Origin of the sequence: Enterococcus sp. E4-223 (assembly GCF_035727065.1) — a bacterium.
Lineage (GTDB): Bacteria > Bacillota > Bacilli > Lactobacillales > Enterococcaceae > Enterococcus_B > Enterococcus_B faecium.
Genome location: NZ_JAPMLH010000007.1, coordinates 1 through 191,719, shown reverse-complemented (window position 1 = coordinate 191,719; position 191,719 = coordinate 1). Strand labels below are relative to the sequence as shown.

General features: G+C 37.4%; 163 protein-coding genes, 7 pseudogenes and 1 other annotated feature. Of the genes and pseudogenes, 40 read left to right on the top strand and 130 right to left on the bottom strand.

All coding sequences use genetic code 11. The annotated features are described in order from the left end of the window. Positions 1-489 precede the first annotated feature (489 nt). From OS139_RS10870 to OS139_RS10860, 3 genes are all read right to left on the bottom strand, one after another. Complete coding sequence (locus OS139_RS10870) at positions 490-846, bottom strand: Spx/MgsR family RNA polymerase-binding regulatory protein (RefSeq protein ID WP_002286247.1); 357 nt, start codon at positions 844-846, stop codon at positions 490-492. Between the two features lie 13 nt (positions 847-859). Beyond that, the gene (locus OS139_RS10865; RefSeq protein ID WP_002286258.1) at positions 860-1,270 is read right to left on the bottom strand and encodes a Spx/MgsR family RNA polymerase-binding regulatory protein; all 411 of its coding nucleotides are present in this window, start codon (positions 1,268-1,270) and stop codon (positions 860-862) included. 346 nt (positions 1,271-1,616) lie between these two features. Continuing rightward, entirely contained in the window at positions 1,617-3,803 is a 2,187-nt protein-coding gene (locus OS139_RS10860) for an ATP-dependent helicase (protein ID WP_002331910.1), read from the bottom strand. A gap of 217 nt (positions 3,804-4,020) precedes the next feature. Here OS139_RS10860 and OS139_RS10855 point away from each other — a divergent pair, with 217 nt between their 5' ends. Beyond that, positions 4,021-4,704 carry a YoaK family protein gene (locus OS139_RS10855; protein WP_002286265.1) on the top strand — a complete coding sequence of 228 codons (684 nt, stop codon included), beginning with the start codon at positions 4,021-4,023 and terminating at the stop codon, positions 4,702-4,704. A gap of 80 nt (positions 4,705-4,784) precedes the next feature. Here the strand turns inward: OS139_RS10855 and OS139_RS10850 are convergent, their stop codons facing one another. Continuing rightward, entirely contained in the window at positions 4,785-5,504 is a 720-nt protein-coding gene (locus tag OS139_RS10850) for a deoxynucleoside kinase (RefSeq protein WP_002321450.1), read from the bottom strand. A 311-nt stretch (positions 5,505-5,815) separates the two neighbouring features. Then, complete coding sequence (locus OS139_RS10845) at positions 5,816-6,022, bottom strand: hypothetical protein (protein ID WP_002286271.1); 207 nt, start codon at positions 6,020-6,022, stop codon at positions 5,816-5,818. Positions 6,023-6,265: 243 nt separating this feature from the next. Between OS139_RS10845 and OS139_RS10840 the strand changes: the two genes are divergently transcribed. From OS139_RS10840 to OS139_RS10830, 3 genes and pseudogenes are all read left to right on the top strand, one after another. Next, the gene (locus OS139_RS10840) at positions 6,266-6,868 is read left to right on the top strand and encodes an accessory gene regulator B family protein (protein WP_002296063.1); all 603 of its coding nucleotides are present in this window, start codon (positions 6,266-6,268) and stop codon (positions 6,866-6,868) included. A 140-nt stretch (positions 6,869-7,008) separates the two neighbouring features. Beyond that, complete coding sequence (locus OS139_RS10835) at positions 7,009-8,289, top strand: sensor histidine kinase (RefSeq protein ID WP_002331911.1); 1,281 nt, start codon at positions 7,009-7,011, stop codon at positions 8,287-8,289. A 12-nt stretch (positions 8,290-8,301) separates the two neighbouring features. After that, positions 8,302-9,027 (top strand): annotated as a pseudogene (locus tag OS139_RS10830) (LytR/AlgR family response regulator transcription factor); the annotation flags it as partial. A gap of 71 nt (positions 9,028-9,098) precedes the next feature. Here the strand turns inward: OS139_RS10830 and OS139_RS10825 are convergent. After that, positions 9,099-10,622: a zinc ABC transporter substrate-binding protein AdcA gene (locus OS139_RS10825; RefSeq protein WP_002331913.1), complete on the bottom strand. Its 1,524-nt coding sequence runs from the start codon at positions 10,620-10,622 to the stop codon at positions 9,099-9,101. 158 nt (positions 10,623-10,780) lie between these two features. Between OS139_RS10825 and OS139_RS10820 the strand changes: the two genes are divergently transcribed. Further along, positions 10,781-12,055, top strand: a complete 1,275-nt coding sequence (locus OS139_RS10820; RefSeq protein ID WP_016628138.1) for an AI-2E family transporter — start codon at positions 10,781-10,783, stop codon at positions 12,053-12,055. A 59-nt stretch (positions 12,056-12,114) separates the two neighbouring features. On the opposite strand, the gene treC is transcribed toward OS139_RS10820, so the two are convergent. The 3 genes from treC to OS139_RS10805 all read right to left on the bottom strand — a co-directional run bounded on the left by treC (position 12,115) and on the right by OS139_RS10805 (position 17,644). Continuing rightward, positions 12,115-13,743: an alpha,alpha-phosphotrehalase gene (gene treC, locus OS139_RS10815; protein WP_002307937.1), complete on the bottom strand. Its 1,629-nt coding sequence runs from the start codon at positions 13,741-13,743 to the stop codon at positions 12,115-12,117. Between the two features lie 493 nt (positions 13,744-14,236). Next, complete coding sequence (locus tag OS139_RS10810) at positions 14,237-16,933, bottom strand: ABC transporter permease (protein ID WP_002331914.1); 2,697 nt, start codon at positions 16,931-16,933, stop codon at positions 14,237-14,239. Positions 16,934-16,942: 9 nt separating this feature from the next. Further along, positions 16,943-17,644: an ABC transporter ATP-binding protein gene (locus tag OS139_RS10805; RefSeq protein WP_002307935.1), complete on the bottom strand. Its 702-nt coding sequence runs from the start codon at positions 17,642-17,644 to the stop codon at positions 16,943-16,945. 184 nt (positions 17,645-17,828) lie between these two features. Here OS139_RS10805 and OS139_RS10800 point away from each other — a divergent pair, with 184 nt between their 5' ends. The 6 genes from OS139_RS10800 (at position 17,829) to OS139_RS10775 (ending at position 24,854) form a co-directional block, all read left to right on the top strand. Further along, entirely contained in the window at positions 17,829-18,431 is a 603-nt protein-coding gene (locus OS139_RS10800) for a cysteine hydrolase (RefSeq protein WP_002331915.1), read from the top strand. A gap of 80 nt (positions 18,432-18,511) precedes the next feature. Beyond that, positions 18,512-19,525, top strand: coding sequence for a ribose utilization transcriptional repressor RbsR (gene rbsR / locus OS139_RS10795; RefSeq protein ID WP_002325301.1), 1,014 nt, complete (start codon positions 18,512-18,514; stop codon positions 19,523-19,525). 108 nt (positions 19,526-19,633) lie between these two features. Then, positions 19,634-20,551 (top strand): ribokinase, encoded by a 918-nt coding sequence (gene rbsK, locus OS139_RS10790; RefSeq protein ID WP_002331916.1) that lies wholly within the window; start codon positions 19,634-19,636, stop codon positions 20,549-20,551. A gap of 27 nt (positions 20,552-20,578) precedes the next feature. Continuing rightward, entirely contained in the window at positions 20,579-20,974 is a 396-nt protein-coding gene (gene rbsD, locus OS139_RS10785) for a D-ribose pyranase (RefSeq protein ID WP_002286295.1), read from the top strand. Further along, on the top strand, positions 20,974-22,347 hold the full coding sequence (locus OS139_RS10780) for a PTS transporter subunit EIIC (RefSeq protein ID WP_002286296.1): 1,374 nt from the start codon (positions 20,974-20,976) through the stop codon (positions 22,345-22,347). Before rbsD ends, OS139_RS10780 begins: the two co-directional genes overlap by 1 nt. Positions 22,348-22,703: 356 nt before the next feature. Next, positions 22,704-24,854: a glucosaminidase domain-containing protein gene (locus tag OS139_RS10775; protein ID WP_016628141.1), complete on the top strand. Its 2,151-nt coding sequence runs from the start codon at positions 22,704-22,706 to the stop codon at positions 24,852-24,854. A gap of 51 nt (positions 24,855-24,905) precedes the next feature. Here OS139_RS10775 and OS139_RS10770 read toward each other — a convergent pair whose 3' ends face one another. The 11 genes from OS139_RS10770 to OS139_RS10720 form a co-directional block, all read right to left on the bottom strand. Next, entirely contained in the window at positions 24,906-25,946 is a 1,041-nt protein-coding gene (locus tag OS139_RS10770) for an aldose epimerase family protein (RefSeq protein ID WP_002286298.1), read from the bottom strand. A 275-nt stretch (positions 25,947-26,221) separates the two neighbouring features. Then, complete coding sequence (locus OS139_RS10765; RefSeq protein WP_002331918.1) at positions 26,222-28,024, bottom strand: FtsX-like permease family protein; 1,803 nt, start codon at positions 28,022-28,024, stop codon at positions 26,222-26,224. 13 nt (positions 28,025-28,037) lie between these two features. After that, complete coding sequence (locus OS139_RS10760; RefSeq protein ID WP_002286304.1) at positions 28,038-28,790, bottom strand: ABC transporter ATP-binding protein; 753 nt, start codon at positions 28,788-28,790, stop codon at positions 28,038-28,040. 8 nt (positions 28,791-28,798) lie between these two features. Further along, a complete protein-coding gene (locus tag OS139_RS10755; protein ID WP_002286306.1) occupies positions 28,799-29,161 on the bottom strand; it encodes a YxeA family protein in 363 nt (120 codons plus the stop codon). 175 nt (positions 29,162-29,336) lie between these two features. Next, the gene (locus OS139_RS10750; protein WP_002331920.1) at positions 29,337-30,065 is read right to left on the bottom strand and encodes an SPFH domain-containing protein; all 729 of its coding nucleotides are present in this window, start codon (positions 30,063-30,065) and stop codon (positions 29,337-29,339) included. After that, entirely contained in the window at positions 30,066-30,209 is a 144-nt protein-coding gene (locus OS139_RS10745) for a hypothetical protein (RefSeq protein WP_002331921.1), read from the bottom strand. Between the two features lie 50 nt (positions 30,210-30,259). Then, positions 30,260-30,748, bottom strand: coding sequence for a DUF5348 domain-containing protein (locus OS139_RS10740; RefSeq protein ID WP_002297406.1), 489 nt, complete (start codon positions 30,746-30,748; stop codon positions 30,260-30,262). 137 nt (positions 30,749-30,885) lie between these two features. Further along, positions 30,886-31,677: a DUF4097 family beta strand repeat-containing protein gene (locus tag OS139_RS10735; RefSeq protein ID WP_080116607.1), complete on the bottom strand. Its 792-nt coding sequence runs from the start codon at positions 31,675-31,677 to the stop codon at positions 30,886-30,888. A gap of 54 nt (positions 31,678-31,731) precedes the next feature. After that, on the bottom strand, positions 31,732-32,340 hold the full coding sequence (locus OS139_RS10730) for a DUF1700 domain-containing protein (protein ID WP_002286313.1): 609 nt from the start codon (positions 32,338-32,340) through the stop codon (positions 31,732-31,734). Further along, a complete protein-coding gene (locus OS139_RS10725; RefSeq protein WP_002286315.1) occupies positions 32,333-32,650 on the bottom strand; it encodes a PadR family transcriptional regulator in 318 nt (105 codons plus the stop codon). The genes OS139_RS10730 and OS139_RS10725 overlap by 8 nt, the downstream gene beginning before the upstream one ends. 156 nt (positions 32,651-32,806) lie before the next feature. Continuing rightward, on the bottom strand, positions 32,807-33,535 hold the full coding sequence (locus tag OS139_RS10720) for a DUF554 domain-containing protein (RefSeq protein ID WP_002293223.1): 729 nt from the start codon (positions 33,533-33,535) through the stop codon (positions 32,807-32,809). Positions 33,536-33,693: 158 nt separating this feature from the next. Here OS139_RS10720 and OS139_RS10715 point away from each other — a divergent pair, with 158 nt between their 5' ends. After that, the gene (locus tag OS139_RS10715) at positions 33,694-34,575 is read left to right on the top strand and encodes a LysR family transcriptional regulator (protein ID WP_002331923.1); all 882 of its coding nucleotides are present in this window, start codon (positions 33,694-33,696) and stop codon (positions 34,573-34,575) included. 230 nt (positions 34,576-34,805) lie between these two features. Here the strand turns inward: OS139_RS10715 and OS139_RS10710 are convergent, their stop codons facing one another. After that, positions 34,806-35,849 (bottom strand): HAMP domain-containing sensor histidine kinase, encoded by a 1,044-nt coding sequence (locus OS139_RS10710; protein WP_002294614.1) that lies wholly within the window; start codon positions 35,847-35,849, stop codon positions 34,806-34,808. Between the two features lie 2 nt (positions 35,850-35,851). Beyond that, a complete protein-coding gene (locus OS139_RS10705) occupies positions 35,852-36,520 on the bottom strand; it encodes a response regulator transcription factor (protein ID WP_325066915.1) in 669 nt (222 codons plus the stop codon). 141 nt (positions 36,521-36,661) lie between these two features. Between OS139_RS10705 and OS139_RS10700 the strand changes: the two genes are divergently transcribed. Further along, positions 36,662-38,998, top strand: a complete 2,337-nt coding sequence (locus OS139_RS10700; RefSeq protein WP_002297413.1) for an ABC transporter ATP-binding protein/permease — start codon at positions 36,662-36,664, stop codon at positions 38,996-38,998. Between the two features lie 114 nt (positions 38,999-39,112). Here OS139_RS10700 and OS139_RS10695 read toward each other — a convergent pair whose 3' ends face one another. Next, complete coding sequence (locus OS139_RS10695; RefSeq protein WP_002296825.1) at positions 39,113-39,424, bottom strand: hypothetical protein; 312 nt, start codon at positions 39,422-39,424, stop codon at positions 39,113-39,115. A gap of 180 nt (positions 39,425-39,604) precedes the next feature. Between OS139_RS10695 and OS139_RS10690 the strand changes: the two genes are divergently transcribed. The 3 genes from OS139_RS10690 to OS139_RS10680 are packed head-to-tail and all read left to right on the top strand — an operon-like array spanning position 39,605 to position 42,132. Next, positions 39,605-41,080, top strand: coding sequence for a UbiD family decarboxylase (locus tag OS139_RS10690; RefSeq protein WP_002331924.1), 1,476 nt, complete (start codon positions 39,605-39,607; stop codon positions 41,078-41,080). 46 nt (positions 41,081-41,126) lie between these two features. Continuing rightward, the gene (locus OS139_RS10685; RefSeq protein ID WP_002331925.1) at positions 41,127-41,711 is read left to right on the top strand and encodes a UbiX family flavin prenyltransferase; all 585 of its coding nucleotides are present in this window, start codon (positions 41,127-41,129) and stop codon (positions 41,709-41,711) included. 1 nt (position 41,712) lies between these two features. Then, a complete protein-coding gene (locus OS139_RS10680; protein ID WP_002286333.1) occupies positions 41,713-42,132 on the top strand; it encodes a prenylated flavin chaperone LpdD in 420 nt (139 codons plus the stop codon). A gap of 280 nt (positions 42,133-42,412) precedes the next feature. Here OS139_RS10680 and OS139_RS10675 read toward each other — a convergent pair whose 3' ends face one another. From OS139_RS10675 to OS139_RS10665, 3 genes are all read right to left on the bottom strand, one after another. After that, positions 42,413-42,697, bottom strand: a complete 285-nt coding sequence (locus OS139_RS10675; protein ID WP_002286335.1) for a DUF1905 domain-containing protein — start codon at positions 42,695-42,697, stop codon at positions 42,413-42,415. 351 nt (positions 42,698-43,048) lie between these two features. Continuing rightward, positions 43,049-43,759, bottom strand: a complete 711-nt coding sequence (locus tag OS139_RS10670; RefSeq protein WP_002286342.1) for a DUF4811 domain-containing protein — start codon at positions 43,757-43,759, stop codon at positions 43,049-43,051. Next, positions 43,756-45,228, bottom strand: coding sequence for an MDR family MFS transporter (locus OS139_RS10665; protein ID WP_002293204.1), 1,473 nt, complete (start codon positions 45,226-45,228; stop codon positions 43,756-43,758). The genes OS139_RS10670 and OS139_RS10665 overlap by 4 nt, the downstream gene beginning before the upstream one ends. Before the next feature lie 137 nt (positions 45,229-45,365). Between OS139_RS10665 and OS139_RS10660 the strand changes: the two genes are divergently transcribed. Continuing rightward, positions 45,366-45,839: a MerR family transcriptional regulator gene (locus OS139_RS10660; RefSeq protein ID WP_002286344.1), complete on the top strand. Its 474-nt coding sequence runs from the start codon at positions 45,366-45,368 to the stop codon at positions 45,837-45,839. A gap of 152 nt (positions 45,840-45,991) precedes the next feature. On the opposite strand, the gene OS139_RS10655 is transcribed toward OS139_RS10660, so the two are convergent. Then, positions 45,992-46,543, bottom strand: a complete 552-nt coding sequence (locus OS139_RS10655; RefSeq protein ID WP_325066914.1) for a PadR family transcriptional regulator — start codon at positions 46,541-46,543, stop codon at positions 45,992-45,994. Between the two features lie 104 nt (positions 46,544-46,647). On the opposite strand from OS139_RS10655, the gene OS139_RS10650 reads away from it, so the two are divergent. After that, positions 46,648-47,178 (top strand): phenolic acid decarboxylase, encoded by a 531-nt coding sequence (locus OS139_RS10650; RefSeq protein WP_002286355.1) that lies wholly within the window; start codon positions 46,648-46,650, stop codon positions 47,176-47,178. A gap of 485 nt (positions 47,179-47,663) precedes the next feature. Here OS139_RS10650 and OS139_RS10645 read toward each other — a convergent pair whose 3' ends face one another. Together OS139_RS10645 and OS139_RS10640 are read right to left on the bottom strand one after the other, a co-directional pair. After that, a complete protein-coding gene (locus tag OS139_RS10645; RefSeq protein WP_002286361.1) occupies positions 47,664-48,107 on the bottom strand; it encodes a GNAT family N-acetyltransferase in 444 nt (147 codons plus the stop codon). Positions 48,108-48,122: 15 nt separating this feature from the next. Next, the gene (locus OS139_RS10640) at positions 48,123-49,283 is read right to left on the bottom strand and encodes a class C sortase (RefSeq protein WP_002307920.1); all 1,161 of its coding nucleotides are present in this window, start codon (positions 49,281-49,283) and stop codon (positions 48,123-48,125) included. A 506-nt stretch (positions 49,284-49,789) separates the two neighbouring features. Between OS139_RS10640 and OS139_RS10635 the strand changes: the two genes are divergently transcribed. Then, on the top strand, positions 49,790-51,490 hold the full coding sequence (locus OS139_RS10635; protein ID WP_016628416.1) for a hypothetical protein: 1,701 nt from the start codon (positions 49,790-49,792) through the stop codon (positions 51,488-51,490). A gap of 103 nt (positions 51,491-51,593) precedes the next feature. On the opposite strand, the gene OS139_RS10630 is transcribed toward OS139_RS10635, so the two are convergent. Together OS139_RS10630 and OS139_RS10625 are read right to left on the bottom strand one after the other, a co-directional pair. Beyond that, positions 51,594-52,427 carry an endonuclease/exonuclease/phosphatase family protein gene (locus OS139_RS10630; protein WP_002331929.1) on the bottom strand — a complete coding sequence of 278 codons (834 nt, stop codon included), beginning with the start codon at positions 52,425-52,427 and terminating at the stop codon, positions 51,594-51,596. Positions 52,428-52,976: 549 nt separating this feature from the next. Beyond that, complete coding sequence (locus OS139_RS10625; RefSeq protein ID WP_002331930.1) at positions 52,977-55,142, bottom strand: PTS transporter subunit IIBC; 2,166 nt, start codon at positions 55,140-55,142, stop codon at positions 52,977-52,979. A gap of 259 nt (positions 55,143-55,401) precedes the next feature. Here OS139_RS10625 and OS139_RS10620 point away from each other — a divergent pair, with 259 nt between their 5' ends. From OS139_RS10620 to OS139_RS10605, 4 genes are read left to right on the top strand one after another with little or no spacing between them, the layout of a single operon-like run. Then, positions 55,402-57,696, top strand: coding sequence for a glycoside hydrolase family 65 protein (locus OS139_RS10620; protein ID WP_002331931.1), 2,295 nt, complete (start codon positions 55,402-55,404; stop codon positions 57,694-57,696). Further along, the gene (pgmB, locus tag OS139_RS10615; protein WP_002307916.1) at positions 57,689-58,354 is read left to right on the top strand and encodes a beta-phosphoglucomutase; all 666 of its coding nucleotides are present in this window, start codon (positions 57,689-57,691) and stop codon (positions 58,352-58,354) included. The genes OS139_RS10620 and pgmB overlap by 8 nt, the downstream gene beginning before the upstream one ends. Further along, a complete protein-coding gene (locus OS139_RS10610; RefSeq protein WP_002331932.1) occupies positions 58,347-59,354 on the top strand; it encodes an aldose epimerase family protein in 1,008 nt (335 codons plus the stop codon). The genes pgmB and OS139_RS10610 overlap by 8 nt, the downstream gene beginning before the upstream one ends. A gap of 21 nt (positions 59,355-59,375) precedes the next feature. After that, entirely contained in the window at positions 59,376-60,395 is a 1,020-nt protein-coding gene (locus tag OS139_RS10605) for a LacI family DNA-binding transcriptional regulator (protein ID WP_002294628.1), read from the top strand. A 280-nt stretch (positions 60,396-60,675) separates the two neighbouring features. On the opposite strand, the gene nhaC is transcribed toward OS139_RS10605, so the two are convergent. The 4 genes from nhaC to tyrS all read right to left on the bottom strand — a co-directional run bounded on the left by nhaC (position 60,676) and on the right by tyrS (position 67,240). Continuing rightward, on the bottom strand, positions 60,676-62,043 hold the full coding sequence (gene nhaC / locus OS139_RS10600; RefSeq protein ID WP_002286385.1) for a Na+/H+ antiporter NhaC: 1,368 nt from the start codon (positions 62,041-62,043) through the stop codon (positions 60,676-60,678). A 108-nt stretch (positions 62,044-62,151) separates the two neighbouring features. Then, positions 62,152-63,549: a tyrosine-tyramine antiporter gene (tyrP, locus tag OS139_RS10595; RefSeq protein ID WP_002316652.1), complete on the bottom strand. Its 1,398-nt coding sequence runs from the start codon at positions 63,547-63,549 to the stop codon at positions 62,152-62,154. Positions 63,550-63,815: 266 nt separating this feature from the next. After that, positions 63,816-65,693, bottom strand: coding sequence for a tyrosine decarboxylase (tdc, locus tag OS139_RS10590; protein ID WP_002286400.1), 1,878 nt, complete (start codon positions 65,691-65,693; stop codon positions 63,816-63,818). Between the two features lie 290 nt (positions 65,694-65,983). Beyond that, a complete protein-coding gene (gene tyrS, locus OS139_RS10585; RefSeq protein WP_002286405.1) occupies positions 65,984-67,240 on the bottom strand; it encodes a tyrosine--tRNA ligase in 1,257 nt (418 codons plus the stop codon). A gap of 111 nt (positions 67,241-67,351) precedes the next feature. Next, positions 67,352-67,557, bottom strand: a binding site (T-box leader). Between the two features lie 261 nt (positions 67,558-67,818). Here tyrS and OS139_RS10580 point away from each other — a divergent pair. Next, on the top strand, positions 67,819-69,120 hold the full coding sequence (locus OS139_RS10580) for a polysaccharide deacetylase family protein (RefSeq protein ID WP_002296829.1): 1,302 nt from the start codon (positions 67,819-67,821) through the stop codon (positions 69,118-69,120). A 68-nt stretch (positions 69,121-69,188) separates the two neighbouring features. Here the strand turns inward: OS139_RS10580 and OS139_RS10575 are convergent, their stop codons facing one another. Next, on the bottom strand, positions 69,189-69,788 hold the full coding sequence (locus OS139_RS10575) for a TetR/AcrR family transcriptional regulator (protein ID WP_002294634.1): 600 nt from the start codon (positions 69,786-69,788) through the stop codon (positions 69,189-69,191). A 253-nt stretch (positions 69,789-70,041) separates the two neighbouring features. Between OS139_RS10575 and OS139_RS10570 the strand changes: the two are divergent. Together OS139_RS10570 and OS139_RS10565 are read left to right on the top strand one after the other, a co-directional pair. Then, positions 70,042-70,922 (top strand): annotated as a pseudogene (locus tag OS139_RS10570) (ABC transporter ATP-binding protein). Positions 70,923-70,934: 12 nt separating this feature from the next. Then, a complete protein-coding gene (locus OS139_RS10565; RefSeq protein ID WP_002331935.1) occupies positions 70,935-72,545 on the top strand; it encodes an ABC transporter permease in 1,611 nt (536 codons plus the stop codon). A 76-nt stretch (positions 72,546-72,621) separates the two neighbouring features. On the opposite strand, the gene OS139_RS10560 is transcribed toward OS139_RS10565, so the two are convergent. The 5 genes from OS139_RS10560 to dhaM all read right to left on the bottom strand — a co-directional run bounded on the left by OS139_RS10560 (position 72,622) and on the right by dhaM (position 76,389). Next, positions 72,622-73,281 (bottom strand): Crp/Fnr family transcriptional regulator, encoded by a 660-nt coding sequence (locus OS139_RS10560; RefSeq protein WP_002289290.1) that lies wholly within the window; start codon positions 73,279-73,281, stop codon positions 72,622-72,624. A 282-nt stretch (positions 73,282-73,563) separates the two neighbouring features. Further along, positions 73,564-74,229: a glucose-6-phosphate 1-dehydrogenase family protein gene (locus OS139_RS10555; RefSeq protein ID WP_325066912.1), complete on the bottom strand. Its 666-nt coding sequence runs from the start codon at positions 74,227-74,229 to the stop codon at positions 73,564-73,566. Positions 74,230-74,375: 146 nt separating this feature from the next. Further along, entirely contained in the window at positions 74,376-74,981 is a 606-nt protein-coding gene (dhaL, locus tag OS139_RS10550; protein WP_002307910.1) for a dihydroxyacetone kinase subunit DhaL, read from the bottom strand. A gap of 27 nt (positions 74,982-75,008) precedes the next feature. Continuing rightward, the gene (dhaK, locus tag OS139_RS10545; protein ID WP_002289294.1) at positions 75,009-76,019 is read right to left on the bottom strand and encodes a dihydroxyacetone kinase subunit DhaK; all 1,011 of its coding nucleotides are present in this window, start codon (positions 76,017-76,019) and stop codon (positions 75,009-75,011) included. Beyond that, the gene (dhaM, locus tag OS139_RS10540; protein ID WP_002304157.1) at positions 75,994-76,389 is read right to left on the bottom strand and encodes a dihydroxyacetone kinase phosphoryl donor subunit DhaM; all 396 of its coding nucleotides are present in this window, start codon (positions 76,387-76,389) and stop codon (positions 75,994-75,996) included. Before dhaM ends, dhaK begins: the two co-directional genes overlap by 26 nt. A gap of 152 nt (positions 76,390-76,541) precedes the next feature. Here dhaM and OS139_RS10535 point away from each other — a divergent pair, with 152 nt between their 5' ends. Next, positions 76,542-76,862, top strand: coding sequence for a putative heavy metal-binding protein (locus OS139_RS10535; RefSeq protein ID WP_002292575.1), 321 nt, complete (start codon positions 76,542-76,544; stop codon positions 76,860-76,862). A gap of 110 nt (positions 76,863-76,972) precedes the next feature. Here the strand turns inward: OS139_RS10535 and OS139_RS10530 are convergent, their stop codons facing one another. From OS139_RS10530 to OS139_RS10505, 6 genes and pseudogenes are all read right to left on the bottom strand, one after another. Beyond that, positions 76,973-77,830 carry an LPXTG cell wall anchor domain-containing protein gene (locus OS139_RS10530; RefSeq protein WP_002307908.1) on the bottom strand — a complete coding sequence of 286 codons (858 nt, stop codon included), beginning with the start codon at positions 77,828-77,830 and terminating at the stop codon, positions 76,973-76,975. A 107-nt stretch (positions 77,831-77,937) separates the two neighbouring features. After that, positions 77,938-79,241, bottom strand: a pseudogene (locus OS139_RS10525) (glycosyltransferase family 2 protein). Beyond that, a complete protein-coding gene (locus OS139_RS10520) occupies positions 79,238-79,747 on the bottom strand; it encodes a hypothetical protein (RefSeq protein ID WP_002307905.1) in 510 nt (169 codons plus the stop codon). The pseudogene OS139_RS10525 and the gene OS139_RS10520 overlap by 4 nt, the downstream one beginning before the upstream one ends. A 174-nt stretch (positions 79,748-79,921) precedes the next feature. After that, complete coding sequence (locus OS139_RS10515; protein WP_325066911.1) at positions 79,922-82,057, bottom strand: HelD family protein; 2,136 nt, start codon at positions 82,055-82,057, stop codon at positions 79,922-79,924. A gap of 82 nt (positions 82,058-82,139) precedes the next feature. Next, complete coding sequence (locus tag OS139_RS10510; protein ID WP_002331313.1) at positions 82,140-83,795, bottom strand: FAD-dependent oxidoreductase; 1,656 nt, start codon at positions 83,793-83,795, stop codon at positions 82,140-82,142. A 1-nt stretch (position 83,796) separates the two neighbouring features. Continuing rightward, positions 83,797-84,111 carry a rhodanese-like domain-containing protein gene (locus tag OS139_RS10505; protein ID WP_002294651.1) on the bottom strand — a complete coding sequence of 105 codons (315 nt, stop codon included), beginning with the start codon at positions 84,109-84,111 and terminating at the stop codon, positions 83,797-83,799. A 169-nt stretch (positions 84,112-84,280) separates the two neighbouring features. On the opposite strand from OS139_RS10505, the gene OS139_RS10500 reads away from it, so the two are divergent. Together OS139_RS10500 and OS139_RS10495 are read left to right on the top strand one after the other, a co-directional pair. Then, a complete protein-coding gene (locus OS139_RS10500; RefSeq protein ID WP_002294653.1) occupies positions 84,281-84,541 on the top strand; it encodes a metal-sensitive transcriptional regulator in 261 nt (86 codons plus the stop codon). 13 nt (positions 84,542-84,554) lie between these two features. Further along, positions 84,555-84,869 carry a DsrE family protein gene (locus tag OS139_RS10495; RefSeq protein WP_002321527.1) on the top strand — a complete coding sequence of 105 codons (315 nt, stop codon included), beginning with the start codon at positions 84,555-84,557 and terminating at the stop codon, positions 84,867-84,869. Positions 84,870-85,641: 772 nt separating this feature from the next. Here OS139_RS10495 and OS139_RS10490 read toward each other — a convergent pair. The 36 genes from OS139_RS10490 to OS139_RS10315 all read right to left on the bottom strand — a co-directional run bounded on the left by OS139_RS10490 (position 85,642) and on the right by OS139_RS10315 (position 127,406). Beyond that, positions 85,642-86,196, bottom strand: a complete 555-nt coding sequence (locus OS139_RS10490) for a CDP-alcohol phosphatidyltransferase family protein (protein WP_002294657.1) — start codon at positions 86,194-86,196, stop codon at positions 85,642-85,644. 125 nt (positions 86,197-86,321) lie between these two features. Further along, positions 86,322-88,250: an endonuclease MutS2 gene (locus OS139_RS10485; protein ID WP_002331939.1), complete on the bottom strand. Its 1,929-nt coding sequence runs from the start codon at positions 88,248-88,250 to the stop codon at positions 86,322-86,324. Between the two features lie 305 nt (positions 88,251-88,555). Beyond that, on the bottom strand, positions 88,556-89,272 hold the full coding sequence (locus tag OS139_RS10480) for an MIP/aquaporin family protein (protein WP_002292560.1): 717 nt from the start codon (positions 89,270-89,272) through the stop codon (positions 88,556-88,558). After that, complete coding sequence (glpO, locus tag OS139_RS10475) at positions 89,273-91,096, bottom strand: type 1 glycerol-3-phosphate oxidase (protein ID WP_002307900.1); 1,824 nt, start codon at positions 91,094-91,096, stop codon at positions 89,273-89,275. 13 nt (positions 91,097-91,109) lie between these two features. After that, the gene (glpK, locus tag OS139_RS10470) at positions 91,110-92,606 is read right to left on the bottom strand and encodes a glycerol kinase GlpK (protein WP_002294668.1); all 1,497 of its coding nucleotides are present in this window, start codon (positions 92,604-92,606) and stop codon (positions 91,110-91,112) included. 135 nt (positions 92,607-92,741) lie between these two features. Further along, positions 92,742-94,202, bottom strand: a complete 1,461-nt coding sequence (locus OS139_RS10465; protein ID WP_002331940.1) for a helix-turn-helix domain-containing protein — start codon at positions 94,200-94,202, stop codon at positions 92,742-92,744. Beyond that, entirely contained in the window at positions 94,192-95,487 is a 1,296-nt protein-coding gene (locus OS139_RS10460; RefSeq protein WP_002294670.1) for an NAD(P)/FAD-dependent oxidoreductase, read from the bottom strand. The genes OS139_RS10465 and OS139_RS10460 overlap by 11 nt, the downstream gene beginning before the upstream one ends. 342 nt (positions 95,488-95,829) lie before the next feature. Beyond that, positions 95,830-96,507: a type 1 glutamine amidotransferase domain-containing protein gene (locus OS139_RS10455; protein WP_002319529.1), complete on the bottom strand. Its 678-nt coding sequence runs from the start codon at positions 96,505-96,507 to the stop codon at positions 95,830-95,832. Between the two features lie 29 nt (positions 96,508-96,536). After that, positions 96,537-97,628 (bottom strand): NADH-dependent flavin oxidoreductase, encoded by a 1,092-nt coding sequence (locus tag OS139_RS10450; RefSeq protein ID WP_002328304.1) that lies wholly within the window; start codon positions 97,626-97,628, stop codon positions 96,537-96,539. A gap of 102 nt (positions 97,629-97,730) precedes the next feature. Then, positions 97,731-98,165 (bottom strand): MarR family winged helix-turn-helix transcriptional regulator, encoded by a 435-nt coding sequence (locus OS139_RS10445; protein ID WP_002328305.1) that lies wholly within the window; start codon positions 98,163-98,165, stop codon positions 97,731-97,733. 583 nt (positions 98,166-98,748) lie between these two features. Beyond that, positions 98,749-100,206, bottom strand: coding sequence for a glycoside hydrolase family 1 protein (locus OS139_RS10440; protein ID WP_002300024.1), 1,458 nt, complete (start codon positions 100,204-100,206; stop codon positions 98,749-98,751). Beyond that, positions 100,203-102,098 carry a beta-glucoside-specific PTS transporter subunit IIABC gene (locus OS139_RS10435; RefSeq protein WP_002331941.1) on the bottom strand — a complete coding sequence of 632 codons (1,896 nt, stop codon included), beginning with the start codon at positions 102,096-102,098 and terminating at the stop codon, positions 100,203-100,205. Before OS139_RS10435 ends, OS139_RS10440 begins: the two co-directional genes overlap by 4 nt. 57 nt (positions 102,099-102,155) lie before the next feature. Beyond that, complete coding sequence (locus OS139_RS10430; protein WP_033655708.1) at positions 102,156-103,931, bottom strand: HTH domain-containing protein; 1,776 nt, start codon at positions 103,929-103,931, stop codon at positions 102,156-102,158. 49 nt (positions 103,932-103,980) lie between these two features. Beyond that, a complete protein-coding gene (locus OS139_RS10425) occupies positions 103,981-105,477 on the bottom strand; it encodes a glycoside hydrolase family 1 protein (RefSeq protein ID WP_002298167.1) in 1,497 nt (498 codons plus the stop codon). 193 nt (positions 105,478-105,670) lie between these two features. Then, positions 105,671-107,293, bottom strand: coding sequence for a glycoside hydrolase family 13 protein (locus OS139_RS10420; RefSeq protein ID WP_002331943.1), 1,623 nt, complete (start codon positions 107,291-107,293; stop codon positions 105,671-105,673). A gap of 327 nt (positions 107,294-107,620) precedes the next feature. Beyond that, on the bottom strand, positions 107,621-108,934 hold the full coding sequence (locus OS139_RS10415) for an NCS2 family permease (protein ID WP_002328310.1): 1,314 nt from the start codon (positions 108,932-108,934) through the stop codon (positions 107,621-107,623). 244 nt (positions 108,935-109,178) lie between these two features. Beyond that, positions 109,179-109,403 carry a hypothetical protein gene (locus OS139_RS10410; RefSeq protein ID WP_002294687.1) on the bottom strand — a complete coding sequence of 75 codons (225 nt, stop codon included), beginning with the start codon at positions 109,401-109,403 and terminating at the stop codon, positions 109,179-109,181. Positions 109,404-109,422: 19 nt separating this feature from the next. Further along, positions 109,423-109,845, bottom strand: a complete 423-nt coding sequence (locus tag OS139_RS10405; protein ID WP_002349820.1) for a VOC family protein — start codon at positions 109,843-109,845, stop codon at positions 109,423-109,425. 140 nt (positions 109,846-109,985) lie between these two features. Then, complete coding sequence (locus OS139_RS10400; RefSeq protein ID WP_002296773.1) at positions 109,986-110,696, bottom strand: B3/B4 domain-containing protein; 711 nt, start codon at positions 110,694-110,696, stop codon at positions 109,986-109,988. Positions 110,697-110,713: 17 nt separating this feature from the next. Then, a complete protein-coding gene (locus OS139_RS10395) occupies positions 110,714-111,211 on the bottom strand; it encodes a GNAT family N-acetyltransferase (RefSeq protein WP_016628192.1) in 498 nt (165 codons plus the stop codon). Positions 111,212-111,247: 36 nt separating this feature from the next. Beyond that, on the bottom strand, positions 111,248-111,700 hold the full coding sequence (locus OS139_RS10390) for a MarR family winged helix-turn-helix transcriptional regulator (RefSeq protein WP_002292540.1): 453 nt from the start codon (positions 111,698-111,700) through the stop codon (positions 111,248-111,250). A 134-nt stretch (positions 111,701-111,834) separates the two neighbouring features. Continuing rightward, positions 111,835-112,440, bottom strand: coding sequence for an NUDIX hydrolase (locus OS139_RS10385; protein WP_002294695.1), 606 nt, complete (start codon positions 112,438-112,440; stop codon positions 111,835-111,837). Between the two features lie 694 nt (positions 112,441-113,134). Continuing rightward, the gene (locus OS139_RS10380) at positions 113,135-113,755 is read right to left on the bottom strand and encodes an AAA family ATPase (RefSeq protein ID WP_002307888.1); all 621 of its coding nucleotides are present in this window, start codon (positions 113,753-113,755) and stop codon (positions 113,135-113,137) included. Position 113,756: 1 nt separating this feature from the next. Next, positions 113,757-114,626 (bottom strand): class II fructose-bisphosphate aldolase, encoded by an 870-nt coding sequence (locus tag OS139_RS10375; protein WP_016628193.1) that lies wholly within the window; start codon positions 114,624-114,626, stop codon positions 113,757-113,759. Positions 114,627-114,648: 22 nt separating this feature from the next. Further along, complete coding sequence (locus tag OS139_RS10370; protein WP_002307887.1) at positions 114,649-115,056, bottom strand: hypothetical protein; 408 nt, start codon at positions 115,054-115,056, stop codon at positions 114,649-114,651. Positions 115,057-115,074: 18 nt separating this feature from the next. Next, positions 115,075-116,364, bottom strand: coding sequence for a PTS sugar transporter subunit IIC (locus OS139_RS10365; protein ID WP_002331945.1), 1,290 nt, complete (start codon positions 116,362-116,364; stop codon positions 115,075-115,077). 26 nt (positions 116,365-116,390) lie between these two features. Beyond that, the gene (locus OS139_RS10360) at positions 116,391-116,693 is read right to left on the bottom strand and encodes a PTS sugar transporter subunit IIB (RefSeq protein WP_002331946.1); all 303 of its coding nucleotides are present in this window, start codon (positions 116,691-116,693) and stop codon (positions 116,391-116,393) included. A gap of 24 nt (positions 116,694-116,717) precedes the next feature. Then, on the bottom strand, positions 116,718-118,811 hold the full coding sequence (locus OS139_RS10355) for a BglG family transcription antiterminator (protein WP_002331947.1): 2,094 nt from the start codon (positions 118,809-118,811) through the stop codon (positions 116,718-116,720). 488 nt (positions 118,812-119,299) lie between these two features. After that, positions 119,300-120,064: a TIM44-like domain-containing protein gene (locus OS139_RS10350; RefSeq protein WP_002307883.1), complete on the bottom strand. Its 765-nt coding sequence runs from the start codon at positions 120,062-120,064 to the stop codon at positions 119,300-119,302. A 110-nt stretch (positions 120,065-120,174) separates the two neighbouring features. Further along, positions 120,175-121,044 carry a triphosphoribosyl-dephospho-CoA synthase MdcB gene (gene mdcB / locus OS139_RS10345; RefSeq protein WP_002331948.1) on the bottom strand — a complete coding sequence of 290 codons (870 nt, stop codon included), beginning with the start codon at positions 121,042-121,044 and terminating at the stop codon, positions 120,175-120,177. Positions 121,045-121,068: 24 nt separating this feature from the next. Next, the gene (locus OS139_RS10340) at positions 121,069-122,154 is read right to left on the bottom strand and encodes an acyltransferase family protein (RefSeq protein WP_025481511.1); all 1,086 of its coding nucleotides are present in this window, start codon (positions 122,152-122,154) and stop codon (positions 121,069-121,071) included. A gap of 23 nt (positions 122,155-122,177) precedes the next feature. Further along, positions 122,178-122,771: a malonate decarboxylase holo-ACP synthase gene (locus tag OS139_RS10335; RefSeq protein ID WP_002331950.1), complete on the bottom strand. Its 594-nt coding sequence runs from the start codon at positions 122,769-122,771 to the stop codon at positions 122,178-122,180. Positions 122,772-122,774: 3 nt separating this feature from the next. Further along, positions 122,775-124,451 (bottom strand): biotin-independent malonate decarboxylase subunit beta, encoded by a 1,677-nt coding sequence (gene mdcD / locus OS139_RS10330; protein ID WP_002331951.1) that lies wholly within the window; start codon positions 124,449-124,451, stop codon positions 122,775-122,777. Continuing rightward, positions 124,441-124,740 carry a malonate decarboxylase subunit delta gene (locus OS139_RS10325; protein ID WP_002287548.1) on the bottom strand — a complete coding sequence of 100 codons (300 nt, stop codon included), beginning with the start codon at positions 124,738-124,740 and terminating at the stop codon, positions 124,441-124,443. Before OS139_RS10325 ends, mdcD begins: the two co-directional genes overlap by 11 nt. Before the next feature lie 101 nt (positions 124,741-124,841). Next, positions 124,842-126,488, bottom strand: coding sequence for a malonate decarboxylase subunit alpha (gene mdcA, locus OS139_RS10320; RefSeq protein ID WP_002307877.1), 1,647 nt, complete (start codon positions 126,486-126,488; stop codon positions 124,842-124,844). Between the two features lie 6 nt (positions 126,489-126,494). Then, complete coding sequence (locus OS139_RS10315) at positions 126,495-127,406, bottom strand: ACP S-malonyltransferase (RefSeq protein WP_002287550.1); 912 nt, start codon at positions 127,404-127,406, stop codon at positions 126,495-126,497. 119 nt (positions 127,407-127,525) lie between these two features. On the opposite strand from OS139_RS10315, the gene OS139_RS10310 reads away from it, so the two are divergent. Further along, positions 127,526-128,449, top strand: coding sequence for a LysR family transcriptional regulator (locus OS139_RS10310; protein ID WP_237558234.1), 924 nt, complete (start codon positions 127,526-127,528; stop codon positions 128,447-128,449). 118 nt (positions 128,450-128,567) lie between these two features. On the opposite strand, the gene OS139_RS10305 is transcribed toward OS139_RS10310, so the two are convergent. Next, positions 128,568-128,930, bottom strand: coding sequence for an MmcQ/YjbR family DNA-binding protein (locus OS139_RS10305; RefSeq protein ID WP_002331953.1), 363 nt, complete (start codon positions 128,928-128,930; stop codon positions 128,568-128,570). A gap of 143 nt (positions 128,931-129,073) precedes the next feature. On the opposite strand from OS139_RS10305, the gene OS139_RS10300 reads away from it, so the two are divergent. Next, positions 129,074-130,513 carry a helix-turn-helix domain-containing protein gene (locus OS139_RS10300; RefSeq protein ID WP_325066906.1) on the top strand — a complete coding sequence of 480 codons (1,440 nt, stop codon included), beginning with the start codon at positions 129,074-129,076 and terminating at the stop codon, positions 130,511-130,513. A 6-nt stretch (positions 130,514-130,519) separates the two neighbouring features. Here OS139_RS10300 and OS139_RS10295 read toward each other — a convergent pair whose 3' ends face one another. The 4 genes from OS139_RS10295 to tdc (OS139_RS10280) all read right to left on the bottom strand — a co-directional run bounded on the left by OS139_RS10295 (position 130,520) and on the right by tdc (OS139_RS10280) (position 138,101). After that, on the bottom strand, positions 130,520-133,072 hold the full coding sequence (locus OS139_RS10295; RefSeq protein ID WP_016628201.1) for an HAD-IC family P-type ATPase: 2,553 nt from the start codon (positions 133,070-133,072) through the stop codon (positions 130,520-130,522). 113 nt (positions 133,073-133,185) lie between these two features. Then, complete coding sequence (locus OS139_RS10290) at positions 133,186-134,517, bottom strand: amino acid permease (protein ID WP_002287558.1); 1,332 nt, start codon at positions 134,515-134,517, stop codon at positions 133,186-133,188. Then, on the bottom strand, positions 134,483-135,961 hold the full coding sequence (locus tag OS139_RS10285) for an amino acid permease (RefSeq protein ID WP_002307870.1): 1,479 nt from the start codon (positions 135,959-135,961) through the stop codon (positions 134,483-134,485). Before OS139_RS10285 ends, OS139_RS10290 begins: the two co-directional genes overlap by 35 nt. 304 nt (positions 135,962-136,265) lie before the next feature. Next, the gene (tdc, locus tag OS139_RS10280; protein ID WP_002331956.1) at positions 136,266-138,101 is read right to left on the bottom strand and encodes a tyrosine decarboxylase; all 1,836 of its coding nucleotides are present in this window, start codon (positions 138,099-138,101) and stop codon (positions 136,266-136,268) included. 469 nt (positions 138,102-138,570) lie between these two features. Here tdc (OS139_RS10280) and OS139_RS10275 point away from each other — a divergent pair, with 469 nt between their 5' ends. Next, positions 138,571-139,998 carry a helix-turn-helix domain-containing protein gene (locus OS139_RS10275; RefSeq protein ID WP_002287562.1) on the top strand — a complete coding sequence of 476 codons (1,428 nt, stop codon included), beginning with the start codon at positions 138,571-138,573 and terminating at the stop codon, positions 139,996-139,998. A 91-nt stretch (positions 139,999-140,089) separates the two neighbouring features. On the opposite strand, the gene OS139_RS10270 is transcribed toward OS139_RS10275, so the two are convergent. The 3 genes from OS139_RS10270 to OS139_RS10260 all read right to left on the bottom strand — a co-directional run bounded on the left by OS139_RS10270 (position 140,090) and on the right by OS139_RS10260 (position 141,257). Beyond that, complete coding sequence (locus OS139_RS10270) at positions 140,090-140,455, bottom strand: DUF1622 domain-containing protein (RefSeq protein WP_002307868.1); 366 nt, start codon at positions 140,453-140,455, stop codon at positions 140,090-140,092. Further along, positions 140,452-140,817 carry a DUF1622 domain-containing protein gene (locus tag OS139_RS10265; protein ID WP_002287567.1) on the bottom strand — a complete coding sequence of 122 codons (366 nt, stop codon included), beginning with the start codon at positions 140,815-140,817 and terminating at the stop codon, positions 140,452-140,454. Before OS139_RS10265 ends, OS139_RS10270 begins: the two co-directional genes overlap by 4 nt. Before the next feature lie 191 nt (positions 140,818-141,008). Then, positions 141,009-141,257 (bottom strand): hypothetical protein, encoded by a 249-nt coding sequence (locus OS139_RS10260; protein ID WP_002321251.1) that lies wholly within the window; start codon positions 141,255-141,257, stop codon positions 141,009-141,011. On the opposite strand from OS139_RS10260, the gene OS139_RS10255 reads away from it, so the two are divergent. From OS139_RS10255 to OS139_RS10240, 4 genes are all read left to right on the top strand, one after another. Beyond that, positions 141,256-141,384: a hypothetical protein gene (locus OS139_RS10255; protein ID WP_002287569.1), complete on the top strand. Its 129-nt coding sequence runs from the start codon at positions 141,256-141,258 to the stop codon at positions 141,382-141,384. The genes OS139_RS10260 and OS139_RS10255 overlap by 2 nt on opposite strands. A 56-nt stretch (positions 141,385-141,440) precedes the next feature. Then, on the top strand, positions 141,441-143,135 hold the full coding sequence (locus tag OS139_RS10250) for an oleate hydratase (RefSeq protein WP_002299871.1): 1,695 nt from the start codon (positions 141,441-141,443) through the stop codon (positions 143,133-143,135). Between the two features lie 650 nt (positions 143,136-143,785). Next, positions 143,786-144,919, top strand: a complete 1,134-nt coding sequence (locus tag OS139_RS10245; RefSeq protein ID WP_002299903.1) for an alcohol dehydrogenase catalytic domain-containing protein — start codon at positions 143,786-143,788, stop codon at positions 144,917-144,919. A 30-nt stretch (positions 144,920-144,949) separates the two neighbouring features. Beyond that, entirely contained in the window at positions 144,950-145,270 is a 321-nt protein-coding gene (locus OS139_RS10240; RefSeq protein ID WP_002287574.1) for a YrhK family protein, read from the top strand. Positions 145,271-145,298: 28 nt separating this feature from the next. On the opposite strand, the gene OS139_RS10235 is transcribed toward OS139_RS10240, so the two are convergent. From OS139_RS10235 to truA, 10 genes are all read right to left on the bottom strand, one after another. Beyond that, on the bottom strand, positions 145,299-145,763 hold the full coding sequence (locus tag OS139_RS10235; protein WP_002287575.1) for a GNAT family N-acetyltransferase: 465 nt from the start codon (positions 145,761-145,763) through the stop codon (positions 145,299-145,301). A gap of 130 nt (positions 145,764-145,893) precedes the next feature. Beyond that, the gene (locus OS139_RS10230; protein WP_002287577.1) at positions 145,894-147,147 is read right to left on the bottom strand and encodes a PTS sugar transporter subunit IIC; all 1,254 of its coding nucleotides are present in this window, start codon (positions 147,145-147,147) and stop codon (positions 145,894-145,896) included. Between the two features lie 28 nt (positions 147,148-147,175). Then, positions 147,176-147,493, bottom strand: coding sequence for a PTS lactose/cellobiose transporter subunit IIA (locus tag OS139_RS10225; protein WP_002299897.1), 318 nt, complete (start codon positions 147,491-147,493; stop codon positions 147,176-147,178). A 25-nt stretch (positions 147,494-147,518) separates the two neighbouring features. Next, the gene (locus tag OS139_RS10220) at positions 147,519-147,839 is read right to left on the bottom strand and encodes a PTS sugar transporter subunit IIB (RefSeq protein ID WP_002287582.1); all 321 of its coding nucleotides are present in this window, start codon (positions 147,837-147,839) and stop codon (positions 147,519-147,521) included. Between the two features lie 463 nt (positions 147,840-148,302). Next, a complete protein-coding gene (locus OS139_RS10215) occupies positions 148,303-149,718 on the bottom strand; it encodes a glycoside hydrolase family 1 protein (protein ID WP_002331958.1) in 1,416 nt (471 codons plus the stop codon). 16 nt (positions 149,719-149,734) lie between these two features. Then, entirely contained in the window at positions 149,735-151,051 is a 1,317-nt protein-coding gene (locus tag OS139_RS10210) for a PTS sugar transporter subunit IIC (protein WP_002307860.1), read from the bottom strand. A gap of 149 nt (positions 151,052-151,200) precedes the next feature. Next, positions 151,201-151,899 carry a FadR/GntR family transcriptional regulator gene (locus tag OS139_RS10205; protein ID WP_002331959.1) on the bottom strand — a complete coding sequence of 233 codons (699 nt, stop codon included), beginning with the start codon at positions 151,897-151,899 and terminating at the stop codon, positions 151,201-151,203. 288 nt (positions 151,900-152,187) lie between these two features. Continuing rightward, positions 152,188-153,144, bottom strand: a complete 957-nt coding sequence (locus OS139_RS10200; protein ID WP_442784198.1) for an aldo/keto reductase — start codon at positions 153,142-153,144, stop codon at positions 152,188-152,190. 113 nt (positions 153,145-153,257) lie between these two features. Continuing rightward, positions 153,258-154,091, bottom strand: coding sequence for a peptide-methionine (S)-S-oxide reductase MsrA (gene msrA, locus OS139_RS10195; RefSeq protein ID WP_002307856.1), 834 nt, complete (start codon positions 154,089-154,091; stop codon positions 153,258-153,260). A 233-nt stretch (positions 154,092-154,324) separates the two neighbouring features. Next, positions 154,325-155,068, bottom strand: coding sequence for a tRNA pseudouridine(38-40) synthase TruA (gene truA, locus OS139_RS10190; RefSeq protein ID WP_002331960.1), 744 nt, complete (start codon positions 155,066-155,068; stop codon positions 154,325-154,327). Between the two features lie 194 nt (positions 155,069-155,262). On the opposite strand from truA, the gene OS139_RS10185 reads away from it, so the two are divergent. Continuing rightward, complete coding sequence (locus OS139_RS10185) at positions 155,263-157,983, top strand: YfhO family protein (RefSeq protein WP_002307853.1); 2,721 nt, start codon at positions 155,263-155,265, stop codon at positions 157,981-157,983. Between the two features lie 20 nt (positions 157,984-158,003). Here OS139_RS10185 and OS139_RS10180 read toward each other — a convergent pair. From OS139_RS10180 to OS139_RS10120, 13 genes and pseudogenes are all read right to left on the bottom strand, one after another. After that, positions 158,004-158,261 (bottom strand): annotated as a pseudogene (locus OS139_RS10180) (helix-turn-helix domain-containing protein); the annotation flags it as partial. Between the two features lie 115 nt (positions 158,262-158,376). Continuing rightward, positions 158,377-159,117: a sugar isomerase domain-containing protein gene (locus OS139_RS10175; protein WP_002307851.1), complete on the bottom strand. Its 741-nt coding sequence runs from the start codon at positions 159,115-159,117 to the stop codon at positions 158,377-158,379. Continuing rightward, complete coding sequence (locus OS139_RS10170; protein WP_002331963.1) at positions 159,118-160,368, bottom strand: PTS ascorbate transporter subunit IIC; 1,251 nt, start codon at positions 160,366-160,368, stop codon at positions 159,118-159,120. 4 nt (positions 160,369-160,372) lie between these two features. Beyond that, entirely contained in the window at positions 160,373-160,654 is a 282-nt protein-coding gene (locus OS139_RS10165; RefSeq protein ID WP_002292323.1) for a PTS sugar transporter subunit IIB, read from the bottom strand. A gap of 12 nt (positions 160,655-160,666) precedes the next feature. Further along, the gene (locus tag OS139_RS10160) at positions 160,667-161,098 is read right to left on the bottom strand and encodes a PTS sugar transporter subunit IIA (protein ID WP_002307848.1); all 432 of its coding nucleotides are present in this window, start codon (positions 161,096-161,098) and stop codon (positions 160,667-160,669) included. Beyond that, positions 161,095-162,735, bottom strand: coding sequence for a BglG family transcription antiterminator (locus OS139_RS10155; protein WP_002331964.1), 1,641 nt, complete (start codon positions 162,733-162,735; stop codon positions 161,095-161,097). Before OS139_RS10155 ends, OS139_RS10160 begins: the two co-directional genes overlap by 4 nt. A gap of 218 nt (positions 162,736-162,953) precedes the next feature. After that, positions 162,954-163,589, bottom strand: coding sequence for a DUF998 domain-containing protein (locus tag OS139_RS10150; RefSeq protein ID WP_002331965.1), 636 nt, complete (start codon positions 163,587-163,589; stop codon positions 162,954-162,956). Between the two features lie 146 nt (positions 163,590-163,735). Then, entirely contained in the window at positions 163,736-164,956 is a 1,221-nt protein-coding gene (gene sstT, locus OS139_RS10145; RefSeq protein ID WP_002304113.1) for a serine/threonine transporter SstT, read from the bottom strand. A gap of 341 nt (positions 164,957-165,297) precedes the next feature. Next, complete coding sequence (locus OS139_RS10140) at positions 165,298-166,005, bottom strand: DUF4767 domain-containing protein (protein WP_002307843.1); 708 nt, start codon at positions 166,003-166,005, stop codon at positions 165,298-165,300. A gap of 241 nt (positions 166,006-166,246) precedes the next feature. Further along, positions 166,247-166,789 carry a ferritin-like domain-containing protein gene (locus OS139_RS10135; protein WP_002331966.1) on the bottom strand — a complete coding sequence of 181 codons (543 nt, stop codon included), beginning with the start codon at positions 166,787-166,789 and terminating at the stop codon, positions 166,247-166,249. 4 nt (positions 166,790-166,793) lie between these two features. Beyond that, positions 166,794-167,021: a heavy-metal-associated domain-containing protein gene (locus OS139_RS10130; protein ID WP_002294740.1), complete on the bottom strand. Its 228-nt coding sequence runs from the start codon at positions 167,019-167,021 to the stop codon at positions 166,794-166,796. Positions 167,022-167,099: 78 nt separating this feature from the next. Continuing rightward, a complete protein-coding gene (locus OS139_RS10125) occupies positions 167,100-168,980 on the bottom strand; it encodes a heavy metal translocating P-type ATPase (protein WP_002307841.1) in 1,881 nt (626 codons plus the stop codon). 189 nt (positions 168,981-169,169) lie between these two features. Further along, a complete protein-coding gene (locus OS139_RS10120; protein ID WP_002338589.1) occupies positions 169,170-169,784 on the bottom strand; it encodes a GNAT family N-acetyltransferase in 615 nt (204 codons plus the stop codon). Positions 169,785-169,925: 141 nt separating this feature from the next. Between OS139_RS10120 and OS139_RS10115 the strand changes: the two genes are divergently transcribed. Then, positions 169,926-170,486 (top strand): TetR/AcrR family transcriptional regulator, encoded by a 561-nt coding sequence (locus OS139_RS10115; protein ID WP_002307838.1) that lies wholly within the window; start codon positions 169,926-169,928, stop codon positions 170,484-170,486. 177 nt (positions 170,487-170,663) lie between these two features. On the opposite strand, the gene OS139_RS10110 is transcribed toward OS139_RS10115, so the two are convergent. From OS139_RS10110 to OS139_RS10090, 5 genes are read right to left on the bottom strand one after another with little or no spacing between them, the layout of a single operon-like run. Further along, entirely contained in the window at positions 170,664-173,246 is a 2,583-nt protein-coding gene (locus OS139_RS10110) for a family 78 glycoside hydrolase catalytic domain (protein ID WP_325066904.1), read from the bottom strand. Positions 173,247-173,293: 47 nt separating this feature from the next. After that, positions 173,294-174,118 (bottom strand): PTS system mannose/fructose/sorbose family transporter subunit IID, encoded by an 825-nt coding sequence (locus tag OS139_RS10105; protein WP_325066903.1) that lies wholly within the window; start codon positions 174,116-174,118, stop codon positions 173,294-173,296. After that, complete coding sequence (locus OS139_RS10100; protein ID WP_325066902.1) at positions 174,115-174,930, bottom strand: PTS mannose/fructose/sorbose/N-acetylgalactosamine transporter subunit IIC; 816 nt, start codon at positions 174,928-174,930, stop codon at positions 174,115-174,117. Before OS139_RS10100 ends, OS139_RS10105 begins: the two co-directional genes overlap by 4 nt. A 3-nt stretch (positions 174,931-174,933) precedes the next feature. Beyond that, positions 174,934-175,416, bottom strand: coding sequence for a PTS system mannose/fructose/N-acetylgalactosamine-transporter subunit IIB (locus OS139_RS10095; RefSeq protein WP_002307832.1), 483 nt, complete (start codon positions 175,414-175,416; stop codon positions 174,934-174,936). Continuing rightward, a complete protein-coding gene (locus OS139_RS10090) occupies positions 175,417-175,851 on the bottom strand; it encodes a PTS sugar transporter subunit IIA (protein WP_016627774.1) in 435 nt (144 codons plus the stop codon). It abuts the gene before it with no gap. A gap of 302 nt (positions 175,852-176,153) precedes the next feature. On the opposite strand from OS139_RS10090, the gene OS139_RS10085 reads away from it, so the two are divergent. Further along, on the top strand, positions 176,154-178,916 hold the full coding sequence (locus tag OS139_RS10085; RefSeq protein ID WP_325066900.1) for a sigma 54-interacting transcriptional regulator: 2,763 nt from the start codon (positions 176,154-176,156) through the stop codon (positions 178,914-178,916). A 429-nt stretch (positions 178,917-179,345) separates the two neighbouring features. On the opposite strand, the gene OS139_RS10080 is transcribed toward OS139_RS10085, so the two are convergent. The 7 genes and pseudogenes from OS139_RS10080 to OS139_RS10050 all read right to left on the bottom strand — a co-directional run. Continuing rightward, the gene (locus tag OS139_RS10080) at positions 179,346-179,909 is read right to left on the bottom strand and encodes a restriction endonuclease subunit S (RefSeq protein WP_002294754.1); all 564 of its coding nucleotides are present in this window, start codon (positions 179,907-179,909) and stop codon (positions 179,346-179,348) included. A 14-nt stretch (positions 179,910-179,923) separates the two neighbouring features. After that, a complete protein-coding gene (locus tag OS139_RS10075; RefSeq protein ID WP_002331973.1) occupies positions 179,924-180,967 on the bottom strand; it encodes a hypothetical protein in 1,044 nt (347 codons plus the stop codon). A 132-nt stretch (positions 180,968-181,099) separates the two neighbouring features. Beyond that, positions 181,100-181,504, bottom strand: a complete 405-nt coding sequence (locus OS139_RS10070) for an organic hydroperoxide resistance protein (protein WP_002292291.1) — start codon at positions 181,502-181,504, stop codon at positions 181,100-181,102. 232 nt (positions 181,505-181,736) lie between these two features. Further along, on the bottom strand, positions 181,737-182,372 hold the full coding sequence (locus OS139_RS10065; RefSeq protein ID WP_002296392.1) for a DUF998 domain-containing protein: 636 nt from the start codon (positions 182,370-182,372) through the stop codon (positions 181,737-181,739). Positions 182,373-182,637: 265 nt separating this feature from the next. Then, positions 182,638-183,690, bottom strand: a complete 1,053-nt coding sequence (locus tag OS139_RS10060; protein ID WP_002291912.1) for a PTS sugar transporter subunit IIC — start codon at positions 183,688-183,690, stop codon at positions 182,638-182,640. Between the two features lie 12 nt (positions 183,691-183,702). Next, a complete protein-coding gene (locus OS139_RS10055) occupies positions 183,703-184,641 on the bottom strand; it encodes a 2-dehydropantoate 2-reductase (protein ID WP_002291914.1) in 939 nt (312 codons plus the stop codon). 450 nt (positions 184,642-185,091) lie between these two features. Further along, positions 185,092-185,514 (bottom strand): annotated as a pseudogene (locus tag OS139_RS10050) (hypothetical protein); the annotation flags it as partial. Positions 185,515-185,585: 71 nt separating this feature from the next. Here OS139_RS10050 and OS139_RS10045 point away from each other — a divergent pair. Further along, positions 185,586-186,747 (top strand): annotated as a pseudogene (locus OS139_RS10045) (IS3 family transposase). A 406-nt stretch (positions 186,748-187,153) separates the two neighbouring features. Here the strand turns inward: OS139_RS10045 and OS139_RS10040 are convergent. The 4 genes and pseudogenes from OS139_RS10040 to OS139_RS10025 form a co-directional block, all read right to left on the bottom strand. Further along, a complete protein-coding gene (locus tag OS139_RS10040) occupies positions 187,154-188,326 on the bottom strand; it encodes an MFS transporter (RefSeq protein ID WP_002331977.1) in 1,173 nt (390 codons plus the stop codon). A gap of 2 nt (positions 188,327-188,328) precedes the next feature. Further along, on the bottom strand, positions 188,329-190,578 hold the full coding sequence (locus OS139_RS10035; RefSeq protein ID WP_002331978.1) for an alpha-galactosidase: 2,250 nt from the start codon (positions 190,576-190,578) through the stop codon (positions 188,329-188,331). A gap of 96 nt (positions 190,579-190,674) precedes the next feature. Next, the gene (locus OS139_RS10030; RefSeq protein WP_002331979.1) at positions 190,675-191,529 is read right to left on the bottom strand and encodes an AraC family transcriptional regulator; all 855 of its coding nucleotides are present in this window, start codon (positions 191,527-191,529) and stop codon (positions 190,675-190,677) included. Between the two features lie 86 nt (positions 191,530-191,615). Next, positions 191,616-191,719, bottom strand: a pseudogene (locus OS139_RS10025) (IS982 family transposase); the annotation flags it as partial.

Sequence of the window (191,719 nt, the reverse complement as noted above, 5' to 3'; positions counted from 1 at the left end):
GCAACTTTTATATCATATCAGAGAGACAAGCGATTGTCAACTCTTTTTTAAAAGTTTTTTTCGATTTCGTTTTTCGAAATCTTTCAGCAACTCATTTATCATAACTTATCGTTTGTTATTTGTCAAGGACTTTTTTGAAGCTTTTTTCGATAGAATCAAGCTTCACAAGTGGTTCTTTTTTAACGACTCAGTTATCTTATCATGTCATTCCCAACATGTCAACAACTATTTTATATGTTTTTTAAAATACTATTTTATTGCTTGGCTACTTAAAACAACAGAAATGAATATATCATGTAAATTTACACATGTCAATATATTTTTAACTCTATATCCCCACCTAGATTTGAATTTTGACCACATAAATTGAGCATGTCTCTATAGTAGAAAAATAAAGTCAAAAAAAGAACACATAACACGCTTGATGCTAAGTGTTCGACTGTTACAACTGTATGAAATGCTCAGTGACTTGATTAAAACAGTTAAAGTCTATTTATTTAAGATAAGCTGTTCCATCAACTGCTCATTGTATCCAATAAATAGAACTTCATCGATAATAATCAAAGGACGTCTGAGGAGGTTGGTATGTTGTGTGCATAAAAAAATCAGTTGTTTTTTTCCTACACAGGAAAGGTCAATCGCAATGTTGTGAAAAGCCTCAGACCAAGTCGCAAATAGCTGTTCTGCTTGCACTTCTTCAAAACTGCATAATTCTTCTGCTTCTTCTGTACTTAGATCGCGTTCTTCTAAGTCAACAAATTGATAAGGCAATTGATGGTGTTCTAACCATTGTTTCGCCTTCAGACTTGTTACACAGTGCGCTGATCCATAGACTTTCACTTCCACGAAGGCTCCCTCCCTATGAATTTAAGATGTTATTGTTTTGTAAATAGATCAGATTTCTGGCAACACATCGAATTTCACGAGGGACAAATGACCGGATCTCATCTTCATTAAATCCGATTAGTATTCTTTTTTCATCAATCAAAATAGGTCGTCTCAATAATGAAGGATATTCTTTGAATAAGACGATCATTTGCTTTAAAGTTAATTCGTTAAAATCTATGCCCAGCTTTTCGTAAATTTTCGACCGAGTGGAAATAATATCTTGAACTCCTCCTTCAGTCGCTGCCAAGATCTTTTTGATCTCGCTTTCTGTTAACGGTTCGGCAAAAATATTCTTCTCTTCAAATTCAAGTTGATTCGCTTGCAACCATGCTCTTGCTTTTCTACAGGAAGTACAGCTAGGCGAAGTATATACTTTTATCATTTTCTCACTCCTTTTTAATTATAATCCAATTCTACAGTAATTTCTTTTAAAATACCAATTATTAGCTAATAAAATATAAAAAAAAATCAAAATAACTGATTATTTACGTTTGAATAATGAGAATTATTCTATATATTCTCTATTTTGATAATAGTATTCTCATTTTCAAAATAAATAAGGGAGGTGTGACAAAATTCTTGTCACACCTCCTTTTTCCGAATAAACGGTGTTCCAGAAGTAGCTTCTTCGAAAATAAGCTGAAATTTCACAAAAATTTGAGAAGCAATTTTCGTATATTCCTTCTTCTTTCTTGAAACTGACCACTTCTGTCACACCCTCTCTTCTATCACTTGCCTTTTTTTACACGACTTCCGGTTTCTTTGATAAATCTCGATACTTTCAATTTTCTTGAATTTTTCATTTGAGGTACACATAGATACAGACGATTTCTTGCTCTAGTCATCGCAACATAAAATAGTCTTCGTTCTTCTTCTATCGTCGTCACTGGTTCTGCTTTTATTTCATTAAAGTCGATTACTTTCTTTTCTGTCGCTCCGTTATAAGGCAAACTTCCTTCGTTACAACCAATCAAAAAGACATTTCGGTAACTAAGACCTTTACTTTTGTGAATGCTCTGGATACATAGTGCATCAAGTTTTCCTTGTCTGTAAGCAATCAAGCGGGTTTTTAATTCTTTAGCTGTCGCTTGGGTTTCTTGCGATAAGGCTTGGAGTCTTCTGAAAGTAGCATGCTGCTGTACTTCTTCTCGTATCCATTCTTGATCACTCTGGTCGATTTCCTTAGCTATACGTGGCAGATGAAGATAGCTTTGAACAAGCGAATAGATTTCTTGATGCTGGTCTGTTTTACGCAACGCTTCCTCAAACTCTCGGATTTCTGCAGATTTCGATTTTAAATTGGGGCTTATCGACAAAATATAATCTGCAACGGCTATATTTTGATATTTAGGAGAAAAGTATTGATCGCATTCACTTTTTTTCAGGTAGCAGTCTGCCATCAGCTGCCGGAGCAATTGCTGGTAGGCCTGATTTTTCTTTTGCAGATTCAGTGCTGTTTGCCAATGAACAATTTTTTGATAGAAATGTTGGAAAGACTTAATACCAAAGATACCTTCATATGGACTATCTGCTTCCAGTACAAAAGGAATATTCGTTTTCAGCAGAGATTGGACAAGCTGCTGCGTTTGTGAAGCTGATCGGTATAATATGATTGATTCCTTATATTTCCCATTTTTTTGAATAAATGTCTGAATTTGTTTGATTAGCCACTGACTTTCTGCTTTAGTATCAGAAAACAAATAGGCTTCCATAACACCTGCTTCTTTTTGTGCTGGAATCATCGCCTTTGGTATCCGATCATTTTTATTATAGCTGATCAATCTATTTGCTCCTTGGACAATAGCTGCCCGAGAACGATAATTAGTTAATAAGAAAAGAGTTTTGGTAGGATATTCTTTTTCAAAGTTCTTGATGTATGCTGGCTCTGATCCTCTGAATCCATAGATACTCTGATCATCATCTCCAACAACAATCAACTTGATCCTGTTTTCCTTTGTCATCCGTTTCACGATTTCCCATTGAAGTGGATTAGTATCTTGAAATTCATCAATGAATAGATAATCATATTTTTGGCCGATATAATGCTGGATCTCCTCATTCTCCAAAGCGCTTTTCAGATTTTGGAGTACATCATTGAACTCTAGCAATTGCTGGCTTCTTTTTTGTTCTTGGAGTTCCGTGAGCAATCCATACAGTCGTTCTGATATCGGCTGTCGTGCATTCTTATCAATGGAATCATATTTTTCTTTAACTAACTGAACCATTTCTTCTACTGAAAGGTTCATATTCTGCCAATAGTCTAACCGAGAAGCAATCGTTTTTTCTCCATATTGATCAAATATATAAAGATTATATTTACGTATCAGCTGTTGCAAAACAGCATTCACTTTTTGTGCAGTATCCTTTGAAAAGTCTCCTTGTATTCCTTGCATTGCTACTTCAGGAAATTTTCGACAAATTTCATTGTATATTCTAAAAAAGATACTATGGAATGTTCCGATATGGACAGCGGTTTTTCTCTGGCTGAAATTATCTACTCGTTTTTTTAGTTCATTTGCAGCGTTCCTTGTAAAAGTGATCATTAGTATGCGTTCTTCGTCTACTTGTTTTTGCGTCATCAGATAAACAGCTTTTGCACAGATTGTTTGCGTTTTGCCGCTCCCAGCTCCTGCTATGATTCGAAGATGTTTCTTCATATCATATGTGATAGCTGCTTTTTGTTCTTGATTGAAGCGATTATAGGAACGTTTCTCCATCATTTTAAAGAAAGAGCTGTTTCCTTCACTTTCTTTTTCTTGTACTTCTTCCTCAATAAGTCCGGGTGCTTCGCCATAAGCCGCTTCATAGGTAGCAATGATTTCTTCTTGTAGCCGAAAGACTTGTTGAAGCTTTTTATACTTGTTCTCCCAGCGTTTCAATTCTTTTTGTAATCGGAGAATTTCTTTTTCATTCAACTGATTGATTTCCTTCCCATCTTTCTTCTTTGAATTTGTTTATTTCAAGTTGGTTATTTAAAGTTTCGTTGTCTATTTTTTCTTTATACTAACAGACCTTTCTAAAAATGAAAATGGGAAGCGATATGATTTTAGTTTTCTGAAAATTTTTCCTTTTTTTCAATCGTTTATGCTAAGATAAGGAAGACAAAAATATTCATAAAAGGTGATGAAAAAAATGCAGACTTCCTTTCACGAGGGGCGTACAATAGGACTTTTGCTGACATTTATCGGAGGAGCCATGGACAGTTATACTTATATCCAATATGGTGCTTTTGCCTCTGCTCAAACTGGCAATATCATTCTATCGATCATCCAAGCATTTGACGGAGAATGGCTAAGTGTTGGTAAAAAAGTATTGTCTACCCTTTTCTTTTTCTTAGGGATTCTTCTAACAAAGTATCTAATTGATTATTTTAGAAAAAAAGAAAAACATTTCTGGCGCTTGTTTGTTCTATATTATGAAGCAGTGATTTTTTTCTTTGTTAGTTTGACACCCGTCCATGAGCATCCCGCATTAGTAACGATTTTGATTGCTTTTACTGCATCGATCCAGTGGGTAGCTTTTGATAAAATCAACGGGCGTGCCTACACTAATTTATTTACAACTGGAAATTTAAAAGGGGTAGCAACGAACTTATATGATTATTGTATTTCTAAAGAAAAAGCAGATTTTGATCGATTTTTCCACTATCTAAGTGTCGTTCTTGCCTTTATCGCAGGAGCTATTGTCCTTGTTTTCTGTCATCATCTGTTTGGCGCCCATTCGATTTTGATCGTTTCCATTTTATTTTTGATCATGGCCCTCACTCAGACATTTCATTTATGGCAATTTTATCATACGAATCGGTTCACTATTTGATCTCAATGAATCAAAAAAACTAAGCAAGATGCTGCTCACAGAGAAATATCTGCGAGTGAGCAATTTGCTTAGTTTTTATATTATTTAGTTGTAAAGATTCCCTTTGCTTTCGGGTTATTTGTAGTGTAGCGGATCGACTGGGCATCTGCCTCTTCTGTCATTTTCTTTGCCCGCATCTTGATTTCTTGTACGATTTGTTCTCCACATGCCGGATCGGCTACGAAATCATATTTGTCCCCATCGATCACTATTTTGGGACATATATCAAACTGTTCATACCACTCTTCGTATCGTCGATTGAGTTCTTTATAGTAGGAATAGAGTTCAGGATCTTGTTCTAGCTGTTCATATTCCCGGCCTCTTTTTTTGATTCTCGCTAACATAGTTTCAAAGGATACACGAATATAAACCAGTAGATCTGGTTTCTTTTGTGGCGAAATTTCTTCTAACTCCTTCAGCATCGTTTCTAAAAGACCTTCATACTGCTTTACTTCTACTTCAGAAACACGCCCTAAATCTGCATTCAAATGAAACAGCATACTATCTTCGTAGATGGAGCGGTCTAGTACGTTGTCATCATGGCTGAAAGCATCTTTGATTGCCAAAAAGCGTTTGTTCAAAAAGAAAATCTGTAATAAAAAAGTATACTTTTCTGGATTAGAATAAAATAGTGGCAATACTTCATTATCTTCCACGTTCTCATAAAAAGGTTTTGTTTCTAAATCTTGGGCAAGCATTTCAGTCAGTGTGCTTTTCCCTGCACCGATCGTTCCTGCAACAATGATCACAATTATCGGCATCCTTCCTGTAATAAAATCTGTTCTTCATTTTACTACTTCATTTATAGAAATAAAAGCCTTGACTTTATCTGCTCCTTAAAAGCTACTTCTCTAAAAGTAGCCAAAAGTAACTCCTATTCATGAAAATAAAGGCTGTGACAAAAGTCTTGTCGCAGCCCTTTTTTCAAATAAACAGTATTCTCCTGCCAACACCTCGGTCACAAGGCAATATTCATAAAACATGAAAAGCTGTTTTTTAACATTATTCCTTGTAACTCAGAGCTAAACGGGAGACTCACAACCTCTTTATGCTCTCAACATTTTATCTGTTTTTATTCTTCTATTGTACTTGATTTGCGTACAACTAACTGCCAGTGCAGATTATGAGCGGTATCATTGTCTTCTACTGCGCATTTCATGACACGTATCATCACACTATTTTCATAGATTTTTTCTATTTTTCCTTTTATTGGTGATTCAAATAAATCAGATTTAAATGCATATGTTTCGCCGACTTCAAACAATTGTTCATTTTCCATAAGAATCCCTCCATCACCTTTTATATGGTCAGTAATTTTTTAACATAAATCACCCGAAAAAGCACAAACTTGTCATAAAAAGTACTTTTCGTATCAAAACTGTCACTTTTTTTGGTAAGGTTCTTGGAAAACGAAGATTTTTTTAGGAAATCATGACGGTTTTGATGTCAAAACCACTTTTTATGAAACAAAAGACGTTTTTTATTTTTTTAGCATAAAATTTGTGGTGGAGGTACGTATGAGATGAAAGATAAAGTTGTGAACAAATTATTAGAAGCCTTATTCAGCGGAGACAAATCGGAAGAAGATATGGTGTATGTCCAAGTAAAATTTGCCTTAGAAGTTTTATTGAATAATCTTGGAAAACTAGCGGTCGTTCTAGTCTTTTCTCTGGTGACAGGCTCATGGGCGGAAACAGGAATCACCTTTCTTTCTTATATCTGCATCCGCAGATATGCTTATGGATTGCATTCCGACTCTGAATTCGTTTGTCTGCTGTGGACACTACTTTATTTATGGGGCGTTCCCTTGGTGATGAAACATCTGCAATTGACTATCTCCTTCCCAATGATGGTCTTTTTGTTAATCAGCTGCTTTTTGTTACTGCTTCGCTATGGATCAAGAGGTACAGCAATCAATCCCATTGAACCCGAGAAACGTCCCCCATTATTAAAGAAGGCGATCAGCATGTTTCTAATTTTTTCTCTCATTACTTTATTTTTCTCAGCTTCTTACTTTTCTACCTATTTGCTACTTGGGATTGTTTTAGAAATAGCTACGTTGCTTCCTATTACAAACTACTTGATGAATTTTGGAGGAATCTTTCATGAAAAAAACAATCATTAAACAATTAACTAACTTATCTGACTTTTTTGTATCTGGCTGCTGCTTTGGTATGAGTTCTGAATTCAAAATCCCTGAAAAATTAAAAAAATAATACGCTAATTGTGCTATAATTTGGTAAAAATCAATGGGAGCTGTACTTTATGTTTTTATGGTCCATAGCGTTGCAATATTTGATTTACACAATTTGTATCTTATTGATTGACCATCACATCCGATACAAATATCTGTTTGCGGGAGTCATTCTGATTTCTTGTATTTTGATTGGATGGGTCTATTCGATTTTAGGGATTTTTACTGCTCTAATTGCTATAGGAATGCTGATGCTTACTTTTTTCTTCTTTTCGACTTCGCGTCAACAATTGGTTTACGCGCTTCCTTTTGGGTTATTGACGTCGCTTTTAGGAGATCACTTAACAAGCATCGGCGATTTTTTTGTTTTGAAATCTTCGGTTATTGAACCAGGAGATTCATTGCAGTATTTCCACATTGCCTTATCCGCTTTTTTATCTGCTTTATTAGCTTTTTGTTTTAAAAAATCGTTAGAGACTTGGTTTCACACTGTGGACCGCCGTATGATCGGTACGATCGGGACATTGATATTATTTACATACTATATCATTATTTTTTATACCCGTTTTTCTGGTGAAACACCTGATGTCTTAGCTTTGAATACGAGTTTTTTCATTCTATATCTGTGTGTTGGCCTAATCATCTTGGTTTATTATTGGAAAATCTCTAATAAGAAATTAGCTGATCAGTTATTAGAGCAACAAGTCAGGATGCAACAGGATTATATCAAAGATCTAGAAAAAAACTATCAAGACTTGAGAGAATTCAAACATGATTACCAAAATCTGCTTTTTTCTCTTCACAGCTATATTTCAGAAGGCGACTTAGAAGGGTTACGGTCTTATTATGATCAAACGATATTACCTACACGCCAGATGATGAACCTTTTTCCGGCCAATCTAAGTATGTTGGATAACATGAAAGTTCCTGAGATCCGTAGTTTACTGTCATTAAAACTCATGATGGCACAGGAAAAAGGGTTGATCGTCCAGCTTCATTTTCCTGAGCCAATCGAACTGGATACGAAACATACGGTAAACCTTGTACGTATGCTTGGTATTATCTTGGACAATGCAATTGAAGGAGCTAGTGCTGCAAAGAAGAAAAAAATCGAATTGACCATACTCAGGAAGAATCATTCCGTGATGATTCGTGTGATCAATACAACAACAAATACATTACCGTTAAACCAGTTGAAACAAAAAGGGTTCTCAACAAAAACAAATCCAAAAAACGAAGGCCTTGGCTTGTTTATCTTGGATGAATTGACAAAGACCAATCCTTATCTTTTCCTTGAAACATCAATTGAAAACCAGCGTTTTTCTCAAACGATTTATATACAAATAAAATAAAGGAGTAATGATATGATTCCCATTTATATTTGTGAAGATGATCCAAAACAATTAGAAGTTTTATCAACGGTGATCAAAAATAGAATCATGATTGAAAACTTAGACAGTTATGTCCATATTTCTACCTCTGATCCGGAAGAACTTCTCAATGCAGCCAAGATCAGAACTTCTTCTTTTGGTATTTACTTTTTAGATATCGAACTAGAAAACAGTGAAATGGATGGTGTAGCGATCGGTAAATTGATCCGTGAATTAGATCCTTTAGGAAAAATAATCTATGTGACTTCCCATACGGAAATGTCGATGAAAATCTTAAAAAGCAACATCGAACCGACTGATTATATCGTCAAAGAAGATCTTTATGATTTAAAAGAAAATGTCGAGCATATCCTGAGCAAAATTTTCGAAGATTTTCAAATGTCCCAAATCCAAAAAGATATCTTCAAAATAGAGTTTAATGATGAGATCAAATTTTTACCGATCAAAGACATCCAATATTTTTCTACTTCGCTAGGAGCGCCACATAAACTGGAAGTCCATTTGACTCATGCCCAATTACAATTCTATGAGAAGATCAAAGAAATCGAGAAAATGCATCGGAATTTTATCCGTTGTCATAAATCCTATGTTATCAATACACAAAATGTGCGGTCGATTAATAAAAAAACCAGAGAAGTCACGTTGGCAAACGGCGAGACCATCCCAGCCTCTATCCGTGGATTAAAGAAATTGATTTCACAAAAAGAACCGAATAGTTTGGACCGACTAAATGACCAGCCGATCCAAACCCTTCGGTTCTTTTTTGCCTATCAGTGCAAAAGCATTTCCTGTGCAATTTCACGTCCATCCATTGTATCTGGATAAAATGTTGGCCAATTCTCCATTTTTTTCAGCAATGCTTCTTGACTTTCATTTCCTGCATATAAATGAAAATGTTCGGAGTTAGCCGGTGCAATCGTGTGATCACTGAATTGAATATATCTAAACGCTCCACTTTCCTTATCTTCTGCTTCGAATAGATACCTTACGCCACGGTTTCCTGCCTCGTAGGTCAAGATTTCTTTCCCTACATAACGATAATTTGAACGTTTCGTTGTTCCATCCTTAAACGTAAATGCCATCTCTTTCTCACTGATCTTGATTGAAGCAATATCTGTTTGATAGCCCTTCGTATAATATTCTTTATATTCTTGTACTGTCTTATCTCGCTTCAGTTTTTCTTTATATTCAAAAACCGGATCAAATGTCCCATCTTCTATATACGTATCTACTGTTTGCCAAGTTCCTGCCCAATCTGAAAGAGAGCGATCTTGTACATCCTCATCTTCAAAATAACCGTTATAGACGCTCTTTTCTTTTTTGGGGGTCAAAGTATCTTCTAGCGGGTTTTCTGTCTCTGTCGTTTTTTTCAACGCTTCGAGGTTTGCTTCCATGATAGAAAGATAGTTTTCTCCATTTTCTATTTGTTCATTCGTCAATCCTTCCAAAGGATTCAATACTTCTAAAGATACACCTGCTTCATTTGCTAACGTTCTGGCAATACTATCTTTGGCGTTTTCTTCAAAATAAATATAGTTGATTCCATGTTCTTTAACAAAGTGTTTCAGTTCAGCGATTCTCGCCGCAGACGGTTCTTCACTAGAAGAAAGACCAGCAATCGATACTTGATTCAATCCATATTCTAACGCTAGATAGTTGAATGCAGCATGTTGCGTGACAAAAGATCTTTGTTTTGCTTGCTTAAAGGTTTCTTGATAAAGCTGATGGAGTGCTTGAAGTTTCTCGGTATAGGCTGCTGCATTTTTTGTCCATACTTCCTGTTTTTCTGGGTAAGCTTCAATCAGCTGATCACGTATGTTTGCTACCTGCTTGATTGCTAAACTTGGAGCTAGCCATACATGTGGGTCTAGCTCATGTGTATGGCCTTCTTCCCCGTGTTCATGGTCATGATCATGTCCTTCTTCACTTCCCGGAAGTAAAAGCATACCTTCTGTCGCTTTTATCGTATGGACATTGCCTTCTTGTAATGTTTTTTGAATTGCGGGGACCCATGTTTCCATGTTTTCATCATTATAAACAAAGATATCTGTATCTTGGATCTTTGCCATGTCTTTAGCAGAAGGTTCATAATCGTGGGAATCAGTCCCTGCTGGAATCAATAACTCTACTTCTCCTTCATCCCCGACGATTGCTTTTGTAAAATCATACATAGGATAAAAGGTCGTCATCACGCTCAATTTTTCTTTACTGTCCTCGGCTTTCCCACTTGCCCCGCAAGCAGTTAACATACCTGCTAAAACCAGCATGGCCAATATACCTATCAATCGTTTCATTTATGACACTCCTCTTCTCATCTTCTTTCATTTGAATGTTCCGATTCGTCTTTTACAAACCGTAATAGTTACGTTTTAGCAACAGGATTTAATTTATCATATGGTTAAAAGAACTGTCAAGCGTTTTCTTATTTTAATTGATGAGAAAGTTTATATGAATGATTGACGATATTTTTGCAATCAACCTCTATCATTTTCCTTTTATACCCGCTTTTGTCTATAATGAAGTTATAGATAAAGGAGGAAAAAGAGTGAAAAAAGAAACAGATACAACGAATCGTTTGATCCGCTTTTTAGGAGGAAAAACCTCTTACTATGTTTTAGGAATAGTTATCTTACTTGCGCTGATCATTTATTTTTTCCATCAGATCTCGTTTATATTCAAGCCTGTCGGAATCATTATCGCTACTATCTTGCCCCCATTATTGTTTGCACTGATCTTGTATTATCTTTTGGAACCAGTCATCAAACGTTTGAGCAAGCACCTTTCGAGGAACTTGTCAGTCATTATCGTTTATGTGATTATTTTATTTTTATTGGGGCTTGGAAGCGTATGGCTTGTTCCTTTTCTTGAAGAACAGGCAAAGACATTGATCAGTAGTTTGCCAGATTTGTTTCAAGATTTTCAAGAGAGTCTCCGACAATTTTTGGAGAAAACACCTTTTGCCGATTCATTTAATCAATTTTTCGCTTCTATTGACGACGTGACGTCTGATATAGCTGGATTTATTGGAAATTATTGGGAAAGTGGCGCACAACGGATCAGCAACATTTTTTCAACTGTTACAGCTATTTTTATTACTTTATTTACTGGTCCAATTGTCGCTTTTTTCCTTTTGAGAAATCCTCAAAAATTTTATCAGTCAGTTTTAGCGATTGTCCCACCAGCATTTCGTACAGATTTTAAAAATTTGACAAAGATTGCTAATCAACAATTGGGTTCATTTCTAAAGGGGCAAATCATTGCTTCATTTATCCTTGGAGCAGTCTACTGGGTTTGTTTCTTACTGATCGGATTAGAATTTGCTAGTGTTTTAGCTATTTCTGCTGGGTTGTTATGTATCATTCCATATATTGGACCGTTTATCGCCTTCTTTCCAGGTTTGATCATTGCATTCCAAGACTCTACTTTTATGGCTGTCAAATTTGTCATTGTCTGGTTTGCCGTACAACTTCTCCACGGTGACTTGGTGATTCCTCGAGTAATGGGTGATCGTTTACAGATCCATCCGATTACGATCTTAATCGTTTTACTTGTCATGGGTGATCTAATGGGAATTGTGGGCGTTATTTTTGGTATTCCTATCTATACGTTAGTCAAATTACTCGTTACTTTTATTTTCCGTAAATTCAAACAACGCTACAATAAATTTTATGGCGATAAAGGAGAGTATGAAAACTCTTCATTTTCTGAAGAAGATTATTTTAAATAAAACACAAAACGTCGATCTTACGAGAATAACTCGTAGGAACGACGTTTTGTGTTTTTGTTTTAATTTTTCAGCAAAGCAATTGCCTGGTATGGTTTTAGCTCCAGACTTTGATGAAGAACAGTATCGGAATAATTATCGATAAGAATATTGGCTTCTGTGAATCCTTCTGGGATGGCGATCCTTGTATCTTTATCATAGAAATTTGTTAATACAAGCAGCTGCTGTCCTTCAAATTGGCGAAGAAAGCCATAAACTTCCGGATGATTTGCTTCATAAGCATGATAATCTCCTTGTGCAACGATTGGATATGTTTTTCTCAGCCGAATCAATTTCTTGTAATAGGACAAAATAGAATCTTCAGAAGATAGTTCTTTTTCTACATTAATCTCTTCTAGCTTGCCTCCAACTTTTAACCAAGGTTTCCCTGTAGTAAATCCTGCTTGTTCTGTGTCTGACCATTGCATGGGTGTTCGAGAGTTATCGCGAGATTTTGCTTTGATCCGACGAAGCGCTTCTTTTTCTGTGAATCCTTGTTCAAGGAGTAACTTATAAGCATTCAAACTTTCTACGTCAATATAGTCGGAAATCGATGAATAGTCTGGGTCGATCATGCCGATTTCTTCTCCCATATAAATATAGGGCGTCCCACGGTTCAAATGGATCATGGTTGCTAGCATCTCTGCTCCTTGTTTTCGATACTGATCGATAGCTACAAATCGATTGAGCGCACGTGGCTGATCATGATTATTAAAAAATAGAGCATTCCAGCCGTTACCCTCACTCATCTTTTCTCCCCATGTATGAAATAGTCGCTTTAATTCTGCAAAATCAAATGGAGGAGTAGACCATTTATTCCCATTTTCATAATCGACTTTCAAATGATGGAAATTAAAGACCATTGATAATTCTTCTCTACTAGGTTCTGTATACAAGATACAATTTTCGATCGTCGTAGAGCTCATTTCACCGACTGTGATGACAGTGGAATCCGTCCCAAACGTTGCTTGGTTCAATTCTTTTAGATACGTATGGGTGATTGGTTTGTCCGTATATTCAGGTTTGCCATCATTTTCTTTATTATTTTTCAATTGTTCGTCTTTACCGATAACATTGATAACATCGAAACGGAATCCTTTTACCCCTTTTTCCATCCAAAAACGAACAACTTTGAATAGTTCCTCTCTTACTGCTTGGTTCCGCCAGTTCAAGTCAGCTTGTGTCCGATCATATAAGTGCAAATAATATTTCCCCGTATCTCCAAATGGCGACCAAGCACTTCCACCAAATTTTGATACCCAATCCGTTGGCTCTTCTCTTAAAATGAAGAAGTCCTGATAATGCTGGTCCCCTGCTAGTGCTTTTTTGAACCATTCATGTTCTGTCGAAACGTGATTCAGCACCATATCGAGCATGATTTCTATCCGGTATTTCTTTGCTTCGGCTATTAGCTGTTCGAATTCCTCCATCGTACCAAAGATAGGATCGATGGCTGTGTAATCAGAGATATCATAACCGTTGTCTTTTTGAGGGCTTGGATAAATAGGGTTTAGCCAAATCATGTCGATGCCTAGATCATTCAGATACGGGAGTTTTTCTTTGATTCCTTTTAAATCTCCAATTCCATCACCATTACTGTCTTTGTAAGATTTGGGATAGATTTGGTAAATGACTTTGTCTTTAAATGTCATGGATATTTACCTCCATTCAACTGATTTATTACCTACCACAACTTATATATACAAGTTATAATTTATTATTATAACTGAACCGAAAGCGTTTGTAAAATTTATCTTTATACATTCTAAGAGGTCTGTTGCCCAATAAAAAACAAGAGATCAGACATGTATTTGTCTATCCTCTTGTTTAAAATAGCAAAATATTCTTGTTTCTTCTATAAATGGTGTTCAAAAGCTTTTATCTACGGCAATCAGTCTTCTCAAATGTAAAACATGAGGAGCTGTTTTTTGAAATTGCTCCTTGTGACTCAGAGTGAAACGGCAGACTCACAACCACTATCTTAAACGGTGTTCCAGAAGTAGCTTCTTCGAAAAGTAAGCCGAAATTTTACAAAAATCTGAGAAGCAATTTTCGTAAATTTTTCTTATTTCTTGAATCTGACCACTGCTGTCACAACCTCTTTCTTAAACGGTGTTCAATCAGCTGATTTCGCAACCTCTGTTTTTATTCATTCGATTTCAACGCATCAATCATATCGATATGCTTTAATTTGAAATGGGTAACGATCATCACAATAACCGTAAATACGATAGTTAATCCTGCTGATAAGACATAAGCCCACCATGTGATCACTAATGGAAAGATGACATTCTCCATAGACGCTTGTTGCAAGATGAAGTCAGTCAATATATATCCTACACCAAATCCTCCGATGATTCCTAAAAGAGTAAAGATGATATTTTCTCGAACAATGTACATCGTGACTTCTTTATCAAAAAATCCAAGGACTTTTATTGTAGATAATTCGCGTACACGCTCGGAAATATTGATATTAGTTAGATTATACAAGACGATAAAAGCCAATAAACCAGAAAGTACGATAAAAATCAAAACTACCGAATCCAGATTAGCTATCGCTTCGTCCTGTATTTCGATCTGCTTTGACATGAAGGAAGTATTTATTACAGCTTCTGTAAGGATCAATTTTTCAGAAAGTGCTTCTTCTTCTGATTTAGTCATGATTTTTGTTTTTATTAGGAAAGCATTTTCTGTCATTTTCTTTCCAGATACTTTCTCATAATAATTAGGACACATGTAGACAAAGTTTCCTAAATAATTTTGTAAGATTGCTTTTATGGAAACACTCCATTCATTTTGATCTTTATCATACAATGACACAGTATCTCCTACAGATAGATCAAATAATTCTGCTGATTTTTGAGTGATGGCAATACCATCTTCAGTTAGAGAAACTACATCATCATTGAGGGACTTTAAATGAACAAATTCATCTAACTGTCGTTCTTTTTCAGGTACGATCATGGTTATATTCTGTGATGTATGTCCCGTTTTTCTAATTTCAAGTGTTTGAGTATCAACTGGCAAAATATCCGTTATTTTTTTTTCTTTTTCTAAAAATTCTTCTACTTTGTTAATTGAATTTTTTGTTGAATTCAATGTCACGACTGCCTGATAATCGATAATTGGTCCAAATTGCTTGTTGGAAACCGCCCCTAGAGAATCTTTCAACCCGACACCTGCGACCATCAAGCCTGCACAACCGGCAATCCCGATGATTGCCATATACATCCGCGTTTTATAACGAAATAGATTTCGATAACTGATTTTCTGATTAAAGCTAAGGCGTGACCACAGCGGAGTGATGTATTCAAGAAAAATGCGTTTCCCTGGCTTCGGTGCTTTCGGTTGAAGCAATGCAGCAGGTCGTTCTCTTAAATCTTTGAATAAAACGATCATTGCAGCGCCAAATGTTGCAGTGAAAAATGCAGAGGCTGCTTGTAAAATCGGTGCCCAGTAATAAAACACAACGGCCTTTTCAATATCATAACTCTCATTGGCTAATTCAAAAATGATTCGTGGCAAAAGATTCGTTCCTAAAATCGTTCCTAGTATGATTCCCATTCCAGAAGCTAGGGTCGCATAAATCATGTATTTTCCTGCTATCTCAAATTTTGTATAGCCTAATGCTTTTAATGTTCCAATTTCTCTTCGATTTTCTTCTACCATGCGTGTTATTGTGGTGAAAGTGATGAGTGCTGCTATGAAAAAGAAAAATACTGGAAAAACATTAGCAATAGCAGCAATTCGATCAGCTAGGTCACCATATTCTTGAAATCCTACATTTTCCGAACGCTTGTTATAAAGATAAGTCGGTTTGTCTAAAGCAGCAATTTTCCCTTCATTTCCTGTAATTTCTGACTGAAATTTTACAAGATCTTGTTCTTTTTCTGTTAATATTTTGTCTTGTTGTGTTAATTCTTCTTTTTGTTGAGTAAGAATTGTTTGCTGTTCTTCAGGTAATTGTTCAATAAATTCTTCTTGTCTTGCTAGCTGTATTTTTGCCTCTTCAAGTTGTTTCCTAGCAGTAGTAACTTGCATTTGTGCATTAGCTAGTTCTTGTTTACCTGAAATCAATTCTTCTTCTGCAGTTTGTTTTAATTGATCCAAGCGTTCCTGTGGGCGGTCTTTAAAATAAATTTTGGTCTTTTCCTGGTTTGTTTCCATTTTATTCTTATAGGATTGACCATAGGTATCTAATCCCTTGACATTAGTAAAATCTAAGTAAAGCACAGACTGAACATCTTTTTTAAATTGAGATTCTGGTACATAAACAAAGGAATCCACTCTTCCATTTCCTAGATTAGTATAACCACGCTCTAAATTGTTAATAAACAAAGGAGAGCGGACAAATCCGACTACTTTATAATTTTTCATATGCAAGTCTTCTGTATTTATCCTATAGGTATCCCCAATTTTATATCCTTGTTTTTTAGCTTTTTCATCTAAGACAATTTCATTTTCCTCTTTTGGCAAATGACCAGTAACAAGAAAAAGTTGGTTTTGTTTATTTTTCTTATTATAAGAAAAAATGTGTATAATTTCGGTGGTCTCGGGATTCGCATAATATAGCTGCTTGCCTGTTTCTACTTGTACACCTGGTATTTTTTCTGCTTGAGTGATGTCTTTTTGAGTTAATCCAGCTGTTGACACAATTTGAAGATCCGATAAATCTGCCTTTTCTACATATTGGCTCATTGTTTTTTGCATGACAGGTCCAGCAGTTTTGACACCTACAAATAAAAGTGTTCCTAGCATGACAATAAGGATGATTGCAATGAATCGTCCTTTAGATTGCCGAATTTCACGAAAACCTGCTTTAAGATATGTTTTTGTTTTCATAAGATCCCCCTACCATACAATCTCATCAATGGATGAAGGATGATCATTTAATTCAACAGATCTTACTTTAGCATCATTAATGTGAATGACTCTATCAGCGATGGGCGCTAAAGCAGAATTATGTGTAATGATCAAAACGGTATTGCCATGTTGTCTGCTAGCATTTTGTAATAATTTCAATACTTGCTTGCCTGTTTCAAAATCCAGCGCTCCTGTCGGTTCATCACATAAAAGAAGTTTGGGATTTTTAGCTAGTGCGCGAGCAATTGAAACCCTCTGCTGTTCGCCTCCTGATAATTGGGACGGAAAGTTATTCAATCGATGAGCTAGGCCCACTTGCGTCAATACCTCTACAGAATCAAGCGCATTCGGAGAAACTTCCGTTGCCAATTCCACATTTTCTTTTGCTGTTAGATTAGGAACGAGATTATAGAATTGGAAAACGAACCCTACATCTGTTCGTCGGTAAGCAGTAAGCTGTTTGTCTGAAAATTGTGCAATATCTGTGTCATCAATAATGATCTGACCTTCATCAGGTGTATCCATCCCACCTAAAATATTAAGAATCGTTGACTTTCCTGCTCCACTTGGTCCGAGAATGATCACAAGTTCGCCTTTTTCAATAGAAAAAGAGATATTTTCGTTTGCAGTAATGGTTGTTTCTCCCATCTTGTATCGTTTGTATTCATTTTTTACTTCGACATACTTCACTCTGATTCCTCCATTTTCATGATAGTTCTCGCTAAATCTGGTCATCGAATGCGTTTTCTCACACTTATTCATTTTACCATTGAATTTCTCTAGACTAAAGAAAGGAATCATTTATTTAGTTGACAAATAAACGATTTATGATTTACTTACATAAAAAACATTGTTATTTGAAAGAAGGAACATCATGAATGTTTTAAAGGAAAATATGATTTTTGATTTATCAAAAACTGCTTTTGTCGCGATCGACATGCAAAAAGGGATCGTAAATAACGGTACACTCTCTCCACACACTGCAGCATCTATTCTGACAAACAATGATTTGTTAGTAAGAACATTGAAACGTACTGCTGCCTTGAAAGTTTTAGTGAATGTAGACATCACTACTTTCTCTTATCTAAGTCATCAGACAGATGCTGGAGGAATATCTGCTTTGTCTGCTCCGGCAGAATTCACTGACTTGTTGTTGAAGGATTCCTTGAAAGATACAAACAATATGTTGACTATCACAAAATACAATCCAAGTGCCTTTTTTGGTACTTCTCTTGATCTTCAACTTCGCCGGCGTGGAATCGAAACTATCATTTTAAGCGGTGTAGCGACAACAAACGGTGTATATGCTACTGCATTAGATGCCTTTCAACATGGGTATCATGTCGTACTTGCTGAAGATGCTTGCAGTGATCGTGACAAAGAATCCCATCAATTGTTCATAAAAAAGATATTTCCGAAAACTGCACGAGTACGCTCAACGAAACAAATAATCGAAGCTATCCAACAAAGCAAATAAGTACTGGCACACGTGATTTTCATTTACTTCTTTTTGATTTCATGGGAAAATAACCACAGGATTTAGATAGGAGTATGAACATGGTGAAAAAAAAGATCACAATCAAAGAAGTCGCTAAACTTTCCGGCGTTTCAATCACAACTGTCTCCTTGATATTAAATGGAAATACGGAGAAATTCAGTCCGAAAACTGTTCAGAAAGTTTTAGCTGCCAAAGAAGAATTAGGCTATCAGCCTGACTATTTTGCTAGACAAATGATTACCAAGGAAACGAAAACAATTGGTGTACTCGTTCCTGATATCACGAATCCATTCTTCAGTACACTGATGCGAGGAATTGAGGATATCTTGTATAAGCAGAATTTCGTCACGATATTATGTAATGCTGATTCTGATCATCAAAAAGAAATCGAATATCTAGCCGAGCTCACACGTCGAGGTGTGGATGGATTCATTATCGCGACTTCTGCTGTCTCTACAGATGCAATCAACGAAAATTTGAAAAAACAAGGCCGGCCCTTCATTGTTTTGGATCAGAAAAAATCTGAAGGATTTAGTGATGCCGTACGAACAGACGATTTTCGCGGTGGTTACCTAGCGGGCATGCACTTGCTTAGTCTAGGACATCAAACGATCGCCCTTGTCTATCCTGAAAATCCACCGGAAAATGTCCACGCTCGGATTGAGGGGTTTAAATCTGCTCTTGATGTTTACCAAATCCCTCACGACCAACTGATCCTCTTACCTACACAGTTCTCAAAACAAGGTGGCTACCAGATCACAGCAGAACTTCTTGATTCTGCTGCAACTGGTGTGTTTGCTTTAAATGATGAATTAGCTTTTGGATTATATCGCGGATTAGAGGAATCTGGAAAAAGCATCCCTGAAGACTACAGCATTATTGGCTATGATAATATAGATATGTGCGAGTATATCAAGCCGAAACTGACAACGATCGCACAACCGATCTTCGAATTGGGACAAACATCTGCCAAATTATTGTTAGATCGGATCCAATTCCCAGAAAAAGAATGGGAAGAAAAAAGATTACCTGTACGATTAGAAAAAAGATTTTCAACTGCACCCTTGAAATAGCTTTCAAGGTGTGCTATATTTTTATCGAACTATTAAAACGTTTTACTAAAACGTTTTAAAAAATAATTTTTCCCATCAAAATAAATGAGATAGTTGGAGGTTTGTAAAATGAACACGGTTACAGTAATTGGAAGTATTAATATGGACACTACCCTTCGTTTAACCAACATGCCCAAGCCAGGCGAAACGATGCATGCGCATGAGATTTTTCACGCTGGCGGAGGTAAAGGCGCCAACCAAGCAGTGGCAGCCAAACGTTCAGGCGCACGGACATCTTTTATTGGAGGCGTTGGGGCTGACAGCGAAGGACAACAGTTATTAGATCTACTGACAAAAGAAAACATCGATACATCTGGGATAGCTGAAATCCAAGACGCCACAACCGGACAAGCAATGATTATGGTAGACGCAGTAGGAGAAAATAGTATCTTGATCCATGCAGGTGCAAATAATGCTTTCCATGAACAAGAAGTCCTAAAAAACAAGCAACTGATTACAAACAGTGACTTTATTATTGCTCAGTTTGAAAGTAGCTTAGATGCGACGATCCTAGCTTTTTCTATTGCAAAAGACGCAGGAAAAACAACGATCCTGAATCCTGCACCAGCTCGTGAAACGATTCCTACTGAACTACTTGAAAAGACAGATATCATTATACCAAATGAAACAGAAACAGAAATCATTACAGGAATCAGAGTGACAGATCATAACAGTTTGGTCGCAGCAGCCGAAAAACTCCATGAATTAGGTATTGGAACAGTAATCATTACACTAGGCAGTGCCGGCGCTTTCTATCATACAGAAAAAGAACAAGGTATCGTCCCTGCTTTTAAAGTGGATGCCGTTGACACAACAGCCGCAGGTGATACATTTATTGGCGCATTAAGCAGCACACTTCAGCCAGACCTTAGTAACTTGAAAGAAGCGATCCTTTATGGAAATCTAGCCTCTTCTGTTGCTGTGCAGTCCTATGGTGCGCAACCTTCTATCCCTTACCGCGAAGCTTTAGAACAATCAGCAGTCTAAAATTAACAATGAGAGGAAGAAACAAATATGAAAAAAGGAAAAGTAATCAATTCAGATATTTCACGAGTAATCGCACAAATGGGGCACTTTGATAAATTAAGTATCGGGGATGCAGGCATGCCTGTCCCCTTTGGTACTGAAAAAATAGATTTGGCTGTCTCAAACGGTCTTCCAAGCTTTTTATCTGTTTTAGAAAACGTTTTAGAAGAACTTGAGGTACAATCGATTGAATTGGCGGAAGAAATAAAGACAATGAATCCGGAAATATTGGAAAAAATCAAATTATTGTTACCAGATACACCGATTAGCTTTATCCCACATGAAGAAATGAAAAAAGAGTTGAATAACTGTCATGCATTTATTCGTACAGGCGAAATGACACCTTACGCCAATATTATATTAGTGAGTGGAGTGGTCTTCTAATGGAAACGACAATGAATCCTGAACAGATGGTACTGTCCGAGCAGATTCATATGCTGATTGAACAGTTGGGAGGAAAAGACAATATTGATTCTGTCCTTCCATGTGCGACTCGGCTTCGTATCAAATTGAAAAAACAGCCAGTAGCCAATGCAGAAAAATTAAAACAGCAAATCCCTTCCATTAAGTATTTCATTTTACTCGATAGATATGCAGAAATAATCATGGATCAGGGATTGGCTCCTGCTTACAAGGAATTGACGCGTCAAATCGATCATTCAGCTCCGAAAGAAAAGCTAAATCCGATCGAAAAACTATTTGGTTTGATATCGGAAATCTTTACGCCGATCATTCCGCTGTTTGCCGGTTCTGGTATATTAAAAGGTCTGGTTGTTTTAGCGACTACGATTGGCTGGCTTAGTGAAACAAGCGGAACTTATCATATTTTGTCTGCTGCGTCGAATGCCGTCTTTTATTTTCTGCCAATCTTTCTTGCTTTTTCTGCTGCCAAAACGTTTAAAGTGAATGGATATATTGCGGCTGTCATTGCTGCAGCACTGATTGAACCGAATCTGACCTCTTTACTTTCAGACAGTGGCAAAGCAGCTACTGATTTTCTGGGGATTCCTGTAGTACTGATGCAGTATACGTCTACTGTCATGCCGGCGATTTTAGGTATTTTCTTTTATTCTTTTGTTGAAAAATTCCTCAAAAAATATATTCGCGAAAATATGCAATTAGTATTTGTACCTTTACTTTCATTAGTTATCACGGTTCCTTTGACGTTAATGGTATTCGGGCCTGCGGGTGTTTACCTTGGCGAAGGTTTAGCTGCCGCAATTACTTGGATGATGGATATTAACGGACCGATCAGTGGCGCAATCATCGCTGGTGGTTGGAATATTTTGGTAATATTTGGTATCCAATGGGCTGTAAACCCTGTCATGATCAGTAATATCTCTGCTTATGGGTTCGACCGAATCGTTCCGTTGACAGGAGCAGCCAATTTTGGAATGGCTGGTGCAGCTTTAGGTGTATTTCTGCGAAGTAAACGTTCAAAAACCCGTTCGATCTCCGGTTCTGCTTTTGCTTCGATTTTACTTGCGGGAGTGACCGAACCAACTGTTTACGGAATTGCGATCCCATTGAAAAAACCATTTGTTGCTGCTTGCATTGGTGCAGCTGCTGGTGGAGCTGTAATGGGATTTGCCCAAGTGAAAGCGATCGCTTTTGTATTTGGTAGTCTGACCACATTGCCTGCATTCATTTCCGGTACTTTTTTCTGGTACTTAGCAGGACTGGCTGTTAGTCTAGTCGTAGCAATGATCACTACTCTCGTTAGCGGGTTTGATGAAGACCTAATGTCTTATGAATAGTTAATGAAAAAGACTGAAGTATGAGATGTTTATCACATATTTCAGTCTTTTTCTTTTTAGGATCATTATTTTTATAAATTTTTGTGATACTTTCCAAACTTTGGTATAATTTACATATGCATAACCATTTTTATCCCCACTTGTTTATCCCCAAACAAAGGTGGTCTATGCAGTAAAATGAACGTCAAAGAAAAACGAATGAATGCTCGTTGCTTATTTACAAATTGTTTTATTTAGAATACACAGACAGATTTATGAAAAGAAAAAGCTTTTCGACACGATTATCTGTTCCAAAAAATGTCTAATGAATGCTGAATAAGACAGAAAATCAATGAAAGGAAAAGGACTAGTTTATTATGAAAAATAAAAAAACGATACGTTTGCTAGCTGCTGCTTGGCTGATTGCTCCGTCTGTTTTGTCGACCAATACCGTATTTGCCGTAGATAATCAAACAGCTGATCAAACAGTCACAACAGATACGACTACATCCAGCTCAGCTACTAGTGAAACAACGGATTCTTTTACAGAAGACCCAACTGGAACAACTAACTCAACAACAGGATCGACCGAGCCAACTGAAATTGATCCGGCTGATCCATCAGAAAATGAAAAGCCAGCCGAGACATATTCCCTTACAATTGCTCCTTCTTTGATTGGTAAGATCCAACTGACTGCTTCGACAGCGGATTCCCCTGAACAGCAACCTTTGGATATTACGGAAAGTGGAACGGTAGAAGGTTTATCAGCGGAAACGAAGGTAACTTACACTATTACGCCAGCTGAAGGTGAACAAATTGCTTCAGTCGCTGTTAATGGTGCCAAAGAAGTAAATTATGATGCAAAGACCTTCACAGTAGGTACGAACAATTTATCTATTACTGCAGAATTTGAACCTGTACCGGATACTTCAACAGAGAAACCAACTGATCCTAGTGAAGAAGTCCCTAGTACACCAGATCCGGAAACGCCAAACAAACCAGATGTGGGTAATAACAACAATAACAACAATAATAATGGTTCAAATAATTCAAACAATAATAACAATAATTCGAACAACGGGAATTCTTCGAATCAAACAAACCCATCTGGATCGAATAACAATGGAAATACTCAGAGAGAACCAAACCATCCAAACAATGGTTCATCGAATGGCGGAACGAACAATGCTTCATCTCGTCCAAATACAGCAAATCAAAGCGGTATAGAGAATCCATCTTCTGCTTCTTCTGATTTTGTTGTAAAATCACCAATTGATGCTGTATTGCCTACAAATACAACGAATGTCCAACAAGCAATCGTTCGAGAAGCATTCGAGCATCTTGGAAAACCATATGTATGGGGAGCAAAAGGTCCAAATACTTTTGACTGTTCTGGTTTGACTTATTACGTATATATGAAAGCAACCGGTCATTATATCGGTGGCTGGACAGGCGAACAGCAATATGCAGGTACGCAGATTCCAGTAAGTCAGGCCCAACCTGGCGATCTCGTCTTCTGGGGACCTTCTTCCGGTGTTACTCACCATGTAGGTATCTATATTGGGAACGGACAATTTATCCATGCGCCCCAACCAGGAGATAAAGTTCGAGTAACTTCTATTTCAGATTTCACGCCTGATTTTGCTGTCCGAGTAAACTTAGCAGGTTTACCTGCTGCTTCAGGCTCGCTAACTGGTTCATCTATTTTAGATGGATTAGATGGCTCGTTCCATTTCAGTCAAAACCAAACAACTGATCAGTTCTTGAAAAAGATTGCAGATGATGCACAGGAAATCGGGCAAAAAGAAGGAATCTACGCATCAGTCATGATGGCTCAAGCTATCCTTGAAAGTGGATCTGGAAACAGCTTATTATCAAGCGAACCAAATCATAACCTTTTTGGTATCAAAGGATCATATAAAGGAAGCAGCGTGACCTTCAATACACTTGAACAAGATAGTTCCGGACAAAGCTACCAAATCCGCGCACAATTCCGTAAATATCCTTCTTACAAGGAAAGTTTGGAAGACTATGCCGACTTGATCAAAAATGGACTGACTGGCAATCCTGATTTCTACAAACCAACTTGGAAGTCGGAAACAAAAGACTACAAAGAAGCAACCAAATATTTGGAAGGACGTTATGCTACAGATCGCCAATATTCACAAAAATTGAACGCGATCATCGAAGCGTACGACCTGACAAAATATGATGAACCGAAAAAAGAAGCAGTAACAACTGAAGAAGCAAACGCTGAAATCCTCAATATGTCTAAGCGATTCGATGTGCCAATCAAATGGACAACAGATGGCGTGCCAATCACAGGATTAGAATTTTCAACGATAAAACGCGTCAACAACGCTTCTTCCATCTTCCGTGTCGCTTCAATCTGGGATTTGTGGAACAATTTTACGGCAAGACAGATACCAGAAACAACTACTCGTACAGTTAAAGCTGCAACTGTTCCTGTACTAACCTTGTTAAGTTTAGACAAATCATTCTGGCTTGATCTGCCTTTAAAGAAATAGAATAAATTAAAAAGGGGATGTGACACTGTCACACTCCCTTTTTAATTTATCCTATTTCTTTATATTTATTTTGTATTCCGTTACAAACTCGCGTACTTGGTTAGGTTCCAGAGTGACATCTCCAAAACTTTCAAGTCGCTCCGCTCCTGGCAGTTCTTGAGTCTCAAATGTGATACCGCCATGATTTACTAATTTATTCCCGCGCATTTCCGGTCCATCTTCTCCAAAATTTGCTGTAAAAATCACGATTCCTGAAGCATCTGTTTTTACTTGGATCGATACTTTTTCATCTGGGCTTGTCAATTCCGCAGCATTTAGTAAACCAGATTGTTTTTTCAACAAAAATGGATGATCGATGCCGCCCACTATCATTGATTGGCGAAAATCACTGGCAAAGACCTCACCTAATTTTTTAGGACGTTGGAAGTCAAATGCTGTGCCACTTACTGAAACTACTTCTCCTGTAGGCGTTGTATCTTTATTGAGCGTAGCAAATAATCGGCTATTCAACCAAAGTATATGTTCGTCGATTGACTGTGCTGGATCACCGGTTAAATTGAAATAGACATGATTTGTAGGATTGAATACTGTTTTGCGGTCACTGATCCCTTGGACCGTCACTCGCCATGTATCATCGTTCGTCAGCGTATACCGTACTTCTACATCTAAAGTTCCAGGAAATCCGTTTTCCATATCTGGGCTAGTCTGATAGAAAATGACCGATGCTTCGTTTTCACCATTGATGACTGTATAATGCCACTGCTTGGCTTCAAAGCTAGGTGCACCACCATGTAAACAATGACCAGTGTCCGGGTCTGTTTTTACTTCGAACGTTTCATCATCTAATTTGAATGTGCCATTCGTAATCCGTCCAGCCATACGTCCGATTGAAGCACCGATATAAGGGTCTTTTTCTAGATATTCTTTTGCTTCATCAAAACCTAAGATCAACTCTCGTTTTTCATTATCGATTATTGTTTGAAAATGAACAACCCGTGCCCCAAGATCACTGACAGACAAAGATGTCCCATTTTGATTCGTGATCGTAATCAAGTGATAGTTTTCGCCAAAATTTTGTTCATTGATTTCCATGTTCCTTGCACCCTCTTTTCTTTCATTTGCACTGATTCCAGTATACATGGAAACCGTTTTCTTAACAGCTTATTCCGTGAGTAACGAGAAAAAATTTACTATATTCTAATAAAAGACCGCGAAAAAAGGTTGTGACAAAAATATTGTCACAACCTCTTTTTCCGAACAAACGGTGTTCAAAAGCTTGCATCTGCGGTAATAAGCCCAACCAAACGAAAAATATGAGGAGCTATTTTTGCTTGGCTGTTCTTATTACTTGATGCAGGACAGCTTTTTCACAATCTCTTTTTCAATACGATTCCAGTATATAACCATGTCGTCAGTACATAGTAGATGAAATACAATACGAAGAAGATCGTAAATGGTATCCAAATGCCTTGGTATGGATTGTGCAAGAATAGACCAAACATTTGTAATCCGAATAAGACATGGACTACACCTAAGATTCCTGGTGCTAAGAATAACACGCCTACTTCTCTACGGATCGATTGTTTAAGCAATCCGCGTCGCGTTCCTATCTTTTCAAGCATTTCATAACGAGCGATGTCACTCTTGCTTCCTGACAAGATCTTGAACATCAAACAGCTAGCAAGCATGGTCAAGAAAGCTAAACCTAAGAAGAATCCCATGAATTCAAAACCAGAGAATACACTATTATATACTTCATACATTTCATACTTCTGGTTGCTGTACTCTACTTTTTGCAAAGATGGATTGTTTGTTTTATTTTGTGTAACAAGTGCTTTGATTGGTTCCAAGTTTGCTTGGAAGTCTTTTACCTGAACTAGCTGTAAAGTAGATTGTGGCAAGTTCAGTTGATTAAATTCTGATTGACTGACTACTTTGATTTCTTTTTCTTGCTGTTCCGGCAATTCATAGCCACGAAGCTCGTCTTGTACAGTCAGTTCATTCATTTTTTCAGTAGGAACTTTTTCTTTCGTGATCTTCGGCGGTGTTCCATCTTCATGTTTTATCATGATCAATGGTTGAGCCGCAAATTCACTTGCATTATAGTAAATCGTTCCCGCATCTTCTTTTTGAGTATAAGAAGCAGAAAGTGTTGGTGAAAGTTCTTTGATTTTTTGCTGATCTTCTGCCCGAGGATTATTCATCACTAGATCATATCCAGAATTGTTTTCTGTCAAGTCTGTAATTTCATTTTTAAAACCTAATCCTACCGTCAAAGCGCCAAGGGCCAAGGCAAACAGCATAGCGACCATTGAAAGCATTTGTGTATATTCACGAATACGAAAACTTAACTGTGACAATGTGAAATTGTTCAATTTCTTCAATGAAATCTGTTCTGATTTCTTTAGTAATGATAAAAAGAAAATGATCACAGAGTGGAAAATGAAATAAGTTCCTAATACGATCGTGACTAGAGCTACTCCCATACCAAAAACTTGATAGGTCCCCACGTGCTTCATCATATAATAACCGCAGCCTAGAAAAGCAATCCCCAGTACTACTTCAAGGAAAAACAAGAATTTATGCTGCTTGATTCTTGTTGGTGTCTGATCCGCACGAATCAATGCTAAAATCGGTTTTTTGACAATCGAAAAAGCATTGACAACAGCTGCTAATAAAAACAAAACAGCAAAAAACAAAACAGTGATCAACAACCCATGAATGCTAAAAGATGTAAAATGCGAAATATTGATATCTAACTGATCCACTAATAATCGGTGGACGATACTTGTCAAACCTACACCGACAGCTGAACCTACTAAAGTAGCCACGATCCCTACTACGAATGTTTCAGAAAAAATCATCTGTGCGATTTTTCTGCCTTTTGCTCCTAGCATCATAAACATTGCATAGTCTTTTTGCCGCATCGTCATCAAAAAGGAATTCGCATATAAAATATAAACGAAGGTAATGATCCCTAGTAAAACAGAACCTAATCGGAAAATGATAACTGTAGAAGCAACGACCGTATTACTTTTCAAAAAAGCTTCGTTGCTTGCCATTGATTCAAACATGTAAAAAATAGCAGATGCCATAACTAATCCTGAGAATAACACCAAGTAGTCTCTTAAACGGCTCTTGATCCCAGTAAGTGATAATTTCCAAAGCATAGTCAATCTCCCCCTACTGTTCCAAGTTTCCAAGAATAGATAGTATTTCTCGATAGAAGGAATCACGGCTTTGATCTCCACGTTTCACTTCTTGATGGATACCGCCATCCTTGATGAATAAAATACGTTGGCAATAACTTGCAGAAAACGGATCATGCGTCACAAGAAGAATCGATACATGATCTTTTGTATTCAATTCGTCCATCGTATCTAAAAGATCCCGGGCACTTTTGGAATCCAACGCACCTGTAGGCTCATCCCCTAATAGAATCGTTGGTTGTGTGATCAATGCACGTGCGGCGGCGACCCGTTGTTTTTGTCCACCGGAAATCTCAGAAGGATAGCTTTCCAAAATATGAGAGATGGATAAACGTTCTGCAATTTTTTGGACACGTTGCTTGATTTCTTTTGGTCTGACGCCTTGTAAAGAAAGAGGAACAGCGATATTTTCTTGTGCTGTCAAGCTTTCTAATAAATTGAAATCTTGGAAAATAAAGCCAATCTCATTCGCACGAAAATCTGCTAGTTGATTTCCTTTTAATGTGGTCACATCTTTTTGATTGATTCGGATATGCCCATCTGTTGGTTTATCTAATGTGGATAAAATATTCAAAAGTGTCGATTTACCAGAACCAGAAGCGCCCATGATCCCAATAAATTCGCCTTTTTCTACATCGAAGCTGATGCCGCTTAATGCTTGCGTCTTTTTCTCATTGTTTTTTCCGTATACTTTTGTTACATTCTGTACTTCGACTATTTTGTTCATTTCTTTCCCTACCCTTTAATTAGTTTTTCCAGTGCTGTTTTCGGCACGTCTTTTTTTTCGACTTCTTCATACGAAGTGACACCTTTATTTTTGTTCCAGGTGATTTTTAAATATGCTCCTTTACGAAGCGGTCGAGTCAATTGTCCCTTGAAGTCCAGTTCTTTTTCCTTACCCTCTTTCGTATAGCCAGGCAGGATATATCTATAGTTGACTGTTTCTTGTCCAGAGTCTGACTTTGAAACTGTTTTTGTACCATCTGTCGTAATTTGTACATAGTATTCTTCTCCACCCATAACTACGTAATCTGCGATTTTCACCCCTGCAAGTACCACAACGATGAAAACAAGTAGACCGATCAGAAGTTTTTTCACTTTTTCCCCTTCTCTCTTACTTTATATACTGATTATAGAAAAAAGCGAACAATTCTGCCTTCGAATCAACTATCATTCTTCTTTCAATTTTGTCATTTTCTTTAAAACAACTAAAAAAAGAGTTCAAGACAATAATCCGTCCTAAACTTCTTCTTCCTATCTTACAAAAAGTATGTCACTTACGGTCTTTCATGTCGCCTGTATTGATAACAGGTTGCGTTCCTTTGTCTGTAATGATTGAGACAAGTAAATTATTGATCAATTGGACTTTCCGATCATCGGTGAAATTGATTTCTTGTCCATCTTCGATTTGCTCTAAGGCCATTTGAGTGATTGTGACAGCTCCTTCAACAATGGTTTGTCGAGCAGACAAAATGGCTTTTGCTTGTTGACGTTGGAGCATGGCACTAGCGATTTCTGTTGCATAGGCTAAATGGTTCAAGCGTGTTTCGATTACTTCGACACCTGCTACTGCTAAACGCTCTTGCAGCTCTTTTTGCAACTCGTCAGACACTGCCGTCGTGTTTCCTCGAAGCGTCAAATCATTCTCATTGAATGTATCATACGGGTATTGGCTAGCGATATGCCGAATGGCTGTCTCACTTTGGATTTCTACAAAATCTTGATAATACGCTACATCGAATAATGCCTTTGCTGTATCAACGACTTTAAAGACTACTACTGCTGAGATTTCGATGGGGTTTCCATCCAAATCATTGACTTTTAAAACAGAACTATTGAAATTCCGAACTTTCAACGAAACAGTCATTTTTTGTGCCAAAGGTATCGTAAGGAAAAAGCCATTTTCTCGAATCGTACCTAAATATTGTCCAAAAAACAAAATTACTTTTGCTTGATTAGGACTGACTACAGTTGCCGAACTTAACAACAATAACGTGATCAATCAAAGAAAAACACTTAAAAAAAGTGCCCAAACTTTCGCTTGCCACATGCCTAAATAGAAGAAAAACAATCCAACTAAAGCTAATACGACCAATCCGACAATCCCTGCATAGCCATTGATATAAAATGCTCTTTTTTCTCTCATGCTACTTCCTGCGCTCCTTTATCCTTCAATAAATATCTAATGTTACTTTTTTAATTTTTTTTTCGAATACGCGCCATTACACCTTCTAGTTCTAACTCTTTGTCTTCAGTGATGTACCAACCGCTTGCCTGTGTCCCTCCGGCTGCCTGCGGTAAATAATCCAATTTTGTTCGAACCCAGTGCTTTTCTTCTGTAAAATAGTCTTCTACCAAGATCTCTAGATCCATCCCTGCTGAAAGAGGCAAATCTTCCCGAACAGATTTAAAGATAAATCGTTCCTTCTTCCCATCATACTTCAATATTCCTGTATCGATAATCGGTAAAGAATAATAATCCAGCTCTTTCTTCACCGTCAATAAATGTTTGAAAACTTCATGGTACACTTGCTCTAATTGGCGACCTTCTGAATTGTTCGGGTAATTAACCATCACTTTTTCTTTGTCTGGATCATAGAAGGTTTGGCTTAGTTGAGTGATATAAGTATGTAATCTTTCCATTTCTGTCTTTAACTTTTCTCTTTGACCTTCTTCTACCTTCATATACTCTTTCACCCTGTTTTCTTTTTAGATATTTTCTTTCTTATTTTACTATAGTTATGTGCGTTAAGCGATGAAAAACAGCAAAGATTGGAAGGATCTTTGCTGTTTTTTCTTAAAATATCCAGTTGAGTACAGGATCAATCTGTTTCATTGTCCTCTTGATCCGTCGTAATATTGATCGATGTGTCTTTAGCAGTGATCTTTAGCTTTTTCTGTCCTTGTTCTAACAAAGTATTTGTTATTGGCTGGTAGTCTTTTTCAATATAAGATTCACCAGACGTTTGGATAGTATAGCCACTGTTTTCCATCTCATGCAAAGATAAATTACCACCGTTTAGGATGACTTTTCCTTCTTTGCTGATCAAACTGTCTTCTAGATGGAAGTTGCTGTTTTCACCTGTGACGATCAAGTTATCCACATTGGCCTCATCTAGTCGAAGTGAGCCTAATTCATCTTTCGCAGTTATTGTTCCTCCTGTAAATTCATTGAACGATACCCAGCCATCATGTGTCTTAGTATTCACTTTTTTGATTGATACTTCGTTGATATCAACTGCACTATTATTCCCTTCGATTGTCAATTCAGATAATTCATGATCTGCAGGGACAACAATTGTGATTTGTGCACTTGTGTCTTCTAAACTAATGATTGCACCTGTTGATTTTTTGACTGCATTCACAGTCAACACGCCATTTTTCTCCTTTATTTCTGGCTTTTCTGTCTTATCATAAGTCGTTTTTATCTCAAAATCCAATCCGCGTATGACCGAAACTGTTTGATTTTCTGCATGGATGACGATTTTGTTTGCATCCTTGATTTTTTTTGTCTCAGTAACCATATCGATCAACCGAGGACCATTATCCCAAGTCAGACTCTTTTGAGCGCCTAATGTATAAGTTGCACCTGCTAGGAGGCCACCAGTAAGCATCAGACCAATACCGGTAATCAAAAAATGTTTCAATCTCAATTTATGTGTCCTCCTTCAAACGCCCGCTGAATGCAGATCTCTTTTTGTAATAAAACGTCGTCCCATCCATTTAACAAAGTTCATCATGACATAAAAAAGCCCTTTTGTTCCTTTCAGCAACAGTGGCGAAATAAATACTGCGCTTCCTGTGGCGAACAGACCGACACCGATAAAGAATAATCCACTCAGAATCGATTGTCCAAACACACTGATTCCTGATATGATCATGAATAGGCCAACACCTAAGATACTGATACATAAAACATAGATACTAAAAATGAGCGCTAGTAAAGCAACCAATAGTCCCCCAATAACCAATATAAACCCCAGTGCTAGTGGAATGAGGACAGGAGAAGCAAATAAACCGATAATGATTAACCAAATCAGGCGAATTTGTCTTTTTGGATTTTTCACTAACTCGTTTTCTGCTTGTTCTTCTTCTGAAAAGTAACTGATTTTTAATTTTAAGGCAAACTGCTTTGGTGTACCATATTCATCAATGATCTGATCTAATGTTTTTCCAGAATCTAAAAAATATTCCTCATAATACTGGATCAAATCAAAACGATCGTCTTCAGGAATTTCTTGAAGATGATCCACAACTTCATTCAAATATTCATTCATTTGTGCTCTCCTCCAATAACCGGTCTAAAGAATCTCGAAAAACAATCCATTCATCAATAATTTCTTCTAAATGACGACTTCCCATTGGTGTCAACGAGTAATATCGACGGTTTCTGCCTTCAAAAGGTTCATCATAGGTCTCAAGATATCCTTCTTTTTTCAATCTTCTCAAAACCGGATATAGTGTAGATTCACTGACAGAGAGACTTTCTTGTACGATTTTTGTTAAGGCATACCCATACATATCTTCCTTGCTTAATGCTGCTAGCACAGTACCATCAAGAAGAACAGTTGGAATCTGGATGTGCATTACGTCACCTTCTATTCTCAAGTGTAATATTTTATTTCAAACTATATTATACAAAATATAATATAGTTTCAAAATCAGTTTGTCAAATACAAAAAAACTGACTAAAAGATTTGATCCTTTTTAGTCAGCAAAAAAATGGCTTCTCTTTGATTTTTATTATAACAGTGGCATAATCCAATTTGTCCACATCCAGCTCAGTGGCATGATAACGATCATTGCAGGTATCATGTCAGCTACTGGGAACATTTTCACGTTGATCATTCTAAAACCGGTAGCGACCATCAAGAATCCGCCGCAAGCTTTAAAATCTAAGATCATGTCTGGTGTAGTCAATGGATAAATAAATTTTGCCAATAAGAACAAAATATAAAAAATAATGAATTGGGGAATCGCTACTACGGAAACGACATATCCTAAATTACATGCAAAAATTGCTGCTGTGAAAAAATCAAGGACAGATTTAGAAATCAAAATCGTACTGTCTCCTGTCATCCCAGAATCTAAACTTCCATAGATCCCCGTACCACTTGCACAAAATAGAACAATGACCGTCACTAATGTGCTGATAAATTCATCGTGGGTCATACCAAGCTTTTCGCTAGGGAAGATTTTAGAAATAGGTACTTGCATCAGCGCAGCCCCCTTATTTATCCCATTACCTAAATGAACAATCAGACCAATCGCTGTTCCTATCACTAAAGCAAAAATAACAGCCGGCATATTTTTCATCGGCGCAATGGAATAGATTCCCATCCCCATCGAACACACACCAAAAACCATCGTCAGCTGTGCTTTAAAATGTTCACTTAATTTATTTCCTACTAATCCGCCAATTAGTCCGCCAAGCAAAACGGAACCTACATTGATCAAAACTCCAGTTGGCATCAAAAAACTCCTCTCTTTTTCTACGAAGCGAAAAAAATCAGAAAAATTTCTGTAATTATTGCTTTCGCTGCAAGAAAGATTGTAACAGACAGAGAAGATTACACCAATTCATTTTTTGTGTTAAAGTATTCTTTATTGGAATAAGTAGGAGGAATATGATGGATATCCATAAATTCGAAGTTTTTCTTGATTTAGCCGAAACAATGAATTTCACCAAAACTGCTGATCGACAATTCACCACCCAAGGAAATATTTCTAAACAGATTCTTTCGTTAGAAACAGAATTAGACGTCAAATTATTCGAACGCGCCCATAGAAAAATCGAATTGACCGAAGCTGGAAGCTTATTGCTCCCATATGTAAAAAATGTCGTAGAACAATACCATGCTATGCAAGAAGTGCTTGAAACCTATACGAAAGACAACAATCTTTCATTAAATATCTTAACGATACCGACAATGATCAATTACCAAGGCTTTTCCAAAATTACCGAATTTTTGAAACGCCATCCTGAATTTACGGTCCAGTTGAAAGAAGTGGAAAGTATCGAACTGACTTATTACGATACAAATGAACATAGTGATACGATCCACTTTGCCAGAAGCTTTCAGGCCCCACCAAGTTCGATTGAGTGGTTGCCTACTGAAACAGACGATTTTGTAGCAGTTCTACCTAAAAATCATCCTTTAGCTAGTAAAAAGAAATTGGATCTAAGCGAACTGAAAAAGGAGAATTTTTTGGTTCTTGGCCCTACTACGAACTTGTATCAACCTGTGCTGGACTTGTGTCGCGAAGCTGGATTTGAACCGAGAATCTCTTATAAAGGATCAAGGATCGACTTGATTATCAATATGATTGCAAATGACATGGGGATTGCTATTGTTATGGAAAAAACAGTCAAAAATCTGTTAAAAGAAAATACTGTGATCCTCCCCATCTCTCCAACAAAAGAAAGTTATCTCGCATTTACGCGTAAAATCGGTGAACATTCTTTGGCTTCAGACACATTTTGGGAGTATTTGAGACAAGAAGAGAACTAAGCCCTTCATTTTCTATCTATCCATCAAAAAAGAGAGCGACTCATGACTTTCGCTCTCTTTCTTGCATCATGTCCTTGTTTCAATGACACCTCTAACATTTCTCGTAGTTCAATAAGAAAGCAGCGATTTTTATGCCAAAAGAACCGTAAGAACATTTCCCTAATCACAAAAAAACGACTAAAAACCCCTAAAAACCTTCAATAGAATTTTTAGGGGTTTTATTCTTTTTCCTATTGTTTACTTAACCGTATCATTGCTGTCGTTCCTACTCCTTCGATACTGCTATAATCAATACGTCCATCATGCAGTTCTAGAATTTTTTTAACCAGTGAAAGTCCTAGCCCATTCCCAGAAATTTGACGACTTGTATCTCCTTGATAAAATTTTTCAAACATTCGATCTCTGGTCTCTTCATTCATTCCTACACCTGAATCGGTCACTTCCAGTACAATCTCTGTGGCTGTCTCAAATAGTTTGATATGAATCTGTCCATTGATTTGATTGTACTTTATGGCGTTATCCATGATATTCAACCACACTTGGTACAAAAACTCTTCATTGCCTGTGTAATTTACTGCAGCAAGTTCGATATCCAATTCTAGCTGTTCTTTTTCCCATTTAGGCTGCAAAAAAACGATTACTTCTCTGATTTGTTCATCTAATCGATACTCTTTCTTTTCCAGTTGGATACGCTGGTTTTCCAGTTTGTTCAATTTTAAGATGTTCTCTGTTAATTGTGAAAGCTGCGTGATACTTTCGATAATCCGATATAAAAATATTTGGCGTTCTTCGTCAGAGAGATTTGGGGCTTGTAACAATTGTACATATCCTTGGATCGTTGCTAATGGTGTTTTGAATTCATGGGATACACTGGACACAAAATCATTCCTCAATGTTTCGATACTATTGAGTTCTTGGACCATAACATTGAAATCCTTATACAGTTGCTGTACTTCTGCTACTTTCTGCTGTTCATCCATTCGAATCGAAAAATCTCCCGTTGCTACCAGACTCATATTTGTCCCTAGCGCACTGATTGGATGCAGGATACGCCGCCCAACAAAAATCGATATTCCTGTACCCACGACCATACTGAACCCCGCAAAGACGAATAACGGGTATAACGTTGGTTTTCCAGCCGATTCAGCAGGCGAGATAGAATGTCGAGACAATAAGAAAATAAAACCAAGAAAACACAGCAGTGTTACTAAGATCGAAATAAATACGATACTAGCAAAATAGATCCATAATTGTGAAAATAGCTTCTTTTTCATCTTTAAATAACCGCCTTATAGCCTAGTCCCCGTACTGTGATGATTTGAAAATCTTCTGTCTTTTCAAAACGGGTCCTTAAACGTTTGATATGTACATCGATCGTTCGTTCTTCTGTATTCGTGTCTAATCCCCAAATATCGTCCATCAACTGCTGGCGAGTGAAAATCTTGTTTGGATAAGACAGTAATTTATACAGAAGCAGAAATTCTTTTTGAGGCAGAATAAAAGAATGCTGATTTTGTACCACAGTATAAGTATCCAGCTCTAATTTTGTTTGCCCAATCGTCAAGATACTGCTGTAATTGATTTTTGAACGTCGAAGCAATGCTTCCACACGCAGGATCATTTCATTGACATCGATGGGTTTTGTCATATAATCATCTGCACCTAATTTGAACCCACGTTTCTTGTCCTCGAAATCAGCCTTTGCTGTAATCATCAGAACTGGCATGTCGAATCTGGCGTTACGTAATGATCCTACCAAGTCATAGCCATCCATTTCAGGCATCATGACATCTGTAATGATCAATTCTATATGTCTCGCTTCTAGTTTTTTCAGCGCATCCTCTCCATTCAGTGCGGTGATGACTGAAAAGCCCGCTCGTTCCAACACAGAACGGTAAAGCAACTGTAATTGCGGATCATCTTCTACTACTAAAATACGATTCATTGATCTCCCTCTGTTTTTTGAAAAATTTCTAGATTTTTTCTTGTAGTTCATCTTCAGTTAACATTTATTTCGTATACTACGATCATTGTTCTGATATACTTATTAGTATACCGAATATTTCAATACGGGAGAAGGGTGATTATGCTTCAATTAAAAGATATAAAAAAATATTATAAAGTCGGCGAAACCACCACCAAAGCATTGGATGGTGTGTCTGTCGCTTTCAGACAAAAAGAATTCGTAGCGATTTTAGGTCCTAGTGGTTCTGGTAAAACGACTATGCTGAATGTGATTGGTGGACTAGATAATTATGATTCCGGTGATATGGTAATCAACGGAAAGTCTACTAAAGACTTTAAGGACAGTGACTGGGATGCCTACCGAAACAACTCTATCGGTTTCATTTTTCAAAGTTACAACTTGATTGGTCATCTAGGCATTATTGAAAACGTTGAACTTGGGATGACATTAAGTGGTGTTTCTAAAGACGAAAAACGAAAACGGGCAGAAGATGCATTGCACCGGGTCGGCTTGACAGATCATATGCATAAAAAGCCAAATCAGTTATCTGGTGGACAAATGCAGCGAGTGGCCATCGCTCGAGCACTAGCCAATGACCCAGATATCCTTTTGTGCGATGAACCAACCGGAGCGTTAGATACAGAAACAAGTATCCAGATCATGGAATTGATCCAAGAGTTATCGAAAGAAAAATTAGTGATCATGGTCACACATAATCCTGAACTGGCCCATCAATACGCAGATCGGATCATTGAATTTTCTGATGGTAAGATCTTAACAGATTCCCATCCTCACATCGAACGACCAAAAGATGATCAATTTAACTTACGCAGAACAAAGATGAGTTTTTGGACAGCGTTGAAGCTTTCCTTCAACAATATCCGAACAAAAAAAGGACGTACTTTCTTGACCTCCTTTGCTTCCAGTATTGGGATCATCGGAATCGCGATCGTTCTGTCCCTTTCTTCTGGATTCCAAAAACAAATCGATAACACGCAAGCTGAAACGATGGCGAAATTTCCGATTACTATTTCTAAGGTAACGACTAACCAGACTCGTGACGATGCCGGATTGGGTGCAAGCAAAGCGGATTATCCAGACAGCAAAACGATTACTGCAAAAGTCAGCGAAGAAGATAAAGCACAGCACACGAATAAGATTGATCAAACATACGTCGATTACGTAACAGACATCGATCCTAACTTAAGTAATAATATCGGATTTACCCGTACTACAGGAATCAATCTTTTACGTGATGTAAATGGCAAAGTACAGCCTGTCAGCTTCTCGAATCAAAATCCTGATACGGAATCTCTTTCTTTATCTAGTACGATGTCAGCAATGACAGGTGTGGGAGTGTCAAGTTTCCCTACACAGCTTGACACTAGCAAAGAAAACTTTTTAAAAGACAATTATTCTTTACTTGCCGGAAGTTATCCAGCCTCAGCAACAGATGTCGTGCTGATCGTAGACGGCAATAATAATACTAATATCAACGCATTGAAGAATCTTGGATTTGATGTGAAAGAAGACGAAAAACTTGATTTTGATGATATCGTTGGTACAACATTCAAATTAGTAAACAACAATACTTACTATACAAAACTTCCAACTGGGAATTTTATCCCTAATACAGATTATGATGCGATGTATCAGAATGCTTCTGATGAATTGAAGATCTCGGGGATCCTACGCGTGAAATCTTCTTCTACAATGAATCTCTTATCTCCAGGAATCGCTTATAGCGATCAATTAACGACTCAAATCGTCAACGAAAACAAAGAATCAGAAATCGTCAAAGCTCAAAGAGACAGTGATGTAAATGTCTTAACTACTGAAAAAGTTGACGAAAATGCCAAACAAACATTGCTTAGTTATTTAGGTGGAGACAGCTTGCCTTCAAGTATCATGATTTATCCGAACAATTTTGAAGACAAAGAAAAGATCTTGGATTATCTAGATGATTACAATAAAGGCAAATCAGATGAAGATAAAATCATTTATACTGATTTAGCTGGAACGATGACTGAACTGACTGGCGGATTGATGGATGCTATCACTTATGTCCTTATTGCTTTTGCAGGGATCTCTTTAGTAACAAGTATGATCATGATCAGTATCATTACTTATACATCTGTGATTGAACGGACAAAAGAAATCGGTGTACTAAAAGCTTTAGGTGCACGTAAAAAAGACATCACTCGCGTATTTGACGCAGAAACGTGTATTTTAGGTATTTCTTCTGGGATATTAGGTGTGTTTATTGCATGGCTAGCTACGTTCCCTATCAATAGCATCTTATACAACATGACGGATCTAAAAAATGTTGCTCAACTAAATCCTGTCCATGCGATTATTCTAGTGATCGTCTCTACTATATTGACGATGCTTGGCGGTCATCTTCCTGCACGAATGGCAGCGAAAAAAGACGCCGCTATCGCTTTGCGTGCAGAATAAGGTTGTGACAACCACATTTAGATTTGAGTCATAAGAGCGCTGAAATAGTAGAAAACAGCAAGAAACGAGGAAGTAATATGTTCCTTGTTTCGCGCTGTTTTTTTTAATTATTTTTTATAATTCTGGTATACTTTTCTTTCCTTTGTACCACAACTCTTCTGGCGTATACCTGTCTTTTCCATTTATGAATACTGTTCCATCTGCTTCAATCGTTACTTCAGTCCCAATCCACATATTACGAGAAAGTGCGAGAAGATTTTTTCTTTTTCCTCTTCCTTTTTTTCCAAATTGCAAGGCATCGGTTATCTCTTCTGTCCAATGAGATTTCACGTATTTTACTTCTCCGTTTTCAAATGTAACTTTCAAAATATTCGCTATATTTTCCACTTTTACTGCTTTAGGAAATGACTCCTCCATTTTTTTCACTTTCCTTCCTCCAACACTAAGTATGCGCTTTCTTTTAGTGATAAGTATATCATAGTTTATTCTATTATCAAAAAAACGCATCCATTCCATTGTAGAATACTTTACCGAACAAGTTGAATTGTTTTCCTCTTTTTCACCTTTTACTATAGATAGGTAAAGACAACTAAGGAGGAATCTCTCATGACAGATCAACCGTATGATTTAAGAAAAGTCATCGAAGAACTAAAAACACTTCCAGGTCAATATCACGAAACAGATATTGAAATCGATCCTGAAGCAGAATTATCTGGTGTTTACCGTTATATCGGTGCTGGCGGTACAGTAAAACGTCCGACTCAAGAAGGACCAGCTATGACTTTCAACAATATCAAAGGTTTCCCCGGCACACGTGTGAACATCGGAACAATGGCTAGTCGTAAACGTGTAGGTGAAATTTTGCACCATGATTATCGAACACTTGGTCGTTTCTTGAAAGACGCTGTAGAAAATCCAATCAAACCTGTGAAAGTAGACAAAGCAGACGCTCCAGCACAAGAAGTCGTTCATCTAGCTACCGATGCAGACTTCGATATTCGCAACATTTTGCCTGCACCTACAAATACTCCTGAAGATGCTGGTCCATACATCACAATGGGTGTAGTCTTAGGATCAGATCCAGAAAAAACAATGAGCGATGTAACGATCCATCGTATGGTTCTAGAAGATAAAGATACGATCGGTATGTACATCATGCCTGGCGGACGCCACATTGGTCACTTCCAAAAACAATTCGAAGCCTTGAATAAACCAATGCCTATCACTATCAATATTGGTTTAGATCCAGCAATTGCCATTGGCACGACTTTCGAACCACCTACCACTCCACTTGGCTACCATGAACTATGGTGTGCAGGAGCTTTGCGTAACGAACCTATTCAAATCGTTGATGGTATAGCAGTCGATGAAGTGGGTATTGCTCGTGCTGAATTCATCATTGAAGCAGAAATCATGCCAAATGAAACAATGCAAGAAGATATCAACACGAACTCAGGAAAAGCAATGCCAGAATTTCCTGGCTATACTGGGGATGCTAATCCAGCTGTACAAGTAGTGAAAGTCAAAGCAGTTACTCACCGAAAAGACAATCCAATCATGCAAACAACGATTGGTCCCAGTGAAGAACACGTATCTATGGCCGGTATTCCTACAGAAGCAAGTATTCTTGCCTTGGTCGATAAAGCTATTCCAGGAAAAGTAGTAAATGTCTACAATCCTCCTGCAGGTGGTGGTAAATTGATGACCATCATGCAAATCCGTAAAGAAAACGAAGCGGATGAAGGTATTCAGCGTCAAGCAGCTATTCTTGCTTTATCAGCCTTCAAAGAATTGAAGACAGTCATTTTAGTCGATGAAGATGTTGATATTTTCGACATGAACGATGTAGTTTGGACTTTCAACACTCGTTTCCAAGGAGATAAAGATATCATCGTGATCCCAGGAATGAGGAACCATCCATTGGACCCATCAGAATTACCAGAATATAATCCTGGCTCTATTCGTTTCCGTGGGATGAGTGCAAAAACTATCTTTGACGGTACAGTTCCTTTCGATATGAAAGAACATTTTGTACGTGCAAAATTCCAAGAAGTAGAAGATTGGGAAAAATATTTGAAATAATGAATGATCTGCAACTGTTTTGACATCATAAAAAGGAGTGCGGAAAATGGAACAATTGGCACAACGGAAGAAAAAAATCGTGATTGGTGTAAGTGGCGCTTCAGGCACCATTTATGCCATCAACCTAGTGAAGAAACTAAAAGAATATCCGATGGTAGAAACACACGGAATCATCAGTCCATGGGCAAAACAGAACTTAAAGCTGGAATCCGACTTATCACTAACTGAATTCGAAAGCCTGTTTGATTACCATTATTCAAACAAAGATTTAGGTGCTGCTGTCGCCAGCGGATCATTTTTGACCGATGGAATGATCATCGTACCGGCAAGTATGAAAACAGTCGCAGGTATCTCTGTTGGTTTAGGCGACAACCTGATTGCACGTGCTGCTGATGTAACAATGAAGGAGCAACGAAAGTTAGTCATTGTTCCTCGTGAAACGCCATTAAATGCCATTCACTTGGAAAACTTGACTAAATTAGCACGACTAGGTGTGCAAATCATACCACCAATTCCTGCTTTTTATAATCAGCCTCAAACGATCCAAGATCTTGTTAATCACCATACAATGAAACTTTTGGATCAATTTGGAATTGTAAATGAGCATTCAAAACGTTGGCAGGGTGATTAATATGGAAAAAGAAACGATAGTTGAAGTAACCAAACTAGGTTTCACGATCCAAGCTGCTGTTAAAGTAATCGGTAAAGACTTATTGATCACTTTAACAGGCGGAGATACACCACATATCGGAACAGTCACTACATTTTCTCGTGATACAGAGATGCAAACTGTACGTTTCCCTAGCCACGATGGTCGGTTCCATAAAGACGATGTCTTAGCCGAAAAAATAGCTGTGATCATCAAAACTGCCGTTCCGGGAAGTTGTACGATCACTTCCGGTATCCATGTTGACCATATCTCCAATGCACAAATCAACGCCTCTTTTCCGATGTCAGAAGAGTTAGGTTACAAGATTTTAGATTGGTTGGAAAAAATAGATTTCCATATCAAAGAACCAGTTTATTATAAAGATGGTGAAAAACCATTATGAAAGAAGAGGTTGTGAAATCAGCGTTATGACCTGAGTATGAGAGAAAAAAATGGAAAAATAGCTTCTCATATTTTGCCGTTTTTGAGCTAATACCGAGGGACAGCTGATTGAACGCCGTTTATCAAGAGGTTGTGATAAAGCCGCTTCGTTTCGAGTAGTAAGAAAAATTTTGTAAACATGGGTTTCCACATTTTTGCATAAATTTGACTTACTACCGAGAAACTGGCTTTTGAACACCGTTTATCAAGAGGTTGTGACACGTCTTTTGTCACAACCTCTTTTATTTTTGCTTCACTGTAACTGCTACAATATCACCGATTTCTTTACCGATGTTTTTACGAATATCTTTTCGTAGTCCAAGGATGTAGCAGACTGAACCATCTGGATTTTTCACACCCATATTCACGATACTGCCTTCATACGGCACATTGTCAAAAGTTGCTTGGACTTTAACTCTTCCAGCACCGAATTCTTTTCTTATATCATACGGAAAAATAATATATGCCCCGCCCTTGCCGACTTCGGAAGCATAGATTTTTGATTCAAAAGAATAAATTTCCCTCATTTTATTTCTCCTATTTTTTACATCTAGTATAGCATAGCAAAAAAAAGAAGGAACTGTGACAAAAGTCTTGTCGCAGTTCCTTTTTTCGAATAAACGGTGTTCTCCTGCCAACTCCTCGGTCACAAGTCACAATATTCAACAAACATGAGAAGCTGTTTTTTGAAATTGCTCCTTGTGACTCAGAGTTAAACGGCAGGCTCACAACCTCTTCCTTAAACGGTGTTCAAAAGCTTGCATCTACGGCACTAAGCCCAATCAGATGAAAAATATGGAGTGCTATTTTTATCTGATTGTTCTTACTGCTTGATGCAGAGCAGCTTTTTCACAACCTCCTACATGGTGTTCAAAATATTATTCGCCTTTTGCTTCTTTCACTAATTTTGCGAATGCTTGTTGTTGGAATTCAGCAGCTAAGGCTTTCGTACGTTGTTCTTGCTCTGCTTTGCTCATTTTTGGATTTTCAGTCATTGCTTTTACCATACCGTCTTGAACATAAGCTTTTGCTTCACTTTCCATCGTACTTTGCTGTTTCTTCACTAATTCAGCTAACTTGGCTGCTTGGTCCGTACTTAATTCTACCCATGTCTCTGGGATTTTGAATGTATTCACTCGGCTGTCATATTCGTGATTGTTATCAGCAATATTGAACCAGAATTTATACATGTCGTTTTTGTATTCCCAATAAGTAGTTTTCGTCACTTTTTCAGCATCGCCGTCTGTCTTTTCTACTTTATTTGTTTCGTTATCCGTACCAGTTGCTTTTGGTTTTTCTTGTTTTTCATTTGTTCGGTAAAGATACACTTTTTCTTTTCCATTCCCTAAAGCTTTATACAAAAGCATATCTGCTCCTTGGGAATCAGCACTGGAAACAATTTTTTCTGTTTTTGTTTCCGTTACTTTTTCCATTCCAAAGTGATTGGACAAATTAGCGACGATCAAACTTAGTGAAGCGACGAAGATTAGTCCGAAAATCAAAGATAAAAAGGTTTGCCATGTTTTTTTAGCGAACACGTTCGTTAAAGCAAAAGCAAGCAAGCTGACAATCAAAACTCCAATAATCATGCATTATCCCCCGCTTTCGTTAGAACAGGTTCTTTTTTCTTCAATAAAAAGGCAATAATAAAGCCAAGGATCCCAAAGATGATCGCTACGATAAACGCGGCATGGTAACCTGACAGTGTGGCATTGATTGCCTGATCTTTATAAGCTAATGGTGTATTATCCAATACAGATTTGCTTGGGATATTTGCTTTTGTCACATTCGTCAACACACTGATCAAAATAGCTGTACCAATCGAGCTTGCGATTTGACGGAATGTATTATTTACCGCTGTCCCGTGACTGATCAAGTTATTTGGCAATGCATTCATACCAGAAGTCGTTACCGGCATCATGACCATGGAGATCCCAAACATACGGATCGCATAAAGGATCACGATATATAAAACTGGAGTCGTTTTTGTCAAGAAAGCAAATGGTGCAGTTGCGGCTGTCAAAATGAACATCCCTGTGATGGCTAAACGTTTCGCGCCATATTTATCGAAAATCGCACCCGTAACAGGCATCATAGCCCCCATGATCAATGCACCCGGCAACAACATCAAGCCAGAATGGAATGCTGATTCTCCACGAATATTTTGAATATACAATGGTACGACCATTTCTGCCCCTACCATCGCCATATTTGTTACACCAGCTAAAACAGCGGCAATCGTGAATGTAGATGATTTGAATACGCGAAGTTCCAAGAATGGATGTTCCAAATGTAATTGACGCCATGAGAACAAGGCGATGAAAATCACACCAACAACTAAGAAACCAATTACTTTCAAGCTTCCCCAGCCGTCATCTCCTACACTAGAAAATCCGTAAAGTAAACTACCGAATCCAATCGTTGATAAAATAGCGGATAAAATATCAATGCTAGGATTTGACAATGGAATAACACTTTTCATTAGGAAGAATGCTAAAACCAAGACAAGAACAACGATTGGCAGTACCATACCAAACAAGTCACGCCAATGGTAGTTATCAATGATATAACCAGATAATGTAGGGCCTAAAGCAGGAGCAAGTCCAATAACGATCCCTGACATCCCCATTGCTGATCCTCTTTTTTCTGGCGGGAAAATAGATAGCATGATATTTTGCAATAATGGCATCGATACTCCCACACCGCAAGCTTGGATCAAGCGACCGATTAGTAATGTACTAAAATTAGGTGCTGTAAAGCAAGTAATTGTTCCGATCAAAAAGATCGTCATGGCAGAAAGATATAAATTTCTTGAACTGAATTTATTGATCAGCCATGCTGTTATTGGGATCATGATCCCGTTGACTAGCAAGAAACCAGTCGTTAACCATTGCACATCAGACGCTGAAATATCGAAAGCTTTCATCAATGTAGGAAAAGCTGTCGTCAATAAGGTCTGATTCAAAACGGTACAAAATGTACCAATTAATAAGACAACAACTAAAAGTGTCCGATTATATGGTTTTCCGTAAATATCTACGGGTTGGTTGTTACTCATATTTCTCCTTCTTTCTGAATTTTTTCTGAAACTACTAGAATACTTTAGTCCTAAATTCGCTATTTGTCAACCTACTTGACACATAAGTTAATACGGATATAATTAAGGGAAGCAAGAGGACAAAAGGAGTGACAAAAATGGTTGGGGCTTCCCTTAAACGTTTGTTGGAAAATGATCAATTGGTTGTTGGCATCAGTGAATTAAGTGATATCGTAGGTGTGTCTCCACGTCAATTAAGGTATTGGGAACAAAAGGGATTCATTCGTTCGATCGAAGCTGATGCGAATTGTCCTAGAAAATATCGTTTACCTACAGTCATAAAAGTAGAACTGATCAAAAAATATTTAGATGACGGATTTACTTTGTCAAAAGCTGCAGAAAAGGCAGAAATCCGCCAAAAGAAAATGCACCATGTCCGTAAAGTTTTTTCAAAAGCAATCAAAGATATCGAATTGATCGACGAACGCTATACGATTTTACAAATCGGTAACTTCAAAGAAGAGAATGCTAAGATGTACATCATTCATGACAACGAGACAGACGAATTAACTTACAAGCTCCTTCCTGTCGATGAAAAAGCTGACTACGAACAGTTGTTAAAAGAACTCTAAACGCCACTAATCTCCTAAGTACCAAGCTTTTTAATAAGTAGATGCTACATAAATACTTGAAAAAAGGCCTGTTTGAACATAAGAATATCCGAACGGTGATCTGCGTTTCTTTCATATAGAAAGGAATTCTCCATCACTGTTCGGATATTTTTTTATTTTTTTCGGTTACTTTCTTCTAATACATCTGTTAGCCAATTTGCATATTCTGTTTCCCGATTGATCGCATGCGCTAAAATCAGGTAGTGTCCGTAATTTTCATGTTTTTCTTTTTCAGTAGGAAAGATCGTTTTTTTTCGCTCTAATAGATGAAGTCGTTTTTCTTCATGAAGGTCACGCTGCTGCTGAATAATTTCTACTAATGCCGGATCATTCACGTCTTTGACGAAATACAATTTCAGAACAAATTCGTCTCGATTAACCGGTAGTTCATTGGTGGGTGTATGAATCCACTCTGCCAATTGTTCCTTCCCTTCTTCTGTTAATTCATAAACTTTCTTTTCCAATTTTTCACCTGTGATCTCTACTTGATGCTGAATGATTCCTTGCTCTTCCATTTTTGCAAGTTCAGGATAAATCTGACTATGTTTTACTTGCCAAAATTCTCCTATTTCATTTTTGAACGATTGATTCAATTCATATCCTGTCATCTTCTTCTTACTTAATAACCCTAACAAAATATATCGAAGTGTATTTTTTCTTGCCATCAGTTTTCCCTCCTTGACAAATCTTTAAATCCATTCTATCATAAATGAGTAATCGAAAACATGTAGTTTATTACATGTTTTAATTTATAAGGAGATGCTTAAACATGAAAGAATTTAAAGAATTGGAAGATTTTATTGGAACTCACTTTATCTATACGTATGACAATGGTTGGGAATATGAATGGTATGCCAAAAATGACCATACTGTTGATTACCGTATCCATGGCGGAATGGTCAAAGGCCGTTGGGTAAAAGACCAAGAAGCTGATATCGTTAAATTGACGGACGGCGTATTCAAAATCACTTGGACAGAGCCAACAGGGACAGACGTTGCATTGGACTTTATGCCAAATGAAAAGAAACTTCACGGAATGATCTTTTTCCCTAAATGGGTTGAAGAACATCCAGAAATCACTGTTACTTTCCAAAACGAACATATCGCAGAAATGGAAGCAGCACGTGAAAAATATGAAACTTATCCAAAATTACTTGTTCCTGAATTTGCTACGATCACTTATATGGGTGATGCAGGTATAGATAATGAAGATGTTATTAGCGAAGAACCATATGATGGAATGCCAGATGATATCCGTAGCGGAAAATATTTCGATGAAAATTATAAACGAGTAAAATAAGGTTGTGAAAGAGAGGTTGTGAAATCAGCGTTCTGACCTGAGTATTAGAGAAAGAAACGGAAAAATAGTTCCTCATATTTTGCCGTTTTTTGAGCTAATACCGAGGGTCAGCTGATTGAACACCGTTTAAGAAAGAGGTTGTGACAGAAGTGGTCAGCTTCAAGAAATAAGAAGGAATTTACGGAAATTGCTTCTCAAATTTTTGTAAAATTTCGGCTTATTTCCGAAGAAGCTACTTTTGGAACACCGTGAATCAGAGGTTGTGAAAAAGCTGTTCTGCATCAAGTAATAAGAACAGCCAAATAAAAATAGCTCCCCATATTTTGTGTTTGGTTGGGCTTATTACCGCAGATGCAAGCTTTTGAACACTGTTTATCAAAGGTCGTAACAACTGCATATTCACACAGTTAAATTAGTGACTTCAAAATGAAATAATGCTCCCAGCAAAAAATTAGGCTGGGAGCATTATTTCGTTATTCTGTTCATCAAAAATCAGCGTTTTGATTCCATTTCATCACAAGTTCCTCCTCATTTACTGCTTCATCTTTTTGCTGTGTTTGAATTGTAAAACCTTGTGAAAGATAGAAATGAATAGCTGATTGATTTTTTTGATAGACTGTCAAAGTCAGTGTTTTATTGGTTTCTTTTATTTTTTTCATTAGTTGCGTACCGATTCTTTGTTGCCGGTATTCCCTTTTCACAAAGATTCCTGCGATAAACTGATCAATCACCCCAGCAAAACCAATAATTTCTTGATCTATTTCTGCTAAGTAAATCACTGCATCTGGTAAAGCTTTCCTAACAGATTCTACTTGATTCTCCCAATAAGTTGATGGAATGAATTCATGAGAATCCAAGTTAGCATGTAGCCAAATCGATAGAACAGATTCCAGCTCTTTGGCAGACAATTTTGTTGTTGTGCGGATCATTTTTTCTCTCCTTACTTATTCATTGATTTTAAAATAAAAACCATTTTTTTGAAGCTCTTTTACAAGTTTTCGCCCCTCAAAAAAGTATATCTTCTCTTGTTTTACTTTTCTAATACCAAAAGAAACAGCAACTTTAGGATCATCAGCTGAAACGATTCGATAAGTTCCACCAGGCAATTGATCCAGCTTGACTTTCCCATGATGGTCGCTTTGTACTGAAAACGGCACACCATTTCTAGTAAGTGTTTTTTTCTTATGTTTCAAAATGAATGAACTACCATTTACCGGTTTCCCTGACGAATCACTAATAATAAATGAAAAATCAAGCACTTTTTTACTTAATCTATACTGATAGATTAGTCGTCCGATAAACACTAACAGTATGACTACAGCTATTATCGTTCCTGCAAGAATAAACCATTGCCGCATGGTTCTTTCCTGATTTCCTTTTCCTTCTTCTTTTTTTACCGATTCGTTATAAGGAATCCGATGTCCTGTCACTAGCAAACGATGCGTGTTGATCATATACGGCGTACATGTAAGCAAGGTAACTAAGTCTTCTCCTTCTGCAATCGTTAGAACAGACGTGTCATCTGGCAGTACCACTTGTATATTTTTAACTTGATAAGCCAATTTCTCCCCCAAAACAGTCAAAATAAACGTGTCTCCGTTTTCTAAACGATCTAATTCGGTAAATAACCGTCGATTAGGTAAACCGCTGTGAGCAGAGATCACTGAATGCGTCGAATTTCCACCAAGCGGGAAAGAGGTTCCTTGCAAGACGCCTGCTCCATTTTCAAGGATCCTACCATTGAGCCGATCATAAAGTGAAATATTTAATTGGATCTTAGGTATATTGATACTTCCGATCAGCCATTCCTCTAATTGGCTGGATGTTGTACTTTCATTTCTGTTCTTTTCATTGAAAGGATCAGTACCAGGATTGAATCCTTGGTCAGTTAATCGTTGGTTTTTCTCCTCCATTTTCTTTCGCTGCACTTCAATTTCAGCTGCGGTCCGTTTTTGTACTTGTTCGATACGTTTTTGATCAATAAAACTATTTAAAGAATCCACATAAAATGGATATAAAGCGATCAGTAACCCTACGACGATACATATTAATAAAAACAAACGAAACAAAAGTCGACGAGACTGTTTTTGCTTACTCTGCTTCACATGTGTCCTCCCTTGCAAGTTTTTTTGTTCTTTCTTTTATTATATGGGTTCAGGAAAAAAATAGAAAATGAAAGCCGATGAGGTTGTGAAAAAGCTGTCCTACATCAAGTAATAAGTACAGCCAAAAAAAATAGCTACTCATATTTTTTGTTGGGTTGGGCTTATTACCGCAGATGCAAGCTTTTGAACACCGTTTAAGGAAGAGGTTGTGAAAACTGCGTTATGCTTTGAGTAATAAGAGCGCTAGTCAGAAAATAGCTTCTCATATTTTCTAGGCTAGTGAGCTTATTACCGAGAAGCAGCTGATTGAACACCGTTTACCGAAAGGTCATGAAAAAGCTACTTTGTTTCGAGTATTAAGAAAAATTCTGTTTCAAAACAAGGAGATGCAACAAAACTTATGTCGCATCCTCTCTCCTTAGAACTTTCACTTATGTTTTTCTTGTAAAATTCATAAATATTTTCATGAATTTTCTAATTTCTTGCCTACCTCTCGCATAGGATATATGATGAATTTATCTAAAGTTTGCAAAGGAGTTCGACAATTGAAAAAATATGGCCCATTTTTAGCAATTTTTTTCATTGCTTTGGCATTTCTCATGCCTCATTTATTCACACATAAACTAATTTTGGGTGCTGATGCCCCATTCCATTACAATCGGTTCTATGATGCCGCGCAACAAATTAAATATGGGGATTTCCATTATTTTCCTTCCCTTTATGGATTCCAGCAAAGTGGCAGGATCGTGAATGCCGTTTACGGCCCATTTTTCGCTTATTTACAAGGATTGATCGTGTTGCTTGCAGGTAGCTGGTTTCATTATCAAATTCTTTCAAATTTCATTCTTTATCTTATTTCAGGATTTTCTATGCTGATTTTACTGAGATATGTCAATATTCGAAATTGGGTAAGTGTACCAGTAGCCGTTTTATTCATGAGTACGTATTCTATTCAATACTGGTCTATCAACCAAGGATTCACTAGCTGGGGGACTTGTTTTTATCCTTTATGTATGATCCCTATTGCTGATTTCGTCCTTCATAAAAAGTTTCCTGTTATCAAAGTCGCTGTCTCAGTGGGACTTATGACACAGATCCATTTACTGTCTTCGATCATGTTAGCTTTGATGTATATCCCTTTTTATCTTTATTACTTTTTTAACCAGACTGAAAAAGGAAAAGCACTGCTTCAACTGATTAAGTCGGTCTTGCTTTATTTTGTTCTGACAGCAAATATTTGGGCAGGATTAGCTATTGTTTACAGTGGGAATAAGATTCTTCCTCCCTTTGTTAACAGAGAAATGAGTCAAAAGGCGATAGATCTGGATGGCAGTTATTGGCTCCATTACCCTAAGGCCTTTCCTATATTGATATTATCAGGTTTTTTGCTTTTTATTTTCTTTCAACAAAAGAACACCTTATTCCAAAAAATCGTGTTGTACACAAGTCTTGTTTTCTTTTTTCTTTCTACTAGCTTGATTCCATGGACGACATTGATCGAAAAAAATGTGCCTTTTATTAGTTTGATCCAGTTTCCATTTCGATTTTTCGTGCCATTTACGCTATTGCTTCTACTTTACCTTGCCCTTTCACTGAACCAGTGGTCTGAACAAAAGTGGTTCCGTCTTTTAAGTATATTTGGCATTCTTATTTTTTCAGCACAGACGATCCAGAACTTATACCAGCATCTGGAAAAGTGGGAAAATGAAACATTTGTCAGTCGACATACTTATCTATTCGATACGCCGGAAGAAGCAAGGAAAACATTCTTCAGCAAAGATATGTCTACCAGCTTGTTCGTTTTCCAAAAAACCACACCTGACTATCTGCCAATCTATAAGGAGACAAAAGACAATAAATACGACCGGTATAACGAAGAAATACTAGAAAACGAAACAACTTTTATAAAAACACATCCAGGCGGTCTTTTGACAATCAAGTGGAAAAACACTGGGGACAAAACTGTTCATATCCCTGTTATCGTCTACGATCGGACTGTGCTACAGCAAAATGGAAAAACATTGACTGATTATGAAGTAACAGATATCGGGACCCCAATCGTGAAGCAGCAAAAAGGAATCAACGAGCTCACGCTTCATTATCAAACGCCAATCTATTTCTATTTCATTCTTTCTCTTACTTTGATTGGCTGGTTTACCTTGCTATGTTTATTTATTTATCATAGATACAAGCATTTACGTGCTTAGGCAAAAGGGATAAATGCATCCGATCAAAAAAAACTCTCCAAACGGTATAATCGTTTGGAGAGTTTTATTTTAATCAGTTTTTTTATGTTATATGTTATATTTTTTATTCGTTCACATCTAATTCGATTTCCACCCCGTAGTGATCACTGATGATTGGACTATCGATCCCATCAAAAATCCGTTGATATTTTTTAACCTTCATTCCTTCAGAGACGAAAATAAAATCTATACGCAATTTTTCTGTATTTTGTTCCCAACCATCGATTTTCTTTTCCACAGTAGCTGCTTTTCCTTTTTCATTCGCGACAACATACGAATCTTGAAGAAGAAGGCAACTTTCTCTTACAGTATAATAACCTTGAGAGTCTACTGGATTATTGAAATCACCTAGGAAAAAAAGTGGTACGCAAGTTTCCAAAAAGTAGTTTTCCAAGTTTTTCCACTCAAAATAAAAGCCACTTTTTTTATCTGTCCACCAAGAAAAGTGGCAGCTCGAGACAAAAATGTCCTGATCATCTATCTTTGTTTTCCCAATCAAGATCTTGCGTGTCTGATAATCTTCTTTCTTTTGAGATTGGGAGACGGTAAGGACCTGACTTTCCAATGTTTTTTTCGCAAGCAGTGCATTTCCTTCTTCATATTTATCATAACCGATGTGGCTCATTTCCCAACTCCAAAAATACTCTTTTCCGTGTTCCTTTAAAAGCTGAACTAAACGGTAGGCAAAATTATCTTTACGGATAGGTACTTGATTCTTTACCGGACAGAACTTCATTAGCTTCGCAGGTTCTACTTCTTCAGATTCCAGTAATTGGTTGATTTCTTGTAAAGCAATCACTTCATAATCTTCTAACAGGATCTTATCTGCTAATTCTTGCAATTTTTTCTCTGGTTCTGGCTCAAGCCAGCTATGCGTGTTGAGTGTCATGAATTTCATTGGTTTTCTCCTTGTCTTCATTTCGAAACAAAAGGGTTGTGACAAAATTTTTGTCACAACCTCTCCAGCAAATAGTGTTCTCCTGCTAACTCCTCAGTAATAAGCTCAATGGACCAGGAGCTATTTTTTGTTTGGCTGTTTTTATCACTTGGTGCAGGGCAGCTTTTTCACGACCTCTCCACTAAACAGTATTCAAACTGCTGCTTCTCGGTAATAAGCTCACTAGCCTAGAAAATATGAAAAGCTATTTTCTGACTAGCGCTCTTATTACTCAATGCATAACGCAGTTTTCACAACCTCTTCCTTAAACGGTGTTCAAAAGCTTGCATCTGCGGTAATAAGCCCAACCCAACAAAAAATATGAGGAGCTATTTTTGTTTGGCTGTTCTTATTACTTGATGCAGGACAGCTTTTTCACAACCTCTCGATAAATGGTGTTCAATCAGCTGACCTTCGGTATTAGTTCAAAAAACGGCAAAATACGAGAAGCTGTTTTTTCGTTTTGTTTCTCTAATACTCAGGTCAGGACAATGATTTCACAACCTCTCCTTACATTTTAATGGAGCCGATCACTTTACCAGCTGTCACTGTACCTAATTGCTTGATCACTACTTCTTCTACTTTATCGTTTGTAAATACGATCATGATCGTTGGATCTTTTTCTTCGTTTTGGATCACATCAAGATCCATCTCAGCTAATTTCGTTCCTGTTCCTATTTCTTGACCTTCTTTGACAGCAATCTCAAAAGCTGGCTGATTCATTTGGACTGTATCGATTCCCATATGGATCAAAACTTCGATACCATCTTTCGTTTCCAGCCCAATTGCATGTTTGCTTGGGAAAATACTTGTCACTTTTCCAGCGATCGGCGCAACAACTTCTCTTGATGTTGGAATAACAGCAAAGCCGTCACCCATCATTTTTTGTGAGAATACCGGATCTTTTACTTCAGATAAAGGAATCACTTCTCCAGAAGCTGCGGAAACTAGTTCTTGTTCTATACCTAAGTATTGCTTACTACCTGCTTGTCCATTTCCTGTAGAAACCATTTCTGGCTCTGGAATCTCTGCTCCTGATTGCAGCAGATCTTCGATATCTGATTTCAAGACATCTGCTTTTGGTCCATAAACTGCTTGGACTCCATTGTCTTTGACGATCAATCCCATCGCCCCTGCTCGTTTCCAGGCTTCTTCAGTCCCTACTTTTTCTCGATCATTTACACTTACGCGTAACCGAGTCATACAAGCATCGACATCTTTGATATTTTCTTTTCCTCCCAGCAAATGAATGATCTGGACCACTTGCTGATCTGCTGTTCCTGTTCCGCTGTTAGATACAACGGTTTCTTCACTGTCATTGTCGTAATTTCCGTTACGTCCCGGTGTAGCAAAGTTGAATTTTTTGATCAAGAAATTTGCTAAGAAATACGTAACAACACCAAAAGCGATCACACACAACACGAAGTTGATAAGATCTCCACCTAGACCCGCTTTGATAGCTAACGGTGTCCGAGTCAGCAATTCGATATTCCCAAATGAATGGACCCGCAATGGCAAGATATCTGCCATCGCAAATGCAGCCCCTTGGATCACTGAATAAATGACATATAATGGCACAGCAGCAAACATAAACATGAACTCCAATGGTTCTGTTACACCTGTTAGAAAGACAGCCAACGCTGCTGAAAAATACATTGATTTATATCTTGCTTTCTTATCAGGATCGACATTACGATACATCGCAAAAGCCATTCCCATCAAGATACCTGAAGAACCAATCATTTGTCCTACTTTGAAACGAGCCGGCGTCCAGTTATGCAACACAAACTCATATTGCGACATATCCCCTGCACCTTTAAGATTCACTAAATCAGTGGCCCAAGCCAACCATAACGGATCTTGCCCAAATACTTGTGTCCCCGCCTGTGCGCCTGATAAAATCTCATACGATCCGCCAAGCTGTGTATAGTTGATAGGAATCGTCAGCATATGATGCAATCCAAATGGCAATAGTAAACGTTCTAATGTTCCAAATAAAAACGGTGCTAGAATCGGTGCGCTTTCTTGTGATTCTGCGATCCATAAACCAAAATTATTGATTCCAGCCTGTACGTTTGGCCACACCACAGCAAGAATCAATGCCACGATTGTTGACCATAAGATAACAACAAACGGAACAAAGCGCTTTCCATTGAAAAATGACAAAGCATCCGGCAATTTTCTATAATTATAGTACTTATTATAAGCCATTGCCCCGACAAATCCAGCGATGATCCCTACGAATACTCCCATATTCAAAGCTGGTGCTTCCAATACACTTGTAAAAAATCCTTTAACCATGATCTTCGTACCGAACAGAGTGTGGGTAAATGCATCTTCATTCGCAAGCATGTCACTTGTGACACCAAAGATAGCCCCAGTGATCCGATTGATCAAAATAAATGAGATCCCAGCTGCAAATGCTCCGCCTGCTCTTTCTTTTGCCCAACTTCCTCCTATTGCTAAAGCAAATAAAATATGAAGATTACCAATAATTGCCCAACCAATATTTTCAATTACTCCGCCCGTTGTGACAAGCGGCGTCCAATCAGGATTGATCAAGGGAATTGATTTCCCTATACTGATCATCAACCCAGCTGCCGGCATAACTGCTACCACAACCATTAAAGCCTTTCCAAATTTTTGCCAAAACTCAAAACTAAATATCTTTTTCATTCCGTTTAGCTCCTTTACGCAATCGGTTTCGTTAAACGTATTATAGCGTGCGTTTTCTTTTTTGTAAATGCTTTATTTTTTATTTTTCTGTCTATACCATTCTAGAAAACCTATAATGCGTGTGTTCCCTTCTATAATTTTCTCCTAAAAATTTATTTTTTTATGCTTTTTTCTATGGAATATTTTCTTTTGTCTATTGACTTGTGCAATCGGTTGCGTTTATTATGAACGTATAAAACAGCTCATTAGGAGGAGAAAAATGAAACAGATCAAACGACTATTTGCTATTGATCCATGGAAAATCAGCACGACACAATTAGATAAAAAAAATCTTCGACTGCAAGAATCTTTAACAAGTATTGGAAACGGTTATATGGGGATGCGCGGGAACTTTGAAGAAACTTACTCAGGGGACCACCATCAAGGTACTTATTTGGCGGGTGTCTGGTATCCCGATAAGACACGTGTCGGCTGGTGGAAAAATGGTTATCCAGAATACTTTGGAAAAGTGATCAACGCCTTGAACTTTATCGCGATAGATATTTCGATCAACGATCAGCTGATCGACTTGGCTTCTTTGGAACCAGAAGACTTTTACTGGGAATTAGATATGACAAATGGTGTATTATCTCGTACATTCACAATCACTACTTCTACTAATAAAGTACGCATTTCCTTCGAACGTTTTCTGAGCATTGTCAAAAAAGAATCAGCTTATATCTATTTAACTATAGAAATGCTTGAAGGTAGCGGAACAGTCAAACTCGTATCAAAATTGGATGGAAATGTTCAAAACGAAGACAGCAACTATGATGAACATTTTTGGAATGAGATTGATCGTGGAACTATAGAAGAAATCGGCTATTTGACGACTAAAACTATTCCAAACAACTTTGGGATTGAACAATTTACTGTTACTGCAGCAATGCGCCATTTCGTTAATGGAAAATCAGTCATCCCTGACTATCACGAAGATACTTTAGCATTACATGGTTGCTTGTCTGCAGAATTATCTCAAGGTGAGACATGGTCAGTGGAAAAAGAAATTATCGTTCTTACTAGTAGAGATATTCCAGAAGCGCAGCAAGCAGAAAAAGCTGTCTCAGAATTAACGAACCAGACAAACAATTATATCCAAGCAAAAGAAGAGCAAACAGCGGCTTGGGCAGAACGATGGAAGCTTGCCGATGTGGTCATCGAAGGAGACGAAGAAGCACAACAAGGCATTCGATTCAATTTGTTCCAACTATTCTCTACTTACTACGGCGAAGATGAACGATTGAATATCGGCCCCAAAGGATTCACAGGAGAAAAATACGGCGGAGCCACTTACTGGGATACAGAAGCGTATGCTGTCCCTCTTTATCTTGCTTTAGCCAAACCTGAAGTAACTAAGAATCTGCTGAAATATCGGCATAATCAACTGCCGCAAGCAATCCACAACGCTCAGCAACAAGGATTAAAAGGCGCGCTTTATCCTATGGTCACCTTCACTGGTGTCGAATGCCATAACGAGTGGGAAATCACATTCGAGGAGATTCACCGAAATGGCGCGATTGCCTATGCAATCTACAATTATACGAATTACACCGGCGATACGGAATATTTGAAAAATGAAGGACTGGAAGTTTTAGCAGAAATCGCACGCTTCTGGGCAGACCGTGTCCATTTTTCAAAACGAGCAAATAAATACATGATCCACGGTGTGACCGGCCCAAACGAATATGAGAACAATATCAATAACAATTGGTATACAAATACGATCGCAGCTTGGGTCTTGCGTTACACGCGAGAAAATTATTTAACTTATCAAAAAGAAGCTGCTATCACTATCAGCGAAGAAGAACTAGCCAAATGGAAAGATATCGCAGAGAACATGTACTTCCCAGTTGACGAAGAATTAGGAATCTTTGTCCAGCATGACACATTCTTAGATAAAGATCTCATGCCTGTATCCGATATTCCCACAAGCGACCTTCCTCTGAATCAGCATTGGTCTTGGGACAAAATCCTTAGATCTTGCTTCATCAAGCAGGCAGATGTACTACAGGGGATTTATTTCTTCAATGATACTTTTACAAAAGAAGAAAAACAAAAAAACTTTGATTTCTATGAACCAATGACTGTCCATGAGTCTTCCCTTTCGCCAAGTATCCATTCGATTTTAGCAGCAGAATTAGGAATGGAAAGCAAAGCTGTAGAAATGTACCAGCGAACAGCTCGCTTGGATTTGGATAATTACAATAACGACACAGAAGACGGCTTGCACATCACTTCCATGACTGGTAGCTGGTTGTCGATCGTCCAAGGGTTTGCTCAAATGAAAACTGCCCATGATCAGTTGAGATTCGCACCATTTCTGCCAAAAACTTGGAAAGCTTATTCTTTCCATATCAATTATCGCGGACGTTTATTGTTCATCTCAGTCACAGATGAACAAGTTACTTTCGAGTTATTAGAAGGTTCTCCTCTAGAAATTTACGTCTATGAACAGTCTTATTCTTTAGCGGATCGTCTAGAAATAACGCTAAGAAAGGAGGAAGCAAATGTTTAAAGGGGTATTGTTTGATTTAGACGGTGTCATTACCGATACTGCTGAATTCCATTATCGTGCTTGGCGAAAGCTTGGTCAGGAAATCGGCATTACGATCGACCGCACATTCAACGAACAGCTAAAAGGCGTCAGCCGAGAAGACTCACTCTCTTTGCTTTTAGCTTATGGCGGAAAAGAACACTCTTTTTCAAAGGAAGAATTTGCAGAATTAGCGAAAAGAAAAAACGATTATTATTTAGAGATGATCCAGACGATCGAACCAAAAGATGTCTTCCCCGGGGTCGTGCCTTTACTGGATTCTTTAAAAGAAGAAAAAATCAAGATTGCTCTTGCTTCTGCAAGTAAAAATGGGCCTTTCCTACTTGAAAAAATGGGTCTTACACCTTACTTTGATGCTATTGCCGACCCGGCAGAAGCAACAAACGGAAAACCTGCGCCAGATATCTTCCTCCTTGCAGCAAAAGCTGTCGGACTAAAAGCAGAAGAATGTATCGGGATCGAAGACGCGCAAGCCGGTATCCAAGCCATCCTCTCAAGTGGTGCTCAACCAATTGGCGTGGGACGTGCTGAAGACCTTGGAGAGGAGATCCCGCTTGTCCCTGATACGACTTTTCTTACGATCGATTACTTGAAAGAAAAGTGGCATGACCATGGATAATCCAGAGATCTCCGTCGTACCAGTTCCAGAGACTGAAATAAAGAAAATCACATTGAAGAACGACTACTTAGAAGTCGTTCTTCTCAATTACGGTGCCCGCCTGCACCAAATCTTCGCACCAGACAAAGAAGGAAAATCAGAAAATGTTTTATTGTCTTACGATCGTTTCGAAGATGTTCTAACAGACAAAAGCTTTTTTGGAGCAACTGTCGGACCTGTAGCCGGAAGGATCCGGGATGCTTCTTGGGGTGAGCATAGATTGGAGAAAAACTGCGGATCACACCATATCCACGGTGGCACGAAAGGCTGGTCTTTCCAATTTTGGGAAGTAGAAGTTTTCAAAACTCCATCATCAATAGGTGTGGTCTTTTACTTAAAAGATGAATTTTCTACCTATCCAGGACCAATCACTGCTACGATCACTTACCGTTTAACAAAAAACGAATTAGAGATGACAACCTCTGCTAGTAGCCTTGTTGAAACCATCTGCAATCCGACCAACCATGCCTACTTCAACCTTTCAGGAAATGGAACAAGAGACATCTATGAACATCAGTTAACGGTCTTTTTAGATGGTGTGCTTGAATTAGATCAAGAAAAATTGCCTACTGGAAATTGGACAAAAAAAGAAGAACTGCCAATCGACTTTAGAAAATCCCCAACACTGCAAGAGATCCTTGCATGTTATCCAGATGGACTAGATGATGTATTTCTTTTGCATCATCCTAGGCTTTCCAAAACTTCCTTACAATTATTCGAGAAGCATTCTGGTCGCCAAATGACTATAGCAACTTCTAATAAAAGTATGGTATTATTTTCTACGACTGGATTCGAAGCTGATTTCTCTGTCAATGGAAAACAGATGCATTCAAACTACGGATTAGCAATCGAACCGCAAGAAATCCCTGATATCGTTCATTTCCCCAACTTTGGATCGATCAACCTCCATCCTGGTCAAGAACGGATCAGTCAGACGATTTATCAGTTCTCTGCACAATAACAAGAGAAAGGTGTTTTTATCATGGCTATTACCGTAAAAGATGTGGCGAAAAAAGCCGGTGTTGCCACTTCGACCGTCTCTCGTGTCATCAACGATCATCCTAGTATTTCCGAGACAACAAAGAAGAAAGTCCGAAAAATTATGGATGAACTAGGTTATGTTCCTAACATGACTGCCCGCAATCTAGGAAAACGCATTTCCAGTGCCATCGGCGTGATCTTACCCCCTCTTGATTCAAAAGAGCGGATCGGTAACCCATTTTATCTTGAGATCATGGAAGCAATCAACGAAGAAGCGCGGAATTATGATATGACTACAGCAATCGCTACTGCTAAAAATTTTGAATTGCTGTTAGAGAACGTCCAGCGTATGCATTTACAAAAACAAGTAGATGGTTTTATTCTAGTGTATTCAGATAGTCAAGATCCTGTCATTGATTATTTATACCAAAACCACATCCCTTTCACTTTGATCGGACAGCCTTATCATCATGAGAACGAAATCGTTTATGTAGATAACGATAACCAGCTTCTAGGTAAACAAGCAACAGAATTTTTGATCCAGAATGGACATAAGAATATCCTGTTTGTGACAAACACGACTCATGAAAGTTTGTATTTCGAACGATATTTCGGTTATCAAAAAGCAATGATGATGGCTGGTCTTCCTGCGTTATCCAGTGTAGTACTAGAGCATCCGGAAGATTATCTGTCCTTTGAGAAAACGTTGAAAGAAAACGAAGCCACAGCATTGGTGGTCATTGACGATATCTTCGCCCTTCGCACGATGCAGTTGGCGCAAATGTACGGCTATGTCATTCCAGAGACACTCTCCGTCATTAGCTTCAACAACTCGATCTTCTCAACATTAACACACCCTTACCTTACAAGTATCGATATCGATATCTCCGAATTAGGACGTGTCGCTATGCAAAAGCTGCGCGAATTGATCCATGAAGAATTGAGCAGTGGCGTACGTTTGGTCATCCCTCATCGCTTGATCAAAAGAGAGACAGTCGTTCCTTTAGAAAACCCATACTAAATAGCTGACTCACTAAATACGCTGACCATTTATTCTATGGTCAGCTTTTTATGTAAAAGAAGATACTACTTCTAACACATTGTTTATCTGTAAAAAAGAGCGTGGGACAAAAGTAAAGAACACTTTTGTCCCACGCTCTAAACACGTATAAACGGCGGAAGCAGAAGCAACTCCTTCGGAAATAAGCTGAAATTCACAAAAATTTAAAAAGCAATTTTCTTGAGTTTCTTCTTATTTCTTGGAGTTAAACGCTTCTGTCCCAGCCTCTTTTTTCCTTCCTTCAATTTTTTACACGTCGACGATTCAATAAAAAACCGCCTAATATTGTAAAGACAGGTGCAAGAATCGAGAAAAAGGCGAATGGCAAGTAATGCAACGCGCTAACTTTCATCGTTCCCATAATGAATGTGCCGCTGACTCCCCACGGTACGAGAGAATTGACGGTCGCACCTGAATCCGCTAGTGTTCGTGTCAAATAGGTTTTTGATAAGCCAACGTCATCAAAAGAACGCTTGAATGTTTCTCCTGGAAGAATGATGGACAGATACTGTTCTCCAACGATCAGATTGATTCCGATACAGCTCAAGGCAGTAAACCCGACTAAACGAGAAGGTCGGTCCATCTTTTCTTTTAATTCTTGAACGATGGTATCAACGATCAGATATTTGATCAGTAACCCACCTAATGCCAATGCAAGTAAAATCAAACTAGCAGAACCTAACATACTCATGATCCCGCCTCGAGAAAGCAGTTCATCTAGCTTTGGATCAGGTGTATTTGCGACATAACCATTCATCAAGATGTCTGCTGCTTTTCCGACCGTCAAACTTTTCTCATGGATAAAAGAAAGAACGAGAGCAGCTGTTGATCCCGCTAGTAATGTAGGGATAGCCGGAATTTTTTTGATTGCCCCCCCAAATAAAATAACTAGTGGAATCAATGTCCAAGGAGAGATCCAAAAGCTCGCTTTCATGTTTTGGATCATTTCATTGATACTAGCTAGATCGGCTGAATGACTGTTATGTCCTAATATCGTATAAAAAATCAACGAAAGGACGAATGCTGGGAAATCCGTATAACGCATACCAGCGATATGTTCGAATAGATTAACTCCTCCAATACCCGCTGCCAAGTTGGTCGTATCTGATAAAGGCGAGCAGTTATTCCCTAAAAAGGCACCGGAAACGACTGCGCCTGTAGTCATTGCATCATTGAATCCAAGTAAATGACCGATCCCCAAAAAAGCAATTCCAATCGTCGAAATCGTTGTAAATGAACTGCCGACAGTCACTCCGACAATTGCACAAACAAGAAATGCTGTCGGTAAAAAGAAACGCACAGAAACAAGTTTAAATCCATAAACCATAATCGTAGGGATGGTTCCAGATAAAATCCATGAAGCAACTAAGACACCAATCAAAAGAAAAATCAGGATTGGAATGATCCCTGGAGTGATTCCTTTGATGATCCCGTCATGGATCTCATCCCATGTGAACTTTTTAAATCTGCCATAAAACAACAAACACATGAAAGCTGCAAGGATCGGGATATGTGGCGAGAGCTGGAATCCGATGATCAGTACTCCTAGGAGTGCCAACAACACGATCAATACAGCGATACTTTCTTTTAAAGAAATATTTTTATTCATCGTCGATCTCCTATTTCAAATGAAAAGGCCCTGCCATGAAAAAACTATTCACTTGGCAGGACCTCCTACTAAATCAGCGACAAAACGTCGGCTGAAAGACTTATTTTTTTATTTTTCTTCTAAACTTTTTTCTACCTCAATCCCCCAAGAATCTTTCTTGAAGTGATTGATGATCAATGGAATAACGAACATGACCACTGTGATAGCTGCTACTAATAATGCATCACTCAATGTCGCTGTACCTAATGTAGCAAATACGACAACGATGATAGAGAAGATCAGCATGCAGCTGACTACCCAAGCTAATCCGTTTCCGTTTTTACCAATTCGGTAAGGACGTTCGAATTCTGGATGTTTCTTACGCATTTTAAGCAATGAAACAGCAATCAAAATGTACACGATACAATAAATAACAGTTGTAGCATTTGTAAGTGTCAAGAATACAGCACTTACGTCATCCATTACACCATAAAGCAAAGCAAATAATGAAATAACGATTGATTGTGTTAGAACGACATTTCTAGATACGCCGTATTTGTTTTCTTTATGGAATCCGAATTTTGGTGGAAGGAATCCTTCACGAGCTACTTGGATGATTGTTTTTGATGGTCCAGTAACCCAAGCTGATAATTGTAAAAGCACACCAATAAATACCATGAAGCTGAAGATATTTCCGATCACTTCTGGTAAGCCTAGGATTTGACAGTCAATCAAGATAGGCTGCGTGATATTTGCTAATTCCATTTTTCCATCTGGTACGACATTTGCTACAAGCATCGCATTGATGACATTCAATAAAACTAATCCGATCAAAGCGATAAATACGCCTTTTGTATAATTTTTTGTTGCGTCTTTCAAACGAGGCATGTAAACAGAACTCATTTCGATCCCAACAAAAATAAATGTGATACCAGCTAAGTATTTCAATGAATCAATATGTTCCAAGTCAGGGAAAGCTTTTGACCATGAAAAGTCACCTAGATAGCCGTTTGAGACTAGTCCGACTTTGAAGGCTGCCAAAACACCTAAAACGAACATGATGACTACTGGGATATATACCCCTAGCCATACACCGATGTTCCCGCCGACTTTTGCCATATCGAATTTCAAGTTCAAGATCGTGATGATCCAGTAGATAACTAAAATACAACCTAAAACGAACCAGTGATTATTGCCAAGTTCTACATTACCAAATGTGTTTCCTAACAATGGTCCTAAAGTAGAAGCGACCATTACCATACCTGGGAACATTTGCACCCATAATAGCCATGCAACGACAAATCCCCATTTGCTGCCCAGTGCTGTTTTTACCCATAACTGAGGACCGCCTTCTTGAGGAAGCATCGTGGAAAGCTCACCGGAAACCATTGATATCGGACCGGCAAAAAACAAAACTGCAAAAATTGAATAAAAAATCAATGTCCAACCGACTGCGGCTAACGTAGGAATACTCCGAACCGTTGCACACAGTGCCATTGTCAGACCGATAAAGGTCCCAAGACCCATTTTACTTACTTCAGATTTACTCACCGTTGACACTCTCCTTGATTTTTTGGATAAAATAACGGTGTCTTTGAAGTAGTTTCAGCAATAAACGAAACAATTCAGCGAATATTTGAGGGGATTCTTTGAGTCTATTGCTTGAAGGGTTTCTTCAAAGACAACCTCAAAACAAAGGGATCGAAGAGCTTAGGTCTCCCCTTGCTCTTCAGATCCAAACACGCGTCAGAAACAGTTAGTATTCAAGCTGTTTTCTAACATGATTACCTTGCTTATTTTGCTTCGCTTGCCAATAATTGGTCTGCGTAGATTTTTTCCAATTTTTCTTGAAGAGCTGCTTTGATTTTTTCAGCATATTCTTCAAAGTGTTCTTCTTTGTTCATGTATGGTGTCATTACGCTGGCACGCAATACAGTTACTTTTCCGGCACGGTTCCATTCTTCATCTGAGAATCCTAGTTGGTTCACAAATTGTAATGGGCTGTTGCCATAGTCTGGGATAGCAAAGTCAGTATGTGAAGTTAAGAACTCATTACCGTAAATGCTTCCTTTCACGTATGAAGAATAATCATATACGTCATGGTTCAATTTATTCATTGCAACTAAGTCATCGTTGCCTTTTTCTTTGAATACATAGTCTACCATATTGAAATCTGGATAAGTTAATGGATGAACTTCGATTTCTTTGTCTCCTACTTTAAATGACAAGTCATTCAAGAAGTTGTAGAAACGATGTGCACCTTCGATTGATGCACCCATTAATTTACCATATCCTGTGACATTCAAAGGTAAGACATGGTGTGCTGCCCAAACGCTGGCTGCTGTTGCCCCTGCTTTTGAACCTTCCAAGATATAAGCCCCAAGTAATGCTGGGATATCTGCGCCTTTTTCAAATACATATGTCGCAAAGTAAGAGATAACGTCTCTCATGCGGATATCTTTGATGACGATACCACCGGCAGAATATGGAACATAGCCCATTTTATGTGGGTCGATCGTTACAGATTCTGCTTCTTCGATTGCTTTATATGCACTGTGTACTTCTTCTAAGATATAATCTTTGTTTTCTGTAAAGACATTGTATTTGTAATGAACATCTTTTAAATCTTCAAATGGAATGAAGTTGTTGTCTTCGTCTAAGAAAATCGCACGGCCGTATCCGCCATAAGCAGCATCTACGTGTAAGTAGAAGTAAATACCGTCTTTTTCTAATACGCGACGCAATGCAACGATTTTATCGATACCGTCGATTGCTCCTTCTTCTGTTGATCCTACAACACCGACTACACCTAGGATTGGTGTTTTTTCAGCTGCTAGACCACGAACGATTTTTTCAAGTTCGTTGATGTCCATGCGATAGTTGTGGTCAACTGGCACTGGAATCACTTGGTCTAAACCGATACCGATGATGTCGGCAGCTTTTAGCCATGAATAGTGTTTAGTTTGTGGAACCAACCATTTTCCTAATTTTTCTAAATGTTTTCCGCTACGTGCTGAGTGAGCTTTGATTTCGTCGATTTTTTCTGGGACGCTGTCTAACAGATTCATGATTTCTTCTGTTGACAAGTTCATTAATTCCCAATCGCTTTTTCCAGCAACTAGTTCAGGTGTCACTTCTTTCATTGCAAGCGGCAATGATTTGATGTTGCGGGCATACCAAAGTCCTTCTAAGTTTGCTAAAGAACCATCAGCAACGATGTGGCCCCAGCCATCTTTATAGCTCATTAATTTTGCAAATTCCATTCCTACTTCTTCTTCCATTTGGCTTGTTGCAGGAGAAGATTCATAGGCAACGTTATTACCATTCCATAGCATAGCAAAATTGTACGCTAGTAAAGATGGCATCAATGTTTCAGAGTTCATATGACCCCAGTAACGTCCGGCATTATGCCAAGGAACGGAATGGGTACGCATCCGCGCTGAAATTTCTGATAGAACATCCTTTGTTTTATTCACAGTGTGTTCAAAACTAGCACTGCTTTTTTCTTCTGGCGTAATAATAGGCATGTCTTGAGGCATGTAGTTTTGACGCCAGCCTAAATGTTCATCCACCAATTCATTCAACAAAGCTTTATAGATTTGGCCGTTCTCAGCTTTGTCCCCAATGAATAGGGCATTTAGGTTTAGATCTTTCGACAATGATTCACTCATAGTGAAACCCTCCTAAAAAAATATTTAAATTTTGTCGAGCCCTACATTACACCTGTTCTTCTATTCTGTAAACTAAGTTTTGGCCTGCTTTTTAATCATATTTTAATATGTATCAATTAGCCGAATTGTTCACACTTTTGAAATAATTAAAAAAAACGAGGGAATTTACAAATGTAAACTCCCTCGCAAAGATTGTATTAACGACAACCAGCGTTCTATTTTAGGATGGGTTTCAAAATTGGAATGTTGTAATAGTATTTCCCTTTTTCAAGGTAAAAACTTACTAAATTCTAATCAATTACTTTGGCCAAAAAGTAATTTTTCTTACCTTTTCGAATAACCACAAACTTACCATCGAATTCATCGGATGGATTTATGACAAAATTTAAATCGGTAACGCGGTCACCGTTAATACTTATAGCTCCGTTTGAAACATCTTCACGTGCTTGACGTTTAGATGGTTCAATTTTTGTGGAAACAAGCAGTTCCACGATATTTTCAGGTGTGCTTGAAATTTCAACGTTCGGCATTTTACCGAATCCTTGCGCGATTTCTTCCGCATTTAGTTCTTTAATATTTCCAGAGAACAATGCTTGCGTTATTTTTTGCGCTTCTTTCAAGTCTTCTTCACTATGCACAAATCTTGTAACTTCTTCTGCCAAACGGCGTTGTGCTTCACGTTTCTCAGGTTCTGTCTCTACTTTTTTCGCTAAGTCTTCGATTTCTTCTTGAGACAAGAAAGTAAAGAATTTCAAGTATTTCACTACATCGCGATCATCTTGATTCAACCAGAATTGGTAGAACTCAAATGGTGAAGTTTTCTTCGGATCAAGCCAAACGGCACCGCCTGCAGTTTTTCCGAATTTCGTTCCATCAGCCTTCAGCATCAATGGGATCGTTAAACCGAACGCTTCTGCTTCTGGTCCTTCTAATTTTCGGATTAGGTCTAATCCAGCTGTGATATTTCCCCATTGGTCTGCTCCACCGATTTGCAATTGCACATCGTATGTTTTATGCAGATGCAAAAAGTCGATAGATTGCAGGATTTGGTAAGTAAACTCTGTAAATGAGATTCCTACTTCCAAACGGCTGGCAACGATATCTTTTGCTAACATCGTGTTGATGTTGAAGTTTTTACCGTAGTCTCTCAAAAATTCAAGTAAAGAGATTTTTGACAACCAGTCGTAGTTGTTCACAAATGTGATATTTGCATCTTTACCAAACAATTTTCTCATTTGATTGGAAAGTGCGTCCACGTTATGTTGCACTTGTTCCATCGTTTGCAACACACGTTCTGTTTTGCGGCCGCTTGGGTCGCCGATCGTTCCTGTTCCGCCGCCAATCAGAATATATGGATGATGGCCTGCCAATTGGAATCTTTTCATCATCATAAATGGAATCAAATGTCCGATATGCATCGAATCACCAGTTGGATCAACGCCGCAATAAAGTGAAATGCTCTTTTCTTCAACGAGCTCGCGAAGTCTTTCTTCGTTTGTTTGCTGATTAATGGCGTCGCGCCAAGTTAATTCATCAATAATATTCATTTTACTGACCTCCGTGTAGTTTTTTTATGAAAGCAGGAACCTGCTAGCATGTGTAATTAAGTATTTCTTCAGGATAGGATAGGAAATAAAAAAAGTCCCTTGGCATATAAGCCAAGGGACGAAATCTCGCGGTACCACCCAATTTGTATGTCTAGATATCCAACATACCTCTCGAACATTTAACGCTGTCGCGTGGCAATCACTGCCAAAGACTCCTGAAATGTAATTCGCTTTAAAGCATGTACTGGTTTGCAGCGACCACCAGCTTTCTGAAACATTGGCTTTAACAACTACTTCGTTTCGATCTTCGTCTTGTTATTATTAATATGTGTCTATCATAGAGCGCAACTTTTTCTTTGTCAACAGAAAAAGGATATTTTTTTTAAATTCCTCATTTTTTCTTTTTTGAATCCGCTCTAATTCCGAACATTTTATTTTCAATTATTGTTAAAAGAAATAACTTTTTCTGTATTTTTTCTGCAATTTATCGAGAAGTCACTTTACTTTGCCTCTTATTCTTTCTTCGTTACAATAAGGAATGGGACAAGTAAAAAATGAAAAAGCAAGGGACGAGGTATATGGAAAAAAAGCAAAAAATTATTTTAGGAGCCACTTCTGCTTTAACTATCGTTATTTTAATTCTAAGTTTGTTTTTTGTCATCCGATCATCTACAAAAAAAGAACCAATCATTCCTGAAAAAAAAATAACAGAAAAAGCAAAAGAACCGACAGATGATAAGCAACAACTAGTTACTCAAGCAAAAAATCTGGCTCAAAGCTACGATTATGACCAAGCGATTGCGTTATTGGAAAAAGATAGTAAGAACGGATCTACTGAAACACAACAGCTTCTTCAAACACTAAAAAAGGAGAAAGAACAACTGATCGACTGGTCTGATCCTACTCAGATCTCTCATGTTTTTTTCCATAGCTTGATCGTGGACCCGCAAAAAGCCTTCCACTCTCAACAGGCACAAGGATACAAAGATTATATGGTGACTGTTGAAGAATTCAACCGTTCGATCGAACAACTTTATCAAAATGATTTTGTTTTAGTTAATTTGAATGATTTGATCCAAAAAGACGAACAAGGAAATCTTTCCTTTAACGGGCTTGCGCTACCTGAAGGAAAAAAACCATTGGTTCTTTCACAAGATGATGTCAGCTATTATGAATATATGGATAATTCCGGTTTTCCTAGCCGATTGGTCGTATCAAATAACAATGAAATCAAAAATGTCTATAAAGAGAAAGATAAAGAAGAAATCGGTGACTTTGACATGGTTCCTCTGATCGATGCCTTTGTCAAGAAACATCCTGATTTTTCTTATCGAGGCGCAAAAGGTACCTTGGCCCTGACAGGTTACAACGGAGTTTTAGGTTATCGAACATCAAAATCTCAATATGGAGACAATGAAAAAACAAAAAAAGAGATTAAAGAAGCTAAAAAAGTGGCGGAACAGTTGAAGAAAGACGGCTGGAGCTTTGCTTCCCATACATGGGGTCACTTGAATATGACTCAAGCTTCACTAGAAGATGTAAAAAAAGACAATGAATTGTGGCAGCAAGAAGTTGCACCTATCCTAGGAAAAACAAATATTCTGATTTATCCATTTGGTGCAGACATCAGCGACTGGCAGCCTTATTCAGCAGAAAATCAAAAATTTGCTTACTTGAAGAGTCAAGGTTTCGATATTTTCTGTAATGTCGATGCTTCTACACCAGCTTGGGGACAATTAGGTACCGATTTCTATCGAAATGCTCGGATCAATATCGATGGCATTCGTTTTCAATCTGATTTAGACGGAAAAAATCCTATTCTTGATCCATTCATCAATGTCCATGATGTCTATGACAAAGAAGCACGCGAATCTGCTTGATTTTACGTCATTTATGAACCAAAAAAGCCGAACTGACATTTTATCGTCAGTTTCGGCTTTTTTATGCTTTATTTCTTCTTCGGTGCGATTCCCTTGATCAGGACTTCTGTCCATTCTGCTGTATATGGAAGCAGTTTTGCGTATATCTCCGGCTTAGAAATTCCTTCTACCATTGCTTGAAAATAGAGGATCAAGAACTCATCCGAATATTTCAAATCCACTTTTCCTTCTTTCCGCCCTCGATGGAAAAGATCAAGCATGATACTGAAACTTTCTTGCGTATACGCATCCATCGCGTCAGAAAATTCTTTTTTTTCTTTTTTTGTATAGTATGTCATCAAATCGATATAAAATTGTTTGTTTACTCGATTGAGATAACGGATTTTGTTTTCACTCATGGCAATCAGTGTTTCTTCAAATGGAAGATTTTCCGCAATCAACGCTTTCGCTTCTTGCCCTAAATCATTCATAAATGCAAAAAATACTTCATAAATCAGCCCTTCCTTGCTACCAAAATATTTAAAAATCGTCGCTTTACTTACCTGAGCGTTCTCAGCTACCTTATCCATTGTCACTCCAGCGGTTCCTATGTCTGTGTTCATCAAGTCAAAAGCTGCTTGTAAAATCTCTTTCTTTTTCTCTTGTGCTCTCTTTTCAAAACCGTTCATTTGTAGAGCCTCCCGTAATTTTAAACTTTTATAATATATATAGTTCAAATTTATTCTGAGGTTTATTATAACTATCTATTGAGAAAGTATCAAGCTAGCAATTCCTTGTTTATGAATTCATTGACAGAAATTTATAAAAAGAATATTATGTACTAAAATAATAAGAAAAGTTTTATAAAAAGGTATAAAACCATTTTATTAAACTATTTAATCTTGTTTAGTATATATTTTTAGAAAAAGGAGTGGGGTTTTTATGGCAGAAATCGTCAAAGTCACACATTTGAAAAAGAGCTTTGGTCGTTTCGAAGCTTTAAAAGATGTCTCTTTCACCGTACATTCAGGTGAAGTCGTTGGATTTATCGGACCAAATGGTTCTGGAAAATCCACGACGATTCGGACACTTTTAGGGATTATAAAAAAAGACGGCGGAACGGCAACGATTTTTGGGCAAGATGTATGGGAAGATAGTTTATCTATCCATGAACGTCTTTCTTATGTTCCAGGCGATATCTCTTTGTGGGGAAATTTGACTGGAGGAGCGATCATCGATCTCTTCATGAAGCTTCATGGAAAAGGGAATGCTCAAAAAAAGATGAACTGATTCAACGTTTCTCTCTTGATCCTAAGAAAAAAGCAAAAAACTATTCAAAAGGAAATCGCCAAAAAGTGGGCTTGATTGCTGCTTTGGCTGTTGATTCGGATCTCTATTTATTTGATGAGCCTACTTCTGGTTTAGATCCTTTGATGGAAACGATTTTCCAAGAAGAAGTTGAAAAATTGAAAGAACAGGGCAAATCCATCCTACTTTCTTCTCATATTCTCAGTGAAGTCGAGCGACTAGCGGATAAAGTCGTGATCATACGCGAAGGAACAGTCGTAGAAGAAGGAACACTCGATGAATTGCGTCATTTGACTCGTTCGACCATCACTATAGAAACAGAAGCAGAGAATAGTCACTTAGCACAATTGAACGGTGTCCATGACTTTGTGCAAAAAGGTCACCTCGCTCAATTTGCTGCTGATAACGAAGCTTTCGATGTGATTTTAGCTGAAGCGTCCAAATTAGGTGTGAAAAAATTTGAATCTATTCCACCGACTCTTGAGGATTTATTCATGAGACATTATGAAGGATGAGGAGGAAGCGAAATGACTGATAAATTTTCACGCTGGTCCACCCTTTTTTCTCAAAACCTTAGCCGTGACTGGAAAAAGATACTGATATGGCTAGTCGGTGTCACTGCTTTTTCTGGTGGTTTTGTCCCTGCGTTTGAAGAATTGACTTCCGGACAAGGATTAGCTGGATTATACGAAACCTTGCAAAACCCGGCAATGATTGCAATGGTCGGACCAACTCCAGCTTCGAATGCTGCTGAGTATACTTTAGGAGCGATGTATGCAAATGAAATGTTGCTTTTTTGCAGTTTGTTTGCTGCTGTGATCTCTGTTTTACACGTGGTGAGCCAAACGAGAAAAAAAGAAGAACTTGGTCTGATTGAACTTATTCGTTCCTTTCGAGTCGGACGTCAAGCAAACTCTTTAGCTGTCATCGCTGAAAGTATTCTGATCAATTTGCTTTTAGCAATATCGATCAGCTGTACGATGATTTTTTTCCAAGCAGATTCGATCACTGCAGAAGGTGCTTGGCTTTTTGGGCTATCTGTAGGTAGTATGGGGATTTTGGGGAGTGCCGTTGCACTGTTTGCTGCACAACTGATGCCAAGTTCAGCCAGTTCGAATGGTCTGTCTTTAGCGTTTTTAGGTGGACTTTACCTTCTACGAGCAATAACAGATGTAGCTGATTCCTCCCTTTCGATGTGGAATCCTTTAGGCTGGTCTTATTTGACCTATCCATTTACAACTAACAACTGGATTCCTTTGCTTTATTTGTTTTTGTTCAGTCTAATCTTGATAATCAGTTCATTTGTTTTAGAGGAACATCGAGATTTGAACACCGGCTATATCCCCGAACGTGAAGGAAAACCGTATGCTAAACGTTCTCTTTTATCCTTGCGTGGTTTATTATTCTATCTAAATAAAGGGATGACAATCAGTTGGCTTATCACTTTTGGTTTGATGGGGGCGGCATACGGCTCTATCTACGGGAATATGCAACAGTTTTTAGAAAGTAACGACTTAATGAAACAGATGTTTATCCAATCTGGCGTCTCAATTGAAAAAAACTTTACAAGCACGATCATGGTCGTCTTGATTTGTCTAGCTGCTATTTTACCAATTGCTAGCATCAATCGTTTATTTACAGAAGAAACCCACGGACGTATGAATCAGCTGTTCGCAACAAAAATTTCTAGGAACCAACTTTATTGGACCAATATGTTACTAGCTATTCTATTTGCTATATTGGCAATCCTGATTAGTTCTGGTGCACTAGGGCTTTCTGCTTTGGCTTCGATGAAGGATGCGAAAGACATGGATCTATTGATGTTTCTTAAAGCCGGGTTCAATTTCCTGCCTGCCGTTTTAGTGTTTATCGGAATTAGTGGCTTTCTATTCGGATGGCTTCCTCGAATGGGTAAACTTGCTTATATCTACTTAGCTTACTCCTTTGCACTCAATTACTTTGGCGGAATTTTGGATTTACCAGAATGGTTTTCCAAAACAGCTGTCCCTAGCTGGGTTCCACGGATGCCAAACGATTCTTTTGATCTTTCCGTGTTCCTTATGTTATCATGTATCAGCCTTGCACTGTTCGTTCTTGGTTCTATTGGTTATAGGCGAAGAGACTTACTAGAAGGATAATAAAAAAGCATGTACAATTTCATGCTAGCCTCCAAATCTGGGTCAAAAATCCAACATTTGGAGGTCATTTTTTTATTTACAAGTCTTCTAACTGCTCTTTATCAATGATCCAGACTTCTCGATTCTTTCTTTTTACATAACCATTCTCCTCTAATAATTTAAATTTTCTAGATAAAGTTTCGGGGGTCGTACCGATAAATGCAGCAAGTTCTTTCATTTTCATTGGCAGGAAAAAGTGATCCTTCCCTGTCGCTTTAGCTAAGTCAAGCAGATAGACAGCGACTCGTTCTTCTACTTTTTCCATCATCAAAAAAGTTGTCTGCTGCTGTACTTTTGTTAATTTCTCAACGTTGATTGCTAAAAGTTTCAGACTAAGGGCGGGATAATGCAGTAAGAGTTCCGAGAAATCTTTTTGTCTCAATATGCAAATTTCCGTTTTTTCTAGTGCTTCGCCAAATAAAGACTCATTTGGAACGCCTAGCAACTGGCTCTCTCCCTCATATCCGCCCGGCTCTATTACTCGTAAAAGCTGTTCCTTTCCGCTAGCAGATAATTGATACACTTTCATACTGCCGGAGGCCACGATCACTAATTGAGGTTCTCCATTCGGCGCAAGAATCTGTTCTCCTTTTTCCACATAGTGATGTTTGACAAGTGCGTGTACTTTTTCTTGATCTTGCTGTACTAAGTGATTGAACAAAGGAACAAATGAAACACATAAATGATCATGACTCATAATCTCTCCTCCTTCTAAACAGCTATTTCTAATAAAGGAACATGGCTTGCCTTATTCCAACTGATAATTTTCTTTTATCATAGCATAAACGTCAAGCAAACCAGATACCAGCAAATAGAGTGGATTTCTTTTTGTCACTTGCTTTATTTTCCTTCTTTTGAGACCTTAAGTAATTGATTCCTATCAATTTTTTAAATATTTACTTTTTGAATAATCAAAAACAAACCTTCACTCGCAAGCCGAGAGTAAGGTTTGTTTTTCGCATTGCTTATTTCGTGTTGTCTATTGAAATTTTTCCGCACCTAGCTTTTGATATAGTGGTGCTAGTTCTTGTAAGGTTTCAGCGGTTATTTGCTCAACGTGTTCGATTTCTTGCGGATAGAAGAATAGTTTACCCATTTGAAAGGTTCGGTCTCTCATCGCTTTTTTCAACTCTTCTTGTTTCTTTGTATCGGACAAATAGTCAGACAAAGCTAAGTGGTCGTCAAGTTCATATTCTGGTTGCGGCCATATGTAATAATCCTTGATATCGACTGTTTTGCTCCACTCTTTCAGTATCGCAAGCAACTGGTTATACGCTGCAATGCTACCATATCGTTCTTCGCTTTTATAATGTTGGTACATCAAATAGATTTGGTATTGTTTTTGATTCAACAAAACTGCTAGACAGGCATTCTCGTCTTGACGAGATTCGCTTCGGTACGCGCTCCAAAAATGACTGCGTAAATTCCAGCCATTCGTCCAGCTTTCGATTTTAGGTTTGCTCATGCCGTACATATCAGGCAAAAGTGCAGCTGTCTGGAGCTGGATCTCTTTCCATTTTTGCCAGTGTTCTTTATATTCTTTCTTGATTTGTTCGATCTTATCTGTTGGATGGCTCTCTTTGAGCTGTTTGAATGCGTAGATTGGTCGATCAAACAACTGATAATCTGATTTTCCAAGTTCCATTGTTTCGCCTCTTTCCGTTATCTTTTGTATTCTACCTGAATTTTGCGATATGGACAAATAGAGGTTGTGAAAAAGCTGTTCTGTATCAAGTCATAAGAACAGCCAAACAAAAAACTGCGATGAGCATCACCGCAGTTTTATTGAACTTAAGGTTGATTGATCACATCTAAAAGCGTTGAAAATAAAATGGCACTAGAAGCAGCTCCTGGGTCGATATGTCCGATTGCACGCTCTCCTAGATAGGAAGCTCGTCCTTTTTTAGCTACCAAGTCTTTGGTGTGTTCTTTTGCCTGGTCAATGATTTCTTTTGTTAAATTCCCTGCTTTCAACGCCTCTGTAACTGGTAGCCAAACATCTAACATCGTTTTATCGTCAGCTTCTGCCTTTCCTCGGCTTTGAATACCCGCTGTTCCCTGCTCGATCACTTCTCCTAATTTTTCTTGAGAATCAATAGAATCGACCTCTTTTGTCGCTTTCATCATGTTCATGAATGCAGATCCGTATAACGGACCAGAAGCCCCACCAACTTTCGATATCATCGCCATAGAGAATACTTTGAATGTATCACTAATTGTTTCAGGATGATCGGCTTGAAAAGCTTCTTCATAAGCTGAAACCCCTCTTCCCATGTTATTTCCATGGTCTCCATCGCCAATCGGGGTATCTAGATCACTGAGATATTGTTTGTTCTGATTGATTGCCTCTGCAAATTGCGTGAGCCATTCTTGGATTTCTTGAACGGTTAGTTTCATATTATCACCCTTTTATCTTGAGATTTTTTACCATGAAATCGTCTGTACATTGCTTTCTAAAGAATCTTTCCATTGTGTCTCCGTCAAGTCGATCAGTGTTAGAGAAAGACCTTGCATGTCTAGTGAAGTCATGAAATTACCGACTTTTCGGAAAACTACATTGACGCCTCTTTCTTCCAACAAAGCTAAAACATCATTCATGAATACGAACTGTTCCATCAAAGGCGTCCCACCCATTCCGTTGACTAGTACACCTGCTTCTTTTGGCAAATTCGAGTAATCATCTAAAATCTTAGTAACAAGTTCCTTTGCCAGTACTTTAGAAGGCTGCATCTTTTCTCGACGATAGCCTGGCTCACCGTGGATACCAACACCATACTCGATCTCATCTTCTCCTAGTTCGAATCCTGGTTTCCCTACTTCTGGTACAGTTGCTGCTCGAAGCGCTAGACCGATCGTCTTAGTTGCCTGTACGACCTTTTCTCCCAGTTCTTTCAACTCAGCTAGGGAAGCACCGTTTCTTGCTGCATCGCCCACGATTTTGTGTACAAGGACAGTACCTGCAACTCCGCGTTTTCCAGCAGTATACGTACTATTTTCAACGGCGATATCATCATCTACGATCACACTTTCTACTTCAATATCGTCCATAGCAGCTAGTTCCTTTGCCATATCGAAGTTCAATGCATCCCCTGTATAATTCTTAACGATCAGTAAAACTCCTTTTCCACTATCCGCTTCCTTGATAGCCGTTTGAATCTGATCTGGAGTTGGAGAAGTAAACACATCACCAAGCACCGCTGCACTTAACATTCCTTCCCCTACAAACCCGGCATGGGATGGTTCATGTCCGCTTCCTCCACCAGAAACCAAACCAACTTGTTCCGCTTTCTGATTCTTGGCTACAACACGGGAAGATTCTACACGATGAACAAGTTCTGGATAGCTTTTTACTAATCCTTCCAGCATTTCTTCGACAATATTGCTTGGATCATTCATGATTTTTTTCAATTTATTCCCATCCTTTCTTTCCGGCATTTTGTGCTTCTGTTAAGATTTGCTGAGTATCATCCGTTATACCGGCAGTGATGGCTGCTGCAAAAGCTCCTTCCACTAAAGGCGCATCCACCAGATGATAACGTTGCTGCTGTTCTTCTTCCAACATGTCTTTTGCCAGTTCCGAATTCAATACCGCGCTGCCGATATCCGCAAAAACAAAATAACTAGCTGCATCACTTGATTCATTGACAGCTTCTACGATTTTCATCGGGTCTGATCCGATCTCGCCATTTATTCCGCCGAGAGAAAAGATCTGCACCTCTTCGGATTTTTGCATCTGCTCAATCATTTCTTTAATACCATCTGTTACTTTTTGACTATGAGAAATAAGCAAAATACTCTTTTTCACAAGAATCTTCCTTTCTTTTACATAGTTGCTAACGATTGGTTTCGCTTTCATTAATGAACAATTCAAGTATATAATAAATTCCTAATTTTGGGAAAATATGTGTTGCGCATCTTGAACTTTGTTATACTTTTATTAAAGAGAGGAGTGATCGAATGATTACAACAACCACGAATAGTGTGGAAGGAAAAACCGTAGTAGCTTATAAAGGAATCGTTTTTGGTGAAGTTATTACTGGGATCAATGTATTGAAAGATTTTGGGGCTGGTTTGCGAAACGTCTTCGGCGGCCGTTCAAAAAGTTATGAAAATGAACTAATGGGCGCAAGAGAAGAAGCCCTTGCGGAAATGGCCGAACGTGCAAAAGCATTAGGAGCTGATGCAATCATCGGCGTAAAAATGGACTACGAAGTATTAGGCAGCGACAATGGCATGCTGATGGTCACATGTAGTGGAACAGCTGTCTCCACAAGATAAGTAGGAATAGCTGTCTTAATAAATAAAAAGAGATGGGACATGTAGTGGGACCCAAGAGTTAGATTTTTCAGTCTAACTTCGAGGTTCACTACCTTCCCATTCTCTCTTTTTTATTTCTTTTTGCGAATGATTCCGTAAGCTGCTGCAACTAGCACACCTGTGCCTACGAAGGAATAATTGACAGAAGCTGTTTTTTCATTTGTTTTTGGTAAAGTCTGACTTGTTGATTCGGATGGCTCTGTCGTTTGATGAACTGTTTCTGTCGTGGTTCCAGAGGCCACTGATTTTTCTCCTGCCGAATGCAAAATATTTTTTATTCGTTGGAAACTAGCTGCTAAGTCTGCTTTTTTTGCTTCAAAATCATTAGCAACTGTTTGCGCTTCGCTGATCTTTCCATGGATCGCTTGACTGGCCGCTGTGATATCCGCTTGAGTTTGACTTAGCTTTCCAGAAGCTGTTTGAGCAACCTGATCTAATTGTTGATTGAATTCTTTTGCTTGTTGGATCTTCCCGTCAAGATCTGTTTGGACAGCTTCCGCTTTTGCTTTCGCTTCAGCAAGCTTTTTCTCAAGTTGTGCACGATCATTTCCCGCTTTATTTTTAAGATCAGCTAAATCTTGATCGATTGCTGCTTGGTCTTCTTTCAATTTGTTTTTTGCAGCCTCTAATGCTTCTTCGAGTTCTTTTCTTTTATTTTCCAAGTCTTGCAAATGATCGATTGGGTCAGAAGAGGTAGAACTATTTATTGATGTATCTTCTGAAGACGAAATCGTTTCTCCTGAATTATCTGTCGGTACATTGGAAGTCATTTCTGTTTCCGAGGCACCGTTTTCAGCACCAGAAGAGCTTATAGTTGTTGAAGGTTCTGTTTGAGCAGGTTCAGAAGTTTCCGCAAAAGCTGTCTGTCCCAATAAGAAAATACTGGAAACAGCAATTGGCCAGATTAACGGCTTCATTCTTTTTTTCATCACTTTTCCCATCCTTACTACTTTTTAACTAATTTCTTATTATAAGCAAAAATGTTTGGAAGAACCATAAACACAACAGGCTGTTTGTCTAAAAAACGGTGCATCTTTTATTTTTTTGTACGTTCCGGGCTTTTCCATGTCCCGCTTCCATAACCTAAAATCGTTTTGACTGCTGGAATGAAAGTCGTCACGATCGTTATCGCGTTCACTATCCAGAACAAAAGCATATATAGTGGTGCGAAAAGAAGGTATTTCAATTTTCTTCGTCGATCATCTACAATCAGCGAAGCTAGCAACTGGAAAAATCCTGCGACCATTTCAAAGCAGATGAACACAAAACTGAATGTAAAAGTAATATAAATCTGTTCGTAGTTTCCTTGATATACATAATGCCCGATTAATCCAGCAAAAAGAACTACGGAAATACAAAAGAATATTGACCAGACAATACTCAATGTTTGATCAATGAAGATGATCGTTCTTCCAATATGTTTAAAAGGATGGAGCATCACTTTTTTGAAATTCGTCAGCCAGACTTCTGTTCCACCTTTTGCCCAACGTTTTCTTTGTCGATATAGCATCTTCAACGTCACAGGTACTTCCATGAAAAAGATGATCCCAGGAGCAAATACAGATACCCAATCATTTAACTGATGATCCCAAGCAACACTGATGTCTTCTGTCGCTCGATCTTGTCTGAATCCGCCCACATCGATCAAGGCTTCTTTTCGATACATCGTATTTGCTCCACTGTACGCATAAAGACCACCGAAAACAGCTGACTGTGTTCGTTTGATGATACCCACGATACTTGAGAATTCAACCGTTTGAGATTTTGCAATCAATTTGGTACGATTTTGGACATCCATATTTGCAGTGACCGCAGCAATATGTCTTGCACCAGGGCGAATGAAATAATTCACATACCTAATCAGTGCATCTGGCTCCGGTACCGTGTCTGCATCATTGCTTAAAATCAATTTCCCTTTTGCAAAGGCAAGTCCGATATTAAACGCGGGGCTTTTCCTTTATTTTTTTCGATCCGAACCACACGAAGATTAGCGTATTTTTTCATCAGTCTAGCTAATATTTCTGGTGTTTGGTCCGTTGAACCATCGTCTGTCACTAATACCTCATAGTTGTGATAATTCAATTTCGTCATCAAATACTCGATTGTATCTTCGATCACAATTTCTTCATTATGGGCTGGCACCATGATCGTGATGAACGGTTCGACACTCAAGGGAACATCTACCCATTCTTTTTGCTTATGTTTGTATAAAAACACATAACACCAGACACCAATAAACCATACAAATCCGCCTAAAATCGGATAAGAAACGAGAAAAAAATACATAATAGACAAACAAGTATCTAAGAATAAATTACCTGTATGGGTGATTGAGATCATTTCAGTTCCACCCCATTTTCTTTATACAAATCTGCAATGAATGTCGTATCTAGATTTTGCTCCGCGGAGACAGAATAAAAACGGACCGTTTCTCTCTCTTCTTTTGTTCCAAAACGTTCCGTATACACTTCTTCAAGTAATTCTTGTCTTTTTTTCAATTTTTCATCTTCATATTCAAAAGATTTATTTACTTTTTTGTATAGATTTCGATTGTTCCACCTAGTCAATACAAATGAGGTAATCAGGAAACTGAAAAAAATCAATACAAAAAAGCCGATTAAGAAATACAGCATTTTCTTTTCTGATAAAAAAGCGTACAAGGAAAAATCCTTGGCTCTTTCTGGTCTCGTTAATGGGAAAAACACCCATATAAAAGGAAGAACAACGATCATCCATCCTAAAAGAGCCACTAACGTTTGCCAAATCTTTAACCAGTAATTACCTTTTGAAAAATACTTATCTTTCACCAAAATTGATGCAACTTCTTCTCTTGTTACTTTTTTCATATCCTCACCTCACGTTTTTTTGTTACGACGTAGGAGTTTACCATACATTTCATTTCTTTTCACATAAAGTGTTCCTAAATTTTTCCTAAGAAAAAGAACAAAACATTTCTCATCAGCAAATGAAAAATATTTTGTTCTTTTTATCAGTTGTTCTTTTTATTTTTTATCTCTTAATTATGTTGCTCTTTCCAATACGACAATGCTTTTCATTCCTCTAGATATCGCCGTGTACATTTGTCTGCGTCTTCTTTGCTCATCTCCATCGTTTTCAAATGGATATAAGATTACATGATCAAATTCCAGTCCTTTTGCTAGACTCAAAGGAATGATTTGGCAGTTTTCTAATCCATATGAATTTTTTTTAATCGATTCTTGTAGCGTTTGGGTTTCCTCTTCTGTTTGGGTGATAACTGCCGCTTTTTCTCCTTTTAGAGAAACCAAAATCTCAGCTAGTATTTTCAACAATTCTTCAGAGGATCGAAAAGAGCGGTATTCGGGTTCTTTTCCTTGCGGTCGGATCGATACGATGTCGATCTTCTCTTGATCCACAGCATAGGTTTTGAAAAGCTCTGTGATTGCTCCGCTAGAACGGTAACTATTTCTAAGATCATACCGATGGATCGGCAGATGGTAGTCGTCGAAACAATGCATAATATCAGCAAAAGTAGTGGAAGAATTAAAGATTGCCTGATTCTCGTCACCTACTAAAGTAAAGTGAGTTTTTGGAAATAATTCGATCAATAGACCTAATTGTGCCAGGGTATAATCTTGTACTTCATCAATCAATAGATAGCGAAATGCTGGTACATTTACCTTTTCAACAAGTAAATGACGAATAGCTAATATAATGACTGCTTCATCAACAGTACGTGTGGGTTGCCAAGCATAAGCTGAGCCATATCGTTTTTCATAAATTCTTTCAAACAACTGATGCTCCTCCACCCATGCCATTTCTTCGATTTGTCTGGTTATTTTTCGATATTTTTTTTGTAAAAGTTTCCTTGCATAAGCTGCAATACTTTGTTCCGAATCATCAGAAATCAATTTACCGAATAATTCCAACTGCCTATCTTCTGTCAACGAGAGTACCTGATTCTGCACAGCAGGACTTTTTGCTTGTTTCAAAAGATGATTCTTCCATTCGCTCATCAGTACCTTTTTCGTTGCTTGAAGCCTATCGATCAATTTAGGATGAGCAGGAACTTTCTCATATATTTTTTCGATCGTTTTTTTAGAAAGGACTGTTTTTCCATTTTTAGTAAGTCCACGGATAAAATTCGGATGATCTAAAAACAAAGGATCTGATTGTTTTAGATTATCGACAAACTTTTTGCTACGCAAACGTTCTGTCTGCTCCGATACATTTTCTCCCATGATACGTTTGAAATAAGCCTCTTCACCTTCTATTTCCTCTGCTGAAAGCTGTGAAACCAGCTGTATGATGGTTAGATTCAGTGGATTTCTTTCACCTAATGATGGTAGGACATTCGAAATATAGTCGATAAACCGATGATTAGGTGATAGAATCAGCAAGTCATCAGATGTCATCGTATCTCGATATAAATAGAGCAGATACGCAATACGCTGCATGATAGCAGAGGTTTTACCACTTCCTGCTACGCCATTTACCAAGATATTTTGACTTTTCACATCCCGAATGATTGTGTTTTGTTCCGATTGGATCGTAGCTGTGATAGCCTTCATTTCATTGGTCTCATCTTGGCCTAAGACTTCTAATAATACGTCATCTTGAATAGCTACAGACGTATCAAAAAACTTGATCAAACGATCTCTTTCCAAAATAAATTGTCGTCTTTCTTTAATAACCGTATCGATTTTATTTTGACGAACCGTATAAGAAGATGGACCAATCATGTTATTGTAAAAAAGTTCGGCAATTGGCGATCGCCAATCATAAACAAGATTCTCATCTGCATCATCTGTGAAATTTGCTGTACCAATATAAAAGGATTCTTGTGGCTCATTAACTAGAAAATCTACAACGACTTTTCCAAAGTAGGGACTTTTCAACAAACGTTCGATCTTTGCCAGCTGATTTTCTGCGTTTTTCTGTTTGATATTCATCTGATCGATTTCTCTATTTTTCATTTCAATCATCGAAAAAGTATCCAAATTATCTAAATAACTGTCAAAGTTCAATCGAAGATCGCCAGCCATTTCTTTCAGCGACTGGTTTCCTTCTATTTTTGCCGTATCCATCGATTCCCGCAGTTCGTTTCTTTTATCGATTAGCTTTTGATACACGTTCTTCAGATATGCTTCTTCTAACTGCTTTTGTGTGTTGACCATACACATTCTCCTCTTTTTTTAAAGTGGTGGAACCGATCAGTCTACCTCTTTTAAGAGTCGAATGCAAGCTTTTTAACGAGTATTATTTGTTAGGATATATCAGTTCTTCTGGTCGGACAGTTTGATATAAAGAAAATGCACCATCAAGGTTTTTTACGTGGTAGCCAGACTGCTTCAAGATTCTTTCCGCTAGATAGCTACGTAGTCCACTATGACAGCTGACGATATATTCTTGCTGGCTGTCTAATTCATCTAATCGGTCCCGAAGTTCATTCAAAGGGATATGTTTGGCTTCCTTGAATTTGCCTTTTTCCAATTCTTCTGCTGTTCGCACATCTAATAAAATTTTTCCTTTTGCTAGTTCTGTCGGCAATTCATGCCATTGTACGGTTTCACTAAGCCCTTCTGCAATGTTCATTGCTGCATATCCTAGCATATTTACTGGATCTTTGGCTGAGCCAAATGGCGGTGCATACGTCAATTCTAACTCCGGCAAATCGAAGATCGTCAAATGCCCTTTGATTGCTGTTGCTAAAATATCGATCCGTTTATCCACACCTTTTGCCCCAACACCTTGTGCACCATAAATCTCGCCAGTCTCTGGATGGAAGATCAACTTCAGTAAAATATCTGTTGCTTCTGGATAATAGCTTGCATGATCTTTTCCTGACACATGAACGACTTCAAAAGACAGCTCGTTTTCTTTGGCTGTTCTTTCACTTAATCCGGTGGATGCGGCAGTCATTCCAAACGTTCGTATAATTGCTGTTCCAATACCGCCTTGATTTCTTCGAGAAATTCCGGAAATCGTGTCCGCAACTTGTCTACCTTGACGATTGGCTGGTGAAGCAAGAGAAATAAGTGCATCTTTTCCAGTGATTTGCTGTTTTACAACGATAGCATCCCCCACCGCATAAATATCAGGAATATTCGTTTGATATCGTTCGTCTACTAGGATACCCCCGCGTATACCCAATTCGATTCCAGCAGTCACTGCTAGCTGGTTATCAGGACGAACACCAATGGATAAAATAACTAAATCAGCAGGGATGGTACGCCCATCATCCAGTCGCAATCGTTTCCCGTGGTCTTCAAATCCAGCGACAGCATGAGAAGTAATCACTTCTACTCCTTGATGAGACAATTCTTTTTCTATAAAAGCTGCCATTTCTTCATCCAGTGTCGGAAGAATATGTGGTGCTTGTTCGATCACCATGACTTCTAAACCTCTTCTTTTTAGGTTTTCTGCCATTTCCAATCCGATGAATCCAGCACCAACGATCACGGCACGCTTTGGCTGTTTTTCTAATGCATGCATCACTTTATCGATATCTGGTACATTTCTAATAGAAAAAACATTGTCGGCTTCTGTTATCCCTGGAATCGATGGAACAACTGGTTTTGCACCAGGAGATAAAACCAATGCATCGTACTGTTCAATGTGTTTTTGACCCTCATGTACGACTTCTACCGTTTTGTTTTCGGGAAAGATGGCTGTCACTTCATGATTTGGACGCACATCTAAACAAAAACGAGCGGATAATGATTCTGGCGTTTGGACAAGAAGATTTTCCCGTTCACTGATTTCTCCCGAAAGATAATAAGGCAAGCCGCAATTTGCAAAAGAAACATACGGTCCTTTTTCAAAAACAACGATTTCTGCATCTTCCATTAATCGGCGAAGCCGTGTAGCAGCAGACATTCCACCTGCTACACCTCCGACAATAACGATTTTCATCTTATTTCCCTCCTACTGTTCGATCAAACCATTGATTCATGCCACCACGTACATTCACTACATCATAACCAGATTTCTTTAATTCTTTAGCTGCTTGTTTACTCCTCATCCCTGATTGACAAATCACATAGACGGTCTTTTCTTTGTCTCCATCATATCTGTTTATACTTTGTAATGGAACATTTTTAGCTCCTTTTATATGCCCACCCCGGTATTCTGCAGGTGTTCTAACATCAAGTAACGCTGGATTTTCCAAAAGCTTTTCCTTTAATTCTGGGACTGTTATCGATTTTATTGATTGAAATAGCAAATTCATTTTCTGCACCTCATTTACATTTTTATAAATACCTCATGGGGTATATTAAACAGGAGCTTTATTAATATGTCAACCAGAATGACTCTTCATTTTTTTCACTACTTTTTATATTTGCATAAAATACCGATAAGGGGTATTATCTAATTATAAAAATAGAGGAGAATGTGTTATGGAGATTGATAATAAAAATATCCTGAACCGTTTGAAACGTACAGAGGGACAAATTCGTGGTATCCAAAAAATGATCGAAGACGAAAAAGAATGTATGGATGTCATCACTCAATTAAGCGCTGTTCGTTCTAGTATTGATCGCGTAATGGGCATGATCGTTGCAGATAATCTGAAAAATTGCTTTGAGAAACCTGATAGTAATCCAGAAGAACAAGCGGCTAAATTAGAGCAAGCGATCAAGATGATTATTAAAAAGTAAAGGAATGATTTCAATGAAAGTCGTTTTCCATATTGATGAATTAGAAAAATGGTCAGAAACAGGGAAAAACGTAAAAAACCTGATAAAAGCTTCTCCAGAAACAACGATTGTCGTATCTGTAAACGGCATTGCGATTACCGGTTATCTAGACTCTGCCAATGCAGAATTCTTAGATTTGCAAGGAGTCGTTTTTCACGCTTGCGCCAATGCTATGCGTGCTAATCATATTTCAGAAAGTTCTTTACCTGAACAAGTAATCGTTGTACCAGCAGGTGTCCTTGATTTAGTTGAACTGCAATCCCAAGGTTATGCTTATATCAAGCCTTAGTCAGTAGAGGTTGCGACAGAAGTGGTCATCTTCAAGAAATAAGAAGGAATTTACGAAAATTGCTTCTCAAATTTTTGTGAAATCTCAGCTCATTTTTCGAAGAAGCTACTTCTGGAACACCGTGAATCAGAGGTTGTGAAAAAGCTGTCCTGCATCAAGTAATAAGAACAGCCAAACAAAAATAGCTTCTCATATTTTTCGTTTGGTTGGGCTTATTACCGCAGGTGCAAGCTTTTGAACACCGTTTAAGAAAGAGGTTGTGAAATCAGCGGTTTGACCTAAGTATTAGAGAAAAAAAAGGGAAAATAGCTCCTCATATTTTGCCGTTTTTTGAGCGAATACCGAAGGTCAGCTGATTGAACACCGTTTAAGGAAGAGATTGTGAAAAAGTCGCTTAGTTTCGATTATTAAGAAAAATTTTGTGAAAATGGCTTTCTACATTTTTGCATAAATTTGGCTTAATACCGAGAAACTGGCTTTTGAACACCGTTTAAGGAAGAGGTTGTAAAATCAGCGGTTTGACCTGAGTATTAGAGAAACAAACGGAAAAATAGCTGCTCATATTTTGCCGTTTTTTGAGCTAATACCGAAGGTCAGCTGATTGAGCACCGTTTACCAAGAGGTTGTGAGCCTACCATTTAACTCCGAATCACAAGAAATAATTTCAAAAACAACTTCTCCTGTTTTTGGTTTGGTTGGCTTATTATCGAGAAGTAGCTACTGGGAGTCTATTTATCAAAAAAAGGAGTGCGACATAGGTCACACCCCTTTTTTATTTTCTTTGAAACATCTTTCGGTACTCGACAGCATACAAGACAAAAGATTGTAAAAGACCGTAAGTGATGACGGCAAAAATGACTCTCACCCACAACGTTGGTAATTCTGGGAAAAGCAGCAAAAGGATCATGCCAACATAGATGACAGCAGTCGCTACTTTGCCATACCACTTCGCTCCACTTAATTTGATATTTTTAGATAGCCCGATTAATCCAGCTACAAACATAAAGCCTTCTTTTATCAAGAATAGACCAAACAACAGCCAAAGCCACGGTCGATACCATGCCATAGACAAAATCAGAAAAAGTTGTGTCAATTTATCTGCAAACGGATCAAGCACCTTCCCTAAGTCTGTTACCTGATTATATCTCCGAGCAATGACCCCGTCTAGATAATCAGACAAACCTGAGACAACAATGACCGCTCCTGCTATATAAAATGACTGTCTCAGCACAAAATAAAGATAAATCGGCAGCAAAAAAATACGGAATATCGATAAAAGATTCGGAATCGTTTGTATTTCTTTACGCCAGTCTGTGCTTAATTTCATTTTATCGCCCCACCTCCTCAGCACTCTTTTCTTTTTATTTTAGCTTACACGGGGAATAAAACCAATGATTTCACTGTTTTTATTTTTCTTTACAGCCACTGATATTATGAGCTAATTTGAGATAATCACTTGCTGTTTTCATCGTTTACTCTTCTTTCTTCCTGTCGTTTGCGCATTTCTTTTACTAGTACTTTATGAGCTTTTTTTGATCCTCGCTCTTGGTCACGCTGCCGTTTACGTGTTTTATAATCGATAAACAGACTGTCTAAATCGTAACCTGTCGGGTACAGATCTTCTGCTGAACACACCAGACGAACACGCTGACGAGGCACGTGGATTATTTTTTTGTCTAAATATACATCAATCGTATCTTCACCTATATCTTCATAAACTAACGCTTCTTTTTGGTATTCATTGACAAATATCCGATCACCTTTTGCAAAGAGCTGGCGTTCTTTTTTATTCTCCTTCCTATTTGTAACTGCTGTCTTAGGAAGAAATTCTTTTTTCTGTGTCCGATAGGCTTTTTCCGCCAAGTAACGCTCTGCTTGATGGATCAATTTCATCGACATATCCATTTTATGAGCAATCCACAAAGCTTGGCTTTCTCCTGTTTCTCCAACCCGCAACTGATATTTAGGACGAAGTGCTTCACGATCGAAAGCCATAGCAGCCGGCACAAAATCTTCATGATCTCCGGCGAATTTCTTGATTTCTCCATAATGGGTCGTGGCAATGATCAATGCCCCCTGCTCATACATAGATTCCATGATTGCGATCGCTAGTGCAGCCCCTTCATTTGGCTCTGTTCCACTGCCAATCTCATCTAAAAGTACCAACGTATTCCTTTTTATCTTTTTCAAAATAGCAGCGATGTTTTGCATATGACCAGAAAATGTACTCAACGCATTTTCTAAATTTTGGTGGTCACCGACATCGACGAAAATCTCATCAAAGACAGCAAGCTCTGTCCCTTCTTTTGCCGGAACTTGCATACCGAACATCGCCATCAAAGTCAATAAACCGACCGTCTTCAACACGACTGTTTTGCCTCCGGCATTTGCTCCGGTGATAATCAAGCCTCGATAGTCTTTACCGATTTCAACATCCAATGGTACCGCATGCTCAGGTAAAAATGGATGTCTGCCTTGCTTGATAATGATATGTTCCGATTTATTGATTCTAGGTGTGATTCCATTGATTTCTCGGCTAAATTTTGCCCGAGCAAAGATGATATCTAACACCGTGATCGTTTCGATCAATAAATCGATCACTTCTTCGTTTTCTGCGATAGCACCAGTCAATGCCGCCAGGACTTGATATTCTTCACTGATTTCTTCAGCTTTTAACAACTGATAGTGTTCATTCAATTTAGAAATCACAGTTGGTTCAATAAAAACCGTCGTTCTTTTATTTGATTCATCGATAATCGTTCCATCTATTTTATTTTTATAGCTGGCTTTGATAGGAATCGTATAGTATTCGCCTTTTTGAACAATCATTGCTTCTTGGATCATTTCTTTGTTTTTCGGATGACGCAAGAATTTCAGTAATTTTGACTGGATTTCTTTTTCGATTAGTTGTAATTGTTTGCGTACTTTACGCAAATTACGTGACGCGTCGTCACTGACTTTATTATTTTTTATTTTCTGGTCAATCAACTCTTCTACATTTATCAAATCAGGAAGATGTTTGCTATAAGCAAACAACAAGGGTGTCTGGTATTGATTCTTATCAAAAAACTTTGTGATCATTCGACTGCTTCTAAGAAAATCTGCATATTCGATCAAATCGGTTGGCTGCAGAATCAACCCTTTTTTGACTTGTTCTGTCAGTGCATCGATCCTCGGCAACCCCATAAATGGAACATGCTGACTGCTTTCTAAGATCAAGCGTGCTTCTCTTGTTTCTTCTTGACGATCCAAGACAGTTTGTAGGTTTGTCGAGACCGTCATATCGCTGATTCGTTTTTTGCTATAGTTTCCAATCGCTCTTGCTTGAATTTCCTTTTTGATCCGATCAAATTGTAATTGACTAATCATTTCGTTGTTCATACTCTCTCCTTTTCTTGAAGAGATACCTGTCCCAAAATAAATAAGGGCCTAGAGATAAATAAAAGGATAGAACACAGCTTAAAAAAGTCATGTCCTATCCTTATTAGAATACAAAGATATTGTTTTCCTGACAGGTACCGTTTCATAAGCACACCAAATAAACTTTGTTTATTGGCTATTCGACTTACTGATTAGATACCAGCTACACTCACAAAACATACCCCATTCTTCTAGGTCTTATTTATTTTCCACTTAACTATAGCAAGACACATTTTGGTTGTCAAACTTTAGTATGTTTTATAGATTTACACCATTAATGAATAGACACCTACCGCGATAATTGCTCCGATCATTGGCCCTGCAATTGGTACCCATGAATATGCCCAATCTGAAGTACCTTTATTAGCTATTGGCAATACCGCATGAGCTAATCGAGGACCAAAGTCCCGAGCAGGGTTGATTGCATATCCTGTTGGCCCTCCTAATGAAAGACCGATTGCCAAGATTAATCCGCCTACAGCGAATACGTTCGTTCCAGGTGCAAATTCGTTTTGTCCAAAAGCTAGCAACCCAAGAACTAATACAAATGTACCAATTAATTCTGTGATCACATTTGCTGGATAATTCCGTATAGCAGGGCCTGTTGCAAACGTTCCTAAAATCGCGCTTTCATCTTTCGTTGCATTCCAATGTGGCAAATAAGAAAGCCAAACAAGAATAGCCCCTGCAAAAGCTCCTAAAACTTGTGCAATGATGAAAGGAACGACGAGATTCCAACTAATTGCCCCTGTCATCGCCATAGCTAGAGAGACTGCAGGATTCAAATGAGCTGGGCCCATGAATCCAGAAATATAGACAGCCATTGTTACAGCGAGTCCCCAACCAAATGCGATGACAATCCAGCCAGAAGCCTGTGCTTTACTTTTGTTTAAATTCACAGCCGCACACACACCATCTCCAAGCAAAACTAGGATCAGTGTCCCAATAAACTCCCCCATGATTTGAGTCATATCACTGTTCATTTATTTCTCCCCCTTTAGTTCCCGCAGATCTGATTCTGCAATCAATGCTTCTAAACGTTTAGTCTGTTGCGCCTTCTCCTCTTCTGTCCACCCAAAATACCCAGCAATTGCATCGATCACAGGTTGCTTGATCTCATCAAGCTGATCTCGTTCAAACAACAGATGATTTGTACGACGAATGAGATAATCGCCTGGGGCCAAAACCATTTCTTCTTCTAATCCATAACGTAACCGAGCTGACTCAGCGAGACTCAAACCAGGATAAGGTGCCATTTCTTTTGCTAATTCAAAGATACGTCGAGCATTAGTCCCGTAAAAATCAGCGATATAAGTAGCGTCTTCTTCCTCTAAGCCGGCTGCTACTCCTTCTTTTGCCAATTCTGTTACTGTTTCTTCTAATTTCGTTGGATCGAAATTTCCACCTGAAATCTGATATTTTTTAGAATCGATTTCTTTCGTCTCTATTCCGTATTCTTCTTTTAATAATTGGCGTATCAATCGCAAAGCTCCTTCTGCCATCTTACGGTAATCGGTGATTTTCCCGCCTGATAAAGTCAGCAAGCCATCTGGTTCTCTTTCTAAAGAACTACCTCTGGAAATCGTAGAAGGTGCTTTTTCATCACGGCTGTTTTCCAAATGGTTCAACACGTCTTCTACTTCAGCACGAGAAACTTTGTTTTCCTTATATTCACTTACTGTATCGACAACTTTATTGAAGCTCTTGTCTGAAATCGATCCATTATCTCCACCATTGTAATCAGAACCAGAATTACCAATCAACAGTGGACGAAGTCCTGCCCAGCTTGCTTCGATATCTTTCAATGTGATATTTGCTTCTGGATAGCGATGATTGATCACATCCAATAGATAATCTACATCTTCTTGTGTGACTTTCGGATCCGTAAAATCTCCTTGGTAATCCGTATCTGTCGTACCAAAGTAAGTCTTGTTTTCTCTTGGAATAGCAAAAACCATTCGCCCATCTTGCTTTCCTGTATCGAAGTATGTGGGTTGCGGTACAGGCAGTTTTTTCGCATCTACAACTAAATGGATCCCTTTAGTTGGACGCATTTTAGGAGAGACTGGACGCGTAAAATTCAAGTTTCGTACTTTATCTACCCAAGGACCACTCGTATTGATCACTAATTTTGCTTTGATTTCGATCACTTCATCTGTCAGCAAGTCACGAGCTTTGACGCCAACGATTTGATCGCCATCATATAAAAAGCCAACCGCTTTCATTTTACTTACTAGATAAGCCCCATCTTCGGCAGCCTTTTTGATATTATCAATCACTAAACGGGCATCATTGTTGCGGAAATCTAGATAGACACCCGCGCCTTTTAGCCCTTCTTTTTTCAAAAACGGTTCTCTTTCCAATACTTCTTCTGGTGTCAGCGTATAATTCTCATATTTGGTTCCTGTCACATTTGCCAGTTTGTCATAAAGGTCCATTGCTACTTTGACCGAGAACATATTGAAGGTTGTTGCTCCTTCGCCCTCATAGATTGGCAAAAGCATTGGATCTGGTTTTGGGATGTGTGGGGCAATACTTTGTACGACTGCACGTTCACCAACTGTGTCAGCTACTACTTCCACATCAAATGTCTTCAGATAACGAATACCGCCATGAACAAGTTTGGTCGAGCGAGAGGAAGTCCCTTCTGCAAAATCCTGCATTTCGATCAATCCTGTTTTGATTCCTGATGCTGCTGACTGGACTGCCACACCGGCACCAGTGATTCCGCCACCGATGATCAACAGATCCAATTCTTCTTGCTGCATTTTTTGAATGCTATCTTGTCTTGTCTTGTTTGAAAACATATGGATTTCCTCCTTATTCAAATGCTTGGGTAGCTTTTACTGCTTTTTTCCAACCGTTGTAAAGTTTTTCCCGGCGCTCTTCCTCCATTTGAACTTCAAATAGCTTACCAGCTTCATAAAATTCACGGATCTCATCTGTATCTTTCCAATAGCCGACAGCTAATCCTGCTAAAAATGCTGCCCCTAGCGCCGTTGTTTCCAAGTTTTCTGCTCGTTGGATCGGTACATTCAAGATATCTGTTTGGAATTGCATCAGATATTCATTATTTGCTGCACCGCCATCCACTTTCAATACAGGAATCTTGATTCCAGTGTCATCTTGCATCGTATCGATGATATCTCTCACTTGATAGGCAATCGACTGCAAAGTAGCTTTAATGATATCTTCTTTTGTCGTTCCACGTGTCAAACCAAACATAGCCCCTCGTGCTGCCTGATCCCAATAAGGAGCACCCAGTCCAACAAATGCAGGAACAACATAGACCTCATCTTCGCTTGTAGAGCGTTTCGCTGCGTCTTCTGAATCGCTAGCTTTTTGCAACATTTGAAGTCCATCTCTCAGCCATTGAATCGAAGAACCAGCCACAAAAATACTTCCTTCTAAAGCATAGTAAACCTTTCCATTTATGCCGTAACCAATTGTCGTCAATAAATTATTTTTGGATAATTGCGGTTTTTCACCGGTATTCATGACAATAAATGAACCTGTACCATAAGTATTCTTGACCATGCCTGGTTCGAATGCCATTTGTCCGAATAATGCGGCTTGCTGGTCTCCTGCCATCCCTGAAATTGGTGCTTCACTTCCATAAAAATGATAACCTTGCGTATAACCATAAACTTCTGAGTTAGAAGTGACTTTTGGTAACATCACTCGAGGAATATTTAGTAAATCTAAAATCTCCTGATCCCAATCTAGCTGATGGATATTGAACAACATCGTCCGGCTGGCATTCGAGTAATCAGTAACGTGCGCTTGCCCATCGGTCAGTTTCCATACTAACCACGAATCAATCGTTCCAAACATTAACTCGCCTTTTTCAGCGCGTTCTTGCGCACCTTCTACATGATCAAGAATCCAGCGAATCTTCGTTGCTGAGAAATAGGCATCGATCACTAGCCCTGTTTTTTCGTGGAAAAATTCTTGATAGCCTTCATTTTTTAAGTTATCTGCAATTCCAGCTGATTGTCTGGATTGCCAAACAACTGCATGATAGATTGGACGTCCTGTATCTTTTTCCCAGATTACTGTTGTTTCACGCTGGTTCGTTATGCCAATCCCAGCAATCTGATTTGGTTTGATCCCTGATTCGATGAACGCTCCGGCAATAACTGACTGTACAGAATTCCAGATTTCATTTGCATCATGTTCCACCCAACTTTCTTGCGGGAAATATTGCGTGAACTCTTTTTGAGAACTGCCGATGTGTCTTCCTTTCTTGTCAAAGATAATTGCTCGTGAGCTAGTTGTACCTTGGTCAATCGCCATGATATACGTTGATTCTGTCATTGTGATTCCCTCCATTATATGCAAACGCTTTCTTTAACTACTCTTATCATACTACTGTTTTAAAAAAAGAAACTGTCAAAATTTTATTCTTTTTTTCTTTTTTTGACAGTTTTTTATTATGAAGCTATTTTTTAATCAATTCTTTTCTTTTTTCAGCGTCTCTATTCTTCTTTTCAATCGAATAATGTCGTAAGGTGACGCAAATTCTGACAGATAATATTCACACTGTTTTTTGTTTCTCTGGCAAAATGTGATCACCAAATCATATTCTTTACCTTCTTCATAACTTCCAATCTCAATACCGCCGATTCCCCTCAGTTCTCTGATCAGATATTGTTGAAAAGCAATACGATAAATCGGCAGACTTTCTAAATCGATTCCAATCACTACTGGTTTTGCAATATAAAAATCGATCATCAAAAGAACATTGGCATACTGAATCATCAGGTAACTAAGCTCACTGTCTTCAGCTCTTTTCCTAGGCAATTGCTGCACCGCTGTTTCCTGTAATTTCGCCAGTAACTGTGTTAAGGAATGCCCGAGCATTTTCTGCTGCTGTTCCAAAAGCCGATCACGCTCATAGACTTCGATCTTTCCAACAAAGAAAAACCATTCATTGTTGATCTGGGAAATTTGGTAGCCTACTGCCTTTTCTTCTTTGATTTTCAAACGACGAGGACGATAATGCCATAACATCGTTTCCCGAATGTAAGTATCTAAAACAGCGGTTGGTAACTTTTTGCTCCGTGTCAAATCATACTGATAAAATATTTCTTCGTCTACTATCGAAAAAGAAACAAAAAAGCTGTAAAACATCATTGTTTCGTATACATTCAGTTCTGCTGCTGTTCGACTAAGATGCATCACGATGATTGGATCGATTGCTTGATAAAGCCGGTCCGACTGATAGAGTAATTTCTTTTCTTTCAAAGTTGCGTACGTACTTTTTTCATTCAATAGTCTTTTTTTCGTAATCCCGAGCCAGCAAGCAATCTGTGCTTCTGCTGATGCCGTAAACGTTGTTTCTAATACACGGTCCAATCCTAGAATGAACGGTCTTTTTTCTGGTGTATTTTGCAAAAAAAGCGGTCGCTGATCTTCCGGGACATATTGGAATAGTTCATAATAAAAATATCGTATCTGTAGCTCTTCTCCGTATAATTGACCGTTTTTGATTTGTAATCCAAATTCCTCTAAGAGCTGGTTCAATTCTTTGATCTTTCGAAAAACAGAAGACTCACTGATATTAAACGCTGTCGCTAATCGAACGATGGATACTTGCTGATGTTCTAATAAATAGACGAGCATCTTAAACTTCAAGCTTTCCTGCAATAAAAACAATAGAATTTTTTCCAAACTTACATCTTCGTCCAACACCAGCAGCGCCTGATACTCATTTCGCTGTACTTCTACTTTTTTTTCCATCATTCGGCCAATCAATTCAATATCTTCCAAATATTGATCAAACGAGGCTTTTGACAGTTGGACATGCTCTCTCAAACCATTGATAGAGGCTGTTCCTCCTTGCAGAACAAGGTTTCGCAAAATCAGGATCTGTAACTGCTCTTTTCTTTCTAATAATGCTTCAATCTTCATAGGCAGTATTCGCCACCTTTGACCACACCATATCTGGCACACGGTATTCTGGCTGGAAAAATAGCTCATGTTCTTCTAACTGTTCAAACGTCCATCCTTCTTCTACTGCAATTGTCAGTTGGTCAAGAAGGTGGAACATCTCTTTTTTGCTTTGGAGCTGTGCTCCAAGAATCTTTTTTTCAGAATCAAATAGAAATTTGAGTTTAACTTTGCTTTGATTTATTGCTGTAAGCTTGTAGTCTACGTATCCTGTTTCAATTTTTTGGGGATAAAAAATGCTCTCTTCTTCTGTCAAACCTACGCTTCCTAAGAAATAGCCAAACCACTGATTGCCGACTGGACGATAGGTTCCCTGATCCTTTGTCTGTGAGCCACTAATTGTCTTGCTGACATTTCGTGCTGTACGGACAGCGTTATTTACTAGAGAAACATACATTTTTTCATTTGTTGGACGAAAAGTTACTTGGATCGCATCGCCAATCGCATAAACGTCTTTTTGAGACGTTTGCAAGTAGTCATCTACCCAGATCGTTCCATCATCATTCAATGTTAATTGTTCTTCCCACATCTGATTGTCGGGGCGAGAATGATTAGCCAGCAAAACAAGATCATAGTTCTCCTTTCTTTTTTCCGTCTCTACAATAGCGGTTTCATTTTCGGTCAAAGACACAACTTGTTCTTCTAAAAAAAGTGAAAGCCCTTGATTTTTCATTTCCTTTACTAACGGTTCTGTCATTTCAGGATCTAGATAACGAAAAAGAATTGACTTTCGGCTTTCGTAAAGATGGATTTGTTTTTTTCTTGATGCCAAACCTTCAGCTATTTCGATTCCTGCTTGTCCTGCACCAATAATTGCAATTTTCTTTGCATTCATGATCTTTTGCTGAAGAGCCGTTACGTTTTGTATCTTTTTAACTGGGTGAATAAGCGTTGATTCTGCAGAAATATTTCGAAACTTTTGATTTGAACCAGTCGCTAGAATCAAACGATCAAAATCCAATTTTTTTCCTCCTGCTAAAACGACTTTTTTTTCTTTCAATCCTATTACTGTCTTTTCTGTGTAAACATGGATTCGATAGCGGTCAGTCAGTTCTTCTTTCGTGATCCAAGAAAGTTGTTTTTCACTGGTAACCTTTCCTTTTAATATCAAATTGAACCCGCTGGGAATCCATCCTAACTTCGATTGCTTTTCAATCAAATATATTTCACTTGTTGGCATCAATTGGCGAAGATAAATAGCCGCATGAATCCCTGCAAACGACCCGCCGACAATTACAATGTTCATCTGCATTCCTCTTTCTTATAAGGTGTTCTACTGCTAACTTCTCAATCAGAAAACACAGTATTCATAACTCGCTTTCAACCTTGTGATACATAGCGATGCAGCAGAATCAACCCTCTCCATCATACCGTGTTCTAGGTCTGCTTCTTAATAATATACTAGTGGACCTAATTGAAGAGTATCATTTCTGAAGAGATGTTTCAAAAAATGTACTCTTATAAAAGAAAAAAACTCGCCTTTTACGTACCTCTGTCCAAATAGGAAACAGAAAAGAACGAAAAGACGAGTTTTAGTGTGTGTAATGTAATAGTTAGAATAGACACATCATTTTTATGCTAACAATTTTTAATTCTTTAATGCTTCAACAACTGCTTCGCCTAATTGATGAGCAGATTGAGGATTTTGCCCTGTAAGAAGCCGCCCATCAATGTGAACCACTTCTGAAAAAGCTCCACCAGACTGATAGTTTGCTCCTTTTTCTTTCAAAGCATCTTCTGCTAAGAATGGTACTTCATTCGTTGTACCATTTGCTTCCTCTTCTTCATTACTGAACCCAGTCACCGTACGTCCAGCTAAAATAGATTTTCCAGACTCATCTGTAACTGGCAACAATCCTACAACACCGTGACAAACAGCTGAGACCAGCCCTTCATTTCGATAGATTTGTGAAGCGACTTTCCCAAGATCTATTGCTTCTGGAAAATCCCACATTGTTCCGTGGCCACCAGCATAATAAACCGCTGCATAATCATTTGCATCCACATCATCAGGACGTAAGGTATTTCCCAAGGCCCGATTTCTGAAATCTTCATCTTTATAATAGGCCCAATCGATTTCATCCATATTCAAAACACTTTGCGGTTCTAAAGGTACATATCCGCCTTTAGGACTGACAAAATCTGCATCGATCCCATTTTTTACTAATACATCATAAAAATGAGTCAGTTCACTTAACCACAAACCTGTAGGACGCTCGATCTTTTCGTACTTTTCTACATTTGTTAATACGATCAATACTTTCATTTTCCCATCCTCTTTCTATAAAAATTGCGTTATTGATAACGTGCTTTCAAGAAATTATATAATGGACTTGGCAAATAAAGCTCTTTATATGCTTCTTCGAAGGGTTTCGTTACAAATTCATCCTCACGGTTTTCCAATAATTTCTCTGCCCAGTCAGGATCGACGATCATTTGCTGTCCAATTGCTGCAAGTTCTGCATATTTCAATACCTGCTCTACATCTTCGCGATTGCGGATCCCACCGACACCAACTAAAGGGATCTTTCCTTGAATCGTGTTATGGACCACTTCAAGAATCGATTTATCGTTGTATTTATCAGAACGAGCTATTCGATCATACATATTTAATGAAACATGCAGATAATCTAGTTTTGACTCACGTAATCGTTCAAGAAGCCAGATCGTGTCTTCAAAACGGATACCTGGTGTTTCATATTCTTCTGGTGAGAAACGATACCCTACGATGAATGGTTTTTTAGCATATTGTTCAACCGCTGAGAAAACCGTTGTTAATAATTCTTCAATAAAACGATAACGACTTTCCAAGCTACCGCCCCATTGATCCTCTCGTCTATTCGAATGCGGAGAGAAAAATTGTTGAATCAAATACGTATTTGCTCCATGCAACTCGATTCCATCAAATCCTGATTCAATCGCTCTGCGTGTGGCTTCGCCAAATGCTTGGATTGTTTCTTTGATTTCATTTTCACTTAATGCTCGCGGTGTTTCTGCATCAGGTCGTTCCGCTGCAACTGCACTTGCAGATACAGGCTGTTCTCCTGATAGAGTAGCTCGACTAGTCATTCGTCCACCGTGGAAAATCTGAACAATCGCTTTTGCACCTTCTCCTTGGATTGCTTTAGCTAGTTCACTTAACCGAGGAATCATTTCATCGTGAGCGATGCTCAGTTCACCTGGCCAGCCTTTTCCGATATCTTGGACATTTGCAGCACCAGTAATAACAGCACCAAGTCCTTTAGAACGTTGTTTATAATAAGTGATCTCATCTTCGGTGATCACTCCATTGAAGAAGCTGAGTTGTGTCGTCATAGGCGACAGCATCAATCGGTTCTTCAATTGAACTCCTGAAGGTAAAGTAATTGATTGATCAAATTGTGACATTGTCATTCCTCCCATAATTCGCTCTGATTAACCTATCGAGAATCATCTATCATTAAACTACTCTGTTAGTTGCACATGCAACTAATTTGCTTAAAAAAATTTTTATTTTTTTTGTAACTTATCTGTTGCTTCATTCATTATCTCGGCTAATTCTTTACTTGCTTCATTTCCCAAGACTGCTTTGTACGACTGATGGAGTTCTTCCCAGCTACCATCGACTTCCTTAGTAAATTGGCGTCCTTGTTCTGTAAGATAAACTAATGACAAGCGACCTTCGCTAACTGTTTTGACGTATCCTTTATATTCTAATTTTTCAACAAAACGAGCAATCGTTGATGGAGCGGAATAGAGCATTTGTGCAATATCTTTTTGTGGTATTCCGTCTTTTTCTTTTAATATCAATAAAATAAAACCATAAGTTGGTGCCAGACCTGTCCTTCTAAACGCTTCATCAGCTAATTTATTCAACATGCGATCTAGCTTTTTCACGCTAAAGAAAAGACATTCATCTAACGCTTTTTCAATTGGCTTTTCCATTTCATCCCCTCCATTAGCGTACATATCATAGTATGATTTTTATTTTTTGTCAAAAAACTCGTAATAATGACCGCCTCCTCTGTCTAGATTTGAGAAAAAGAAGTAGCCATCTTCAAAGAAATTCGGCTTGTTTTCGACAAAACTCCTTCTGGAACACCGTGAATCAGAGGTTGTGAAAAAGTCGTTTAGTTTTGAGTATGAAGAAAAATTTTGTGAAAATGGCTTTCCACATTTTTGCATAAATTTGGCTTAATACCGAAAAACTGGCTTTTGAACACCGTTTATATCAGAGGTTGTGAAAAAGTCGTCCTGCATCAAGTAATAAGAACAGCCAAACAAAAATAGTTCCTCATATTTTGTCGTTTTTTGAGCTAATGCCGATGGTCAGCTGATTGTACACCGTTTATTGAGAGGTCGTGAGCCTGCCGTTGAACTCCGAGTCACAAGGAGCAATTTCAAAAAACAGCTTCTCATGTTTTATGACTATGGTGACTTGTGATCGAGGAGTTGGCAGGAGAATACTGTTTATTCGTAAAGAAGGAGCTGTGACAAGACTTTTGTCACAGTCCCTTATTTCCTTTTATTATAGGATTTCGCCATTTGATTGGATGACTTGTCTGTACCAATCAAATGATTTTTTCTTTAACCGTTTCTTTGTGCCATTCCCTTCGTCATCTTGATCAACATAGATATATCCATAACGTTTTGACATTTGTGAAGTAGAAGCGCTGACGATATCAATGCAGCCCCACGACGTATAACCAAATAAATCTACTCCATCTTCGATAGCTTCCTTCATCTGCTCAATATGCTGCTTCAAATAGTCAATGCGGTAATCGTCTTGAACGGTTCCATCTTCTTCTACTTTGTCTATAGCTCCGAGTCCGTTTTCAGCTATGAACAGTGGTTTTTGATACCTATCATATAATTGATTCAAAGCAATTCTCAAACCCTTAGGATCAATCTGCCAGCCCCATTCACTTGATGGAAGATACGGATTTTTAATTCCTCCAGTTATTAAGTTTCCTTGGACCCCTTCCAAATTTTCTGGATGAGCACTGACTGCACTAGACATGTAGTAGCTAAAAGAAACAAAATCAACAGGGTAGGCTGCTAAGATTTCTTCATCACCTACTTCTATTTTTAAGTTGACACCTTTTTCTTCAAACATTCGTTGCGTATACGCTGGATAATATCCTCTTGCTTGAACATCACTAAAGAACAAAGAAGTTCTTTGCTGCTCAATTGTTTTTTGAATATCATCCGGATCACAAGAATACGGAACAAGAAGCTGATAGCTGATCATACAACCGACTTGTGAACCTTTGATAATTTCATGACAAGCTTTTGTAGCTAAAGCACTTGCTATAAACTGATGGTGTGCACCTTGGTATTTCGCTTGTTCCAAATGGGGATGGTTTTCTTCAATTACTCCTACGCTAACAAAAGGGTGATGTTTTACACAGTTGATTTCATTGAAAGTCATCCAATATTTTACTTTATTTTTATAGCGTTTGAATACTGTTTCAGCGAAACGAACGTAAAACTGAATAAGCTTTCGATTAGGCCATCCACCATATTCTGTAACCAAATATAACGGCATTTCATAATGGGAAAGAGAAACGACTGGCTCAATCCCATATTTTAGACATTCGTCAAACACTTGATCATAAAAAAATAATCCCGCTTCATTGGGTGTTTCTTCATCACCATGAGGAAAAATTCTTGTCCATGCGATAGACATCCGATAGCATTTAAAACCCATTTCAGCAAATAAACGGATGTCTTCTTTAAAGTGATGATAGAAATCATTTCCGTGTCTTTTAGGATAATAATACTTGCTGTTGGGATCCTGCGCCGCTTTTACTTGCTGATGCGTCATCATATGCCATTGATCTGTCCATTTTTCTTTAGGTAAATCGCTGTCGAATGTATACACATCAGACACAGATAATCCTTTTTCATCTACATCCCATGCACCTTCACATTGATTGGCCGCTGTCGCTCCGCCCCATAAAAATCCTTCTGGAAATTTTTTCATATCGATCCCCCTAAACTTGCTAGTTTTCTCGTTTGATTATTTTTCTTATGACTAGTAATGATATTTTTGAATCTACTACTATTTGTAACAATAACCATTGTGGTCGGATCATATCCCTCTTTGATTAATTCTTGCAAATCTACTTCCATCAATAAATCGCCTTTACGTACTTTTTTTCCATCAGATACTGCACTTTGAAAGTATTTGCCATTTAAATTCACTGTATCAATACCGATATGGATCAGTATCTCTGCTCCTTCTTCACTGACTACCCCAATTGCATGTTTCGTTGGAAAAACTGTTGAAACTTCCCCATTTACAGGACTGTAGATTTTTCCGTCCGTTGGAATGATCGCAAACCCTTCTCCTAAAGATCCACTAGCAAATGTTGGATCGTTTACTTCAGATAAATCAATTATTTCACCTGCTGCAGGAGTACTTAACACTATATCCTTTGAGGATTCTTCTTCGATTTCATCCTTGTAGCCGAAAAGAAAAGTTAGCATACAGGAACTGATCATCGCTAAGAAATAACTAGCAACTAGCCAAACAAATCCTTCACCAATATAAATCGGGAAAGACAAAATACTTCTTGTAGCAACTGCCAAAGCACCGGCTCCTGCGGCACCAGCTACTCCACCAAATATAGCTCCACATATACAAGCAATGTAAAATGGTCTTTTATATTTAAGAGTCACACCATAAACAGCAGGTTCAGTGATTCCAAATAATGCTGTGATAAATGCAGATAAAGATAAACTTTTTACTTTCTTATTTTTCGTTTTCAAAAATACCCCAAGTACTGCTCCTGCTTGCGCAGCTACGGCAGTCATACATGCTGGACCTAGCGTATCACGACCGTAGAAAGAAAGATTGTTGGTCATTACTGGTACAAGTCCCCAATGTAACCCAAAAATCACTAACACTTGCCAAAATCCGCCGATAACAGCACCAGATAAAACAGGGCTAAAGTTATAAACAGCTAAATATCCAGCTGCAATCAGCTGACTTGCATAATCTGCAATTGGACCTACAACTAATAAAGTAATTGGGACCATCACGATGATACAAATGAATGGTGTCAATAGATTTCGAATACTTTCGTGCAAGCTTTTGCGAATCTTAGGCTCAATATAAGAAAGAACCCATACAGCTAAAATTGCTGGAATAACCGTACTTGTATACCTTGCTAGAATCACGGGCATCCCTAGAAATCGCAAGGTTATGCTATCACTATATGCACTGACAATCGTAGGATAAACGAGAGCTGCTGCAACAACCATAGCGATGAAACGATCTGTATTGAACTTTTTTGCAGCAGTATATGCCAAAAATATAGGCAAGAAATAGAAAAATGCATCAGCTGCTGCATTCAAAATGATATAAGTTCCTGATTCAGTAGTTAATAAATTCAAACTCGTACATAAGGCGAGTACTCCTTTGATCAAACCACTTCCTGCCAAGACGCCTAAAGTCGGGGCAAAAACAGCGGCGATCATGTCTATAAAAGAGTTTAAAATGCCTTTTTTCTCAGTTCCTCTCTTTCCACTAGATGCATCATCTTCTAGTTTCATTTGTTTGGATAATACGTCATACACTTCATTTACTGCATTTCCTACTACGACTTGAAACATTCCTCCAGCTTCGACTACAGTGATCACACCTTCTAGTTGCTCTACCTTCTCCTTATCTGCCTTCTTATTATCTTTTAGGGTAAAGCGTAACCTTGTTGCACAATGGTAAACATTGCTGACATTTTCTTCGCCTCCGACAAATCGGACAATATCTTTCGCTAATTGTGAATAGTCCATTTTTCCTTCCCCCTTGTTAATTAATGCCGTAGCAATCCTTCTTACAAGATAAGTATAGTTCTTAGAAAACGGTTTCTCCATTCAATTAGTACCCCTTCTAATAGCGAACGAAACTGTACAACAGTGTGTATGGTTTACTTAGCCGAGCAAATCACTCACTGCTTGAAAGAAAACAAGTATATCGTTTCTCTTATAGTCAAAGGAGACAAAAAAAACACGCTTGATCTTCCTTTGCTGATATATAAGTGGTATCTCAAGCTGATACTCTGTGATTTTTGTTTCTACTTGGCTTTTGATAAGACAGCACAACAAAGTCTCAGCATTTAACGGAAGCATAACTAGGTCAGAACTAGGAGAGATTAGTTGCTGAATGGAATCTATCTTTTTATGGATTTTTATTTGATTTTCTTCTTTGTAGTAATGATCAAGCAGTTTTGTTTTCTTTTTTTCTTCAACTATGGTCAGCTTTTCACGCAAAATCTGATAAATCTCCGAAGATTCAAACTCATCTAAAACACTAGGTAGATAAATCAAATCATCCCACTCAAAAATAAGCTCTTGCTCAGTAGTCAAAATTGCATCATATTCCGTTATTTTGTTTGATTGATTTTTGAAAAGATACACTGGTTCTATCTGGCATTCTTTGATCCACATGTTCATACTTTGTTGAATCTGTTTTTTTAGTGTATTCAAAATACTAATTGGCTGGTTACTAACAATCAGTATCTCCCCTTGTTTTCGAAAAGGATTCAACGCTTCGGCAAGATACAAAACCAAATAAGCGCTTTCAGCTAAGTTGGGACGTAATTGAAAATGTATTGGGAAGAAACGCCGAATTAAATAAATTTCTAAAGGATAACGTGAGATGATCTTTTGTACAAAATGATTCATGGTATTATGTCCGGCATCCATCCTCGTTTTCATTTGTTTGATATGGGTTAGCAAAAATTCTGTTTCATGGAACAATAACGAAACAGGAAGATCTAAAAAACGAATAATCGTTTGCTCAAATGCTCTTAGATTCTTCTCTATTTCTTTGTTTTTTTCATCATTGATCATCAAATAATTTAACTCTAATAGTCGATTTTCAATTGCTTGTTTTTCTTGATTGGAAAAAGAATAGGGTAGTTCTGATGATAACTTTTTTGTGAGGGTCTCTACCATCGGAATAAATAATGTATACCTGTTTGTTTTTTCTAAAAGTTCTTCTCTTCGAAGAATGGTCAAAACGAGATACCGAGAAAATCGTATGAAGTCCTCTCCTGAAACAATATAATTATATGATATAAGAACCTCTTTTAATGTCTTTTGGACAGTCGGCATGATATTGGAAAAAATTGTACTGATTTGTTGAGGCAACCTTGCGTGTTGGATCACTGTTTCTGTTCCAACAAGAGATAAGAAAATTCTTTTTGAATTTTCTTCAGCAATGATTTTTAGTCCTTTTTTCGACGAAACTTCCAGTTCTAATTTAGGATTGCGCTCGATCCAACGCAAAATCGTTTTTATTTGTAATGATACGGCTGTTTTTGAAAGAAAGAAAATGTCTGCTATCTTTTGCATACTGACATACCCTTTTTGAAACAATAAGTACGTCACAATAGTTGAAGCTCGGAAATCCATGCTGGAATAGATTTTATGTTTCGTCACCTCTTGTATGATTTGCTGTTTAGTTTCAGATTCAATTGATTCTAAAAAATAACCTGAACGTTTATTTGACTGGATAATGATTTTCTTCTCGTAGATAGCAAGCATATTTTTGATTTCAGTTTGGATCGTTTTCTTGTTGGTACCTAAAGCTTCAGCTAATTCTTCGCTTGTTATCCAATGATTCTTATTTCTTAATACTACAAGAATTTGGAGTTGTCGTTTATTTAAGTCCATTTGCTTACACCTCCTCTTTGTTATAAACATACAGGAAAAACCTCTCAAATGACAATAGTCACTTGCAGAGGTTTAAAAATCATTTGAAGAAAGATCTATATTCAAGGTTTTTACCATTAGACTGGATAATTTGTTTATAATATTCAAAACTATCTTTTTTCAATCTCCTAAAGCTTCCGCTCCCATCATTTTGTCTATCCACATAAATAAAGCCATATCGCTTCCTCATTTCCCCTGTTCCTGCCGATACGATATCGATTGGTCCCCACCATAAGTAACCAATGATTTGGCAACCATCTTTTATTGCCTCAGCAATTTCCTGAAGATGTATTTTTAGATACTCACAACGTTTTGGATCGTGGATTCGATTCAATTCATCTGGTGCTTCATCTAGTCCAATGCCATTTTCAACTATGAATAATGGTAATTCATAACGGTCTGTCAATTCATTCATGACATAACGAAACCCTAGAGGATCAATTGGCCAACTCCAAGGTTCGGGAGATTTTTCCTTCAAAAAGGGATTATCGAAACCATTTGCTCCGCCAGTATCTACGCGCATTTCTGCTTCTTTTTTATAGACAGCGCTACGATAATAACTAAATGCAATATAATCTGCCGTGTTAGCTTGCAAGCACTGTTCGTCTCCATCTAACATTACTGGTGCACAGTCTTCTTCCTTCCATGTCCTGTAAATATAAGCTGGATAATGCCCTCGGCACATGACATCGGAGAAAAACCATGAATTGCGTTTGAATTGCAGTGAACCAAATACATTCTCTGGATCACAGTCATATGCATAAGTCGCTAATGCAGAAAAGCTACACATAATACCCATCTTAGCATTTGGATCGATTTTCTTTAATAATTGAGTAGCACGGGCGTTCGCTAGAAACATATGATGACAGGCTTGATAAATCTCTTTTTTTGTTAGTGTAGCAATGGGTTCAAGTTTATCTCTAGCAGGGAATGTAACCAATCCAGCAGCTGCATAAGGCATACGAAAAGCATTATTGATCTCATTAAAGGTCATCCAATATTTCACTTTCCCTTGGTAGCGTTCAAAGACGGTCTGCGCATAAAATTCAAAAAAGTCGATTAATTTTCGATTTTGCCACCCCCCATACTCTCCTACCAATGCTAAGGGGGTTTCATAATGACTAAGAGTAATTACTGGCTCGATATCATATCGATTTAATGTATTGATTAGTCTGTCATAAAATACGAGACCAGCCTCATTTGGCTTCTGTTCGTCTCCTCTTGGAAATATTCGTGCCCATGAGATGCTTGTTCGAAAAGCTTTTAAACCTAACTCCTTCAGTAAACGAATATCCTCTTCAAATCGATGATAAAAATCAATCGCTTCATGAGAAAGATAATGGAGTGATTCGTCTAAAGCAATCTCCCAAATCTTTTTTTCTTCATTCCACTGAATACTAGGATGCTGGTTCATGATCCCGATAAGCGTATCTGTCACATTAGGTAATTTGCCGTCTTCCAGCCATGCACCTTCACATTGATTAGCAGCTACTGCTCCGCCCCATAAAAAATTTTCTGGAAATATTTCCTGATCCATAACTATCTCTCCTCGCTATCAACAATTTCTTACTTGAAGTATAGCTCGATTCATCAAAACAAGATATTCTAACTATTTCGGCAGAAGAGAAGAAAAAAATTGAATGCTACTCTTCATTTTTAATATTTATATATAACAAATACATAAGACGATCCCCGAAAGAAAACACTCGTTAACCATCTAAGCAAACGATTTATTTTACTTCCAACACAAATGCTTCATAAGGTCGTAACTCGACTTTGCCGTCTGGTAACTGTTTCAGAGGATAATTTGACACAATAATCCTTAAAGCTTCACGTGGAACAGTGAACACCTGTTTTTCACTGGACATATTGCAAACAACGAGCCATCGCTGGTCTTCATATATGCGAGAATAGGCAAAGACATGCTCAGGCGTCTTTTCCACTAATTCATAGTCTCCCCAGACGATGATGTCATGTTTTCTACGCAAATCGATCAATTTCTTGTACATATAAAAAACAGAATCTTGATCTGCTAACGCTTCTTCTGCATTGATTTCTTTATAATTTGGGTTGACTCGAAGCCATGGAATTCCAGTAGTAAACCCAGCATATTCACGGGCGTTCCATTGCATAGGCGTCCTAGCATTGTCTCTTCCTTTCGCATTGATTGATTCCAAGATTTCCTCTTTTGTAAATCCAGAAGAAATCCTTTCGTTATACATATTGATTGTCTCAATATCTTTTGCTTCCGCGATATCATCGATTGGGCAATTCGTCATGCCTAACTCTTCTCCTTGATAGATATAAGGGGTGCCTTTCATCATATGGAGCAAGATAGCAAACATCTTGGCACTTTCTTTTCGATACACATCGTCATTTCCCCAACGAGAAACAATTCGCGGAAGATCGTGATTATTCCAAAATAAACTATTCCATCCTTCATCACCTAAAGATGTTTGCCATTTGGATAATACTTTTTTCAGTTCAGAGATACTCAAGGGTTTCAAATCCCATTTGTCTTTGCCTTCTTGCTGATCTAATCCTATGTGTTCGAATTGGAAGACCATGGATAATTCATTTCTTTTAGGATTGGAATAAAGTTTAGCGATTTCGGTAGTTGCTCCCCATGTTTCGCCAACAGTCATCAGATTTTTGTCACCAAAAGTTGCTTGATTCATTTCCTGAAGATACTCATGCAGTTTAGGTCCATTACTTGTGATTTCTTTATCCGGTTCTTTGCCAATCATATCGATCACGTCCATACGAAAGCCACCAATACCTTTATCGATCCAGAAATTCATCATTTGATAAATCTCTTGGCGAACCTGTTTATTTTTCCAATTCAAATCAGGTTGACGCTTGCTATACAAGTGCAGAAAATATTGCCCCGTTTTTTCATCCAACTGCCAAGCAGAACCACTGAATATTGAGCGCAATCTATTAGGCTCTTTTCCATTGACCGGATCACGCCAAATATAATAGTCCCGATAAGGATTTTCTTTATTTTTACGGGCCTCAATGAACCACGGATGTTCATCAGAAGTATGATTCACCACCAGATCCATGATGATACGGATATTTCTTTTCTTTGCTTCTTCAATCAGTTCTTCCATTTCTTCCATCGTACCGAATTCTGCCATGATTGCTTGATAATTACTGATATCATACCCATTGTCATCATTTGGAGACTCGTATACTGGAGAAAGCCAAATTGCATCAATACCTAAATACGCCAGATAATCCAACCTGGAAATAATCCCCCGCAAATCTCCAATACCATCTTGATTTGAATCTTGAAAACTTCTTGGATAGATTTGATAAACAACTGAATGGTGCCACCATTTTTGTTCCATGATTTTCCTCCTATAAATGGATGTTTCTATTTTTTGCTTAATCATTTATTTTAGTCTCTCTCACTAAAAATTGTAACGCTTTCAAATAGCTATTGCACCTTGTTATCGGTAACAGAATAAAACAAAAAAACAGCTGAGGAAATTCCCTCAACTGTTTTTTGAAAGGATTGATTTATGCAGGGAAGAATGCTGATTTCACAACTTCTTTATAAACGGTGTTCACTCAGCTGTCCCTCGGTATTAGCTCAAAAAACGGCAAAATATAAGAAACTATTTTTTCGTTTTTTTCTCTAATACTCAGGCCAGAACGCTGATTTCACAACCTCTTTATTTCACATTCAATATCCACATGAATCCCACGAATACAAAGAACAGACCATACATGATTGGAGATACTTCTTTTCCTCTTTTAGCTGCTAACATGGTAATTGGATAGAAGATAAAACCTAATGCAATCCCATCTGAAATACTATAAGTCAAAGGCATACCGATCAAGATCAAGAATGAAGGGATCGCAATCTCTAAGTTTCCCCATTCGATTTGTCGCAAAGATTGTGCCATCAATACTCCTACCATAATCAATGCTGGTGCAGTTACTTGTGAAGTAACAACTGATAGTAATGGAGAAAAGAACAAGCCTAACAAGAAGAAAATCCCTGTAGTAATAGCTGTGATACCTGAACGTCCTCCAACGGCGATACCAGCTGATGATTCTACAAATGCACCAACAGGAGAAGTACCTAATAAGGAACCCGCAAGCATAGCTGTTGAGTCAGAAGCTAAAGCTTTCCCTACACGAGGCATCTTGTTGTCTTTCATGAAACCTGCTTGGTTTGCTAATCCAACTAAAGTTCCTGCTGTATCAAAGAAAGTCACAAGCAAGAATGTCAGCACTACGACCCACATTTGAAGAGAATTGATGTCCCCTACATGTTTTAATGCAACTAAAAATGTTGGTTTCAAACTTGGTGCTGCGGCAACAATTTCAGAAGGCATTGGAATCAAACCTGTGACCAGACCTAAAATCGTTGTAGCTGCCATCCCGATGAAGATGCCACCTGGTACACGCCGAACAAGCAAGATAGCAGTTACGACTAATCCAAAAATCGTCAACCAAGTAGAACCAACGTTGAGTGATCCTAATCCTACTAATGTAGATTCATTCGAAACGATGATCCCACCTTCGCTCAGACCAAGGAAAGCGATAAATAGACCGATACCGCCAGAAATCGCATATTTCAAATCTGCTGGGATCGCATCAATGATCATTTCCCGCAGTTTGAAGATTGTGATCAAAATAAAAATCAAAGAAGCAACGAATACGCCGGCTAATGCTGTTTCCCATGGAATCCCCATTCCTAAACAAACAGAATAAGCAAAAAAAGCATTGATCCCAAGAGCAGGTGCCGTTCCAATTGGATAACGGGCTAATACCCCCATTAAAATACAGCCGATCGCACTGGCTAATGCAGTCGCAGTAAACACTGCTCCTTCATCCATTCCAGAAGCACCTAATACAGTTGGATTTACAAATAAGATATAAGCCATTGAGATAAATGTTGTAAATCCTGCCAGTACCTCACGTTTTACCGTGGTGTTCAATTTTTCTATTTCGAAGTAGGAAAGTATTTTTTCCTTCATCTTCCATCCCCCTAAATCCGAACATTATAAATAAAGTCCGTTAAAATTTCGATTTATTAATAAAACAACGTGTTTTATCATATACTAAAACAAAACATAAGTAAACAAAAAATTCGGATTTTAAGCAAAATCCGAACGTTCCATCTGATTAAATCCCTTTATCTCAAAGTTCATGAACATTCACTTTGGATTACAAGAATTTCTTTATTGTGTTAATAAAGTTTCTTCATTCTAGTCTCAAAAATCAATAGTGTGATTTGATTTTACCATTTCGTTTCTGTTCTTCTTTGATGAATTCTTTTGTATCGACAGGATTCAGATTATTTAGTCCGCCAAAACCTGTATCGACCATTTTTCCCCAGCCTTTTGTCTTCTTTTTTCCTGATTTGAGATTCTTTGCTCGAAGCTTCTCACTATGTTTTGCTCGCCGATACTTCAAATAACCTTCTAATCTTCCCATTAGATCCACTGTTTTTCCTCCTTTTTATTCAATCAGACGACTCAGCTTTTCCTATAACAAAATAATTGCCTTCAGGGTCCGAAAAATTGAAAGTCAAGACGCCATTGTTGTCTGTGATTTCTCCTGGTTCTTCCATGTTCTCGTAGATAGTTTCAAATTCATCCGTAAAAAATACTAAAGAAGGCGGTGGTCCTAATACCTCTGGTGAAAACTTCTGCACAAATACTTTTGGGAATACGCCTAATTCTAATTCTTTTGAGATGCTGAGTACAATACTCTTAAATTCTTCTGGCAATTCGATTGTTTCAGAAATTTCTGCACCAATTTTTTCTACAAAGAATCGGCAAATCATCTCTACGTCATTGACATAAAGCATCACACGTGTTTTTTGTATCATCGTTTGACCCTTCTTTCTATTTGATTTTCTTTCCTGTCTATAAACTGATTCCATTATATCACGAAAGCGCAAACACCTTGTGTTTGATACTATTCAAGAAAAATAAAGCAATAGTTACTAGGATTGCTTTCCTCCACAAACTTTTTTTACAAAAAAAAACGGCAATGAATGCCGCTCTTCTTTTTTCGATTCTTTTATAATTCTGCTTCTGATTCATCTTTGGTTAGTGTGTGTCTAACACTAGTTACGCCAAATGTTTGATCGATTTTTTCCTTCAACGCTTCGATTGCCTGTGCGCCACGTGCCGCTTGTTCAGCATTGATGGATTCAATGACCAGCACCGCTGCTTGTGTTTCTTCCGTCAGCATCGTTCTTTGGGCTTCACGCCAGTTGAGACAGCGACAGATCGCTCCTTGTTCATCATAGTAGATGATTTCTTCCGGAAGTGCCGGAGCATCGGAATCTGCACCTAAAGGCAGGAATGATTCGCCACCTTGGGCTTTTCCTAAATGCAGATTTCCTGCGATCTTTTCGATATCTTCTCCGCCGCAAGGTACGCCAAAAGACAAGGAAATACTATTATAGATATCTACAAGCGGATTGATTGGGAAAAATTCCCGTTCTTGATTTGCACGTTTCAGTAAAGCTTCAATAGAAGAACGTGCACCTTTTTTAGTCTTGAATGTGGTAAATGCCTGACGCCACTGAGCAATGACTTCGTTTTGGCTGAATGTTTCTTCTGTAAGGTAATTTCTTGCTTCTTTTGCTGCCTCATTCAATAATTGATGATACGTTTCTTCACTTTCTTTTGTTACGTGGTTATCGATACCATTTACGGATAAGATTTCGATGGTTGCTTCAGGAAATACTTCCCAGAAATTGGTATCCACTATTACTTTTTTCATATGTTCACACCTCTTGATTAGAATAATTGCTTGATGAATAGATAGTCTGTTTGGGGATCATCTCCCATATAAAAAACATGTTCGCTGTATTTGATAAATCCTTTTTTACGATAAAAAGCGAGCGCAACATCGTTGTGTTCCCAAACACCGAGCCAAATGGCTGTTTTTTGCTTTTCTTTTGCTTTTTCAATAGCTGTATCTAGTAAAAATGTACCGATACCTTGATGTTTAAATTTTTTTCGTACATAGATTCGCTCGATTTCTAAAAAATGATCAGCCATTTCCTCAGATTGACTCGTTCCTGTATTTAGTTTCAGGTAACCCGCAGGCTCTTGATCGATACTCACTAGGAAAAAATCGGTTTCTTTATCTTTTAGCTCTTCTGTAAGTTTTTCTGGCGCATAAGCTTGTGTCAAGTAATCAGCTAAATGCTCCGGTGAATTATCTTTTCCAAATGTATCTGTAAATGTTTCGATACTGATTTGTTGTAGTAAGTCTACATCTGAAGGCGTCATTTTTCGAATTTCGTATTTATTCACGGCTTCTTCCTTTCAATAGATCCTTTTATTGCCTTTTTTGACAAAATTCCAATCTTCGCTAACATTCTTGCATACTTTCTTTAAAAGATATTCCAATTGTTTTGCTTCTTCGTCAGAAAGACCATTTAATGCGACTGCATTGGAGTAGTTGTTTTCTCGAATGATGAAAGGATAGATTTCTGCTCCTTTCTTAGTCGGATAGAGTTTCTTGATTTTTTTATTTTCTTTATCTTCCAAACGTTCGATCATCCCATTGGATTCTAATTTCTTGATTGCTCGGGCAGTCGTTGTACGATCTACTTTGATCATTTCTGCTAGTTTTTCTTGGATGATTCCAGGATTTTCGCAAATACGTACTAAATAAAGATACTGTCCTCTTGTTAAATCGACTTCTTTGAATTCGATATTGCTAATAGAATCTAGCGCTCGGGCAATCATTCCGATGTCTCGAAGGATTTCAGCCATTTCATCCCACCTTTATTTTGTTTGTAAGACTAGTTTACCTCTTTTTGTTGCAAATGCAACTATTTTCAATAAAAAAATCAAGTTCTTTTTTAATAACTAGTAAAGTATATTCTTTTCTTCTTTTACGAAAAAGCTCAATCACAATAGATCTGGTTTTTGTTTTCTAAAATAAGTAACTGTTTCTTCGTTGTTCGCTTTTCTGATAGCTTTGGCAACTCTTCTATACTAAAAAATCCCATGTTGGAAGTTTCATTATTCTCAATAAACTTGGCCTCTTCACCGTGTATCGCACAAGCAAAAACAAGTTTATAATACTGAAAAAGCTGTGGAATATCTTTTTGTTTATTCGTATCAAAAACTGCTCGCAACTGAGTAGTTTCTACTGTTAATCCTGTTTCTTCATAGACTTCTTTACGCACATTTTCTTCAGGAGACAATCCTATTTCAGCAAATCCACCAGGAAGTGACCATTCTTTCGTCCGTTTATCTTCGATTAGTAGGACCTTGCCATCTTTTTTGATATAGGCACGAACATCTACTTTTGGTGTTGGATGTCCTTCTCCAATCGTTGTGAGCGCTTTTATTTCTTCGAAAGTTTCTTTTCCTATTTCACTGATCAATTCCAATGAAATCGTCCGGATCTCCTCAAAACGCTCTTTATCAAATACATCTTTTCCATAATATAGACCAGCTTGAGAAAGTGCGAGTAGTCTTTTGTATTGAGCCAACTTCTTGTTCATTCTCTTCCCTTCTTTTTTAGCAAATGTATGACTATGTAATCAAGTATAGAAGACTAGTTTAATTACGGCAAATAAATATAATGAAATCTGCAATAAATAAAAGAATGTTAAAAAACTCGAGAACAAAAGACATTCGACTTCTCTGGGGCTGTGAATAAACGGCGTTCAAAAGCTTGCATCTGCGGTAATAAGCCCCACCAAACGAAAAATATGACGAGCTATTCTTGTCTGGCTGTTCTTATTAATTGAGGCAGGACAGCTTTTTCACAACCTCCCCACTAAACGGTGTTCAATCAGCTGATGCTCGGTATTCACTAAAAAAACGGCAAAATATGAGGAGCTATTTTGCCGTTTTTTTCTATAATACTCATATTAAAACACTGACTTCACAACCTCTTCCTTAAACGGTGTTCTCCTACCAACTCCTCGGTCACAAGTTACAATATTCATCAAACATGAGAAGCTGTTTTTTTGAAATTGCTCCTTGTGACTCGGAGCTGAACGGTAGGCTCACGACCTCTCGGTAAACGGTGTTCTCCTGCCAACTCCTCGGTCACAAGTTACAATATTCATCATACATGAGAAGCTGTTTTTTTGAAATTGCTCCTTGTGACTCGGAGCTGAACGACAGGCTCACGACCTCTCGGTAAACGGCGTTCAAAAGCCAATTTTTCGATATTAAGCCATTTCTTTGTTACTTATTGTCATTGATTTCTTTTTCTAATTTATCCAATAGTGGAGTGTAATCCACTTGAGTATAGTCTGTTACATCAAATTCATATAGTGTTCCTAACTGGAATTTGTCATATTTTCGGTCGGCGATGATCTTTTTGAATGCTTCTTTCGTAATATGATTGGTCCCTTTCGTTCGATCTTTCAATACGTCACCATAGTGATAATGATCCATGATATAGCTCAAATGACGATCTGATTCACGATCACGTTTGTACCGACGTTGCCATAACACTTCAAAGTCTGCTGTTAGGCGAATCGTGATCACCTGATATCCGTATCTATCTGCTAATTCTTGGAGTCGTGCTTTTTGCTTATCACTAAAAGGATACTCGGACACAATCACTTTCTTTCCTGCTTCCATATACAAATCAAGTGCTTTGTAATAGAAAGGATAAACTTTCGTCCTTTCTTGTTCCGCCCGTTCTTCCAAATTGTTAAACCCGATGGATTCTGCATAGTATTCCTTGATTTCATCGAGCGTGATGGCATACATATCTGGAAATCGTTCCCGTAGTTTATTCATAAGATATGTTTTTCCTGTACCAGGACTACCAGCCAGAAGAATGAAATACTTTTTCATCTCATTTATTTCCTAAGTTAATTGGACTTTCCAAGTTCATAAACAGTCCAATCTTATGCTTGACAATTTCTTTTACTGCTTCATTTGCTGGAATCACATTATGGCGAAGAGACTTGTTGATTTCTGTTTCACTAAAGGTTTCTTTAGCTACTTTCGTCCAGTTGACTAAAAGCTCCGTTCCAACATTGAATTTGCGGATCCCGTTATTGATCAATTCAGGATAATCTTCTTCTTTCACACCTGTTCCTCCATGGATAACTAGGGGGACATCAACTACTGCATCGATTTCTTTCAGCAAGGGAATGTTTACTTCTGTTTTTGATTTGAATTGTCCATGATTCGTACCGATAGCAATAGCTAATGCATCCACGCCTGTAGCTTCTACAAATTTCACTGCGTCTTCCGGTCTTGTATATACCTTGTCATTTTCAGCGACATGGATTCCTTCTTCTGTACCGCCGATTGTTCCAAGTTCTCCTTCTACGGAAACACCGTGCGCATGGGCATATTCTACTACTGCTTTTGTCTTCAGGATATTTTCTTTGAAAGGCAGATGGGACCCATCATACATGACAGAAGTATATCCGCTGTCGATTGCTTCTTTGACATCATCAAAGTCTCGGGCGTGGTCTAAGTGCAAGACTGCATCAACCATTTCTTCTTCTGCAATAGCTGTCATTACATTGACTAACACATGCATGCCGATATATTTAGCGGTATCGACACTTGTTTGAATAATGATTGGCGAACCCATTTCTTTTGCTGCGCCTAGCATGGCAGGAAGCATTTCTAGGTTATGCGTATTAAAAGCTCCAACTGTAAAATTCAACTCTTCTGCTGTTTTTGTTACTTCTTTCAATGTTGTATACATCTTTTATTGCCACCTTATCTTTTTATTTATTTCCTTTGATCGTTACTTGTTTTGCAATTTGTCGCATCTCATCCATTTTGCCCATGTAGTAATCGATCCCTTGATCATCACCAGCACGAGCAGCATCTGCACGCTTCTGGTTATAGAGGCTCATCAGTTTTTTATACCCATCTCCGATCGTCTGTTTATTTTCCAAGCTCTTTTCTAAATATTGGATGGCTTGATCGTTCTCATACAATTCAGAAAATTTAAGTCCAACTTGTTCATAAAGTTCCGCTAATTTATGCCTATCTTGGGTAGTGGAAATCTCTTGTTTCAATTGTGTAATCTCTGATTGAATCTTTTCGGTCGCTTCTGGCGATAGGGCTTTTTCTTCTTTTGCCAGAACTTTTTTCGGTTCTTTTTCTTTTTTCTTAAAAAATCCAAACATCATTTTCCCTACTTTCAATTAAAATGCTTTCAAAACTGGGCTTAAGATCCAGGCATATAAGAGTGCTGCGGCTACTGTATCTACATCGGTTGCTGTAGCATTGATGAATCCCATCGAATTAAAGATCGTTACTAGCAAAGCGGGCAATAATGTAATAAAGAAACCATGAGCAATACCGCCAATGATCGCTCCTCGGCGTCCGCCAACTGCGTTGCCAAATATCCCTGCTGTCCCTCCGGCAAAGAAATTGGTTAGCATACCAGGTAAAATCATCGCTAAGCCGAACATGGGCAAAGTAAACATGGCAATAATCGTACCAATCGTTGTCGTAATGAAACCTAAAATGACGGCATTTGGGCTATAAGGAAAGAAAACTGGACAATCTAAGGCAGGGATCGCATCAGGAACTAATTTCATAGCTATCCCTCGAAATGCCGGCACGATTTCACCTAACAGTAGACGTACACCAGCTAGCAATACATACACACCCACTACGAATTGGATGGCTTGTAAAAAGGCAAACATGATATAGTTTTGATCTCCTGATAATTCAGAAGCGAATGGTTCGCCTGCAAATAAAACAGTGATGATATATAGCGGGACCATCACGACCATGACAGACAAATAAGTATCTTGCAGAAATTCGAAATGTGTCGGCAACTTGATATCTTCGATCGACTTTTTATTTTCGCCTTTCTCACCAAAAAGCTTAGCAACACCGGCTTCAAATAAGTACCCGATCGTACAAAAATGACCTAAAGCAATATCATTTGATCCAGTGATTTTACGAATGATCGGTTGCGCTACTGCCGGCATAGCAATGGCGAAACAAGCTCCGATAAAACCACCGACCAAGATCAATACGATCCCTCGCAGACCGGCAAAATAGCCAAAGACTGTGGTCATCGTTGCCATCCATAAAATTGCTTGACCAGTTAAAAAAATGTACTTCCATTTTGTGAAACAAGCCAAAATAATATTGAATACAAAAATGGCTAAGAATGTCAGTGCAATATCTCTACCTAAACCCAAATCATTCATTGCTTGACCATTGATAGATTCAATAGAAGGGATGATCCCTTGCATATGAAATCCTTCAGTAAAGATTTTCCCGAAATAAGTTAAACTTCCAACGATGATGCTCGAACCAGCACTCAATACTTGAAATCCTAGGAGTGTCTTTAACGTGCCAGAGATGACTTGTCCTGCTGATTTCTTCTGCAGTAGTAGACCCAACATAGCAATCAATGCAATGGTGATCGATGCCTGAGTCAAAATATTTTCGATGATAAAATTGATAACGCCCATGTTTTTACCCTCTTTTCTTTTTGTATTTAGATAACTCCCTTATCTTGCAGAACTGGGGTGATTTTTTCTTCAATTTCATTTTTTGAAACAATATTTTTCAAATAGATCATCGCCGTTTTAGGATCAACTGCGAACTTTTCGAACTGCGAACGAAAATTTTCTGCTGTGATGATCACATCTGGTTTCATGGAAACTGCGGAAGAAATATCACAATGGTCCAGTTTGACTTCTACTCCTAATTTGTTCAAAACATCCTCAGCAGACATCTGTGCTGCAAAACTACTTCCTAAACCTGCGCCGCATACGAATAAAATGTTCAATTTGTTCATCTTTGTTCTCCCCCGTATCATTTATTATTTCTCAACTACTGAAAAAAGCAGTTGTTTGAAATCTTCGATATTTGTGCATTCAATCAATCGATCCAACTTCTCTTCGTTGTTGATCAATTCAATTAGTTCTTTCATGATGTTCAGATGCGAGTAGGAGTCTACTGCTGCCAAACAAAAAATAATCTTTACTGGATCCATTTCAGGATTACCGAAATCGATTGGTTGCTCAATCGTAGCTACGCTGACTCCTAATTTATTGGCCCCATCTTCTGGTCGGGCATGGGCTAGTGCCATGTGTTTGCCAATCACGATATACGGTCCGTAATCATTCACTGCACGAATCATCGCTTCGACATAGCGCTCTTCGACAATGTTTTCTTTAACCAATGGTCTAGCAGCTAGTTCAATCGATTCCTCCCAAGTAGTGGCTTTTTCTTTGATCATGATATTGCTGTCCGTCAAAATATCTTTTAACATAGGCTGGATCTCCCTTTTGTTGATTTCTAAATTGTTTGTTTCGAATAATTTTTCTAACTTGCCATAGATGATTCGATCTACTCGGCCACCACTTTCTTTCATGACATCTATTATTTGAGTGAATAACTCCGTAGATTCATGACTGTTAGGCTCTAACCGCTGTAGTTCTTCATTTCTTTTCAAAAAGTCTTCTATAACCAAGATATTCGTCTCAGTTAAAATCGGATCGACAACTAAAAGCGGCTTATTTCGATAATTCAATTGAAAGGTGCTGAAAACCAGATTGACATCCAATTTATCTACTAATTCGATTTCTTTTGAACTTAAAACTGCAGTAATCTCGATCTGAGGAAACTTTTCTTTCAGATTCTCTGCTAACAGATTTCCAGTAGCCATCCCATGGTTACAGACAACGACTGATTTATAAACATAATTCAAGTCTCGCTTGATTACACTGGCGATCGTCGAAAAGTGGATGACAAGAAAAGCTATCTCGTCCTCCAGTATCTTGCCACCAATTACTTCTTCGATTGTAGGAACAAAATGAGTGACTGCGCGGTAGATTGGGAAATAATTTGTTCGGATGTTTTCTTTCAATGGATTCATGACTTGGATATGATTCTTGATTCTTACAATCAGTGCAGCCATGTGCTTATAGAGATTTTCGAATAAAGCTTCTTCCTTTAGATGGAAAGGTATGTGTGTCTCGTTCTCTACAAATTGGATCAATTGGATCGTTAGTAATTGAGCTTGTACCCACTCGATTGAATTGGAGATATCTCTAGCATTGAACGTCTCAATAGTGAAACGAAGATAATTTCTTTCTACTTGCGGGACATTGTCCAATTGAAATTCCTCGATCATGTGGTCAATAAATGCAGAAAAGCTACTGTCTTTTATTTCTGTATTTTTCCAATTAATGGCAGAGATAAATTCATGTTTCCTGATTCGCTGGATCCAGATCAATGTAAAAAGCAGGATTTGTTTTTTATAAATATCATCTTCTTGTTTCAACAACTTATTGGAATAGATCTCCTGTATTTTTTTGATTTCCACCAAAGGAAAATAATGGAGAAAGATTTTTTGAGCCGGTGTTAATTGTGCATCTTGATTCATAAAGAAGTCGGTCATTCCCAGATTCTGATTGATAAAATCATAGATCATCGTACGGATAGATCGTTCTGAACCTTTATAAACCAGTCCTTGCTTTCCATAACTGACGATCTCTATCCCATAACTGACCAGTGTTGCTCGTAACCGTCTCATATCTTCATCTAATGTACTTTTAGAGATTTGAAATTCTTCTTCTTTTTTGTTTAGATGGATCGGTATTCGGCTGTAAGCAACGGTTAAAACTAGATCAAAAATACGTTCGCGCCGATTCAAAAAGCCGTCTTTCACATCTTTTATTTCAGTTTCTAATCGAGCTTGCTTTTCCTTTTCCAGCTTCAACAAAAAACCTTTGTTGCGAATTGTACGGATCTCCGGAAGCTTTTTACTGCTCAACCAGATATTCGCTTCAAGAACTTCCTGACGAATCGTCCGCTGACTGACATTGAACTCACTTGCTAGATGTTTTGCTTTTACTGGATATTGGGCTGTCATGATTCTGTGAAGTATTTCAATTGTTCTTGTTTTCATAGAAATGATCTCCTTCTGATTTCAAGTATATGGTTCCGCTTACATAATAAAAAGTAGATATTTCTGCCACTTGAAGTGGAAAGAAAGTAAGCAAAGCAAACAAAAAATAAGCCATATGCTTTTTCATCTCCTCAACGAAAAAGACATACGCCTATTATTACAAAAATTTTGCCCATCCATACAAAAAAGAGGTTGTGAAAAAGCTGTCCTGCATCAAGTAATAAGAACAACTAAACTAAAATAGTGCTTCCTATTTTTTGTTTGGTTGTTCTTATTATCGCAGATGCAAGCTTTTGAACACCATTTAGTGGAGAGGTTGTGACAGAGATGTTCAGCCTTGAGCGATAAGAAGCGATTTTGAAAAATCGCTTCCCATATTTTACAAAATCGTGCCTTATTGCCGATAGGCTATCTCTGGCACACCGTTTATTCAGAAAAAGGAGCTGCGACAAGGCTTTTGTCACAACTCCGTTCATAAATATTTCCTGTCAATCCAGCATAATCGGTTGAATAAAATCGGCTTGCCATCTTTTTTCTTTCTCAGAAAAATCAAAATACCATATCTGAGAAAAATACTGTCGTTGTGTCTTACTTCCTGAGATCAATCGCCCATCTTTTCGATCGACTGAATAATCACAGCATCTGAAATCAATTCGGATGGCAAAACTATTTTCGTGGATCTGTCGATAATTTCCTACTTCCTGAATAGTTATTTTTTTAGTATGATTTCTTACACCGTCTGCTTTGCTTTTTTGCAGAACTTTCTGATGTTCGGCAAACAGCTTGTCTGTATAACAGCTTCTGGCTTTTTCAGGAGTTTCTTCTTCCCAAGCGGATTGGATCTTCATGAATATCTTTTGGATTTCCAGAAACTGTGCTTTCTTTTCTTTAGCCGTTCCTGACATGCGGGACAATATCTCCGCTTTCAGCCTTTTCTTTTGTCTTTTATTCTTGACGATAGAAAAAGCAGATACCCCTCCTACTGACAAAACAGCTAATGCAAGAAATCCCGTTTGCTCATAACTAGAAGGACCTGTACTTGGACCATAATACCCATAAGAATCTCTGCCGTAAGAACGACTGCCAAAATAACTGCCCCCATATGAACGACCGCCAAATGAACCTCTGCCCGAACTTCGACCGCTAGATGTACCTCCACCATGACCACCCGCGACAGCGAATCCTTGGGTCGGCAGAGCAAACAAACATAGGCCCACTAACAAAATGATTGCTAAATAATTGATTTTTTTCATTGTCTTCCTCGTTATCTTTTATTACAAAAAACTATTTTTATGATAGCCTTGCTAAAAGGAAGAGTCAATAACCAGATTCATAAACTGTTTTTTTAGCAATTTTGTCTTATTTAGTCATTGAGTAACATCGGACAGATGTATGTGTCGGCAGTCCATAATTCCTCTATCTTCAGCATGAACAAGCTTGCAGACAAGAGATCTGCGCTTCCTCCAGGAGAGATTTGGTTTTCCTGACAAAAGTGCAGCAGTGCTGTAAATGGACGATTTGGTAAAGCACTTTGACTAGCAGCATGAGCAAGTTTTTGCATTTCCACTAACGTTTTCTGATCACTGCGATGCAATACGCATGTGTCATCTAGCGAACTCATCAAAACTAACAACATATGCATTTGTTTCTGTACATATGAATCATTATCTAGCTCCTTAGCTGCTTGGATTGCAAGCCTGATATGCGGATACCCTAATATCGCTTCTTCATATGCACCATTTACGCCATATTTTTGCTTCACCGTATGACCATGAGTGGTTTTTTTATGACGATATTTTGTATCAGGAAAAGCAGCAAGCTTGCTGACATCACCGAGTATTTCCGTTAAAGAAAAAGGCTGTTCCATACTGATTTTTTGTGCAATGACACTGATCAATAGCCCCATTGCCCAAATCGCTCCTTTATGGGTATTGATGCCATTTGTAGCAATCAGCATTGCCTTTTCCGCTTTTCGCCCAATCTCAGCAATTCTTTCTCTTAACTCTTGATCAATAGCATGATGCCATGCTATTTGAGCCATTTCTTCAAAAAAAGGAGTTAGCGTCTTAGCAGACTTAAGAAATAAAGCATAGTCCATATCGGAATGTGCACCCGCATCCAGTGCATCCACTAATCCAGGTTTTGGACTTAATGTTACTTCTGCGATCAATGCTTCCTCTACCAACGCAGCGAGTTGCTGAGTCACTGCTTTTTTTCGTTCGTCATTTATCATGACACTCACTCCTTCTTTCTACTATTACTTGCTGAAACCTTTTTTGATAGCTACCCAAATGATATGAAGTAACCAGCTTAAAGCAAATGCACAACTTGCCGTCATTAGATAAGCTACAAGAATCATGACTCCTGAAGGTAACTGCAGCCAACTATCTTTAAACAATAATAACAGTACTTGGAAAACAAATACATTGGCTAAATACGTACGATAAGCATAAACAGACAACCATTTGAACAATGACAATTTTGGCGAATCGTTTACAATCATTTTGGAAGCGCCTATGAAGACAGCAAAGATGATGACTAAACTGTATAAACTTTGGATCGTATTCAAGTAAGGCGCATTCGCAAAGCTCAAGTCTCCTGGATGTGCGAGCAATGAACGGACAGAAAAGAACGCGATAACTAAGGCAACAGGTAAGAAAATATAACGTACTCTGTCCAAATATTGATAAACTTTTTCGTGATAAACAAATGCGGCTACCCCATAAATCCCGTAAATCATGAAACTAGCAACAAACCGATCTAACAAGTACCAGCTGTCATGATAAGGCCCAGTCAATACTTGTGTTTGATAGAACAGATACCATGCGACATATAAAATCGTTGAACCAATCAATACTGGCCATACATATTTTTTATTAGCAAATACTTTGTAACCGAGCCAAACAAAAAACGGCATGAACAATTGGATCTGCAGCATCATAACGGTATACCATAAATGAGGCGCTCCATCACCTATGACATATTTCAGTAAAAAGCTTGCAGTATCCGTATACGGAGTTTGTTGTTGGACTGCTGGAAATAGCCAAAGATAAGCCGTCGTCCATAGAAGATACGGAACGACTAGTTCAAAAAACTTTTCTTTCAAAAATTCCCAATAAGACAAATGCTGACTTGTTTTTACCATATTATAAACAATTGCAAAAATAAACATTGGTGCTGTGTATTTAACGATGACGTAAAAGGTACCAAGAAAAGCTGTATTTGTTGCGCTGTGGCTGTTTGCCAAAGCAAAGCTCAATATCGTTTGCATCATAACAGCCGTTACAGCTGATACTTTCTGGAAGTCACTTACGTTGATTTTGATTTTTTTGTTTTCAAACATCTCTTTCTCTCTCTTTTTCTTTATTACCAAAGTTCTTTGGTTAATTTAGGTCCTTCGACTGTTTTCAATAGAATTTTTTTCTTTGGCTCTCTCAAATACTCTTTTAGTGAAAAACCGCCTTGCCGAGTCACTACTTGGGTATCGAATTGATCAAAAAAAGCAGGATGCGATTGAATTACCTGAATTGGCAATTCAATCGGTGAATCTGCGTACAGTAGCAAATCAAAATCACTGGTTTCTTTTACTGCCGGAATCCCAGTCGATAATTCAAATCCTAAGCTGCCGCCGATTCCCCATTTACATCCTGATAATATGTTTCTAGCAGCATGAAATTGCTGATAAACAGGATAATCCATGATTTTCTCTTGTCTATACGATTCTTGTTCGATGATGTCCCACGGATGAATGACTTGTTTGACGGCATGTTTTGAGATTTCTGTTGCCCATCTCTGATTGCGGGCAGGTCCACGTAAACCAATCGGTAGTATTTCTGCGTGATCCGTCGACGCACGACGAACTGTTCCGAACATCTTTTCAGTTAGAACGACCCATTCAGGCAAGGTGAACCCTTCTATTTCATGTTTATCAAAAAGGACAATATCATGTGCTTGAATCATTTTTTATGCATCCCATTCTTCGTCCATTTTGGCACGGACTTTATTTGTTTCGACACGTCCGAATGTTTTGGCTGTTTCGTTTGTGTATCGATTTGTCAGCATCGTGTCATTTGTATTGCGGACATCTTGAATGGCTTCATTGATTGCTTCGATGACTTTGCTGACATTTTGCTCTGAAGCAGCTTGGTCGGTGATATCTTCTAGGAAATGATAGATCGCTCCTAGTTTTGTATAATTATTGATATCGTAAGCGATAGCTGGAACTTTTTCAGCAGCTGCTTCGATTTCAGCAACCGAACGTTTTGTCACACGTGCAGCACTTTCTTTAGACATCGCTTGGACGGTAATTTCTTTATTGTTTAAAGCAATCAAGCGGCTTGATTGTAATCCATGTGCTAAAAATGCACCTGAAATAGCATTTCCTGCAATCAATCCAATAACTGGATGTCCAGCTTGACGGAGTTTTGCATAAGCAGCAGCACTATTAGCCAAAGCCACATGAATACCGATCAATTCTTCGTTATAGCCGTATGCTTGGCTTGGTACATCGATCACAACGACGATTGGCCGTTTCACTTTTTTATCTTTATCTTCTTCGTAAACGTGATCCAAAATTTGTCCCATGCGGAAACCTTCAACTAAACCAACTTCGCCGTTTCGTACACGGTACATCGGATTTTTAGGATCAGGTACGATCGAGGTCACGATGGCTTCTTCTATGAATTTACTTGATTTACCATAATACACAGTACTGATAGAAGAAGTTGGATTTTTCATGCCAGTTAGTGCCGCAAACCAATCGTAACCAACACTTGTTGCAGCTGGTTCATTTCCTTCTGCTACTTCTGGTAAGTTCATTGATTTTGCTTGATGGTTAGCAATCGCTTCATTGTAATCGTCAATGCTCATTGGTTTTGAAAGATCCAAAGAATCAAGTAATGATAAATAAAATGCTGAGCTTTCACTGCGATGCGTGTCTTTTCGTTCGTCCATTGCTGCGATGACAGCAGCTTTGATTGCTTCTACACTATCAGTCACTAGTTCATCAATGATTTTTGATTCTACCCGTTGACGAGATCCTAATGTATTCCAAATCAAGTCTTTGTCACTAGAATCAAATTCTCGAACGCCTGCTTCTTGTTCAATAACTTCTGGTCCATTCAAACCGACTCTCGCTTTTTTTGTTGCGATTAAATAACTCATCAATGCTGAAGTAATCGACATACCGCCAAATGATCCTACACGTCCTGGAATCAAACCGATGACTGGTACATATTGTTTTAGAGCAATGATTACATTTCCGATTTCTGAAATAGATAACAGTCCGTAGTTTGCTTCTTGCAAACGAACACCACCTGTATCTAGTACAATGACTGGAAAGATCTCATTTCCTTTTTTATTTTCTTCTAACACATGTTCAAGTGCAGCAACGATTTTTGCACCGGAAACTTCACCGATACCGCCACCTTGGAATTTTCCTTCCATAGCGATTACTACTGCTTGTTTGCCATTGATCGTGCCACGGCTGACAACGATCCCGTCATCACTTTCAGGGACGATTCCTTGTGCTGGCAAACTTGGCGCGATGATTTGATCGAATGGATCAATCAATTCACGTCCATTGTCAAGTAGAGCGTTCACTCGTTCTCTGGCATTTAATTCTACAAAACTATTTTTCATCTGAAAGTTCCTCCATTGCTTGCGTCAATCGTAGGTACACAACTCCTGGTGTAGCACCGAAGTCATTGATCACGATATCTGCTGAAATTGGATAACGATCAAAAAATCTCGTTAATACATTGTTCCATACTTCGCCGAAGCCATCGCTTCCTGTACAAATTTTTACAGTAGATTCTGTTTTTTCTGTTGGAAACATCAAGATTTCCAAATCTCCTGAACCGACCACTCCTACATGGATTTTCTTATTGATCGGCTGTTTCGTTGGATATTTATAAGCTAATTGTTCCATGGATCTCTCCCCTTTTTGTAAAACAGAGCATACACGTTCTGCTTATTCGTCTTTCTTCTTCCATCTGGGTAAATGGCGACAAAAGGTTTTTCTCGCCAATTTTATGACCAAGTTCTGAATTTCATTGGTGGTTCATACAGGCCATCTGACCATTCGATCAAATCATCGATTGTTTGTGCAGCTAATAATGAACGTTTCGCTTCACTGCGTTTGATACCTAGATCTTCTGGTAATTTCACGATGCCGGCTTCACGCAAGCTATCTAGTGATTCTTTCGTGCTAGTCATTCCAAGAGGTGTAACACCGCCAATTGCTGCAATTGCTGCTTGACGTTCTTCTTTTGTTTTTGCTTTGTACAAATAAGCAATTCCTTCTTCTGTCACGATATGGGTAGTATCTTCGCTATAGATCATCACTGGTGCATTGGCTAAGCCTGCCTGTTTTTGAACAGCTAATGCATCTAATTCTTCGACAAAGACTGGTTTTTTATTTGAACCATATGTTTCAACCATTTGAACAACTAATTTTTGTCCTTTACCTAATGGATCATCATTGTCGCGAAGTGATTGCCATGCTGGTGTAGAATGACGACGACCGCCAGGATTATGTCCCATGTTAGGCGCACCACCAAAACCAGATAAACGTCCTTTTGTTACGGTAGAAGAATTTCCTTCGTAATCTAATTGCAAGGTTGAACCGATAAACATATCGATTGCATATTGTCCAGCTGCTTGTGATAATGTTCGGTTACTGCGCATCGTGCCATCTTTACCGACGAAAAAGACATCTGGGCGAGCAGCAATATATTTTTCCATACCGACTTCACCACCGAAACTATGGATACTTTCAACCCAACCTGATTCGATTGCTGGAATCATCGTTGGATGTGGGTTCAATACCCAGTTCTTCGCGATTTTCCCTTTTAACCCTAGTGATTCACCATAAGTTGGCAGTAATAATTCGATAGCTGCTGTATTGAATCCAATACCGTGATTCAAAGATTGTACGCCGTGCTCTGCGTAGATTCCTTTGATTGCCATCATTGCCATTAGGATTTGCAATTCTGTGATGTTTTGAGGATCTCGTGTGAATAAAGCTTCTAATTGATAAGGTTCATCTGCTTTCACGACAACGTCTACCCAGTCACCAGGGATATCTACACGTGGTAAAGAATCGACAACTTCATTGACTTGAACGATCACGATACCATCTTTGAAAGCTGCAGCTTCGATGATTGTTGGTGTTTCTTCCGTATTGAAACCTGTGTACAAGTTGCCGTCTTTATCTGCTTTATCTGCAGCTACTAAAACAACATTTGGAATCAAATCGATGAATAAGCGTCCATAAAGTTCCAAATAAGTATGGATATCACCTAATTTCATTGTGCCGTCTTCAATCATTTGGGCGACACGCAAGCTTTGTGCACCAGCATAAGAGAAATCGATCTTGCTTGCGATTCCTTTTTCAAAAATATTCAAATGTTCTGGTCGTGAGATACTAGACATGATCAAATGCAGATCATTCACTTTTTCTGCATCTACTTTTTCAAGACTTTCTGAAAGAAAACTTGCTTGTTTTTGATTGTCGCCTTCTAATACAACTTTGTCGCCGGGAGCAATCAGTTTTTCCATTACTTCTACGATTTTTTCAGTTTCTACATACTTGCCATTGAGCAAGTTGCTGATTTTTTCCAATCGCTGCGCTTTTTTTTCGCGTTTAGAAGCCCAGTTGCGGTTTGGTTTTTCCATAATTAGTCATCTCCATTTTTGATATAGAAACGTGGCGTCATCAATACCATGTTGGTCTAGATTGATCGTACGGATCCCTTTATCTACACCAAATTTTGTATGAATCAGCTTTGTCAAAGTATTGCCGGGGGGAAATTCAATCGTCAGATCCATTCCTAATTCTTTTGCCAAGTCCATCATTTGGTTCCACTGCACAGGGAAAGCTAGGTTTTCCAACAAATCTTTACGAATCTCTTCTGCGTCCTGAGTGGCTCTTCCATCCGTATTTTTTATATACAAACATCTAGCATCAGATAGATGGACAGACTGCATATACGGCTTGAATTTCTTGACCGTATCATTCATCAAGAGACAGTGAGATGGCACAGGGACTTTCAGCAGCTTCGCTGTTTGCGCTTGGTGCCGTTTGGCTTCTGCCAACGTAACGGATAAACCTTCGATACTCCCAGATAACGTATGTTGCATCGGACAATTTTCATTTGACAGATAAACTGGATGGTCAGGATCAAATGTTTTTGCTACAATTTCCTCAGCTTCGCTTCTCGTCACACCTACTACTACGCCCATTGCATAACCGCTTGGATAAGCTTCTTTCATTAAGACTGCGCGGTGATAGACTAGTTCCGCTGCATTCTCAAATCTCAAAGATCGACAAGCAACAGCTGCACAAAAAGCACCAATCGAATGTCCTGCTGCAATATCAGGCTGAATACCGTTTTTTTCCATTTCATCTAAATAAAATACTGCTTTTGTCAGTAATGCTAGCTGGATAAAAACCGTATCTTGATAGTTTTCTTCTTTATCAACTAACCGATACCCCGTCACATTTTCTAAACGTTCCATGTACATTTCAGGGATATCCGCTAACATCCCTAACTTCTGACTGCCTTGTCCAGGAAATAAGAAACCTGTACTCATGAGCCTCGCCTCCTCAGCACTTACTTTTTCCACTGCTATCTTAGTCAATTTCTGCTATAATAAAAAATGCCAAAAAAAGAAAAAACCATAACAAAAAGGTATGGATAGGATGGATAATTATGAAATTGCTTCATCTGCAGTATTTTAAAAAAGTATTCGAAACAAAAAATGTTACCCAAGCAGCCAAAGAATTATTTATTTCTCAACCTGCCTTGAGCCGTGCGATCAAACATTTGGAAAACGAATTAGGTGTCCCTTTGTTTTACCATAGCGGCAGAAACATTGAGACGACCGTTTATGCAGAAGAATTTTATCCATATGCAGTCAAGACATTAGACACATTAGAAGAAGGAATCAAATTATTGTCTTCGGTCAATGAGAAGATCGTTACTTCCGTCATATTGTATTTAGAGGTAGCCTCTGTTTCTATTCCGAACTTGGTCCGAATTTTTATGGAAAAGCATCCTGATATCCAATTAACGATCATGCAACATCATTTACCAGATGATATTACCGATCCTGTACTGTACATCACTTCGGAGATGAAGCCTGGCATGACCAATATTCCTATCATGAAAGAACCTGTTTATGTCGCCATTCCTAAGAAACATCCTCTTGCGAAAAAAGAACATCTGCAATTAGAAGATATCCAACGCACCCCCATCTTGATGCTGTCAAAGAGCAACGCCTTCCGTCATACACTGGATGCAGCACTTGAAGCGAAAAGTATCGAATTGACGATCAGTTCGACGACAGATGATCCTGCGACATTACGTTCTATTGTCAAGCAAGGATTAGCTGTTAGCTTTTTCCCAAAAGTTTCTTGGTCTTACGATAAAAATGATCCTTTCGTCTTGCGGGAAATCAAAGATTTGCCCTTGACACGAACAATTTATTTATCTTCTAGCTTCACAGAAGATCATCCTTTGATCAAAATGATTGCAAAAACGATGCGGGAATTTTATTTAGGAAAAAAAAAAAAAGAGCTGGGACAAAATTCTTGTCGCAGCTCTTTTTTCGAACAAACGGTGTTCCAGAAGTAATTTCTTAGAAAATAAGCCGAAATTTCCCAAAAATTTGAGAAGCAATTTTCGTAAATTCCTTCTTATTTCTTGAAGCTAAACATTTCTGTCACAACCTCTTCTCTATTGTCCTAGACATTCATTGCGTTGATTTAAAACTTCCATCAATCAAATCTGCTAGTTCATCTAGCTTTTTTATTTTACGTAGATCAATAGAGATCCAATGTTCTTTATTCATGTGATAGGCTGGAAAATACCCCTCTTTTCCTCGCAAAATTCCGCCAAGTTCAGGATCGACCTTCAAATCAAGAATATTGATGATCCTATGGTCACTTGCATCATCATAGATTTTTTCTTCTGGAACAGACATCAGGACCCCAAACCATTTTTTGCTTTTTTGATGTCTGAATACGCAATAATCAGGAAATTTTTTAAAAATATATTCTGGAGACAAATTGTATGTTTCATTGATGTGATCGATTAGTTCTTTTTTCGTTAGCATCTGCTTCCATCTCTTTCTTATTGATTCGCTTTATTCAAAGATACCACGTAAGAATAGAAAAATGAATACTGGTTGAAAAATCAGTTGAAACTTGACCACCGTTTATTTTCTCCGTATTCTTAGAATAGAAGGGAGTCTGATTGATGTATTCACTAATGAAAAAAATCATTACCGAAAAAGATATTCGACGTCATGTTTCTTTAGTAGAACAATTGCTGAATCATACAAAGATAACCGTAAATGAATTAGCTGAAATCATAGGGACAACCGAACGAACGATTTATTCTGACCTTCAATCTATTCGCTCTCAACTGCCTGAAGGCTGGGACATCATTAGCGATCAAGCAGGGATTAGTTTGCAAAACCAGCAAAATTTATTAGCAAACGACCTTTGGGAGATTTTTTTCAAACAATCAGTCAGTGTCGAACTATTGAAAAGTCTGCTTTTTACAAAAAAAGTTGCTGTCCCTGATTTTCTAGCCGACCATGGGCTTTCTTATGGGACATTGAAAAGACATGTGACTAAAATCAATCAGCGTTTAGCAAGTTACGACTTGCAGATCGATTTGACGAAATATACCGCTTCTATTCTTGGGAAAGAGCGTGCGATTCGCACTTTCTATCATCGACTGCTGATTCCTTTTACTCATAACAACTATTTTTTCGAAGATTATTCGGTTCATGAATCCCATTATTTTCAATTTTTAAAAACAATAAATCGAACGGAGCTAGCGGTTGAAACAGAAGAGATTTTTGGAACATGTTGGTTCTTTATCAATACGATCCGTATAAAAGCGAATTGCCGATTAGATTCTTCTATCCATATCAACAGTACACTCTCCTCCCTGTATGACTCTGCATTGAAAAAATTGTATTTAACGGAAGGTATTTATCTCAAAGACACTGAGCTTTCTTTTGCTTCTTTCTGCTTTCTGGAAAGTTGGAATTACAACAATAACTATGGACAAGAAACCGCTCGCTGCCTGCATCATTCTCCATTTTTCGAACGCATCGAAACGTTTGTAGAGGAATTAGCTTTAGAGCTGTCTCTTGATCAGCTAAAAAAAACGTCTCTGACTGATAACTTGGCTCTCCTCGTATTAAAATATCATGAATCGCCGATACTGATTGAACCTTTGGAACGCCAATACCATCGTTTTTTAGAGACGTATGATCAGCAATATGCACACTTGTATCAACAGAAAGAGAATTTACTGAACGATCTAAAAAAAGAAATGGAAATCAATGAACCAAATTACTTTCTCCAGCTCTTGTCTTTACTGATCCAACAAACGATTTTTTCTATCAAACCGAATTTGTTCAATGTCTATTTTATTTTCCAAGGAGAACCTTCATGGAAGGCGTTCTTGCAGCAGGAATTAAAAGATTATCTAGGAAAACGTGTCTGCTTCTTACCTATCGAACTAACCGATCTTTCCACTATTTCTTTCGAAAAAACAGATATCTTGATTTCCAATTTCCCGCTGGATTCTCTAGATATCCCTATCGTATACATTTCTTCTATTCCTACGAAAAATGAGCTCAATCGTTTGACTGAACTCACTTTCAAAACTTTTTTATAGTAACGGCTAGCGACTGTATTCTCTAGCTGTTTTTTCTTTTTTGCGAAACAGTTTATTCATGATCCCTTTTTCTATTTCTACAACCAAGAATAGAAGAATCACATTTGCCCCAATCAATAACTGTTGTGTCATCGTTAAACTTACTGTACCGATCAGCTGCTGGCCGATTGGCAGAAAAATAACCATCCCCTGCAATAAAGCAAGGATACCCAATGAAAGAAAAAGCGATTTGTTTTGCAAAAGACCTTGGTTCAATGACGGCTTGGACAACTCTCTGCAATTGATCATGTAAACAGCTTGAGCTAAGACGATATTTTGCAGAAGAATGGTTTGCTGTAAGCTTTGCCCTTCAAATTGCATAGCCAATAAATAGGCAGGAACCATGATCAGTAGTGCGACATAGATGATCCGAAACAAATGATAACCTGATAGGATTCCTTGCTTTGGATCTCTTGGTGGACGCTTCATGATTTCTGGATCTGGCGACTCGAACCCTAATGCATAAGATAAAGTAATTGTCGTTACCATATTGACCCATAAAATCTGTACTGGGGACAAAGGTAGCGGCCGATTCAGTATCAGCGCCCAAATCAAGATCAATCCTTGAGCTAATGCAGTTGGTAAGAAGAAATTGATGGTCTTTTGCAAGTTATCCAAAATGCGCCGACCTTCTTTTACGGCTTTTGCGATCGTATGGAAATTATCATCTCCTAAAACCATATCAGCTGCCTGTTTGCTTACTTCACTACCTTTGATTCCCATAGCGATTCCTATATCGGCTCTTTTCAAAGCAGGTGCATCATTTACGCCGTCTCCGGTCATTCCGACGATTTCTCCATTTTTCTGCAAAGCTTTCACGATTCGCAGTTTGTGTTCTGGTGTCGTTCGAGCAAAGACATCGACTTTTGGTACTTGTCGAATCAACTCTTCATCAGACATAAGATCCAAATCGATCCCTTCTAAAACTTTAGCAGTATGTTTTAAGCCAATTTGTTCCGCAATCGCTTTTGCTGTGTCTTTATGATCCCCCGTAATCATTTTCACTGAGATCCCTGCTTGTTGGCATTCCTTTACAGCTTTGACTGCACTTTCTTTTGGCGGATCGATCAACCCGGCAATCCCTGCAAAAGTTAATTGGGTTAAAGTCTCATGCGTGAGTTCCTGTTTCGAATCTACTTTTTTATAAGCAAATCCTAAAACACGCTGACCTTTTTTCGCAAACGCTGTGGCTGTTTGACCCCATGCTTCTTGTTCTGAAGAAGAAAGAGTTGATTTAGCCAATAATACTTCTGGCGCACCTTTGACGTAAATCACCGCTCCTTTTTCCTCCGTGTGCATCGTTGCCATATATTTGTATTCAGAGCTGAACGGAATCTTTGCTTCTATTTTTTTCAAAGGCAGATTGGCTGTTTCTGTGTGTCGAATCAGTGCAAGTTCTGTCGGATTGCCACTTAAATTTTCTGTTTTCTGTTCTTCTTTTGTTTTTAATTCCTGACAGTTTTTCATAATGGACAACACGCAGGCTTCTTCTTTTGCTGCTATATCCACAACTGTCATTTCATTTTTTGTCAATGTCCCTGTCTTATCTGAACAGATCACTGTCATAGAACCTAATGTTTCTACAGAAGGCAGTCCTTTGATGATTGCCTTTTCTTTTGCCATTTCATTTACTCCGACAGATAGGATCATGGTCAAAACAGCTGGCAATCCTTCGGGTACCATTGACACCACCAAAGCGATCATAGCCGAAAGAAGGATATGCCAATCCATACCATATCGAAATGTCGTAAAAATAACTAAGAATAGGCTCAAACAAAGAATGCCTTGAAAAATTTGTTTGTTTAATCGGTTGATTTTTTTAATCAGAGGCGTCGTTTGTTGTTCGACCGATTGCAATGCTTGATTGATTTTACCGATTTCTGTCGTGTTTCCTGTTTCTACAACGACACCGACTGCAGAACCAGATTGTACAAGCGTTCCTGAAAAAGCCATATTTTTCTGGTCGCCGATCGATTCTTCTTCTGTCAAAACGGCATGACTTTTTTCAGATGCTTCTGATTCTCCCGTCAAAATCGATTCTTCCACTAATAAATCATGTGCTTCGATTAATCGGATATCTGCTGGAACGACATCTCCGGCACGTAAGACAATGACATCTCCTTTTACCAGTTCTTTCGCAGGGATTTTTTCTTGCATCCCGTCTGATAGTACTATCGCTTCTTGTCCCATCAGCTGCTTCAAACCATTCAATGATTCTTCCGCTTTTCTTTCTTGCCAGTAACTAACGAGTCCATTGACGATCACTACGAATAAAATAATACTTCCTTCAATATATTCACTAGAAGCAAATTTCAAAAAAGAGGCAATGATCAACACGATCATCAGCAGATCAGTAAAGTGCTTTGCTATTTTTTTCCATCGTTTTGTCTGCTGCCTTGCTTTTATTTCATTATATCCTTGATCAGTCAGGCGTTTCTGTCGTTCTTCTTGCGACAAGCCTTCTGTTGATGTTTGATAGTTTTTCAATACATCTTCTACCGTCAATCTGTACCAGTTCATCCTATCCCCTCCTGTTTAATTGATACTGTTATTATACGCAGGGAAGTTTTTTCAGGCGTATCGATTATTTCAGGGAGGTCTGAAATAATTCGTTTTGCAGAATGTATCTGGGCCTAACTGATATTTCTATTGCTTATTCTTTTATATACAAAATTTAAGAATACAAACCAGATAACCAATAAAAAAGGAATAAAGCGTGTCGTGCTTTCGAATAACAAGCTGAAAGCAATTGAAGTAAAAAACACCAACAAAGCAAGATCTTTATATCTTTGTGTAGTGTTCCGTTTCTTTTCTTTAATAAATTGAACATGTGCACACAAGATCGAAGACCACACAAATAGAAAACAACTCGTTGTCATGCCTGCCAAAAGCTGAAAAAACAATCGACTATCAGCTACAAAAAAATGTAGACAAAGACCGGCAAAAAATAACATTCCTGTAATTAAAATACCGTGTAAAGGTACGCCTTTCTTAGAAAGCGCACAAAACCAATGGGGCAAACTTTTCTCTTTTGCTGTTTGATATAAAATCCTGCTAGTACTGTAGACTGCACTATTTGCTGAGGACAAAGAAGCAACCAAAATCATTAGATTGACAATTGCTGCTCCGCCTTGGCAATGGATCACTTGCAGCATAGTCACTAAAGGACTTTCTTTTAAATCTAAACAATGCCATGGAACAACAAATAAAATCGACAAAATCGTTCCTATATAGAAAAAGAGAATACGCCAAGGCAGACAGTTGATTGCTTTTTTCAAATTCTTTTGCGGATCACTTGTCTCGCCAACGGTTAAGCCGATCATTTCAATTCCAGCAAAACTGAATAAAACCATAGGAAATGAGACTACCATTCCAGCAAAGCCAAACGGTAGTAATTCATCGATCTGTCCAAAATTTTCTTTGATTCCGATAGACTGGGTATGAAAATCTGAGACACTCAATCCTATACCCAATAAGATAAAAAGGAAAATCCCCAAGATCTTGATAATTGAGAAAAAAGATTCCAATTCACCAAACCACTTGACTGCAACAAGGTTGACTGCCATTAAGATCATTAGTGCGCTACCTCCGCTTATCAAAGCTGGTACATGTACAAACCAGAAATGGATATACAATCCTATTGCTGTTAATTCCGCAAGTCCAGCTCCAAGCCAGCAAAGCCAATAAGTCCAATTGACAAAAAATGCCCACTTTTTGCCTAAATAATAGTCAACGAAATCACTGATAGAGTTAAATGTACTATTTGCTAAAAATAAATCACCCATGGCCCGCATCAAACCATAAATAGCCAAACCGCATATCAAATAAACGAGAATAACAGCTGGCCCTGCTGATGCAATTGCCTTTGCTGAACCTAAAAATAATCCTGTTCCAATTGCGCCACCTAATGCGATTAACTGGATATTTCGATTAGTTAGAGTCCGTTTCATTGCCGGTTTTTCCATCAAGTTCACCTTTTTCTTTTTCAAGCAGCATGGCGACTTCCTGTTCCCAAGAAGGTTTCTTTATTTTTTCAATACAGAGTGGTACTACAAACAAAATGACACTGATGGCTGTGACTGCAATTAGATTGATCCATGTTCCAGCTTTCATCGTCAGTCCGACAGAAAATCCGATTGCCGCAAATAAAACAATAACGACAGTCCAAACTCCAAGATTGCTCTTTTTCTCTTTTTTTCCAATTCTAAATGGTCGATTCAACTTTGCATGTGTATAACGCAATCTCAAAACTGCGATCCCCATGATGACATAGACGATACAGTAGATAACAGTAGTTGAATTTACGAGCATCAAAAATGCTTGATTGACGCCAGGAATCAGCAAATAAAAAAGTGCAAAGATTGAGATAATGACAGACTGAGTCAAAATAACGGATTTGGATACGTCAAATTGATTCGTCTTCCAAAAATTGAATTTTGGTGGATACGCACCTTTTCTAGCACTTTCTGTCACTGTCTTTGCTGGTCCTGAGGCCCAAGCAGATAATTGGACTGCTACACCAATGAAGACAAGTAAACTAAACAGATTCACAATAAGATGTGGCAAACCAAGAATTTGGCAATAAATCGAAATAGATTGCGCGATATTATTCAATTCCATTTGTCCTTTTGGTACGACATTTGCTACAACTAAAGCATTCAAAATATTGACGAAAAATATAAAAATTAACGCGGCAAATACTCCGCGAATATACGTTTTAACTGGATTTTTCAACCGAGTGATATACACAGAGGACATTTCGATACCAGTAAAAATAAACATGATCGGCGCAAAATAAACAAATGAGGATGCAGTCGTAGTATCTGGTATTAATTTGTCCCATGAAAAACTGCCTAATGTTCCGGTTGGTACGATCCCAACTTTGATCCACGCAGCAAACCCTAATAAGAGCATCATCGTCAAAGGCACGTACAATCCTAACCAAACACCGACTTTTCCGCCGATTTTTGCCATATCAAATTTCAAATTCAAAAAAGTGATGATCCAATAAACGACTAAAATAACAACTAATGTAAATTTGCTGTTCAAACCAAGCGGCACATTATCGATAATATTACCAAACAACGGAGCGAGTGCTGAAGCGACCATCACCATCCCAGGAAACATTTGGACCCATAACAGCCATGAGACAACGAATCCCCATTTTTTTCCCAGAGCATTCGATACCCAAAGTTCTGGACCACCTTTTTGGGGAAACATTCCGGCAAATTCACCAGAGATCAATGAGATTGGAAAAGCGTACAATAATACTGCAACCAGCATGTAAAAAATCATCGTCCAGCTCGTTGCTGCTACATCTGGAATATTTCGTACACTTGCTACAAGGGCGCAGGTCATTCCGATAAAGGTCATGGTCGTGATTTGTTTTGATGAACCAGTATCTTTCATCTTTATTCCTTCTTTCAATAGCGACATATGTTTTTGTTTTCTTTTATTTTTGTTCAAGAACAGAAATAACAAGGTTTCATCGATTCAGTACAAAACCCAGTATCACCGAAACATCCATTGAACGATCTTAGTGAACTGGGTTTGATACATGAAACGAACGATCCAACTTATAGAACGTTTTATAAAAAAGAATATCTTGGCGAGGAATATATGAAAAACAGGGGGAAATACAATTGTTTTGATGAAGCAAATAATTGTCTGTTCTCCATATGTCTCTTGTTATTCTTTCACACAAAAATCAGTTCTATTGGATGATTTCGTTTAGTTTCTTTTCCATTGCTTTGGCGATTTCCTTTGTATAAAAATTGAAAATTCGATCATCATTCAAATAAGGAGTCATGATAGCCGCGCGTAGCAGAGTGATTTTCTGTTCTTTTTTCCATTCTTCTTTCGTTAGACCCATTCTTTCAATAAAACGAATCGGAGAATCACCGTAATCTCCTTGTGTAAATGTAGTATGAGAAGTAATAAACCGTTCACCATAAACATCGCCATCCATATAAGAAGACCGATCGAACATTTTTTCATTTAATTCATTGATAGCGTTCAAATCTGTACAGCCTTGTTCTTTGAATACCCAATTGACCATATTAAAATCAGGATGATTCAATGGATAGACTTCGATTGTTTTTCCTTTAACAGTAAAAGTCAGATGATCGAGAAATTCTCTGAATCTTTGAGCTGCCTCGATTGAAGCCCCAATCAATTGACCATATCCGGTCACATTCAATGGCAATACACGATGTGCTGTCCAGACGGCGGCGGCGGTTGCTCCAGCTTTTGATCCTTCCAAAATATAAGCTCCTAACATATCTGGAGCCTTTACTGATTTTTCAAACACATATGGCGCGAAATAAGAAATGATATTTCTCATATTTTTGTGTTTGATTACGATTCCTCCAGCAGCATAAGGGACATAGCCCATCTTATGAGGATCTATCGTGACAGAATCCGCTTCTGAAATAGCTCTGAACCCTTCATATACCTCTTTGTCAATCGTTACGCAGTGGTGGAAAACATGATGTTCTTCAAAGAATTCAGCTAAGGAAGCATACGGCACAAATTCTCCTGCTTCGTTTAGAAACAGTGAACGCGCATAGCCGCCATATGCGGCATCAACATGTAAATAGAAATAGATCCCTTCATCTTTTAACCTTTCTCTTAATTGGACGATTTTATCTACACTGTCTACTTGACCTTCTTCTGTCGTTCCTACGACAGCAACCACACCTAGAATTGGGATTTTTTGTTCAGCTAATTCACGAATTGTTTTTTCCAAAGCATTAATATCCATTCGATAATCCTCTTGAACTGGGATAGCAACCATCTGATCTAAGCCGACTCCGCAAATATCTAACGCCTTCATCCAAGAATAGTGTTTTGTTTGAGGGACCAGCCATTTCCCTAATCTTTGGATATTTTTTCCGCTACGGGAAGAAGCTGCTTTGACCTCATCCATTTCTTCGTCCGTAAAGCTTTCGGTCATTTCCAAAATTTCTTCAACAGATAAATTCAAAAGTTCCCACTCAGACATTTTTTTCACTTTTTCAGGCAGCACTTCCTTGACAGCTAAAGGAATCGATTTGATGCAGCGGGCGTACCATAATCCTTCAAGATTAGCAATAGAACCATCTGCTGCAATGTGTCCCCATCCGTCTGTCATATTGAATAATGAAGCAAAATCCTGTCCTACTTCTGCTTCCATTTGCGAAGTTGCCATAGAAGATTCCAATGCAACATTATTTGGGTTCCACAGCATCGCATAGTTGTAAGCTAATAAAGCAGGCATCAATGTTTCAGCATTCATTTGTCCCCAGTAACGGCCTGCTGAATGCCATGGGATCGATCCTGCGCGTAATCGCTGACTGACTTCATCCAAGACCTCTATCATATGGTCGCGGGTGGCTAGATAATCTGGAGTGAGCTTATCTCCTTCGCTAATTGCAGGCATATCTGAAGGAATATAATTTTCTCTCCATCCAAGATGTTCATCTACCATCTTGTTCAACAACATTTTATAAACTGGTCCATTTTCAGCTTTGTCGCCTATAAAGACGGCCTTGATATCCATATCTTTCATTTTTCTTCCCTCCATATTTTGTTGGTCAATGTCTCGCAGATACATGTGTTTATCTGTAACACCTCTTCACTATAGCGCCAAAAATGAGAAATTTTTTTTTATAACATCAAATCCACGTAGATTTTTACAAACAAAAATAAATAAAGTCGGATTTTTCTGATAATTCAACGCAAAAAAACGAACAATTTTTCAATAAATCAGTCTTCTAAAATAGATAACCTAAAAAAAACGAACAAATAAATAAAATGACTGTCCTTCATTCACTAAACATATTTTTATTTTTTTATATTGTTAAAAATTCACAATTTATTTTTTAATAGAATTATCTGTTTTTCAAATTTTATAACATAAAAAACCTTTTTTAACGGCATTTATATGCTTTTTCAGAAATTAACTGATGATTTCAAAAAGAAAACATGTCATAATATTTCCCATATTGTGCAAAAAAATACAAGGCGGAGGCTCTACTATGATTGAAGAATATATTGAGAAAAATATTTTAAGACAGCTGTTTTTATGTGGGCAATTCTATGTAAATAAAGAAGTCAATCTAGAAAAGCTCTCCAATCTCCTGCATGTTTGCAAAACCACTTTGCTCAATGATATCAATAACATAAAAAAAGAATTTGAAGAACAGATCGCTTATACACATCGGGAAAAGGACCGTTACACTTTATATTTTTCAGAACATATACCTCGATGCAAGATCATGCAGCAATTGTCTCAAAATTCGTTGTTTTTAAAAACTTGTCTGCTTTATTTGGAAGAAGATGAACCTGATTATCTTCAATTAACTGAATGTGAATTCATCTCTGTCAGCAAAGCTTATTCATTAAAAAAACAAGTATTAGCTTATTTTAATGACTGCGGGATCGAAATCGACCGCTACTCCCCTCGATTCACTGAAATGGAAAGACGTCTGCTGCTTCTTAATGTGTCGTATCGTTTAGGCGGTTTTAATTCTTGGGAGCTACCTGAATCGTTTTTTGAACGTGCCGATCGTTTCATTGAATCCGTAACGGAAAATAGTGGCAGATTTTATGATAAAGAAAATAAAGAAATCTTATCGATTGGTTTTGCTATCAGTTTCCTACGCCAGCAAGTGTGTGCTGTGACAATAGATTCAAAATTTATCGAAGAAATCAAAAAACGTCCTATTTACAATTATGTCGAATCAGCATGGGAAAACACTGATTTCCAAACCTATTATAAAAAAGAAGAATTCGCCTTTATTTTGACACTATTCAATCTTTGTAATTATGGTTTCCATTCTTATCAGTTGATTGCGGAAGACTTTCAACAGCTACACCAAGTGTTTATTGACAATACTCCCGAAATAAAAGAACTAGTTGCTACCTTTGAATCTCACTTCAATCAAGAATTATTCGGAAACCAACCATTCGAACGTGCGCTGATTCATCTGATGCGTTCGGCTTGGGATAACTATCAATTATTCATGCCAGAAAAATTTTATCTTTTAAATGAGGAACAGACAAATTTATATAAAGAAGTCCAGACAATTTTTTCCAGCTGGTCCAGCCAGTTACCTTATGATCTACGGTTGAATCCTAATTGCATGCGGGCTTTTGTGATCGAATTGAGCGGAATTCTCCGTCTGACAAAAGAACATCTGACTATCTATATCGTCACAAATTCGGATGTTCATTATCTGATTTATCGGGAAGCCTTGGAAGCTGTAACTACTTTCGATTTTCAAGTTGCACCAACAATTTATTCAAGTATATCTGATATAAAGAAGTATGCGCAGCAGTCCTCAAACCGGGTATTATGTGAACGTACATTATATACACCAGATGCGGTCCAATATGAAAATATTATTCCTATTTCGATCAATACGATCGATCGAGCTATCATTTCAGCTGTGCAAAACAAATAAGGGGCTGTGACAAAAATCATGTCACAGCCTCTTATTTGTTGAAGATGCCCATTTCTGTAACAATCTCTTGATACACATCAGGCTCACAACCTCACTTATTTTGGACATCTACGGGTCCGATCTCTTTATTTAAAAAATAAGAAATGATGGTTCGGATAACTACCAACGCCGCTAGTTGAAAAATATCCTGCAAGGTAGGTTTGATAATCGATTCGATGATCCCAGCTGAAACAAGAATTTCCAAACTTAGAAGTATATAGCCTCCCAACATCTTTTTAATAGCATTGTTCTCGCTGACTCGGTCGTTTTGTACTTTTGTATGGACAAATAAATATTTCAAAAAATCCTTGATTGATAGACAAACACCCCAAACCAATAAACAGATAGCAAAGATATCAAGTCCCAGTACAAGTTTTTCAAAATATGGAAGAAGAAACTGCATCAACTCTGTCGTCATCCTACCTCTCCTCTTCTTTGTTTTTCTTTGTCTTCTATTTCCTGATTCAAGAAATAAGAAATGACTGTTCGAATGATAATAATAAGTGCAAGCTTCAAAATATCTGTCCAAGTCGGCTTGATAACTGACTCGATGATATCAGCAACGACTAGTACCTCCAAGCTTAACAAAATATAACTTGCTAGCAATTTTCTTGTATCTGCATTACGAGTATTACGTTCTGCATAGTTTTTCTTGACATGAGACCAATCAAAAAGTTTGAATAGAACAAGAACGATCCCGACAATTAAGATACCGATAGAACAAATATTTAAAATAGCAATGATCCATTCTAGAAATTCAATTAAATTTGAGCGAAACATATACGCTACCTACTTTCTTTTAATTTGTTCCTATTCTTTTATTGTAAAAGAAAGTTACCTTGTTCGTCTATTTAAAAGTTGTTCTAATGATAACGGTTCGCTTAAATTTTTCTTTTTCACTCTCCCATTTTTCTCCCCCCATCCATAAATCGTGGAAGTATCCAAAACAACGTAGCAAGTTAAAATAAGGCTTAGTCCGTCATCAGCTTTTCAAAGAAGCACTGTCTCGGTGCTTTTTTTGTACCCAAATTTCTAAAAATAGAACCATACACCTCCTCAAATCTTTTCTTCTTACCTACCCTATTTTTATTTACAGGAAAATCAGACACTTCTTCTTTTTTGTCAAAATTTCCTTTTTCTTCTCGTCCTATCATTTGGCATTCTAATAAAAACGAACTATCCTTGGATATAGAAAGAGAAAACAAGGAGGCGTTTTTCATGAGTAAAAAATTAATCAAAGTCGGCATCGGTTTAGGTTTGCTTGCCCTTGGCGCTGCATATCTAGGAAAAAAGACAGGACTATTCGAAGATGACAGTCATTTATATGATGAATTCGAATCAATCTAGCATCCTATTTAGTTGAATCACTACGGACATACTTGGAAGACATTGGAGGAATCACAATGAGAAAAAGTAAAGCAATAATGATTGGTGCCGGTATTGCCAATATGGCAGCGGCTGTTTATTTGATTCAAGAAGGCAAATGGAAAGGGGATCAGATCACCTTTTATTCATTGGATGATCACGGTTCAAATGATGGTGCACCGACCGACACTGTAGTGGATGAATATTGGAATAAAAACCATCCATTAGAAAACCAAAAAGGCTATATTGCTCGAGGCGGTCGCATGCTTAATTACCGTACCTATGTAGATTTGATGGATCTGTTAAGTCGAATACCTTCTGTTACTGAGCCAGGGATGACTGCTGAAGAAGATACGAGAGATTTTGATGCAAAACACCGAACCTTTGACAAAGCACGTTTGATGGAAGGTGGCAAAGGAATCATTGATGGCGGAAAACTGGGATTCAATAATAAAGACCGTATTCTTCTGACTAAACTGATTGCTATGCCTGATTCAGAAGAAGAAAAACTAGACAATATCACTATCGAAGAATATTTCAAAGATGATCCACACTTTTTTGAAACAAACTTCTGGTTTATGTGGGAAACAACATTTGCTTTTAGAACACGTAGTTCTGCTCAAGAATTGCGTCGCTATATGCATCAAATGATTTATGAATTCACTCAAATCGAACATCTAGTGGGCGTCAATCGAACACGTTACAATCAATACGAAAGTATTATGCTTCCTTTGATCGAGTACTTGAAAGAACAAGGATGCAAAATCATTTTGAACCGCCGTGTCACTGACTGGGAATTCAAAGAAACACCGATGCAAGATGAAATCACTGTGACTGGTTTGAAAATGACCAATACACTGACTCAAGAAGAAGAACACGTTGTGGTCGATGAAGATACAGCAGTTATTTTCACTAATGGGTCCATTACAGATTCAGCTACTTTAGGAGATTACGAAACACCAGCTGTAGAAAATATGGATTATGGTGCAGCTTCTAGTCTCTGGAAAAAAGCCAGTGAACGTTTCTACAACTTGGGAAATCCTGACAAATTCTTTGCTGATCGAGATGCAAGCGAATGGGTCAGCTTTACCCTGACGACGAAAAACCATTTGTTGTTGAATGAAATCACCCGTATCACGACTCAAGAACCAGGAAATGCCTTGAATTCATTTATTTCAACCACACCGATCACGCCGTTAGGCCAAAAAGATGTCAATATGTCTATCGTCGTGCATCATCAACCGCATTTTACGTCTCAGAAACCAAATGAAACAGTTATTTGGGGTTATTTCCTTTATCCAAGACGACGTGGCGAATTTGTGGATAAACAGTATATTAAAATGAATGGAAAAGAAATGTTAGAAGAACTGATCGGACAACTTTCAAAAGTAGATCCTGGACCAGTAAATATTCGTGAAAAAGAAACAGAAATTTTCGACAGCGTGATAAATAATATCCCTGTCTATATGCCTTATGCTTCCGCGTTGTTCAATAATCGTGCCAAAAGCGATCGGCCAAAAGTCATTCCTAAACATTCGACCAATCTGGCCTTTACAGGAGAATTTGTCGAGCAGCCTTATCAGATGATCTTTACTGAACAAAGTGCTGTACGTTCTGGAGAAATCGCTGCTTTCCATTTTGCGGGTATTCCTATGTCCCGTCTTGTCAAAACACCGCGTTACGACAAAGATATTCCTACTCTAGCTCGTGCCGCAAAAAAAATGTTTGAATAACCAAGAGGTTGTGAAAAAGCTGCCCTGCATCAAGTAATAAGAGTAGCCAAGCTAAAACAGCTTCTTATGTTTTTGACTTGGTTAGACTTATTACCGCAGATGCAAGCTTTTGAACACCGTTTACCAAGAGGTTGTGAAAAATCTGCCCTGCATCAAGTAATAAGAACACCCAAGCTAAAACTGCTTCTTATGTTTTTGACTTGGTTGGACTTATTACCGCAGATGCAAGCTTTTGAACACCGTTTACCAAGAGGTTATGAAAAAGTCGTTTAGTTTCGAGTATGAAGAAAAATTTTGTGAAAATGGTTCCTCACGTTTTTGCATAAATTTGACTTAATACCGAGAAACTGATCCCTTCTGTCATAACCTCTTTTTATTTATGTCTGTTTCTTTTTGAAAACAACCATTTTTTCAACGTTTACTCTCTTGCCAATCCAACATCATCTAACGGATACAACTATTTCAATGATTACCATTACACTAAAAAATCGGAAACACACCTCTCCGAACACAAATACATAAGACTATAGAATGTTTCATTTAAGAAAAAAAGCGTTTCATTATCAAAAAGGTAAGTTCTCCTTTAAAATGAAATTATCTGTAGTACTAATAATGCAGACAATTTTATGAATCTGAAAGGAGCATCTCCAATGAAAGCAGTCACTTGGCAAGGAAAACAGAAAATGGAAATCAGAAACGTAGATGATCCAAAAATATTAGAACCAACAGATGCAATCATCCGTATCACAGCAACAGCCATTTGCGGCTCCGATCTGCATCTTTACCATCATGGTGAAGCAGTTTTGGAAAAAGGGTATGTTGTAGGACACGAACCAATGGGAATCGTTGAAGAAGTGGGATCTCAAGTTCAAACATTGAAAAAAGGGCAACGTGTGGTTATCCCTTTTAATATTAGTTGTGGTCATTGTCATTTCTGCCTGAATCACATGGAAAGCCAATGTGATGAATCAAATCCAGATCAGTTATATGGCGGGCTTTTCGGATTTGGCAAGTTGAACGGTAATCATTGGGGTGGTCAAGCGGAATATCTAAGAGTTCCTTATGCAGACTCTACTTCATTTGTTGTACCAGATAATGATCTTCCTGATGAAAAAGTTTTATTTCTATCAGATATTTTGCCCACAGCTTATTGGAGCGTTGAAAACGCAGGAGTAAAAAAAGGCGATACAGTTGTGATTCTAGGTTCTGGTCCAGTCGGTCTATTCGCTCAAAAATTCGCTGTTATGGCTGGAGCAGAGCGCGTAATCGCAGTAGATCCAGTACAGCACCGTCTAGATAAAGCGGCTAATTACAATGGGGTTGAAACTTATTTCTTAGAAGACACGGCACAAGCTGGAACAGAATTGTATGAACTGGCTAAAGGTGGCGCAGATGTCATTATCGATTGTGTAGGAATGGACGGATTAGAGCCTGTCAAAGAAAAAGCGAAAAATTTAGTAAGCTTACAAAGCGGCACAATCTCTCCATTACAGATGGCATCGCAAGCTGTCAAAAAATTTGGAACAGTCCAAGTAACTGGTGTTTATATGACTCCAGCTTCTTCTTACCCGCTGCAAGAATTTTTTATGCGGGATATCGCTGTCAAGCATGGACAGGCACCAATTATCCATCTAATGCCAAAAATTTACGAAATGATTGCAGAAGGACTATTCGATCCTACACAAATCATTACTCATTCGCTGCCACTATCAGAAGCAGCACAAGCATATGAGATCTTTGACAAAAAAGAAGATAAAAATATAAAAGTTGTTTTGAAACCTTGAATTCAGTAAAAAATACAGGTGATTTTCTTTATGCCCAAAATCAAACGAAATACCCATGAGATCGAAATAGGAAAAGAAGAAGATATCGAAATACGAGGACGTCGCTTCCGCTTCTATTTCCAAAATCGTTACACATTGATCTCACTGGCTGTCGATTTATTAACCGGGATTTTCTATATTTTTGGAAGCCTTGCTTCCTTAACTAAAATCCCCGATCGATATGGCACCTATTTTTATTTGGCTGGTGCTATTTTCTTGACGATTCGTCCTATTCTCAGAATCGTAAGGAACATTTTTATTTACGACGAAAAAAAAGCAATGAAGAGAACAAGCAAAAAAAAAGAGGCATGAGAATTTTTCAAATCTCATGCCTCTTTTTTCACCCTATCGTATCACTTTGATACAGACGAGCGGTCGTCCCACTTTCTTCCTTGACCATTGTCAAAAATGTCCACTCGTATCGTTCATAAAACGTGGTATGATCTGTAATTAAGTAAAGTTTTTCGTACCCAAGTTGATGCATTTCTTTTCTGATTTCCGCTAATATCCGCTTGGCTATCCCCTGCTTACGCTTTTCCGGTTCAACAAACAGGGCACAAAGATTTGGTGTCAAATCAGGGCGGTTATGGAAGTCGTTTTCAATAACGCCCGCTCCTCCGACGATGGTTTCTTTTTCATCTAAGACCACATACCATTGAGGAATACTTTCCTTATTAGCGATTCCAGTACGAATACTTTCCTCATACACAACAGCAGGAACTCCCCATTTTGATGAAAACCAATTCGCGCTTTGTTTTACTAATTCTGGGTGTTCTCTTAATTTGATCCAGTTATATGTAACCAATGTTTAAACCTCCGACTAAAATAAAACGTTTACAAAAATTATACAAGTCTTTATGAAAATTAGCAATGACAACAATAGTGATGTAAAAAAAAAACGGAAAACAATCACTTGTTCTCCGTTTTTTGATTAATCAAGCATCTAAAGCTTCTTTTCTTCTTTCTTGGATCGTAGCTACCTTGACGAACGGTAGATAGATCAAAATAGAAAGAACCAAATTGACAGCGGCTAGCACACCACCTGCAATACTTTTTGTTGCCAATACACCGCCAATAATTGGTGGAGTTACCCATGGAGGCATAACGGTAGCTGCTGGCACTAAACCTGTAGAAGTCGCAAAGTAAGCAACACTAACTAAGACCATTGGTGTCAAAATAAATGGAATGAACATGATCGGGTTCAACACGATAGGTAACCCAAACATCGTTGGTTCATTAATATTGAAGACACCTGGTGCAATCGACAAGTTTGTTACAACCATATATGGTTTGTTTTTACGTCCTACTAAATAAATAGCTAACAGTAAACCTAAAGTTGCACCTGTTCCTCCTAAGTTGACAAAGCTGTCAAAGAAAGGTTTGTTCACGATAAACGGTGCGCTATGTCCAGCTGCGATTGCATTAACGTTTGCTTCAATGGCTGGCGCATTGATTGTTTGCATCAAAGGATCGACCATATTCGCTCCGTGTAAACCAAAGAACCATAAGAATGGTGTGATAAATGCAAGCAGTAAGGCAGATGGATAAGAGTTTGCAAGTCCCATAAATGGTTCTTGGACCACTGTATAGAAAGAACCTACGATATCATCAACACCGAATGCAGCAAAAATTGCAGCAACTAAAGCAAACGCAGAGATAGTGATCATTGCTGGTAGTAATGAAGCAAATGCTTTTGCAACTGCCGGTGGCACACCATCAGGCATTTTGATGATCAATTTTTCATTTCCGCTTAAACGTACAAAGATTTCTGTTGAAATAATCCCAACAATAATAGCAATAAACAAACCGTTTGAGCTCATACCTAATGCTCCGCCTAAAGCGAAGAAAGAACCTAAAGAAATCACACCTGCGGAAACACCGTCTTTTCGGTAGCCGTTAGCTAAATGATAAGCAAGCAAGAAAGCAATCAAGACAGAAAGAATGGCAAATGTACCGTTCCAAGCAGCAGCCCCGAATCCTTTCCATGATTCACCACCAAAAATTGAGTTCATCAATTCTTGGAACCCGGGAATCGGTAAGTTATTGATCATTACTGCTAATGCTCCTAAGATCATTAACGGCATACTCACCATAAATGAGTCCCGAATCGCAACTAAATGCCGTTGTGCACCAATTTTTGATGCTACAGGTATAAAATGTTTCTCCATAAATGCAACAAATTTATCCATAAATCTTCCCTCTTTTCTTTACTGTAGATTACGCGTTCAATCGACGATACAGATCAATGATCTCTTTTGCTAAATCTGTAAAAGCTATAGATGTCATCAGATGATCTTGACTGTGGACCGTCAAAAGCGTGACTTCAACGTGATTTCCTTGTGCTTCTTGTGTCAGCATCTCTGTTTGAGAGTGATGTGCTTGGACTAAAGATTCCTCTGCATCTTTGATTTTTTCATCTGCTAAATTGAAATCACCTTTTTTCGCAGCAGCAATCGCTTCCATTGCATCGCTTTTTGCATTTCCGCCAAACATGATCAGACCCATGATGGCTTCTAGATTTTTTTGATCTTCCATTTATTGTATCCTCCGATAATTTTTATTATTTGTTTATTAGTTTTTCTGCTTGGTCGAGTACTTTTTCACCATTCATCATGCCATAGTCAGCCATATTGATTACATCTAAAGGAATGCCTTTAGGTGCTAGCTTTTCAGCAAATTGATTTTGCATAAAGCGTACTTGCGGTCCTAAAAGTAAAACGTCTACATTTTTAGATTCTAGTTGATTATCCGCATCTGAAGCAGATACAGCAAAGATGTCTGCTTCCATTCCTTTTGCTTCTGCTGCCTTTTGCATTTTTGTGACTAGGAGACTTGTACTCATTCCAGCTGAACATACAAGCATGATTGTTTTCTTTTCCATTTTAAACACGTTCCTTTCTATACTTACACTTGTATATAAGCAAGTAGCGTGCCAACTTTAAAAGCGCTTTAAAAAGTTGATATCATCACATTTAAGGTCTATACCAAGTTGCATACACACTAAAAAAGAAAGCGCACACTAAACACACAAATTAATTTTTATTACCTTTTTTCTTTTAACGTGCACAAAAAAAGTTGTGACACAAAACTTGTCACAACTTTTTTCGAATAAACGGTATTCAAAAGCTTGCATCTGCGGTAATAAGTCCAACCAAGTTAAAAACATAAGATGTTGTTTTTACTTTGCTGTTCTTATTACTTGATGTAGGACAGCTTTTTCACAACCTCTCAATAAACGGTGTTCAATCAGCTGACCCTGGGTATTAGCTCAAAACGCTGGATTCACAACCTCTTTTATTTCAAATAACCAGTAAATACAATGAACATCTACAAAAAACTTCTATTTATTTATAGATTTCGTCAGGCAAATCCAATTCTCTCTTATCAATCAAAGTCTGATACCACGAAGCAGATTTTTTCAATGTTCTGCTTCGTTCATCGTTCAATTCGATTCGAACTAATCCATATCGATTCTTAAATGCATTCATTGGTGACACACAGTCAGTGAATGCCCATAACATATAGCCTTCGCAATTTGCGCCTTCTTCTGTTGCTTTGATCAAGTAATGCAAATGCTGTCCGATAAATTCGATACGGTAATCATCTTGCACGATTCCTTTCTCATCCATATACTGTTCTTCATGTTCTCTTCCCATACCGTTTTCTGTTATCAGCCAAGGGATATTATGATAATTTTCTTTTAGATACATGGCTATATCATACATGATTTTCGGATAGATTTCCCATCCCCTGGAATTATTCATTTTCTTCCCAGGTAAATCAAAGACCTCATAATATCGTTCTGGATGGAAAGGTGTCTCTTCATTCCATTGATAACGAGGAGCGCGAACACGTTTAGGATAATATTGATTGATTCCAAGGAAATCTACTGTATGATGCTGAATCGTTTCTAAATCCTCTGTTGCAGGATCGAAATAAATCGATTGTTTTTGACACAACTCCAGGAACTCTTCTGTGTAGTACCCTTTTACCATCGGATCAAAAAATACTCGATTATAAAACAAATCATACATATAAGCAGCTTTTTGGTCTTCTGGAGAATTGGATCGAGCATAGACCATTTCAGGATTTAAAATACAGCCAATCCTTCCACCGTAATTTCCGCTGCGGTAAATCTCTACTGCTTTAGCCGTTGCTAAAACTTTATGATAATTCCACATCATCCACTTTTTTGTGTTTTGTTCATGCGGCCAGCGAACAGCATCCAAATAGCAACGCGTTTGGGGAACGATTGGTTCGTTGAATGTAAACCAGTTTTTTACCCTAACACCGTAACGATCAAAGGCAATTTGAGCATACTTAGCATAAAAATCAACTACTTTTCTTGAAGACCAGCCATCATATTTTTCCAAAAGAAAAGCTGGGACTTCATAATGTTCCAAACAAATCATCGGTTCTACGTCTGCTTCGATCAAAGAGTCGATCATTTCACTTATATGCTGAGCATATTCTTCATCTACTATACAGTTCTCATAATCAGTAAAAAAACGAGCCCAATTGATAGAAGTCCGATAATGTGTCAGATGGATGGATTTCATCAGATCCACATCCTGCTGGTATTGTTCCATAAAATTAGTTGCTACGGCTGGGCCATACCCATTATGCCAAACAAAATGTTCATTTTTATACCAGCTATCTATAAACGAATCCTGTCCTTCTTTTTTTCCTTTCCAACCTTCCGTTTGCCAAGCAGAAGATGCAGCACCAAGAATAAAATTTTTTGGAATAGTAATTTTCATGATTCCCTCCTGTTTTTTAGACCCCATCATTTTCCACACGATTTGCTACTTTTACGAATGGCAGATAGATCAAAATAGAAACAATAATACAAACAAGTTGCGTAATAACTGCACCGATATTTCCTGCTGTTGCTAGATAAGCATTGACGATCGGCGGCATTGGCCAAGGGACCATTACAACTGCTTTCGCCGCAAATCCTAAAGCGGTTGCAAAATAACCAATCGTTCCTGTGATAAGAGGCGTTAAGATAAACGGAATAGCTAAAATTGGATTCAGCATGATCGGCATACCAAAAATAACTGGTTCATTGATGTTGAAGATCCCAGGAGCAAGGGATAACTTGGTGATTTGTTTCATATCTTCCCGTTTTCCAACTAACAATACTGCAATCAGTAAACCGATCGTGACTCCAGACCCACCCATACTCATATACATATCCCAAAATGGCATAGTAATAATGTTCGGTACTTCTTTTCCAGCTTCAAAAGCTTCCGTATTTACAGCAATTGCCGCTAAAAGCAACGGTTCCCGTATCGGCTTCACCATTTGATTTCCATGGATACCAATCACCCAAAAGACTTGCGCAATAAACATCAATAGCAAAATACCCGGTAACCCTTGTACGACACCTTCTAATGGTCGTTGTACGACATTGTAAATGATATCATAAAGGTACATTCCTGTAAGTTCTTTGATGATAAATCCCGCAGCCGCGATACCCGATACAGTCAGAATCGTCGGGAATAAAGCAGAAAAACTAGCAGAAACATTCGTTGGCACGGTATCAGGCATTCTCAGCTGTAGTTTCTTCTGTTTCCTCAACCAGCAATAAAGTTCAATAGAAAGGATGGAGACCAACATTCCCAAAAATAACCCTTTCGTGTCTGTATATTGTTTAGCCAATACGTTTTCTACTATAACAGTCTGATTTTCATTCACTAATTCATAAACAGTTGGATTAACAGATAAATAAGACATCACTGCGATGATACCAGGGAATACACCATCCACTTTATTCAGCTTGGCTAATTCGATCCCTATCAGAAAAACAGCATAGATGGTCAAGAAACTTAGTGTGACATAGCTGATGGCAGATGCGATAGGCTTTAATTCTTCTAAAAAACGCAAGAAACTTATCTGTGCTAAGCCATTTTCCGAGTCAAAGACCATTGCTGAAAACAATGTGCCAAAAGCACCCGTAATAATTACCGGAATCAATGCAGCAAATGCGTTTTTTATCACCATGATATACCTTAAATTATTGATTCTCGTTGCCACGTTCCCTAAAACATTGGCTAATTTATCCATAAAACTCATTCCAGATCCCCTCATTCCTGCTTCTTCTCCTTGACGTCATCTCTTTTTGACTATTAGTCAGCGCTTACATTTTGTTGAACAGAAACTATTTACTCCTCTTTTTTACCAAATATAAAACAAAAATTCATCTGATGTATTTATCATAAAATACATCAGATGAACTGTCAATTAGTTTCTTTTTCTCCTATTATTTTCTGTAATTCTCTCCGATTTATTGCCATATGGACAGTCATTGCATCAAACGCAGCAAGTGCATTCCGCCTTTCGATGGCCTGAACGATCTCTGTATGAATATCGATCGTCTCGATTTTCAGATGCTGGATATCATAATTTTTATTAAACAAAGCAATTGATTCATTAATGATTGGGATAATATGTAGCAAGGCTACGTTTCCGCTAGCTTCTGCAACCATCGTATGAAAATCGATGTCTAATTGAACATGTTCTTGTGTGCCTTCTCGAAAAGAAGTTTCAATCTTTTGCGTTAATTTTTTCATTTGGACGATTTGATTCTTCGTTGCATATTCCGCTGCCAAACCTGCCATCTTAGGCTCCAATAAATATCTCAGTTCAAATAAGTCTCGTATCATCCGATCCTGATCTTCAATCAAAGAAAAACCGAGTGGGTCATTGGCAATCCCTCGCTTATCACTGACAAATGTCCCCGCTCCTTGCCGAACTTCAAGGATATTCCTGGAAGCTAGAGCCCGCACAGCTTCTCGCACCGTGCTTCGCCCCACCTCTAAATAATCGGACAATTCATATTCATTCGGCAATTTATCTCCTACTTGCAACTGCATTTCCTTTAAATATCTAAGGATCTTGTCAGTAGTTACTTCTACTAGGGTTTTATTTTCTTCCAAACCACATACCTCCTTTTCATCTGATGTATTTTTTCGTAATTATTATAACACGTTTGAATCATCTGATGATTTTTTGTATACAAAATTGATTAATCCGTTCATAGACATACAAACGAAGAAGATATTTACCATAAAAAAGACTAGGATAAAATTCACTCCTAGCCTTCGATCATTTTTATTTTGAACGACAAAAAATATGATGTTCAATAACAGACGATCTTCATTCGATTCTTGATGTCATCTTTTGTTTTTTTTAATATATGGATAAAAAGTTTGATTACATCGTTTCTATTCTAGAATTTGGTCGATTCTCAATTCTTCTTCTGGTGAGAAATCTAAATTATCCATCATTCGAACACTTTCTTGTAACTGGCTTAACCGACTTGCTCCGACCAGTACACTTGTAACAGATTTTTGTCGCAAATTCCATGCAAGGGCCATTTGCGCTAATGATTGTCCTCGTGATACGGTGATTGTTTGCAGTGCTTTGATTTTTTCCAGAGTTGATCCAACTTGTTCTTCTGAAAGGAATGGTATTTCCTTACGATGTGCTCTAGAATCTTCAGGAATACCATGTAGATAACGATTTGTCAGCAACCCTTGAGCAAGCGGACTGAACGTGATTGCCCCTAGCCCTTCTTCTTCTAATACTGGAGATAGATCGTCTTCTAGTAGTGCACGAGAAAACATATTGTAGCGCATCTGATGAATAATGAACGGTGCTTCCTTTCTTTTTAAAATTTCAGTCATTTTTTTTGTATCTTCTCCATTATAGTTGGATATACCAATATATAATGCTTTTCCTTGTCTTACAAGTTGCATCAACGCTTCTGCTGTTTCTTCCAAAGGTGTATCAGGGTCTGGGCGATGATGATAGAAGATGTCAACATAATCTAGTCCCATTCTTTGGAGACTTTGGTCACAACTTGAAATGATGGATTTACGAGAGCCCCATTCCCCATATGGCCCTTCCCACATATGATAACCTGCTTTGCTAGAAATAATCAGTTCATCACGGTAGGCTTGAAAATCTTCTCTAAAAATACGCCCAAAGTTTTTCTCTGCAGCTCCAGCAGGGCCTCCATAATTATTCGCAAGGTCGAAATGGGTAATTCCCATGTCGAATGCGCCTCTTAAAATCTCTCTTTGATTATGGATAGGATCATAATCACCAAAATTTTGCCATAATCCGAGAGATAAAATCGGTAATTTCAAACCTGAATGACCGGATTTACGATATTCCATTTTTTCATAACGTGCACTATCTGCAATATACAATTTTTCTCCTCCTCATCAAATCTTTTTAAAACGCTTTCTTGTTTTCTATTTTTAGTTTACTACATTTTAAAGAAAAGGAGTTACTCAAAATGATTTTTTCGTATATTTTTTTGCCATTTGTTTTTTACTCGTTGATAGATCAGAAATTGATTACGTGCTTGCTGGATTTTTTTATAGCGTTTCGGTTGTTTTTTGTAAAATTGCTGATGATAGTTTTCTGCTGGCCAAAACGTACCGGCTGGTTCGATTTTTGTGACGATTGGTTGGTGGAAAGTCCCTGAACTGTCTAGTTTCTGTTTTGATTGTTCCGCTAATTCTTTTTGTCGTTCGTCTTGATAAAAAATCACTGGACGATATTGCTTCCCTCTATCTTGAAATTGTCCAAATGTATCTGTGGGATCAGTAATTTGCCAATAGATTGTCAGCAACTCGCTATAACTTATTTCTCTTGTGTCATAAATGATCTTCACAGCTTCCACATGACCTGTGTAACCACCACTTACTTGATCATAATTTGGTTTTTCAACATGTCCGCCCGTGTATCCTGACAAAACAGATAGGATCCCTTTTTTCGATTCAAACGGCTCGACCATACACCAGAAACATCCCCCTGCAAATACTGCACGTTCTTGATAGTCAGCATCTTGCATGGCATGCTTGGAAAAGTCATATTTTTGCTCCTTATCAAATCCTTCCGTAATCAATAAATAAAAGTCCATTACATCAGGCGTCAGATTCATTCGGATAGCTAATGGACGTAGTGTTGCTTCTAGTTTTGATAACTGTTCTTTAACGGATATATTTTCTCTTATGTCATTCTTTATCTGAATCAATACTTTTCGTTCCCAATCTCGTGTATTCGGATTCAAAATCAGATTATAAAGTGTTTGAATGAATATTTGTTCCTCATCCATAGATTCTCCTCCTTTCCGAAGAAGACAAGCTAGTGACTTTAGCTGTAATTTATCATAAAGTGAGGAAATAAGCGATTGAATCGTATTTATTCAAAGAAGATAAGCAGCTTCAGATGATATAAGATGATCTTTATCTTAAAAAGCATACTCTATGGTTTGGTTTAACTAAAAAACGACCTCTGAAAAAAGGGATGTTCTCCAGTTCTCAGAAGTCGAGTAAAGATGATTCTTTTTTATGAGCGATAATAAACTTCATCCAAAAACAGACCTTGTGCAGGGACGGTTTCTCCTGCATGTTGCCGCACTTTGCTTTCAAATATTTCATCGATTGTTTCTATCGGCATGGCACCTGTGCCGATTTCTAGTAATGTCCCCATGATAATCCGCACCATTTTATATAAGAATCCGTCTCCGACAAAAGTAAAATGAAGCATTTCTCCCTTTCGTTCGATAGATAATTCATCAATCGTACGCACTGTGGATTTTTTTGATTTTTTCAATGCAGAAAAACCAATGAAATCATGTGTACCCACTAATTTTTCGCAAGCTGCATTCAGCTTGTCCATATCCAACTCTTGAGGGAAATAAAAGCTGTGGTTTCGCTCAAATGCTGAAGGAATCACGTCGTTCCAAACATAATAGCTGTATTTTTTGCCCACCGCATTATATCTTGAATGGAAGCGCTCAGGCATTTCTTCGATTCTTTTGATGACAATATCCCGCGGAAGGTAACGATTCATAAAGTCGATCATTTCTGCCAGTCCAATTTCTGTGTTTGTTTTAAAATTTGCTACTTGTCCTCGCGCATGGGTGCCAGCATCTGTTCTTCCTGAACCAATAATTTCTATCTCTTCATTTGTCATCTGATGCAATACTTTTTCGATTTTTCCTTGAATGGTTTTATCGTCATCTCCAAGTCTTTGCCATCCTGAATATCTTTTTCCGTCATATTCGATTGTCAACTTGATGTTTCTCATATTTATTTAACTCCCTTATGATCAGTTACAATTTATTTGCTTCATGAGTATAACATAATCTAAATAGCGTAGCTTGCAAACTATTGATGTCCCCTTGATTTTCAGATACTCATTTTAAAATAATGCTAGTTTTCCTAATTCTCATTGTCTATACTTGATATATATTCTTTAATCTATTATCGGAGGAACTTGTTTTGAAAAAACTGTTAAAAAAAGATGCTTTCACTTACTATTCTATTTTAAGCATCTGCTTATGGGTCGTTATCGTTAGTCTTTATATGTGGTGGCCTATTGCTGGAAAAGCCCCTGTTGAGCTATGGGATGGTCAATCCCAACACTTTGTTTCATTTGTTTATTTTGGCGAATATATTCGGGAAATAATCAAAAATATTTTGATTGATCATAACTTTTCTATACCAACTTATGATTTTAGTATTGGTTATGGTCAAGATATTTTAGGAACATTACATTACTATATCATTGGTGATCCTTTTTCACTATTAGCAGTATTTGCTAAACCAAAGTATGCAGAATTTGCCTTTTCATTAGCAATCATGTTACGCATTTTCTTTTCCGGAATCTCTATATCGATCTTTCTTAGATATAAGAAAATGGCCAACTATCAAACTTTTATCGCCACGTTCATTTATGTATTCTCTGGTTTCGTACTAAGTTCTGCTTGGAAACACCCTTACTTCATCAATCCGATGATTTATCTACCATTGCTATGTTTGGGGCTTGAGTATATCTTCGAGAAAAGAGGATATAAACTCTTTACGTTTATGATTTTCATTTCTGTTATCAGCAACTTTTATTTCTTTTATATGCTTTCTATCTTAATCTTTTTATACGCTGTTTACAGATATTTTGAACTTTATACTTTAAAAGACTATAAAGTGTTGTTTTCTCTTTTATTCAAATCTATTGGTAGTTACGTATTAGGAATAATGATGGGCTCCGTTATTTTCATTCCCGTAATTAATCAATTTTTCAATGCTGGACGTGGGGAGATTCATTCAACGCTCTTACCTTTTTACACGAAATCATTTTATTTGAATTTTGTGAAAAACTTTATTTCACCTGTTTACGGAGGAGAAGCCTCAACTGTTACAGCCTTTTTCCCAATCATCATTTTTGTATTATCCGTTATTTTATATCGTTCTAAGCAAAAAAATAATTATGCAAGACTTGATCTTTTAGCCATTAGCTTGTTGACTATTTTCTTATTCTTTCCATTTTTTGGTAGTCTTTTCAACGGATTCTCTTATAGCACGAATCGTTGGATGTTTGGTTATGCATTCTTTTGGGCTTTTCTAACAGCAAAATACTTACCTGTTTTAGTTGAATCCGCAACTGATTTATCAAAAAGAAAACGGTTTGTGCATATTTCTTCTATTGTTTTCTTTTTCTTTATCCTTTTCACTTTTGCAAACTATAAGCGAAATGTACCGCCTTATATCGGTTTGATCTTCCTGTTGCTCTATTCAACTATCTTTTTATTGTTTGCTAATTCAAAAAAAACAAAAATCGCGTTGAGTATACTGGTATTTTTGAATGCTCTAGTTTATGGAGCCTTTCAAACAAATATCAAAATCAATCCCCTTATCATTAACAGTTATACTGATAAAAATATCGTAGAAAATGATTATTGGGCACCAAAAAGTTCAGCTATCTCAGATATTATCAATAAAGATACTGACTGGTCTCGGTATGAATTGTCTAAAACTGGAAATCCTCGTTCCGAAGAAAACAATGCTTTGTTAAGGGGAATAAATAGTACGAATTTTTATTTTAGTTTAGCAAATAAAAATATTTTTTCCTTCAATAAGTCTATTGAGAACAATATCAACAGTGACTATGAATATTATGGGCTAGATAGTCGTGCAGAATTAGGCACTTTAGCAAATAGCAAATATTACGCAAAACTAAAAACTGACACTAATCAAGATATTCCTTTTGGTTATACTTATTTACAAACAATCAATAAAAATGGTCAAGATGTAGAAATCTATCAGAATACAAATTTCCTACCTTTTGGCTATACGTACGATTCCTATATCAAACAAAATGATACTCAAACTAGTTCATTAGCTATTATGGATAGTATGACAAAAAGTGTTATTATAAATAAAGATATCTCTGGTCTAAAGAAAAATCAGATTACCGATAAAGGAATCAAAAAACTGAACGATCATATACAGCAAACGGATGGAGTAGAGATAAAAGGAAATCAGTATATCGTTTCTAAGAACAATGCAACTGTTACGTTCTCTGTAGACGCTCCATCTGATTTGACAAATAATTATTTGTTTCTACGGTTTAAGGGAATAAATTATCCTAATACACAACCAGGATTATTTCTTCCAACTGAGACTGCCACGTATTTAAAAGTAACTTATGGACAACTGTCAAAAGAGTTTAATTTTCGAAATCAATATCAAGGATGGTACGTAGGAATCAAAAATTCCTTACTTAATTTAGGGGCAGTGCAACCTAATCAAACTATTCAAGTCAGCTTTAGAAATCAAGGAGTCTATACAGTTGATTCTATTGAGTTATATACGCGTGACTATAGTCAATTAAGTACGGAAATAGCTAAATTAAGGGAAAACACACTTCAGAATGTTCATTTTTCGGCAAATGAAGTATCTGGTGAACTAAATCTGGAAAAAGAAAAACTGCTTTTATTAACCATCCCTTATGAAAAAGGATGGACTGCTTATGATAACGGAAAGAAAATACCAATTATCCAATCGAATTATATGTATACAGGATTACTCCTCAATCCAGGTAATCATCAAATCAAACTGATCTATCATACACCTGGTTTAACGACAGGTTGGATACTCACTATCGTTGGATGGATCATCTTCTTATTCACTATTATCTTGAAAAAACGATTTTCTTTTAAATAATTCAAGAAATTGTGTCAGAAGTGGGCAACTTCACGATAGGACAGCTCACTTGTTAGATATAACTCTATCGCATCCAGCTTAAATTGAACAGAATATTTTTTCTTTTGTCGCTTTCTTACTAGACCCTCTTCACCAAATTCTTGATAGGCATTGATCCAGCGCTTCACTTGTGATGGAGCCTTAATGGAATACTTCTTTGCCAGATAATCACTTCCGCCTTTACCATCCAAATAATCATGAACGATCTTTAATTTAAGTTCAAAAGTATACTTAGCCATAAAAAATACCGACCTCCAAAAGTTAGATTTTTTGGTCTAACTTTTGGGGGTCGGTACATTGTCGCAGTCCCTTTTTATTTCACTTATATTCTAAAAGATAAATTGCCATTATGAATTACATGAATTCATAATGAATCACTTCTTTATATTCCTCATATAATTCTGCGTTTCGCAGATCGCCCCCATCTAAATTCGCCGAATAAAATATAGGAGGATGTTTTATCCCATTTGCAATAAGCTGTTCGCAAACTTCCACGATGATCGTATTGAGGATGGCTGCACCGATTACAGTAGAGGAAGGACCGGCTTTTTGTACGATACCTTTCAGCTCACAGCAAGCATCTCCTATATCCCCATGGTTATCGATAACTATATCAGAAACCTCAAACAATCGTTTCCCTGATGAATGACGACTAGTCACCGATCGTGAATATTGGACATTCGTCAAACTAATGATTTTTACGCCCTTCGCTTTGGCAGCTAACGCTAAATCAATAATGATTGGGTTTCTTCCCGATACCGAGTGAAGGATCAATATATCTTGATCTTTAAATGAAACTGTTTTTGCTAAGTTCGTTCCATATCCTTCTAAACGTTCCATTTGACTGGTAAAGGTGATAGGGGAACGATCTAGCATCACTTCTCGACCAAAGATAGCATTGATGGTCATCATCCCACCTGCCCGATAATACATCTCTTCCGCTAAGATACCAGCATGACTAGCACCAAAAATATAGACCGAACGTTTTTGCAGATTCGCTTGGGTCAATACATCGATTGCTTCTTTGATTGACTTTTTTTCTTCCTTTTCAACCAAATCTAATAACTGTTTGATTTTATCCATATATTTGAACATCTAGAACCCTCCAAACAAACCGCTGAATCCTCTACAGATCATTCCCCATAACGACAAATCATTTCCGCCGAAAATCAATATCCAGCTTTGGATTGTCGTACTAAAAACAATAGCTGAAAAACCCGCTAATATGACCATGACAAATGAAGCTGCGATTGTTCCGACAACCGCTCCACGAAAGCCACCTTGACCTTCACCGATGACTGCTGCACCACCACATTCAAAAAAACTTGTGATTACTAATGGCACAAGCAACACACCGAATAGATGGAATGAATTCGCCAAAACAACTAAAATCGTAGAAGTGATCATTGCCACGATAAAACCGATAATCACTGCATTTGGTCGATAATTGAATAAAATAGGCACATCAAATGCTGGTTTCGCTCCCGGTACGACTTTTTCTGCAATCCCTTGAAACGCTGGAATGATTTGATTGATCAGTAGTCGGACACCATATAGCATAATGAGTAGTCCTGCACCAAAATTCAACCCTGCTTCAATCGAAAACATCAGGAGATTATCCCCTTCTGGTATTAAAACAGGTGCGATGATCCCAACTACGGTATTCATCAAGAACATGACTAGTGCACCTGTAATTGAGATTTCTCGGAAAAATGAAAGATTCTCAGGTACTTTGATATCTTCTGTCGATTTTTCTTTATTTCCTACTCGTTTTGCTACAAATCCTGAAACTAAAGACAAAACACCCGTTGGATGACCGATCAGGAAAGAATCATCTCCCGTAGCATCCCAGACATATTTGCGCATGATCCAAGGCATGAAAGACCAATAACAAGCCGATAAAATTCCGCTGATTCCAATCAATGCTCCCCCTGACAGCCCTGCTTCCACACCAGCTGCTACAAATACGAAAGGAAACCACCAAAGCATATGACCTGTTAAAAAGATCGTCTTCACAGGTGTAAACCGAGCAATCAATAAATGGATAACCAATCCTAAAAACATAGCTAATCCGACCGTCCCGCCATATTCTGCAGTAAACGTCACATCAGATAGTCCTTCTGTCACTTCTACACCCAACTGTGTTTGGACAGCTATATTGATTGGAGAAATCGTTCCGACCAGCATATTGACACCGGCGGTCAAAGCAACCATGCCAAATGCAGCAGTCAAAGCTCCCTTAACCGTTTCTGAAAATGATTTTCGCTGGATGATCAGCCCGAACATCGCAATCAAACCTAACAAGACGGGCGGATTCTTCAAGATGTGTTCACTAATGAAATTCATTCTTTTATTCCCCCTTATCAGCTAGATATTGTTCCAATTGCGCCTTTATTTCTGAAGTATCCATATACTTTTTAATAGGATAAACAGGCGCTTTTACAGAAGCTTTTAGTTCTGGAAGTAATTCATGACTTGTAAAATAAACATCTGCCATCGTTGCTTTGGCAGTGGATAAATCTGTATTTTCCACTGTCGCCTTTAAACCAAGCTCCTTAATTACTTTATCAAGAGACATTTTCAAAACCATAGAACTCCCCACACCAAATCCACATACTGCTAAAATTTTCATTTTTCTTCCTCCTTACGCAAATAACTGAATGATTGTTTCTTTATTTCCTGATAAAATCGTTTGATATTTTTCATTGTCCATAAATATTTCCATGATATCTTTTAATCTCTCCAGATGGCTTTCGTGGTTTTTGGCAGCTAAAACCAAAAAAATATGGATTGGTTTCCCTTTCATATCTACGGCATCTTTTACGACTAAAAGACTCATACTTTGCTCGTTTACTCCAAGACCTGGTTTTGCGTGCATCAGCGCAAAATAATCAGCCAACACCATATATGGTCCATTTTCTTCTACACTTCTGATCATATTTTCTAAATACGTATGCGTTATCATTTTGTTTTTTAATAATGGATTACTAGCGATTTCGACTGCTTTAATCCAATTTTCAGCCGTTTCTATTACTTGGATTTGATTTTTCGGCAGCAATTTATTGATAGTACTCATTCTCTGACCTCCAACATTTTTGAAATAAACCAATTTTTATCCTCTATTCCTTGCATGACCATTTTCATCACAGGTTCGACTTCTTTCACATCTTCTTCTCGGATCATTAGCAGAACAACGATATCTGCCTTTTGATATCCCCATGAAAATGGCTTGTCTGCTATCAATACAGCAACCGAAGTTTGTTTAACGACATTAGGATTGCCATGAGGAATAGCAAAACCATTCTCCAAGTATGTTGATTGGATCTCCTCACGCTCAAAAATAGAGTGGAGAAATCGCTGTTTTGAATCTTCATTCTCAAACTGTTGCTGATCAACCAAAAAACGGATAGCAGCTTCTTTTGAATCAAAGTGATCAAAATAGACATTAGAGGAAATAAGATGTTTCACTTTTTCAGATATCGAGCCTTCGATATTTATTTGTTCGTTATCTATGACCAGATCGATATAATGATTCATGATACGTTTCATATCTCTAGCAGTAACCATTGGCGAAATTCTTACTACTGGTCTAATTTGTTTAGGTATATCGACAGTGGAGATAATCAAATCTACGTCAAACAAATCTAGTCTGTTCAATTTATCGACAGATGCTGTTTCGATACTATCGATATCAGGTAAGATTCTTCTGATTTTTGCAGAAACAAATGAACTGGTTCCCATGCCATTGGGACATACGAATAAGAGTCTATTTAATCGTTTGACACGCTCGATTGCTGCTTGGAAATGGATAGCTACAAAACCTACTTCATCTTCGGACAAGCTTACTTGATAAGGCCAGCGAAAATCATTTAACGCAAACCAGACAACACCATACAAAGAAGGATAATTTTGTTTTATCTCATCTATCAAAGGATTTACGATGGTCGTTTGAGCTTCAATACGTAAAAGCAGCTGATACAGATGTACAAGCAGATCTTCTTCTAAACGACTATCTTGGGTAAGATCTATCTGAATGCCTCTACTCACTTTTTGGATCAATTGCCGGATTTTTTCTCGAAATACCAAAGGAATCATTTCATTTTTCATGAAAAAGCGTAAACCACTTCCCACAATAACATAAGTCAAATACTGTACTTCTTCTTGCGAAAATTGGTAAATACGCTGTTCCTCTAACTGATGCAGCAATTCACAAACGAGGGGATATTTGTTGAATTCTAAAAAATACTTTCCATATTGATTTTTACCTTTTAAACTGATTTTCTTCCCTTCTCTTGAACGCTGAATCATCAATAAGATCGAAACAATGATACTTGAAAAGTAGCTTTCTGGTATCTCAATTTGCTTGTCTGCAATGCTCTCGCGAAAAGATCGTTCGACTATTGCTAGAAGCTTTCGATCCACTATTTCTCTTACGATCTCCAATTCATCAAAATGATTCAGGATCATACGCTTCAGTACCTTCTGAACCTGTATTTCATTTCCTTCAAAATATGTCCCGAAACGATCAAAACTGAGATTCAACCCTTCTTTCGCAAATACATATTTGATGTAAGAAATATCATTTGCGATACTGCTTCTGGAAACATAGTATTCTTCAGAAAGTTGCTGGTAACTTACATGCTCAAAATTGGACAATCTGTTCAGGATTGCTACTCTTCGTAGTTTGCTTTCTTGATATTGTATTACACTCATTTCCATCACCTTCTATATTCACTATAATTTTTTCTTATAAAGAGAACTAGACCAAATAAAAGATTAAAATAACCTGAGAAATCATACACTACTCTTTCTCAGTTAATATACGCTAAAACAGAAGCTCTACAAGAAAATTATGGAACTATATTTCAGAAAAACAAAAAACAGCCACCGGATGAAGTATCCGCTGACTGTTCAATTTGACGGCTCAAGTTTTACTGTTTGAGATGCAAGATACTCAACCAGGCAATGGGCACATAATTAAAGAAAAAACTGATTCTTTGGCAAAAACCTATTTTATTCAGTAATGGCCAAGAATTTATAGAAGGAATTCTTGCCAGTCCATAAATCGCCGCAAAAAGCAAACTGATCACAGACAGTCCAAGGTATAAGTGGCTTACGTCCATTTGCCCATTTTTTCGATAGATCAAGAAAAGAAGAACTGGAAACAATAAAAAACCACTGTAACCTAAACCTGATCCGATATTATGGACCCATGTCGAGACATTCCACGAAGATTCATGGGTATTGATACTGAACACACCTGTAAAGATACAATCACCTATACCATAGAACGCGATGGCTGCTGTAACTAGGGTAGCTAACACACGAGATGTACTTACAAATGCAGCATACAATGCAGGCAATGACAGGATGAAAAAGATCCCTGAAACCACAGACCAAATAAGAAACGCTTTTCTTACAGGACTGGAAACCTCTCCAAATACACTGATCACGCTCTTCATTTGATCTAATTCAGGATAATACAATCCTAATACGTACGGAGTCAAAAAATCACTCAGCACGCCTAATAATAAAAAGAAAAAACCAAATTTACGTAAAAAATCCATGATACGCCTCCAATAACAATTACCTATGCTTTTAATTGTTATTATAAACGACTTTGTCTTGATTTAACAGAAACCTCTATTTACACGAACATCTATATAACTCATTAAAAACTCGAATCATTTTAAAAATACTAAATATCTAACGTTCAACGTTCACTTAATCCATCTAAACAATCTTTCAATTTGATTTTTTCCCCACTTCTTTTACGCGCGCCTAGCTCTCCTATTGCAGTAAACAACAGATCACTTGACGAATTTAAGGCAGTTTCCATTGAATCCTGGATAACACCGATAATAAATCCAATACCGACGATTTGCATCGCGACATCATTAGAGATACCAAACAAACTACATGCTAATGGAATCAATAACAGTGAACCGCCCGCAACACCTGAAGCTCCACAAGCAGCTAAAGCAGACAAAATACATAAAAGGACTTTCAAAACAAAAGGTGCTTCAATCCCTAAAGAATGTACAGCAGTCAACGTCATCAAGGAAATGGTAATCGCGGCACCGCCCATATTGATCGTAGCACCTAACGGGATCGATATGGAATAAGACTCTTTTGTCAATTTCAATCTTTCAGCCAACATCATGTTTATCGGGATATTTGCGGCAGAACTTCGGGTAAAGAAAGCGGGAAGTGCGCTTTCTTTCAAACAAAAGAAAATCAATGGATAGGGATTTTCTTTAATAAACAAAAACGTGAGGAATGGGTACACAACTAATGCGACAAACAGCATCGTACCGATCAAAACAAGTAAAAGCTGCAGATACTCTGCCAATCCAGCGATTCCAGTCGTAGCAATTGATTGATAAACCAATCCTAAAATCCCTATCGGAGCAAATGCAATAATCACTTGTACGACTTGTGACAACGCTATAGATATCTGATCCACCAACTCTTTTGTCGATTCTGAACGTGCTCGAAAAGCTAGTCCCAACAATACAGCCCAGAATAAAACGCCAAGGTAATTCGCATCAATAAGAGATTGAACAGGATTTTGTGTGACATTCGTCAACATAGTAGATAAAACACTTTCCAAACTTTGCGGTGCTTTTTCAGATACTGTTTCTTGTAAAGTAATAGGAACAGTAAAAATTGAACTTACAATAACTGCTACAAGTGCAGAAAGCAATGTTCCCACTAAATATAAGATCAAAATAGGCTTCACGAATGTCTTATTCCCAATTTTATGCTTGGCAATTGACGCCATCGTCAAGAAAAAAACCAGAATAGGTGCGATTGCCTTCAAGCAACTGACAAACAACGTCCCCAATATTGAAATAAATGTCCACGTGGGGAAAAAGATACCAAACAATATTCCGACTAAAATACCAACAACAATACGTTGAACTAACGACATATCCAAAAACTTCTCTAACAAATGACCACCCTTTCACAATTTTAACAATCATTGTATCATTTTATCTAAAGAAACTAAAGGTGCAATTTTCTAAAAATTCTAATAATAAAATTGGCAATTCATGCTCTTGCAACATTCAATTTTAGTATTGGAGGGTTTATTCAATCTCTAAAGAAGTCGAGAGAAAACTATTTATCGTTATTATTATAGTTATCCAAGTAAAACGTAACTAAGATGAAGGACGAAACTAGAAATTTCATCCTTCATCTTAATTCTTAGACATAGCAATCAATTAATATTTTCCACTGAGTCTCTTCTTTCTCTCACTCTCACTGGTTTACTTACCCATAAACGATTTGATTAAAGCCATTTTTCAATTCATTATTCGCTGTCTCGTTGAAGTAAAGATAATTATCGGGATTCCCCTGATTTTGTTGTGTCACCAATACTTTTGGCTGATTTTGCTGAAACCCGAATAGATAGACGTGCTTTTTCAGATATGGTTCTGTCTCTGCATCGGAATAGACGGCTGTGATTTGATAATCTGCTTGACCTGTCCCACTTTCTGACCATTCTGCAGAAACAGGCACTCCACCAATAGCCATCTTCCACTCCCCGTTCAAAATAGCTTGAGGGACTTTAAGACCATATAAGTCCACACTCATTTGATTCGTATAACTTTTGTATTGTTGTCCCATTGTTTGGCCCCATTTGGTCATAAATGCCTCTAATTGTGCGGCTTTGTCTGCATTCCACAGTGTTTGTTCGACTTGTTCGCTGCTTTCTGAAGAGGAAGATGAAGCCTCTACAGAAGAACTTGAAGTAGATGTTTGAGTTGTTTCAGTCGTTTTGGAAGACTCTGACGAAGTAGAGGTATCTGCTGTTTCTGTACTTGTTGCAGTTGACTTGCTCTCTGTGCTAGTTGTTGTAGTAGTTGCAATTGTTGCTTTCGCTGTTTCTTTTGTTGATTCTTTTTTCGATTCATTCCCGTTGGTACAACCAGCTAACAAAAAAGCTAGACCAATTGTTACTAAAATCCTTTTTTTCAATTAAAAAACTCCTTTCGATTACTCCCACTTCTTTATTCTATCAAATAAGCAATGTGATTTTATTGATTTTTTGTATTTTCTCATCCATCTTTTAAACCTTTTAAAAACTAAGAAGCACCCGCTGATGTCTTATAGACAACATCAGCGGGTGCTTCTTTTTATTTTATTTTCAAGACAAAACTTCGTGTTTTTTTCCTGTTTTTCTCACGCTTTATATTTGTATTTGAAGAAACATAGACTTTTAGTCATCATAGTCTTCCTCATCCAAATCTTGTCGGACAGTTTTTCCTTGGAGTCTTTGTACTTGGTAGATGATTTCTTTATTGAAACTTAAAAGTTCAACGAGTAATTGTTGCAAGCCATATTTTTCTTCTTTTTCAGCTAACTTGATTGCCCGTGTGATAAACATATTTTGGAAATCAAAATCTTTTGCAAAGTTTTCCAACATTGTTGAGGCTGGTAAATATTTGTTTTGACCATGTTCGTAAATTTTTCCATAACGCATGACTTCTTCTAAAGTAGACGGAACGATTTCATTATCAATCACTAACTCATGAGAGATTTTATTGAACCATCTCGCTTCTTGATCAGCATATTCTGAAAAAAGGGTACTTAATTCTTGCGAAGATGTACCCAAAACATACAATTGTGCTTGGATCAATTTCATTTCTTCTAATTTAAAATTTGCTAATACATGCCCCACCATGGCGCCAGCAGTTGGTTTATGATGGTCGATATCTGCTTGTTTTGTTTCTTGAGCAAATTTTTCTTCCACTATATTCATTGATTTACGCCTCTTTTACTTTTGCTGATTGGACTTCATAACCTAATTTTTCCACAACTGCAGCTAATTGTTCAGGGTGGACTTCATCTGGATCAAAGTTTGCTTTGATTTTGCTCGCATTAAACAAAACTTTCGTATTGCTTACCCCAGGCTGTTGAGAAACCGCATGTTCGATTTTTTGCATACAGCTTGGACAAGCTAGTGTATCTAATTGCATAATAATTTTTTTCATCGTAGTTCTTCCTTCCTTTTTCTTGATAGTCTTATTCTAGATTACAGCTTCCATAAAAAAATTGATTCTTATCAAGTTTTACGATTTTTCTTCTTTGCTTTCGTGTCCAAAATACAATAAACGCATCGCGTTAAAGATAACGATCAAGATACTAGCTTCGTGAACGAACATCCCACTAGCCATGTAAATAAACCCGGCAAATAAGCCGATGAGTAAAAATAAGACGACACCAATGGCAATCACTACATTTTCACGGGTATTTAAAACAGTTTTCTTAGCCAAGCGGTAGGCATGAACCAACGATCCAAAACTAGATTGCATCAAGACAACGTCACTCGTTTCGATAGCAACATCCGTTCCTGATCCCATAGCAATCCCGATATCAGCCGCAGCCAAAGAGGGAGAATCATTGATTCCATCTCCAATGAAAGCAACGCGCAATCCTTGTTCTTGGTATTTTTTCACAAATTGAACCTTTTCGTCTGGTAATAATTCAGCATGGACTTCATCAATGCCTAACATATAAGCTACATAATCAGCAGTCATCTGATTATCACCTGTCAGCATCACTAACTGTTTTGCTCCTGCTTGTTTCAACTTAGCTAATTGTTCAGCGACTTCTGGTCGAATCACATCTGACACACCTATGATTTGAGTGATTTTTTTGTCGATTGCTACAATAATGACCGAGCTGCCTGTTTGTTGTAATTGATGTAAATCTTGTACTTGCTTTGGTGTGAGAGAAAGTTTGTGAGCGGCAATCAATTTGGTGTTGCCCGCACAAACTGTATGTCCATCAATCTCAGCTGTGATGCCTTGTCCCTTGATCGTCTGATTATCTTTGACTGCTAATTGTTGAAAATCAATGTCTTTCTCCTGAACATAATGGATCACGGCGCGCCCCAGAGGATGATCGGATAACGTTTCTAATCGAGCCACTAAAGCTAAGCTGTCCCCTTCATTCTCTGTATAGTTCTTGATAGTGGATACAGCAGTAGTTCCTTTGGTCAATGTACCGGTTTTATCAAAGACAAAAGTATTGATTTTGGAAAAAGTATCCATTGCTTCACCGCCTTTGACTAAGATGCCCCGTTTTGCTCCATTACCGATTCCTGCTACATTCGAAACAGGCGCACCAATGACTAAAGCGCCAGGACAACCAAGAACCAAAACAGTGATTGCTAAACGAAAATCACGACTGATCAGACCAACAAGCAACGCAACAAGTAAAACGGTTGGAGTATAATACTGAGAAAATCGATCAATGAATTTTTCCGCATGGGATTTGGTATCTTGTGCTTCTTCTACTAATTCGATAATTTTGGCAAAGGTCGTATCATCTCCGACCTTAGTTGCTTCGATCGTCATATAGCCATCTGCTAAAATCGTTCCAGAGAAGACTTCATCTCCACTGATTTTGACGACTTGTCGTGATTCACCAGTCACTGCGGCTTCATCCGCATAACCTTTTCCGTCAATGACTCGACCGTCCACAGGAATAGCTCCACCAGTTTTTACTAAGACGATATCGCCTTCTTCCACGTCATCGATTTCCACTTCTTCAGTCGTTCCATCTTCTTGGACAACACTAGCAGTCGATGGGGCCATCTCGGTCAAAGCCTTGATTGATTCCCGCGTTTTGGTCAATGTTTTTTGTTCCAGATAGCTACCAAACAAAAACAAGAATGTAACGATAGCTGACTCCTTGTATTCTCCGATCATAAAGGCACCAAGCACAGCAATAGTAACGAGTAAATCAATTGAGATAACTTTGACTTTTACTGCCTGATACGCGTGGATCATAATAGGTATGACCGCAATAACAGAAGCTATGGCTAGAACAATGTTATAGAACAAGACAAATCCAGTAAATTTTCCGATAAAACCAAAAATAATCAACACAGCTGATAAGGCGGTGATATGATTTCGGTGCTCTTGGATCCACTTTTGAAATTTCATCTTTCTCCCTCTTTTCCTTTTCGTTCTTACGAGACTAAGTATAGAGACTTATCCATCATAAAAAATTGACCACTATCAAGTTTAGTCAAAAAGGCGGTTTTCTTTTGGTAGAATATACTACAAAAAATAGTTAGCAAGAAGACTCACTAAAAGTGATCTTGCCAACTATTGTCGTTTCTATCGAAATTTTCATTGAATGATTTTCCTGTACAGCATACATCGGAGATCTATTTCTTTATCTAAGATTTTTATCTTGCTAATTTTTTCCTTTAGTCTTTCAAATCCACGTCGTTCATAGAATTGATACGTACAGCCACTATCTGTAAAAAGGAATATTTCTTTTCCTTTCTCTCTTTTTTCAAATTCTGTTAGCAACTTGGTACCGATGCCTTTTATTTTCAAATCAGGATTTGCAGCTAAAAAAATGATCTCTCCATCTGGTGAATGCTTCTTTAAATATGCTGCAAGCATTTGTTCATTTGCTGTCTCGTAAGCTCCTTTACTTTCTTTAGCAAATATATTTTGTAAAAAATCGAATATCTTAACATATATTTGCTGTCCAAAAGAACGATGTTTCTTTTTTTCTCCTTTTATCTCCGCCAGCAAAACACCTGCCAACTCGTCCTCTGCATACAAAGCAAGAATTTGAGTAGCTCGATTCAACTCCATATACAAAAAATATCTTCCGTAAAGATTCAGCAGAAGTTCGTTTTCCATATATCTATCAAAGTTCATTCCTTCAACAGCAAAATAGATAGCTTTTTTGTAATCTTTCTTTTCTAAGGGTTTAAAAGTTAGTTTCATCATTTCGCCTCCACAACTTCAATGATTGTGTTATACTTACATTATAATAGACACAGTGTCTACTATCTATAATCAATCATCTATAAGATTGTCGATTAAGCGACAGCTTTGCTTTGATATGTCGGATAAGGAGATAGGTAAATGAAAAAGACAGATAGACGCGTCAAAAAAACAGAAAAAGCTTTGGCTGAAGCACTATCCACATTATTAGTAAATAAAAAGATTCAAGCAATCACTATACGCGAACTAACAGAAACGGCAGATGTACATCGTTCGACTTTTTATACACATTATAAAGATATCTATGATCTATATGATCAATTAGAAAGCAACTTTTTTCGGGATCTAAATGAAATTCTCTCTTATGATCCAGCCCATAGCTATGAGGAACTATACACTCGCTTGATTGACTATGTTTACGCAAATACTTTTTTATATCACTTATTTATCCTCAACCATGGTGATATTTCGTTTCAGAAGAAAGTTAAACAAGTTATTGAAGAAAACTATCTGAACATATGGCTATATGAAGACAAGAAAACGATTATCACAGAAGAAATGAGATTCTTCACTACGTACCACGTCCAAGGTTGTCTATCTGTTCTCAATCGATGGGTAGAAAGCAATTACAAGTACTCCAAAAAAGAATTATTAGAACTCTTACAGAAACTGAATGATCACATAGAGAAAATCATGCCTTGAATAAAAAAAGGCTGTGACAAAAATCTTGTCGCAGCCACTTTTTCCGGTAAAAATAGATGAAAAAGTTCTTGAAAAACTATGCTGTTTTTCGAATTTTTTTATAGGAGTGAAATATATTTAGTTGCTTCCACCATACAAATTTTGTAACAAAAATAATGATTGTACACTATTACTTAATTATCTTTTGATGGCTTCAATGAACCAACTGCCATCGATGATTGTTTTCGAGTTTACTTTAAATTCTTTTGAGAATCTATAATTGATAGTTGAAGGAATCTGGGCTTTTATCATCGTTTTTTCTTGCGTTTTTTTCCATCCTATTCCAATTTCTCCATGAATCGTTCTTAAAGTCCCTTCTGCAAATTCTATATCGTCAGGAATATAAGGATCAATTAATAAATCAGTAGACTCTTGTGTCTCTTGATCAAATTTGATTCCCAATAAAGCAGAGATAAACCATTGACTGTATGATGTGAACATAGCATGATTTAAAGAAGATCCATCCATTTTTTTAAAATACTCGCCCAACGCTCCACTATTATTAGATACCATAGAATAAAAACTTGGATAACTTTTCCTTGTGAGCCATTGATAAATTAAATATTGATCATCTAGAATTTCATATGACCACGCCATGCCAAAAATCCCCATCTTAAAGACACCATCATCTTCCCTAATTTGGTTTTTGAATTTTTGTAATAATTCTGGGAATTCTTTATCTAATCCAGCTTTGAGAGAAAAAATATAGCTTGATTGGCTGCCACCTTGAAAATAACCTTTAGAATTGTAATATTCCTTTATTAGTTTTTCTTTTACATACCTAATTTTTTCTTCTAACTTTTCTGTTTCAAAGCTCATTCCTTTAGTAAACACAGCTAATTTTTGATAGCTTTGCAATACTATTAAATACATTGCTGCTGAACAAAATTCTTTATCTGGCGGTGTTTCTTTGTTATTAATAAGAACAGTATCTACAGAACCCCAATCACCCAAACAACAATACTTAATGTACTCATAATCAAATTTCAAAAGATAATTCAGATGTCTATTCAAAGATACTGAAATTCTTTTGTCCTCAATAATGGACATTCCATAATATTTCATATATTTTAAGACAATGACTGGAAGCACTAATTGCCATCCTAACGAACCAGCGTTATTACTAGGTCCAAACGTCTGGATACCCATAAATGGAGCAGTTTGTGTTATTCCTCCTTCAAGGGTTTGATCGAAAATAAAATCAAGCAACACTTTTTTCAATAATTGTTCCGAATCAAATGAATAAATTTGAGATTCTATTAATGCGACAATATCTCCACCATATCCTAGTCTTTCACGAGCACAATCTTCATAATATGAACGGATATTATTTCTTTTGGTTTGAACCGCAATACGTTGAAGATCATTCAACAACTGATTAGAAGTATTGAATTCACTTGTTATTGTAAGATCAGCATAAGTATCAAATGCATGTAAATCATTGATATCAAAAATAGCGCATTCTCCCTCAACTTTCATATATCGAAATGAGTGATAAACATACATGTTTTCAAATGTCGTTTTGCCGTCCCCACATAGAAACTGATCTTCCTGTATGACTGTATCTGATTCATTAATCCCCTGTTCCGGATCATTGACTCCATATATACTTGTAGTTGTGGTAGAATAGTCCAATTCGGTTTGCGAATCATTGAGGCTCTCAGCATAATTAATTTTTATATTTTGTTTTTTTGAAGAAATAGTTAAAGAAATCTGTCCTGAAATAATTTTTCCAAAATCAATCAAATAACCATATTTTGTTTTCTTTATTACATTTGGTTTTCTTTTTTTCAATCTTTTCGTTTTTGGTATAGTACTTGGCACAAGTTTTCCAGCTGGACCAACGATTTCCGTTACCCTCATATTTACTCGAGTAGATGAATCAGGATTACTTTCCTCATTTTCAACAAACGAAATTCTTTCGCCAATATAAATATTGTCGAATAGAATTTTCCCTCCTTCAGCTAACCAATCATGATTACTCTCAACGATATTTCTTTGTTTGCCATTCGCCAATTCGCTGATTGAACAAATGAGCATTGACTTACCAATAGAAAGGCGATGTCTCATGTTGTATTTCCCTAATAATTTCAACGGGGCAGGATTGTACCAGCCATTTGCCAATTCTACTATAATTTCATTTGAACCTTCTTCCACAAAAGGATTAAGCTTATAAGTATCATAATACACTTGCTTACCATAGTTTGTTACATCTGAATTCAAATAGTAATCGTCTATTCTTTTCCCATTGATATAAGTTGTATAGTATCCTAATCCACAAATATCTAAAAATAAATCTTTCTCTAGTCTCTCAACTATAAATGATTTTTTTAGAATAATAGAAGGTCGATCTCTGTAATACATATTTTCTTTCTCAATAGGATGATCTTGTCTTGTAATCCAATGTGCGTTCTTCAAATTAGGGTTTGCGGAATAAAACGTTGTATGAAATTCCTGTATACTTTCTTCCCCTTCTATAATGATATGAAGTAAGTACTTTTTTCTTTGATCAGAAATAGTTGGAAATTTCACGTTGCTATATTTTTTATTTCCTATCTCTTGTTTGAGAACGATATCTTGATCTTCGTTCATAATATATAACTGGGCTTTTTTTTGAATTATGTTTATTCGAGACCAATTTATTATAATCGATTCTTCTACATCCACAGCATAATTAGTATACTTTCCATTTATTGTTATTAAATCGGTACAATTTTCCATAACGCCTCCACATTATTCAATGACTTAAGAATTTTCTATGCAGATAATTACGCTAGAATTCCTATTATTGATAAAAAGATTCCAATTACCATAATCGAAACGATGATTGCTACAGCATTTTTTGCATTTCTTTTTTTAAGTAAATAATAGACAAGCAACGTGATAAGCAATGGAAAGAAATTAGGCATGATACCATCTAACATTTCTTGGATCTTTATGGTAGATTCTCCAACCGTATATTCGATAGGAATATTAATTTTCACAGTACTTACGATAAGAGAACCAACTACCATCATTCCGACCACATTTCCCATAGTAGCCAACCATTTTAACATTTTATTGCCGTTTTCTCCTGTTAACAACGCCGATCCTTTTTCATACCCCATAAAAATTCCTTTATATTTTAAAGGCCAAATAGTCAAACTGAACAGAATGAAGAAAAGAATAGGACCGATTGGATTCCCTTCAATTGCTAGCCCTGAAGCAATACTCATGTATATAGGAACTACTGTCATTGCTAACAAGCTGTCACCTAAACCAGCAAAAGGCCCCATCAATCCAGTTTTCACAGCAAAAACAGACTCTTTTTGATCCTCTGGTGTTTGTTCCTCCATAGCCATTGTTATTCCTAAAATCGGACCGTATACATAGGGATTAGTATTGAAAAACTCTAAATGTCGCTTAATTGCAGCTACCCGTTCCTCCTTTGGTTTATCCCCATATATTTTTTTCAAAGTCGGTACTATTGAATAATATGCACCTAATGCTTGCATTCGTTCAAAGTTACTTGTAGCCATTAATAATTGAGAACGAAAGAATGCTTTTGTTAAATCTTGTTTTGTCATCTTTGATTGCTCATTTTCTATAATCATAAATCGTATACCTCCTCAATAGCTTCTGAATCATCATTTTTATTTGTGACAATTTCATTAGACGTTACACTAACATTTTGTGTTGAGTCCTCCCGATTTATCATTAGATCATATAGACCAGCTAAGCAAACTCCTATGATCGAGATAGCGATTGTTCCTAAATTCAAATATGCTGCAAATACAAAGCCAAGAAGCAAAAAAATCCACATATTTTTACCTAACATCATCATCAACAACATACCCATACCAACAGCTGGTATAATGCCTGCAGATACAGTTAGTCCGTCAAAAATTTGTTCCGGCACAAAATCCAAAACTGATTGTACTGCTGGTCCGCCAAAATATGCCGCTAAAAAGACAGGAACTGAACCAGCAATAAAACTTAATGGGATTCCTAAATAGTTATATCGTGCAACTTTGTCAAAATCCCCACTTTCCACTGCTTTCTCTGCTTTATGAAGAAAAACGATATTGACCGTATTCGTTAACATGATGATTTGCTGACACAACAATTCTGTTGGTACAGCTACTGCCAAACCAGTTGCTAAACCACCGCCTGTCATAATGGCAATTGCCACGCCAATTATCGCTCCTGTTGCTTCATTAGGTGGGATATATGCGCCGATTGCTGCATTTGCCAGCCACATCATTTGAAGTGTACCACTAATTACCAAACCTGTAGTGATGTCTCCCATTATCACTCCTGCAACTGATCCAGCTAAAATTGCTTTTGGCGTTCCAGTCCACAGCGTCCTTTCATCAACAGTACAAATCCCAGCCCACACTGCTAACAATATGCATTGTATTAACATTTATTATCCCTCTCCTTCTATCAATTCTGATATATGGATTTCTTTATCTGATGGAATCATTTGAACGGATACTTTGACACCTTTGTTGCTAATATTGACAAGTGCTTGTTTTTCTCTCTCATCTAAAGAAATAGCCCGTGTGTACCTTGTACGAGTAGAGGTAAATTTCATGCCGCCAAGATTTAAATAATTAAACTGGACCCCTCCATCTAACAACGTCTCTACATCTACAGGATTCGTTAATAATAATAAGGTTTTTCTTTTAATTGCAGTTTTTTGATAGATTTCTGCAAACTGTTCTACCCCGAATGTTTTTACAATGACATCTTGAGGTGCCATCATATCGAAAACTGATTTTTGAACAGGGTCATTTGTTATCGAATCATTAATAATCAAGATTTGTTCAATTCCTTTTTGTTTTACCCAAGTTGTGACGACTTGGCCATGTATTAGACGATCATCAATACGAATCAATTCAATTGCCATCTACAATCCCTCCGCTTTTTCGATTATTGGTTTTGATGTTTCTATCTGTTTCCAACTATAAGACATTAATTCATTCATTTTCTCCATCACGTACTCAGGTGCCTCTTCTCTAAAATTAGACAATTCAAGCAGAATCCCTAGATTGAATCCTGCAAAAGCATAGTAATCCTTTCTTTGGTATTTCATTAAAATCATCGCGGCTGCATTACTAGGTGTTCCTCCAAAAATGTCACATATAATAAGCAGTCCAGTAGTCGTATCAAGTTCTTCTATTTTCTCTTCAATTTTAATTACAAAATCAGCTAAGCTCATTCCTGGAAATAATGAAACCACACGTGCATTACTAAAATCACCTTGTATCATTTCTAAACTATTTAGTGCTTCTTTAGCAAAAAAACCATGACTTGCTAAAATAACTCCCATCTTCTTATTCATCAAATGCCTCCCTTCAATAAAAAACAAAGCAAAACTCGTGCCATTTTTTAACTTATTGAAATCTAGGCAATTCTAAAAAAAAAAAAATGCACATGTAATACGCATAATAAAAATATTGGACTATCACGTACGTAATGATACAGATAAATACACAAAAAACATCTTTTCTAACTAAGATTTAATAAAATTGGTATAAATAGTCGACTGCTATCTTCAAAAGCCATTCTCAGCTTTTTCCATAAGTATTTAAGTGTATTGATTTTTATATTAAAGCGCTTTATATTAGTGGGAGGAGGTGTTTTATGAAACGAATAGACAAGGTGCACCATTACTGCACCGCTTACACAGAAAGCCTTTCAAAAAAGATTTTATTAAATGATACAGATATTGGTATAACCGCAAAAGAAGTGTCTTTGGAATTAGATATTTTAAGAAATAATGCTTCTTCGGATCTAAACAAACTCATGAGGCAGGACAAATTATTAAAACTATCAGGAAAACCAACCAGATTTCTATGTAAAAAAATACTCTGTCAAAGACTAAACCTTCGTTATATAGGAGAGATAGAAATAAATTCCATACAAGAACTCATAAAAGATAACTACTCCTCTAAAAAAATTCATCCTTTTGATTCGTTGATCGGTGCAAATAAAAGTTTACAACCAGTTATTCAATTAGCAGAGGCAGCAATCAATTATCCTCCAAGAGGATTACATATGATGATTTTTGGAGAATCAGGGACTGGCAAAAGCTTGTTAGCTGAAAAAATATTTGATTATGGAAAACAAGAAAATATTTTCAACGAAAAAGCAAATTTTTCTGTTCTTAATTGCGCCGACTATGCAAGCAATCCGCAATTATTGCTAAGTCACTTATTTGGAAATGTCAAAGGAGCGTACACTGGAGCAGATGCCGATAGAGTAGGATTGATAGAAGCTGCTAATGGAGGAATTTTGTTTCTTGATGAAGTCCATCGCTTGCCTCCAGAAGGACAGGAGATGCTTTTTCAATTTATCGATAAAAATCAGTTCTATAAACTAGGTGATTCTGTCAATAAGCGCTACGCTTCAACATTGCTGATCACGGCAACTACAGAGCCTCCGAATTCAGCATTATTAGAAACATTTAAGCGTAGAATCCCTGTCATGATCCAACTTCCAAACTTTCAAGAAAGAAGCATTGCCGAAAGATTGGATCTCATATCATTCTTATATAACAAAGAAACAGAAAAAATTGGTTCTCAAATAATCGTACAGCCAGATGCGATTCAAGCATTGTTGGCTTATACCCCGCTCGGAAACATCGGTCAATTGAAAAGTGACATTCAATTATCTGTAGCTCGTGCTCTATTAGAAAAGAAAAAAAACAATTCAAAAGAAGTTCTGATTACGCAAGACTTCTTTCCACCTACAGTTTTATCATCCTTAATAAAAATAAATCTAGCTGACAAAAAAGAAATCGAAACGATTGTTGGCGTAAAGCCATTTGTTTTTGATACCACATTGGATGAAGACAGAAAAACAATCGCCAGCTATGATTTTGTAAATTTTTTTACTAAGAATTATTCCAATAGCCCCCGTTCAATTACACAAGCATTTAATGATTATTCACAAGAAATCGCTAAAGAGCGATTGCGAAATGATCATTTCACCTTTTTATTGAACGATGATATAAAAAGCATTGTCTTATTAATATCAGATATTTTATATAACACCTTAGGCATCATCCTAGATAAAAATGTCAGTACTGCTTTTGCTTTATATATTCACAGCCATACTCAACAAAACGATATATTTTTCAGCCAGATCAAAACAACAGAGAAGCTACCTGCTAATGTTATGCAAGTTACACGTAAAATCGTCAAGCAGTTAGAACAAAAAAAGAAGATCATTTTTTCTCAAAATGAAATCCATTCATTGAGTCTTATCGTTTCTTCCATAGTAGAAAATAAAACAAATAGTAAAAATGTCAGTATTCTTGTATGTGCCCACGGCGAGCGCGTCGCATCTGAAATTGCACATACTGTGAATAGTCTTCTTTCCAAAGAAATTATTGTCCCTGTTGACATGCCTTTACACAGTACACCAAAGCAAACTTATGATGCCATAAAAAAAACGATAGCTGACTTTGAATCGACAGAAATCATCATTTTTGCTGATATGGGATCTTTAGTAAATTTTGAATCTAATTTAAGAAAAGAAACCCAAAAAAGCATTTTTATCATTGAACGAATTGATACATTGATAATATTAGAAGCTGCTAAAAATACAGAATTTTTATCTATGGGACTACAATCTACTATCAATAATATTTTAGACATTGATAATCGTAGAAATACTTTACTTAATAATAAAATAGTTTCCAAATTCAATAAGAGAAAAAGCAAAATCATCTACACAGTTTGTCAAACTGGAGAAGGAACCGCCCGATTTTTAGAAGAAAACATTAAATCATTATTGAAAGAATTAAAAATATTTGATGTTGATGTTCAATCAATCAGCGGTCATAACGGAACTTCAATACGAGAAACCATGCTACGTTCTAAAGATATAGAAATCATAGCAATCGTCGGGACTGTAAATCCAAAAATCAGCTATGCTCCTTTTGTTTCTCTAGAAGAAATTGTTCTTCATGATGGGTTAGATAAGGTACTTTGTCATCTTACGACTGAAGAACAACAATCAAAAAAGGGCAGCAGCCACTCATTCACAAGAAATATCGTTTTTGATATGGGAATTGAAGCAGTGGACAAATACCTCTACTTATTAGCTGGGAATAAGATCCAAAAAAGCTTAATGGATTTTATCGAAGAATTGGAATGTACTTTCCACAAAAAATTCACTTATTCCATTCTTTTAAAACTTTTGATTCATACAGCGTGTCTAATTGAGCGTACATTGATAAACGGTCATGAACTTAAAATTATATCAGAAGATGACACAAGGCCTTCTCATGAACCAATTTTTCATGTAAAAAAGGCCTTCAAAAATATTGAAACAGAATTTGGGATCACTGTTTCTTATGATGAATGTTTCTTTATCTATGATATTATTGCATCTAAATAATCCTTCGGTTTATGTAAACGAGTATTTTTTAAACTTATTGTTTAAGAGTGATAATATTTCACCTTAACAATTAAAGGGAGACAATTAAAAGTTTGTCCCCCTTTTTGCTGACTATTTTCAATATTAGTTAAGAAGAACCATATCCTTCTCGTATCACAATTGAAGCTTATTTATTATAATTTTTTTCAATGGTATTTTTATTTATGATACGGAGCTGCGTATCATGAGTGAATGATATTAGGAAAACTTCATAAAATAAATCTTTTATACATTTCCACTTCTAGATGGTCATTCATGTTAGAAGAATCAAACTATTTTTTTACTGTCGTAATAATATTAAAACACTAGAACAAATCAATTAAATTCCATAAAATATAAATAATAGACCTAGCATCATCTGGTATAAAATGGATGCTAGGTCCGTTATATTTACTCAAAATTGATTCTACGAATAGATCTTCTTATCATTTCTATTTTAGTAGTCATGCGTTGTTGTTCTTCTAAAGGTGGTAATGGTATAAGTAGTTTAGATAAATTTGTACCATTTACATTTGGTTGCCCAGTTCCGTAAGAAATTTTTTCTAATAACTTCCAATATAATGGCGAGTCTAAGAAGCAGTCTACGTATTCTGATAATAATTTCTCAACTAACCTAATTCGAATCAAGTAAGAAGCAAAAACAGATTCCTCACTTATTTCCTTAACCAAGAAACTTTTTCCCATAGTTCCTCCTGTCCTTGCTATCAAAATGTCATTTTCTTCCAATCTTAAATCAACTAGTTTAGAATTACTAATATCACAGTAAGGCACACTGGACCAATTTACACGTCCCTCTTGTATATCTGTGATTCTCAAAAACTTAACATTGCCTTGTTTTTTCGCCGAATCTGTATAGCCATATTGAATCTTAGTAGAAATACTTCCTAAATAAACCCATAGTCGAACATCGCTAGATGATTTTTCTTGTCGTTCTTTATGAACAACAGTGATCATCTTGAGTTGTCCGACTATTTTTTAGTTGCAGCAATCTTTTTGGGACGCTTATTTGCATGAAGCAACGTTGCTAAGTCTAGTAATAAAACATTGGCTAACACAGGATTGGCTTTCTCGCGATACGCTGCGGCGCCACTTTCAAACAATACTGCTAGACGATCTTCTACAACAACGATTTGTTCCAAATACGGTGGAAATTTGATTCGTTTTAGGATCCGGCTAGGAGAGTCCCGCTCGGACACTAAGAGTTCCGAGGTATAAGGACCATAAGAACGACTGGCTAAGAGATAATGGCCATAAAAATCCACACCTTGAATCTTATCAGATGTTTTTCTGCTCATTGTCACGGTTGGTTGGATTTTGTCTTTGCGGCGAATTGCTGTTTTCATTTCAGCTATCGTCGGCAATAGATAGAAAGTCAACTGTCCTTCACCTTTTAGTGTGAAGTTGCCAGATACCAGTTGATCATTGTTTTGAGTCAAATACGATGCTTGTGGAATCTCTGAGAGATCAGTTGTCAGCCAATAAGAGATTGGCTGTCCCGTCTCTTCAGATGTATCTGCTAAGATATCGATCAAACGTAAAGCGGCTACTCGTCCAGTAGCAGATCCTGTGATTGTCAACCATAAAAGTTCCCGTTTTGTATCATATACTAAGCCCCCTACATGTGGCCGTTTAGGTAAAATCAGCAGTTTGATCGGCTGTCCTGTTTCTCTATCCAGTACATGAATAATAGAATGATGCTGATGGTCATAGCAGTAGGCAGAAATAAACACAAAATCTTGAGAAAAAGCCAACCCTTGCGGCGTCATCCATTGACAAACCTCATTTTCGCCGGTTTCCGGCACCACCATTCTTGTTTCTGTTAATCCAGGAATGTTATATTGTTTTGCTTCAGCCTTTTCCCAAGCTGCTTGAACAATAGGATACCGTTTTAACTTTTTTTCAATATCCTGATGTATCCGTTGCTGCTTCCAATGCTTAAACTTTAGGACATAGTAAACAAGGAGGCCAATGACCAGCAACACTAAAATCATTATTGCTACCCGCTGTGTCATTTTTTTGCCTCCTTGTTCTATTCGATCAATCGTCCATATACCGCTATTAATTACCGTAACTACATGTTTCTTTTACTAGCGTTTCTTTATAGGATCTTTCATAATCTCATTTATAGTAACATTAAGAATCCCTTATTCTACTATAGTCACTTCCACATCAATATTGCCTCTTGTTGCTTTAGAGTATGGGCAAAATGCGTGGGCTTCTTCTGCGATTTTCTCTGCTTGGTCCTTCTCAAGTCCTGGCAAAGAAACTTCTAAAACGACCCCGATTTGGTAGCCCCCATCTTCTAATTGAAATAAAGATACCCGTGCTTTGACTTCAGAATCAGACTCAAGATTATTTTCTTCCAGCATGTGTTGAACCGCGCCGTTGAAGCAAGATGCGTATCCAGCCGCAAAAAGTTGTTCCGGATTTGTCCCTTCACTATGGATTCCTGGGCGGTCGATCTTCATGTGCATACTTCCGTTTGGTGCCTCAACTTCGCCATCACGGCCTCCACGATTGATCATTGCTGTTTCGTACATTTTTTTCATTGAGATCATCCTTTCTTTCGTCGTTCTATATTAAGTGTAACGAGTATTTTTTAATCTGACAAAGGTAATGCTTGCATTCGGCGACATCAGTTAGACAACATCGATGATCAGTGATAGAAGCAGTTTATCTATACAAAAAAAGAAGGGTTCTATGATATTTGGTGTCCTTACTCGCCTTGAGTAACAACACCAAATATCATAGAACCACTTAATCAGCTTCACACTGCTTTTTCTACTTTCGTAGTTGAAAAAAACTTAAACAAATCATCGGCAAATAGTTAAAGAAAAAACTTAAGCGTTGAAAGAAGCCCAATTGCTTAAAGAAGGCAAACTGACTAATCGACGGAATCCGTGCTAATCCGTAAAGACCTGCAATTAGTAAACTAATAACTGTTAAAACAAGATAAAAATGGCTAAGCGTACCTTGACCACTTTGACGATAAAGCAGAACAAGTAACAATGGGAAAAGTAGAAAGCCTGCATAGCCTAGCCCAGAACCTATATTATGGATCCAAGTCGATAGATTCCAAGAGCTTTCATTCGTATTGATACTGAATAACCCAGTAAAAATACAATCACCTATCCCATATAAACCAACTGTTGCAACAGCAAGTATTGCAAGTGTTTTTGATGTTCCAATAAATAGGTGATACAACGCAGGCAACGAAAGAACAAAAAAAAGTCCAGATACAACTGACCAGACCAAGAAAGCACGTCTGACTGGACTATCTACGTCACCAAACACACTAATTACGGTAGTCATTTGATTCAGTTTGGGATAAAAAAGGCCAAGGATATACGGTGTCGATAAATCACTAATCACACCTAATAATAAAAAATAAAAACCATATTTTTGCAAAAAAATCATTTTCTTCCCCTACTTTTTAGTGATTATTCGATACATCCAACAATCAAATTTTTTCTCATTTTAACACATATTTTTATTCTAGTTGCCTTTTGAACAATCAATAACATAAAGGTGAGTTTCTTCTACATTTTAAAAAATCGAATGGCACTGAAGAGTTCAGTTGTCAGCATCAATCTCCTACTCAAAAAGGCAAAAAAACGTAAGTCAGATGTTGTTGACATCTCACTTACGCATCCATTGATTGAAAATTTCTTAGTAAAATCTACTAGCCTAAAAATTTGAAGACTTCTTCTCGATCATACAGTTTAAATACTTTCTCGCATAAAAATTGAGTAATTAGTGCCGCAAAAACAGGGATGACTAACCAACAAAGAACAACAAGAAAGCCATTTAGCCCTGCATCTAAAGAAGCCAACGGACCAACAAGTCCGACCACGCCGAAACCAGCAGAAGCAGGCGTACCTGAAATAGAAAATAGAGCGACAGGAATAGCTGTAATCACTGCACTAACTAAACAAGGAATAAGAATCACAGGTTTTCTAAATAGATTAGGCATCATCATCTTCATAGCGCCTAAAGCAATCGCAATTGTCACACCTGACTTATTAACCTTCCAAGAGTTCACTACTAAAACAAAAGTGGTTGCAGCTACGCCCATCGCAGCCGCACCAGCAGAAACACCATCTAGTTGGATTGCCATTCCGATTGCTACTGTTGAAATAGGAGAGATAATCAAAAAGGCAAAGGAACAACCAATCAAGATAGACATTAACAGCGGTTGTAAGGTAGTGAAGTTATTAATCAATGATCCAATTGCAGAAGTAATTGCTGTTACAAAAGGGAATAAATAAAAACCAAGTAAACCTGCACCTACACCTACAACAATCGGTGTTAACACAATCGACACTGACCCAAAACTATTTCCAATCAGTAAAATCAGCCCGACAGCAATCGATGCTGTCAGCATCGTATTAATAATATCGCCTGTACCAGCACCAACGTAAACACCCGTTTCACCCAAATCAGGTGTGAATTTGACTACACCAGAACCAACAAAAGAAGCTCCGGCTACAACCATCATTCTCATCGGATCAAATCCAAATTGTAAGGCAATCAAACCACCAATGATCAAAGGTGTTGCTAGTTGAAAAATAACTGCTAACTGTGCGATCGTTACCGCAAAGGGATACGCACTAAAATATTTTAAAATGGCACCTAATACTGCATTAGGAATCAATCCAATAATGATTCCTGTTGCTGTACCAGCGAGGACTTTATTCAGAAAAATTTTCGGTGATATTTTTTGTGAAGTTTCCATTCAATCTCTCCTTTATTTTACGTTCAAACTATCTTCTTTTGCATGGACAAGCTCAGTCAAGAAATCACAATAAGGCGTCGCAACACCATATTTCTTCCCTTTTCTAGAAATTGCGCCATTGATATAATCGATTTCTGTTAATCGATGGTTCTTAATCAAGTCTTGATACATTGAAGGATAATGTAACCCAATTGTTTCCGGGTCAAAACAAGATTCACAATGTGCAATGACTTCTGGGACATCTAGTTCAATCTTCTCTACTGCTGCTACTTTGGCAAACTCATTGACAATCGTCGCCACCATTTTATGAGCAGTCGATGTTTTTCCTAGCTCAGCCATATTAACGTCTAAGATTGTGCATAGTCCGTTCATTGTTCCGTTCACACATGCTTTGCGATAAATAGAATAGTGAATATTGTCAGAAAAATGAGCATTTAATCCTGATTCAGACAATTTGTCTGCTAATTTTTTTGCAGCTGCTTCTTTTCCATCACCTAAATTTTGTAATTCTACTGAACCACTTCCAAATAATTTGACCTGACCAGGACCTTCAAGACCTGCCGTCCACATGGTATTTCCAATATAGATATTTTCCATTGGTACAAATTTCTCAATAATATCTTCATGCCCGATACCATTTAATAGACATAAGACCTCTGTATCTTTTTTGATTAATGATTGGATATCCTGCAGCATTTTTTCCAGCTGCATCGCTTTGGTAAATAGAATAATCAGATCAACTTGATCTTCTTTTTCTACTTCGGATTGAAGAACGATTGGTAGTTTTGCTTCTACCTCTTTACCATTAAAATTTGCTTGTAATCCATGTTCTTTGATTTGTTGGACATGTTCTGCCCAGCCATCGATTAATAATACTTCATTCCCACTTTGGTGAAGCATTAACCCAAAGCGACTTCCCATTGCGCCAGCGCCTGCAATTGCTATTTTCATTGATTCTTCCTCCTTTTTCTTTCTATTATATTCATTTGAGAATCATTTCACAACCTTGTTTTGTTATTCTTCTCTTATTTATCATGTTTATATCCACCATTCAAGTTATTTTATCAGCAAATCAATAAAAACTGGAATAGAATCCCAATTTCATCGTAAGAGAAACTAGACTAGCAATAAGAAAATAGAAACATTCATAGAAAAAACCTCACTCCTCTGATTATAAAAGAGGGGGCATTAACCTCGTGTATACTAAAACCTTCCATTCATTCGATGGATGATTTTCTTTTTGTGAAAAAATATTCATTGTAGTACGATGTTGCGCAACACAGACGGATGGTATTGCTTATTATTTATTAAAATCGAACAATACACTTATTTAAAAACTTCTTTCCCAGATTTTCTTCCATTTTTACAGTTATAACTAGTATTATCATGAAAAATAGCCTTTTATTGTCTATGGGAATAATAATTTAAAATTGGTACTTTTTTATTAATTAGTTCATCGCCCAATAATCTCTCCAGTTTCTTAGCATCTCCTGACTCAACCGGAATTATCCAAGCCCAGTCCAAATAATTTTTTAAAATCTCATCATATTTTGCAAATATTTCATTGCCATATTCCGTCCTTAAAATTATATTTTCAGTGCCAGACAAGTGATTTGTATTGAGTTGATAAAAAAGATCTCCATCTAAAAAAATATCATTAGAAGAAGATTTCCCCACAGTAATGACCATTCCATCAGCTCTATGTGTTACATACAAATAATTGTATGACCTCATTTCACCTAATGAATCAATTATTTCTTGCCCTTTAGCTCTAATATATTGATCTCTATTACCTATCTCACTCTTATTTAACAAAAGTTTGGATAGGCTACAATTAACTAGACAGAAAAATTAAGGTGTGTAGACTAGAAGAAAATATACCAGGAGGAATTTTTATGTCTAAGAGAACACGAAGAACTTTTTCACAAGAATTCAAGCAACAAATCGTCAATCTTTACTTAGCTGGAAAGCCACGTGTAGAAATCATTCGAGAATATTAACTAACGGCTTCAGCATTTGACAAATGGGTAAAGCAATCTAAAACGAGTGGTTCATTCAAAGAAAAAGATAATCTTACGCCTGAACAAAAAGAATTGTTAGAACTACGTAAAAGAAACCAGCAATTAGAAATGGAAAATGATATTTTAAAGCAAGCAGCGCTGATATTCGGACGAAGAAACAAGTAATCGATGCGAATAAGCATCTTTACCCTATATCAGCGATGTGCAGAATATTAGGTCTATCACGTCAGTCCTATTATTATCAATCAAAACCAAAGAAAGACGAATCAGAACTTGAAGAAGTAGTCACTGAAGAATTTATCCGCAGCCGAAAGGCCTACGGCTCAAGAAAAATAAAAAAAGCCTTATCAAAACGAGGCATTCAGATCAGCCGACGAAAAATTAGTAGAATCATGAAAAATAGAGGATTAAAATCGAGCTATACTGTTGCTTATTTTAAAGTACATCATTCTACTTGCAATGAAGCCAAAACGACAAACGTATTGAATCGTAAATTCTTAAGAGACAACCCATTAGAAGCGATCGTAACAGACTTGACTTATGTACGAGTCGAGAAAAAATGGAATTATGTCTGTTTCATTTTGGATCTGTTCAATCGAGAAATTCTCGGCTATTCTTGTGGAGAACATAAAGATGCCGTTCTAGTAAAAAAACATTTAGCCGTATCAAACAACCTCTGACAGAGGTTGAGATTTTTCATACTGATCGTGGAAAAGAGTTTGATAACCAAGCTATTGATGAATTATTAACAACTTTTGACATCAATCGATCATTGAGTCATAAAGGCTGTCCTTTTGATAATGCCGTAGCTGAATCAACTTATAAGTCGTTGAAAGTAGAATTTGTCTATCAATACACATTTGAAACCTTACAACAATTGGATTTGGAGTTATTTGACTATGTCAATTGGTGGAACCACCTTCGGTTGCACGGTACACTTGGCTACGAGACACCGGTTGGTTACCGTAACCAGAGATTGGCGCAGCGAATCCTTGATAATGAGCTCGGATGTGCTAACGCTAGCGAGGCAGTCTAACTTTAATTGTTAGCTCCTGCCGAAGATCGTCACATCCGAGGAGGCTCATTGTCAAGGACAATCGGAATAGCATACGGAAAGAAGTTCTGCACCTTATAAAATTTGTCAAAAAAACTGTTGCCATTCCAATCGTTCATAGGGAAGTCCTCTTTTCTGTGAATGGGTGTGGTAACTTTATTCTACAGAAGGGACTTCCTTTTTTCTATTTACACAAAATATTTTATACACTCTCTATAGGTATTTGAATTTGTATTTTATATAATTTTTTTATTAGATAACATATTATTAACATACTAAAAAGCATTCCGTTGAAGGAATGCTTTTTATAACAACACAAACAATATGTTAGCTAACTAACGAATTTATTGACCTTTATTCAATATCATAGATTAGGTTTAACTATTTTTTATAAGTTTGTCATTACTCTGGTAGTTTTTTTCTTTGTCGCAAAAAACGTTACAAATAAGACCACCATAAATATTCCTGCAAATACAAAAAATGGAGCAGTTAAGTTTGTACTTCTAGTTAGCAATTGTGCTAATTGCATAGAAATAGGAGCTATAAAATTGCCAATATTACAGCCAATAAAAATCAATGAAGTAGCAAAATTAATTGTATCCTTTGTAGTTACTTTATCTAAGTTACTAAAGATAAATGGGAAACACCACGATCCTGTTATACTTGATAAAAATAAACCTGTTAGCAGGAACGCCATATTACCATTTGACGTAGCAATTAACAAATTTGAAATTATAAAGAATATAATTCCCAAGTATAGGGTTCCTTTTCCTATCCACTTATTTATTGGTCCAAACATAAATCCTGCTAGTATTCCTAAGATAGGCATTAGAGCTAAATAGTTACTAGCATTAAAGTTTACCCCTTTAATTTCAGTTGCAATCGATGCAAATCGGACAGAAATAGCAATGCTATTCATTACGAGTAAGATTGCAAATAGGACTAGAGCAAAAACCATTGGATTCATCTTTTCATTTATATGATTTTCAGGTATGTCGCTATTTTCATCTCTAATTTCAGGAACTTTTAGCGCGAATAAGAGAGCTACAGGAAACGCAATTGCATAGACTAAAAACGAAGCCGTCCAATTAATGTTCACTAAAACTCCAGCAAGAAAAATAAGAATTGTCTGACCTAAAGCTTCCATTGAATTTCTAATACCTAATAGTGTTGCTCTAGTATTGCCAGAATATAAAGAACTGATATATGTCACAGCCAATGAATTATATAATCCTAAACCGGCTCCTAATATTACTCGACTAATAAGAACGGTTTGGAAGGTAGCTGTAAATACTGGGATAATTCCTCCTATACCAGCTAATAATAAACCTAAAATTATTGTATTTTTCATTCCTATTCTTTTGGCAAAGTAACTAGATAATAAGATAAACACAATAACAGTTATACTTGGTGCAGTTCCTAAAAGTTCACTTTGACTTTGTGATATCCCCAAAGACTGTTTCATTTGTGGAATAACACCATTAATTGCTTGAGAGCTTGTTAACATTAGTGAAATACTTAAGATTGCTCCTTTTTGAAGTAAGCTTTTTTGGTTATTCATCTCTACTTTTCCTCCTGTGTTATAACCCAAATTTTAGAATCAAAATCAAATGTTTCTGGGCGTCGATTCTGATCATTTATTTGTCCACTAGATGCATCTGAACAGACTAGTCCTGCTCTCATCAATTCCGTTCCAGATCGTAAATTATTTTGTCCCACATTGTAAAATCTATCACTATCTAACCCTCTCAATTTCAGTCGGCGATAAGGAGCGTTTACCTCATTCAATGTTTTATAATGGGCTACAATAGCAATCTTCTTATCATGACTAACAACCATCCATGCGGTTTGATTATCATCATCGAAAGGAGATAATAATCTATAGAAAGTACCATTATGAATTATGGTTCTATATTTTTTATAAAAGCTAATTTGTTCTTTGACAATACTCAAATCATCTTCGCTTAGTTCATTTAAGTCAAGCTCATATCCAAATGCACCAAAAAAAGCTACATTTCCTCTAGTCTTTATAGGTGTTACACGATTTGTTTGATGATTTGGAACGATTGACACATGAGCGCCAATAGATGAAACAGGATAAAGCATGCTGGTTCCGTATTGAATTTTTAACCTTTCAACTGCATCTGAATCATCACTCGCCCAGGCTTGAGGAGCATAGTACAGCATTCCTGGATCAAAGCGTCCACCACCTGAAGAACAAGACTCAAATAATATGTTAGGATATTTTGTAATGAGTTTTTCATATAAGCGATATACACCTAGTACATATCGGTGAAATACTTCTCCTTGTTGGTTTGCTGACAAGTGACTATCAAATACATCAGTTAATGGACGATTCATATCCCATTTAATGTAATCTAAGTTAGATTCATCAATAATCTCACACATTTGATCAAAAATATTTTCAACAACCTCATCTAACCCAAAATTTAATACATATTGGTTCCTACCATGATTAGGTTTTCGATTAGGTGTAGAAATAATCCAATTCGGATGTGTGCGATATAACTCACTATCCTTATTCACCATTTCAGGTTCAAACCATAAACCAAATTTCATACCAAAACTACGAATTTTTTCTGAAAGGCTGCCGATTCCTCTAGGTAGTCTTTTAGGATTTACATGCCAATCTCCTAATCCTGCACAATCGTTTTCTCTTTCTCCAAACCAGCCATCATCTAATACAAATAATTCAATACCAACATCAAATGCTTTTTTAGCAATATTTACCAACTTTTCTTCGTCAAAATCAAAATATGTTGCTTCCCAATTATTAATTAAGACAGGACGGTCTTTTTCTCGCCACTTACCACGAGCTAAGCGTTTTCTAAATAGTTGATGAAAAGTTTGACTCATGGCATTTAAACCCTTACTTGAATAAACCAGAATCGCTTCTGGTGCTGTAAATATTTCTCCTGGATTGAGTTTCCAATTAAATCCAAATGGATTGATGCCAACTTGTAGTCTAGTAACATCCCATGTATCTACTTCTGCTTGAATTAAGAAGTTTCCTGAGTAAACTAGTGCTGCACCAATAGCTTCTCCTTGATTTTCATCAGTATTTTTTCTTTTTAAAGTAACAAATGGGTTATGCTGATGGCTTGAAATACCTCGAGTAGATTCAATTGATTGAATTCCTTGTTGTAAAGTACGCGACTTAATAGTTCTTTCTCTTCCCCAAGCACCAGATAATTGTTGCCATTCATAATTTGCATCGGGTAAATCCAATGATAAACTGCTAATATTCTCGATTATTTGAATATCTTTTCCTTTATTCATAACTCGCGCGCTACGAGTAATAACAGGATAATCTCTATAAATTGTATATAATAATTCTACTTGAACATTTGTAACTGAATCTAAAACATAAACTTTCAATGTTTTGCTTTCATCATTATTATCAACATAGGTAGCAGGTAAACCTTCTAATTTTGGTTTTCCTTCTTCTACTTCGTATCCTTGATATATAAAATCTGTTAGACGAGAGCCATTTTTCTGTAGTAGTGAAATGGCAGGATGTCTAAAATCTGTTGTACCATATTCAGGAAACTCTTGTTTCAAGTGCTCTAGGGAGTATAATAAATCGTTTTCCTTTCTATAAGTAGTCATAGGTCGATGGTGCATTTCAATTAGATGGCTATAATCGCTATCTGGCAAGTTTTCTCCATAATATAAATGCAATAATTTACCATCTTCCGATATCTTAAAAATGTAACTTATCTCCTGATTAAACAAATGAAATTGTTGGTTTTCTGATCGATAAATAATATTCATTTCATTATCCTTATACATAAGCTCTCCTCCGTTTCTTTATTGCATTATAAAAAACGCTCACATAAATAGTAAGCGTTTAACGTAACGAATATTTATCAAAATCAAATGTTTAGTTTATTCACCATTAATGATTCCTAGACCTAATCTACGTTTTCGATATACTCCCGGTGAAACACCATTTGCTTTCTTAAAGGCTTTAGAAAAAGATTGTACTGTTGAGAATCCTATCTTGTCACTGATTTGCTGGATTGAATATTCAGTTGATGATAACAGATCGTTTGCAATAGAAATTTTGATTTCACTAATATACTCTTTTATTGATATTCCCATATCATTCTTAAACAATCGTGATAAATAATTTTCGTGTATCGATAGACTGACAGCAATATCTTTAACAGATAATTTTTGATACGCATTTTCGCGGATTATTTTAATTGTTTGACGAACAAAAGGATTCATCTTTTTAGTAATTATCCCTTCATTCAGATAACTAGCTGAACTTAAGAGGAGTTCTAAAAATTTATAAACTTGTTTTTGTCTGGACAATTCACTAACTAGATTGTCCTGATCATACGATAAGGTTTCAAAAATTAATCCTTTAAATGAATTTAAATTTTCGACTTTAAAAGCAAGATGTTCCTTTCCAACACCGATTTCTTTTAGATAGTATTCTACAAGTTCTCCACTTAATCCCAACCATACATACGACCAAGGATTTTTTTCATCTGCTTGATAGAAAGTAGATACTCCTGGTGGAATCACAAAACCTTGTCCTTTTTTCAGATAGTATTTTTGTTCATTAATTGAATAATAACCTTCACCTTCTAAGACTATGTGTATTAAGTACTGTTCTCGAATAGCTGGTCCAAAACTATGTCTAGGTTCTGTTTTTGAGTATCCACAAAAATTAAAGTAACAATCTCTCAAATGGGTATTAGGCTCTTTCACTAAATATAGAGAATTTTCCATATTAGTCCTCCTAAGTTAGATTTGGATAATTTTTGTTTCATCATGTTTATATTATTACATAATATCACCCGTGGTGCTAGTTAATTTTAATATCCTAAAGAATATCTCAAAGTTCCTTCAAAACGTCGTTGTGCTCGACTTAATAGAACACTGTAAGCCAGTAATATGCTTTCAAATCTACTCTCTAGCC

Excerpts from the sequence above, each read along its gene's own strand:
- OS139_RS10400 (WP_002296773.1), bottom strand. The coding sequence starts at position 110,696 with ATGAAAAAAGTAATAGTGGATACCAATTTCTGGGAAGTATTTCCTGAA.
- OS139_RS10125 (WP_002307841.1), bottom strand. The coding sequence starts at position 168,980 with ATGAAATTTCAAAAGTGGATCCAAGAGCACCGAAATCATATCACCGCC.
- dhaK (WP_002289294.1), bottom strand. The coding sequence starts at position 76,019 with ATGCCGGAAAGAAAGGATGGGAATAAATTGAAAAAAATCATGAATGAT.
- rbsD (WP_002286295.1), top strand. The coding sequence starts at position 20,579 with ATGAAAAAAGGAAAAGTAATCAATTCAGATATTTCACGAGTAATCGCA.
- OS139_RS10495 (WP_002321527.1), top strand. The coding sequence starts at position 84,555 with ATGAAAGTCGTTTTCCATATTGATGAATTAGAAAAATGGTCAGAAACA.
- OS139_RS10760 (WP_002286304.1), bottom strand. The coding sequence starts at position 28,790 with ATGAACAAAATAGTCGAAGTACAGAATGTAACAAAAGTATACGGAAAA.
- OS139_RS10845 (WP_002286271.1), bottom strand. The coding sequence starts at position 6,022 with ATGGAAAATGAACAATTGTTTGAAGTCGGCGAAACATATGCATTTAAA.
- OS139_RS10110 (WP_325066904.1), bottom strand. The coding sequence starts at position 173,246 with ATGGAAAATTGTACCGATTTAATAACAATAAATGGAAAGTATACTAAT.
- OS139_RS10155 (WP_002331964.1), bottom strand. The coding sequence starts at position 162,735 with ATGAGTGTAATACAATATCAAGAAAGCAAACTACGAAGAGTAGCAATC.
- OS139_RS10300 (WP_325066906.1), top strand. The coding sequence starts at position 129,074 with ATGTATTCACTAATGAAAAAAATCATTACCGAAAAAGATATTCGACGT.
- OS139_RS10610 (WP_002331932.1), top strand. The coding sequence starts at position 58,347 with ATGGATAATCCAGAGATCTCCGTCGTACCAGTTCCAGAGACTGAAATA.
- OS139_RS10515 (WP_325066911.1), bottom strand. The coding sequence starts at position 82,057 with ATGGTCAACACACAAAAGCAGTTAGAAGAAGCATATCTGAAGAACGTG.
- OS139_RS10285 (WP_002307870.1), bottom strand. The coding sequence starts at position 135,961 with ATGAAAGATACTGGTTCATCAAAACAAATCACGACCATGACCTTTATC.
- OS139_RS10315 (WP_002287550.1), bottom strand. The coding sequence starts at position 127,406 with ATGAGTACAGGTTTCTTATTTCCTGGACAAGGCAGTCAGAAGTTAGGG.
- OS139_RS10435 (WP_002331941.1), bottom strand. The coding sequence starts at position 102,098 with ATGGAGAAACCGTTTTCTAAGAACTATACTTATCTTGTAAGAAGGATT.
- OS139_RS10800 (WP_002331915.1), top strand. The coding sequence starts at position 17,829 with ATGAATGTTTTAAAGGAAAATATGATTTTTGATTTATCAAAAACTGCT.
- OS139_RS10510 (WP_002331313.1), bottom strand. The coding sequence starts at position 83,795 with ATGAAAATCGTTATTGTCGGAGGTGTAGCAGGTGGAATGTCTGCTGCT.
- glpO (WP_002307900.1), bottom strand. The coding sequence starts at position 91,096 with ATGTTTTCAAACAAGACAAGACAAGATAGCATTCAAAAAATGCAGCAA.
- OS139_RS10230 (WP_002287577.1), bottom strand. The coding sequence starts at position 147,147 with ATGGATAAATTTGTTGCATTTATGGAGAAACATTTTATACCTGTAGCA.
- OS139_RS10035 (WP_002331978.1), bottom strand. The coding sequence starts at position 190,578 with ATGTATAAGGATAATGAAATGAATATTATTTATCGATCAGAAAACCAA.
- OS139_RS10090 (WP_016627774.1), bottom strand. The coding sequence starts at position 175,851 with ATGAATAAGAAGATGGGAGTTATTTTAGCAAGTCATGGTTTTTTTGCT.
- OS139_RS10505 (WP_002294651.1), bottom strand. The coding sequence starts at position 84,111 with ATGAATTTGCTATTTCAATCAATAAAATCGATAACAGTCCCAGAATTA.
- tdc (WP_002286400.1), bottom strand. The coding sequence starts at position 65,693 with ATGAGTGAATCATTGTCGAAAGATCTAAACCTAAATGCCCTATTCATT.
- OS139_RS10245 (WP_002299903.1), top strand. The coding sequence starts at position 143,786 with ATGAAAGCAGTCACTTGGCAAGGAAAACAGAAAATGGAAATCAGAAAC.
- OS139_RS10690 (WP_002331924.1), top strand. The coding sequence starts at position 39,605 with ATGACAGATCAACCGTATGATTTAAGAAAAGTCATCGAAGAACTAAAA.
- tdc (WP_002331956.1), bottom strand. The coding sequence starts at position 138,101 with ATGAAAGATATGGATATCAAGGCCGTCTTTATAGGCGACAAAGCTGAA.
- OS139_RS10725 (WP_002286315.1), bottom strand. The coding sequence starts at position 32,650 with ATGCACATCCAGATTCCAACTGTTCTTCTTGATGGTACTGTGCTAGCA.
- OS139_RS10710 (WP_002294614.1), bottom strand. The coding sequence starts at position 35,849 with ATGAAAAAGAAGCTATTTTCACAATTATGGATCTATTTTGCTAGTATC.
- OS139_RS10730 (WP_002286313.1), bottom strand. The coding sequence starts at position 32,340 with ATGAATGAATATTTGAATGAAGTTGTGGATCATCTTCAAGAAATTCCT.
- OS139_RS10250 (WP_002299871.1), top strand. The coding sequence starts at position 141,441 with ATGAGAAAAAGTAAAGCAATAATGATTGGTGCCGGTATTGCCAATATG.
- OS139_RS10620 (WP_002331931.1), top strand. The coding sequence starts at position 55,402 with ATGAAACAGATCAAACGACTATTTGCTATTGATCCATGGAAAATCAGC.
- OS139_RS10825 (WP_002331913.1), bottom strand. The coding sequence starts at position 10,622 with ATGAAACGATTGATAGGTATATTGGCCATGCTGGTTTTAGCAGGTATG.
- OS139_RS10645 (WP_002286361.1), bottom strand. The coding sequence starts at position 48,107 with ATGATCCGCACAACAACAAAATTGTCTGCCAAAGAGCTGGAATCTGTT.
- OS139_RS10270 (WP_002307868.1), bottom strand. The coding sequence starts at position 140,455 with ATGACGACAGAGTTGATGCAGTTTCTTCTTCCATATTTTGAAAAACTT.
- OS139_RS10490 (WP_002294657.1), bottom strand. The coding sequence starts at position 86,196 with ATGAAATTAAGCACAGACTGGCGTAAAGAAATACAAACGATTCCGAAT.
- OS139_RS10335 (WP_002331950.1), bottom strand. The coding sequence starts at position 122,771 with ATGATTCAAGCACATGATATTGTCCTTTTTGATAAACATGAAATAGAA.
- glpK (WP_002294668.1), bottom strand. The coding sequence starts at position 92,606 with ATGACAGAATCAACGTATATCATGGCGATTGACCAAGGTACAACTAGC.
- mdcD (WP_002331951.1), bottom strand. The coding sequence starts at position 124,451 with ATGAAAAATAGTTTTGTAGAATTAAATGCCAGAGAACGAGTGAACGCT.
- OS139_RS10040 (WP_002331977.1), bottom strand. The coding sequence starts at position 188,326 with ATGAATAACCAAAAAAGCTTACTTCAAAAAGGAGCAATCTTAAGTATT.
- OS139_RS10365 (WP_002331945.1), bottom strand. The coding sequence starts at position 116,364 with ATGGGCGTTATCAATTTTATCATCGAAAATATTTTGACTCAGGCATCG.
- OS139_RS10355 (WP_002331947.1), bottom strand. The coding sequence starts at position 118,811 with ATGAAAACAAGAACAATTGAAATACTTCACAGAATCATGACAGCCCAA.
- OS139_RS10535 (WP_002292575.1), top strand. The coding sequence starts at position 76,542 with ATGATTACAACAACCACGAATAGTGTGGAAGGAAAAACCGTAGTAGCT.
- OS139_RS10455 (WP_002319529.1), bottom strand. The coding sequence starts at position 96,507 with ATGAAAGTATTGATCGTATTAACAAATGTAGAAAAGTACGAAAAGATC.
- OS139_RS10560 (WP_002289290.1), bottom strand. The coding sequence starts at position 73,281 with ATGAGTCATGATCATTTATGTGTTTCATTTGTTCCTTTGTTCAATCAC.
- OS139_RS10715 (WP_002331923.1), top strand. The coding sequence starts at position 33,694 with ATGGATATCCATAAATTCGAAGTTTTTCTTGATTTAGCCGAAACAATG.
- OS139_RS10675 (WP_002286335.1), bottom strand. The coding sequence starts at position 42,697 with ATGAGGGAAATTTATTCTTTTGAATCAAAAATCTATGCTTCCGAAGTC.
- OS139_RS10705 (WP_325066915.1), bottom strand. The coding sequence starts at position 36,520 with ATGAATCGTATTTTAGTAGTAGAAGATGATCCGCAATTACAGTTGCTT.
- OS139_RS10720 (WP_002293223.1), bottom strand. The coding sequence starts at position 33,535 with ATGCCAACTGGAGTTTTGATCAATGTAGGTTCCGTTTTGCTTGGCGGA.
- OS139_RS10060 (WP_002291912.1), bottom strand. The coding sequence starts at position 183,690 with ATGGAAACTTCACAAAAAATATCACCGAAAATTTTTCTGAATAAAGTC.
- OS139_RS10115 (WP_002307838.1), top strand. The coding sequence starts at position 169,926 with ATGAAAAAGACAGATAGACGCGTCAAAAAAACAGAAAAAGCTTTGGCT.
- OS139_RS10740 (WP_002297406.1), bottom strand. The coding sequence starts at position 30,748 with ATGAAGGTAGAAGAAGGTCAAAGAGAAAAGTTAAAGACAGAAATGGAA.
- OS139_RS10565 (WP_002331935.1), top strand. The coding sequence starts at position 70,935 with ATGACTGATAAATTTTCACGCTGGTCCACCCTTTTTTCTCAAAACCTT.
- OS139_RS10450 (WP_002328304.1), bottom strand. The coding sequence starts at position 97,628 with ATGTCACAATTTGATCAATCAATTACTTTACCTTCAGGAGTTCAATTG.
- OS139_RS10265 (WP_002287567.1), bottom strand. The coding sequence starts at position 140,817 with ATGTTTCGCTCAAATTTAATTGAATTTCTAGAATGGATCATTGCTATT.
- OS139_RS10255 (WP_002287569.1), top strand. The coding sequence starts at position 141,256 with ATGAGTAAAAAATTAATCAAAGTCGGCATCGGTTTAGGTTTGCTTGCC.
- OS139_RS10150 (WP_002331965.1), bottom strand. The coding sequence starts at position 163,589 with ATGGATTTTTTACGTAAATTTGGTTTTTTCTTTTTATTATTAGGCGTG.
- OS139_RS10210 (WP_002307860.1), bottom strand. The coding sequence starts at position 151,051 with ATGAGGGGATCTGGAATGAGTTTTATGGATAAATTAGCCAATGTTTTA.
- OS139_RS10375 (WP_016628193.1), bottom strand. The coding sequence starts at position 114,626 with ATGTATACAACATTGAAAGAAGTAACAAAAACAGCAGAAGAGTTGAAT.
- OS139_RS10430 (WP_033655708.1), bottom strand. The coding sequence starts at position 103,931 with ATGTTTATAACAAAGAGGAGGTGTAAGCAAATGGACTTAAATAAACGA.
- OS139_RS10865 (WP_002286258.1), bottom strand. The coding sequence starts at position 1,270 with ATGATAAAAGTATATACTTCGCCTAGCTGTACTTCCTGTAGAAAAGCA.
- OS139_RS10635 (WP_016628416.1), top strand. The coding sequence starts at position 49,790 with ATGATGAATTTATCTAAAGTTTGCAAAGGAGTTCGACAATTGAAAAAA.
- OS139_RS10260 (WP_002321251.1), bottom strand. The coding sequence starts at position 141,257 with ATGAAAAACGCCTCCTTGTTTTCTCTTTCTATATCCAAGGATAGTTCG.
- rbsK (WP_002331916.1), top strand. The coding sequence starts at position 19,634 with ATGAACACGGTTACAGTAATTGGAAGTATTAATATGGACACTACCCTT.
- OS139_RS10065 (WP_002296392.1), bottom strand. The coding sequence starts at position 182,372 with ATGATTTTTTTGCAAAAATATGGTTTTTATTTTTTATTATTAGGTGTG.
- OS139_RS10835 (WP_002331911.1), top strand. The coding sequence starts at position 7,009 with ATGTTTTTATGGTCCATAGCGTTGCAATATTTGATTTACACAATTTGT.
- OS139_RS10780 (WP_002286296.1), top strand. The coding sequence starts at position 20,974 with ATGGAAACGACAATGAATCCTGAACAGATGGTACTGTCCGAGCAGATT.
- dhaL (WP_002307910.1), bottom strand. The coding sequence starts at position 74,981 with ATGAAACTAACCGTTCAAGAAATCCAAGAATGGCTCACGCAATTTGCA.
- mdcB (WP_002331948.1), bottom strand. The coding sequence starts at position 121,044 with ATGATAAATGACGAACGAAAAAAAGCAGTGACTCAGCAACTCGCTGCG.
- OS139_RS10395 (WP_016628192.1), bottom strand. The coding sequence starts at position 111,211 with ATGACGCCTTCAGATGTAGACTTACTACAACAAATCAGTATCGAAACA.
- OS139_RS10390 (WP_002292540.1), bottom strand. The coding sequence starts at position 111,700 with ATGGCTGAAATCCTTCGAGACATCGGAATGATTGCCCGAGCGCTAGAT.
- OS139_RS10385 (WP_002294695.1), bottom strand. The coding sequence starts at position 112,440 with ATGAACAAGAAGTTGGCTCAATACAAAAGACTACTCGCACTTTCTCAA.
- OS139_RS10735 (WP_080116607.1), bottom strand. The coding sequence starts at position 31,677 with ATGCTTACTGGTGGCCTCCTAGCAGGTGCAACTTATACATTAGGCGCT.
- tyrS (WP_002286405.1), bottom strand. The coding sequence starts at position 67,240 with ATGAATATTATTGATGAATTAACTTGGCGCGACGCCATTAATCAGCAA.
- OS139_RS10775 (WP_016628141.1), top strand. The coding sequence starts at position 22,704 with ATGAAAAATAAAAAAACGATACGTTTGCTAGCTGCTGCTTGGCTGATT.
- OS139_RS10085 (WP_325066900.1), top strand. The coding sequence starts at position 176,154 with ATGAAACGAATAGACAAGGTGCACCATTACTGCACCGCTTACACAGAA.
- OS139_RS10380 (WP_002307888.1), bottom strand. The coding sequence starts at position 113,755 with ATGAAAAAGTATTTCATTCTTCTGGCTGGTAGTCCTGGTACAGGAAAA.
- OS139_RS10215 (WP_002331958.1), bottom strand. The coding sequence starts at position 149,718 with ATGAAAATTACTATTCCAAAAAATTTTATTCTTGGTGCTGCATCTTCT.
- OS139_RS10165 (WP_002292323.1), bottom strand. The coding sequence starts at position 160,654 with ATGAAAATTTTAGCAGTATGTGGATTTGGTGTGGGGAGTTCTATGGTT.
- OS139_RS10370 (WP_002307887.1), bottom strand. The coding sequence starts at position 115,056 with ATGTTTGGATTTTTTAAGAAAAAAGAAAAAGAACCGAAAAAAGTTCTG.
- OS139_RS10415 (WP_002328310.1), bottom strand. The coding sequence starts at position 108,934 with ATGAAGGAAAAAATACTTTCCTACTTCGAAATAGAAAAATTGAACACC.
- OS139_RS10070 (WP_002292291.1), bottom strand. The coding sequence starts at position 181,504 with ATGAAAAAAATGTACGAAACAGCAATGATCAATCGTGGAGGCCGTGAT.
- sstT (WP_002304113.1), bottom strand. The coding sequence starts at position 164,956 with ATGTCGTTAGTTCAACGTATTGTTGTTGGTATTTTAGTCGGAATATTG.
- msrA (WP_002307856.1), bottom strand. The coding sequence starts at position 154,091 with ATGGATGAGGAACAAATATTCATTCAAACACTTTATAATCTGATTTTG.
- OS139_RS10485 (WP_002331939.1), bottom strand. The coding sequence starts at position 88,250 with ATGAACAACGAAATGATTAGTCAATTACAATTTGATCGGATCAAAAAG.
- OS139_RS10440 (WP_002300024.1), bottom strand. The coding sequence starts at position 100,206 with ATGAAAAAATTTCCAGAAGGATTTTTATGGGGCGGAGCGACAGCGGCC.
- OS139_RS10275 (WP_002287562.1), top strand. The coding sequence starts at position 138,571 with ATGATTGAAGAATATATTGAGAAAAATATTTTAAGACAGCTGTTTTTA.
- OS139_RS10520 (WP_002307905.1), bottom strand. The coding sequence starts at position 79,747 with ATGAAAAAAGTAACAAGAGAAGAAGTTGCATCAATTTTGGTGAAAGAT.
- OS139_RS10325 (WP_002287548.1), bottom strand. The coding sequence starts at position 124,740 with ATGGAACAATTAGCTTATAAATATCCAACGAAACAGCCGATCAATAAG.
- OS139_RS10100 (WP_325066902.1), bottom strand. The coding sequence starts at position 174,930 with ATGTTAATACAATGCATATTGTTAGCAGTGTGGGCTGGGATTTGTACT.
- truA (WP_002331960.1), bottom strand. The coding sequence starts at position 155,068 with ATGAGAAACATCAAGTTGACAATCGAATATGACGGAAAAAGATATTCA.
- OS139_RS10425 (WP_002298167.1), bottom strand. The coding sequence starts at position 105,477 with ATGGATCAGGAAATATTTCCAGAAAATTTTTTATGGGGCGGAGCAGTA.
- OS139_RS10290 (WP_002287558.1), bottom strand. The coding sequence starts at position 134,517 with ATGGAAAAACCGGCAATGAAACGGACTCTAACTAATCGAAATATCCAG.
- OS139_RS10660 (WP_002286344.1), top strand. The coding sequence starts at position 45,366 with ATGGTTGGGGCTTCCCTTAAACGTTTGTTGGAAAATGATCAATTGGTT.
- OS139_RS10305 (WP_002331953.1), bottom strand. The coding sequence starts at position 128,930 with ATGCTAACGAAAAAAGAACTAATCGATCACATCAATGAAACATACAAT.
- tyrP (WP_002316652.1), bottom strand. The coding sequence starts at position 63,549 with ATGGGTCTTGGGACCTTTATCGGTCTGACAATGGCACTGTGTGCAACG.
- OS139_RS10295 (WP_016628201.1), bottom strand. The coding sequence starts at position 133,072 with ATGAACTGGTACAGATTGACGGTAGAAGATGTATTGAAAAACTATCAA.
- nhaC (WP_002286385.1), bottom strand. The coding sequence starts at position 62,043 with ATGAATAAAAATATTTCTTTAAAAGAAAGTATCGCTGTATTGATCGTG.
- OS139_RS10765 (WP_002331918.1), bottom strand. The coding sequence starts at position 28,024 with ATGCTTTGGAAATTATCACTTACTGGGATCAAGAGCCGTTTAAGAGAC.
- OS139_RS10575 (WP_002294634.1), bottom strand. The coding sequence starts at position 69,788 with ATGAACGGTTTTGAAAAGAGAGCACAAGAGAAAAAGAAAGAGATTTTA.
- OS139_RS10820 (WP_016628138.1), top strand. The coding sequence starts at position 10,781 with ATGATTGACGATATTTTTGCAATCAACCTCTATCATTTTCCTTTTATA.
- OS139_RS10855 (WP_002286265.1), top strand. The coding sequence starts at position 4,021 with ATGCAGACTTCCTTTCACGAGGGGCGTACAATAGGACTTTTGCTGACA.
- OS139_RS10480 (WP_002292560.1), bottom strand. The coding sequence starts at position 89,272 with ATGAACAGTGATATGACTCAAATCATGGGGGAGTTTATTGGGACACTG.
- OS139_RS10130 (WP_002294740.1), bottom strand. The coding sequence starts at position 167,021 with ATGAAAAAAATTATTATGCAATTAGATACACTAGCTTGTCCAAGCTGT.
- OS139_RS10075 (WP_002331973.1), bottom strand. The coding sequence starts at position 180,967 with ATGACACAGCGGGTAGCAATAATGATTTTAGTGTTGCTGGTCATTGGC.
- OS139_RS10625 (WP_002331930.1), bottom strand. The coding sequence starts at position 55,142 with ATGAAAAAGATATTTAGTTTTGAGTTTTGGCAAAAATTTGGAAAGGCT.
- OS139_RS10420 (WP_002331943.1), bottom strand. The coding sequence starts at position 107,293 with ATGGAACAAAAATGGTGGCACCATTCAGTTGTTTATCAAATCTATCCA.
- OS139_RS10160 (WP_002307848.1), bottom strand. The coding sequence starts at position 161,098 with ATGAGTACTATCAATAAATTGCTGCCGAAAAATCAAATCCAAGTAATA.
- OS139_RS10500 (WP_002294653.1), top strand. The coding sequence starts at position 84,281 with ATGGAGATTGATAATAAAAATATCCTGAACCGTTTGAAACGTACAGAG.
- OS139_RS10665 (WP_002293204.1), bottom strand. The coding sequence starts at position 45,228 with ATGAGTAACAACCAACCCGTAGATATTTACGGAAAACCATATAATCGG.
- OS139_RS10170 (WP_002331963.1), bottom strand. The coding sequence starts at position 160,368 with ATGAATTTCATTAGTGAACACATCTTGAAGAATCCGCCCGTCTTGTTA.
- OS139_RS10840 (WP_002296063.1), top strand. The coding sequence starts at position 6,266 with ATGAAAGATAAAGTTGTGAACAAATTATTAGAAGCCTTATTCAGCGGA.
- mdcA (WP_002307877.1), bottom strand. The coding sequence starts at position 126,488 with ATGGAAAAACCAAACCGCAACTGGGCTTCTAAACGCGAAAAAAAAGCG.
- OS139_RS10655 (WP_325066914.1), bottom strand. The coding sequence starts at position 46,543 with ATGGCAAGAAAAAATACACTTCGATATATTTTGTTAGGGTTATTAAGT.
- OS139_RS10340 (WP_025481511.1), bottom strand. The coding sequence starts at position 122,154 with ATGTTTGAAAACAAAAAAATCAAAATCAACGTAAGTGACTTCCAGAAA.
- OS139_RS10810 (WP_002331914.1), bottom strand. The coding sequence starts at position 16,933 with ATGAAAACAAAAACATATCTTAAAGCAGGTTTTCGTGAAATTCGGCAA.
- OS139_RS10405 (WP_002349820.1), bottom strand. The coding sequence starts at position 109,845 with ATGGAATCAGTTTATAGACAGGAAAGAAAATCAAATAGAAAGAAGGGT.
- OS139_RS10105 (WP_325066903.1), bottom strand. The coding sequence starts at position 174,118 with ATGATTATAGAAAATGAGCAATCAAAGATGACAAAACAAGATTTAACA.
- OS139_RS10580 (WP_002296829.1), top strand. The coding sequence starts at position 67,819 with ATGGAAAAAAAGCAAAAAATTATTTTAGGAGCCACTTCTGCTTTAACT.
- OS139_RS10445 (WP_002328305.1), bottom strand. The coding sequence starts at position 98,165 with ATGGAAAAGCCAATTGAAAAAGCGTTAGATGAATGTCTTTTCTTTAGC.
- OS139_RS10120 (WP_002338589.1), bottom strand. The coding sequence starts at position 169,784 with ATGAAACTAACTTTTAAACCCTTAGAAAAGAAAGATTACAAAAAAGCT.
- OS139_RS10135 (WP_002331966.1), bottom strand. The coding sequence starts at position 166,789 with ATGAATATAGTGGAAGAAAAATTTGCTCAAGAAACAAAACAAGCAGAT.
- OS139_RS10055 (WP_002291914.1), bottom strand. The coding sequence starts at position 184,641 with ATGAAAATAGCAATTGCAGGCGCTGGCGCAATGGGAAGTCGCTTTGGG.
- OS139_RS10670 (WP_002286342.1), bottom strand. The coding sequence starts at position 43,759 with ATGATTATTGGAGTTTTGATTGTCAGCTTGCTTGCTTTTGCTTTAACG.
- OS139_RS10080 (WP_002294754.1), bottom strand. The coding sequence starts at position 179,909 with ATGATCACTGTTGTTCATAAAGAACGACAAGAAAAATCATCTAGCGAT.
- OS139_RS10225 (WP_002299897.1), bottom strand. The coding sequence starts at position 147,493 with ATGGAAGATCAAAAAAATCTAGAAGCCATCATGGGTCTGATCATGTTT.
- OS139_RS10095 (WP_002307832.1), bottom strand. The coding sequence starts at position 175,416 with ATGGCAATTGAATTGATTCGTATTGATGATCGTCTAATACATGGCCAA.
- OS139_RS10175 (WP_002307851.1), bottom strand. The coding sequence starts at position 159,117 with ATGTTCAAATATATGGATAAAATCAAACAGTTATTAGATTTGGTTGAA.
- OS139_RS10555 (WP_325066912.1), bottom strand. The coding sequence starts at position 74,229 with ATGGAACTTGGAAAATCAGATTATCAGTTGTTTGATCGACCAATCTAC.
- OS139_RS10745 (WP_002331921.1), bottom strand. The coding sequence starts at position 30,209 with ATGAGAGAAAAAAGAGCATTTTATATCAATGGCTATGCAGGGATTGTC.
- OS139_RS10220 (WP_002287582.1), bottom strand. The coding sequence starts at position 147,839 with ATGGAAAAGAAAACAATCATGCTTGTATGTTCAGCTGGAATGAGTACA.
- OS139_RS10360 (WP_002331946.1), bottom strand. The coding sequence starts at position 116,693 with ATGAACAAATTGAACATTTTATTCGTATGCGGCGCAGGTTTAGGAAGT.
- OS139_RS10680 (WP_002286333.1), top strand. The coding sequence starts at position 41,713 with ATGGAAAAAGAAACGATAGTTGAAGTAACCAAACTAGGTTTCACGATC.
- OS139_RS10850 (WP_002321450.1), bottom strand. The coding sequence starts at position 5,504 with ATGCCGATAATTGTGATCATTGTTGCAGGAACGATCGGTGCAGGGAAA.
- rbsR (WP_002325301.1), top strand. The coding sequence starts at position 18,512 with ATGGTGAAAAAAAAGATCACAATCAAAGAAGTCGCTAAACTTTCCGGC.
- OS139_RS10310 (WP_237558234.1), top strand. The coding sequence starts at position 127,526 with ATGAAATTGCTTCATCTGCAGTATTTTAAAAAAGTATTCGAAACAAAA.
- OS139_RS10605 (WP_002294628.1), top strand. The coding sequence starts at position 59,376 with ATGGCTATTACCGTAAAAGATGTGGCGAAAAAAGCCGGTGTTGCCACT.
- OS139_RS10700 (WP_002297413.1), top strand. The coding sequence starts at position 36,662 with ATGCTTCAATTAAAAGATATAAAAAAATATTATAAAGTCGGCGAAACC.
- OS139_RS10240 (WP_002287574.1), top strand. The coding sequence starts at position 144,950 with ATGCCCAAAATCAAACGAAATACCCATGAGATCGAAATAGGAAAAGAA.
- OS139_RS10630 (WP_002331929.1), bottom strand. The coding sequence starts at position 52,427 with ATGAAATTCATGACACTCAACACGCATAGCTGGCTTGAGCCAGAACCA.
- OS139_RS10770 (WP_002286298.1), bottom strand. The coding sequence starts at position 25,946 with ATGGAAATCAATGAACAAAATTTTGGCGAAAACTATCACTTGATTACG.
- OS139_RS10030 (WP_002331979.1), bottom strand. The coding sequence starts at position 191,529 with ATGGAAAATTCTCTATATTTAGTGAAAGAGCCTAATACCCATTTGAGA.
- OS139_RS10465 (WP_002331940.1), bottom strand. The coding sequence starts at position 94,202 with ATGAAGATTGAAGCATTATTAGAAAGAAAAGAGCAGTTACAGATCCTG.
- pgmB (WP_002307916.1), top strand. The coding sequence starts at position 57,689 with ATGTTTAAAGGGGTATTGTTTGATTTAGACGGTGTCATTACCGATACT.
- OS139_RS10685 (WP_002331925.1), top strand. The coding sequence starts at position 41,127 with ATGGAACAATTGGCACAACGGAAGAAAAAAATCGTGATTGGTGTAAGT.
- treC (WP_002307937.1), bottom strand. The coding sequence starts at position 13,743 with ATGACATTTAAAGACAAAGTCATTTACCAAATCTATCCCAAATCTTAC.
- OS139_RS10530 (WP_002307908.1), bottom strand. The coding sequence starts at position 77,830 with ATGAAAAAAAGAATGAAGCCGTTAATCTGGCCAATTGCTGTTTCCAGT.
- OS139_RS10460 (WP_002294670.1), bottom strand. The coding sequence starts at position 95,487 with ATGAACATTGTAATTGTCGGCGGGTCGTTTGCAGGGATTCATGCGGCT.
- OS139_RS10350 (WP_002307883.1), bottom strand. The coding sequence starts at position 120,064 with ATGAAAAAAATCAATTATTTAGCAATCATTTTGTTAGTGGGCCTATGT.
- OS139_RS10200 (WP_442784198.1), bottom strand. The coding sequence starts at position 153,144 with ATGGAATATCGTAAATCCGGTCATTCAGGTTTGAAATTACCGATTTTA.
- OS139_RS10650 (WP_002286355.1), top strand. The coding sequence starts at position 46,648 with ATGAAAGAATTTAAAGAATTGGAAGATTTTATTGGAACTCACTTTATC.